This is a genomic window from Gracilibacillus orientalis (assembly GCF_900114645.1).
GTDB classification, from domain to species: Bacteria; Bacillota; Bacilli; order Bacillales; family Amphibacillaceae; genus Gracilibacillus; species Gracilibacillus orientalis.
In genome coordinates, this window is record NZ_FOTR01000004.1 from 173015 (window position 1) to 397375 (window position 224361).

Consider the following 224361-nt stretch of genomic DNA (forward strand, 5'->3'; position numbering starts at 1 on the left):
AATCCTATACAGAGTTATTTCGTAGTTTATGTTTACTGTGGTTGGTGGTATAAAAAGAGAATGTATAACAATGGGGAATTAATGAAAATCAGTAAATTTACGTTAACATTTGCTTGTCATGTAAATAAAAAAGTCGAGTGTAGACACTCGACTTTTGCTTAATAATCTAATTTTTTGGTTTTCTTAATTTTGCCTGTCCATTTTTTATATCCGCCTTGTAATTGATAGAGGTCTTTATATCCTTGTTTATTAAGGATTAATGCCGCTCTCGTAGAACGTGAACCATTCTGGCAATATAAGTAAACAGGTTTATCTTGCCTTAATTCTGTTAAACGCTGTTTTAATTGAGTTAGAGGAATGTTTCTGGCACCAAGAATGTGACCACCGTCATATTCCTTCGGTTCTCTTACATCAATAAGCTGTGCTTTACGATAACCTTCACGAAATTCATTTTCCGATAATGGTTTTAGTATTTTTTTTTGTTTGAAATAGCGGTATACGGTAAATAAAATAAAGGCAATTAATATACCGATTAGAATGTATAATTCTGTCATTTTTGAATCCCCCAATGTTTTTCTAAAAAATCCTCTAAAAAGGATTATACCATTTAATAGTGTGAAATAAAGAAAAAAATTTTAAAGATTGGATTTTAAGAGATGTCTTGTCTCACCTGTGATTCTATTGTATGCTTTTATTTACATAATATATATAGTAATGGAGGATGTATATGCCTACACCCACAATGGAAGATTACATAGAACAAATTTATATACTCATGGAAACAAAAGGGTATGCAAGAGTTTCAGCAATAGCTGAAGCTTTACAAGTACAACCGTCATCTGTGACGAAAATGGTACAGAAATTAGATCGGGATGCCTATTTGAATTATGAAAAGTATCAGGGGCTTATCTTAACTTCGAAAGGAAAAAAAGTAGGGGAAAGATTAGTATATAGACATGAATTATTGGAAAAATTCCTAAGGATCATTGGTGTTGATGAAAAAAATATTTATACTGATGTTGAAGGAATAGAGCATCATCTCAGCTGGAATTCAATAGATCGTATTGGTAATCTGGTGCAATTTTTAGAAGATCCTGAGCGCTCCAAGGAATTAAAGGATTTTCAGTCTAAAAAGGATTAGGTTAACAAGTTCTATCTACTGGTACAAATGTATATATATAATGTGATACCAGTTAGATAGGGTGATATCATGAAAATTGATGGGGTTTTCTCAGGTGGTGGTGTTAAAGCTTTTGCGTTTTTAGGTGCGATCCAGGCATTTGAAGAAAAGAACATACAATTTGAAAGAGTCGCTGGTACATCTGCAGGAGCCCTCTTTGCTACGTTGATTGCGGCTGGTTATACAGCAAAAGAAATGAAAGAGATTTTTTTAGAGTTACCCCTTGAAAATTTCCTTGATCAATCGAAATGGAGTAGTTTGCTTCCTTTTTTAAAATGGTTAACTTTATATAACACCATGGGATTATATCGAGGTAATTATTTTGAAGATTGGTTGAATGAAAAATTGATGGAGAAAGGTTTGTCTTCTTTTTCAGATCTGCCACCAGGGAAATTAAAGATCGTTGCTGCAGATTTAACGTTAAATCGTGTTGTGGTATTTCCGAATGATCTGATGAAAAATTATCATATAGAAGCAGATTATTTTTCTATCTCGAGAGCAGTTCGTAGCAGTATCTCCATACCTTATTTTTTTCGTCCTTCTAAAATTATCAATCCTCTCACAAGACAAAAAAGTATTATTGTCGATGGTATGATTTTAAGTAATTTCCCATTATGGTTATACGATCGAGGTAATAAAAAGCGAGATCGCCCGATCTTAGGTTTGCAATTAACAGACCCTGCACAATATTATTATAATCAGAAAATCAAGAATGCTATTGATATGTTAAAGGCAGTGATAGGTACGATGAGAAAAGCCTATGATACAAGATACATTGCAGAAAATGTAGCGAAAGACATTTTGTTTTTTCCTATCGATGATGTAAGTGCTACAGATTTTGATATTACATTGGATAAAAAGCAAGAATTAATGGAATTAGGGTATCAACGGACGATGCAATTTTTATCTAAGTGGTCCTTATAAAAAAAGAACAGAGCGCACGTATTATAACGACGCTCTGTTCTTTTTCTTTTGTTTATTACCCTCGATAACCCTCAAGTGTGTGTGATTTTTTCTAGTTTTTAATGGTCGAGGTGATTTCTTAGTTGCTACATTATGTTTGATAGGGCTAGGTTGCATACGATTATTATTTTGTTGGTATTTATATTTTTGTTTCGATTGTTTCACAGCTTTACGATATTTTCTGAGTTCATTAGGTGTTCGTCTTCTTAAAAAGAAGAAGTACACTAAACCAAACATTGCTGCACCGATTAACAAGGATATAAATAGGAATTTTAGTAAACCGAGTGTGTCAGTAATTAGGAATGAGATAAAACCGAACACAGCTAAACCGATTAATGCATAAACAACGATAGAACCTATGTTTCGATTCATTTTAGCTTCCTCCTTTACATAAAGTATACACGAATTAAAGTACTTTCTATAGTTATACCCGTTATTTGCTGGATTTTATACAAGAAATTTAAAATTACTTTAAACAATGGTATTAAAGCGCTTTATTTTTATTGTATTAGAAAGAAAGCAAAATAACTAGAGTTTAAGGACATTTAGCATGAAAAAATTGATTTTGGTTAGCCTATTTTTGAGGTGATAATATTGAGACGTGTGAATCATAGAAAAAATCAACATGATGAAATTTCTTTAATTCCAAAAACAATTAGTATTGGAATTTTTGGCGGGCTTATCTGGGCGACAGTAGCTGCGGTTGCCGGTTACTTTAGCTTTACGAAGGTAACTCCCAAAAGTTTTGTGTTACGGTCATGGTTGCAAACAAAATGGTCTGATCAATGGCTAGGGGAAGTTATTTCAATATGTATTATTAGTTTATTATCCATTGGATTAGCATTATTATATTATGTTGTATTAAAAAAGTTTCCAGGAATATTACCAGGTATAATGACGGGAATTGTCTTATGGTTTATTATTTTTTGGTTATTTGAACCGATTTTTACCAATATACCACCTTTTTATGAATTAGATAGTGATACAGTGGTTACTACGGTTTGTTTATTCATTTTATATAGTGTGTTTATCGGGTACTCTATTTCTTTTGCTTATCAGCAGCACAGGGGTGAAAATAATTAAATAACTATGTTAATATAGTGAAGAAAGCTTGTTGGAGATGGAGTGAAGGAAATGGGAAAGTTACTTTTATTAAATGGACCGAATTTAAATCGTTTAGGTAAAAGAGAACCAGATGTATATGGCAGTGAAACATTAGAGGATATTGAGAAAAAAGTACGAAGTGTGCTGGAACCATATCAATATCAATTAGATTCTAGCCAATCCAATCATGAGGGAGAATTAATTGATTGGATCCATGAGGCAGAAGGAAAATATCATGGGATCATTTTTAATCCCGGGGCATATACACATACTAGTATTGCGCTAAGAGATGCAATCAGCTCTATTACAGTTCCAGTTATCGAGGTACACATATCTAATGTACATAAGCGAGAGTCATTTCGTCATACTTCCATGTTAGCTCCTGTTTGTAGCGGTCAAATTGTAGGTTTAGGTACAAATGGATATCGTTTAGCAGCGATGTATTTTTTAGAAAGTAATTTATAGAAAGGGAGTTTGGGATGAAACGTCTTGAGAAATTATGGAATTTATTAAAACATGAAAGAATGGATGGCTTATTAATAACCAGTCCGGTTAATATTCGATACCTCACTGGTTTTACTGGCACCTCAGGTGTAGCACTTATTACCAATAACGATGCTTTCTTTGTTACTGATTTCCGCTACACTGAGCAAGCGAGTGATCAGGTTATAGGGTTTGACATTAAGGAACATAAAGGACCAATTCAAGACGAAGTCGCAGAATTAGTAAAGTCATTGTCAATCGAATCTGTTGGGTTTGAAAAAGAGGGCATGACTTACGGTCTGTATGAAAAATATAATAAAGCAGTAAAAGCAAACTTGATTCCCTCAGGCGGATTGATTGAGAAATTACGCTTGATTAAAGATCAAGATGAGATTAGTATAATAAAAGATGCTTGTAAAATTGCCGATGATGCGTTTGACCATATTTTAGATTACATAAAACCGGGAGTAAAAGAGATCGACATTTCCAATGAATTAGAATTCTTTATGAGAAAGCAAGGCGCTACTTCATCAAGCTTTGATATTATAGTAGCCTCCGGTTATCGTTCTGCATTACCGCACGGTGTAGCATCATCAAAAGAAATTCAGTCAGGCGAATTAGTAACATTGGATTTTGGTGCGTTATATGAAGGATATGCTTCAGATATTACGAGAACGATTGCCGTTGGGGATATATCAGAAGAATTAGCGACGATCTATAATACAGTTCTTGAAGCACAAGTAAAAGGTGTAGAAGGAATAAAAGCGGGAATAACTGCAAAACAAGCTGATGCCTTAACAAGAGACCATATTGATCATAAAGGCTACGGCAAATACTTTGGTCACTCTACAGGCCATGGACTGGGACTAGATGTGCATGAAATGCCCGGACTATCATTTCGCTCTGATGCTGTGTTGGAACCGGGGATGGTAGTAACTGTTGAACCAGGAATCTATGTTCCAAACGTTGGTGGATGCCGCATTGAAGATGACATTATAATAACCGAAGATGGCCATGAACGATTAACACATTCACCTAAGGACTTAATTCGCTTACCAGTATCGTAAACATTTTAGAGGAGGAATTAGATGATTTCAGTAAATGATTTTAAAACAGGTTTAACAATAGAGGTAGATGGAGGTATTTGGCAAGTAATGGATTTCCAACATGTGAAACCGGGTAAAGGTGCTGCATTCGTTCGTTCCAAATTGCGAAACCTCCGTAGCGGTAATATTCAGGAAAAAACGTTCCGTGGTGGGGAAAAAGTAAACAGAGCACATATTGAAAATCGTAAAATGCAATACTTATATGGTTCTGGTGATACCCATACATTTATGGACACTAAGTCATTCGAACAAACAGAGCTCCAAGCAGATCAGATTGAACGAGAACTACAATTTATTAAAGAAAACATGGAAGTAAATATTTTAACATATGAAGCAGAAACTATCGGAGTAGAATTACCTAATAACGTTGAACTCACTGTAACAGAAACAGAACCTGGAATAAAAGGTGATACAGCGAGTGGAGGAACCAAGCCAGCAACACTAGAAACAGGTTTAATAGTTCAAGTACCTTTCTTTGTTAATCAAGGAGATGTATTAGTAATCTCTACAGCAGAAGGTAAATATATTTCCCGCGCTTAATTTACTACATAGGAACCATAACTACTAAGTGATAATCACTTAGTAGTTTTTCTTTTATTGACAAACTTTATCCAAATAGATCCATTATTATCTAGTAAGCACATAATCGTGAACAGAAACCATAAACTGCGCAGTAACTCTATAAAGAACTTCCTTCCATTCTGCATTTTGATGATTGCTACAATACGCGCTACGGCAAGATACTTCGCTTTCCACGGGCACGGCCTTAGCCTCCTCAGAAAACAAAGAACGTTTTCTTGCGGGGTCTTCGGCTCGCGCTGTTCCCGTAGGAGTCTACGTATCTTGCCTCCGCTTTGCGTAGTGTTCTGATTATCGAAAAAAGAGAACTATGGAATGATATTCTATGGATTTCTTCTTGCATGATAAAAATGCACACTAAGCTGCGGAAAAATGCGACACTCCTGTGGGAACAGCGCGAGCTGAAGATCCCGCAGCGAACGTATGTGAGCGAGGAAGCTGAAGCCGTGCCCACGGAAAGGGAGTATTTTTCCGCAGCGATGTCTAGCACTCCATTTCCGAAAGAAAGGAGGCTTACCAAAGAAAATTTTCACTAGTGCGCAGTTTGTATCTACTACGTAATATGAGGTATGGAATCGGGCAGTTTATTGTCCGGTTTTTTTGTTTTATGAGTTCATAGATTATGGTATACGGGTTTTTGACGTATGGACTTGGGAAGACTTAGTTTTTCTAATGCTCTTATCTATCTTTGGTTATATCTACTAGTGGCTCGCATAGAATGTTTATAGAAATAGCTTATGAAAAGAGGAAATGTTTATGGATAGTGTTTTAAAAATACTTCCGAGCCACATCTCTGAACAAATTGACTTTTTTCTAGGTAAGGAAGAGATAGATATACAGGAGATTAGACTAAGAGTGAATCAACCAGTTGAGTTAAATGATGGCAAGGATGTGACGTGGTTAAAACAGACATTTTTTAGCCAATCAGATGCAAAAATGTTCCTCAACAAAATTAGTGACTTTTCTTTATATCGACTAGAAGAAGAGTTGAGACATGGATTTATTACTATTCAAGGTGGCCACCGAATTGGTATTTCAGGTTCTGTCATATTAGAAAATAAACAAGTAAAGGCGATACACCATGTGAGTTCCTTTAATATAAGGATTGCAAAACCTCAATTCGGTATCATTCAGCCTTATCTATCTTATCTTATGACAGATACCGTTCAAAACACATTAATTATAGGTCCACCGCAATCAGGGAAAACAACATTTTTAAGAGATCTTGCGAATTATTGTGCAAGTGCTAGTTCAAAGCTCGAACTTAAAACAGCGATTGTCGATGAACGATCTGAAATATGTGCTTCTATCAATGGTGTCCCACAGCATTTATTAGCACCAAGAATTGATGTACTAGATCGCTGTCCAAAGGCGGAGGGAATGATGATGTTTGTTCGCTCCATGTCACCTGATGTCATTATTGTTGATGAAATTGGAAGTGAGCGGGATGCGGAAGCTATTGATGAAGTCATCCATGCGGGTGTTCAACTAGTTTGTACCGTTCATGGTAGGTCATTGTCTGATATTAGCAAACGACCAACGATTCAAAATTTACTGCGGAAAAACATATTTCAGCGATTTGTTGTCCTTTCCAATCAGCGTAAAGCAGGAGAAGTTACAGAAATTTCAAATGATAAAGGACAACCTCTTTATCAGAGAAGTGTGATGTTATGATCAAGTTTCTGGCGTGTGTATTCATCATAGGATCTTTAACCTGGATTGGACATGAGTATGCCAAAAACCTTGCTAACCGACCCAGGTTCATTAGATTGTTCAAAAATGCATTACAAATCCTGGAGGCTGAAATTGTCTATAGTCAGGCAACCATTAAAGAGTCTTTAACTTCTGTATCTGAACAGATACCAAACCCGATTTCCACTCTTTTTAAAAATATTGCAGGAGATATTCAACAGGATAAAGAACAGCTCTATCCTATTTGGGAAAAACACGTGGATAAGTTTTATAACAAACATCCACTACAATTAGAAGACAAAGAAATTCTTCAACAATTTGGCAGAACGTTGGGACAGCATGATATTATCCAGCAACAAAAATATATTCGCTTAACGATTAACCACTTAGAAAGAAAGCTGACAGAGGCAGAAGAAAGGAATCATCGCTATGGGAAAATGTCAAGAAGTGTTGGATTTCTGGTTGGTACATTTATCGTTTTACTCTTGCTATAGAGAGGAGATATCACGTGATTGGAGATACAAGTGTTTTATTTCAAATTGCAGGCATCGGAATTATCGTTGCGATGATTCATACTATATTAAAGCAAATGGGGAAAGAGGAATATGCTCAATTTGTAAGTTTGGTTGGTTTTATTATCGTTTTGTTATTTGTGCTTAACAGTATTTCGGATTTATTCCAGCAGATAAGAGCTGTATTTTTTCTAAAAGGATAATGGTTTATGGAAATCTTTGAAGTAATCAGTGTAGGAATTATAGCATCAGTTCTGTTTTTATTATTGAAGGACAAGCAGCCCAGTATTGCATTTCTTATTATTGTTTTAACTGTTCTCTATTTTTTTGTTTTTGTTATTCAGTATGTACAGGAAATTCTTCATCTCATTACTTATTTAGGTGAAGAGGCAAACATTAATGAAATATATATCAAGACCATACTTCAAATCATTGGGATTTCCTATATTACAGAAATTGGAGCAAACATTGTAAAAGATGCTGGTTTAGAATCAGTAGCTGTCAAAATTGAAATGATAGGAAAAGTGTTTATCCTCATTTTGGCTATTCCTATATTCAAATCATTAATTGAAACGATAATAAATATTTTTCCGATCACATAGTTAGGAAGGATATATATGAACTTTACTAGAAAACTTACTTTCATTATGGTACTTTTCTTTTTTATTATTCCTGTACAACTTTCAGCAGAAATCACCAATCAAACAGATGCCTACCAACAGATGATTGAAGGGAGCGAACTAGAGGGGTATTGGGATTACTTAGGGGATGAATATCAAGATGCACTTCCAGAACTCAATAAAGAAAATATATGGTCTATCGTAAAAGGAGATGGAAGTCTCTCCATTAAAGATTGGTTAGAAGGATTTCTCCGTTTCTTCTTTTATGAGATTGTGGAGAATGGTAAATTACTAGCGACATTAATGCTACTAACATTATTTTGTTTGATGTTACAAACCATTCAAAATGCATTTGAAAATCAAGTCGTTAGTAAAGTAGCATACGCGATTGTTTATACAATGTTGATCATTATAGCACTGAAAAGCTTCCAGCTGGCCTCTAGTTATGTACTTGATACAGTGGAAATGGCCCAAAATTTTTTAATTGCTTTATTGCCGCTGTTGTTAGGAATATTAGCTTCTCTTGGAAACCTTGTTACCATATCATTTTTCCATCCTATCATTATTTTTCTAATTCATACCAGTGTACTTGTGATCTCCAAGATTGTTATTCCGTTAATATTAATCTCAGCGATTCTTCATATTGTAAGCACCATTAGTCCAGAGTATAAAGCAACAAAATTAGCTAATTTAATAAAAAATATAGCGATTAGCTTAATGGGGATCCTTCTAACGGTTTTTCTTGGGGTTATATCAGTACAAGGAGCTGCAAGTGCGATTCAAGATGGTATTGCGATGAAAACTGCTAAATTTGTAACCGGTAATTTTATCCCGGTGATCGGCAGGATTTTCACAGATGCCACCGATACTGTATTAAGTGCAACCATTTTAATTAAGAATGGCATTGGCATGATTGGTGTAGTGATTTTAATTGGGATCGTATTGTTCCCAGCAATCAAGATTTTTACGATCTCTTTAATGTATAGAGTAGCTACTGCTATTTTACAACCTATTGGTGACGGACCAGTCATAGAATGTTTGGACATTATTGGTAAGCACATCCTTTACTTATTTGCTGCGCTATTATTAGTTACATTTATGTTTTTCTTTACTATTGTAATTCTTATTATATCCAGTAATTTGACTATGATGGTGAGATAGGGGGGGAGAATCATTGAATACCTATCAGGTTGGATATTGCAAATTATAATTTATATGATTCTAGCAATGATAGTTGATCTCATTCTTCCCAGTTCCACCCTAAAACAATATGTGAAATTGGTAGTGGGGTTATTACTTATTTTAATTATTCTGCAACCATTGCTTTCTATTTTTAATGTAGATGTTCATAAAATGGTAGATCAATTAATTGCAACAAATAGCGACCCATCTGTTGAATCCAAAATAGAAAATGGAATGAATCAGCAGAAAAGTGAAATAGAACAGATACAATCTGCATATGTATTAGAAGAGATGGTTGTCCAAATGGAAAATATAGTAGAGGAGGAGTTGCAAGAAACGTACAATTATCAAATTGTGGATCTGGAAGCAAATTGGGCAAGTAATCCAACTTCTGAAGAAAATGAACTGGAGCGTATATATGTAAAACTTGCCAACAAAGATGATACTTCTGCCAGAGTTGAAGAGGTGAATATACAAATTGGCGACTCATTACCTCAGGCTTCTGAATCTCCACCACAGGATATAACAGAAATAAAAAATTTCTTAGCTGATCAGTGGGGAGTTGAGGAGGATATAATTCATATCGGATGGAAGGAGGAATTAGGTGCCTAAATGGATGGAAAAGTTTCTGTCAAATCTAAAAACGAAAGACAAACGACCAACAAAAATGCAGTATATTGCTTTGCTGGTGTTAATAGCAGTTTTCATATTGTTAATTAGCAATATATTCAGCTCCAACCAATCAGATAATCAATCAACTGATCCTCCAAGAATGATTCAATCATCATCAGACGATGAAGAAAGTGAAACATGGAAACAATCAGATGCTTCTGATGCAACTTCAAAGATAGGAGATTTAGAAGCCTCATTTGAAAATGACTTAATCCAACTACTTGAAAAAATCACAGGTGTATCAGGAGTTGAAGTAATGGTCAATCTAGATGCCACAAATGAACAAGTATACGAGAAAAATTTAGTGATAGGTTCGCAAATTACAAATGAAACAGATCAAAATGGCGGTACGAGAAAAATTGATGATGAAACTAGAGAACAAACCGTTGTTGTCATTCGTCAAGGTGAACAAGAAACTCCGTTATTAGTTCAGACCAAAAAACCTCAAGTTAGAGGTGTACTGGTAGTTGCGGATGGCGTGGACAACCTAGATGTGAAAAAGTGGGTATTAGAAGCCGTATCCAAAGTGTTGGATGTACCGGCTCATCGAGTTTCGGTAATGCCGAAAAACACATAGATTTATTAGGAGGGGAAACTATGTTAAAAAAGCAAACAGTTTGGTTGTTGACGATGTTAAGTTTAATGATTGTGTTAAGTGTGTATTATTTAAATGCACCATCTGAAGGAGATTTGGCATATTTTGATGCAGATCAGGAGCAAGACCAGGATCAAACGACATCATCATCCAACGTAGATCAAGTAACTGATGAATCGATTTTAGAGGGTACAGAAGAGACTGGAATAGAGGGTATGGAAACAGAAAATATGGAAGCAGAAGATACAGAAACGGATAGCTTAAATACATCATCGATTAATTCTGAAGAATATTTCGCAGCAGTACGTATGGAAATCACCACTCAAAGAAGTAGGGAAAAAGAAAGACTGGAATCAATTGTTGCTTCAAGTGAAAGTAGTTCAGACGAGAAAAATGAAGCGTATGAAGCAATGAAAGAAATTGAAGTGGTAGATAAAAAAGAAAGTATACTCGAGGAAACATTGAAATCTCTTAATGGTTATGAAGAAGTGCTTGTTCGCAATGTATCAGACAATAATATCGTCGTAACTGTTCAAGCAGACAGTCTTTCAACGACAGAAGCGAATGAAATAATTCAACACGCAAAAGATGAATTTGGTGAAATAAAAATCGATGTCAGCTATAATCCAAGTTAAGCCTAGTGTCTATCGTTTCAATATACGTTTACTTGTCCTTGAGATTTCTCGAGGACATTTTTTATTTTTTTCGTAGTTAGAATTTTTACGATCTTTCCTTACAATAAAAAGAAAGGTTGCAGTTTCTAGATCTATTGCGTAAAATGTTAAAAGGAGTTATTAGTACCTGTTATTAATTGTAACAAAGTTGAAGGGGTGCAAAAATGTTAACAATACAAGAAATCAATCAATTAATTGACAAATTAGATCAATCAACTATTGACGAATTCTCTTATGAAGCTAATGGAGGAAAAATTAAACTTAAAAAAAATACAGGTGATACAAGACAAGTAACGTCACAACCTGTAGTACAATCGCAAGAATCAGTACCACAAGTAAATGTGGAATCAACAACAAAATCTGAAGTTTCAACAGAAGAGACAGAAACAAAAGAAGAAGCACAACCAAAAGCAGATTATGATCATGAAATTGTCTCACCTATGGTAGGAACATTCTATAGTTCACCATCACCTGATAAACCAGTATTTGTCCACGTTGGTGATCAAGTAAATGATGATGCCATTGTATGTATCGTAGAAGCGATGAAATTATTTAATGAAATAGAAGCAGATGTAACAGGAACGATAACAGAAATACTAGCAGAAAATGGTGAATTAGTGGAATATGGACAACCATTATTCCGAATCAAGAAGGCATAAGGGGATGACATTGTGATTAAGAAACTGTTAATTGCTAACCGTGGAGAAATAGCAGTCAGAATTATTCGATCTGCCAAAGAAATGGGAATAGATACGGTGGCAGTATACTCAGAAGCTGATAGAGATGCATTGCATGTACAATTAGCGGATGAAGCTTATTGTATCGGGCCGAAATTAAGTACGGACAGTTATTTAAACTTTACTAATATTATGAGTGTGGCAACATTAACTGATACCGATGCAATTCATCCCGGTTACGGATTCTTATCAGAAAATGCTGATTTTGCTGAGATCTGTGATGCATGTAATATAACGTTTGTTGGTCCTAGTGCCTATGCTATTCAAAAAATGGGTACAAAAGATGTTGCAAGAGAAACAATGCGAGAAGCAGGTGTACCAGTGGTACCGGGGTCAAATGGTATAATAGCAGATGAAGAAGAGGGACTTAAAGTAGCCAACGAAATAGGATTTCCTGTTATTATTAAAGCAACTGCTGGCGGCGGAGGCAAAGGTATTCGCGTTGCCCGTACGGAGGAAGAGCTATTAAAAGGTATCCGTGTAACCCAGAATGAAGCAGAAAAAGCATTTGGTAATCCGGGTGTATATTTGGAAAAATATATTGAAGATTTCCGTCATGTAGAAATTCAGGTTCTAGCAGATAATCATGGCAATGTGATACACCTTGGCGAACGTGATTGTACCGTTCAAAGGAGATTGCAAAAATTAATTGAAGAAACACCATCACCAGCAATTGATGAAGATATGCGAAAAAAGATGGGTGAAGCTGCAGTTAAGGCTGCAAGAGCCGTTCAATATTCTGGTGCAGGAACCATTGAATTTATTTTCGACAAAAAAGAAAATAGCTTTTATTTTATGGAAATGAATACACGTATCCAGGTAGAGCATCCTGTTACTGAAATGGTTACAGGTGTAGATCTAATTAAAGAACAAATCAACATTGCTAATAATGAGAAACTTAACTATAAACAGGAAGATATTACTTTTAATGGATGGGCAATGGAATGCCGTATTAATGCAGAAAACCCTGAAAAAGATTTTATGCCATCTGCAGGTAAGATAGAAATGTATTTACCCCCAGGTGGTTTAGGTGTAAGGGTCGATTCAGCGGTATATCCGGGCTATCAAATTCCACCTTATTATGATTCGATGATTGCAAAATTAATTACTTATGGTAAGACACGAAAAGAAGCGGTTGATCGGATGAAACGTGCACTGGATGAATTTGTAGTAGAAGGTGTTCATACAACGATCCCATTCCATAGAAAAATGATGGTGCATCCTGTATTTGTTAATGGTGATTTTAATACAAGTTTTTTAGAGAACTATAGTATAATGGAAGAAGAGCAAGACTAATCTTAGTTAAAAGGGGTGTTTATCATGGTTGAAAACCAATTACTTAATGTTAGTGAATCTACTCCTTTAGGAAAAGTCGAAATTGCACCAGATGTATTAGAGGTGATTGCAGGTATTGCAACTACTGAAGTACTAGGTGTATCAAGCATGAGAGGTAATTTTGCATCAGGAGTGGCAGAACGGTTAGGGAAAAAAGCACATGGTAAAGGAATTAAAGTAGAACTGAAAGAAGATATTGTGTCCATTGACGTATATATAGTTGTGGATTATGGACATTCTGTTCCGACTGTCGCTGAAAAAATACAAGTGAACGTAAGGCAAGGAATAGAAAATATGACTGCAATTCAAATTAAAGAAATTAATGTGCATGTTGTAGGCGTTCAAATGGAACAAGATATTGATGAAAAAGATGAGTAATGTTTGATACTGAAGTGAATGAAGGTCCTACAGAAATATCTGATAGGACTTTTATTCATTATTACATCTTTACATATAAGTAATTACCTTATCTTGCTGGTATCAATATTTTTTGTCGAGGGATGATAAGATTTAATGGCAATCGAAAAGATAACATGGTATCATTTGAAAGTGAAGAATATGACCGTGATAAGGAGAAGAAGAAGTACATGAAACGAAGAATTGCACGTGAGAAAGCATTACAAATTTTATTTTCATTGGATACTGAGGAATATGATTTAGCAACTACCGTGGAACATACATTGGATGAGGATGAACATGACCCGTTTATATTAAATGTGGTTAATGGTGTTGCCACGAACAAACAAGAGATTGATGAAAAAATCAAAGGTCATTTAGAAAAATGGTCTTTGGAAAGAGTTGCCTTAGTGGAGAGAACATTACTTCGTATGGCTGTTTATGAATTATTTTATTTTAAAGATGCACCTGAAAGTGTGGTAATCAATGAAGCGATTGAGATTGCGCATGTTTTCGGTGATGATAAATCAGGTAAGTTTATCAATGGTGTATTATCAAAAATGATAAAATAAGGGGGAGCTATTGTGTCTGCAGAAGTTATTTATGGTAGTGAGCTAGCACAATCTTTAAGAGACGAGATGAAGGAAGAAGTAAACGGGCTTCGTAATAAAGGTATTATTCCGGGGTTGACAGTGGTATTAATAGGTGAAGATCCGGCCTCGAAATCTTACGTGAGAGGGAAGCAAAAAGCGTCTGATTACGTTGGAGTTGATTCAGAATTAATTGAGTTACCAGAATCCACTACACAAGAGGAGTTATTATCTCTAATTGACACACTAAATAATAAAGATTCGGTCCATGGAATCTTAGTACAGTTGCCTTTACCAGCTCAAATTGATGAAGAAGTAATCATTGAAGCGATTTCGCCAGAGAAAGATGTCGACGGTTTTCACCCGATAAGCATCGGTCGTATGATGACTGGAAAAGATACCTTCTATCCTTGTACACCTTATGGTATTATTCAAATGATGAAATCAAAAAACATTTCGTTAGAAGGAAAGCATGCTGTTGTACTTGGGAGAAGTAATATTGTCGGGAAACCTGTAGGGCAATTACTTTTAAGTGAAAATGCAACGGTTACCTATTGTCACTCTCGCACCAAAAATATGGAACAATACATAGCGTCTGCTGACATTTTGATAGTAGCAGTAGGGAAAGCACATTTTTTAAATGGTGATCATATAAAAGAAGGAGCCATTGTTATTGATGTAGGTGTTAACCGCATTGAAGATGGTTCTCTTACTGGGGATGTTGACTTTGATTCTGCTAAAGAAAAAGCAAGCTATATCACACCAGTTCCAAAAGGTGTTGGTCCGATGACGATTACTATGTTAATGCATAACACAATTAAATCCGCTAAAAAAACGAACGGATTATTATAAGAATTAACTTGTGAAACAGCTGCACTTATTTTAATATGGAAAGAAAAGGTCATTCTTATCATTAGAATGACCTTTTCTTGCAAAGAATGCATTCAAAGGGATGATGTTGTGGAAGATAAATATTTATCAGTAACTGCGCTAACAAAATATATAAAAAAGAAGTTTGATGTAGACAGACATCTCAATCATATTTGGTTAAGAGGTGAAATATCGAATTTTAAGCACCATTCAAGAGGTCATATGTATTTGACAATAAAAGATGATCATACCAGCATTCGGGCTGTCATGTTTCATAGACAGAATCAAGATCTCACTTTTCAACCAGAGGACGGCATGAAGGTGTTAATCAGAGGTTATGTTAGTGTTTTTGAATCACAAGGCCAATATCAGTTATATATACAGGAGTTACAGCCAGATGGAATCGGTGCACTCCACTTAGCTTTTGAACAATTAAAAAAACAGCTATCAAAGGAAGGGCTTTTTGATACGATACATAAAAAGACATTACCGAAATACCCTCAGCAAATTGCAGTATTGACTTCACCAACTGGTGCTGCTATCCGTGATATATTAACTACAATGGAAAGACGTTATCCCATTGCTAATATTTTAATTATTCCTGTTTTAGTACAAGGTAAACAGGCATCAACCTCTATCGTGAACGCTATTAAAAAAGCAAATGAAATCGATAGCCTTGATCTAATGATCATAGGGCGTGGCGGGGGATCATTAGAAGAATTATGGAGTTTTAATGAAGAGGAAGTAGCTAGGGCGATTTTTCAATCCCAACTTCCCGTTATATCTGCTGTTGGACATGAAACAGATGTAACTATTAGCGATATGGTGGCAGATTTACGTGCACCAACTCCTACAGCAGCTGCTGAAATAGCTGTACCATCTCAAATAGAATTAATAGACAAGCTTAAAAAAATGGATCAATTTATCGAGAACAATATTCGGAATAAAATGGAGCGTTCTCGTGAAAAAGTGGATTCTATTGAAAATTCATATGTCTTCAAATATCCTGAACGATTAGTAGAAGAAAAAGAACAAAGGCTTGATCGAGCGGTGGACCAGCTGGGGAAACAATTACAACGTACAATTCAAGTGAAAAGAGACTATTTTAAATATTTGGATCAACGTTATCAGCGTCTCAGTCTTGATAAACAGTTGGAGAAACAAAACCAGTATGTACAAGATTTATTAAAGCGATTATATCGTGCGAACAAACAACAGTTGGATCAGAAGAAAAATCTGTTTAGTAAGAACTTAGCCCAGCTAGATTTATTAAATCCAACTCGAATTATGAGTAGAGGATATTCGATTACATATTCGGAGGGAAATGAAATTATTCGAAGTGTTAACCAGGTTGAAAAGGATAATGAATTAATCATCCAACTTTCAGATGGTCTTGTAGAATGTAGAGCACAAGAAATTAGAAGGGGAGATAATACATGAGTGAAACAAACAAGGAATTATCATTTGAAGACGCGTTAGAACAATTAGAATCGATTGTAAACAAAATGGAAGAAGGAGAAGTTCCATTAGAAAAAGCAATGGAGTATTATGCAGAAGGATCCAAATTGTCAAAAATATGCCACGATAAATTAGTCAATGCTGAGAAACAAATGAAAGAAATATTACGTGAGGATAATAAACGCTCAAGCTTTGAAATTCAGGAGGAAAATTAAGTGGGGCATTCAATACAAAATATGTTAGAGAGAGAACAACAACAATTAAATACCGCTTTAACATCTTACATTAAAGAATTAACTATACCTGATCGATTAAAAGAATCCGTTCTATATTCCATTGAAGCAGGCGGAAAAAGGTTACGACCGCTTTTAATGAAATTAACATGTACAGGACTAGGTGGAGATCCCGAGAAAGTATATCCTGCAGCGGTTGCGTTAGAAATGATCCATACATATTCCTTGATACATGATGATCTCCCGGCAATGGATGATGACACGTATCGCAGAGGACAACTAACTAATCATAAAAAGTATGACGAAGCAACGGCTATCTTAGCAGGAGATGGTTTACTTACGAATAGTTTTCATGTTATTACTACTTCAAATTTATATACCGACCAAGAAAAAGTTAACATTGTGACCAAGTTATCGAAAGCAAGTGGATTAGAAGGAATGGTTGCCGGCCAATATTTGGATATGGAAGCAGAAAATCAGACTATCACCATTTCCAATTTAGAAAGAATTCATCACTTAAAAACAGGGAGACTCATTTCATTTGCTGTAGTAATTGGCGGGTTTTTAGCAGGTGCTTCACTTGGTACAATGGAAATATTAAAGAAATATGGTGATTATCTTGGCATTATATTTCAAATTCAAGATGATATTTTAGACATAGAAGGCGATCAAGCAATAATAGGTAAACGTGTTGGTAGTGATATTGATAATGAGAAAAACACTTATCCAAGTATTCTAGGGTTGGACGGAGCTAAGCGATATAAAGCCAAATACGTAAATGAAGCTGTCCAATGCTTGCAAGAGGTAGGTTTAGAAAATACAGATCTGGCCTTGATAAGTAGTTATTTAAGTGAACGAAACCAGTAATAATATTGTGAAAAAACAAGAAACATGTTATATTTAAAGTAAGTAAATGGGATGGTGCAGTATTCTAGTCAATTCTCTGTTTCTGAAGGCGGGCCTAAAAATCCGCCAAAGGGCACATCGATGAAGTTCCTTGTGTGGGCTTGAGGCGCCCAGCCTTGGGTCGATGCTGGGAGTTAAGGTTGAAGGGCGATCCACAAAGGCATGTGGGCGACGACCCTTCTTCCGCGGAGGCCTATCTCTGTATTTTATTCTTAGCCAAGCATAAAGTATGGAATGGGGTATGAACCTATGTAATAAGGATTGGGAAATTCTTATTCGTAGCGTAGCCTGCCTTGAGTGATACGAAGGGGATTACAGGTAACAAAGTGTTCTTAATTGGATGGCCACTAGTTTTGAACATGTTTTTCTGTATGAAATTCGCATTGCAAAAGAGGCTAGGAAACGGTTAAGGATTGTTGAGGAAATCTCCTAGACTGTTCCAAATGGACATTTAAAAGGGATTATAGTGCGGACTAAGTGGTAATCCAGTCTAGCATTGGGTGACTAAGCTAAGACAGGTTTAAAGGGGAACCGCCAGAGTGGCAACACTCGGTATCTGTCTGGGAAAACCTACTGGACCTAAGCCGCAGTTTTTACCTTTAAAATGACCATTCCATTCCTATATACATAAATGTCCCCAATTAACGAGGTTTTTATATGAATAAAAAACAATTGCAAAAGTCGATAAAATTCAGTTTGAGCATTGCCGTTATCACGTTTGTGTTAGCGGCTATTTTTTCAATAGTATCCTCAGCGATATTAAGTGGAGTAATGTCGATCATTGGGTTAGCGATAGTATTTATTATTGTATTTATTGGTGTCTTTTTTGATATGCTAGGAATTGCAGCAACTGCTGCAGATGAAGTGCCATTTCACGCAATGGCAGCAGAGAAGGTAAGCGGTTCCAAACAGGCGATACAGATTGTCAGAAATGCTGATCGGTTTGCCAGTTTTTGTAATGATGTAATTGGAGATATTTCTGGTATAATAAGTGGAACGGCATCCGCTATCGTAGTATTGCAACTTTCGAATGGATTTGGTTATGGCGAAGGTACAACTTTTCATTTGTCCATTAACGTAATTCTTACCAGCCTTGTTGCTGCTTTAACTGTCGGTGGAAAGGCAATGGGTAAGTTCTTAGCCATTCATTCTTCAACCAAAATAATTTTTATTGTCGGTAAAATAATTGCTTTTTCAGAAGAAAAATTTAAAATAAAAGTATTGTCGAATAAATAAGACGAATCTTGAATAAATAGTAGGGAGGATTCCTTCATGGATCTAACCAAGATAAAAAGTCCAACATTTCTAAAACAATTAAATGCGGAAGAACTAGAAATCTTAGCCGGTGAAATTCGCCAGTTTTTGATTGAAAAGTTATCCGTAACAGGAGGCCATTTAGGGGCCAATCTAGGAGTAGTAGAACTGACGCTCGCATTACACAAGCAATTTAGCAGTCCTAAAGATAAATTAATTTTTGATGTCGGTCACCAATCCTACATTCATAAAATGCTGACAGGACGTACGGAACAATTTGATACGCTTAGACAGTATAAAGGACTTTGCGGTTTTCCTAAAATGACGGAAAGCAAGCATGACGTTTGGGAAACAGGACATAGCTCAACATCACTTTCAGCGGCTATGGGTATGGCGATAGCTCGTGATATGAAAAAAGATACTAATTATGTTGTACCAATCATAGGTGATGGTGCTTTAACAGGTGGTATGGCTTTAGAAGCATTAAATCATATTGGGCATGAGAAGAAAAATATCACGGTTATTCTCAATGATAACGAAATGTCTATCGCAGGCAATGTCGGGGCATTACATAATGCTTTGGGAAGAATGAGAAGTGCCGGGAAGTATAATCGTGTCAAGGATGAGTTAGAAATCTTGTTAAAAAGAATTCCTGCGGTTGGTGGTATGATCGCTCAAACAGCAGAACGAGTGAAGGGTAGTATGAAATATTTTATGGTTCCGGGAATGTTGTTTGAGGAATTTGGTTTTACTTATTTTGGACCGGTTGACGGTCATGATTTTAAAGATTTAGAGGAAAATATTGAATATGCCAAGAAAACACAAGGTCCCGTACTTGTTCATGTTATTACGCAAAAAGGAAAAGGATACTACCCTGCTGAATCAGATAAAAAAGATAAATGGCACGGTGTAGGTCCTTATAAAATTGATTCAGGTGAAAAAATCAAGCCTGCAAATGCAGCACCAGCTTGGAGTCAGGTTGTTAGTGATACATTAGAAAATATTGCTGGAAAAGATGAGCGCCTTGCAGTGATCACACCTGCAATGATACTTGGTTCAAAATTGGATAAATTTCAGGAAAAATATCCTGATCGGTTATTTGATGTAGGAATCGCAGAACAGCATGCTACTACGTTGTCAGCTGGTCTGGCAACGCAAGGCATGAAACCTTTTCTTGCGATCTATTCTACCTTCTTGCAAAGAGCGTATGATCAATTAGTACATGATGTCTGTCGTCAAAACTTGAACGTTACATTTGGTATTGACCGTTCAGGGCTAGTAGGAGCTGATGGTGAAACACATCAAGGAGTTTTTGATATTGCATTCTTACGCCATTTACCTAATATGGTGATTATGATGCCTAAAGACGAAAATGAGTGTCAACATATGGTTAACACGGCTATTTCTTATGATGATGGCCCAATCGCCGTTCGTTTCCCAAGAGGAAATGGCTTAGGTGTTGACATGGATCAGCAATTAAAAACATTGCCTATCGGTAAATGGGAAGTGCTAAAACAAGGTGCGGATGCAGTTATTTTAACGTTTGGTACTACTATTGATATGTCACTTGCCGCCAGCGAATATTTGCAAAAGCAAGGTGTTCATGTTGAAGTAATTAACGCGAGATTTATTAAACCGTTAGATGAACAAATTTTACATGACAGAATGACTAAAAACATCCCGATCTTAACTGTAGAAGAAGCAGTACTTAAAGGTGGATTTGGTTCTGCAGTTCTTGAATTTGCAGGCGATAATAGTTATCATCCACACATTAAAAGAATGGGTATCCCTGATCGGTATATAGAACATGGTAATGTGAATGAACTACTTGAGGAAATTAATTTAACAAAAGAGCAAATTGTTGGGGAATTAAAAAAATTATTAGCCGTAAGTAATGATGAGCAAAAAAGGGCATGATGAATAATGAGTAAAAAAATTAGATTAGATCAATTAATAGTTGATCGCGGCTTGAGTGAATCAAGAGAGAAGGCAAAAAGAACCGTCATGGCTGGTCTTGTCTTCTCTGAAGGGCAACGCATAGACAAGCCTGGTACAAAAGTGAATAATGATATCCCAATTGATATCAAAGGGAAGGCGATACCGTATGTAGGACGTGGTGGATTAAAATTAGCAAAAGCTATTGAATATTTCCCTTTAGATTTAAACGGTAAAGTCATGGTTGATGTCGGTTCTTCTACTGGTGGATTTACCGATTGCGCATTACAAAATGGAGTTAGTTTAAGTTATGCGATCGATGTCGGCTATAATCAATTAGATTGGAAATTACGAAATGATTCTAGAGTAGTTGTCATGGAAAGAACCAACTTCCGATACGTTACACCGGACATGCTAAAAGAAGAGGCACCGAATTTTGCAACAGTAGATGTTTCTTTCATATCTCTGCGATTAATTTTACCACCACTTTTCCAGTTGTTATCTGCAGACAGTAAGGCAGTTATTTTAATTAAGCCTCAATTTGAAGCTGGAAGAGAACAAGTAGGCAAAAAAGGAATTGTGAGAGATTCATCCGTACACTTACAAGTTTTACGAGATATATTGTCTTTTGCGGAAGAAACAGGATTTAAAATTTTGGATGTGACTTTTTCTCCAATAACTGGAGGAGATGGAAATATTGAGTATCTAGGGTTATTGGAAAAATCAGATTCCGATATAAATGTGAAAATGGACTTACTACCCTTAACGGAAAAGGTAGTAAAGGAATCCCATCAAGCATTAGAACGCTAAATCCTAATGGACTACCCGTAAAGTAGTCCATTTTCATATGAACAAGAACCGGGAGGAAGAACCATGAACAAAGCTCAACGACATATTAAAATTCGTGAGATCATTACAGATAATGAAATTGAAACGCAAGATGATTTAGTTGAGGAACTTAGAAGTCAAGGGTATGGCATTACGCAAGCAACTATTTCACGAGATATTAAGGAATTACATTTGGTAAAGGTTCCTACTACAGATGACAGGTATAAATATAGTTTACCGGCTGACCAAAAATTTAATCCCTTAAACAAACTAAAGCGATTTATTATGGATGCATTTATCAGTATAGATACAGCTACACATTTTATTGTCATGAAAACTTTACCAGGGAATGCCCAGGCAATGGGAGCATTAATTGATAATTTAGGTTGGGATGAAATTGTAGGTTGTATTTGTGGTGACGATACCATCCTTATCATAAGTAAAACGACGGAAGAAGCAGAAGCACTTAAAGAAAAATTTTTAGAGATGTTATAAAGGCGGTGAGCATATGTTAACCGAATTATCCATTAAAAATTTTGCTATTATTGATGAACTTCATATTCCATTTCAAAAAGGTTTAACGGTATTAACTGGTGAAACAGGTGCTGGAAAATCGATCATAATCGATGCAGTAGGTTTATTGATTGGTGGAAGGGGATCGGTTGAATATGTTCGTCATGGTGAAAAAAAGGCTGAACTAGAAGGTTTGTTTATTATTGATGATACGGAACACCCTGTCTATCAGAAGGCAAGGGAGTTGGGAATTGACATAATGGAAGATCATATGCTTGTTCTTCACCGAACTATTTCTCATTCAGGAAAAAGTATCTGCCGTATTAATGGTAAATTGACAACTTTAGCCTTATTAAAGGAAATTGGTCAATCTGTCTTAGATATACATAGCCAACACGAAACACAAGCTTTATTGAATCAGGATAAACATATGGAATTATTGGATTATTTTTATCAGTCCAATCATTCTCGCTTTAAGAAGCACTATCAAAAATTATTTCAGCAGTGGAAAGAACTTAAATATAAATACGAAGCTAATAATAAAAATGAACAGGAATTGGCTCAACGAATTGATTTGTTGGAATTTCAGTTAAATGAAATTCAAAATGCTGATTTACAACCAAATGAAGATGAAGACCTAACTGATGAACGAAATGAATTAAATCATTTCGAATTGATCCATAAAAACTTAAATGATGCATATGCTGCGTTACATGGTGAGCAAAAAGGGTTGGACTGGTTATCGCATGCTGCTAATAACCTTGAAGAAGCAGGAGAACATAATAAAGACATTCAAAAGTTGAATCAACAATATGTTGATCATTATTACTTAATTGAAGAAATATCTTATCAAATCAGACAACACCTTGAAAATATGGATTATGAACCAGGCCGTTTAGAATTAATTGAATCAAGGTTACATGAAATTGATCAATTGAAAAGAAAGTACGGCCAAAGTGTTGAAGAAATCATGACGTATAGTGCCAAAATTGAGGAAGAATTAGATGAAATAAAAAATCGTGATCAGCATCTTGCAAATTTATCAGAAATGTTGCAAGAAGCATCAAATGATTTGTTGTTAGAAGCAAAAGAGTTGCATAACATTAGAAAAAAAGCTGCTAAACAATTGGAAAAAGCAGTTATAACCGAATTAAAAGATCTTTATTTAGAAAAAACGAATTTCCAAGTAGATGTATTCATTCCTAATAAAGAGAAAGGTGGCATACCTTTTGAAGGGAAAAAAGTAGCTCTGCATCAAGGTGGAATTGATCAAGTAAGATTTTTAATTTCAACAAATCCTGGAGAACCTGTAAAAGAACTGGACCGGATTGCTTCAGGTGGGGAAATGTCACGAATTATGTTAGCACTAAAAAATATTTTTTCAAAGCATCAAGGCATTACAAGTGTCATTTTTGACGAAGTAGATACAGGAGTTAGTGGACGTGTTGCACAATCGATGGCAGATAAAATTTATAATATTTCAATTGGATCACAAGTTCTTTGTATAACACATTTGCCACAGGTGGCTTCCATAGCTGATACGCATTTGAAAATCGAAAAGGTGATTAAGGAAAACCGAACACATACAGCAATCCAAGAATTATCCTTTGAACAAAGGATTGATGAAATTGGAAAAATGATTACAGGTGCTGAATTAACAGAAACTTCCAGAACACATGCAAAAGAATTAATTGAGATGAATCATAAATAATAATAGTATCCCGGCAAATGATTTCTACAAGTGGAAATGTTCACCCGATTTTGTTATGTTTAACGGGTTTAAAAAGCCCTCCTTAAGGTCAAATTAATGATACAGATCAAAAACAGTCTGTACTACAAGGAGGGCGATGTTGTGAAGAATGATTATGTAAGAAAAAGTATAGGATTAATACTCCTTGTCATATTATTTGTACTCCCATGGTATTCACCATTTCAAATATACCTTTCCATCCCAAATCAAATTAAAACCTTTTCTCAGTCAGAATCGGTTCCATTACCGACATTAGGTGATGATGTTTCGGTATCCGCAATGAATGAAGGTTCCGTTCATTATGCTACAGATTTAATGAATTATTCGATTGAGGAAAGTGGTAATGATGAAGTCACCTATACTTTAGGTCAAGTTCCAGTGAAAAAAGTCAATGTCGAAGTGTATGATGATTTCCAAATCATCCCTGGTGGTCAATCGATAGGAATTAACCTGCAAACCCAGGGAGTTTTAGTGGTAGGACATCATTTGGTTACAACTGATGATGGAACAACATCTCCAGGTGAAGAAGCAAATATTCAAGTCGGAGACAGCATTATATCGATTAATGATAAATCCATTTCAAGCATGGAAGAAGTAGCACCGGTAGTAAAGGAAGCCGGAGAGAACGATAAACCATTAGATGTTGAAATTAAACGGGGACAGGAGACAATTGAAACAGATCTAACTCCTCAATATGATATTAAAGAAGAAGATTATCGGATTGGCTTATATATTCGTGATTCAGCAGCTGGAATTGGAACCATGACCTTTTATGATCCGAAATCAGAAAAATATGGTGCATTAGGACATATAATTTCGGACATGGACACAAGAAAACCGGTAGAAATTAATGATGGATCAATTGTCCGTTCCGAAATAACTGATATTAAAAAAGGAGAAAATGGGGTTCCAGGAGAAAAGAAAGCAGATTTTAAGTTCAACGATGTGCAGTTAGGTGATATAACTAAAAATTCACCTTTTGGTATTTTTGGGACATTAAAAGACCCACCTGACGAAGGAAAGTGGTCAAAACCAATGCCGATAGCATTACCAAATGAAGTAAAAGAAGGACCAGCTCAAATACTAACCGTAATCGATGGAGAAAAAGTGGAAGCATTTGATGTAGAGATTGTTAACAGCATTGAGCAATCAGCTCCTGCAACGAAAGGGTTAATATTAGAAATAACTGATAAGCGATTATTAGACGCAACTGGAGGCATTGTTCAAGGAATGAGTGGTAGCCCAATAATCCAAAATGATAAGGTTATTGGTGCGGTTACACATGTTTTTGTTAATGATCCAACTAGTGGCTATGGAGTACACATCGAATGGATGTTGAATGAAGCAGGAATTAATATATACAAACAAGAAAATAAGAAAGCAAGCTAATTAAAGCAAGGTATGGGTCAGAAATTGATGCCCTCTCGAAGCCTCTTCGCTTTCTTAAAGATTAATTATTCCAAGCCCGTTTCACTTTATATGGAAACGGGTTTTTACTTTTTTACGGAAAGTAAATTTGAGCACGAGTAGAAATAAAAACATTGATGTAAGGGAGTAGTTTTGCTATGCTAAAATAAAGATTTTTCGACATTTCCAATATTTAAAAGAAAAATTAATTTTTTTGAGAAGATAAGGAGGATTTTTCTTCCTTTTGTCGAAATTATTACGTGAGATCAAAATTGTTAACATAAGAATTGAAGGAGGAACTTTTTGTGGAAAAGACAAAGGTTATGTTAGTTGATGACAATCATGAGCTTGTAGACCTAATGGATGAATACTTACTAGATCAGAACGATATCGAAGTAGTAGGTAAGGCATATAATGGGAAGGAATGTCTGGATAACCTAGAAGAATTCAAGCCAGATGTTGTCGTGTTAGATATTATTATGCCCCATATAGATGGCTTAGCGGTTCTTTCTAAATTAAAACAAAATGAAAATACAAAGCACATTAATGTTATTATGCTTACTGCATTTGGTCAGGAGGAAGTGACGAAGAAAGCGGTTGGTTTAGGAGCATCCTATTTCATCTTAAAACCGTTTGATTTAGAACATTTAGCCGAACAAATAAAACAAGTTCATGGCATTCAATCTGCGGTACATAATGAGCAGAGATATGTTAACAGCAGTCAAAACAGAAAATTCGATTTAGAAGCAAATATCACACATATTATTCATGAAATAGGAGTCCCGGCGCATATTAAAGGTTATATGTATTTACGCGAAGCAATTACGATGGTGTATAATGATATCGAGTTATTAGGATCGATAACGAAAGTTTTATATCCAGACATTGCAACCAAATTCAATACAACTGCATCTCGAGTAGAAAGAGCTATTCGTCATGCGATTGAAGTGGCATGGAGCAGAGGTAATATGGACTCAATATCTTCTTTATTTGGCTATACTGTCAGTGTCTCGAAAGCAAAACCAACTAATTCTGAATTTATTGCAATGGTTGCTGATCGTTTAAGGTTGGAGCATCGGGCAAGCTAAAATAGCGAAACAAAACCTTGTCACAAAATCCTTAGTGACAAATCCTTCATTGTTTAAACTTATGATTCAAACAATTCAATAAATATTAAAAAGAAGTATCACCCATTATATTCAACCGGGTGATACTTCTTTTTTTATCGTATTTTATTCATTTGAATAATAATTTTGCTCATGGCTATCTTGCTCTAAATACAGTGAACGAGAAGGGAAAGCGACAGAAACATTTGCTTCTTCTAGTATTCCCATAATTTTAAAATTGACATCTTCTCTTATTTTTAAGTATTCATCCCAATTGATCGTTTTTGTAAAGAAATAAAGCATGATATCTAAGCTGCTGTCATTGTAATCGGTAAAACGGACAAAGATCGTATCTGGATGGATATCTTCGTTATGTTCTAAATAGGTTCTCATTTGCTCTATTACTTTTTCAAGCTGAATTTTTGTTGTGCCGTATTCTACTCCTAAATGAAAGAATATCCGTCTTTTGCCCATTTGACTCCAATTTGTGATCGGTTCATTTGATAGTGTGGCGTTTGGAATAGTAATAACGGAATCAGCAAATGTACGAATGATGGTGCTACGAAAGTTAATATCTTCAACAACTCCCTCAATACTAGGTGTCTGAATCCATTCTCCGATAGAAAAAGGCTTTTCTGTAATAATTACCACGCCACCAAATAAGTTCTTGATCACTTCTTGCGCAGCTAGTGCAAAGGCAAGTCCACCAAGTCCTAATCCGGCAACAAAACCGCTCACTTTATATCCGAATTCTTCCACGATAACACTAAAACTGATGGCAACGATTATTGCTCGTACTGCTTTAGATAAAAAAGGGATTAAAATATGATCTATTTCAAAATTCAGGCTATCACTGATTTTCATAAAAAGTAGTGATGAACTAGATGATAAATTGTACAATCCCCACGTAATCACGACAATAAAACTTACCCTAATTATTTGATCAAATAATTGATTTTGTTGGTTTATATATGGAAAATAATCGATAGCAATATACACGCCAATTATAATAATTAACACACGTAATGGCTTTTCAAATGCTGTCAAAACATAATCTAAAAAATCAGTTTTACCTTTCCTTGCTAATTTGAGTAATAAATAGAATATATATTTAATAAAGAGTTTTCTTAATATAAATGTAACGAGTATAATCCCTATACTTATGGCGATATTTACATAATCATCATATGAAATACTCTCCCAGAATCTCCAATTCAAGTCCAACCCTCCAACCTTTAACCTATAGATACTTTATCATGATCGATTTTGTATTTCCAATTATTTGAGTGAATAATGCCACAACCATGTGAAAAAATATAACAAATAGTGAAGGAGTTGTTGATATGAAACAGCTGATGATGATATTGTTTGCTTTATTTTTGCTGCTTGTACCAATCCAATCTATATTTGCTGCGACTCACATTGTTCAGCCTGGGGATAGTCTTTGGAAAATCTCATTACAATATAAAGTTGGTTTATCAGAAATTATTGAGGTAAATGAACAAATAGAAAATCCGGATCTAATCTATCCCAATCCAAGAGGTAAGAATCCCTACTAAGGATGAAATAAAATCGATAGAGCACCAAGTTATCCAATATACTAATCAAGAACGAGAGAAGAATGGTTTAGCCACATTAAAACCAGATTGGCAATTGTCGCGTGTCGCTCGATTTAAATCGCAAGATATGAAACAAAATAATTATTTCAGTCATCAAAGTCCGACGTATGGATCTCCCTTTAATATGATGAGAGATTTTGGAATTAATTATCGTTCTGCAGCAGAAAATATAGCACAAGGACAAGAAACATCATATCAAGTTGTACAAGTTTGGATGAATTCCAGTGGCCATAGAGAAAATATTTTAAGCGAAAACTATACGCATATTGGTGTAGGATATGTAAGATCAGGTAATTATTGGACGCAAATGTTTATGACAAAATAAAATTTAAGAGGAAAATACCATTCTCTGCCTATATCGTTTGATTTAATCCAAAATTTTAAGATGTCATTCATCTCATTCTCATAAGCGGTTAAATTCTCCAATATTTTTGCTTTTAGACACCACTTTTGTTTAACAATTCTGACAAAAGTGTGATAATATTTTTATTGGCATAAAAATAATTATTGGAGAGGTTAAAACATGAAAGTAGCTAAATTTGGAGGAAGTTCGGTAGCTAATGCTGAACAATTGGAGAAAGTAGCAAGTATTATTCAAGACGATAAAGAACGTAAAGTAATTGTTGTATCCGCACCAGGAAAACGATTTTCTGATGATGTCAAAGTAACTGATCTGCTTATTGAATTAGGGGAAGCATACTTCAACAAGCAAGATTATGATGGAAAGTTACAAACTGTATTAGATCGTTTTCATGAGATTACGACGGAATTAAAAATATCAGATCAAATTATTCAAGAAATAAAAGATGGAGTAAAAGGAATTCTTGCATCTGACGACAGTGACGAATTAAAAATGGACGCTTTAAAAGCAACAGGAGAAGACTCACTGGCAAAAGTATTAAGTGCTTATCTTCAATCATTAGGATTAAAGGCAGCTTATTTAAATCCCGAGGAAGCTGGCATATTTGTAAGTGACAATCCTGGTAGTGCACAAATTTTGGACGAAAGTTATGATCAACTATATAAATTAAGAGAACGTGATGAGATAGTGGTTATCCCTGGTTTCTTTGGTTACACAAAAGATGGTAAATTAATCACATTCTCACGAGGTGGCTCTGATATAACAGGCTCTATCGTAGCTGCGGGTGTACAAGCAGACCTCTACGAAAACTTTACGGATGTTGATTCTGTGTATTGTGTAAACCCAACAATTGTTGATAATCCAAAAGAAATTACTTCATTAACGTACAAAGAAATGCGAGAACTATCTTATGCTGGATTCTCTGTTTTCCATGATGAGGCACTTATTCCAGCCTTTAAAGCTGATATTCCCGTTTGTATTAAAAATACGAACAACCCTCAAGGAATGGGTACGATTATCGTATCGAAAAAAGAGCCACAGCCGAATCCTGTTGTAGGGATTGCTAGTGATACTGGTTTTATTAGTATTTATGTAAGTAAATATTTAATGAATAGAGAGTTAGGTTTTGGCCGGAAATTATTAACGATCTTAGAAGATGAAGATATCTCATTTGAACACACTCCTTCAGGAATAGATGATATTTCGGTTATCATTCGTGAATCAAGCCTTACAAAAGATAAAGAAGAACGTGTGATTACTCGTATTAAAGAAGAGCTTGACCCTGATACTGTAAATGTAGATCGAGATTTAGCTTTAATTATGGTTGTTGGTGAAGGGATGGATAGTACGGTAGGTTTAGCTGATAAAGCAACACATGCCTTTACAAAAGCAAATGTCAATGTTGAAATGATGAACCAAGGTTCTTCAGAGGTATCAATGATGTTTGGGATAAAAGCAGATAAAGTTAACGGATCTGTCAAAGCATTATATGACACTTTCTTTGAATAAACATAACTAAAATAACAGGTATCCTTATTGGGGATACCTGTTATTTTTTCCACCTTTTATTAAATGTCTTTTACGATCTCTGTGCAGGATAAATCCACCGATAAAATATAATCCTCCCACGAAAAGACCTAGTCCTACAATAAATTGGATATAAATGTGCATGAATATATCAGTCAATTCACCAAAAAATGCATCTCTCATTAATTTAATTCCGTAAGTCGCTAATACGGCAGGCAAGACTAATAAGAATAGCGCAATAATTCTCAAACTACTTCCTCCTACTACGTTGGAAATACTTAAATTATAGCAAAAAACGACAATAAAAGAAAATAGCTATACCTTGCAAAAAATTGCAAGAGGTTTTATTATAAAAGTATGAAAAATTATGCAAGGTGTGATGAAAATAACTGCAAATTTGTTGGATGGATATGATCATTTGTTTCATAATTTACCAGTGGGCGTATTGTTGATAGATAAAAACGATAAAATTAATTATTTAAACAAGGTTGCTCAAGACATGCTTGATGTTGATGGTAATATATTGAATACTTCTATGGATGTTCTATTTGACCATGCATCTACAACAGAGGTAAAGCAATTGCATCATCATAAAGAAACACATGATACCATTAAAAAAAGCGGAAAACAAGTTATAACGCGTTATAGTCCTTGTTTAAGTGACCAAGGAGAATTGTTAGGGATTGTAGTTCTAGTGGAATCATTAACTACATTTCATGAGCGTGTAAGTTATTTAACTAATATTGATTTAGTTCAAGGAGTTTTACAGGAATTATTAAATAGTCATGCGAAGTTTCGTGTGGTACTTGTAGATTATAGTGAATGGTTAATTAGCGATTATTGGTGGGATGAATTACGAAACATCAGTCCATATGTTGACGAATGGGTACATAAATTAGCCAAAAATGCTATGGAATCCAGACGAGAAATCAAGGATTCTTTTCAGGATAATAATATCATGTCCCATCACATGGAGATAATTAGTAAGCCAATCCAGAGAAACGGGAAGTTAATTGGTTGTGTACAGTTCTTAAATGCTGATAAGCTAAATGAGGGTGAGCAAGAACTTCAATTTGCCAAAAAAATGATTAGAAAATTAGAGAAAACCTATCAAATAGACGATATTATTGGAGAATCGCCGGCAATAAATATTGCACGCGAGCAAGCCAAGTTATACGCGAAAATGGAAACCCCTATACTCATTCGTGGGGAAAAGGGTACCGGAAAATACATGTTGGCAAGAGTAATTCATGCTTTGAGTGATAGGTGTTCACATCCATTTCTTAGATGTAATTTTTCAGAATTAGCTGGTTTAAATAATCTCGACATGGAATTGGAATATTTACTGCGATCCGGAAGAAACGGGACCATTTACTTTTATATCAATGAAATGATTGCAAAAGATAAACAAAAACGATTACTTGAGTTTGTAAATAATAGTTCAGAAATACGGGTGGTTTTTGGAAGTTCAATGGCTTTAACATCTAAATATTGGTATGATCCTTTTCATGAGATGATTCAACGATATCAAATTACATTACCAGCCTTAAAAGAAAGACAAGATGATATGTATTTGTTAGTAGATACAATATTAGCGAAATATAACAGACAGTATCACACAAATATATCAAAAGTTGACAGTGAAGTTATCGAATATTGGAAATCATGCACATGGCATGGTAATATTGGTCAATTAGAAAAAACACTTGAAAATATAGTGCTGCAATCTGGTATGTTTATCAATGTTATTTCTCAAAAACAATTAATAAATGATGATGTAAAAGAAAATAATTATCAACACACAGCTAGTTCTAATATGACATTACAAACCGCAATCGACCAGTTTGAAAAAGATTATATCATGCTAGCTCTAGAACAGAATGATTATAATAAAACAAAAACGGCAAAATCTTTAGGTGTTTCTGTTCGTAGTTTATATTATAAGGTGGATAAATATAAGATTGATCGAGGTGCTCCATGATAAAAAATATTTATCGTATTTTGGTTATCAATCCTTTGGTGGAAAGTACCAGAGTTGCACTATATGAGAATAATGAGTGTTTATATGAACAGCTGGTAGTTTTAACCGATGTAAATTTGAATATGGATATAATGGCGCAACGAAATCAAAGAAAGCAAAATATTATCCAGAGGATTCAATCAATTGGTATCGACATTTCTACGATCGATGCAGTTTGTGGAAGAGGTGGTCTACTTCGTCCCATTGAAGGAGGTACCTATCTGGTAAACGAACAAATGGTAGAGGATTTAAGCAATAGTATTAATGGGACTCACGTCTCTAACCTAGGTGCATTGTTAGCTTATGATATTGCCACTGAATGGAATATACAAGCCTATATTGTCGACCCAGTTGTGGTAGATGAGATGTTGGATATTGCTAAAAAAACAGGATTACCTTCTATTGAACGGAAGAGTATTTTTCATGCGTTAAACCAGAAAGCTGTTGGTAGATCATTAGCTAATCATCTTCATGCTCAATATGAGGATCTCTGCCTAGTGATTGCACATATGGGTGGTGGCATAACGGTCGGTGTTCATCAATATGGACAGGTGATTGATGTTAATAATGGTTTTGATGGAGATGGTCCATTTTCATTTGAACGTGCAGGTTCCATCCCTAATAAAGATCTGATACAACTAAGCTTTGATTCAGGTATGGCAAAAGAAGAGTTACAATATCAATTAATTAACAGAAGTGGTATAAAAGCATACTTAGATATTGAAAGAGGAGCAGATTTAAACATATTATGGAAATCACAACCTGACAAAGTAAAAGAAGTTTTTGATATTCTAGCCTATCAGGTAGCGAAAGAAATAGGGAAGATGAGTACAGTTGTATCTGGGAACGTTAATGCAATTGCTCTAACAGGTGATCTGGCAAGATATGATTATCTTAATCAAAAAATATTAGAGCAAGTAAGCTGGATTGCTGATACCCATATATATCCCGGAGAAAATGTGATGCTTGCTCTTGCACAGGGTACATTAAGAGTTTTAAAGGAAATAGAAAAAGTGAAGCAATATAATTAGAGGAAGGAATGGCATACATGGCATTGAATTATGATCTCGTTATTCTTGGTGGAGGTACAGGTGGATATGTTACTGCAATTCGAGCAGCACAATTAGGTTTAAAAACAGCAATTGTTGAAAAACAAAAGCTTGGTGGAACCTGTTTACACAAAGGTTGTATTCCCACCAAAGCATTACTGAAAAGTGCCGATGTTTATCAGCAAGTAAAAAACGCTGCTAATTTTGGAGTGGATACGTCAGTTCCAACATTCAATATCGACCAAGCAATGGCGCGGATGGAAAATGTGGTTAGCTCTTTACATCAGGGTGTAGAACATTTAGTAAGTTCTAATAAAATTGATGTTTATGAGGGTTTTGGCCGTATATTAGGTCCATCTATCTTTTCACCAATTGCTGGATCGATCTCAGTAGAATATGAAGAGGAAAGAGAAAATGATATATTAGTGTCGAAAAACGTGATTATTGCGACTGGTTCATCACCAACTGTACTACCTGATATGGAAATAGATCATACTAAGACAATAACTTCAGATGACTTAGTAGAAATGACTGAATTACCAAAATCGGTCATCATTGTAGGTGGTGGGGTGATTGGACTGGAATGGGCCTCTTTCCTACACGATGTAGGTGTAGAAGTAACGATCCTGGAAGCACAAGACCAAATACTTTCGGCTTTTGATCATGATATTGTAAAGAGATTAAAACAGATATTAAAAAAGAAAGGTATTACAATCCTAGAGCAAGCCAAGGTAGATCCTTCTTCTATTGAAAAAGGATCTGAGATACAGGTAACATATCAACAACGTAATGAAATGCATAATATCTCGGCCGAAAAGTTATTGATTGCAGTAGGAAGACATGCAAATACTAAAAAAATAGGGATAGAAAATACAGATATACAGCTTGATCAAAAAGGTTTCATTCAGGTGAATGAGCATTTTCAAACAAAGGAAAATCATATTTATGCGATTGGTGATGTGAATGGCGGTCTTCAACTTGCGCATGTTGCTACGTATGAAGGGAAGAAAGCAGTCGAACACATTGCCGGTTTAAGAAGTAGTCAAATAAGTGAACAAGAAATTCCATCGTGTATTTATGGAAATCCGGAGATTGCAATGATTGGTTTTACAGAACAAGAAGTAAAACTAAAAGGTTATGACTATCGTGTAGAGAAAGTATCTCTTCAAGCAATAGGAAAAGCACATGTAAATGGTCATACAGACGGTTTTACTAAAATAATTATTAATAAGCAAACAAATGATATTTTAGGTATTCACATGATAGGTGATCATGTGACAGAATTGATTGGACAAGCAAGTGTCGCTAAATATTTTGATGGCTCAGCATTAGAATTATCTGAGGTAATCTATCCACATCCATCACTAAGCGAAATTATTGGAGAGGCTGCTCTGGCAGCCGATGGGAGGAAAATACATGGTTAATCAAACGTACGCATTAGAAACCGATAAAGAAACACTACTAGCAATGTATCGTGAAATGTTATTAGCAAGAAGAATTGATGAAAGAATGTGGTTATTAAATCGCTCGGGAAGTATTCCTTTCGTTGTGTCTTGCCAAGGTCAAGAAGCATTGCAGATTGCTGCATCTTTTGCCTTGAATAAAGAGCGGGATTACGTATTGCCATACTACCGTGATCTAGGTGTTGTCATCCATTTTGGTATGACAACAAGAGAAATTTTCTTGCAAGCTTATGCTAAAGGGGAAGACCCAAACTCTGGTGGCCGACAAATGCCAAGTCACTTTGGTCAGAAGAAAAATCGAATTGTAACAGGATCTTCTCCGGTAACAACTCAAGTACCTCATGCTGCTGGAATTGCTTTAGCTGCAAAAATGGAAAAAAATCCTGCCGTTTCCTTTGTAACAATGGGGGAAGGCTCATCGAATCAAGGTGATTTTCATGAGGGATTGAATTTCGCTGGTGTTCACAAATTGCCTGTTATTTTCATGGTGGAAAATAACAAGTATGCCATTAGTGTGCCTTTAAATAAACAAGTAGCATGCGAAAACATTTCAGATCGAGCAATTGGCTATGGTATGAAAGGTATTAAAGTCGATGGAAATGAAGCGATCGAGGTGTATGAAGCAGTAAAAGAGGCTCATGAGCGAGCATTAAATGGGGAAGGGCCAACATTAATTGAAACGGTATCCTATCGTCTCACTCCTCACTCCAGTGATGATGACGATTCGACCTACCGAACAAAAGATGAGGTAGCAAGTGAAAAATCCAAAGATGGTATAGAGCGTTTCAAGCAGTTTCTTATTGATAAAGGTTATTTAACTGACTCATTTAATGAGGAATTAGAAACAACAATCAAACAAGAAATTAATGATGCAACAGAGTATGCTGAGAATGCACCATTTGCAGATGTTTCCACACTCAGTAATCATGTTTATGGTCAAAAGGAGGATCACTAATGGCTATTTTGACGTATATCCAGGCAGTTAAACAAGCTTTAAAAGAAGAAATGGAACAAAACGAGAAAGTGTTTGTACTAGGTGAAGATGTGGGGAAAAAAGGCGGTGTATTCCTTGCAACAGAAGGTCTGTACGATCAATTTGGAGAAGAACGAGTGATTGATACTCCCCTTGCTGAATCTGCTATTGCTGGTGTCGGAATTGGTGCAGCAATGTATGGCATGCGCCCTGTTGCAGAAATGCAGTTTGCTGATTTTATCATGCCGGCTGTAAATCAAATCATTTCAGAAGCTGCTCGTATTAGATATCGTTCTAATAATGATTGGCATTGTCCTATAACTATTCGCGCTCCTTACGGTGCTGGAGTTCATGGTGGGTTGTATCACTCTCAATCAATTGAGGCTATTTTTGCTAATCAACCAGGATTAAAGATTGTAATGCCATCCAATCCCTACGATGTTAAAGGCTTATTGAAAGCAGCAATTAGGGATGATGATCCAGTGTTGTTCTTAGAGCACAAACGCGCTTATCGTTTGTTAAAAGAAGAAGTGCCTGAAACAGACTATACGCTACCCATTGGAAAAGCTGATGTCAAACGCGAGGGTGAAGATGTTACAGTAATTACTTATGGACTTTGTGTCCATTTTGCTAAACAAGCTGCCGAAAAATTAGAGTTAGAGGGAATTAGTACGGAAATATTGGATTTAAGAACGGTATATCCGCTTGATCAACAAGCTATTATCGAAGCTGCTTCAAAAACTGGAAAGGTTCTTTTAGTAACGGAGGACAATAAAGAAGGTAGCATTATCGGAGAAGTTTCTGCTATTATTAGTGAAAATTGTTTGTTCGATTTAGATGCACCGGTAAAACGTTTAGCTGGCCCTGATGTACCGGCTACATCGTTTGCAGCGCCATTAGAAAAAGAATTTTTAGTTAGTGCTGAAAAAATAGAACAAGCGATTCGTGAGTTAGCGGAATTTTAAGAAGGAGTGAGAATCTTGATGGTCCAACGAATTAACATGCCACAGCTTGGCGAAAGTGTAACAGAAGGAACGGTTAGCAACTGGCTTGTGCAAGTAGGAGATTATGTAGAAAAATATGATGCAATAGCAGAAGTAATGACAGATAAAGTTAATGCAGAAGTTCCTTCCTCGTTTTCTGGTGTAATTAAAGAATTAATAGCAGAAGAAGGAGAAACGATTGAAGTCGGTCAACTGATGTGCTATATAGAGACAGAAGGCGAAGAGACTGAACAACCAACTTCATCTCCAGCACCAGAATCAAAAGATAAACCGTCTGTTGATCGAAGTATGAAAACTCGCTATTCACCAGTAGTTATGCGGTTAGCTGGGGAGCATCAAATAGATTTAAGTACGGTAACCGGTTCAGGAAAGGGTGGCCGGATAACAAGAAAAGATATTGAAAAACTGGTTGCAAATGGACAAACAGGTACAGTAGAAAAAAACGAGCCAACACCTACTCAAGAGAGTGCAGTAGAAAGTGAAGAATTAGAGGAATTTACTCCACCCATTATTCGTCGTAAGTCTGTAGAAACAAAACCTGGTGATCGAGAAATACCTGTGACAGGTCTAAGAAGAACGATTGCTCAAAATATGGTTCGATCGAAAACAGAAATTCCACATGCCTGGATGATGATTGAGGTCGATGTCACAAATCTTGTAGCATATCGGGATGCAGAGAAAAATAAATTTAAGGAAAATGAAGGATATAATTTATCATACTTTGCCTTTTTCTTAAATGCTGTAGCGAAAGCATTGAAAAAATTCCCTGAATTAAACAGCTGCTGGGCTGGCGATAAAATTATTCAGCGTAAGGATATTAACTTATCGATAGCAGTAGCGCATGGACATGAATTATATGTTCCAGTAATTAAAAATGTTGATGAAAAAAGTATTAAAGGTATTGCTAAAGAAATTGCCCAGCTTTCCAATAAAGCAAGGACAGGAACGTTAACGAAAGAAGATATGGAAGATGGTACGTTCACAGTGAACAATACTGGATCATTTGGTTCTGTGGAATCTATGGGTGTAATCAATTATCCGCAGTCAGCGATTTTACAAGTCGAATCCATTGTAAAACGTCCAGTTATTATTGAGGATATGTTCGCAGCACGTGATATGGTAAACCTTTGTCTGTCATTAGATCATCGTGTGTTGGATGGTGTTATCTGTGGAGCGTTTATGTCACATGTTAAATCAATATTAGAAAATATATCAAGCGAGACTACACCAATTTATTGAAAATTGTAAAAAACAGTTTCATTTTAATCCTATAAACAGTATACTAAATAAAGCAAGGGAAACCTGTAAAATATTGAAGAGGTTTCCCTTTATTTGTCTCACAATAAACGAGTTTAAAGTAATGCTACGACGATAAGTAAGTTTTTCTAAATGAATAATGGTGATAATTATGCAGCAAAAAGCTAGATTGATATATGACATGACCATGATTCTGTTAGTAATGGTTACCATGCTGACTCTATGGGTTGATCATACGGTAAATTCTACGATTAACTTTATTGTTTGGCTCGTATTCTTAATTGACTATATCATTCGAATAATAATGGCAGAAAAGAAATGGCAATTCATCAAGAAAAACCCATTTTTATTACTTGCTGTGATACCGTTAGATCAGTTCTTTCAAGTAGCAAGAATTGTACGACTGTTCTATTTGTTTCGAATAAAAACAATTACGAAATATTACGTGACACCCTATATAAAACAATTAACCTATACCAAAAAGATGATTCTGTTACTATCTGTACCGGCCTTGTTACTAATAGAAACTATTTTTATCTGGCAAATGGGAAATAAATTAGAATTTTGGCACGATGCTTTTATTATTGTCTTCCAACATTTATTTATATTTGCGAATAGTCTAGAAAGCATTAACCATTTCCCTAGTATTTTGTTATTAACGATCACATCGATATTCGGTGTTATCATACAAGGATTAGTGTTACAATGGGTATTTGATAAATTAGAAGGTATTTGGCATAAAAGAAAAGATATATATTCATCTACGAAAAGTGGGGGATAGCCATGTTTTTAATAGAAGCATTTGTATATATTGGAACTATAGCATTCGCTATTTCTGGATCACTAATTGCTATAAAAAAGAATTTAGATATATTTGGTGTCATTTTATTAGGTTTGACGACAGCTTTAGCTGGTGGTGTTATTAGGGACCTGATGATAGGTAATATACCACCAACTAATCTAGCGGATCCGCAATACTTTTTAGTCAGTTTACTAGCAAGTTTAGCGACTATATTATTTTATGATAAATTTAATAAATTTGAACATGGGATTACTTTCTCGGATGCAATCGGCTTAGGAGTTTTTACGGCTGTCGGTGCTAATGCTGCGATAAGTCTCGACTATTCTCAGCCATTCCTTATTGTAGCAATGGGTTTAGTAACAGGAATTGGCGGTGGTGTCTTACGAGATGTATTTGTTCGTGAAATTCCGTTTGTATTTCGCAAAGAGATTTACGGGATTGCTTCCATTGCTGGTTCTATCGCCTTAATTAGCACGTATGAATTATTAACGCCAACGATCAGCTTATATATTTGTTTAACCGTAACCTTAACAATTCGTATGTTGGCGGTCAAATGTAAATGGAATGTTCCAATTGTTCATAAAAAAGCATCAGTTAAGAAGAGAACGGTAAATTATTAAGAGTTTTGCTCTGTTTGTTTATTGGTAATATAACCTGAAACTACTACACCGGTTGTGACAATTACACTTAATAAAACGGTAATCAATCCGGAATCCAGTTGAAAGAAACGATATACGCTCGGCTCATGTAACATCATATCGACACCGGTGTAAACTAAAATAGCGGATCCGATATACATGAGATATGGATATCGTTTTAAAAGATGAACAATAAATTTTGCTCCAAGTATCATTAATGGAATACTAACTATAACACCCAGGACTAGTAATGTGACACTACCTTTGGAAGCACCTGCAATTGCTACAACATTGTCTAAACTCATAATGACATCAGCAAGAACAATGGTCGTTACTGCTTTGTATAGAGAATGATGTGATGTGATTTCTTGTGCTTCCTCTTCTTTTATTAAAATCTTGTAACCGATCCATATCAATAGAATTCCACCTATAAAGTAAATAAGTGGTAGTTTGAGCAGATAAATCATGCCGGTTGCAAAGATAATTCTTAGGATGATAGCTCCAGCGACACCAATCAGAATGGCTTTGTTTTGATTTTTTTTGGGAAGATTCTTGGTTGCCATTGCTATAACTAAGGCATTGTCACCTGATAAAACTATATCAATTGAGATTATCTGTAATAAACTTATCCAATCCATTCCTTCAAACAGTGACATAATCAATGATTTATTCTCCTTCCTGATTACTTTTAAATACGGTATCGTTTAACTATATGCTCGTCTACATTGTCGATATGCCTATTTTTCATCAAAAAAATTGTCGAAAAAAAATGAAATTTGTAAAAGAGTGTTCAAAACTTGTCTTTTTATGTATAATAGTATTGTTACTATGGAACTAAGGGTGAAAATGTATGGAGGCAAAAAAGCAGGTGAAATACATATTAGGAATTACATTGATTGTGGTATCAATCTTTGTTATTTTTTTAGTGTTCAAATCTAGTCAGATTATGGATGATATGGATGCTTCTGAGGTAGCTCCTACTAAAGTATTAATCTTAACTACCGATCGATTAAACGACCAAAGCTGGGGAAGTTTGGCTTATAAAGGAAAAATACTTATTGAAGAAGAGTATAATGTAACTGCTGAGGTTCTTGGAGAAGTGGATGAAGAGAAGGATACGTCTTCAATTGTGAAAGAATATGTTGACCAAGGTTATGAATTAATTATCGGCCACGGTAGAGAATTTTCAGAACCATTTTATCGAATTAGCAACCAATATCAGGATGTTCAGTTTGTGACAGTGCATGGTGATAAAACTGCGAATAATCTTGCCATTTATACTTTTAATCAAAATGAAATAGAAGTTATTGCAGGAATGGCTGCTGGATTAAAAACAAAGTCGAAAAAAATTGGACTAATTGATGCTGTTAATAATAAGCAAAAGGATTGGGGATTTTCTCAAGGTATTGAATACATTGATGATAATATTGAATTAATTTATAAAGTAGTACCAGAAAGAACCAGCAAATCTGAAGCAAAATCAGTTGCTGCTGATTTAATTGATCAGGGTGTAGATGTCATCTATACGAAAGGAAATAGCTACAATCAAGAGGTTATTAATTATGCAAAAGAAAACGGCATTTATACTATAGGGTATCTGGAAGACCAATCTTATATGGCTGAAGACAAGGTGCTTACTAGTGTTTTAAATGACGTGCCAATGGCCTATAATGCTATTTTGAAAGATTTTTTCAGTGAAGAAGGAATTCAGTTTGAGAAGCAATACTTAGATGATAATGATGGAGTTTATGGCATAGCACCATTTGGTCCAATGTTTTCAGAAGATGAAATTCGAACAATCGAAGAAGCAACAGAGCTCGATATACCGCATTAATTTTAGTTGAGATGATAGGAGAAATGCCGGATGATTTCCTTTTTTCGAAAATTTTCATTACGTAATAAATTATTATGCATTCTCCTTACAGTTATGGTTGTTTTTAGTGGTTTTTCTCTTTTATTAATTCAATCTATTGAGGAAGTCAGTACCGTTACGAACTCTATCAAGGATGAAAATATACCTGAGATTGTATGGCTAAATCAGTGGGAAAAGGAATTGGAAATTAAAAAACAAATTGTTCTTAGTAACTCCCATACAGATTTTGAGCATGATTTTCAACAGAAATTTGAAGAGAATGACATTAGAACCAGTAGTATGGAGCTAAGGGATGAAATTCCTATACCGGAAAGTATCGAAAATATACATAAGCAATTAATGCTATTAGATTTCACTGTAACAAATAAAGTATTTGGCTTACTTGAATATAATGAAGTAGAGGCAGCAAGAAAAGTGATTGAATCAGAATATCTACCTATACTAGAATCATTAAAAGACACTGTCGTTACACAACGTAATGATGAGTACAATTCTTTACAACAAAATACGAGTACATACCCAAAAATTATTGAAAAATCATTATATTTCTTACTTATTATCACAATAGTCGCAATATTAATTTCCATTTATTTTTCATTTAAAATGAGTAAGAGTATTACAAAACCAATCGAATCGATGGTTACGAAGGTAAACAAAATCGCAAATGGTAATTATGGGGAAAAGGTATCTCATAATACTCAGCCGGAACTGCAAAGTTTAGCTAAATCAATTAATCAAATGTCGATCAGTTTACAGCAGTCTTTTCAGCAAATCATTTCTGATAAAATGAAACATGAACAGATTTTAAACTCCTTACCTGTTGGTATCATTACGTATGATAAAACGGAGAAAGAATTTTTGGCGAATTCATATGTTCGTAGTTTATTTGAATTAAGCAATGAAAGCATTACGGATAGTGATATTATGGAAAAGCAAAATAAATATCCTATACTGAAAATGCTTATCTCGAACGAATCTTTTCAAAATAAAAAAATTAAAATTACTATTCATAATAAAGAATATGTATTACTAGTTTCTCAGAGTAAATTAAAAGATTATCAGCAAGTGACCACTGGGAAAATCCTTTTCTTTATTGATGTTACCGAATCTACTAAGTTGGAAAATCGCATGATACAGTCAGAAAAGCTTGCTTTAGTTGGTGAAATGGCGGCTAGTTCAGCTCATGAAATAAGAAATCCATTAACCGTTATACATGGATTCTTAACGCTAATGAAAGAGTCTATGCCAACTGAGAAATTGGAAAAGTATAATTTCCATTTAATGATGAAAGAAATTGACCGTCTTTATTCGATTGTGGAACAGATGTTATTAATGTCGAATCATAAAAAGCCGGAGAAAGATATGGTATTATTGAGAAATATGCTGGAAGATTTGTTACCTCTTATGTATAGTTCATTGGAAGCGAAAAATATTAATGTTGTCACAGATATTACAGATGAATACATACTTGCGGATCAAAAGCAGTTAAAACAAGTATTCCTAAATCTTTTACGTAATAGTAAAGACGCAATTGGCGATGATGGATCAATAAAGATAGAAGGTAGAGTCGAAAATAACAAATATAATATTTATTTTAGTGATACGGGATTAGGTATTCCAGATTCCATTAAAAATGTGTTGTTTGAGCCTTTCTCAACATCTAAATCTAATGGAACTGGTTTAGGATTGAATGTTGTCTGTAGGATTATTAAAAATCATCAAGGTGAAATTACTGTTGTTTCTAGTGATTCGTCAGGAACAACATTCAAAATAACACTGCCTATTATTAAAAATAAAAGCTCTGATAATTGAAAAAATTGATTTCAATTGTTACTATTTAAGGAAATACTTTAATATTAGAGAGGGTAGAATAAAAATGGACTTTAACTTATTTATGGGAGATATAGCGGAGTCAGCTCGAAATGAAATTACACAAGCGGGATTTGAAGAACTTAGAACCACTGACGATGTGAAAGAAGCATTATCTGATGAGGGTACTACATTAGTGATGGTAAACTCTACATGTGGCTGTGCAGGTGGTGTTGCAAGACCAGCAGCAGCTAGTGCGATTCATTATGATAAAAGACCTAATCAGCTCGTTACAGTTTTTGCTGGACAGGATCGAGAAGCAACTGAATTAGCACGTCAATATTTTGAAGGATATGAGCCATCTTCTCCATCATTTGCTTTATTAAAAGATGGGCAAATCTTGAAAATGGTTGAAAGACATGAAATAGAAGGTCACAGCCCAGTAGAAGTAGTGAATAAACTTCAAGGCCTATTTGATCAATACTGTGAAGATATATAATAGTTGAGTTTAAGATGGTATAAACCCGTTTCAATCATCCTTGAAACGGGTTTAAATTTGTAATTAGATCAATTTAAAGACCAAATTTAGTTGCTTACAAACAAACTTAGTTTATAAAGGCCGCTAACCCTGCAGTAAATGTAGATAGTACCATAGCAACAATCATAATATATATAATAAGTTTCATTCGTTTCTCACGCTTAGATGCCATTTTAAATCCTCCTTTATTAGCAATACTAAAATATATTTTACAACTAATTAAAAGATAGGACAAGTAAATATCAAGAAAAGGGGTATAAACAATGATTAATCAACAACGAATTATAAACCAATTTATTGAGTTGGTGAAAATTGATTCGGAAACAACGAAAGAAAGAAAAATAGCGGATTATTTAATCGATAAGTTTCAACAATTGCAATTAGATGTGAAAGAAGATCAAACTAATCAAATAACTGGGCATGAAGCAGGAAATATCATTGCATGTCTAAAAGGAACAGATAATAGTATACCTGCTATCTATTTTACCGCACATATGGATACAGTTGTACCAGGTGCCGGTATTCAACCAGATATCCGTGATGGTGTAATATATTCTGATGGTACAACTATTCTAGGTGCCGATGATAAGGCTGGGATATCAGCTATATTAGAACTTATTCATATTTTAAACGAAAATCCGATTCCACATGGAGATATTTATTTTGTAATCATGAGTGGGGAAGAATCTGGACTTGTGGGTTCTCAACAGTTTGACGTATCACAATTACCGGTAGAGTATGGTTACGCACTTGATAGTGATGGGGAAGTGGGTACGATCATCACAGCAGCCCCTGCTCAAGCAAAACTATATGCCACCATAAAAGGAAAAGCGGCACATGCTGGAGTAAATCCTGAAAAAGGAATATCTGCGATAAGTATGACTGCCAAAGCAATTACTAACATGCCATTGGGTCGAATCGATGAAGAAACAACTGCAAACGTTGGTAGCTTTGAAGGAAAAGGACCGACAAATGTAGTTTGCGACCAAGTATTATTAATAGCAGAAGCAAGATCTTTATCAAAAGAAAAATTAGACCGACAAGTGAAATCGATGTGTGAGGCACTTGAAGAGACTGCTTCACAAATGGGTGGAGCAGTAGATATTGAGGTTAAACCAATGTATCCTAATTATAAATTCACTGAGAACGATCAAGTTGTACAAGTAGCAATGAGTGCTGTTAATAAAGCATTTGGGAAATCGCCGTTGTTAAAAGTAAGTGGTGGCGGTAGTGACGCAAATCATCTTTCTGGAAATGGTATTCCAACAGTTAATTTAGCTGTTGGTTACGAAAATATTCATACTAAAAATGAACGGATTGGTATTTCTGATTTAACCGAAGTACCCACTTTATTATTTGAAATAATTAAAGAATCAGCTAATTGAGTGTGATGATATGAAATCATGGTATCCCAAAAATGGGCGTGTTATATTGCATGTTGATATGAATAGTTTTTATGCATCGGTAGAAATTGCAGATAATTCGCAATTAAAAGGTAAGCCACTTGCTATTGCCGGTAATCCTGATGAACGTAAAGGAATTATTGTTACAAGTAGTTACGAAGCACGAAATAAAGGCGTAAAAACTACGATGTCACTTTGGGAAGCAAAAAAATATTGTCCTGAACTGATTGTAAAAAGACCGAATTTTGACCGTTATCGAGAGGTTTCCAATCAAATTTTTCGAATCTTGGAAGACTATACGCCATATGTGGAGCCTGTCTCGATTGATGAAGCGTTTCTGGATATTACAGATAGCTATGATCTAGGCAATCCACTCGAACTTGCCAATGCTATTCAACAACATCTAGCAAACGATTTAGACTTGCCGTGTAGTATAGGAGTAGCTCCTAATAAATTTTTAGCAAAAATGGCTTCTGATATGAAAAAACCAAACGGTATAACCATATTAAGAAAAAGGGATGTTTCCTCAAAGCTATGGCCATTAGCGATAGAAGAAATGTATGGAATCGGAAAAAAAACAGCAGAAAAATTAAAGAAATATCAGATAGTAACGATTGAAGATTTAGTAGAAACTGACACAGTATTGCTTAAAGGGTTATTAGGAGTAAATGGGGAAAGATTAAAAACCAGGGCGCTGGGCGAAGATCCGCGTCCGGTTGATCCAGAAAGTGCGAGCAGTTTTAAAAGTATCGGAAGTTCACAGACGTTTCCGGCTGACGTATCTGATTATGATCCGCTACTAGCACAATTAAGAATTCTCTCGGAAAGTGTTGAAAAACGACTTCATCGAAAAGCAGCAGTCGGTGAAACGATCCAATTAACCATTCGATACAGTGATAGAAAGACGATTACAAGAAGGATGAAATTGAATCAGTATATTGAAAAAGCCTCAGATATATATTTTTACAGTGAACAATTATTAGAAGAGCATTGGAATTCTGATCCGGTACGTCTATTAGGGATCACGGTTCAGAATGCGGTAAAAAAAGACGACATCACCTATCAATTGAATTTATTTCATTATTTAGACCGATTGAAATAGGAATGCAGACACGATGAACTCTTAGTGGTATAGTCACTTTAAAAATTTAAATAAGGTGTTTAAAGTAAAAGTGCCTATTTTACAAGTAAAGAAAGCATATAACCATTGGTATCACCACTTTTATCACGGTGATAACCATCTGTAAGAATCCTACTGATCATAGTCTCACTTTATAAGTAAGATAGGAAAGGGTTGATGCAAAACATGTCAAGAAAAAAAGCGAGGATAGATAGTCAGATGAAGGAAGATGTGTACTTCTCCTGTTTGTCATTCTGAAAGATAGCTTGTGCAGGCCGACCGCTGCGGCTGACCGTTTCGCTTTCCTAGGGGCATGTTCTTCAGCTAATCCCTCAGGAGTCGAAACGTCGGCCTCCGCTATAGCTTTTTCTACAACGAATATCAGAAAAAGCATGTTGGTTTTATAACCATTATTAGTGATTTTCAACGCCATAGCTTTGCACTTCCACAGGGATAATAACCCAAGATTCTAGGTCTGACACATGTTGTAGAGCATGATTCAGCGTAGGCCGCCCACTTCAACTCCTGTGGGACTCGTTTTTCCTGAAGATCCACTTTTTCGAGCGGTTTTTGCGCGAAAAAGTTAGCTGAGGGAAAAACCCCACGGAAAGGGGAGTGGGCAGCCGAAGCGGGGGAGATTACTGTTAAAGTGAGACTATGATCAGTGGAGGTTTTACAGACGGTTAGTACCGTGATAAACATGTCAAGATTACTACATGGAGTTAGCGCATACCATCTGAGTTAATGATAAGGACCGGGTGGGTTTTCCCCTAAACAAGCGCATTAAGCTTATTTTATGGTAGTTGAATAAAAATCATGTGCAATGACTGTATTATCAAAGTATTGCTTAGCTTCTGATAATAATTGAGCTACTTCGTCCGATTGAAAACGAGAAGAAATATGCGTCAAAACTAATCCCTTGATATGTGCGCGTTTAGCCAATTTTGCAACTTCTGTTGTTGTAGAATGATAATAATCATATGCTAATTCTTCAAGTTCTTCGCTAAATGTAGCCTCATGAACTAATAAGTCGACATGAGTGATAAAAGAGATATATGCTTCATGTACCCGAGTATCTCCTAAAATGGCCACGCTTTTTCCTTTCTTAGGCTCTCCGATATAGTCTTTAGATTGAACTGTATTACCATTGGGTAGTTCGACTGTTTCTTCCGTTTTGAACTGGCGATAGATTGGACCAGGTGTAATACCTTCTTCTTTTAGTTTATCTACTAATAAAGGGCCAGGACTGTCTTTTTCATCAATACGGAAGCCAAAGCTGTCAATGGCATGATCTAATTTTTTGACAGCGACTGAAAATTGATCATCCTCGTAAATGACGCCTTCCTTTAGTTCCTTTATAATAATTGGGTATGATAATCTTGACTGGCTTACTGTTAATGATGTTTCTATAAATTGTTTAGTTCCTATTGGGCCATAAATGGTGACCGGATCTTCTCCGCCTTGAAAAGACCGGCTGCTTAACATACCAGGTAATCCAAAAATATGATCTCCATGTAAATGGGTAATGAATATTTTTTCAATTTTTTTGGGCTTGATTGAAGTATGTAAAATTTGATGTTGCGTCGCTTCACCACAATCAAACATCCAAAGAGCATTACGTTCTTGTAATAGATCTAATACGATGGACGTGACGTTACGATCTTTACTAGGTAATCCAGCCCCTGTTCCTAAAAAATGTACTTGCATCGATTAATTCCTTTCTGCAAACCTTCTTTTTTTGATGTCAATCGCTAATTTAGGTACATCTGTAAAAAGTGCTTGACATCCTAAACGAATCGCTTTATTAATGGTAATTGGTGAATTTACTGTATATACTGCAACATATAATTTGTTTTCATTTGCCAGCGTGACTAATCTGTTCGATAGAAGGCGATAGCCGATATGGATACCTTTTGCTTTAATTTTTTTACTGTATGGGATCAATGTTCTATTTCGTCTGCCTGTTAATAGAGCATAGTCGATGTTCACATTTTTATCATTAACTTTTGTAATACTAGCGTGGTTAAAACTGGAGATAACGGTTTGTTTTGCCATCTTGTATTCATTTAATTTTTGACAGACTATATCTTCTAATCCTTGATAAGAAATAATATTATTTTTAAGCTCTACATTCAATTTTAATTGTTTACCCTGGTTCCATGCAAGTAAGTCATCTAACCTTGGTATTTTTGTGTCTGTAAAATGGGGAGATTTCCAACTTCCTGCATCTAGTTGTTTCAGTTCGTTATAAGTAAAATCCTTCACAAATCCTGTACCATTTGTTGTTCTGTTTAGCTGTTCATCATGGATTAAAACCGGGATGTTATCTTTGGTTAATTGTACATCTGTTTCAATACCATCCGCTCCGTGTTTATAAGCAAGCTCAAAAGCTGGCATTGTATTTTCGGGTGCATGTTTACTTGCACCACGATGTGCATAAATAATAGTAGACATCGTTTCACCTCTAATATATAAGTTTAACTTCTTCATGATTGTCTTTAATTTAACAGGAAAAGTCAATGGTATAAGTAATATATTCGCTATTTCTAACAAACATTTTACAAAACCTCCAAATTGAGATTTTGTTATATCCGTGTATTGAGTATGATATGATAGAAGTGGAGTTGATAGAATGAACAGGTTACAAGGAAAACATGTACTGATAACTGGAGCTTCTAGCGGAATTGGCGAAGCGCTAGCATTTACGGTAGCAGAACAAAAAGCTATTCCTGTTTTGGTTGCCAGAACAGAAAGTAAATTATTACAGATTGCAAGGAAAATAGAAAATATGTACTCAATCAAACCAATCATTTATCCAATTGATATTACTGATCGTGAGGAGTGGCAGAAGGGAATAGATAATATTCTCAAGGAATGTGGTAAAATCGATGTGCTTATTAACAATGCTGGTGTAGGATATTTTGAGGAATTTGATCTAATAAATTGGGACACCATTGAAAATATGATTAGGCTCAATATCGATGCATTGTTTTTTACGACTTACTATTTACTTCCTACACTTATGAATCAACCTGCTGCACATATTATTAATATCGGTTCTCAAGCAGGTAAAATTGCTACGCCTAAATCTGCTGTATATAGTGCTACTAAAGCAAGTGTTATCAGTTTCTCAAATGCATTGCGGATGGAACTGAAAGGCAAGGTATCTGTTACGTCGGTAAATATTGGTCCGGTTGAAACTGCTTTTTTTGATATCGCTGATCCAAAAGGTGATTATCAAAAAAGTGTATCAAAATATTTGTTAGATCCAAAGGATGTATCCAAGCATATAACCAAATCAATGTTTACAAATAAAAGGGAAATAAATTTACCGTTTTGGATGCATATAGGAAGTATGATGTATCAAAATTTTCCTCGCATAATGGAAAAAATTCTGAAGCCGGCCTTTAAGAAAAAATAATGGAGGGGAAACTATGCAATTGACGATAACTAAAACTGCACTAGATAAATTGGAGTCATTAACGACAAAAAAATCAACTATATTAGCTTTAACGTATGACACAGAAGGCTGTGGTTGTGGTGTTAATGGTATGGCAACCATTGCGCTTATTGCAAAACAAGAAGCGAATCACAAAGAGGTAGACTGTGATCAATTTGATGTAGTCGTCCATAAACAAGAGGCAACATTTTTCAGTAAAGAAATGACATTAGATTATAATGGTACTACATTCCGTTTATCAAGTCCTAATGAAATGTTAAATCCGTTTATTCATACAAATTCAGTCATGGTCTCATAATGAGAAAGCTCGGGAAATCCCGAGCTTTTTTGAGCAGATCAGAAAGTATAATAATTTCTTATTATCGGTGTTGTTGATAGGTATTTGCTTTGGTTATTTCTTTTACTTTTGCAAATTGTTCAGGATCAAAGTGTTGATCTAATGCGTTGACATTATCCTTTAATTGCTTGATCGAGCTCGCACCAGCTACAACAGAAGCGACAGCTTTTTCTTTTAATACGTATTGCATTGCTAAGCCATTCAATGTCTGATTATCATGTAACATATTTTGTAACTGCTCAACCGTACTTTTTAATGTGCTGGCATCATAATCTAAATAGCCTTTTTCACCTTTTTTAGTAGCGATTTCCGGACCATTGGAACTTAACATTCCTTTGGCAAGTGATCCTCTTGTTACCACACTGATATTTTGATTATTCAGCTGTGACAGAATTTCTTCCGGCCGACGATCGAGCATACTATATTGCATCATCACACTGCTAATATTAGCTTTTTTCGTATATTCCCGAATCACATTTGGTCTGATTGATGAAATGCCATAATAGCGAACGACACCTTCCTCGACTAATTCTTCAAACGCTTCAATAGTTTCATCAATAGGATCTTCAATCGTACCACCATGTAGCTGATATAGATCAATATAATCAGTATGTAATTTTCTTAAGCTTTCTTTCACTTGTTCTTTAATATATGCTTTTCTCGGATCCCAAAACCAGCTGCCATCGTCTTTTAAATGATTACCAACTTTTGTCGCTAAAATGATTTGATCGCGTTTATTTTTTATTGCTTGACCGACGATCTCTTCATTCTGTCCTTGATCATATAAATCCGCTGTATCTAAATAATTTATACCAAGATCCAATGCTTCATCAATAATTTCACTAGCTTTTGTCGGTTCTGTTCCAAGAGACATACAACCGAGTGCAATTTGAGAAACTTCTAGCTCACTTTTCCCGAGTTTTGATTTTTCCATATCGCTCATCCTTTCACCATCGTCATATAAATTCATTGTACAAATCGTAAGAAAGAAATACAATGAAAGAGATTGTTTGAATGAGAAAGGATGAAATAGCATGACTAATTTTGAAGAGAAAACAGTTCATACAGAGCCAATTTATAAAGGCAAGGTGATTAACGTTCAAATAGATGATGTCACCTTACCAAATGGTAAAACATCAAAACGGGAAATTGTCAAACATCCAGGAGCTGTTGCAATAATTCCGGTAACTAAGGATAATAAAATTATTTTTGTCAAACAATATCGTAAACCTTTAGAAAAAACTTTAGTAGAAATTCCAGCAGGAAAGCTGGAACATGGAGAGGCACCTGAAGTAACAGCAATAAGGGAATTAGAAGAAGAAACTGGGTATACAACAGATCAACTAACATATGTGACTTCATTTTACACCTCCCCAGGCTTTGCTGATGAAATCATGTATTTATATAAAACCAACTCACTAGAAAAAGTAGAGCAACCAAAAGCAATGGACGAAGATGAATTTGTCGAAATAATGGAACTTTCGTTAGAAGAGGCAGAAAGATTAGTTGTAGAGCAGGAAATACATGATGCCAAAACAGCTTATGCGATTCTTTATTTAAAACAAAAGGGTTTGAAATAAATGCTAAAGGAATTTTTTACGGATTTACATATTCATATTGGGCGTAATTCGATGGGGAAACCTGTGAAAATTACTGGGTCCAAAAATTTAACTCTGATGAATATTATGCAAGAAGCAAGTGAACGAAAAGGAATAGATATCGTCGGCATTATAGATTGTCATGCCCCTACAGTTTTAAACGAGGTAGAATTAGCTGTCAATCAAGGCATTGCAACAGAAGTAGCGGATGGTGGTATTCAATTGGGAAATACCACCTTAATTTTAGGCAGCGAAATTGAAGTATATGATCAACATTGTAAAGGTCCAATACATGTGTTATGTTTTTTCCCGTTTCTTAAAAATATGAAGGAATTCTCCCTTTGGCTTTCCTCACATATGAAAAACATTGAGCTCAGTTCACAGCGGTATTATGGAGATGCTGTTACATTACAAATGAAAACACATGAACTTGACGGCATATTCATTCCTGCCCATGTGTTTACACCATTTAAAAGTCTGTTTGGAAAAGGAGTATCCTGTTCATTAACAGAGGTATTAGATCCTGATCAAATAGATGCAATTGAACTTGGGTTAAGTTCTGATACAAAAATGGCTGATCAAATTAAAGAATTACATCAATATACGTTCTTGACGAATTCCGATGCCCATTCATTGCCGAAAATAGCCAGAGAATATCAACAATTACTTTTGGCAGAACCAAGCTTTAAAGAATTAAAAATGGCATTAAAAAGTGAAGAGCAACGTAGCGTAAAACAAAACTTTGGGATGAATCCTAAGTTAGGAAAATATTATGCAACAGTATGTGCCAATTGTCTAGCTCCATTTAAAGGAGATAAATGTTCTAAGTGTGGTTCTACCAAATATGTAAAAGGTGTTTCAGACCGCATACGAGAATTAGCTTCCGAGCAAGTTACTGTCAGTGAGCGACCAGATTATGTTTATCAAGTACCACTAGAGTATCTACCTAAACTGGGGCCAAAAACAATGGAAAAGTTATTAGATCATTTTGGTAATGAAATGAATATTATTCATCATGTACCGAAAGATGACTTAACAAAAATTGTTGGGGATAATCTTGCTTCTATGATTATAAAATTACGCAAAGGAAAGTTGATGGTTGATGAAGGTGGGGGAGGACGATATGGAAGAGTAAAAAGTTAATCATATTAATATTATATAGAATCAAAATACACTCTAGTTGTGTTCTATTTCTATCAATTCATTCATAGATTGGAAACGAGAACATAATTAGAGGATGTGAATGAATTGAAATTACCTAAAACCAGAAAACCAATCTCCAATCATTTTGCCAAATATCATACCATCTATATATTTACCATTATCCTTTTTATTACTGGGATCATATTTGGTGCAATAATTGTTAACAGTATGACATTTGTACAGAAACAGGATTTATTTTTCTATTTAGAGCGTTTTTTCCTTGGTTATTTACAAGATGAAAATATATCGAAGCAAGCTTTATTTTCAAATGCAACATTTTATCATGTCCAATTTTTAGCATTACTTTTTTTTCTTGGATTAGCCGTAATAGGATTGCCTATTATTTGGGTGTTATTATTTGTGAAAGGAATAGCCATCGGATTTACTGTAGGTTTTTTTGTCAATCAGTTAGGTTTCAAGGGTTTATTGTTCTCCTTTTCTGCTATAGCGCCACAAAACCTGATTATCATTCCGATATATATAATGGCAAGCAGCTTTGCGATGATATTCTCATTAACTTTATTGCAGAGTATGTTTTCTAAACGTTATAAACAACCAATTTTACAAATTTTCTACCGTTATACCGTTGTCTTTATTGGCTTAATGATCGTGGTTGGCTTGGCCGCATTATTGGAATCAATTGTTTCCTTTGAAACGATGAGATTAATATCAGACAGATTTATTAATTAATAATAATTATTAAAAGATAAAGAAATATTGGCTTTTTTATAATTATTTTAATTGACACCTTACATGGGACTATTTATAATGAACTTATGTAAGGAGGTCTTCATTATGGAACACCGTTTAGACCGTATTAAGAAGGAGCTGCACACGCAAAGTTACAAATTAACACCACAGCGTGAAGCAACTGTTCGTGTATTATTAGAAAGAGAAGAAGACCATCTTAGTGCGGAAGATGTTTATTTATTAGTAAAAGATAAAGCACCAGAAATTGGTTTAGCAACTGTCTATAGAACATTAGAATTATTAACTGAAATAGAAGTTGTCGATAAAATTAACTTTGGTGATGGAGTTTCCCGCTACGATCTTCGGAAAGAAGGGGCAAAGCATTTCCATCATCATTTAGTTTGTACAGAATGTGGATCTGTTGAAGAAATAATGGATGACTTGTTAGAAGAGGTTGAACAAACGGTTCAAACTGATTGGGGATTTATTGTCAAAGATCATCGATTAACATTTCATGGAATATGCCAAAAATGCCAAGACCGAATTTGTCGAAATTGTGAAGCAAAAAAATTATCCGCTAAATAGGTATATTTTTATATAATATCGGTATAAATTCTAATAGAGTCTATTCTATTAGGAGAATGCCCATATGTCATCCATTATAAAAGTTTTTTTTGAAATGATGAAGTTTTTTATTATTTTTGTGTTGTGTACCATTTTATTTTATTATGTGATTAAAGCATTACATCAAGAATATGAAAAATTAGATCGCTACGAATATCCTCAAGGAAATGCAGTGAAAGTATTACAACAGGAAGAATCTGATGTTTGGGAGCGTTTAAGTATCTTTTTTCGATTGGGAGAATAAATGATGGATGAAATGCAATATCCAGTAGAAGAGTTTTTTCATTTTTTGAAAATTGAAAGGGGATTATCTGATAATACATTGCAAGCATATAAACGTGACTTGCTAAAGTATTTTCATTTCCTGAAGGAAGAAAGAGAATTAACTGAATGGAAACAGGCTGGTCGTCATGATATTATGCAATTTATGTATCATTTGAACGACCAGGGTAAATCTTCCGCAACTGTGGCAAGAATGCTGTCCACTTTAAGATTATTTCATCAATTTTTAATAAGAGAATATCAGCTAAAAGAGGATCCAAGTTTACATATTGAAACACCAAAAGCTAACCGTAAATTACCCAAAGTATTATCTACAAAAGATATTGATAAATTATTAAATATCCCTGCTGAAGATAAATATTCAATCCGTAACAAAGCGATGTTAGAAACGCTTTATGCAACAGGATTGCGTGTGTCAGAATTGATTTCTTTAAAAATAAACGATTTACATTTAACGATGGGCTTTGTTCGCTGTTTTGGAAAGGGGTCAAAAGAACGAATCGTGCCATTAGGTGATATTGCTAAGGATGCTGTCGAATTATACATACAATCTGCTAGAAATGAGTTTGTTAAGAAAAAACAAACCGAGACAGTATTTGTTAATCACCATGGTAATCCATTGTCGCGTCAAGGCTTTTGGAAAATTATGAAAGAGATTGCCAATGATGCAGGAATTGAAAAGGAGCTATCTCCACATACATTACGCCATTCCTTTGCGACACACTTGCTTGAAAATGGTGCAGATTTAAGAGCAGTTCAGGAAATGCTTGGTCATGCTGATATATCTACTACTCAAATTTACACCCATGTCTCTAAGTCCAGGTTAAAAGATATTTATAAAACACATCATCCAAGAGCTTAAAGCGTCACGATTATCATCGTGGCGTTTTGTTATTTTTGGACGATTATAATAATCACATTTTTAATAAGTACACTATAGTTAATATTGCACTAATGAATATAGTTATTTGAGGCATACTACGTTGATAGAGAGGGTATGGATGAATAGGAGGGATTAGCATGATAACTTTTAATCGAATATTTTTAGTTGTACTCGATTCTGTAGGTATCGGAGAAGCCCAGGATGCTGCAGATTTTAATGACGTTGGTGCAGACACACTTGGTCATATCGCGGAACATCGGAATGGATTGAATATGCCTAATATAGCTCAACTTGGCTTAAGTAATATTAAAGAAATAAACGGAATAGAAAAGATGCTCAAGCCAAAAGCACATCATACGAAAATGCAAGAAGCTTCAAATGGCAAAGATACGATGACAGGGCATTGGGAAATGATGGGCCTTTATATTGACACTCCTTTTCGCACTTTTGAACAATTTCCTGAAGAATTAATAGAGGTAATCGAACAGAAAACAGGAAGAAAAGTAATTGGGAATAAACCAGCCTCAGGAACAGAAATTATTAAAGAATTAGGTCCACAACATATGGAATCAGGAGACCTAATTATTTATACTTCAGCTGACTCCGTACTGCAAATTGCCGCACATGAAGAGGTAATACCTGTTAAAGAACTATATGAAATTTGCGAGATTTGCCGTGAATTAACTTTAGATGAAAAATATATGATCGGTCGTGTAATTGCCAGACCATTTGTAGGTGAACCTGGTAATTTTGAACGGACTTCTAATCGTCATGATTATGCATTAAAACCTTTTGGATATACTGTTATGAATGCATTGGAAGATGGTGGAAGTGATGTAGTTGCCTTAGGAAAAATTTCTGATATTTTTGATGGTGAAGGTGTCACTGAGTCAATTCGAACAAAAGATAATGACGATGGAATGGAAAAATTTATTCAATCAATGGATAAACCATTTCACGGACTTAATTTTTTGAATTTAGTTGATTTTGATGCAAAATATGGCCACCGGAGAAATCCAGATGGTTATGCAGAAGCTTTAGAGAAATTTGATCAACGGTTACCTGAAGTGTTAGGTAAATTAAAAGACGATGACTTACTCATTATAACAGCAGATCACGGTAATGATCCTACTCACCATGGAACAGATCATACAAGAGAATATGTACCCTTACTTGTTTATCATAATGGGATTGAAGTTGGAACGGAATTGTCCATAAGAGAAACATTTGCAGACATTGGAGCAACTATTGCCGAGAATTTTAATGTGAAACAACCTGAGTATGGTAAAAGTTTCCTTGAAGACATAAGATAAGCGCAAAGCTGAAGGAATAGCATACGCAAATACGCTTGTCTTTCAAATAAAAAGGCTGTTTACTACTTTCCATTTGCTAGTTTGAGTTACACAAGTCCTATTAATAAAGAGGTGACTGTAATGAGGATGGTTGACATTATCGCTAAAAAACGAAATGGCGAAGCTTTAACAGAACAAGAAATTACTTTTTTCATCGGTGGATATATGAAGGAAAATATTCCAGATTATCAAGTGTCTGCATTGATGATGGCTATTTATTATCAAGGTATGACACAAGAGGAAACGGCTTATTTAACGAAAAATATAGTGGCATCTGGTGATATTATTGATTTAAGCCCTATCGAAGGTCATAAAGTAGATAAACATTCTACTGGCGGTGTTGGTGATAAGACGACTTTTATCGTAGGTCCTTTAGTTGCTGCTGCCGGTATCCCTGTTGCAAAGATGTCAGGAAGAGGGTTAGGTCACACAGGCGGAACGATAGATAAATTAGAATCAATACCCGGTTTTAAAGTCGAATTAACAAACCAGCAGTTTATTGATAATGTTAACAAATACAAATTATCAGTAGTTGGCCAAACCGGAAATTTAGCACCTGCCGATAAGAAATTGTATGCGTTACGAGATGTTACAGCAACGGTTGACTCTATTCCGTTAATTGCAAGTTCTATTATGAGTAAGAAGATTGCTTCAGGTGCTGACAGTATTGTGTTGGATGTCAAAACTGGTTCAGGAGCCTTTATGAAATCATTTGAAGATTCCAAACGATTGGCGAAAGAGATGGTGACAATTGGAAAACAATTAGATCGACAAACCATTGCCGTTATCAGTGATATGAATCAACCATTAGGCTATGAAATCGGAAATGCTAATGAAGTAAAAGAAGCGGTTGAAGTATTACAAGGAAAACGAGTTGAGGATCTTCGTGAATTAGCAATTGAACTTGCGGCACATATGACATTAGTAGCTGGTGTGTATCAGGATTATACAGAGGCAACACAATCATTGGAAAAGTTAATCGACAATGGTGAAGCCTTCCATTGCTTTAAGAATTTAATAAAAGCCCAGGGTGGTGATATAGCTGTCGTTGAAGATCTTTCTAAATTACCAGGATCGTCCTATAAAGTTGAAGTGAAATCTGTTCAAAAAGGTTATATACACGAAATGGAAGCAGATGAAATAGGGGTAGCAGCTATGCATCTTGGTGCTGGAAGAGCAACCAAGGATGATGAAATTAATCATGGGGTTGGTATTACCTTACAAAAGAAAATCGGTGATTATGTAGAGCAAGGAGATACTCTAGCTATATTAAATAGCGATGAAGAAAATGTTGAACACATCATTCATATTGTAAAGAATGCTTATGGCATTAAATCAGAAAAACCAAACAATCAAAAAATGATATATGAAGTCATTAAGTAAATAATATATCGAAAAGATAGCGGGAACTTCTCGCTATCTTTTTTATTGGAGAATATTAGAGCCAAAAGTTACTGGATTTTCACTTCCCACTAAAGAAAATGTGAAAAGAATAAAATAAATTACTTTACTAGTTATAGTTTTAGATTATTTTGGAAAAAATAGAAATGTTATAACTCGGAGGTGAACAATGTTGAAAAGAATAAGCCTAATTTTACTCGTTGTAGTAAGTATGGTGGTGATCGGTCAAGGAAGTGTATTTGCTCATCATGAAGAAAATCACGTATCAAGCGAAGTAAGTGAAAGTGAATCATTAGATTTAGCTACACATTCTAAATCAGCGATACTTATTGAGCGTGACACAGGAAATATATTATATGATAAAAATTCTAGCGAGAAATTACCACCAGCAAGTATGACTAAAATTATGACCATGTTACTTATTATGGAGGCCATTGAAAAAGGTGAATTATCCTTGGATGAACAAGTAAGAGTCAGTGAAAATGCTGCATCAATGGGGGGATCACAAATCTTTTTGGAAGCTGGCGAAGAAATGTCAGTTGATGACTTATTGAAGGGGATTGCCATCGCTTCAGGTAATGACGCGAGCGTTGCAATGGCAGAAAGAATTGCTGGTAGTGAGCAAGTTTTTGTGGAAATGATGAACAAAAAAGTAGAACAATTAGGACTTAAATCTACTAATTTCCAAAATTCAACAGGATTACCAGCAGATAATCACTATAGTACTGCTCATGATATGGCCGTTATGGCTAAGGCATTACTAAAATATGAGGATATTACAAATTATACAAGTATTTACGAAGATTATTTGCGTAAAGGTTCAGAAGATGAGTTTTGGCTAGTTAATACTAATAAACTGGTTAGGTTCTATGAAGGCGTAGATGGTCTGAAAACTGGCTATACAAACGAAGCACAGTACTGTTTAACTGCTACTGCAGAGAAAAACGGTATGAGAACAATAGCAGTTGTTTTGGGAGCAGAAAGTACAAAAGAACGTAATAGTGATGTAAGTCAATTATTAGATTATGCTTATGCAAAATTTGATACGAAACCATTATACGAAAAAAATCAAGCTGTGACGTCGTTCGAATGGTTAAAGGCAAATAAACAGAAGGTAGATGTAGTTACAAGCGACTCTGTTTCGATTCTTTTTCCAAAAGGAACAGACTTAAATAAAATCGATACGAAAATAACGATTAATCAAGATATAGAACTACCGCTAGAAAAAGGAACAATGGTCGGTAAGCTTCAAGTGGTAGAAGGTGAAGATACTATCAGTGAAACAGATTTAATCGTACTAGAAGATATTAACCATGCTAATGTATTCCAACTGTTTAAAAGAACCTTTCAATCGTTCTTTTAATGAATTGAAAGAAGAAGTCGAATATAAGCTTTTTTAGACGATTTCGTTCTACTTTTGTCAATTAGCAGGATAACAGAAAGAAGATATAGAAAAAGTAATTACAGAAAAAACTGGGAGGGAAAAATATGCAATTACAGTCACAATTTACTGTAGTCGAAGATGTATTAATCGTCCGATTGGATGGTGAATTAGATCATCATTCTGCAGGTCGATTAAAAATAGAATGGCAAGATCACCTGCATCAAGAGGGGATTAAACATGTCATTTTAAATCTCGATGCCTTACATTTTATGGACAGTTCAGGGTTAGGGGTAGTATTGGGCCGATACAAGGAAGTTAAACAATTAGGTGGAGAAATGATTGTCTGCTCTGTCACTCCAGCTGTAAAAAGGTTATTTAATATGTCAGGTTTATTCAAGATTGTTAGGCTAGAGTCAAATGAAGATTTTGCTCTTTCCAGTTTGGGGGTGGCTTCATGAATAATGCAATGGAATTAAAATTCAGAAGTGTTAGTGAAAATGAGGCGTTCGCCAGGGTTTCAGTTGCAGCATTTGTATCTCAGATTGATCCAAATATGGATGAATTAACAGAAATTAAAACAGTTGTTTCTGAAGCAGTAACCAATGCTGTTATTCATGGTTATGAAGAGGATTCAAATCAATACATCTATATCACTTGTAGCTTAACTGATCAAACATTATCAATTTTAATCGAGGATGATGGGATAGGCATCGATAATATTGATTTAGCAAAAGAACCGCTTTATACATCTAAACCTGAACTGGAACGGTCAGGAATGGGATTTACCATTATGGAAAATTTCATGGATAAAGTCGAAATTAGTTCACATCCAGGAGAAGGCACTAAGGTTAAAATGACAAAAGATTTTCAAACTAGCAAAACCATGTGTAATTAGGTGATGGCTATGAAAACACAAATGTCTAATACGTCGCCTTTAGATGATAAAGATGTAAAGAGGTATATTCAGTTAAGTCAACAAGGAGATGAAGATGCAAGAGCAATATTGGTAGAAAAAAATATTCGTCTAGTCTGGTCTGTTGTACAACGTTTTCTCAATAGGGGCTATGATCAAGATGATTTATTTCAAATAGGTTGCATTGGGTTATTAAAGTCTATTGACAAGTTCGATTTGGAATACGACGTGAAATTTTCCACTTATGCTGTACCGATGATTATCGGTGAAATACAACGATTTATACGAGATGATGGTACAGTAAAGGTTAGTCGTTCCTTAAAGGAAATTGGTAATAAAATTAGAAGGATGACAGATGAATTAACAAAAGAACTAGCCCGAGCGCCGACAGTACAAGAGATTGCAGATAAGCTAGATCTTACGCCTGAAGATATCATCCATGCCCAGGAAGCGACGAAAAAACCACAGTCCATACATGAAACAGTGTATGAAAATGACGGTGATCCCATTACATTACTGGATCAGATTGCAGACGTCAATGATAATTGGTTTGATAAGTTATCAATGGAACAAGTTATTAAGGACTTGGATGAAAGAGAACGATTAATTGTTTACTTAAGGTATTACAAAGATAAAACACAAACAGAGGTTGCTAACAGGCTAGGAATTTCACAAGTCCAGGTTTCTCGTATAGAAAAGAAAATATTAGAGAAAATAAAAGAAGAGATTGTTTATTAGGATTATCCAAAGGGATAGTCTTTTTTTTTATGAAAAAAAAGTTCACGAAAACCATGAACTGCGCAGTAACTCTATAAAGGATTTGCTTCCTTCCCTTCTTTCTTGTAAAGATTGTTATGCCACCGCTGCGGCAGAATACTTCGCTTTCCGTGGGCACGGCTTCAGCTAACTTGGTAAAGAAAATCACTTTACCAAGTGGTTCTTCAGCCCCGCGTGAGTTCCCACAGGAGTCTACGTATTCTGCCTACGCTGGTAAGGATTTACTGATGATTGAAAGGATAACATCCATGGAATATACACCTTTAGGATTTCTTCTGACTTCATTAAAAAACTACTCTAGGCTGCGGAAAAATGCGAGACTCCTGTGGGAAAGGAACAGTCTGAAGACCCCGCAAGAAAACGTACTAAGGCCGTGCCCAGTGGCATAGAAGACACTGTGAAAACTTGGTTGAACAGATGTCGCACTTGTGCCCTCGGGTGAAAGCGAAGTATTCTGCCGAAGCGATTCCCAGCACTCACCATCAAAAAGGTGGAAGAGCAAATCTACGCAATAAGTTACTGCACAGTTTGTATCTACTACTTAATAAGTGGAGTGGGTAGGGATAGGGTTCGTATGGTTTTCCATACCGATATGAATACATATATAAAATCAACTTATACTAAGCACACACTATTTCCTCACAAGCTAATATTAAAAGGATGATGTAATGTGCAGGAAGAAAAGGTTTATATTCAACTTAAAAAGAAGATCGCAGTGGACAAACAACATTTATTAATATTAAAAGACGTTGCTTTTGTCACTGGTAATATTGATTATTTGGAACAATTGGAAACATTAAAGATTTATCAAATTACTGAGAAAGATAATAATGTTTCTGTTATTGACGGCTTCCAATTATTAGATACGCTAGTAGAGGCATATCCATTCCTTTCTGTCGAATTATTAGGAGCGAATCAGGTAATTGTGGAGATTAAGAAAAATGATAAAAAAGCTAATTTCTTCTTAATTCTCTTCATTTGGATGCTTCTCTGCATCGGATCAGCAATGGCGATCATGAATTTCCATTATGATGTCAGTATGGAAGAGGTCCATCAAGGATTGTACTTCTTATTAACAGGTGAACAAAAGGATAAACCGCTTTGGATTCAAATCCCCTATTCAATCGGTTTAGGCTTAGGGATGATTCTGTTTTTTAACCATATTTTCAAAAAGCGTTTTAATGAAGAACCAAGTCCGTTAGAAGTTGAAATGTTTAACTATCAGCAGGACCTTGATCACTATTTAATTTATCATGAGAATGTACTAAATAAACGTGATGACTCGTGAAATAGTCTATATACTAGCGGAGATTGCAATAGGCTTTGGGTCAGGGTTAATGGTAGGAGCGGGCTTTGTAGCTTTTTTAACTGTATTAGGAATCATCCCGAGATTAGTTCAGTTAAGTAAATCCATTGGATGGATGAATAATTATCAGGCAAGCGTTATTATAGGTGCCATGCTCGGAACATATCTAACTTTCACAGAATGGACACTAAACATTCCGGTTTTAATTTTAGGATTTTGGGGGTTATTTCACGGTATCTTTATTGGAATGTTAGCTGCTGCATTAACAGAAGTATTAAATGTTTTTCCAATTTTAATGAAAAGATTAGGAATTGATAAAGAACTACTTTGGTTATTAATGGCAATAGTGATTGGTAAAATTGCCGGGTCATTATTTCATTGGATCATCTTTGTAGATATTTTATAAAGATTAAGTAATCAAAGAACAGTCAGAACAAAGAGCGCCTTTCACATTCAATAGTTTTCTCTCTTTGGTTCTACTTAAATGATACGATGAAAGGAGGAGCATTGGACTGTTTCTGATACTATAGAAATGAAATATTTCACTTTCATTTATTTTTATATGGTATCAGACACATTTTGCTCACGGGCGTCCAATGCGATAATCATGAAAAAAAAGAAAAATAAAATTCCCGTCAATCGTTTAATCATGAAAAATCAAGAATATATGAAAACTAGGCTAGGTATCGATGTATCTTTTGATGTTGGATTCCGTGAATTAATAATTTTAAAGAAAAAAATCCAATTATATTATGTGACTGGATTAGTCGATACAGATTTTGTGATTGAAGTTATGAAAAAAATAATTTCAATCAATGATGAAGAGAATAGGGATAGTGACATATATGAAGTACTGAATAACCGCATAGTTCACCAACAGGTTGAAAAGGCAAAAACAATGGATGAAGCTGTTGATCAAATGTTATCTGGACTACTCATTATTTTTGTAGATGGTCAAGAAGAATGCTTTATCATTGATGTTCGTAATTATCCAGGTAGAGCGCCTGAAGAACCTGATACAGAGAAAGTCATAAGGGGTTCAAGAGATGGTTATACGGAAAATATTATTGAGAATACGGCTCTGACAAGAAGACGTATAAGAGATGAACGGTTACGTCACGAAATGATTCAAGTTGGTGAACGTTCTAAAACAGATATTTGTATTTCCTATTTACAGGATGTAGCAGATAAAGGACTTTTAGATTTAATTAAAGATGAATTAAATCAAATTGAAGTAGATGGACTTTCTATGGCAGATAAAACGATTGAAGAATATTTAGTTCAACAGGGATTTAACCCTTACCCACTTGTAAGGTATACGGAGAGACCAGATGTTGCTTCGACACATTTACTGGAAGGTCACATATTAATTATGGTTGACACCTCCCCAAGTATGATTATTATGCCAACCACTTATTTTCACCATGTGCAACACGCAGAAGAATATCGTGAATCACCAGCGGTAGGTACGTTTGTCCGTTGGGTCAGGTTTGTCGGGATTTTTGCTTCCCTATTTTTATTGCCAATTTGGTTGTTACTGGTAATAGACCCATCCCTATTACCTGAAAATTTACAGTTTATTGGTCCTAATGAAACAGGGAATGTACCAATTGTTGTTCAAATCCTATTGGCAGATATCGGTATCGAATTTTTACGGATGGCTGCCATTCATACACCAACTCCTTTATCAACTGCGATGGGGTTGATTGCTGCAGTGTTAATCGGGGAAATAGCGATAGAGGTAGGGTTATTTAGTGCAGAAGTAATTTTATATGTCGCGATTAGTGCAGTTGGGACATTTGCAACACCAAGTTATGAATTAAGCGTAGCGAATAAAATGGCAAGAATTATTTTAATTATTTTGACCTTTGCTTTCCAGGTGAAAGGGCTCATCATCGGAATCACAATTATTCTCTTGATATTGATATCTACTAGGTCGATGCAAACTCCATATTTGTGGCCATTGATACCATTTAACGACAAAGCTCTATGGCAAATTTTATTCCGCGTGTCGATGCCGTTGTCAAAGACAAGACCTAGTATTGTAAGACCTAAAAATAATCGTAGTCAGGCATAAATTAGAGTAAACACTTGAACTGGGGATAAGCCTGTGATAAATTAACTTTATACTTTGTTAGAATTTGTAGAAATGGGAATTCTTTTATCCCTTGTCTACCTGTCTATGTTAAAAAGATGGGGATAAGGGATTTTTATTTGAAGAATACAGGTAGTAGCAAGAGAAGGCGAGGGTTCAATAAGATGTTACATCCGTTTGGAGTTAATGGGGAGGGTCATTTAACAATTGGTGGCTTGGATGCGCTTGATTTAACTAATAAATATGGCACTCCATTATTCGTTTATGATGTCCATAAGATTCGTGAAAATGCGCAAGCGTTTGTTGATACATTTAAAGAACACGGTGTACCAGCACAGGTGGCTTATGCGAGTAAAGCATTTTCTTCGATAGCAATGATACAAATTGCTAAACAAGAGAATTTAAGCTTAGATATTGTTTCACAAGGAGAGTTATATACAGCTTTACAAGCTGATTTTCCTGTTGAGAAAATTCATATGCATGGAAACAATAAAAGCCTTGATGAAATTTCTATGGCCGTAGAACATAACATTGGTTGTATTGTCGTGGATAATTTTCATGAAATTGATTTATTAGCACAGGTATTAAAAGAACAAGAAAAAGAGATGGATGTTTTAATAAGAGTAACTCCAGGAATTGAAGCACATACACATGATTACATTTTAACAGGTAATGAAGATTCTAAATTCGGTTTTGATTTAACTAATGGGCAAGCTGAGGAAGCTTTACAGAAATTAATGAAATTCGATGAGATTCATGTAAAAGGGCTACATTGCCATATTGGTTCGCAAATATTTGAAACAGATGGTTTTACAATGGCGATTGAAAGAGTTTTTCAAGTATTGAAAGATTGGGCAGACCGCTATGAATACGAATCAGAAGTATTAAATGTTGGCGGTGGATTTGGTATTCGGTACACAGATGAAGATGAACCTTTACCACTTTCAACTTATGTTCAAGCTTTAATTGATAAAATCGACCAGCAAGTGAAAGAAAATGGGATGGTATTACCTGAAATTTGGATAGAACCTGGTCGTTCAATTGTGGGAGATGCAGGATTAACGTTGTATTCAATAGGTTCTGTGAAGGAAATACCAAATGTTAGAAAGTATGTGTCAGTTGACGGTGGAATGACGGATAATTTGCGTCCAGCACTTTATAATGCAAAATATGACGCTGTTATTGCAAATAATGTCAATGGAAAGGAAAAAGAAGAAATATCGCTTGCAGGTAAATGTTGTGAGTCTGGTGATATGCTGATTTGGGATATAGAATTACCAAAAGTCAACCAGGATGATATTGTAGCTGTATTCTCAACAGGCGCTTACGGGTACTCGATGTCTAATCATTATAATCGTTTTCCTAAAGCAGCTGTAGTTTTTGTTGAAGATGGTCAAGATAAATTAGTTATTAAACGGGAGTCATTTAAAGATATGATCCAAAATGACTTGTCATATGAATAGGAGGATAAACATGAAACAAGCAGTAATAGAATTTGAAAATGGAGAACGAATCGTTATGGAGTTATTTGAAGAAGCGGCGCCAAATACGGTGGCGAATTTTGAGAAATTAGCAAATGATAAGTTTTATGATGGAGTTATATTTCATCGTGTGATTCCAGGATTTGTTGCCCAAGGCGGTGATCCGACAGGTACTGGAACTGGAGGACCTGGATATACAATAAAATGTGAAACAGAAGGTAACCCGCATAAGCACGTAGCAGGTTCATTATCGATGGCACATGCTGGTAAAGATACTGGTGGCAGTCAATTTTTCTTAGTGCATGAACCACAACCACACCTTGATGGTGTTCATACTGTATTTGGCCAAGTAACTGAAGGTATGGATACGGTGCTTCGTATCCGTCCAGGAGATGCCATGAAAAATGTACAAGTGTCAGAAGTGTAAAATAGAATCTGCAGTTGCCATAATTAGATAAAGATTGACATCCAAATAGGAATATAATATTGTAAGTGAAGGAAAGCTCATATTCTATGAACTCGAAGGAACGATAGATATGCGTAAAAAAAATGGTATACTTTTTCTAGTTTTATTAATTTTAAGTATTATATGGGGTTGTTATTATTGGTTTGGAATTGTATTTTCTTCCTAGTAATTGGAAATGATTAATAGTAACGACTTTTGTATGAAAACATAACATATCCATATACGAATTGTTATGAATAATGAGGGGTTCAATATGTTAATTCGCTTTAAAAAAAGATTTGAAAAAATAGCAATGGGATTACTTTCCTTTATGCCCGAAGAAAAAGAAGTATCAAAGCTTCAGGATACAATTAAAGAATACGAAACAAATGATGTTTGGCAATTGTTTCTTTGGAAAGAAGAAGAAGATGTCCTAGGGGCTATTGGAGTATATCTGGATAAGGAATCTGAAACTGCTGTTGTTCAGCATATAACTGTTAATCCGTCCCATCGTAACTTGGGAATAGGAAAGAAAATGGTCAATGCTTTAAAAAAACATTATGGTGCAACTTATGAAGTGCTTGCTAATAAACAGACTGAAAAATTTCTACAAAAATGCAATGCAAATACGGATGAATGAAATCGTAAAGAACCTTTGCTAATCATGAAGTAGCAAAGGTTCTTTTACATAATGAAAGTTATTCTTTTAACCTATGGAAAAGCTTATCGCCGAAAATGACGATAAGCTATGGTAAACTTTATATTAGCACCAAGCTGCACCAACAATGATTAAAAGAATGAACAACACAACGATTAAAGCAAAACCGCCGCCGTAAGAGTATCCCATTTTCAAACCTCCTAAAGATTTAATTAATCAATTATAAAATTGATCTCTCGAGATTAATGTATGCATTTTTATTTATATGGTATAGGCGTTTATAATAAATAGCCTATAAATTTGTTATTTTAGTGTTGGAGGTATTCATATGCCCGACCATTATCACGTTAAATTAGAGACGTTTGAAGGTCCTTTAGATTTATTATTACACCTAATCAATAAATACGAAATTGATATTTATGATATTCCGGTCAAAGAGATAACTGTACAATATATGGCTTATATTCATACGATGCAACAATTGGAACTTAATATTGCAAGTGAGTACTTAGTGATGGCAGCAACATTACTGGAAATCAAAAGTAAGCTATTATTACCAAACCCCACTGTTGAAATTGAAGAAGAATATGAAGAGGATCCGCGTGAAGAGTTAATGCGCCGTCTTGTTGAATATCGAAAGTATAAAGAAGCTGCGGAACATCTTAAAGAAAGAGAAGTGGAACAAAGCCAAGTGCATACAAGACCACCACTTCAACTGGGGAAAGAAGAATCATATCAATTACCAGAAGGTGCTGCTAATATATATGACATGATGGAAGCAATTGGGAAAGTGCTAGAAAGGCAAAAATGGAATCGACCAATGGAGACTTCGGTTCAACGTCAAGAAATCCCGATTGATCAACGGATGGATGAAATCATGGAAAAAGTAAATCAATTCGAACATCCCATTTCTTTTTATCAACTTTTCCCAAGCAAAACAAGAACGTATATTGTTTCAACTTTTATTGCGATATTGGAATTAATGAAACAAAAAAAGATAAATTGCAAACAGGAAAAACAGTTGGATGAATTGATCGTATATCGTTACCAGTCTTAATGATTGATGGAGGTTACCAAGTTGGATATAAATGATATTAAGGCGATTATGGAAGGTTTAATATTCGCTGCAGGAGACGAAGGCATACATAAGAAAGAAATGCGAAAAGTGTTAGACTTAGATAAAGACATGGCTGACCACTTAATCAATGAGTTAAAGTTTGAATATGAACATGCTAAACGAGGTATTATGTTGATGGAATCACAACAAGTACTTTTTCTGACTACAAAGCCAGAGCATAGTGAATATTTTACAAAATTGAAAGAAACTAAAGTTCAAGCTAAGTTATCACAAGCAGCATTAGAAACACTAGCGATTATTGCCTATTTGCAACCGATCACTAGAACGGAAATTGAGCAGATCCGGGGAGTTAAAAGTGAACGTCCATTACAAACCCTTATCTCCAGAGCGTTAATTGAGGAAGTCGGTCGTAAAGAAGGAATAGGGAGGCCGATATTGTTTGGATCGACTATCGGATTTTTAACTTATTTCGGATTAAGTTCTATTGACGATTTACCACCATTACCTGAAGATATTAATGAAATAGATATAGAACAAGAAGCAGACCTATTCTTCGATCGGCTGCAAAATATGAACGACTAACCCTGTGCTTACCAAAGTTACAGGGTTTTGTTTGTTTTCTAGTCATATGCACTGCTTGTCTGCATAGAATGGTACAAACGTATTTGCAAAGTGAGATGAGGTGTGTCATGCGACCGATTATTTATAGTATTGCTTTTATATTAATATTTGTATTATTACCGCAACCGAATGTAAAAGCAACGGTAGAGGTTTCAGCAGAAAGTGCTATTTTGATGGATCAAGAGACTGGAAGAGTGCTATATGAAAAAAATGCGGATAATCCAACGCTCATTGCAAGTATAACCAAAATAATGACAGCGATTATAGCGATTGAGTCGGATAAATTAGACGAAAATGTCACTATTTCTGATAATGCAGTATCAACAGAAGGTTCATCTATTTATTTAAAAAAGGATGATAAAATCAGATTAGAGGACCTTGTCTATGGTCTCATGTTAAGGTCAGGTAATGACGCAGCAGTAGCTATTAGTGAGCATGTTGGTGGCAGTCAAGAAGGCTTTGCATACTTAATGAATGAAAAAGCCAGGTGGATCGGTATGACCAATAGCCATTTTGATAACCCTCATGGACTTGACTCTGAAAACCATTACTCAACAGCATATGACATGGCACTTTTAACTAAATACGCTATGGATAATTCTATTTTTAGAGATATTTCAGGTACTTCATCTTATCAATCTTCTGCCCGAGATTATGCCTGGATAAATAAAAATAAATTGCTCACTCAATTATATGAGTACAGTAATGGTGGAAAAACCGGTTATACAAGAGCTGCTGGAAGAACACTTGTATCTACAGCTGAAAAAAATGGACAAACTTTAATAGTGGTGACGTTAAACGCTCCAAGTGATTGGCAAGATCATATGCATTTATTTGAATGGGGATTTGAAAAGTTTCCCTTACGAAAATTACAAGATAGATCCACCATGACATTACAAACAAATAAGAAAGATACAATTACAGCAGAAATACAAGAACCTATCTATTACCCTTTAGCAGAAAACGAAAAGAGCAATATTAGCTATAAAAATTATGTTAGTCGCACGCCTTCAGATTTTGACAAGATTGGAAAGAGAGTTTTCTATCTAAATGATGAGGCAATTACGGCTACATCACTTTACCTCTCCTCTCCCGAAGAAGAGGAAGATAATACGTTCTGGGCTTCATTTCGAGAACAATTGAAACGATGGTTTGGTGATAATAGTGATTAATGTGATATGGGCATTAATGGCGATCATTGGTATTATTTATGCGATGTTTAATGGAACGATGGAACAAGTAAATGAGGCTTTGTTTGAAGGAGCAAGTGATGCTGTTACGTTGGTGATCAGCTTAGCAAGTGTATTAGTTTTTTGGCTGGGTATGATGAGAGTTGCTGAGCAGGCAGGTATACTGAGAGGATTTGCGAAACTATGCAGACCGGTTGTGAGACGATTATTTCCCGGAATTCCAGATGGCCATCCTGCAATGGGATATATCCTCGCCAACTTTTCTGCTAATTTATTCGGATTAGGAAATGCAGCTACTCCAATGGGCATTAAAGCAATGGAAGAGATGAAAAAAATCAGTAAATCTGATCATGCAAGCAATTCCATGATTACATTTCTAGTCATTAATACTTCCAGTCTTACACTGGTACCAACAACAGTAATTGCCATTCGTATGGAGTATAGTTCAGCTGCGCCGACTGAAATAGTAGCGAGTACGATTTTGGCAACTTTTATTACAAGTGTTTCAGCGATAACGATAGATCGTATTATGCAAAAATCGCGACAAAATTGAACGTCACGGTTGCGGTTTTAAGGAAGGGAGTCTAAACATGGTCGAATGGATGACGGTCATAAGTATCTGGTTAGTTCCAGTGACTATAATGATGATTTTAATTGTGGCCATTATTAAAAAAGTTCCAGCATACGAGGTGTTTGTGGAAGGTGGGAAAGAAGGCTTGAAAATGTCGATTTCTCTTCTTCCTTTTTTATTAGGAATGTTAGTTGCAATTGCTATACTTAGAAGTTCAGGAGCATTAGATGCTTTTATCAGCTTATTACAACCTATCTTATCAAAGGTTGGGATACCGGCGGAAATTGCACCATTAGCAATATTACGTCCCATTTCTGGAACAGCCGCTTTAAGTGTAACAACTGAAATTATCAAAACCTATGGACCTGATTCATTTTTAGGTAGACTGGCATCTACTATGCAAGGAAGTACGGATACTACTCTCTATATATTAACGGTCTATTTTGGTGCAGTTGGTATTAAAAAAATGGGAAATGCTTTAAAAGTTGGACTGATTGCGGATTTTATTGGTATAATAGTTTCAGTAATAATTGTTTCGTGGTTGTTCTTGTAGTAGCGCTCGGTTTAAAGCGCTACTGTTTTTCATGTAATGTAAGAAAGTATAAACAGAGATGTCTAGCTCCAAGCGCCAAAAACTAGGCGACTTCACGAATCAGCCTACGATAAAGAAGACTTGCCGATTGGTGAAACTAGAGGCTTAGTCGCCCTTATGCCTTTAGGTGAAAGTCATCATCGGTTCGTAAACTCACCGTGATTCCTTTATCTCAGTTGATTCGCTCCAGTCGCTCTTGTTTTAATCAAGCGCTTTGCGCTTTTCTTGTATACGAAATAAGTGACACGGTTAACAATGGTAACATAAATCCTGAAAGAAAGTGTGAGCATAATATGGAACGATTGCAGAAAGTAATTGCCAAAAGTGGCATCACTTCTAGAAGAAAAGCAGAGAAAATGATTGTTGATGGCCTTATAGAAGTAAACGGCAAAGTAGTAACAGAATTAGGATCAAAAGTAACGGATCAAGATGAAGTGAAAGTAGAGGGAGTCCCAATTGAAAAGGAGAAATTATTATATTTTCTTTTCTATAAACCACGTGGTGTGATTACTAGTGTATCCGACGATAAACATCGGAAGACGGTGACTGATTATTTTGAAGAATATGAAGAAAGGCTTTATCCTGTGGGTAGACTGGATTATGATACGTCAGGCATATTAATTATGACCAATGATGGCGATTTTACAAATTTATTATTACACCCGAGTCATCAGATTAATAAAGAATATATCGTAAAAACAGATGGTATACCTTCTAAAGAAAAATTACAATTATTTAAGAAGGGAATTCGTTCTGAAGGAGATATACTAAAAGCAAAACAAGTAAAGGTAATGTCAACTGAGCACAAGAAAAATACGGCGATCATTAAAATCGTTTTACATCAAGGTAAAAACCGACAAATAAGAAGAATGTTTGAAGCGATCGGAACTCCGGTTCGGAAACTAAAACGAGAACAGTTTGGTTTCTTAACATTAGACAGTTTAAATGCTGGTGAACATCGAGAACTCACACCACAAGAAGTTGCCGAGTTAAAGAAATTGGCTAAGTAATTGTTAAATAACTGTCACAATTTTTGATCATCGTAAATGGTACAATGATCGAAGGGAGTGGGATCAATGAAAAAGATTGAACAAGCGAAACAAAAAAAACAAATAAAGAAGAGAAATCGCTTTATTTTTCGATCTTCCATATTAGTAGTACTTTTCGGAGCTTTATTGTTTGCAGTTGTTTCGAATCTAATCGCTGAAGAAGAAGCAACGCTTGATATAGGCGATAAAGCAAAAGATTTTCAACTAAAACGCGTTGCAAACAATGAAGATGCGAAAAAATCAACATTACAGCTTTCTGATCTTGAGGGTAAAGGTGTTATGTTAAATTTCTGGGCTACCTATTGTGAACCTTGTGAAAGAGAAATGCCTTATATGGAGAAATTATATCCGAAATATCAAGAGCAAGGAGTAGAAATTGTCGCTGTCAGTGTGGATGCTACAGAATTAGTAATCGATAAGTTTGTAGACCATTATGACTTGTCATTCCCAGTACTTCATGATAAAGATAGTCAAGTGTTGGATGCTTATGGTATACGACCATTACCTACTACTTACTTCATTGACGAGAATGGTGTAGTGGTAGAACGAGTATTAGGTGAACTTTCACTTGAACGATTAGAAGGTTATTTACAACAGATTGTACCAAAGGAAACGTGAGGGGTTTCAATGAGCATAATAAAATGTAGTACATGCGGTCATCAGAATAAAGAAGGAACTACCATTTGCGAAAAATGTGGAAAGCCGTTAGATTATGACCAACAAGGTACATTATTAAATATGCGATATGATGGAAGTGCGATTCGGTCGAAAACGAAAAATCGTTCGATAGTAGATAAAATATGGAATTTCTTTTCGTCAATTAAAGTAGGCGTATCATTAATTGCCATTGCTTTGATTGCCTCTGCTCTAGGAACGATATATCCTCAGAAAATGTATATTCCGCAAAATATTGATCCTGCTTTACATTATCGGGATCAATATGGATTATCAGGTCAAATTTTTTATCAATTAGGTTTTCATAACTTATACAACTCCTGGTGGTATATGGTATTGATAGCCTTGATCGGTATTTCTATTTTTATCGTAAGTATCGACAGAGGAGTGCCATTATATAAAGCATTAAAAAATCAAGCAATTAAACGACATCCTAATTTTCTAAAAAGGCAGAAATTGTTTGGAGAATATAAGGACTATAATGAAGAAGATAAAACTGATTTTATAAACAAATTAAAAAAGCATCGATATAAGATAACAGAAAACGACGGACACTTTCTTGCGGAAAAAGGTAGATTTTCTCGCTGGGGTCCATATGTGAATCATTTAGGACTTATTATCTTTTTATTAGGAACATTGTTTCGCTTCATACCTTTTATGTATGTTGATGACTTTGTGTGGGTAAGAGAAGGCGAGACAGCAGTTATACCAAGTACTAATCAACAGTATTACATAAAAAACGAAGAATTTATTTTTGAGACATATGGTAATGATGATGAAGATGCTATCTTTGAAGCAGCTTTACAAAATACAAGTGGACCTGTGCCGAAGCATTTTGAAACTAGCGCCATTATTTATGAGGATGTATCAAAAGATGTGATAGGATCTGAGCCAGAATTAAAAGAAATCAATAGTGGAGAAATCATTGTAAACGAAGCATTAAAAATAAATGATTTAGCACTTTACCAAGATAGTTATCAATTAAATGAGTTTCAGACGATGTCCTTTAAATTACATGAGGCAGATGATGAAGAGGAAGCAGCTATTGCGGAGTTTACAGTCGATTTAACTGATCCAGAGAGTGAATATGAATTTGATAATGGCTACCGTGTTGAACTAAATAGATTTTATCCGGAATATGAGTTAGATAATGGCCAACCAAGGTCGATATCTAATTATCCCCGAAATCCAGGGTTTGTCTTTTTTGTACATGGTCCTGATATCGAAGAACGTGAAGCAAGCTTTTTGGCAATTGGTCAAAATATACCTTCAGGTGATAATCAGTACAAGCTTAGCTTAACTGACTTTGGTGTTCGTGATGTCAGCGGGTTAACAGTTAGGAAAGATCTGACTCTTCCTATTATCGGATTAGGTGCATTTATTTTCATGATAGGAGTCATACAAGGGATGTATTGGCAGCATCGAAGGGTTTGGATTCATCAAGGGGAAGATAGAATATATATAGCTTGTCATACGAACAAAAATTGGTATGGTTTAACAAAAGAATTGGAGAAAGTTATAGATGGGACATCTTTTACCATGGTGCAAGATCAGGAAAAGAATAATGATACGTAACTCGTTACCGTTTGTGGTGATGCAAGGAGGAGAAAGTATATGGATTTATTATCTTTAAGTAGTGGCTTGTTGTATACTGCTTTTGTGATTTACTTAATCGCATTTGTCTTTTTTGCTGCTACAATTAAAGACAAACAGCAAGAGAAGCAGTTCACATTGATGAACAAAATAGCAATTTCCACCACTATATTAGGTTTTATTGCACAAGTCGGTTACTTTATTACTAGATGGATGGCAAGTGGACATGCACCAGTTAGTAACATGTTTGAGTTTGTTACATTTTTCGGCATGATGCTTGTATTGGCGTTTACTATTCTATATTTTATATATCGTATTGAATTATTGGGTTTATTCGCCTTACCTGTAGCATTATTAATTATTGGTTATGCAAGTATGTATCCAAAGGAAGTCTCACCACTGGTCCCTTCATTGAAAAGTCATTGGTTGTACATTCATGTTACAACGGTTGCGTTAGGTGAGGCGATTCTAGCAGTTAGTTTTGTTGCTGGTATTATCTATTTAATCCATCAAATTAACCAATCCAAGACTACTGTGAAAACTACTTGGCTGGAAATCATTATGTATGCTATTTGTGCAACATTAGGATTTGTGATTATTACGACGATTTTTTCATCAATGGATTATAATGCAACATTTTCTTATGCCGTTGATGAAGAAGAAATGACGTTGGAATATCAGTTGCCAGCATGGTTTGGGCCAGAGAACGGGGAACTGGTAACAGACGATAAGATGGATGCTGTTTTTACTACACCAGGATGGATGCATGGTGCAGAAGCGCCTCGTAAATTGAATACACTAGTATGGTCTTTAACTGCTGGTTTATTATTATATTTGATCTTGAGAATCAGTTTAAGAAAAAGAATAGCTGCGGCCATCCAACCTTTACTTAAAAAAGCAAACCCCGAATTATTGGATGAAGCTTGTTACCGAGCAGTTGCCATTGGATTTCCAGTATTCACCTTAGGCGGATTAATTTTTGCAGCGATTTGGGCACAAGAAGCATGGAACAGATACTGGGGTTGGGATCCAAAAGAAGTATGGGCACTTATTACTTTCTTTTTCTATGCTATTTTCTTACACCTTCGTTTATCACGAGGGTGGCATGGTGAGAAATCAGCATGGTTAGCTGCGATTGGATTTGCTATCATTATGTTTAATCTGATAGTTGTTAACCTAGTATTAGCCGGTTTACATTCGTATGCATAAAAGTATTTGCTGAAAGTACAAGTGATATTTGTCTCTTGTGCTTTTTGCCTATATACTATGAAGAGATAGGGGGGAGAATGATGGAACAGGAAACGAAGAAAATTCTTGTTGTGGATGATGAAGATAGAATTCGCCGTCTATTAAAAATGTATCTTGAACGTGAAGGTTTTGAGATCGATGAAGCGGAAGACGGAGAACAAGCCCTAAAGTTAGCTTTGACTGAAGATTACGAAGTGATTTTACTGGATCTTATGATGCCTGGGAAAGATGGCTTAGAGGTATGTAAAGAACTGAGAACCAAAAAGACGACACCCGTTATTATGCTCACAGCTAAAGGTGAAGAGTTAAGTCGAATTCATGGCTTTGAAGCCGGGACTGATGATTACATTGTGAAACCATTTAGTCCACGTGAAGTGGTGTTAAGGGTCAAAGCATTATTGAGAAGATCCACTAGTTCTAATGCTATAAATACATCAAACCGGTCGAAAGATTTGATTGAATTTCCACACCTCTTAATTGATAATGATGCACATCGTGTTCTAGCAGATAATAAGGAAGTTAATTTAACACCAAAAGAATACGAGCTGCTTTTATTTCTAACTAAAACACCTGATAAAGTTTTTGAAAGGGAAGAATTACTTAAAGAGGTATGGAAATATGAGTTTTTTGGTGATTTACGAACAGTGGATACGCATGTGAAACGGTTAAGAGAAAAACTAAGTAAGGTTTCAACAGATGCGGCGAAAATGATCGTAACGGTATGGGGTGTCGGATATAAATTTGAAGTAACACAAAACTAATAGAATATTGATTGTTTAGTGGTGTAATGCTTAATAGGGAATTTGGTGTAAATCCAGAACTGTCCTCGCAACTGTAAGTGTAACGAAATAGCTAATATGTCACTGTACGGTAAATTTATGTATGGGAAGACGCTAGAGTAGAACAATACACATAGTCAGGAGACCTGCCATTAAACATCTATTCATGCTTCGAGGAATTAAGCATGTGGAGTGTAGTATCATATACATACTTTAACATAGCTTTTATCCTCAACGATTATAAAATTGAGGAGAATGAAAATATGAAACATATGAAACAATTAATTATTATTACTATTTTAGCGATAGTAATGACTGCTTGTGGAAATTCAACTACATCGGATGAGGAAGTATCCATCTCATTAACTATTACGGATCAAACATCCGATACAACGATCAGCGATGAAGATTTTACTGTACAATCGGGAACAACTTTACAAACTATCTTAGAAGACAATTATGAAGTGGAAGTATCTGATGATGGCTTTCTTACTGCCATAGAAGATTATCAACAGGACACTGAAGAGAACATCTTCTGGACATATGAAGCAAATGGTGAAATAGTAAATGAGGGAATTGCAGATTATCAAGTAGAGGATGAAGATCATATTACATTTGATCTTCACGAAGTAGAGTGATACGTTGAACACCTATAAACTAACACTTATATCATTATTAGCAGCTGTTTGTGTTATAGGAAGAATCACTTTTCAATTTATACCAAATATACAACCTGTAACTGCAATTATCATTATTACCGGTGCTATGCTAGGTGTTTTACCAGCTATATGTATTGCCGTCATCACGACATACATTACAAATCTCTTTTTAGGTATGGGAATTTGGACTATTTGGCAAATGACGGGATGGGCAGTAATAGGACTTACTGCTGGAATTATAGGCAAATATACTAGACAAAAGCAAATGTTACTATTAACTATTTTTTCATTTTTTGCAGCATTTATTTATGGGTTGATTGTTAATCTGGGTACATTTACATTTTCTGGAAATTTCGTCGTGTATTATCTAGCCGGCATCACATTTGATATTGCGCATGCCATAGGGAATGTTGTTTTTATGATCCTTTTATATCCAGTATTAGTTAGAGTATTCCGGCATACTCAACGATTATTTTGATAAATTACTACCACAGTATTGATTACTGTGGTATTTTAGTTTTGTATACATAATTTCAAACTGATTTGTAACGTTTTGATAAAAATTTCGACAAATAGTATAAGGTGAGGGGGTCTTGAGATGAAGACCACTTTTGAGGAACTATATTACAAATATCATCAGGATTTATTTCAATTTATATTTTATATGATAAAGGATAAACAACAAACAGAAGATATCGTTCAAGAAGTCTATATAAAGGTATTAAGTTCGTATCAGAATTTTAAAGGTGAAAGTTCGGAAAAGACGTGGCTTTTTTCGATCGCAAGACATGTAACGTTTGATTATTTTCGGAAATTAAAAAGAAAAAGAACTAAATTCTTAGAATTTTTTAATTGGGGTGAAGAAGGAGAGCAACTTAAATCTGATTATCAAGAGCCAGAAGAATATGTTATGTTAGATGACCAAATGAAACAGATATATCAATGTATGGAGTATTGCACCAATGATCAAAAACAAGTCATTATTTTACGTTTTATGCAAGACTTTAATATAAATGATACGGCAGAAATCTTAGATTGGTCGACCAGCAAAGTAAAAACTACTCAGCATCGTGCGCTAAAAGCCCTGCAACAATGTATGATGACCTCGTATAGAGAGGAGGAAGGCTATCATGAAGAATCATAAACCAAATGAAGAACAGCTAAAAGAACAACTACGAAAATTACCTAAAATGGAAGATAAACGTTCTAAAGAAGAGATTTATAAACAAATTGAATTAAAAATATATCCAGATGAGGAAGCTACTCGGAAGAAACGGTCCTTTGTTTGGATTCCGATGATTGCTACTGTTTGTGCAGCATTGTTAATTTTCGTAATTATACAGGGGCAAGATTTTTCGAAGAATTATGATCAATCAACTTCCGAACTGGCAGATGAATCAAGTATGGATTCTTCAGAAAAATTTGATAATAGTAATGATGAAATAGCTACTTCAGAAGAAGCTGATGTAATGGAAGAAGCAGAAAGTTTTAATGAAAACGAAATGCATGACACTGCATATCGTTATCTACTTGATACGGATGATACGCAATCCGCCAGTTATATGGCATTTTTGACAGAACAAGCACAACACATTGTTCCTGTTACCATTTTGAACAATAATTTTTCTTATAGTCATATTAGCGAGTATATCAATTTAGAAGAAAATGGCTTGTACGATATCGGTATTAGTGATATGCATTTTGAAAGAGATGATAAACAGGTACGTGCAACATTCACAGATTCCTTTGAATTGCAGCAAAGCGGAAGTAATAGTAGCAATTTTGATAAGATAATAACGTTTATGTTTCAACCATTAGGGGTTGAGGAGATTCAGTTTGAGAATCGCGATCCAATTTTAAATGAAGTAGATATGAGCAATAATCTTTATCCACTAAGCCCAATAGAACAAGTACCTTATAAAATATATCAATATAATACTGGTTTAGATTGGTTTGCTGCAAAAAACGATGGTACATTTAAGACATTAACTGTTGCCTTAGAAGAAATGAAAATAGCTGAACCTGAATTCAATGTGAGGCCTTCTATACCTGAAGATACGGTGATTGATACAAAGGATCAGACTGCTGACCAAGTATTTGTTTCACTGTCATCTGACCAAATTGGAGAAAATCAAAGTACCGTTCAAATGATTGAAGCGATATTAGCTACTGCATCTACTTATGGATATCAGGAAGTGCTTTTTAGTATCGGTATGGATCAAATTGGTAAATATGATTTATCTCAACCAATTCAAACAACCGATCAAATTAATGTTATTCAATGAAGTAATAAAGGATACTTTCCAGAACCGAGCGCCTATTAAAGACTGTAAAAAGCTACCGAAAATAACCGATCTGACCCCTTATTCGCACTAGATATAAACTGTGAAGTAATGAAAGTTTTGTTTGTTCTAAGTAGTGCAGTAATTAGATGTGCGGTAATCTAAGACATAATTTTGAAATATATCGTGATGATAACTACCACTCCGGCTGCCCGCTTCCCTTTCCGTGGGGTTTTCCCTTCAGCTAACTTTTTCGAGTAAAAACCGCTCGTAAAAGTGGATCTTCAGGTCAAACAGGTCCCACAGGAGTGGAAGTGGGCGGCCTTCGTTAAGATATGCTCCACAACACTAATCCGAAATCAATCAGTCGATTTCTCCCACATTTGTAGCATAAGAGGGTACGGCTATGCTAAGAGGCATTCACAACCGATTAGCACTGTAATAAAACAGAAAAGTTTAGTTCCATGAGTTCATTTCTTTCTATAATCAGAGAACAAAAATAGCGCAGGCAGAATACGGAGACTCCTATGGGAACAGCACGAGCCGAAGACCCCGCAGGAAAGCGACTTTTGCTTTCCGAGGAGGCTAAGGCCGTGCCCATGGAAAGCGCAGTGTTCTGCCGGAGCGAATGGATATCACTCACCTCTAGCAAATCTATAAAAGTATTACTTCGCAGTTTATGTTTTTTGTGAACGTTTTGTCCTTTTAGAAAAAATAAAGAATAGGGTAGTAACACTCCCTATTCTTTCTGATATATTTTTACTGATTCTGTGGGACAGCTTTCGTGTGCATCTAAAAGATCTTCTTCTACATCAGATGGTACTATTGTCTCTCCTTTATTATTATCGAGATGGCTGTATGCTACTCCTTCGTCGTCATAATCGAATAAATCAGGAGCGATTGCACCACATACCCCGCATGCAATACATGTTTCTTTATCTATCCACGTATAATATGGCATTAATCGCCACTTCCTTTTCTTTCTTATATTCTAGCTATTAGATTATCAAATACTTTAGTAAGTTACAATGATGTTGTATTCAAATCTCACAATAATTGTTAAAATATATATAGCTTAAATTGAGGTGTTCACATGTTTGAATGTATTTTATTAGATAGTATCATGAAGATAAATGGTGAACGAACAGTATATAATATATTTCACTTGTTATCGGCGAAGAAATCTACTCAAACGATACAAGACAGTAATTTATTTGGTTTAACCAACTATTTTGGGGTATATAAACCATTATCGAGACAAGCATTTAATAAGGAAATCCGACGATTAAATCATAATCAATTTATTACGTTGAATATTGATCAACAAACCGTACATATTACTGATAAAGGGCATAATTATTTTAATCAGATCAAAGAAGAACATAAGCATTTTTTTCACCTGAACGGTGCAGAATTTCATCAAACGGCAGATCAATTTTCAAAACATTTGCTACTATTTATTCAAACCTTGACTCATTTACATCAGAAAAACCAACGATTTATACCGATTATCGAGGATATTGAAACCCAACAGTTTGTTAAAAAAGTATGGAACAAACAACAACAACTGGGTACCGAAAAAATATTGAAATCTATTTATCAAGATTTAACCATTATATTAGAGACTTTCCCAGACTCTCATGCAGGAGCTTTTGTTGATAGTTTAACCTCAGTAAAAAAAGTAGGACTTAGTAGATATCAGATTGCTAAGAAATATAATATTACAAGTCACAATGTATATTTTTCTTTCATGAACATTATTCACGCTATATGTAAAGCAATCGAGACGAACCAAAGTCTAACATTTCTTCCACAATTATATCCTGTTCATAAAAATCAGATGTTATTAAGTGATTCGGCAAATCAGACGTTCTATTATTTACAACAAGGACTATCGATTGACGAAATTGCCAATGTCCGCACCTTACGAGTAAACACCATAAAAGATCACATTGTCGAACTCGCATATATTTACAAGACACTGAATTGGACAGGATATATGACAGAACAACAGTATCTATTGGTTAAAGATACACTAGCAAAATTGCAATCAAAAAAATTAAAGGATATTAAGAGCGAGTTGCCAGAATCAATTAGTTATTTTCAAATTAAACTGGTGATAGCCTTAGGCGGGCGAGAGAATTTGGGGGAAAATCACTATGTCTGAATCACAATTAGAACAGAATTTACAAGCCAATTTTGGTTTTTCGACTTTCCGACCAGGACAGAAAGATATCATAGAGGCAGTTCTAAATAAACGGAATGTCTTTGCAGTCCTGCCAACCGGAACAGGGAAATCTCTTTGCTATCAGTTACCAGCTATGATGTTATCCGGAACTGTAATTGTTGTATCTCCTTTACTATCATTAATGACTGATCAGGTTAAACAGCTAAAGGCCACCGGATTTAAAAAGGTAGCTGCACTAAATAGCATGCTGTCATATCAAGAAAGAGAAATGCTATTACAACAAATTGACTCCTATAAATTACTATATTTGTCACCGGAAATGCTTCAGAGTAAGCGAATTATATCGAGAATTAAACCCCTTAAGATTAGCTTATTTGTAGTCGATGAAGCGCATTGTATATCTCAATGGGGCCATGAGTTTCGACCAGACTATCTAAGAATAAAGCAAACTCATCAATTATTACATAAACCACCGTTATTAGCACTGACGGCAACAGCAACACCTGATGTCCAACAAGATATTATACAAGCATTACAAGTACCTGATGTAGACAAATTCATCTACCCAATGGATAAGCCTAATATCTCCTTGGTAGTGGAACAGGTAAATCATGTGAAAGAAAAAGAAGATAAACTTGTAGAGATAATCCAGCATTATCCTGTTCCTACTTTAATTTATTTTTCTAGTAGAGATGAAGCGGCTAGAGTAGCATCATTATTACAAGCGAAAGTACTTGACCGAAATATCGCTTATTATCACGGTGGCTTAGATAATCAAGATCGATTGTTGATTCAACAACAATTTATGAACCACCAATTAGATGTAATTTGTTGTACAAATGCTTTTGGGATGGGCATTAATAAAAAAGATATCCAATTAGTGATTCATTATCATTTTCCATCTCAAATCGAATCATTTATACAGGAAATAGGTAGAGCAGGGAGAAATGGCCAGGAATCCGTTAGTGTAACACTTTATCATGAGTATGATCGTATCATTCCGCAACGTTTACTTGATACAGAATTACCTGACATTGTAGTTGTTAAGCAAATGTTACGACAGATTTACAACAGTGATGTATCTTATGAAGATGTAAAAGACGAATTTATCTTGAAAGTAAATGGTATGGAACCTCATTGGCGATTTTTCCGGTATCAATTAGAAAAACTTAAGATAATAGAACATGAACAATTTAATATAACAAAAATTTCGTATCAGGATGCGGTTATTGCATTACAAAAAACAATAGAAAAACGCTATCAATACAAATATAATAAATTAAATGAAATGTTACAATGGCTTCATACGAAAGGGTGCAGAAGAAAAGAGCTGTTTACACATTTCCAGGAGCATATTCAAGAACCAACGAATATGTGTTGTGATTATTGTGATTTTCAATGGGAGAACTGGCAACCAGTTTTTGAACAAAGTAATGATACTAGTCAAAGCTGGCAAATCAGTTTGAAAGAGATATTATATCAAGGAGAATAAAATGCAAAAAAGTCAAGCAGAACTTATCAAATTACTATCAAGCAAACAATTGAAAAAACAAGTGTGGATATCTCAGACGATTCTTGGGCTGATCGCAGTTATTTTAGCTTATTTTTTATTAGACGATTTGCAAATCATATCTTCATTCTTTTTTTGGGACTTTTATGATTGGGCCGTTTTTGGTGTTTTTTCTGCTTTTGTAATAGTTTTACTGGATGTAATATTAATGAAAGTCTTTCCGAAAAAATGGTGGGATGATGGCGGTATAAATCAGAAAATTTTTCAAGAAGGCTCTTATACTGAAATTATTTTATTATGTTTCGCCATTGCTTCTGTTGAAGAATTGTTATTTAGGGGTGTGATCCAAAGCAATTTTGGTATACTGATTGCGAGTATTCTTTTTGCAGTTATTCATATTAGATATTTATCAAAAATGGTCCTGTTTATTGCGATTACAGGATTGAGTTTTTGGATAGGTTTTGTGTTTCATTGGACAAGCAATCTGTTCGTGGTAATCACGCTACATTTTTTAGTGGATGTTATATTGGCTTTGTTAATTAGGACGGGGAGGTTTCGTCATGCATCTTAATCAAAGAGATGACCAGGCAGCATCTTTAAGAAATCAAGTTGAGCAGCAACAAACGACACAAGATGATACAGATTCTTTACCACCTAGGAATGAAGTACATCAAAATAGCAAAACGAAGGTTAAATGGAAGATTTCTTTTCCTTTTATTCGGTTTATTTTAATATTGTTAATTGTGATCATCCTCTTATTGTTAACAGTTAAACTTTGGGGTGAACATCAAGCAGAACGAACGGATAATTTATTTTCCATTTCTGATCTACATTACGGGAATACGAATTTTGCATATCATATTGTAGAGGATAATCCAATTGATGTTGAAACTATAATTGATTGATCAGCGAAAATAATATCAGTCCCGTCACATTTGCATATGACGGGACTGATATTTATTATGTTTATCCCAATGCTTAATCGTCCGTAAAACCTTCTTTGGTGGAAGTCTCACTTTATTAAAAAACTTTTTTGCGATCACGTTCTTCTTTTAATAATTCGACAGCTTCATGGAATCGTTGTGAGTGGACAATTTCTCGCTCTCGTAAAAATTTTAATGAATCATTAATAAATGGGTCATCAGATATATCAATAATCCATTGATATGTTGCCCGAGCTTTTTCTTCTGCTGCAATGTCTTCATATAAATCAGCAATCGGATCTCCTTTAGCTTGGATGTATGTGGCTGTCCATGGCGACCCAGCAGCGTTCTGGTAGAATAACGCATGGTCATGATTGACGAAATGAGCCCCTAATCCAGCATCCACTAATTGCTCTGGTGTAGCATCCTTTGTTAATTTATAAATCATCGTAGCAATCATTTCCAAATGAGCAAATTCTTCAGTACCAATATCATTTAATAAACCAACAACTTTGTCTGGTATGGTATAGCGTTGATTTAAGTAGCGTAAAGCAGCAGATAGTTCTCCGTCCGCGCCACCATATTGTTCGGTTAAATATTTAGCTAACATTGGATTGCATTGGCTCACTTTAACAGGATATTGCAATTTCTTCTCGTAATACCACATCTCTCGTATTCCTCCCTTCTTATACTTGCCAAGGCCATGGAGCTTCTTTCCAATTCCATGGGTAGCTAGAATAACTTTGGCCATATTGCATAAGAGGACCAAACTGTTCTTCAAATTGATTTTTTAATTGTCTGCTCTCATAAGCCGCTTGATTAAATTGTTTAATCGCCTCTAAGTCATGGGGATGCGTATCTAGGTATAATGTTAACTCAACTAAGACAAAATCTACCGCTTGTATTTGTTCCATTAACTGATAATAACTGTCTGGTAAGGGTTTTTGCTGTGTCATCCGCTTGATTCACCCCTTTTCGAATAATATGGGTCATACAAACAAGGCCATAATGTGCCTGCATAAAGCGCTTCTTTGGCAGTCGGAAATTGTTCTGTATTATTCGGCTGAAACTCTATATATAAATTAGGTGGAGTAGAATAACACTTCGTTAAGACTGGTTTACATGGATCAAACTTGCTTACGAACGGCGAGTAACATTTGGTTAGTGTAAAAGTCATGAGTTTCTCCTTTCTCAAAAATAAGTAAATTTCCCTTCCTTTTCATTGTATGGTGTTGTGGTCATGTCCTATTACATATCAACGGCGATCTATTTGTAACGTCACATTATAAAGTGAGAGGGGGGTTTTACGGACGATTAATCCGTGATAAATAGAGAAGTGACAGAATGATGAAGGGACATAGCTTTTGATAAAAAATGGAGAACATTCAGGCTATACTAAAAAAAGGAAGAATTCCGGTTAGAATGGATGATGATTCGGTGAGAATATTTACTGGTTCAATCAAACAAGTTTGCTATGTTTCTGAAAATAAAAATGTTAATATATATATGGTCGGTTATATGATTGGCTTAAAAATTCAAGCTGAAGGTTTCAATGGCTGGATTTGGAATATACATATATTTGTGAAGTGTTGAAGGAGTGTATCGTTTTATGCAGCAAGAAAGAGTAATTGTGATTGGAGCAGGACCATGTGGTATGTCTACCGCAATTGAATTGCAAAATATTGGTATAGATCCCTTGATTATTGAAAGAGGGAATATTGTTGATTCGATTTATCAATATCCTACTCATCAAACATTTTTTAGTTCTAGTGATAAATTAGAAATAGGTGATGTTGCGTTTGTAACGGAAAAAAATAAACCTGTTAGAAATCAAGCATTGGCTTATTACCGTACAGTGGCAATTCGGAAGAAGTTAAGAATTAATAGCTTTGAAGAAGTAATAAAAATGGTAAAAACAGATAATGGTTTCCAATTAGAAACTAAAAATCAAAACAATGAAACAAATTCGTATCAAACAAAATATTGTATTATTGCAACAGGTTACTACGGCCAACCGAATTATATGGGTGTCAAAGGCGAAGAATTGGATAAAGTTCACCATTATTTCAAAGAAGCACATCCATACTATCAACAAAATGTTACAGTAATTGGTGGTAAAAACTCTGCAGTAGACGCTACAATCGAATTACATAAAGCTGGGGCAAATGTAACAGTACTTTATCGGGGAAGTGAGTATTCTCCAAGTGTGAAACCATGGATTTTACCGGAATTCGCTTCACTTGTAAAACATGGTAAAGTAAAGATGGAATTTAATGCAACGGTTGAGGAAATAACGAAGGACGAGGTTATTTATCGAGTGAATGATAAGAGGAAATCTGTCGCCAATGATTACGTATTTGCCATGACAGGATATCAACCGAATCAGAGTTTTCTTAAACAGACTGGAATTACTATTGATCAAGAAACAGGTAAGCCAACGCTTGACTTAAAGACAATGGAGACAAATATAAAGGATATTTATATCGCTGGTGTTATTGCTGCTGGATTTGATAATAACGGAATATTTATTGAAAATGGTCGTTTCCACGGAGGATTAATTGCCTCTTCTATCAAAAGTAAAGAGGAATTATAAAAATGATACCCTCCACATGATTATGGTGGAGGGTGAAAGTGAATGTATTAATCTCTAAAAGCTTTCATTAAATCATGATGAGACACGTTATTTTCCAATAATAGCATGAGTTTTAAGCGCGCTTTCGGACCATTTAAGTGATTAGCAAAGATGACACCATCCTCAAGTAATGTCCGTCCACCACCTTCGTATTGATAAGTAGGCTGTACAATGCCTTTATAACAGCGAGATACCAATAATACCGTTACATCATGTTTAATAAAGTTTTTTATTGCCGGGACGATTACAGGAGGGACATTTCCTTGACCCAGTGCCTCAATAATAAGTCCATCGATGTGTGAAGGTTGAATAGAATCTAATAAGTCATTTGACATGCCAGCATATGCTTTCAAAAGTAATACGTTTTTCGTTATCTCTTGAATATGAATGGTTTCATGATGATACCTTTTTTGATAAAAATAAACATCTTGTTTCGTTACAATACCGACAGGGCCAAATTGTGGACTTTGAAAGGTTGCCACATTACTAGTAGAAGTTTTGGTGACATATTGTGCCGTGTGCACTTCATCATTCATGACAACTAACACACCACGATTACAAGACTTTGGATTTGATGCTACACGAAGTGCACATAAGAGATTATATAATCCATCTGATCCAATTTCATTACTTGATCTCATCGCACCTGTAAACACAATAGGGATACTTGTTTTAACACACAGATCAATAAAATACGAGGTTTCTTCTAACGTATCTGTACCATGTGTGACAACAATCCCATTATAAAGATCTGTAGCTATTTCTTTCTGAATAAATGTTGATAATTCAAGCATGTGTTCTGGTGTGATGTGTGGTGATGGCAGGTGAAATAAATTCACTTCTTCTATGGGAAAAGAATGTAATGGTTCCATTTTTGATAAGGGATGTGTTTCTGTTTCCACTACGCTCCCATCTTGATTCTCTTCCATAGATATTGTACCACCTGTATGAATGATTAACGTTTTCTTCACTATGTACCCAACTCTCATTATTTATATACGTGTTTTTTATTTAAACAAATTCTGTTGATATTATGACATAATTATTGGGATATAGAAAGTAGGTGAAATCAGTTGTTTGCTCTCATATCAGTTTCCATTGCTCCAGCATTTGCATTATTATCGTTTTTTTATTTAAAAGATGAATATGAATTAGAGCCACTTTATGCTATTTTTCGTACGTTTATATATGGAGCGTTACTAGTATTTCCAATAATGTTTATTCAATATGCATTTCAAGAAGAGGGTATCGCGCAAACCCCTTTTTTACAATCCTATTTAATCTATGGGTTATTTGAAGAATTTTTTAAATGGTTCATTTTTATTTTTACCGCATACAAGTATTCGAAATTTAATACGGTTTATGATGGGATTGTGTATGGAGTTTCAATAAGCTTGGGGTTTGCAACTGTTGAAAATATCCTTTATTTATTTGCTCATGGTATTGAATTTGCATTTAGCAGAGCCATTTTTCCTGTATCATCTCATGCATTATTCGGTGTAATAATGGGTTATTATTTGGGAAGAGCAAAATTTTCGGCTAATAAAGCAGTATTTTCGCTATTATTAGCATTATTATTACCTACTTTTTTACATGGTACTTATGATTTTATAATCGAAGCTATTCAGACTCAATGGGTATACGGACTGATCCCTTTTATGGTTATATTATGGTTGCTTAGTCTTAGAAAAGTAAAAGTGGCTAATGAAATCAGCCAGCAACAAATTTAAATAGCTAATTGGGTCTTATATGCCATACGTAATTTGTAAATATCCGTTTCATTATTTATGTAATGAAACGGATATTTTTTTATGAGCATTTTTGGTGTGTGACCAATCTTTCATTGAACATAATGTTATAAATTTTTAAGGGATGTATTGTTTTTGAATGAATAAATTTCAATTTTTATTAAAAGCTATCCATAACAATATGTCACTTAGATATTAATTTGGAGGTAGCTTTAATGAAAAAAAAGATAACGATTTGTCTTATCATTTTTACCATAAGTTCTTTTTTCTTTATTGATGGAAAAGACAATCAGGTTCATGGTTTTTCAAATCAAGTAGTGCAACATGGTGCTACAGGTGATGATGTTATTGAACTCCAAGCGAGACTTCAATATTTAGGTTTTTATAATGGCGATATTGATGGAGTTTTTGGTTGGGGGACGTACTGGGCGTTACGTAATTTTCAATACGAATTTGGTATGGAAATAGATGGTTTAGCAGGACAGGAAGTCAAGCAAAAACTGGAAAAGGCAAGTGAATTTGATAAAACTTATGTGCACGAGCAAATTCAAAAAGGTAAAAAATTCACCCATTATGGTGGTATGGACAAAGAAAAACAAACAGAACCATCTCCTAATACAACGAATCAACAAGATTCACAAGATGGTGATGCTGGCCAACAGAGTAAACAACAAGGTAACAATCAACAGGATCAAAATCAATCAGAAGCAACAGAGGAAGATCTAGAGCCAACCGCTGTCAATATGCCACAAGGATTTTCACAAAATGATATACAAATTATGGCAAATGCTGTTTATGGTGAAGCAAGAGGTGAACCGTTTGAAGGTCAAGTAGCAGTTGCATCTGTTATTTTAAATCGTGTCGAAAGTTCCACTTTCCCAAATACTGTGTCAGGGGTGATTTTCGAACCTCGAGCCTTTACAGCAGTTAGTGATGGTCAGATTTGGTTAACACCTAATGATAATGCCAAAAGAGCCGTGCTAGATGCTATTAATGGGTGGGATCCAACAGGAGAAGCACTATATTACTTTAATCCTGACACTGCTACTTCTGACTGGATTTGGTCACGACAGCAAATTAAACGAATAGGAAAACATATATTCTGTATTTAATTTTTCGGAGGTGAAAAAATGTTTCGTTGGACGCTTATTACACTTTTAAGTATTGCTGTGATTGGAGTTTCCGTATGGGGATATCAAGAACATCAAGAAAAAAATGCAATTCTTATTCAAGCTGAAAATAGTTATCAAAGATCTTTTCATGATTTAACCTATAATTTAGATCTTTTACATGACAAAATTGGCTCCACTTTAGCGATGAATACTAGAGAACAATTATCCCCGCAATTAGCGGAAATATGGAGGTTAACATCTATGGCCCATAATGATGTCGGTCAATTACCACTAACATTATTGCCATTTAATAAGACCGAAGAGTTTTTACAACTGATGGGTGATTTTAGTTATCGAACAGCAGTACGAGATTTAGATAAAGAGCCGCTTTCTGACGATGAATTGGATGCTTTAGAATCTCTTTACGAGGCGTCAGGAGATATAGAACAAGAATTACGTAAAGTACAAAGTATGGTGTTAAATGATAATCTGAGATGGATGGATGTACAACTTGCATTAGTGAATAACGATGAACAAGCTGATAATACGATTATAGATGGTTTTGAAACGGTAGAAAAAACGGTAGAAGGATATTCAGAAGGAAAGTTGAATGCAAGTATGATGGGAACATCAAGCAAAAAAGATGGTTTCTCAATACTTGGAGATAAAAAGATATCAGAAGAAGAAGCGAAGAAAAAAATGCGATCACTTTTGCGTATTGATGAGGAAACCGAATTAACGGTAGCTCCAACAGGTAAAGGAGCTAATGTTCCATTATTCAGTGGATCTTACAAACAGGACGAAACTAGTGGATATATCGATGTTACTCAAAATGGTGGATACCCAATAACTTTAATGATTAATCGAGAAGTAAAGGAATCAAACAAAAGTCTACATGAGGCGATGCAAAACGGTAAAGATTACTTATCTAAATTGGATTTCACTACAGATCTTGCTTTAGTTGAAAGCAATCAATATGACAATGTAGGTGTATTTCAATTTGTGCCTCAATATGAAGATGTCTGGATTTATCCAGATGCGATCCAAATCAAAGTTGCTTTAGATAATGGAGAAGTACTGGGTTTTGTTGCGAAAGATTACTTGGAGAATTATCATGAAAGAGAAATATCTGAAGCAGAATTATCAGAAGAAGAAGCACGAGATAAAGTAAATCCTAACTTAAAAATTCAGGAACACCATCTAGCTGTTATTGAAGATGATATGGGGGAAGAAGTATTAACCTATGTCTTTTTAGGAACATTAAATCAAGACACATACAAAATTTTCATCAATGCATCTGATGGAAGTGAAGTGAGAGTAGATAAATTGAAACAAGCAGAGATGAAATATTAAAAAGTGAGAAAGAAGGACTTTTCCTTCTTTCTTTTTTTTGCGATAATAAGTATTGAACTAGTCTCCATTTATCATGGCTAACAAATCGTCCATAAGACTTCCTCTTCCATACTTAGAAGCATAAAGAAGTATAAGTGGGTCGATAACTTACGCTAACCATAAGTGAGGGTTGATGCTAGCCCTCACTGATAAGAGGTCTCACTTTATATCATTTATAAAAAAATTAACAGAGAAAGAGGATGCACATTGATTAAAATAGGCACATTTTTGCAGCTTGAGCAAATAAAAGAAGAGAAGACCACCTATAAATGCAGGGTAATCGAAACAAAAAAAGATAAGTTATACATTGATTACCCAATTGATGAGCAAACAAATCGCACCGATATCTTCCCTGTCGGAACACATTTACATGTTCATTTTATTGAAAACAATTCAATGTATAGTTTTCCAAGTGAAATCGTCGGTAAGGCGAAAGTGAAAAATATTCCAACCCTTATTCTTTCTGTTGAAGTAAATAATTTAGAGAAAATTCAACGACGAGACTTTGTGCGAGTAGAAGCATTGATGGATGTTTCCGTGCAAAGTATTGACCAAAAGTTTGATTCTTTTACTACTGTAACTCATGATATCAGTGGTGGTGGAATGGCTATTTTAGTGGATAAAAACTTTGAGGTAAAACAAGGCGAAATACTGGATATTATGTTAGTATTACCTTTAGATAAAAAAATAGAATATGTACATATCATTGGAGAAGCAATACGAATACAAGAGAGAAAAGAAGATAAAAATATTTTATCTATAAAATTTAATGAAATGGATAAATATGATCAACAATCTATTGTACAGTATTGCTTTATTAGACAATTAGAAGATCGCAGAAAAGGTCTTTCATAGATAGAAGGGGTAGGATTATGATGAGTGAGAAAGAAATAGCCATTGCGATTGATGGCCCGGCAGCTGCAGGAAAAAGCACTGTAGCAAAAATAGTCGCAAAAAAATTAGGATATATATATATTGATACAGGTGCAATGTATAGATCGTTAACTTTTTCTGTGTTAAACAATCAGATTGACATTAACAATTCTGACAAGGTTATAAATCATCTCCATGACATCAGTATCGATATTAATGCCAATCAACAAGTGTTTATTAATGATGAAAATGTAGCAGATGCTATTAGAACAGAAGAAGTTTCAAAGAACGTTTCTGCTATAGCATCGATTCCGGAAGTAAGACAGGAGATGGTGAAAAGACAACAAAAGCTTGCTGAAAAACGAGCGGTAGTAATGGATGGAAGGGATATCGGTACACAAGTCATTCCTGATGCAGAAGTTAAAGTTTTTTTGGTTGCCGGTGTGGAAGAACGAGCAGAAAGAAGACATACAGAAAACCTGCAAAAAGGATTTCCTTCAGACTTAGATCAAATCAAACGTGATATTAAAAAACGAGATAAAATGGATTCAGAACGAGAAGTGTCTCCACTTAAAAAAGCGGCAGATGCGACAGAAATTGATACGACTTCATTATCGATTGATGAAGTTGCAGAAAACATATTATCTTTAGTTAATACAAAGATGAGGAGTTAGAAGCATGAGTTTTTATCATTTTGCAAGAACAGTGGTGAAGATCGTTTTAAAACCAAAGTATAAAGTAAAAGCACTAGGTACTGAAAATATTCCGACAGAAGGTCCTGTCATCATTTGTTCTAATCATATTTCAAACTATGATCCACCGATTGTAGGCATTACTTGCCCACGACCTATCCAGTTTATGGCAAAAGAAGAATTGTTTAAAAATAAAATTTTTGCATTTATTCTAAATAACGTAAACGCCTTTCCAATAAAACGCGGGATGAAAGATCGTAACGCGTTAAGAAAAGGTCTGGAAGTATTAAAAGAGGGTAATGTGCTAGGGCTCTTCCCAGAAGGGACAAGAAGTAAAAATGGAGAGATAAAAAAAGGGCTGGCAGGAGCTGGTTTCTTTGCGCTTAAATCTAAAGCAACAGTGATCCCTTGTGCTATCGTCGGGAGTTATAAGAGTAAAGAGCCTCTGATGGTTATCTATGGTAAGCCGGTTGATTTAGAGCCATTAAGAGATAATAAATCGTCTGCACAGGAAGTAACAGATACAATAATGAATGAGATTAAAAAAATTAAAGAAAATCATTAAGTTTTATATATATAACTTGACAAATCACGCTAAATGTTAGAAGTTAGAAAAAAGCACATTTATGTTTTTTGTGTTGGAAATCGAAGGAGGTCTTTGTCATGGATGAAATGAATCAAGAAATTTCTGAGATTAAGGAACTTTCAGTAGGAGATATTGTACAAGGTAAAGTGGTTAAAGTAGAAGATAAACACGTACTTGTTGATATCGGATATAAAGTGGAAGGGATTGTTCCGATTAGTGAGCTTTCTGCACTTCGCATAGAAACAGCTAGTGATGCAGTTAGTGAAGGTGACCAACTGGAATTACAAGTGAAAAAATTAGAAGACGAAGAAATTGTCTTATCTAAAAAAGCTGTAATTGCGGAAAAAGCTTGGGAAGACTTGCAAGAAAAGTTTGAAAATGATGAAATTATTGAAGCTACAGTCCGTGATGTTGTCAAAGGCGGCCTCGTAGTAGACGTAGGTGTCAGAGGTTTTATTCCAGCTTCATTAGTGGAAACACACTATGTAGAGGATTTTGCTGATTATCAAGATAAATCGCTAACATTAAAAATTGTAGAATTAGATAAGGAACAAAATAGAATTATTTTATCGCATCGTGCTGTTATTGAAGAAGAAGAACAAAAGAAAAAAGGTGAATTACTTAATACAGTTGAAGAAGGTCAAGAAATCGAAGGTACTGTTCAACGTATTACAGACTTTGGTGTATTTGTAGATATTGGTGGATTAGATGGTTTGGTACATATCTCACAACTAGCACATACTCATGTAGACAAAGCTTCAGATGTGGTTTCTGAAGGGGACATGCTTAAAGTGAAGGTTTTGTCTGTCGATAAAGAAAATGAAAGAGTGTCTTTATCGCATAAAGCAACACAACCAGGTCCTTGGGACAATATTGAAGAGAAAATTGCGATTAATGATGTAGTAGAAGGTACGGTAAAACGTTTAGTTAACTTTGGTGCCTTTGTGGAGGTTCTTCCTGGTGTGGAAGGTCTTGTTCATATCTCGCAAATTTCTACAGAGCATATTGGGACACCAGGTGAAGTGCTGGAGGTTGATCAGACTGTCGATGTCAAAGTACTTGATGTGAGTGAAAGGGATAAGCGTATTTCACTAAGTATCAGAGAAATTGAAGAAGAGAAAAATCAGCAAGAAATGAAACAGTATGAAAGTGACGACGATCAATCAGGATTCCAATTAGGAGATATGATCGGAGACAAATTAAATAAGTATAAAGACGAGTAAGTCAAAAAACATGCTACAAAATGTAGCATGTTTTTTGTTTCTTTACTACTATGTACTTTAAAAAAGATTAAAAAACAGGAAAACGGTACATACTGTTAAAGGTGATGTCTATGTATCAATATTTAACGATCTATTTATGCTGGGTATTGTGGTGTTTTGTTACTTTTTTTATGTCAAAACAAGGAAAGAGAAATACCTATTCGATTGTATTACTGTTATTTTTAATATTACTACCTTACGAAATCATTATAATTGATTTGCCTATGAATGTAGCTTTCCTGTTTCTATTAATGTTTAGTGTTGTTGTTACTATCCAAAGCAAAATGTCAGTTAAAAAGTATCTTTCCTTACTTTTTATGAGTTATTTGTATGCCATTTACTTTATTTGGCGGATCACAAGCCCTATTCTGAATGATTTTTCGTTTATTACCATTGCAGTTATAAGTGGATTTCTATTGCTACAAATTGCATCGAGAAACATACATCAACAAATAACCATGTTAGTTGCAGGCATTAGCTTTGGTCAGTTTTTATACAGTATTATATGCCGAAGCTATTACTTGCAATATACTATTAATGAAATATATTTTTTCAGTATCTTATTTTCTATCCTGTTGCTCGTAACTATCCAACACAGCTGGGAGTTTTTAATTGCAAAAGTAGAAAACGTTGTAAGAATAGTGGAATTTAAAAAGAGGTGGAATTCGTGAATGAATATACATATCCCATGTTATTTGGAATTACAATAGGTACTATTGCTCGGTTTCTTATGTTAAAAACGGACTACCGACAATACCCAACTTATTTGCATGGGAAAATTATTCACTTGGCACTAGGCTTTATCGCGGCAAGTCTTGGTGCAGTTGCCGTACCAGCAATAATGGAAAAGGAATTTACTGCTGTGACATTTTTAACGATTGCTGCTTCCCAATTTAGAGAAGTCCGAAATATGGAAAGAAATACGCTTGCAGAAATGGACAGTTACGAATTAGTCCCAAGAGGTAACACATATATAGAGGGTATAGCGGTTGCTTTTGAAAGTAGAAATTATTTAGTGATTTTTACTTCATTATTGGGAACAATGACTTATTTAGCGTGGAACATTTACGCAGCTTGTATTGTCGCCTTCTTCTGTTATATTATCATTCGGAAGTATATGAGTGGATCAACACTCGGAAATATTGTGGATATTGAACAGGCTTCTGTCTCATTTGATGGAGCTGGCTTGTACGTTGATAACATTTATATTATGAATATTGGTATACCAGAAAGACAAGAAGAAATTTTAAAGTATGGAATGGGATTTATATTAACACCCAAAAATTTTGATGTACGTTCTACGATTGCTAATTTAGGTCAACGTCAGGCAATTTTACATGATATCTCCATTTCATTAGGAGTTTTTAGAGATTCTGGAACTCCTGCTCTGGTTCCGCTAATCAAACGTGATTTAGATGACGGTCGCATCGGTGTATTTATATTACCCCAAGATAAGGATTTAAACAAAGCTGTGAAAGTACTCCAATCAGTGCCAGTGTTAGAAAATGCCATTAGAATGCCTTCAGAATCTAAAGCACAAAGTAAGGAGTGAGATTGATGGTATTAGAAAAAGCCATTTTAGCTACGATCACTACAAATGCTAATAAGGTAACAGCCGGTGCTTCAATTTTTATCTGTGACAGTAAAGAAGAAATGGACAAGGTTGCTGCAAACTTAGAAGCAATATTAGATGGGATTGGTCATGCACTTAGTGATGAATTATATATTATTGTGAAACATTAGAAGTGAATGATAATTTTATTATGTAAACAAATACAAATTAACTTGTTTTATTTATCTTAAATGTGGTAATTTAGTAAAGTGAAACGTAGAGGAACATAGTAGAAAATCAATTTTAGGAAGGAAGTGCCTTCATGAGAAGTTCAGTTGTAGCAATAGTTGGAAGGCCAAATGTAGGAAAATCAACTATTTTCAATCGTTTAGTTGGGGAAAGAATATCAATTGTGGAAGATATTCCTGGAGTCACACGAGATCGTATTTACGCAAAAGCAGAGTGGTTAAACACCACTTTTCGTTTAATAGATACTGGCGGGATCGAAATTGGTGATGAACCGTTATTAATTCAAATGCGTGAACAAGCAGAAGTTGCTATTAGAGAGGCAGACGTTATAATATTCCTCGCAAATGGAAGAGAAGGGATTACAGCGGCTGATGAAGAGGTTGCTAAGATTTTGTATAAATCGAATAAACCTATCGTTTTAGCAATAAACAAAGTCGATAACCCGGAAATGCGTGAACAGATTTACGAATTTTATGCATTAGGATTTGGTGAACCTCATCCTATTTCAGGAACGCATGGACTAGGATTAGGAGATTTATTGGACAGTGTTGTTAACCAATTTCCTGAAAGAGAAAATGTGCCAGTAGACGAAGATGTTATTCATTTTAGTGTAATTGGTCGACCGAATGTCGGAAAATCCTCTTTAGTTAATACAATTGTAAATGAAGATCGTGTCATTGTCAGCGATATTGCAGGGACAACGCGTGATGCGATTGATACCAGCTTCAGTAAAGACGACCGTGATTTTGTCATTATTGATACAGCTGGTATGAGAAAACGAGGGAAAATCTATGAAACTACCGAAAAATACAGTATATTAAGGGCGTTAAAAGCAATTGAACGATCGGATGTTGTCTTAACATTAATTGATGCCGAAACAGGTATTATTGAACAAGATAAAAAAATAGCAGGATATGCTCATGAAGCAGGAAGAGCAGTAGTTATTGTAGTTAATAAGTGGGATACCATTAAACAGCATGATAAAGCAATTAAAGAATTTGAGGACAATGTGAGAGCTCACTTTCAATTCTTAGATTACGCACCAATTGTATATTTATCAGCGGAGACGAAAAAAAGAGTACACACACTTTTACCGAAAGTCGTTCAAGCAAGTGAAAATCATACGAAGCGGGTCGAAACGAATGTACTGAATGACGTGATTATGGATGCGTTGGCAATCAATCCTGCACCATCAAAGCATGGTAAGAAACTGAAAGTATTATATGCTACACAAGTGGCAGTTAAACCACCTACATTTGTTGTTTTTGTCAATGATCCGGACCTAATGCACTTTTCTTATCAACGATTCCTTGAAAATCAAATACGTGAAGCATTTGGCTTTGAAGGTACTCCGATAAAAATTTATGCTCGTAAGCGAAGTTAGGGGTGAATGAAATGTCAAAAGTAGCTGTTCTAGGAGCAGGTAGTTGGGGTACAGCACTTGCAATGGTTTTATGTGATAACCATCATGATGTAAGGCTCTGGACACATAACCCAAATCAAAAAAAAGCGATGGAACTGGAGAAAAAAAATCAAAAATATTTACCAGATATTTCACTTCCAGAATCATTAGCAATTTATGATGATCTCAGTCAGGCTATAGAGCAAGTGGAAGCTATTGTATTAGTTGTGCCAACCAAAGCAATAAGAGAAATTTGTCAAAAATTGAATGATGTTTTAGATGATAAAGTAGTCATCATTCACGGTAGCAAGGGAATTGAACCCGAGAGTCATTATCGTATTTCGGAAATGATAAAAGCGGAGTTATCCTCAAGTATCTATGATGATGTTGTTGCATTGTCGGGACCTAGTCATGCTGAAGAGGTAAGTGTGAAACATCCAACTACTGTGACAGCAGCTTCAGAAAATGGTGAATTGGTTGCTTTTACTCAGGATCTATTTATCAATCAGTATTTTCGAGTTTATACAAGTAAAGATATCATTGGGGTTGAATTAGGTGGCGCACTAAAAAATATTATTGCTTTAGGTGCCGGGATATCTGATGGATTAGGTTATGGTGACAATGCAAAAGCAGCACTTATTACCAGAGGATTAGCTGAAATTTCCCGATTCGCGACGATCAAAGGAGCGAATCCATTGACGTTTATTGGTTTATCTGGTGTTGGTGATCTTATCGTTACCTGTACCAGTGCTCACAGTCGTAATTGGCGAGCGGGTAACATGTTAGGTAAAGGACTACAGTTACATGATATATTAAGTGAAATGGGCATGATAGTGGAAGGGATTCGTACAACAGAAGCAGTTTACCAATTAGCAAAAAAAGAGAATATAGAAATGCCGATAACAACTGGAATTTATGATGTGATTTATGAAATCAGATCACCAAAAGAGGTAGTCGATGATCTCATGACCAGAGACCGGACAAATGAAGTGGATGATATTGCATCGATACTTCTAAATAGGAATACGGATTAACTGTTTAACTCCTCCGTGCATATTATAAGAATGACTATAGTAGTTAGGAGGAGTTAATTTGAGTGATTTTAAACAAAATATGTTTGATCAGATTCAAAATAATTCAAATATCCAACCTGATCAAATTATGAAAGTAGCACAAGCAGTACAAAACGCTGACTTTTCAGATGAAAAGACAGTAAGAAAATTAGTAAAACAATTAGCCCAGCTTTCTGATAAACCTGTATCCAAACAAAAAGAAGATAAAATTGTTAAAGCAATTACGAACAATAATATGCCTAAAGATATGAATTCATTAAGTAAATTGTTTAAAAACTAACATTATAGGCACATGAGGATGCAAGGTCTTATTGCTTCGCATACAATAAATCGCACAAGCATTCACTTTTAGGGTGATGATGGGTATTATTTAGTCATAACCGGAGTAGATTTTGCCCCTACTACTTCGGTTTTTTTGTTACATATACTATTAAAATGAAACACCCACACGCTTTCCTTTTTTAAAAAAATGTATGTTATAATATGTATCGATGTATATAATATTGTAGAAATCGTAAGAGAGGATGAATGTCAGTTGTCAGATCCATTAATGAAAATGTGGATATCGTTTGGAGGCATGGGTGCACTTATTTTATCCATGGTTTTAATTGTACTTAGCAGGTATAAATTGAAAGGAATTCTATCAGGTATTGTGGCATTTATTGCTTATATCTGTTTAATTATAGGTGGTATTATAATCACTTTAGTGGTTATTGGTGGGCCATCCGATGCCTGATAAGGAGGAAAGCTGAAAAATAATGGTACATAAATTTATGGTATTTGTCTTTAGTACGATTTTGCTGACCGGTTGCATGTATCCATCAGAAAACCTCAGCCAAAATCAAATTTCAAATGATTCACAACTACAGTTAGTACAAAATGCTATTGATCTGTATGCAGAACAAAATGATGGTATTCTACCGATTATAACGAAAGAAAGCGATACACCCTTATATCAAAAATATATTATTGATTTTAGTTTGTTAAAGCAGCAAGGACTTATTCAATCTATCCCTGGAACAGCTTTTGAAAATGGTGGGAGTTATCAATATGTTTTAGTTGATGTGGAAGAGAAACCAACTGTTAAAGTAATTGATTTGCATTTAGCAGATGAAATAAGAACGATACAACAACGATTAACGATATATCGGGATGAACATACATACCCACCATTTGGTGACAAAGTAGAAGAAGATGTATACGAACTAGACTATGAAGAACTTAATTTAGATGCAGATCCAAGTGTAAACAGTCCTTATTCCGATAACAAATTACCTGTTTATATCAGTAGTGATGGAGAACTATTAATTGATTATCGAATCGAGCTTTACCAAGCTTTAGAGGGAAAAGATCACTCTTATTCAAATGGCGATGATATTAGACCTATTCTAATAGAAGACCATCCAGTCGTTCCAGCATACAGTATTCCCTATACTGTATCAGACAATGAGCCAGTTTTTGCTCCAAAAATAGAAGAGGGATGGTAACTAATATACACACAAAAAACTTATCGAATATCGGTAAGTTTTTTGTGTTTAGAGAAAAATATCGCATACGCATAAAACATAAACTGCACATTACCAGAGCGATTTTTGCTTGTTTTTATGTGACAAGAATGAGATGTATAGAAAACTTTGGAGCATATACCCGTGATAGAATCCACCACATGATGACTTTCCTCTTAAACCATAATACTCAAGCTGAAAAGAGGCCATTGAAAGGCAAGTATATTTCATTCTATTGATAATACTGAATTCTAAAAAATATATTTCCTTGAAGGCTTTTCTAATTTTTGTGAATAAACAAGTTGTTCGCATCATATGTTGGAGTTAGAACTGGATAATCCATATGGCGTGTTTACCAGAAAAGTTTATTTATTATGCGAATATTTAGCATAAATTAATAGGACAACATCATAGAATAGAATTGTCAAAGATTCGAAGTAATGATGAGGTCGAATAGATCGGGAGGGGATCATTTGGAAAGGGTAGATATCTTCAAGGATATTTCAAAACGGACGAATGGTGATATTTATTTAGGTGTGGTTGGAGCAGTTCGGACCGGTAAGTCAACATTTATTAAAAAATTTATGGAAAAGACTGTCTTACCAAACATGGCGAATGAAAGTGATCGAATGAGAGCACAGGATGAATTACCACAAAGTGCAGCAGGAAAAACAATTATGACAACTGAGCCCAAATTTGTTCCTAATCAGGCTGTATCGTTAACAGTTGAAGAAGGTTTAGATGTAAATGTCCGATTAGTTGATTGTGTCGGATATACCGTTAATGGTGCACAAGGCTTTGAAGATGAAAATGGACCACGTATGATTCATACACCTTGGTATGAAGAACCTATACCTTTTCATGATGCAGCCGAAATTGGAACAAGGAAGGTTATTCAAGAACATTCTACAATGGGTCTTGTAGTTACAACAGATGGAAGTATCGGAGAAATACCTAGAGGCGACTACGAAGACGCAGAATCACGTATTGTAGATGAATTAAAAGAAGTTGGTAAACCGTTTATTATGATTATTAATTCCGTACAACCTTACAATCAAGAAACGGAATTGTTAAGGCAAGATCTATCAGAAAAATATGATATTCCAGTTCTGTCGATGAGTGTGGAAAGTATGACTGAGCATGATATTAATAATGTGCTAAGAGAAGTACTATATGAGTTTCCGGTGCTCGAAGTTAATGTTAACCTACCAAGTTGGGTGTTAGTTTTAGATGAGTCGCATTGGTTAAGACAAAATTACCAAATTGCCATCGAAGAGACGGTTAAAGATATAAGAAGATTAAGAGATGTGGATCATGTTATAGGTCAATTTGATCAATTTGATCATATTCAACAAGCATCGCTGGCAGGAATTGAAATGGGAGAGGGTATTGCAGATATCGACCTTCACGCTCCAGATGAATTATATGATCAAGTATTAAAAGAAATCGTAGGCGAAGAAATTAGAGGTAAAGATCATTTACTTCAATTGATGCAAGAGTTTACAAGTGCTAAAAAAGAATATGACCAAATTGCCGAGGCGTTAAAAATGGTAAAACAAACTGGTTATGGTGTGGCATCTCCCGCTTTAACTGACATGGCCTTGGAAGAGCCAGAAATTATCAGACAAGGCTCAAGGTTTGGAGTCCGATTGAAAGCTGTTGCCCCATCTATCCACATGATAAAAGTAGATGTGGCATCTGAATTTGCACCGATTATTGGTACAGAAAAACAAAGTGAAGAATTAGTCAGATACTTAATGCAAGATTTTGAGGAGGATCCTCTATCCATTTGGCAATCTGACATTTTTGGAAGATCATTAAGTTCTATCGTTAGGGAAGGGATTCAAGCAAAGCTATCACTTATGCCTGAAAACGCTAGATTTAAATTAAAAGAAACTTTAGAGCGAATTATCAACGAAGGTTCAGGTGGCTTGATCGCAATAATTTTATAAAAAAGATTGAAAAAGCGTTAATGTATCAACATTACGCTTTTTTATTTTGCATAAATTCATATTTTTTGGCAATAATAGGTAATATCAATAAAACTTATGTCCTAATCACTTAAAATATTATGATATCAACGTTTGAAAACACTTGCATCCATAAAAAACATATGATAACATTCATGATAACTTAGCAGTAATTGGAGAAAATAATATTTTTTTCTCCATGAAATGCGAATAATTGTTGAATTATCTTTCATTCTCAGTTATTATAAGCTTTGTCATCATTTGATGGATGACAATTGGCTATCAGTATTTCTTTGAAAGAAACGTATAGCTATTATTGGGAGGAGGTGAATATCATGAACAAGACAGATCTAATTAATGCAGTTGCAGAAAAAAGTGAACTTTCTAAGAAAGATGCAACAAAAGCTGTAGATGCAGTTTTTGAATCTATCATGGATTCACTTAAAGATGGTGAAAAAGTACAATTAATTGGTTTTGGTAATTTTGAGGTACGCGAGCGTGCTGCACGTAAAGGGCGTAATCCGCAAACTGGGGATGAAATCGAAATTCCAGCAAGCAAAGTACCTGCTTTTAAACCAGGTAAAGCCCTTAAAGATATCGTAAAATAATATGGTATTACATATGGGCAAAAAAGGGTGCAGATTGCACCCTTTTTTCATATCACCTATTCTAATTTCTCCTCTGAAATTTTTCCTTCGCAAAACAAAGTTTTATCTATCCTGTAAGATGTAAACTTATGCTATACTATGTTAATATAGAATTGGATTTTGAAGAATTGCGGTGAATTTGATGAAATACATAGACACGATTAATTATTATACAAATTTAATAACGCAAACCATAAAACAAAGTTTCCTGAATAAATATTTAGATGAACCAGAGCTAGAAATACATAAAATGATTACTCTTCATGAATTAGTACAGGATAAACCAAACTATGAAGAATTAGTTCAGACAACTATGTTAGTTCAAATCGCTCTTAATACACATGATAAAGTCAGCATTAATTTTGAAGAAGAAAATATCAGGAAACAGCAACTTACTGTGTTGGCAGGAGATTACTATTCAGGTATCTATTATCATTTATTAGCAAACCATAACAACTTAACCTTCATTCGTTTGCTTGCAGATGGAATTAATGAAATGACACAAGCTAAAATGGCTTTTTATTATTCCGACTTTAAAGATTTGGATAGCTTCCTTATCGACTATAAAGAAATTGAAAGTAAACTTATAGAGAAAGTAGCTTTTTTTGTTAATAAATCAGATCAGATACCGTATATAACTACATGGCTCTTGGCCAAACGTCTTGAATATGAATTAATACAGTTAAGCAACGGTAAAGGTACTTTTTTCCACAAATTAGTAATGGAAAATGTGCAAAGCATACAAAATAACGAACAGCTGGAGAAAAAATTGCGACAGCATTTAATAAAAATCAATCAAGATTTAGCCGAAATAATAGCTGATAACAAGAAGAACTTAGTAATTCCCAAAAATTTAGATTTATTTAATTATTATGCGTTACAGAAAAAATGGAATATGGTGTTGGAAGAAGGATTATCACAATGACAAAGCAGTCAAAAGAAGAAAAAGTACATCAAGTATTTGAAAAAATCTATAATAATTATGATTTTATGAATTCGATCATTTCATTTCAAAAACATAAAAAATGGCGAAATGATGTAATGAAAAGAATGAAAGTACAACTAGGTTCTAAAGCCTTAGATGTATGTTGTGGGACGGGAGATTGGAGTTTTTCTTTATCTGAAGCTGTAGGAGCGAATGGAGAAGTAATTGGCTTGGACTTCAGTCAAAACATGCTATCTGTGGCAAGAGAAAGACAAGCTGAACAAGCATTGAACAATGTACAATTTATTCACGGTAATGCAATGGAGTTACCGTTCGAAGATAATTATTTTGATTATGTAACGATTGGATTTGGTTTGCGAAATGTGCCGGATTATTTGCAAACATTAAAGGAAATGCATCGTGTTGTTAAACCAGGCGGCATGGTTGTATGTCTTGAAACTTCGCAACCAAGCGGAAAGGTCTTTCGGAAATTATACTATTTTTATTTCAAAAATATCATGCCTTTATTCGGTAAAGTTTTCGCTAAGAGTTATCAAGAATATGTGTGGTTGCACGAGTCTGCGAAAGACTTTCCTGGTAAAGAGGCATTAAAGAGTTTATTTGTAGATGCTGGACTTGTAAATGTCCAATATAAAAGCTATACAGGTGGAGTAGCAGCCATGCATCTTGGTGAAAAACAAGTGGAGAAATAAAGGTGAAGTCAAATGAAGCTTGCAAAAACATATTCTTTTTTAAAAAAAGATTTATCATTAATTGAAGATGCATTGGAAGAAACGGTGTATGCTGACCAACCCGTCTTGCACGAAGCGTCTACCCAATTATTAAAAGCTGGAGGCAAGAGACTGCGACCGATTTTTGTATTGTTGGCATCTAAATTTGGTGATTATAACATAAATAGAATCAAAAATGTCGCTAGTTCATTAGAGTTAATTCATATGGCATCCCTTGTACATGATGATGTCATAGATGACTCTGATATAAGGCGGGGTAAACCAACCGTAAAAGCAAATTGGGATAACCAGGTAGCTATGCTCACAGGTGATTTTATGTTTGCTAAAGCATTACAACAATTCACCGATATTGACCAACCCCGAGCCCATCAAATACTTGCTAAGACGATGATGGAATTAACAATTGGCGAAATTGAGCAAATTAAAGATAAATATAATCTAGATCAAAACTTAAGAGTCTATTTACGAAGGATAAAAAGAAAGACAGCGTTATTAATATCTTCCAGTTGTCAGTTGGGGGCTATTGTAGCAAATACTGATAGGGAGACAGAAAAAGCTTTATATCGTTATGGTTACTTTATGGGAATGTCCTATCAAATCATCGACGATATATTAGATTTTACTGCTTCTGAAAAAGAATTGGGAAAACCAGCTGGAAGTGACTTGATTCAAGGAAATATTACATTACCCGTATTATATGCCATGGAAAATCGGACTATTCGACAAGAGTTGAAGAACGCCTTTGCAGATAGTAGTAATGTAAGTCCCAATCTATTAAGACCTATTATCTCAAAAATATCAAAATCGGATGCCATTACAAAAGCTAGGGAAGTCAGTGACCAATACCTTCAGAAAGCATACGATTCGCTTAGTTTATTGCCGGACATTCAAGCAAAGGAAGCACTAGCTAATATTGCTAATTACATAGGAAACAGAAAAATATAATGAGGTGAATATGGTGGAAAAGACATTCTTGATGATAAAACCAGATGCAGTACAACGTAATTTGATTGGTGAAATTGTTACTAGATTTGAAAGAAAAGGATTCAAATTAGTTGCAGCGAAACTTATGACAATTTCGGAGCCTCTAGCAAAACAACATTATGCTGAACATGAAGGGAAACCTTTCTTTAATAATTTAGTATCTTTTATTACTTCCGGACCTGTATTCGCCATGGTGTGGCAAGGCGAAAATATCATTGAATCTTCAAGAAAAATGATAGGAAAAACAAACCCACAAGAAGCTGAAGCAGGTACAATCAGAGGTGACCACGGGATTGTAACTCATCGTAATATTATTCATGGTTCTGATTCAACTGAAAGCGCGGATAGAGAAATCAATCTATACTTTAGCAAAGAAGAAATACAGAATTATGAAAAAAATGTTGATTACTGGTTATCATAATTGCAACTCAACAGCTAGGTTAAGGGAGAAGAGACATGACGGAATATCAAACTTTTATAGATCAGATATACAAGAAGACCGGTCTTGACTTATCTTTGTACAAAGAAGTACAAATGAAAAGGCGTTTAACCTCTTTACGAAATAAACGGGGCTATGAATCATTTGATAGCTACTTTAAAGCAATTAATAAGGATCAGCAGTTACTTCAAGAATTTTTAGATAAGGTAACGATCAATGTATCTGAATTTTATCGCAATCCAGTAAGATGGAGAGTACTGGAGGATAAAATAGTTCCGACGTTTAAAAAAAACAAGAGAAAAATAAAAATTTGGAGTGCAGCTTGTTCTACCGGTGAAGAACCATACACATTAGCGATTATTGCCAATCAATTCTGGAGTTTAAAAGATATCGAAATTTTGGCAACAGATATAGATCCTAATGTGTTAGCTAGAGCTAAGCAAGGAATTTATAATGACAGAGCACTGCAAGAAGTCCCAGTAAATATTAAAAAGAAATATTTTCACCAAGAAGGTGACACCTATAAAGTAGATGAACAACTAAAACAAGCCATCACCTTTAAAGAACATAATCTACTAGCAGATCCATATCCATCCAATGTAGATTTGATTATTTGTCGAAATGTGCTTATCTATTTTACGGAAGAAGCTAAAAGCACGATTTATCATAAATTTAGTGATGCATTAGCAAATGATGGTGTTTTTTTTGTTGGAAGCACAGAACAGATATTTTCACCAGACAAATACGATTTGGAAGTTTTGGATACTTTTTTTTATAGAAAAAAATAAATTGCATAAAAAATCAGAAAATTTCTACACACATTTTTTGAATGCTGTGTTATAGTAATACAAAAATGTATTATTGAGGGGGATAACAATGCGATATTTAACAGCAGGTGAATCGCATGGTAAACAACAAACGACAATTATCGAGGGGTTACCAGCGAGAATGCCAATTACTCCAAACGACATTAATGATTCGCTTTTACGCCGTCAGAAAGGTCACGGTAGAGGGAAACGAATGCAAATAGAGAAAGATTTAGTAGATGTAGTCGGTGGTGTACGTCATGGTTATACCTTAGGATCTCCAATTGCTTTGGTTGTACATAATGATGATTTTAAACACTGGATTGATGTAATGGGAGAAGATCCTGTATCTGAAGACCAAAATATTCGCCGAGTAGTGACTCGACCACGTCCAGGTCATGCTGATTTAAATGGGGCCCTGAAATACGGTCATCGAGATATGCGTAATATTTTGGAGCGTTCATCAGCGAGAGAAACAACTGCTCGTGTTGCAGCTGGAGCAGTAGCTAAAACTTTATTAAAACATTTGGATATTAACATTGTTGGTTATGTAAAGGAAATTGCTGGAATTAAAGCTGAAGAAAAGCCAGAATTATCAATCGATGATAAGATCCGGATTTCCGAAGAGTCTACAGTTCGCTGTTTAGATGAGGCGGTTGGACAACAAATGATGGATGCAATCGATCAAGCGAAAAAAGATGGAGATTCCATTGGTGGTGTTTGTGAAGTTGCTATTGAAGGACTGCCAGCAGGAATTGGATCGTATGTACAATATGACCGAAAATTAGATGGTCGTATTGCTGGGGCTGTACAAAGTATTAACGCTTTTAAAGGTGTTGAATTTGGTATTGGATTTGAAGCAGCTCGTAAAAATGGCAGTGAAGTACACGATGAAATCCTCTGGTCAGAAGAGCGTGGTTATTACCGTAGAACGAATCGTTTAGGCGGCTTTGAGGGTGGAATGACGACAGGTATGCCTGTTATCGTCAAAGGGGTTATGAAACCAATTCCTACATTATACAAACCACTTCAAAGTGTAGATATTGAAACGAAAGAGCCTTTTAATGCAAGTATTGAAAGATCTGATTCCTGTGCAGTTCCGGCTGCTGCAGTGGTAATGGAGCATGTCGTTGCATTTGAAATTGCCAAAGCAATCTTAGAACAATTCCCGAATGATCAATTTCCGAAATTAAAAGAAACAATTGATGGGTACCGTGAGGAAATAAGGTGTTTCTAATGCACAAGCAGACAATCACAACTAGTACAAATCAATATGATGTATTTGTTGGCAAAGGCATGATGGAAAACATAAAAGATTACTTACCAAAAGCGTACCGTAATATATTAGTTATTACGGATTCAATCGTCAACGATCTTTATACGGCAAAAGTTGTAGCTAATCTACCAGAAGAAGCAAAGGTATCTGTTAGTGTAGTCCCAACTGGAGAATCTTCCAAAAGTATGGAGCAATATTATCAATTATTGACAGATGTCATTCATCATCAATTAGATCGAAAATCCCTTATTATTGCACTTGGTGGAGGAATGATTGGAGATTTAGCGGGATTTGTTGCTGCTACCTATATGAGAGGAATTGACTTTGTACAAGTTCCTACCACCATTTTAGCTCACGATAGCAGTGTTGGTGGAAAAGTAGCAATAAATCATCCAGAGGGTAAGAATTTAATCGGTAATTTTTATCCACCGCAAGCCGTTCTTTATGACATCGACACGTTGCACTCATTGCCTGATAAAGAGAAAAGATCAGGATATGCAGAAGTAGTCAAACATGGTTTTATAAGTGACCATGCCTATTTGGAAGATGTATTGAAAGTGGACCTTACTAAAGCGATAGACTCAAATGTGATGACCGACCATTTGCAGAAAGGGATCGCTGTCAAAGCAAAGGTTGTAGAACAAGATGAGATGGAAACCAATATTCGGAAATATTTGAATTTTGGACACACTTTAGGTCATGCTATTGAATCGGAGCTTGGCTATGGGAAGATCACTCATGGTGAAGCTGTTGCAATTGGCATGTTATTTGCTATCAGAGTAAGCGAACAAAAGTTAGGTAGTAAATTACCATACAAAGCATTGTATAATTGGTTGTTAGATAATCATTATCCTTTAAATTTACCATCGATACCTACTACTCAACTTGTTGAACGCATGAAAAAAGATAAAAAATCAGAGAATGCAACTGTTCAAATGGTATTGTTACAAGAAATAGGTGAGCCTGTAACAGAGAATATATTAGATCAAGACCTCACCAATCTTCTAGAAAACTTTATGAGAGAGTTGGGTTCGTAATGATAAGAGGAATACGAGGAGCAACTACTGTAAAACACAATGATGCAGATGAAATAGTCCAAACAACAAAAGAGCTGATTGAAACGATGGCTAGAAAGAATGATGTGGATCCTGAAACAATTGCTTCTGTGATGATTTCAGTAACTCCTGATCTGACAGCTACTTTTCCGGCAAAAGCCTTACGCTTAATCGATGGATGGAAATACGTTCCGGTAATGTGTATGCCAGAAATTAATGTTCCTGACAGCTTACTAAAATGCATTCGAGTGATGATGACTGTAAATACATCAAAATCTCAAAAAGAAATCGAACATATTTATTTAAATGATGCAATTAAACTAAGACCTGACTTGCTAAAAGAAAAGAAGTAAGTAAATTGAAAGGAGCTATGTCATTGCAAGCAAAACAAGTATTTCAAAATATGTCGCCATATACACCAGGAAAACAAATTGAAGAAGTAAAAAAAGAATATGGTTTATCTAAGATAGTTAAGTTAGCCTCAAATGAGAATCCATTTGGCTATTCTGATAAAGTAAAAGATGCTATTCCACGGATGATCGATCATCTAGAAATTTATCCAGATGGATATGCGACGGCTTTGCGTGAAACATTAGCCAATACGTTACATGTAGGAGAGAAACAATTAACTTTTGGTTGTGGATCTGATGAAGTCGTGGATATCATATGTCGAACATATCTAGAAGAAGGAACGAATACTGTAATGGCAACTCCAACGTTCCCTCAATATAAACATAACGCAGTAATTCAAGGTGCAGAAATTGCAGAAGTACCTTTAATCAACGGTTATCATGACTTAGAAGCTATGCTTAAAACTATCAATGCTCAAACAAGAGTGGTATGGCTATGTTCGCCTAACAATCCTACTGGCACGTTGATTAGTCGAGATAAGTTAGTGAATTTTTTAAATGAATGTTCAACAGATGTTATGGTTGTATTAGACGAAGCGTACTATGAATATATTGAAGACAGTCACAACCCGGATAGTATTGGACTATTAAATGACTATCCTAATTTAGTCATTTTACGCACATTCTCCAAAGCATATGGTCTAGCCAATTTACGTGTAGGTTATGGTGTTGCGTCAGAAGAAATTACTACTCATTTAAATATCACACGTGGACCATTTAACACGTCGTCTATTTCCCAAATATCCGCTCTAACAGCGCTTGAAGATGAAGGCTTTTTACAACAGACGTATCAAGAGAACATTAAGAATAAGAAAGCATTTATGCAGGCCTGTGATGAAATGAATTTAAGCTACTATGATTCAGAAGCAAATTTCCTTTTTGTGAAATTGCCGACTTCGGGTGATGCAATGTTTGAGTATCTATTGAAAAAAGGTTTCATTGTTCGTTCTGGTGAAGCGTTGGGGCATCCAAACGGAGTACGAATTACCATCGGTTCTACAGAACATATGGGTGAGTTAGTAGCAAATATGAAAGAATTTCTAGCATCAATATAAAAGGAGAATAAATCGTGAAACAAACGGTTTTAATAGCGGGTCTCGGACTAATAGGAGGCTCGCTTGCTTTAAGTATACGAGAAACGAAACAAGTAAGATTAATAGGATATGATTCCAATTACAGCACACTTGAATATGCCAAAATGAATAAAATCGTGGACGAAGTTTATAGTGATTTTACTGAGGCAGCAGCTCAGGCAGATATATGTATCTTAGCTGCACCGGTTTCTGTGACGGTAGAATTGATCAATATTTTAAATGAAATGATATTCGAAAAATCGATCATTGTGACAGATGTAGGATCTGTTAAAGGACCAATAATGGAAGCAGCAAGTGAAATTGATTCACCTTACATTGCTTTTATAGGTGGTCACCCAATGGCAGGGTCACATAAGAAAGGCATTCAAGCTGCAAAAAAGCATTTATTTGAAAATGCAATCTATGTCCTGTCTCCAACAGATAGTAGTACGGAAGAGGATGTAGAACGATTACAAGCACTATTAACTCCAACTAATAGTAAATTCTTAATCTTAGAACCGGATGAACATGATGAGATGACAAGTGTCATTTCGCATTTTCCCCACTTAATCGCTTCATCTCTTGTTCACCAGGCAAGAAACTGGCAAAAAAAGCATCCATACATACCTAAGCTTGCAGCAGGTGGCTTTCGTGACATAACAAGAATCGCTTCTAGTAATCCATTAATGTGGAGAGATATATTCTTTCAGAACCGATCTAAAATGAGTCGATTATTGGCTGATTGGATAGAAGAAATGAAGCAATTAAAAAAATTGATTGACAGTGGTGAAAAATCGCAAATCCAGCAATATTTAGAGCAAGCACGTGAATATCGTGATGGTTTGGATAGTAGAAAACAAGGAGCTCTTCCATCCTATTACGACATATATGTGGATATTTTTGACCAACCTGGTGCCATGTTGAAAGTTATCGAATTATTAGCTAAACATGATATTAGTATTAACAATATTGAAATACTGGAGATTAGAGAAGGTATTACTGGTGTTTTACGGTTAAGTTTCCAAAACAAAAATGATCAGGAATTAAGTCAAGCTATTTTGAAGAAAAATCACTATGATACAGTGATTGAAGAATAGGAGAGGTATATCTTGTCGCAAAAAGTATTAGCATTTGAAAAAAAGACGCTAACTGGTAACATTACTGTCCCTGGAGATAAATCCATTTCTCATCGCGCAGTAATGTTTGGTTCTTTAGCAGAAGGAACAACCAAGATTACTAACTTTTTAGCTGGTGAGGATTGTTTATCTACCATCGAGGCTTTTCAATCAATGGGAGTTTTTATCCAACGTGAGGAAAATACTGTCTTAATCGAATCTGAAGGGGTTAACGGACTAGAAGAACCGGTTCAGCCGATTGATTTGGGTAACTCCGGAACAACCGCACGACTATTAATTGGTATCTTAGCAGGCTTGCCATATCACTTTACGTTATATGGTGATGATTCGTTATCGAAACGACCAATGGATCGTATTGCTAATCCTTTACGCGAAATGGGTGCAAAGATTGATGGCCGAGAAAATGGTCGGTTACTTCCGATTGCTGTAAGAGGCGGCCATTTATCACCAATTGATTTCAAACCACCTATTAAGAGTGCTCAGATTAAATCAGGTGTTTTATTGGCAGGTCTCTTAACAGATGGGGTCACAACTGTTGAAGAAAAGACTAAAACGCGAGATCACACGGAGAATATGCTACAAGCGTTTGGTGCTGATATTGATGTGGAAGGTACTACAGTAAAAATAACAGGTAATAAAAAATTAACCGGATGTGATATTGAAGTGCCAGGTGATATTTCGTCAGCAGCATTTTTCCTGGTAGCTGCTGCCATTACCAAAGGAAGTCATATCACCATTGAAAATGTAGGTCTTAATCCGACACGAACAGGTATCATTGATGTATTAAAAATGATGAATGTTTCCATTAAAGTCGTTGCAAAAAGAACGATTGGTGGGGAGTCCATAGGGGATATTACTGTGCAAGCTTCTCAGCCCAAAGCCACGGTAATAGAAGGAGATATTATTCCTCGAATCATTGATGAAATACCGGTTATTGCTTTATTAGCAACACAAGCAACCGGTCAAACCGTGATAAAGGATGCTGAGGAATTGCGATTTAAAGAAACCGACCGCATAGAATCAGTGGTCAATACATTATCAAAATTAGGTGCGACTATTACTGGTACCAAGGATGGTATGATTATTGAGGGAAATACCCAGCTTCATGGTGGGGTAACGGAATCATATGGTGATCACAGGATTGGAATGATGATCGCAGTGGCATCTCTTCTAACGGATGAAAAAGTAGAGTTACATGATGATGAATGCATCGCCATTTCTTATCCAACCTTTTTCGAAGATTTACATTACTTAATATCCAACTAACGAAAAGATCCATGTTGAGTATAATGAACATGGATCTTTTCGTTACAAGTAATGAATACACAAAAACATAAACTGCTAGGAAATTTCATTTTTTCTATAGGGAGTATTTATCCGCAGTGTCAGTTTTATCTATTTGGAATCAGTTAGCCAGAGCAGTTTAGAAAGAAGGTTGATGTGAACAGGTTATTTATATGAATTTTTGTTCTTATAAATTGTCTTGGTTGCTCGATTGGTTGTTATCCGATAAGATGAATAGTTAGAAGGATACGATATAAAGAAAGGTTGAAATTATTGAATACAATTGAACAAGCAATTGAAATGATCCATGCTGGAGAAGTTAAAGAAGCCTTAACATTGCTTAATGAAACGGCAATTTCAGCTGACATAGATACCAAACTAGAGATTTCGCATATATTTATAGAATTAGGGAATCATGATTTGGCGGAAGAACTATTAGAAGATATTCTAGTTATAGAACCACATAACAGTGAAACGAAATTATTATTATCGGATATCATGATTGATGATAATAAAGACGAGCGAGCAATTGAACTGTTAAATGAAATAGAACTTGGTGATGAGAATTACCTTCAAGCATTAGTACAGCTTGCAGATCTTTACCAGGCACAAGGATTATTCGAAGTAGCAGAGAGAAAACTAATAACAGCAAAAAATATAGCCCCGGAAGAAGCGATAATTGATTTTGCGTTAGGCGAATTATTATTTACTTCTGGAGAATACCATAAATCGATTATTTATTATGAAAAACTAAGACAAACAACTGAAGAATTTGCCGGTGTTAACATCACCAGTCGCTTAGCAGAAGCATATGCTCTCAATGGTGATTTTGAAGCATCCCTCGATCACTACCAAACATTAGATACAGAAGATCCTGAGACGCTCTTTCGTTATGGTTTTTTAGCTTATAAGTCCGAACGGTATGAAATAGCAATTCAAGCGTGGGAAAAATTATTAGAAGAAGAGTTAGAGTATCCTTCTGTTTATTTATATCTAGCGAAAGCATATGAAGAAGAAGGTATGATTGAAGAGGCTTATAAAACGGCCAATCAAGGGGTAGAAATGGACCCATTTAATAAAGAAATGTGGTTTACAGCAGGCAGAATCGCATTAAAAATAGGTAACACTGAACTAGCATTTGATTTTGTAATAAAAGCGATATCGTTAGATAATGAATATCAAGAAGCACTCTTATTCTTAGTGGAAGCATATAAAAAACAAGAAAATGATTCCGAAATTATACACCTATTAACGGAACAAGTTGATATCGAACCGCTAGATGGAATTTTTTACTGGGAGCTTGCCAAAGCTTATTATGAGGAAGAAGAGTTTAAACAGGCATTAAATGCTTACCAAAATGCATACAATAAGATAAAGCAAGATACCGACTTCTTAAAAGATTATGGTTATTTTCTAGTAGAAGAAGGGAGGATCAGCAAAGCTTTAGAAGTATTTGAAGAGTTCATGGCTTTAGAACCATCAGATTTCGATATTCAACAATATGCCGAAAGGTTGAAAGATCAAAATAATGATACTCTCTTTTAATTGGAGGGGGAAGTAAAATTGGAAACTTCAATTCGTGTGGAGGATAAAAAATCATTTATTCAGTGGTTTTTAGGAAATTATCAACTAAAAAAAAGGGAAAGTGTTTGGATTCTTAACTATTTATTAAACCATGAACAACTATTAGAACATGTTCACTTTGTGTTAGAAGCACGATTCTGTCCTAGAGCGATGATTATTTCTACGCATTGTTCAAAAGAAATAGCTTTTCGGTTTTATAAAAAGCATATTGTAACAACGGATGCAGATAAATCGTTTCATGATATCCGGTTACATGCTAAAGAACCTATATATATACAGCTTAATTTTAAAGATTCCAGACAATGTATCCCTTATATAAAAGTATTGGAGGATAATCCGTTTATTCCTGATGATTACTTTTTGACCAAAAGTGATAAAAAAATGGCAGAAGAATGGTTAGCATATTCGTTATATGAATATAAAAAAGACATGTTACTCCAAAACATAAATGAGGCATTAGATCAAAAAAATCAACAATTGTTTGAACATTACTCTGATCAATTGAAAAAACTGGAAGCATCCTATATTATTAAGAAGTGAATAGATTGTAGAACGGGAGACCCATTACGAAGGGGATATTCCGTTTCTTTTTGTGAATTATTGTCAACTTGACATCTCGTCAAGTTTTTCATGTTCTAGTAAATGTAATAGGGAGGATAATAGATGCGGTGGAAAAAGAAAGATCTGGAATTATTTTTTCAATCAAAAGAATATGTTGATACGCTGTGTATACCACTAGTACCCCTTGATTTACAAACAGAATCAGAGGCAACAAAATTAGCTGATCAAAATACTTCTTTGCAGATCATATTAGATGAATTAGAAAGAAATTATACGGGTAGAATAATGCTAAGTCCAGCTTATACATACATACGTAGCACAGATTATGAGAGCGAGAGTGCCATTCTAAAACAGTGGACAAGCATGTTTTCCAACAATCATTTTAAACATATATTTTTACTTACTTATGATGTGAACTGGAAAAAACACGAACGTCTCCTCGATAGTAATTTGATATGGCTGACTGCAACTACTATTGAAGATTATCAATCGGACCATGCTAAGAAATGGGTAAACGAACAAGTACTTCAAATTAGCGAGCTAATCAGAAGCTATTGGTAAGAGTTGTTCTTAATAGAAAATAGATATTATAAATTAGATTTTATTGACCATAGCCATAGTTTGCGCTATCATAGTAATGTCCTAGTAATATATAAGAGTTTATAATCCATGAAGTCGGAATATGTGTAGAGGGGGGTAAATAATGTCAGAGAAAAAACAACCAGTGTCCCGTCGTCAGTTTCTAAATTATTCATTAACAGGGGTTGGCGGTTTTATGGCTGCTAGTATGCTTGCACCAATGGTACGTTTTGCTATTGATCCAGTTTTAGAAGCTACTAGTGGAAGTGAAATGCATGCTGTTGTTGATGTATCAGAAATCACAACGGAGCCTCAACGATTTGACTGGACTGTAAATCAAGTCGATGCTTGGTACACATCAGACGTCACAAAAAGTGCTTGGGTTTATAAAGATGAAAATGATGAGATTGTAGCGTTATCACCGACATGTAAACACTTAGGCTGTGCGGTGAGTTGGGCTTCAAACCCTGATTATCCTGAAGAATTCTTCTGTCCATGTCACGAAGGTCGTTATTACAAAAGTGGTTTAAATGTCCCGGACACACCACCAAATGCGGCATTAGACTTATTTGAATACGAAGTGAAAGACGGAACATTACATCTAGGAAATATTGTTGAAAATACAGTTCAGGAAGGAGGCGCTTAATAGATGCTACAGAAGATCTATGACTGGATTGATGATCGTGTGGACATAACTCCACTCTGGCGAGACATTGCAGATCACGAAGTGCCAGAGCATGTTAACCCTGCACATCATTTTTCTGCGTTTGTATATTGTTTTGGTGGCTTAACATTCTTTGTAACAGTCATTCAAATTTTATCAGGGATGTTTTTAACGATGTATTACGTACCTGATATTGAAAATGCATGGCGGTCTGTTTATTATCTACAAACAGAAGTAGCACATGGGCAAATTGTAAGAGGTATGCACCACTGGGGTGCAAGTGTAGTTATTGTGATGTTATTTTTACATACTTTACGTGTTTTCTTTCAAGGTGCTTATAAGAAACCACGTGAGCTTAACTGGATGGTAGGTGTCCTTCTATTCTTTGTTATGCTTGCACTAGGATTAACGGGTTACTTATTACCATGGGACAATAAAGCATATTTTGCTACAGTAGTAACACTTGAAATTGCAGAAGGTGTACCTGTTATTGGGGAAATGACTAAAACATTACTTAATGGAGATCCATCTATTGTAGGCGCCCAAACATTAGCTAGATTCTTTGCGATTCACGTGTTCTTCTTACCAGCAGCACTATTCGTGTTGATGGGTATTCACTTTATCATGATCCGTAAGCAAGGGATTTCCGGTCCGCTATAAACTAGAGCTAACAAAGGAGGGATAGCAGTGAAACGAGGAAAAGGGATGAAGTTTGTCGGCGACTCACGAGTTACGGCTGACAAGAAAAAGTTTATTCCGAAAGATTATTCAGAATTTCCTGGTAGAACAGAAGCATTTTGGCCAAATTACTTGTTAAAAGAGTGGTTAGTAGGGGCAGTATTTATAATAGGTTTTTTATGTTTAACCATTGCACACCCTGCACCATTAGAGAAAATGGCCGATCCAACTGATACTAGTTATTTACCATTACCAGACTGGTATTTCTTATTTCTATATCAATTATTAAAGTATAAATTTGCAAGTGCGCAGTTCTTTGTATTAGGTGCAATTGTTATTCCTGGACTAGCATTTGGTGGACTTCTCTTAGCGCCGTTTCTAGACAGAGGAAAAGAGCGTCGTCCACATAAACGTCCAATTGCTACTGGTTTAATGATTCTTAGTTTTATTGCTGTATTCTGGTTAACTTATGAAGCATCAGCCCACGTTGACTGGGAAGAAAAAGCAGAAAACAACAAACCAGAGTTGCCGGATGATCAACCAACTGTTGAAATAGATGAGTCTGATCCCGGTTATGCTCTGTATGAAGAGAACAGCTGTATTAATTGCCACGGTGGAGATTTGACTGGTGGAGGAGCAGCTCCAGGTTTGATTGGAATGGAACATGGTGTTGATGAAATTAAAGATATTGCAGTTAATGGTGTCGGTCAGATGCCTGCAGATCAATTCCAAGGAACAGAAGAAGAATTACAACAGCTTGCTGACTTTATTGTTTCAGTAAATGAACAAGCTGCAGAAGAAGAATAAACCATTACCCTCGCTCGTACTACATGGGCGGGGGGTTTTTAATAGGGTGCTAATAGAGTTGTTGGAACGATGAATTTACTACTAGCAGATCCAACAGGTCATTTTGCACTTTAAATGGTGATAGCAAGGGGAAATGTATAATGTTACAAAAGTTATTGTTCCACCCGTATTTTATTGCGCTTTTATTTATTGTGAATTTAGTTGGTACTATTTACGGCTACTTTTGGTATGGCAACCAATTAGTAGATGCACCTGTTTATTTTCTCCCTTTTGTACCTGATAGTCCAACAGCTAGTCTGTTCTTCACATTATTTTTATTTTTTATCTTAAGGGGAAAACATGTCCCAATAATCGAGGCCTTAGCATTTACTACGCTTGTAAAATATGGGATATGGGCTGTCGTGATGAATCTTTTAACGCTTTACATTAGTGGAGATTTAAGTTGGCAAGGCTATATGCTAATCGCTTCTCATGGTGCAATGGCGGTTCAAGCATTTCTGTATGCCCCACTTTATAAATTTAAATTGAGTCATTTAGCAATCGCAGCCATTTGGTTGTTACATAATGAACTGATCGATTATGTCTATGATATGATGCCTGTTTATGGCAGTTTATCTGATTATCAGCAACATATTGGCTATTTTACTTTTTGGCTATCGATCATTACTATTTTTATTGTCTATCATATATCTGTCAAGAAGAACTTGAAATATACTATTACCTAAATTTCCAACAGGTTATAATCGAATGCATAACTGCGACCGATCTTTCATACATTTTTAAAAAGAAAGATGGAAGAAGGGGTAGTTGTGCGAATTATATATATGTTTTCATTTTTTTTCATCTTAATAATAATACAAGCTTTTTATCCATCCGACCTCTCTGCTCAAAGTAATGATCATTATATGTATACCTTTGAACGACTAGTACAAGAACAACGTTATGATGTAGCCGTCCAAATCATCGAAAATAATCAAATGGCCATTATACAGAGAGTTGCAGAAGAAAAGGGTACATACGAACCGATAATGAGAGAATACCTTGATAAATGTCTAAGTGTACTTCGAGATGAGCAAACAACAGATTCTGAAAAATCATTAGCAGCCCAACAAACCATGATTTTATGGGATGCTATGACCTCTGATAATGCTCCACTATGGACATCCTGGAAGTATGAATTAGATAATAAGATGAACAAATTATTAGATCAGAAAAAAGTAAGTCAACATGAAATGGATGAAATTGTTTACTATGTGAAAGCAATATCCCCAGTTGTTAAATTACATTTAAATGATGAACAATTCCAAGATTATCAGCAGTCAGTAAGTGTCCTGGCGAATAATCATCAGTCGTATAATGAAATCGAATTAGAAGAAACCTTTGCACAAATATCTAAGCTTAATATTGACACACTGAATAATGCAAATGCCCATTATACGAAGTGGCTTATATTTATTGTATTCGGTTTTATTTTCCTGAGTTTATCTTATGTTGCCTGGGCAAAATACAGGGGAGAAACTACGTAATCATTTTAATTGACACTTTGTCGTTTTTTGACTAAAATTGACGTTAGTGAGATGTATTTATGATGGAGGAATGAAGATGTTAGGATATATAGTTTATCTCGCTTTATTAATTCTAGTCCCAATGTTAGCACAATCAAAAGTAAAAAAAACCTATAAAAAATATGCACAAGTAATGAATTCTAACATGATAACAGGTGCACAAGTCGCAAGAAAGATCTTAGATAATAATGGCTTGTACCATGTATCAATAGAAGAGACGAAAGGTAAGCTGTCGGATCATTATGATCCACGTAAAAAGATCGTTCGTTTATCCAGTGATAACTATCATGGTTATTCTGCAGCTGCAACAGCAATTGCTGCGCATGAAGTAGGTCACGCTATTCAAGATGCAGAATCATATGCATTCTTGCGTTTTCGTCACACTCTTGTGCCAGTCGCGGGACTGGCGGATAAAATGTCGTTTATTTTCATCATTGCCGGTATTCTACTAAGCGCAATGAACCTAGTACTTATTGGGGTTGTTTTCATGTCATTTGCAGTTCTGTTCCAGCTTGTGACTTTACCAGTAGAATTCAACGCTTCCAACCGTGCAATGAGTCAACTCGTTTCTTCCGGTATTATCCGCAACAACGAAGAACGACAAACGAAAAAAGTGTTAAACGCAGCTGCATTAACTTATGTTGCAGCAGCACTAGTAGCAGTAGCAGAGTTAATTCGGTTTGCTTCGATGTTTTTACTTGCAAATAATGAATAATATTAAATATGATGAAAGGCAGATGTGTATACATCTGTCTTTTTACTTTATCTCTGGAGGGTTTTAAATGTATAATAAAGAAAGTATGCAAGATATGCAAAAGAGAGTAGATCAGTATATTTCTCAATTTGAAGAAGGTTATTTCTCACCATTAAGTATGCTCGCCCGTTTTACGGAGGAAATTGGTGAGTTAGCACGTGAAGTTAACCATCAATATGGTGAAAAGCCAAAAAAGAGTTCTGAAAATGATAATACGATGGAAGCAGAATTAGGTGATCTTCTTTTTGTAATGATTTGTTTTGCTAATTCACAAAATATTAGCTTAAGTGAAGCATTTGCAAAAACGATAAACAAGATCGAAACAAGAGACAAAGATCGTTGGACAAGGATAGCGAGTCAGGAGGATAACAATGAGTAAAATTAAAGTAATTGTAGCGGGACCCAGAGGAAAAATGGGTAGTGAAGCGCTAAGAATGATTGAAAAAAAAGAAGACTTGGAATTAGTCGCTTGTTTAGATCATAAATTTGAAGGTAAACAAATAAACGAGTTGGAGGAACTACCCAATTTTGATGCTATGATCTATACGGATATGGAAACATGTTTTCAATCAGTAGAAGCAGATGTATTAGTTGATTTGACGACACCTGAATTTGGTTATATACATACAAAGACAGCGATCAACTATGGAATAAGACCAGTAGTTGGCACAACAGGTTTTACAGAAGAGCAATTACAAGAGCTAACTGATTTGGCAGAAGAAAAGGAAGTTGGCGTTATTATTGCACCAAATTTTGCCTTAGGTGCGGTACTTATGATGCAATTTGCGAAATGGGCAGCTAAATACTTTCCGGATGTCGAGATTATTGAAAAACATCATGATAATAAACTGGACGCGCCATCTGGAACTGCAGTGAAAACCGCTTCATTGATCAAGGAAGAACGAGAAACGAAAAAGCAAGGGCATCCTGAAGAAAAAGAAACCCTTCCTGGTGCAAGAGGTGCTGATGTTGACGGCATGAAGATCCACAGCATGCGATTACCAGGTCTAGTTGCACATCAAGAAGTGGTATTCGGTTCGTCTGGAGAGAATCTAACAATCAAGCATGATTCGTTTCATCGTCAATCCTTTATGACAGGAGTTAAATTGGCAATTGATAATGTAATGAAACTGGATATTTTAGTTTATGGATTAGAAAATATACTTGAATAAGGAGAGAGCCAGATGAATATAGCTTTAATTGCACATGATAAAAAGAAAACAGATATGGTTAATTTTACGTTAGCTTACTCAACCATTTTGAAAAATCATACGCTTTATGCAACTGGAACGACTGGTGAAAAAATTAACGAAGCAACAGGTTTGCCTATTCAACGCTTTGAATCCGGGCCATTAGGTGGGGATCAACAAATAGGTGCAAAAATTGCAACCAATGAAATAGACCTCGTTATTTTTTTCCGTGATCCATTAACAGCTCAACCTCATGAACCAGACATAAGTGCATTGATGCGTTTATGCGACGTTTATCAAATTCCTTTAGTAACCAATTTAGGTGGAGCAGAAGTAATGATAAGAGCGCTTGACGCAGGTTTTTTTGAATGGCGTAATTTACAGTCATAAATCCAAAATAATAGGTGGGTTGCCACATGCTAAAAATAGGAATTATTTGTTATCCATCAGTAGGTGGTTCTGGAATAATTGCAACCGAATTAGGTAAAATGCTAGCAAAGCAAGGCCATGAGATTCATTTTATTACATCCAGTGTTCCATTTCGTTTGAATTCATTTAATCCTAATATATATTTTCACGAAGTAGAATTAAATCATTATCCTGTTTTTCAATATCCACCTTACGATTTAGCTTTGGCAACGAAAGTAGCGGAAGTAATAGATACGGAACAATTAGATATCATTCATGCACACTATGCGGTGCCACATGCTATTTGTGCTATTTTAGCCAAACAAATGGCAAAGCATCCAGTGAAAATTGTTACCACATTACATGGTACTGATATTACTGTTCTGGGAATTGACCATAGCTTAAAGAAGATGATCCAATTTGGAATCGAACAGTCGGATGCCGTTACAGCTGTATCAGAAAGTCTGGTAAAGCAAACGAAAGAAATGCTAAGAATAGAACGCCCCATTCATGTGGTGTATAATTTTGTGAATGAACAGGAATATCAACCAGACGATAAGGAAGAATTAAAGCAAAAATTCGGCATTGAAAAAGATGAAAAAGTTTTGATTCATATTTCTAACTTTCGTAAAGTAAAGAGGTTAGAAGATGTGATTCGTACTTTTGCAGCTGTATATAAAGAGACGCCTGCCCGACTTCTGTTAATTGGAGATGGTCCTGAATACGGCCCAATTTATGATTTGGTACGAGAGTTACAATTGGAGCAAGTAGTCCACTTTCTTGGAAAACAAAAAAATATTCCTTCTTTACTTTCGATTGCAGATATTAAATTACTATTATCTGAGAAGGAAAGTTTTGGGCTAGTTTTATTAGAAGCAATGGCTTGCGGTGTTCCGTGTATTGGTTCAAATGTCGGTGGCATTCCCGAAGTTATTGAAGATGGAGCAACAGGTTATATTGAAGAACTGGGAGATATTGATGCTTTCGCTGCGAGAACACTAGAGTTAATTAATGATACGAATAAATGGCAAATCTTTTCAGACAAGGCCAAAGAAAGAGTTTTACAACATTTTTCATCAGATAAGATTAAACAGCAATATGAAAATTTGTATACTGAAGTGTTAGGTGAAACCGATGATAGCAGATCTATTTAAGTTAGCTCAACAAGTTGTACAAGAGATTCAAAACCATGGATTTCAGGCGTATATTGTTGGTGGCGCTGTAAGAGATTCCATACTTGGAAGAGATATTGACGACATAGATATCGCAACATCTGCTTATCCTGAACAAGTACAGAAAATGTTCACAAAAGTGATACCGACCGGGATAGAGCATGGTACAGTATTAGTACGATATCATGGCACATCCTTTGAGGTAACAACATTTCGAACCGAAACAGGTTACAGTGATTTTAGAAGACCAGATACAGTGAACTTTGTTACGAATTTAAAGGAAGATCTTGCAAGAAGAGATTTTACCATGAACGCAATAGCAATGGATCAATCATTACAGCTGATTGATCCATACCATGGCCAATCTGATATCAAGAATAAAGTAATTCGGACAGTAGGAAGAGCACAGGAACGTTTTTTAGAAGATCCATTAAGAATGATGCGGGCTATCCGTTTTCAGAGTCAATTAGGATTCAAATTAGACAATGAACCTTTAGATGCCATTCATGATAACAAAAAATGGCTAGAAAAAATTGCGGTGGAAAGAATTGCAGTAGAGTGGGAAAAAACGTTAACAGGTACATATTTCAATGAAGCAAAACAATCGCTATTTCATACAGGTTTAGTTGACCATTTACCCATTCTGTCTGAACATATTAACATACAATTAGAGTTTCAAAGGTTAAATTGTTCACTGCCAAGTTTTGCTGCTTTTATCGCTTATATGAATCTAAACATAGCTGATATAGCGATATCTGATTGGACAAACAGGTGGAAACTATCTAATCAGATTAAAAAAGATAGCCATCTGTTAGTCCAACTTGTTCAAGATTATCCGAAAGAGCCGCTAAGCTGGGTGCTATATCGATTACCTGAAGATTTAATAGAGGATTTTTCAAGATTATGTTTATTATTACAAAATGAAGCAATAAACAAGGAAGATATTATTGCGATTAAAAATGGCCTGACTATCAAAAACAGAAGAGACTTAGTAATTAATGGACAAGATATTATTTCCTTTTTTCCGGATCGTGAGGCAGGATCATGGATTCAACATATGCTTCTTGAAACAGAGAAAGCAGTCATTTCAGAGGTAATTAAAAATGATAAAAATGATATAAGAGAGTGGTTACAATATGACAACAAATAAACGCCACGAGTTAATTTCCCTACTGGCGGGACAGGATGATCATTATATCTCAGGACAAGCTTTATCCGAGAAATTAGAAGTTTCCCGTACTGCTATATGGAAACATATGAATGAATTAAAAAAAGATGGTTATCAGTTTGAATCTGTTCCTAAGAAAGGATATCGTCTGATAGCTAAACCCGATAAACTCAATGAAAGCACAATAAAATGGGGATTAGATACAGACTGGTTGGGGAAACGTATCGAGTTCAGACATGAGGTGGCGTCTACCCAGGATTTAGCACATGCATTAGCAAGAAAAGGTGCAGAACATGGCACTGTTGTTACTACCAATAAACAATTATCTGGCCGTGGACGAATGGATCGGCGTTGGGTATCTGATCATGATGGAGGAATATGGATGAGTCTCATCCTAAGGCCTAACATTCCACCACATCAGGCATCACATATGACTTTATTTGTAGCAGTAACCTTAGTAGACACGCTGGAGCGTGTCACGGGGCAAAGGATCCAAATTAAATGGCCAAATGATTTATTTATTGATGGTAAAAAAATATCTGGAATTTTAACAGAAATGTCAGCAGAATTGGAAGCTATTCAATATCTAATTATCGGTTTCGGTATTAATGTAAATCAGTCATCTGAAGATTTTCCGGAAGATCTTGAAGCAAAATCTACTTCTCTTGGGATAGAATCTGGGCAGGAATGGGACAGGCAAGCAATCATTCAGAATATATTACAAGATTTTGAAATAGCTTATCAACTTTATTTGAAAACCGGTTTTGGACCAATCAAAGAAAAATGGTTAGAGCACGCATATAAATTGAATGAAAAAATTCATGTGAAAACAGCTCAGGAAGAGTATGCTGCCATAGTCAAAGGGATAACAGATGATGGAGCATTGATTGTTTTAAATGACAAGAATGAAGAAAAGGTTATTTATAGTGCAGAAATTATATGGTAAGGGGTTATCAAGGTGAAAAATACGATTCAATTTCAAAAGATGAAAAAGAACGGTGAAAAAATCTCAATGGTTACAGCATATGACCATCCATCTGCAAAACTAGCAGAATCAGCGGAAGTTGATATGATTTTAGTTGGTGATTCTCTCGGAATGGTAGTATTAGGTTATAATTCTACGATTGAAGTCACTGTAGAAGACATGATCCATCATGGAAAAGCTGTTACACGAGCTTCGACCGATACATTTACTGTCATTGATATGCCTTTTATGTCTTATCATTTATCATTAGAAAGTGCAATGGAGAATGCACAAAAAATCATGCAACAGACAAATGCCCAGGCGCTCAAAGTCGAAGGAGCTTCTGAAGATACATTAAAGCTTATCCGGAAATTGACAGAAGCAGGTGTTCCGGTAGTAGGCCATATCGGTTTGACACCACAATCGGTAAACGTGTTGGGCGGTTATCGAATCCAAGGAAAAGATGAAGAAACTGCCAAACAATTAATTTCAGATGCAGAGAAGCTAGAAAAAAGTGGGGCATTCAGTGTTGTATTAGAATGTGTGCCAGATCGTTTAGCAAAACATATAAGTAAACATTTATCGATTCCAACTATTGGTATTGGTGCTGGCAAAGATTGCGATGGTCAAGTCCTCGTCTACCATGATATTTTACAATACGGAGTAGATTTCAAGCCTTCATTCGTGAAAGCCTATCATGAAGTCGGGTCAGATATTAAGTCAGCAATTATGCAGTATCATAAGCAAGTAAAAAGTGGGCACTTTCCAGATGAGAAACATACGTTTATTATGGATGAACAACTGGCTAATGATCTGAAGTTGGAGGAATAGAAGTGAAAATAGTACGGACTGTAAATGAACTGGCATCCATTACTGACACTTTGAAAAAGGACAATAGGACAATAGGTTTTGTACCTACAATGGGCTATTTACATGAGGGCCATACAACACTAATGGATGAGAGTAAAAGCTATGCAGATATATTAATTGCAAGCATATTTGTAAACCCCCTGCAATTCGGACCTGGTGAAGATTTTGAGCGTTATCCTAGAGATGAAGAACGTGATCAAAAGATTGCAAAACAACATAGTGTTGATATTTTATTTATGCCTACTGTTGATGATATGTATCCTCAAGAGTCCACTGTTAACGTTGATGTAAAGAGACGTACTGATGTTTTATGTGGTAAAAGTAGGCCAGGGCATTTCAATGGCGTTGCTACCGTATTAACAAAGCTTTTTCATATAACAAAAGCAGATTTTGCTTTTTTTGGTCTTAAAGACGCACAACAAGTTGCTGTTGTTAAAGGTCTTATTGATGATTTTAATTTTTCTACCAAGCTTATTGCTGTGCAAACTATAAGAGAGTCAGATGGTTTAGCTAGGAGCAGTCGAAATGTATATTTATCTGATCAGGAAAGAGATGAGGCAGTTCACTTACATAAAGCATTACGTACAGGTCAGCAATTAATTATTGACGGTGCAAAAAATCCTGTTATGATTATAGAGAAAGTAAAAAAATATATAGAGACACATACAAATGGTCAAATTGATTATGTTGATCTGCTATCCTTTCCATCTTTAGATAAAATCGATACTGTTAATCAACAAGTCATCATAGCCGTAGCTGTTCAATTTACGAAAGCAAGACTAATCGATAATATTATTATAAGTGAGAATGGAATTGTACCTAAAGCAATTGTTTAGGGGGAACGATTATGTTACGTACCATGATGAAATCGAAAATTCATCGCGCACGTGTAACAGAGGCAAACTTAAATTATGTAGGTAGTATTACTATTGATAAAGATATTATGGATAAAGTAAATATTTTACCGCATGAAAAAGTACAAATTGTAAACAACAATAATGGAGCACGCCTGGAAACTTATGTGATTGCTGGAGAAAGAGGTAGTAAGGTATTTTGTTTAAATGGTGCAGCCGCTCGCCTTGTTCAGCCTGATGATATTATTATAGTCGTTTCATACGGCATAATATCAGACGAAGAACTAGTAGAATTCAAACCCAAAGTGGCTGTGATGGATGAGCACAACAATATTAAAGAAATATTAGCGCAAGAACCACCATTATCAAGCCTTGAATGAAAACAAACTCTTATCCACAAAGATAAGAGTTTGTTTTGTGAAGAATATAAATAAGGATGCACCAGAAATATAAACTACGAAGCAACTTTTGTGTTTTTCCTCCCATTTTGTTGGAGATGAGTGCTAGTTCTTTCGCTGCGGAAAAACACTCCCTTTCACCCAAGGGCAAAAGCGCATTATTCTGCCGAAGCGGTGACATACCACTCCCTTCAAAAAAGTGGAAGAAAGTCACTCTATAGAAATTTTCAGTACTTAGTAGTAATCTGAGCGGGTATCTGTTTGTTGCATATAAACTGTATGTGCCTTAAGTTGCAAACTATAAATTCGAATGTAATATCAAGAATCGGGGATGATCCTTTGCAAAAATTTGTTGTAATAGATGTGGAAACTACTGGGCAGTCAGCATCAAAAGGTGACCGAATTATTGAAATAGCCTTAGTAGTAATCGAAAACAACCAAATAACAAAACAGTATAATCAATTAATCAATCCAAAGCGACCCATCCCATCCTTTATTTCACAATTAACATCTATAACTGATAACGATGTGGAAGCAAAACCCGCTTTCGATGAAGTCGTAGTCGAGTTTAAAGATTTACTGGATAATGCTATTTTAGTTGCACACAATGTACCCTTTGATTTAACTTTTTTAAATGAAGAGCTTGAGCGCGTAGGAGAAACCAAAATTCAACCTTATGTTGTCGATACAGTTGAACTAGCAAGGATATTATTACCAAAAGCACCCAGTTACAAACTAAATGAATTAGCTGAATATTTAATGATTAGTCATAAAAATCCACATAGAGCAATATCTGACGCATTGGTAACAGCTGATTTGCTAATAATAATGATTAACAAATTACAGTACCTACCGAAGAATGTCATACATCAAGTATTATCAATATCTGAACCATTACGTACAGACTTTGCTAAATTGTGTGAATCATTAGACCATAAAGCTATTCGGAAAGATATAGAAAAATTTAGAGGTTTTTCTTTTAAGAAACAAGAAGAAACCAAGGATGTAGAAACAAGAATTCCATATGATTTCGCTGAATATCTAGATGAAATGTACGGTGAGATTGGCAAACTAGCACAAGTCTATCCCCGCTACGAAAAACGAAGCGCACAAGTCTTCATTAGCGAGAAAATCTATGATCATTTTAGGATGAATGAACATGCCCTAATCGAAGCGGAAACAGGACTGGGGAAAACGATTGGATATTTAGTTCCAGCTGTTTATGAAGCACTAAATCAGCATCATAAAATAGTGATAAGCACTACTAATACGAACTTACAATCACAATTAATTGATCAGGATTTAGCCAAACTCGATTTGCCAGTGCGAACAGCGATTATTAAAGGTAAAACACATTATTTAAGTCTGCAAAATTTCGAACAATTTTTTCACGATGTAAATTATCAATCTTATCAAGATACATTATTAAAGGCTATGATTATAGTCTGGTTAACGGAGACAACAACAGGCGATTTAGATGAAATACAGTTTCCAGTTGAGAAACACCCTGTTTTTTATCAAATTGTAGTGAATAATGGAAAAACAAATGAGATTTGGAAGAACCATTGTTTTTATCAAAGAATGATAAATAAAGTATCTGATGCTTCGATAATTGTTACTAATCATTCTTTGTTAGCGATAGACATGTTAGCAGAAAAGCCCGTTCTTCCTGAGTATCAAAGGTTGATTATTGATGAAGCCCACCAACTAGAACAAAGGGCAACGAATTATCTTGGAGATTCTTTAAGCTATTTTGAATTAACTCACTTTTATCAACAATTAGAAAAGAGTTATTCCAAAAGTATAACCTTTCAACAATATTTAGATTCGGTTAAGTATGAAACAGATATATTATTCCGTCAATTATATCAATATGTCAAAGGGCAGAATAAAAAACAGAAAGCCGTGACTGATGTTGGACGCTTAAAAACTGTCTGGAATCATGATAAACCAATAGAACTTGTCGACAGCATTTATCGAACCATGATGGTGATAAAAGAATTAGCGCAGTTGTTCCAAGATGATACAACAGATGAAAAGGATCAAATCTTACGTACACAAGAACTGCTTCGACAACTATTAATTGAAGATAAACAGGCGGCTATAACATGGTTGGAGATTGATCAACAAGGTGCAGAGAATGCTGTATTTATTCAGCATGAACCATTTTCAGTTAAGCATACATTAAATGATTATTTATTTCGAAAAAAGGAATCCATTATATTAATCAGTGCTACATTAACCATGAACCAATCATTCCATTATATAAAAGAAAGATTAGGGCTTGATACAGAGCGAACTAGAGAATATATCGTAGAACATTATTTTGATTATCGAAATAATGTACAGTTGATGATACCTAATGATCTCCCTGCCATTCAATATCCTAATAATGACGATTTTATATTTGCTATTAACGAAGCAATCATTTCGATTGCTGAAAAAACGAATGGAAGAATGTTAGTACTGTTTACTTCATATGATATGTTGCGAAAAAGCTACTATATTTTGAAAGAAACAGATTTGTTAATGGATTATATGATTATTGGGCAAGGTGTTTCAACAGGTAGCAGGAATCGGTTAATTAAACAATTTCAAGCATTTGAGAAATCAATCCTTTTAGGAACGAATGCTTATTGGCAGGGCATTGATATACCCGGCAACGATTTGTCATGTTTAATCATTGTGAAGTTGCCTTTTCAGTCACCACAAGATCCTGTGTATATTAAAAAGGCAGATTATTTTAAATCCAAAGGGATGAATCCGTTTATGGAATTAGCATTACCACAAGCGGTATTGCAATTCAAACAAGGATTTGGCAGATTAATACGGAAAGATACAGATCATGGCATGATATTTGTTTTTGATGAAAGAATCATGACAAAACGTTATGGTAAGACATTTACTCAATCCATACCAGAAATTCCTATTCACTATGAAAACATGCAAAACTTACTAAATCGTGTAAGTAAATGGCTATGATAAACTTCCGTATTTTGTGAAAACCTACATATATGAAAAATAACAAACAAAGAGGTAGGTTTCCTAATGAAAATACGTTTGATCTGTTGCTTATTATTGTCGATGCTTATTAGCTCTCCGTTACTAGCTATACCTGATATACCGAAATTAAATAATGATGAATTAGACATGATATTTTTTAATGTGCCTCATGGTGAAGCAAGTTTATTAACTAACCAACAAGGTCAACATATTTTAGTTAATACAGCTTCAAAAAGGAGTCAAAAAACGTTATACCAGCAATTAAGTAAATTGCAGGTGGACAAAATAGAAACCATTGTTATAACAAACCAATCAGAAGAATATACAGGTAACTTATTATATTTTTTAGAACATTATCAAGTCGAAAAGTTAATCATTCCTTCGAACATGAATGTTGAATTTTTAGAGGATGTTGACGTAGAAACATGGAAGCTTAATGAGGATTTTGTTCTTTGGGAAGATGTAAATATCCGAACGTTGGATGAAACAAAAGATGGAGATATTTCCTTTTTAATGCAATATGGCAAAGAATCCATATTATTTTTAAATGACAAAGAAACGGCAATTGAAGAAAAATTAATTCAGCAGACAGGGGATGTAGATATATTAAAGGTAGCAGCTTTCGGTAGTGGACACTCACCATCGCAAAGCTTTCTGGAACATATTGATCCTTATATGAGTATTATTTTTCCGAGTCAAACTCATAAGATCAATGAATCATTAATTGAGCGATTAAACGCAACTTGGATTGATGTCTACTTTTTGAAGCAGTCTGGTACCGTATTTGTACGTTTAAATAAGGATGATTACGAAATTCTCACGGAAAATAGTTCAATCAGCCTTTTATATTCTTAAATGACCATATATATTTTAAAATCGACCATGTTTTCAGTTGAAAAATTAATCAAAGTCTATCAAAATAAATAGAGAAATGTCTTTTTAACAGCATAGAAAGAAATTATTGCTTTCACTATGTTATATTTGATGGAGGTGTCTTAAATAAACCATTCAAAAATTACTACACTGTCTACTGTTCAACTAACGTATACGGAAGATTTGTACAAAATTGTCGACAGTTTAAATCGAACATTGAAAGAAGATGATCTTATGTTTGGATTAACATTAAGTGAGGATAATGATGAAAAAGCAATTTTTACTATATACCGGACTCAATAAAATATGGATTTTCGTGTCATTAAGCATTATCGTCTTATTGATTGTTTTGTACTATTTCTTTTCGCTTTACCAAGACGTTATGAGTAATAAAACAGATAACTTTGACGAAATGCAAACTTTAGCAATGGAAAACACTTCACTTGATGTGATACATAGCATTGAACGATATCATGCCGATAAATTATACTATGTGTTAGATGGTGAAACGAACAATAACCAACCATCTTTAGTATATATGTATCAATCGGAAGAGGAATGGGAATTCGACACTTATGATAAAGAACCACTTTACTCTGAAGATATTCTGTTATCAGAATGGCATGACCGATGTACATCTTGTGAATTTTTAGGTTCTACAGTTGGATTAGCTAATGGTGATCCAATTCTCGAGATTAAATACGTTGATACGTCAGATAGACTGGTGTATGAACATGTATTACTAGAGGATAAATCACATTATCAATTAACTTTAAACCCATCATTTCAATAATAGAAAGGTGATTAAAAAGTATGGAATTAGCAAACAGAGTACAAACATTAACCCCATCATCAACGCTTGCGATTACAGCAAAAGCTAAAGAGTTAAGACAAGCTGGCCATGATGTTATTGGTTTAGGTGCAGGAGAACCTGATTATAATACACCTAAACATATTTTAGAAGCAGCATCTAAAGCAATGTATGATGGTTTTACTAAATATACACCTGCTGGAGGAACTGTTGAATTAAAGCAGGCAATTCAGTCAAAAATGAAACAAGATCAAGGATTAGATTATGATCTTGACCAAATCATTGTAACAATTGGCGCAAAACATGCACTCTACACTTTGTTTCAAGTGCTGCTGAATAAAGAGGATGAAGTGATTGTTCCAGCTCCTTACTGGGTAAGCTATCCTGAACAGATTAAATTAGCTGAAGGTAAACCAGTATTTGTTGATGCACAAGAAAAAAATGAATTTAAATTAACACCAGAACAATTAGAAAATGCCATCACAGAAAAAACGAGAGCTGTTATTATCAATTCACCTAGCAATCCTACAGGTGTTATGTATGAAAAAGAAGAATTAGAAGCTTTGGGAAAAGTATGTCTCAAACATAATATTTTAATCGTTTCAGATGAAATTTATGAAAAGTTGACGTATACATCAACAGAACATATTTCTCTCGCAGAGCTTTCTTCAGCATTTAAAGAACAAACTGTTATTATCAATGGCGTTTCAAAGTCACATTCCATGACTGGATGGAGAATTGGATATGCGGTGGGTAATAAAGCAATTATTAAAGCGATGTCGAATTTAGCGTCACATTCAACTTCCAATCCTACTTCCATTGCGCAAGTAGCAGCACAAGCAGCTTATAATGGCTCACAACAACCGGTAAGTGACATGAGAGAAGCGTTTAGTGAACGATTAGAAAAATTATATGAATGGTTAGTCGCTATTCCAGGAATTGAATGTGTAAAACCAAAAGGTGCTTTTTATCTCTTCCCAAATGTGAAAAAAGCTGTTGAAATGAATGGATTTGATACAGTAGACGAATGGGTTACTGCTTTATTAGAAGAAGAAAAAGTAGCGTTAGTTCCAGGTTCCGGATTTGGTGCACCAAATAATGTTCGTCTTTCCTATGCTATTTCATTAGAGCAACTAGAAGAAGCAGCAAGACGAATTAAACGATTTATTGAAAATCATCAATAAGTACGAACGATAGTGGAGGAAATATTATGAAAACAACAATTAATCAGGTAGCAAAATATCTCAATCAAGAGGTAACAATAGGTGTATGGCTTGCCAACAAACGGTCCAGTGGTAAAATTGCCTTTTTGCAACTACGTGATGGAACAGGCTTCATCCAGGGTGTCGTAGTAAAAGCAGAAGTATCAGAAGAAACATTTCAAATGGCGAAGTCGCTCACACAGGAGTCATCTTTGTACGTAACTGGAACGATTGTCGAGGATACTCGATCACCGTTTGGCTATGAAATGCAATTGAAAGAAATCGAAGTAATCCATGAAGCAACGGATTATCCGATTACACCGAAAGAACATGGTACGGAATTTTTAATGGATCACCGGCACTTATGGTTACGATCCAAAAAGCAACATGCCATTATGCAAATAAGAAATCAAATAATTCAAGCTACGTATCAGTTTTTTCAAAAAGAAGGATTTGTTAAAGTAGATCCACCAATTTTAACTGGTTCTGCTGCCGAAGGTACTACTGAGCTATTCCATACCAAGTACTTTGATGAAGAAGCCTATTTATCACAAAGTGGTCAATTACATATGGAAGCAGCTGCTATGGCACTCGGACGTGTATTTTCATTCGGTCCAACATTTAGAGCCGAGAAATCTAAAACGAGAAGACACTTAATCGAATTTTGGATGATTGAACCGGAAATGGCTTTTGTTACACATGAAGAGAGCTTAGAAATACAGGAAAATTATGTGCAATTTATTATGGAATCCGTGTTAGAACATTGTACATTAGAACTTAAAATACTGGAAAGAAATGTGGAAACTTTAGAAAAAATCAAAGCACCGTTTCCACGGATCACATATGATAAAGCTATTGATATGTTAAAGGAAAAAGGATTTTCAGATGTTGAATGGGGAGAAGATTTTGGTGCTCCTCACGAAACAGCAATTGCTGAAAGCTTTGATCAGCCGGTGTTTATTACACATTATCCAAAAGATATTAAAGCCTTTTATATGAAACCTGATCCTGATCGTGACGATGTTGTGTTATGTGCTGACTTAATTGCACCAGAAGGTTATGGTGAAATCATTGGTGGCTCTGCTAGAATTGATGATTTATCGTTAATGGAACAGCGATATGAGGAGCATAACTTATCAGGTGACGCTTATCAGTGGTATCTAGATTTGCGCAAGTACGGTAGTGTACCACATGCAGGATTCGGTTTAGGATTAGAACGAACTGTTGCCTGGATTAGCGGTGTTGAACACGTTAGAGAAACCATACCGTTCCCAAGACTATTAAACCGCTTATACCCATAAGTAATGATAATCCTTTGCAAAGCATGCAAAGGATTATCTATTTTAAAATGAAAGAAAGATATATTAAAATCAACACAAAAACCAAATACTACGCAGTAACTCTATAAAGGACTTGCTTCTTACCATTCTTTCTTGTAGAGATTGTTATGTCACCGCTACGGCAGAATACTTCGCTTTCCGTGGGCACGGCTTCAGCTAACTTGGTAAAGAAAATCACTTTACCAAGTGGATCTTCAGCCCGTGCTGTTCCCACAGGAGTCTGCGTATTCTGCCTACGCTGGTAAGGATTTACTGATGATTGAAAGGATAACATCCATGGAATATACATTTTTAGGTATTTCTTCTCACTTCATAAAAAAACTACTCTAAGCTGCGGAAAAATGCGAGACTCCTGTGGGAAAGGAACAGTCTGAAGACCCCGTGATGCGCCTGTGTCTCCTAGTAACGCTTCGTAGTATGCTTCCTCGGCGCAAGGGAACAAAGAAGTTATTCAAGTAGTCCCCTGGCGCTGAAGCCTTCCCCGACGGCATAGAAAACACTACGAAAGTGATCTTTGCTTGAGTAGATGTTGCACTTGTGCCCTTGGTGAAAGCGAGTGTTTTTTCCGCAGTTTAGTATGTATTTCTTATCATGCAGGAAGAAATTCATAGAATATCATTCCATAAGTTCTCTTCTTTCGATAAACAGAACACTACGCAAAGCGGAGGCAGAATACGCAGACTCCTACGGGAACAGCGCGAGCCGAAGACCCCGCAAGAAAACGTACTTGGTTTTCTGAGGAGGCTAAGGCCGTGCCCGTGGAAAGCGAAGTATTCTGCCGAAGCGTTTCCCAGCACTCACCATCAACAAGGTGGAAGAGCAAATCTACGCAATAAGTTATTGCGCAGTATGTATCTACTGCGAATTAAATGGTATACAGGATAGGGTCTTTTTTCTAATTTAATGTTATCATATTGATTGAAGGTGGTTTTAAACGATGAAACAAAATATACAATTCATTTTACATGATCAAATAAATTTTCCTGCTTTATTAATAGAAAAATTTGCTGCTTTGGGTCTGAATGAGACGCAATTAGCCATTATTATGCAAATTTATACTGCGCAAAGAAAAGGGAACAACTTTCCTACACCTGAAGAAATCTCGCAACATTTAACAATCTCAAATGAAGTCTGTACCAATTTATTGCGACAGCTTATTCAAAAGGATTATTTGTCGATTGAAGAAGATAAGGAAGACAATCAAATGATAAAAGAAGCCTATTCATTAGATCCATTATGGAAAAAACTTTATACGGTTGATCAAAAGGTCGAAAAAGTTGATAATAAAGTCGGAGAAGTTTTTCAGAAATTCGAACGTGAATTTGGCAGACCATTATCACCTTTCGAAATCGAAATGATCAATAATTGGTTAGACGAAGATAACCATGATATTAGTCTTATATATACTGCTTTAAGAGAAGCAGTATTGATGGGGAAAATTAATTTTAAATATATTGACCGTATCTTAATAGAATGGCAAAAAAAGGGGATAAAATCTTCCCAACAAGCACAACAATCAAGTAAATCATTTCATACTAATCAGCAAAGCACATCAGCTAAGAAAGAACATCCTTATGATAAATCTTTATATTATAATTGGTTAGAAGAGTAGGGGAGAGCAATGTTAACAAAAAAAGAAATAAATGTTGTTTTGGATAAGATCGAAGAAATGTTTCCAGATGCAGAATGTGAATTAATTCATGATAATCCTTTTGAGTTATTAATAGCTGTTGTTTTATCTGCACAATGTACTGATGCATTAGTGAATAAAGTGACAAAAGATCTTTTTAAAAAATATAAGTCACCTGAAGATTATTTAAATGTACCTTTAGAGGAATTGCAGCAAGATATTCGTTCGATCGGTCTATATCGTAATAAATCAAAGAATATCCGAAAACTTTGTGCAACTTTAATTGAAGAATATGATGGGGTAGTTCCTGATACGAAGCAAGAATTAGAAAACCTTGCAGGTGTAGGTCGTAAAACTGCAAATGTGGTCGCTTCAGTTGCATTTGGTGAGCCTGCCATTGCAGTGGATACCCACGTTGAAAGAGTTTCAAAACGATTAGGTATATGCCGCTGGAAGGATAGTGTTTTAGAAGTTGAAAAAACACTAATGAGGAAAATTCCCAAAGAAGAATGGAGTAACACACATCATCGGTTAATTTTTTTTGGACGTTATCATTGTAAGGCGAAAAGCCCACAGTGTGAAATTTGTCCTCTTCTTGACCTTTGTCGAGAAGGGCAAAAGAGAATGCGAAAAAGCAGCAAGGTATAAGAAATACCTTGCTGCTTTTTTTAATTTTATTCTTCGTTTTGTTCTTCTTGTTGATCATTTTGCTCATTCTCTTCCTGCTGATCTTCTTCTTCAGATTGTTGCTCATCTTCATTTGGTTGTTCTTCTTGTTCTTCTTGTTCTTCTTGTTCTTCATCTTCTTGCTCATTTTGATCAGACTCTTGTTCTTCATTTTCGATTCCTTGTGTAGATACTTGGACACTTGCAGAAGGACCTCGTACATCATTATTTTTTAGGAATGGAGTAACATGAATCGTGTAGTTCTTATTAGATTCAAGCTGAGTTATATTAACAGAGTTTTTATTTGTATTAAACTCATCAATCGTCTGACCACCATCTTGAACGACAATTTCAAACTCAATCGGTCCATTTTGCTCGTATTCCCAGCTAATTAATGCTGCTCGGTTTGCCGGATCAAAAGTTTGACTTAATTGGCTGACCTGTGGAAGTTCTTCCGTTTCTTCTTCTGGAACTTCAACTGTTACTGTCGCTGGATCACTTTCCATATCATCAGTAACGGCAATAACTTCAATAGTATAAGTTGTTCCTTTATCTACATTAGAAATTTCTACTTCTTTGTTATCAGTTGTGGTTAAATCATTTAATGAACCATCTGTACCAGCTGAAACCTTGAATTGTACATCATCTTCTTCATGATCCCATTCTGCTGTAATCCTGTTATTTTCTCCATCATATGAAGCACTTAGATTACTCACTGTTTCAAGTTCATCAAATTTTTCAGAGACCGCACTAGGTTCTGTTCCTTTAACGAATAGCTCAGAGACAATTTCAGAATCTGGTGTATATTCACTAGGTCTCTTCGCAGGGTTAGAACCTTTTTCGACTTGTACTTCCACAACAGAATCTGGTTTCACAAAATTTTGTGTCTCCATATCTTGCGAAATAAAACTCATCGTTTCCCTGAATAAATCATGTGCTATCTTGGTATTGTTAAGTGCTTTACGCTCTTTATCATTGCCGGTCCAAACGGCCACTGTATAATTGGTAGTATATCCTGCAAACCATGAATCTGGACTTCCGTCACCTTCTTCTTCAGTAAGGTTGGTTGTACCTGTTTTACCAGCAAGTTGTAATCCTGAAACATTAGCTCTTGTACCTGTTCCTTCTGTCACTACAGATTTTAACATATCAGTAATCATGTAAGCAGTGCTGTCTGCCATAGCCACTTCGGACTCTGATTCTAACTCATCTGAACGGCGATCAGGATAATCAACACGAATAACGGAAAATGGTTCATGATAAATACCTTCATTACCAAAGGCAGTATAGGCACCAGCCATTTCTAAAGGAGTAACACCATTACCTGTTCCTCCGATAGTATCGCCTATTGTTAAATCTTCTTCAAAGTCGATGCCTAAACCTTCTGCAAATGATCTAGCATCACTCATACCAACTTCATCAAATGTTTTTACTGCAGGTACGTTTAATGATTGTTGTAGGGCATACCTTGCAGTCATCCAGCCTTGATAACTTCCATTCCAATTTGTGATCACGCTGTCTGTTCCTGCGATTGGATATGGTTTATCATCGTTTAGTTGATGATAAGTAGACCATTCTAAATATTCTATAGCTGGTCCATAAGCCAATAGGGGTTTCATAACAGAACCACCTTGACGACCGTTACCATCTATTGCATAGTTCCAACCATCATTTTCACGATTTCTACCTGGTCCAATTGCTCTGATAGCACCTGTTTTTGTATCAAGCACTGTTAGACCAACCTGCATATCTTCGTCATCACTATAATCAATCGGATTATCGTCTGCATCACTTAATAAAAACTCAACCTGTTCTTGTGCGTCTGGATCTAATGTGGTGTGGACATCTAAACTATCTTTATAAATATCCGCGCCGGTTTTTTCTTCGACTTCTTTACGGACTTGTTGTATAAAGCCTTCATATTTCACAAAGTCTGGTTTCTTATCTGTCAATAAATCTTCAATATTAACCTCTCTAGCTTCATTCGCTTCTTCTTCACTAATTTTGTTGTGCTGCACCATTAAGTTTAGCACAGTATTCATTCTTTCTTTTGTTAAATCAGGGTTTGCAAATGGATCATACGCAGTAGGTCGTTGTGGTAAACCAGCTAAAATTGCTGCCTCTGCGAGAGTTAATTCACTTAGGTCTGTTTTTCCAAAATACACTTCTGCTGCCATTGCCACACCGTAGGCTCCAGCCCCATAGTAAATCTTGTTGACATACATTTCCATAATCTGTTCTTTTGTATATTCTCGATCTAATTTTAATGCAAGCCATTGTTCCTGAACTTTTCTTTTCAATTTCTTGTCATTTGACAGAAATGACCCCTTCACAACCTGTTGGGTAATCGTACTCGCACCTTGAGCTCCAAATCCATCTCGGAAGTTGGCAATAATAGCTCCACCAATACGCCTGAAGTCAATTCCGATATGATCTTGGAAACGGACATCTTCTGTAGCTAATATAGCATTCAATAACTCAGGAGGCATATCATCATATTCTATTTTTGTTCGCTTCTCTGCTCCTAGTTTTGCAAAGACATCACCATTAATGTCATAAAGATTGGTTGATGCTGGATCAGACAATAAGTCGGCTTCCAAGTCTGGAGCTGTAGCAAGATAATACGTGAATAATACACCAATGCCTAAACCGATTAATAATACGGCAATTAGAGCATATTTCATTATTTTTTTCCATATTGGTGTTTTCTTTGAATTGTTTTGTTTTAACTGTTTTCTTCTTTCCATTCTTGATTGGCTTTTATCTGCCATTTTTTGTTCCTCCGTTCTCCATATAATACTGGTCAATAACAGCCAAGTAATCTACTTTTGCTTGGTATCGAATGGGTATTATATAACCACGCTTTTTCACAGTTTCATAACGAATAGATTTCCTACCACCATTATTCTGCTGTTCCCAGTAAGAAAATAACATTTCAGCAGGGAATAGGAATGTTTCTTGACTTAGACTAAACCGAATTAATAGAAAGCAGATTCCACCATGATGCACAATCTGTTTCATATGGTCTATCTGATGTTGATGAATGTTACTGAGCGGAAAAGATTGTTTGTTTTTTGTTTCCTTCGCTTCAAAATCAATATGCTCTCCTTTATATAGTCCATTATAATCCGTTGTCGATGCCTGTTTAAAGTATGCTTCTTTGATTACTGCTGCACTTCTTTTCGGATAATCTACATGTACAATTTGAACAGGCGTTGGTTTCTTATGAATAATCGCGATATCGTGAGTTAAATAATATTGATTTGTATCATTTATATCATCTTCCAGTGACATTCCTCGGTTACTGTACACAGTTTGTCCAGTATGATTAAGTTTTGTGAAAGCTGATGATTTTCTCCCGTTTGGATATTGCATAGACTCCCTCCTATATCATCAACACATCCATCATATCATGGATAAATATATCATACGCTAAGCTATTGAAATCTTCAATCAAAAAGTACAATAAAAGCTGATACAACAGCAAATTCCTAACTTAAAATTTCGAAAATTGTAACATTTATATGGGGGGCTGATAAATAATCTATATCATTTATTCATAAAAAGTCGACATTACGAGAAGCAATGTCGACTTTTGTGCTAAGTTGATGGACGATTAGGTCCATTTAATTTTTTGTCATTTTGTGTCGGTATCTCTTTGTTATGCTGCTTTTCCCGCCCGTTATTCATCTTTCTTTTTTTATTTACACGCATCACAATCCCTCCTTTGCTTATAGTTTGACTATTTTTGTATATATCATACGTATATTGAGAAATTAATGTCAGCTTATTTCTAGTTTTGTCAAGGGCAAGGAATTTCAAACCTCATCATCGAATACAGTTAATAATAAATAAATTCAGGAGGGATACGTATGAGTACCAATCATGAAATTTTTACGAAAGAGGACTGTGAAAAAAAATTAGGTGAATTAATGGAGCTTGTTGAAGATATCGAACAACAATGGGAATTAAAAACAACAAAAGGGATTCCGGATCAGTATTGGGTACTTAACGACATATACAAGAAAGAGGGGGCATAATAGAATTATTTTAAAAATCATGTTACAGTAATGATGGCTATTACAGTTACAGAAAGGCGGTTTTAATAGTTGTTACTGTTAACATATATAGAAGAATTAGAAAAAGAGTTACTAAGGTTAAAAGAATATTATCTCGCTCATGAACGTCCAGAAAATAAGAGGGATCCGGAATTTTTTGCGTTTGTTAAGGAAAATACGGAACCGATTTTTGAGAAGGTTGACCATTGGAATGAAGAAGCATTAAATTTTGTGAAGAACAGGAATGTTAAAGTACACCCTCAACAGGTTGAATCAACAGAGGAAAACATAAAATTATTGTTACTCCACAGTTATTATGTAGATGTGAAAAGAAAAAGATACATGGAATTATATCAATCAGTACTGTATGTTTTCGATTCATTAAAAAATGATTTCCATAATCTTTAAAAAAACATCAATATCGTAGGTTGATGTCTTAGACAATCCTCACTATCGTGACATACGCTAGTATAGAATAATAATTAGTGAGGTGACTATAAATGAGACATCGAAGACCTTTTGGCTGTGGAATGCCAACACCGACAGTAGTATATCCAACAAAGTCTAATGAGGTGCACACTTGTAGTGAAAGTGAAGTAAAGCACATCCATCCTTCTCATACTACTTGTGTTAACCACCATTTAGTGAAAAATACTCATTATTATCCGCATACAACCTCTAATCAGAACACAGTTGATCAAGTCAATGTATATGGTGGACCAATGCAAGGACCATTTAATACACCACCAGGCAATCAACCAGGTCCAGGTCCAAGACCAGGACAATGGAATCCACAAAACATGATGCCAAGATAAGCAAAAGATGAGAGACATTCAATTTAATGTACTAATAAACAATGTTAGATGACTAGACTAAATTAAAAGTTAATAGCCGTGAAAATTTACGCGAAACAAACTGTCATGAAGATAATTCATGGCAGTTTTTTCTTTGCAAGATTATAAAAAATATAACATTTGCGTATTTGTCTAGCTATGCGGTTTTCTTATATAGAGTAAACGAGAAGATCTTCGGGATTTTGATCACATGCTGATGAATATTCCTGAATTTATTGTTTCATACTATATAGAAGGCAAGGAGTAGGGAGGGAGCATATTAAGCCAAAAGAACATCTCAACTATTAGAAATTTTGCATAAACAAAACATGATTATGTTTGAAAGAGACTGTAAAAATAATCAATTGTGGAAGTTTAATGCCGATAGAATAGCTGTTTATAAGTTATATAATCTTATTTAAGTATTTGGTGACTGGTATGAACAAGAATCTGATTTAAAAGTGTTAGGTGTGTTAAATATTAAACTTTCTGACGAGAATATGGTGAAAGCACGGTCAGCTTCTTTAAACGCTGCAGAGGTTATTTCATTAAATTGGGATATTGGTTAATTTATAAAATGAATGGGGAGAAATACAATGGAAAATATTCGAGTAATTGTTCAAAGACAAGATGATCCACACTCCAATCCATATGAAGAAGAATTTCTCATTCCCTATCGTTCCAATATGAATATTATCTCCGTCTTAATGTCGATTAGAAGTTATCCAGTTAATAAACAAGGAAAACATATCGCTCCGGTGCAATGGGACATGAACTGTTTGGAAGAAGTTTGTGGAGCTTGCTCTATGATTATAAACGGTACACCACGACAAGCTTGTTCAACTTTAGTAGATCGATTAGAACAACCCATTAGATTAAAGCCGATGGAAACTTTTCCAGTTATTCGTGATTTAGTCATTGAGAGGGAGAGAATGTTTCAGGCATTACAAAGGGTACAGGCATGGATTCCGATAGATGGTACATATGATATCGGTTCTGGGCCACGTATGGATGAATCAACACGTCAATGGGGATATGAGCTGTCGAAATGTTTCACCTGTGGTATTTGCTTAGAAGCATGCCCTAATGTAAATGATAACTCCGAGTTTTTAGGGCCTTTTGTATTCGCTCAAATCGATTTAAAAAATATACATCCAACCGGGGCAATGCATAAACAGGAGCGGCTGGAAGCGTTCATGGGCGATGGTGGATTAGAATCATGTGGAAATTCACAAAACTGTGTACAAGTCTGTCCGAAAGGTGTGCCGTTAACTACCTCGATTGCAAAAATCAATCGCGAAGCAACTTTCAAGTCTTTTGTTGACTTTTTTGGTTAAAAGTTAGAATAGATAACGATAATTTTATTATGTAAACAAAAGCTGAGAATATTGGATCAACAGGAGGAAACCGTTGAATAATTTAGATTGGTTAACGTATTTCATTATTATTTTAGCAAGTTATCGTCTAACACATTTAATTGTATTTGATAAAATAACTGAATTTATTAGAAAACCTTTTTTAAAGAAGGAAAAAGTTATAGATGATAAAGGAAGCGAGCATATAAAAAATGTCCCCACATCAAAATTTGGATACCTACTTAACTGTTATTGGTGTGCAGGCATTTGGAGTGCTATTATAATCGCGGTCTCTTATATGTTTATTCCAGCCATCGCTTGGCCGATTATCTTTATTTTATCAATAGCTGGTGCACAGGCCATCATCGAAACATTTGTTGGTGTAGGAACAAAAGTGACGAAATGGTTCAGTGAACAATAATTTATGTGCTACTTGTCCTCAAGCGTTATTTGAAGGCAATTGTAGTAGCTCCAACATGTTGCAAGCTTTAATTAACATTTGTAGGTTTCACTTCTAATATAGTTTTAAGGGAGTTCATGCATGAAGAAAGGGATAATTATTGTCATTTTATATGGAATTATTTTGTTCATAGCATACTTTTTCCATGAACCGTTAATAAATTGGTTAAATCGAAGTGAACCGTCACAGCTTCCCTTGATGTTTTTGCTTGCTGTTTTATTTGGAATTATTCCTGTTGTTCCATTTTCAGTCTTCGGCGCATTAATGGGTGCTAAATACGGGATTTTAATTGGTGCAGTAATTAATTGGACAGGATCAATAGGAGCATCTGCTATCTTATTTCTTTTTGCTCGTTTTGTTTTTGTGAAGGAATTCCAAAAGCTTATTACAAGATTTAAAAAGATTAAAAAGTTTGATGATCTTATTAATCATAATGCGTTTATCGCTGTGTTATTTAGTCGAATGATTCCGATTATCCCCCCACCTGTAATTAATATTTATTCTGGCCTAAGCTCTATACTATTTAAAACCTATATTCTAGCAACCGCAATTGGCCAAATTCCCGGAATGATTGTTTATGCATTCATAGGTAATCAATTATTTGAATCTTTTTCTCATTTATTAATGGGAATCTGTATCTATTTAGGTTTTCTAATTATCGTTATTCCCCTTTATCGCCGGTGGAGGACTTGTTAAATTCGAATTTAAGAAGATTAAATGGAAGAGGGATTCATTCTATGAAGAAAAGGAGATTGAATAAAGTGTTAAAACTAACTATTTCTATTCTCGTCATTTTATTAATACTTTCGCTTATTTATTTATATTTAATTCAGCCAATCGTGAAAACAAATAAATTAACCCAGCCTTCAGATTATACATCTAAGCCTGTTGTTATGATTATTATTGATTCAATAATGGATGAACCATTACAAAATACAATAAAAGAAGGAAAAGCACCTGCATTAGAATTTTTAATGAATAATGGTAACTATTATCCAGATATGGTCAGTAGTTATCCTACCATGTCGGTTACCATTGATAGTACATTGTTAACTGGAACATATCCAAATGAACATAAAATTCCTGGACTTGTTTGGTACGATGCACAAAATAAACAGTTTATTAGTTATGGTAGTGCCAGACAGGAAATAATGAAAATAGGAATGAAACATGTTTTTCACAATAGCTTGTTTAGACTCAATCAGAATCACTTAAGTAAAGATGTAACAACTATTCATGAAGAATTAGATGGACAGTCAGCTTCCATCAACACACTTGTATTCCGAGGAAACCATGAACAATTATTAAACGTACCTAGAATTTTGAATATGAATGGCTTTTTAGAAAAGGGGGATTCGATAAATGGACCAAGATATTTTTCCTATGGACTATTATCAAGACTTAACCCAAATAATAACAAGACTCATTTTTGGCAAGCCTTTGGTTTTAATAATGAGTTTTCAACAAAGGAACTTAAATTTTTAATAGAAGAAGATTATTTACCTTCTTTTTCACTCGTTTATTTCTCTGATAATGATAAATTAGTACATAAAAACGGAGTGAAAGAAAGGAAGGGAATTGAAGAATCAGATAAACAATTGCAAGAAATACTTAATACTTATCCGTCATGGGAAGAAGCGATACAGGATAATATATGGATCGTCATGGGGGATAGCGGACAAAGTGATATTGGGGAGGATAAGGAACAGGCACTGATTGATTTAAGAAAATTGCTAAAAGAGTATAACGTACATCAAATTAGCGATCCTATTCAAGAACAAGATGAAATTGTTCTTGGATTAAATGAGCGAATGTCATTTATTTACTTATTAGACAATAAGTTAGAGCAGAAGCATATTGCCAGACAATTAAAAAACGATGATCGCATTAATTTCATAGCTTGGAAACATGGTGATATGATCCAAGTCATTTCAGGAGATGAGGAGGGTACGCTTTCGTTTAAACCTAACGGTACATACACTGATTCATATGGACAGAAATGGGAGTTGGAAGGAAACGAAAAAATATTAGATCTCTCGATAACTAAGGATAATAAGATATCTTATCGAGACTTTCCGGATGGACTTGCACGGTTGAATAGTTCTTTTTATTCGCAAACAGGAAGATATTTAATTGCAGACGCAAAACCTGGTTTTGAATTTGTTGGAGAAGGGTCACCGACTCATGTCAATGGCGCTAGCCACGGTTCGCTTTATAAGCATGATTCCTATTTTCCCATGATTGTTACTGGAACTGAAATGGAACCAGAACATAAGCGAATGGTTGATTTAAAAGAATGGATTTTAAGAATATTAAACGACGAAAACTAAAAGAACTTAGGCGTTATAAAATGAAAAAATATAACGGAGGACTACTTCATGCATATCAAAGTGATGACTTATAATATTCATCATGGTAAAGGGTTAGATAAGAAAGTGAATCTTCACCGAATTTGTGATGTTATAGCTAACAGTAATGCAGATATTATCGGTCTAAATGAAGTAGATAGATATTTTTCAAAACGAAGTCATTTTCTTGATCAAACAGAGTATCTAACAAATGAATTAAATTACTATGGTTTTTTCAGTCCTTCACTATCATTAAAACCAAGAAAGAATTGTGTAACTAGGCAATATGGGAATGCAATTCTATCTCGTTTTCCTATACATGCGTCAAATAGTTATGTCTTTAGCAATCGTCTTTGTTTTACTGAAGACAGATCTATACTTGAGGCAATAATTCCATTAAATGATAAATTAGTGCATTTTTATGTTACACATTTAAGCTTAAACCCATGTATTCATAACAAACAAAGTGAGTTTATTATAAATAAAGCAAAGAGACCAGCAGTTATTATAGGTGATTGGAATATGAAAATGCAATCCAAGAGATGGAGAAGGGTTGTAGAAGTTTATAGAGATGTATGGGACTCGGTTGAAAATCCAGCTGGGCTTACTTATCCATCCCAAAATCCTCGAAAAAGACTGGATTATATGTTTGTTAGTAACGATATTAAAATTCTGGATGTACAGGTTAATGATTTTATGCCAACAGCTTCAGATCATTTGCCTTTAGTATCTACTTTATCCATATAACGGTCTCTTCCTCTCTGAATATCCTGAAAAGGTAACATCTTACAGAATAATCATTTGTACTCTTGACAAAATAATATTGGTATTACTTTATGAGAGGAAAAAAGCTAATGAATATCAAATTATATGTCCTTACATTGTGGTTAGTCATTGATCCTATTTATTATATGTTTACTCGCCTTACCTACATTGATGATTCAAAGGGAAGTGATCAAAATGTTTTCAGGGTTCGTTTAACTCGCTATAAGGGGAGAGAATCGATACTAACTGATGGTACTGTTATCCAAAAAAATGATCTATTAATAAAAATTCATTTGCATAATGCACAGTTGATGAAAAGCATCAAAAATATCAAAGGCGATGTTAGAAAGGCTATGGTTATTCATCAAAATGTGGAAAGATCGTTACCTCAACTTGCTGAGTATGTGAATAATCATTCCAACGCCACTGATATAAAAGGAATAATAGGTATAACCATGCTGAATCGAGGCAGTTCCAAATTAGGTTTTGACACTGTAGAGATTAGTAGCCCCTTTTATAAATACTTTAAATGTATGGCTTTACTTCCGATCTACTGGCTATCGGTTACTTCACTTTCCTCAAACAGTTTCAAAAAACATCATCCATGTTATTTATTCATGTCCAAAGGGAAGTTGTTACAAAAATATTTCCAGCAAATGTAGGGTCACATAAGAAAAAAACAGACAAAACCCATCTAGGCCTGACCGTTTTATCTAATTCGAAATAGATACAAACTGCGCACTAATGGAAATTTTCTTTGGTAAGCTCCTTTCTTGAGTGAGGAGGCTCACCGGGTCACCCGCGGAAAGCGAAGTATGTTGCCGCAGCGTATCCCTAACACTCATTGCTAAGAAGAGGGAAGGAAGCAAATCTAAGCGAAAGTTTTACTGCGTAGTTTATGTTTTATGTACAAAATTTCAACCATTCCTTACTTTAAAAAAGAACTCCTATCGCGATAGGAGTTCTTTTGTTAGGTCAAAACCAAATATAGGAATGTATAGTCTATGTCATCCAATGAATAATAAACGTATGGAACCTAGAGCGAAATTAAATAGCTGGATATAAATCGGAATTTTCCTTTGCCATAGGTAATTGATGAAGCGTTATTTCAGGTAGACTTCCAACCCTGATGTTTACACCAGTTTGACCCATTCCTTCACTGATATAGAAAGGTCGACCGTCTTGTGAATGAAGCCCTTTGATAATGTCCATTTTAGCAAGTTTGCCCATTTTGGCAAGATGATATGCTTTAGGATAACAAATTTGACCTCCATGAAAATGACCCGCTAACAAATAATCAAAATGGTACCTTTTCATATCAAGTACAATATTAGGATCATGTGTCAATACTAGATTTGTCCCTTTTTTGATCGATTGATAAGAGCTGGCCAAGTCACTACGGTTCGTGCTGTAATCATCAACGCCAATAATGTTTAATGGCTGATTTTTAATATAAATGGTTTCACTGCTATTTTGCATTACATGACAATTATACTCATTAAGCGTGTCTATTAATGTTTGTAAATGAGCACCTTTTAACACATAATCATGATTACCTAAAACCGTGTATATGCCAAGCTTAGGCTGCAATTTATTAAAAACCTTTAAATAAGGAATAAGCTTTGGAATCGTCTGCTTTCGATCAACAAAATCACCAGTTAAAGCAATTAAATCAATTGCTTCATCTTTTACCTTGTCATAAAGCATTTCAGGGGATATAGAGATATTTTCTAGATGTAAATCAGAAAGATGCAAAATATTTAAGGCTGAAACTGATTCTGTTTGGCTGTTATCTATCTTTATTTTTCTAACGACAATATTTTGTGTGTTTTTATACGCTTTGAAGATAACAATAGTCACTAGGATAATAAAACTAATTAATAATAACATGAACATATTCATCACTCCTCTGATCCTAATTATACAGGTTTTTATCCTTAATTGTTACGGCAATTCATGGATGTATTTCCAATATAATTTGTTTAAAATCTGACATTTATGAGGTGCATCATGACAATCAAATCAACCAAGATCTTATTTCTTCCATTTTTAAACATACCTTCTGGTCATCATCAAGTTGCAGATTCGCTTATGTATGAGATCGAATTAAATGAACCACGAATAAAATGTGAAAAAGCAGAAATACTTTCTTATAGCTATGGAAAATTAGAAGCTTTAGTATCAGGAATTTATCTTAAATGGATTCATTTATTTCCTCATTTATATAATTGGATTTATCAACAAAGTGTATATAAAAACATAGAACAACATAAAAAATTCAGATTGTACGAATTACTTTTTTTAGCTCAAATGAAACAACTAATAAATGAGAAACAACCAGATTGTGTGATCTGTACGCATGCGTTACCTTCCTATATGTTAAATGTGATGAAAGAAAAAGGTATCATCAATATTCCGGTGATTAATGTTTACACTGACTTTTTCATACATCGCTTTTGGGGCACTAATCATATCGACTTTCATTTTGTTTCATCTCCTAATATGAAAGAACTCTTAGAGAAAAAAGGAATACCAGAGGAGCGAATATGGTTTACGGGCATTCCCGTTCATCATGAGATTAAGCCAGACAGGAAGCCAGTTATGAAACATCATTCCTCATGTTTATCCATTATGGTGACAGGTGGAAATTTAGGGGTTGGTGCGATGGAAGATTTATTAAACAATATAAAAACAAGTGGTAAAATAAAATTTTATGTGTTATGTGGAAAAAACAACCTGCTATATCGAAAATTGCAGAGATTAAATAACACTAACATTATCCCTTTAAAATATATTACATGTAGGAAGGAAATGAATGAACTATATGATTCGATAGACGGTATTCTAACCAAACCAGGTGGAGTAACGATAAGTGAATGTTTAAGAAAAAGAAAACCAACTTTTATATATCATGCACTGCCAGGACAAGAGGTTATAAACCTTGATCAATTACAACAATTGGGAGTGGTTTTTTACCTAAGCGATTGGAGGGATATCGAGAGTCAACTATTCACCTTTTTTGACAATAATGAACACCTTGTAGAAATGAATTCAAGTCTAGAGAGTTACCACCGTCAACTAGTGGATAAAAGAATATCTGAACTGATCCAGCAAATATTGTGAGATAGTTTTATTAATCCATGCTTACCTTATGGTCGATTTCATCATCGTTTTATTATAGTATAAGTATACAATGGTGATCGCCATATTTTTTGAATATAACAAAGGAAGCTGGTAATAAAAATGGATTACAGTCATTTATATGCTATGTATAAACCGCTGCTTTTCACGGTTGCTTATCGAATGTTAGGTTCTATCAAGGATGCAGAGGATATTGTCCATGATGTTTTCATGCATTTAGAAAAGCTAGATCTATCTACTATTGATGATCCAAAGGCATATTTGGCAAAAATGACGACAAATAAAAGCTTGAATTATCTTCAATCTTCTACAAAAAAACGCGAAGTTTACCCAGGTCCATGGCTGCCAGAGCCTATTGTTAATCCTGATGCAAATGCTCCTCTAGAAAATCTTTTAAAAGAAGAATCTATTTCTTATGCTTTTGTTGTTCTCTTACATCAACTTACAGAACTTGAACGGTGTATTTATATATTGAGGGTAGTGCTCACATTTGACTATGCCTTCATTTCATCGATTTTAAATCGATCAGAGCAAAGTTGTAGAAAAGTATATAGTAGAGCAAAGCAAAAATTACAGCAAAATAAATCATTCAATAAAGCAACTAAAGAGGAAGCAAACGAACTGGCCAAGATATTCCTACGCGCGGTGGAAAGTGGTCAGTTTGATCCTTTCATTGATTACTTATCAAAAGATGTGGTGCTTGTATCCGATGGTGGCGGAAAAGTATTGTCTGCTATGTATCCGATTATTAGCAAAAAGCGGGTTGTTGCATTTCTACAGGGAATTCATAAGAGAGGGACTTTTCAAGGGCAGCTTAGTATAGTAAAAGTCAATGAAGAGATCGGAATTCTCCAGCAACAACATGACAAGCCTGCAAAGTTGCTAACGTTTGATTACACGGAGGCTGGTGTTCAAAATATTTATATTGTGATGAACCCAAATAAATTAAAAGAAATAGGTCACAATTTCTCCTTTTAATTTGTCTTATATGTGAAAGCCAAAAAAAGGAGGAATAAAATATGGAACAAAGAATCAATTATATGGAGGTAGCACCTGATTTAGTTAAACTCATTGGACAATTGGAAATGTACAAAAAGCAGACGGAATTTGATGAGAAACTGATTGAATTGGTAAAGATTCGTGCATCCCAGCTCAATAATTGTGCGTATTGTATTAATATGCACACGAAGGATGCCAGAGCATTAGGAGAAACAGAACAAAGAATTTATTGCCTGAGTGCTTGGAGAGAAACAGACTTCTATACAGAAAGTGAAAAAGCTGCACTTGAATTGACGGAAGCAATAACTAAAATTTCTGAGCAAGGTGTGCCTGATAAAGTGTATCAAAAAGCTTGCAAGCAATTTGATGAAAAGCAATATATCGATTTAGTGGGGCTTATTATTACAATCAACTGCTGGAACCGATTATCAATCGCCAATCATAATGTTCCAGAATAAAATTCTTTTAAGGCATTCCTAAAGCCCATATTATTAATGTATACTTGCTAAAAGGAAATACCCTAGTATATTCACACAAATATGCTAGGGTATTTTATTAGTCCAAACAGAGTAAGGTAATGACTAAAAAACTTTAGTAACGCTGGTTGAATCTGATTTATTGATTCCGTTACTTCAAGAACTCAATGCTATTGTTGGTAGTTCAACAGTTACTTGTATAGAAGGTGGCTGACAAATACCATCCCAAAAGGAGTAGGTTACTCTATAAAAAATCAATTTTTATTCAAATAATTGCAAAATGCAAATATTTAAGTTAAACTTTCTTATGAGGTGAAATTCCATGGAAAATACACGTGAAATTTTTCAAATCATGACTCGTCGCTTTGGTCTTCTTAATAAAAGTTGCTGCTCTGCCGGTGGCATTGATATTTCATTAATTCAAAGTCATATCCTTTATGAAATTGACCATCAGCATAAACCTTCAGTCCAGAAAGTTGCGGAGGCTTTAGATACAGATATCACGACCTTTAGTCGACAAATCCAATCGTTAATCAAAATGAATTTAGTGAAAAAGACACCCGACCCGGATGACCGGAGAGTCTATGTTCTCTCCTTAACGACGGAAGGTGCCTTTGTTGCGGCATCGATTGATCAGCAAATCAATGCTTATTTAAACGAAATTTTCTCTCAGATGAATGAATTCGAAAAAGACACCGTTATTCGTTCCATCAAGCTATTAAATGATGCGATGGCGAAATCGAGCGTATGCTGCACATCCCCAATGGGGTGATTTCTTTTATACTTGCAAAATACAAATGAAATCAAAAGGTGGGCTTAGGAAGAATAGAGTTTTTGATTCCATACGATATGAGGTGATTCGTTACTTGGAGGATTACATGAAACAATTTTTTGCTTGTCGTTACAAATCAACGGAGGTAAAGGATTACACGGGAAAGAATTGGTGTTAGCCATAGCGATTGGAGGGCTCAGAACATTCGTATCGAGCCGGGGTTTGAATCAATACACAATCAGCGAACTAACTAAGCCTATACAGGCGACGGCGAATTTAACAGGAATGTATTTCCTATCTCATTTTTACAACACGGTACTGTCACTGTCAAAGAGGCAGACATCTGAAGCTTATGTGAAGTATATTACCATGAAGGGTTAAACCACTAATCCGTATTAGTAACAAGGCCTAAGTTCCTAGTTTATCAACTCTTTAATCTAAGCGTGTCAAATTTTCTTATAAAATAAATAACTCTAGGAGGATTTTAAATGTTAAATGCACATGTTGGGTTGAACGTAACAAATTTGGAGAATAGCATTGAATTTTATACAAAGGTATTTGGACTTGATCCTGTGAAAGTGAAAGAAGGTTATGCAAAGTTTTTACTCAAACAACCCGGGTTAAACTTTACCTTAAACCAAAGCAATAAAGTCGAAGGAAATCAAGTTGGACATTTTGGTTTTCAAATAGAGTCAGCTGAAGAAGTATTATCGCAAAAAGAAAGACTTGAAAAAGAAGGTTTCTTTGCGAGAGATGAAATGGATACAACGTGTTGTTATGCGGTTCAAGATAAATTTTGGGTAACAGATCCTGACGGCAATGAGTGGGAGTTTTTCTATACTAAGGCAGACGCCGAAGTTCACTCCAGCACAGCATCTACAGAAAGTACTACTTCAGGTACTTGCTGCAACAACTAGTGAAAAGACTAATTCTCCATAAGTAAGGAGAATTAGTCTTTTTGATTCCGGAAATTTCCTTATCGTAGACTAAACAAAGCTGGTTATAATATAGAATATTGACATCACTAGAATATAATGGTCATTTCCTTTATACTAGTACATACAGTGTCGTAATTAGAAAAATCGACTTATCTCCAAGTCCTTTAGTTTTGCTGCTTATACTATTAATCAAAAGAATAGTGCAAAAAAGGTAGTGTTAAAGATGAAAGTTATCACAGTTACTGGAAACAAACCGACGGAATTAAATATACAAAATGAAAATGATTCACGGATTTCTTTTATAAAGATCGCTCTGAAACAAAGATTGATTTCATTAATCGATGAAGGATTAGAATGGGTTATTATGTCTGGTCAAATGGGAATTGAACTATGGGCAGCACAAGTGGTAGTAGAACTAAAAGAGGACTATTCAATAAAACTAGGTATATTCCCACCATTTGTAGAATATGAATCTAGATGGCCGGAAGTTTATCAAGAAGCATTTCTTCAAATCATGGAACAAGCTGATTTTTACCAACCGCTGTACAATGAACCTTATAAAGCGCCATATCAGTTTATTAATAAAGATTTTTGGTTAATCGATAAAACAGATGGGTGTTTAGCGCTGGTCGATGAGGAGTATCCAGGCAGTGCCGGTTATATATTGGAAAAGATGAAAAAAGCTGTAGAATTTTCAAACTATTCAATTTGGTATATTACACCGAATGATCTAGAAGACATTGTCAGGGATCAGCATGAATATAATGAAAGTCATTCAGATTAAAAATTGACAACTTATATCTTTTTTGAAAAAATGATAAGTAATGATTAAATGAGGTGGAAATAATGGCAAATCAACTGAGTGGAAAAGATATTTTAGAGAAAAATTTCAAAACTGGAATGAGAGGTTATAATCAAGAAGAAGTGGACGAGTATTTAGATGTTATTATTCAGGACTATGAATATTTTCAAGAAGAAATGAATCGACTGCAACAAGAAAATGAACGATTAAGAAAACAGTCTGATCATACACGTATTCGTCCAAGTACGTCTAATCATCAAGTTAATTATGACATTTTGAAACGACTTTCTAATCTGGAAAAAGCAGTCTTTGGAAAGAAATATGAAGAATAATCTACCATTCTATCTTTAGATTTCCATTGACTATTGCTTCATTCGTGTTACAATAATGAAGGCTTAAATAAGAGGAATGAATGTTGAAGTAATCGCTGCACATACTATATGTGTAGAGGAAAGTCCATGCTCACACAGGCTGTGATGCCTGTAGTGTTCGTGCTTGACGAAATCATAAGTCAGGGTAACCTTTTTAGGTTAACGGCAGGGAAAACACCTACGTCTTTGGATATGGTGTGAATACCTTGAAAGTGCCACAGTGACGTAGCTAAATAGGAAACTATTTAGGTGGAACGCGGTAAACCCCTCGAGTGAGCAACCCAAATATTGGTAGGGGCATCTTCCATTAGGGAATTCAACCGAACGAAGGACAAGCTTTTGGCTTGTAGACAGATGATTACTCCTTTGGTACGAGGCTGACCACCGCTGGCAGTACGAAAAGGACAGAACATGGCTTACTGACATTCATTCTGGTCGTAAATAGGATTCTAAACCCCTTTCTTCATAAAAGGGGTTTTGTTGTACATAATGATATATGAACGAGAATTCATTCAGCAGCTTATATCTTAAAACTATGTGAGAAACCACTTATATCTCTTCAAGTAAGGGAGCAAAAAGAAAGGATTTTATAAATGAAAAATACAGTTACCTTAATTGCGACAGCAGCGATGGGACTAGAGGCAGTTGTGGCAAATGAAGTACGCCAATTAGGGTATAAAGACGCTACTGTTGAAAATGGCAAAGTAATCTTTGAAGCAGATCATGATGCCATTGCACGTTGTAATCTTTGGTTACGAACAGCGGATCGTGTGAAATTACTGATAGGGGAATTTGAAGCAAGAACTTATGATGAATTGTTTGAAGGAACTAAAGCTTTACCGTGGGAACAGTATATTCCGGAAGATGGAAAGTTCCCGGTGACTGGAAAATCACATAAATCTACATTATACAGTGTTCCAGATTGCCAATCGATCGTTAAAAAAGCTATCGTTGAAAAATTAAAACAAAAATATGGAATTGCTAACTGGTTAGAGGAATCAGGTTCAGAACATAAAATAGAAGCTGCACTACTAAAGGATAAAGTAACGATAACATTAGACACATCTGGTGCCGGCTTACATAAAAGAGGATACCGTGTAGGACAGGGTGATGCACCATTGAAAGAAACACTTGCTGCAGCATTAGTCCAATTAACCAACTGGCGTGTAGATGAGCCGTTTTTTGATTTATTTTGTGGTTCAGGAACGATTCCTATTGAAGCAGCATTAATTGGGCAAAATATTGCACCTGGTTTTAACCGATCCTTTTCCGCGGAAGAGTGGACATTTATTAACTCGTCTATTTGGGACAAGGCTTTGGAAGAAGCAGAGGATTTAGCTAATTATGATCAACCGCTTGCGATTTACGGATCTGATCTGGATCCTAAGATGATCAACATTGCTCGAGATAATGCGATGGAAGCAGGACTTGCTGATTTAGTGCAATGGAAACAAATGAATGCTGCAGACTTTCATTCGAAAGAAGACGTGGGTTACATTGTTAGCAATCCTCCGTATGGGGAGAGGATTGGTGACAAGAAGGAAGTAGAGGCGATATATCAAAAGCTTGGTGCAGTGCTAAAAGATTATCCAGCATGGAGTAAATATATTCTCACTGCAAATGAAAATTTTGAAGCATTATTCGGTCAAAAAGCCTCCAAGAAGCGAAAGCTGTTTAATGCGTTTATAAAAACGGATTATTATCAGTATTTCGGAAAAAAGTCTAAGTAAAACCCAATATTATCAAGGGTTTGAAGCTTTTTTCTATGTAGTTGTAAGAAAAACAAAATATATTATTTGTTACCGCACTAATCCAAAATTGGAAAGGTGCGGTTTTTTTGTTGCTGAAATTCGATATTAAAGATTTTAGATGATCGAATTTAATGGAATGCAAGGATAATGGAAATAAGACAAGTATGTTAAACAGTAAATGAAGAACATTCGATTATTTTCAATTACATGCCCAATGAAGAAATTTATGATAGCCGTGAATCTCCTCGTTTATCTTGACTTGACTAATGTGGTAGATCAAATACTAGGGTTAAATGGTACAGTTACTTATGCGACTGTACTTTTTGTGTATTGCCGAGAACTTAGCTGAGGTTGGCGTGTTGGTGCCGTCCAATCTAGCAATCAAACTAAAGCATATAAATAAAGAAAGTAGTAAAAGGGGCACGGAAGGAATATAAGGGAGTTTAACGATAAAGAGGAGGAAAGATGATGGTTAAAATTTATATTGATCCAGGTCATGGTGGCAATGATCCAGGAGCAACCGGCAATGGATTAAAAGAAAAAGATTTAACCTTGGCCATTTCGCTTAAAATGAGAGAAAAACTTGCAAAATATCAAGGTGTTTCTGTTCGTCTAAGTCGTACCAATGATAAAACTTTATCTTTAAGCCAGCGTACTAATGACGCTAATAGATGGGGAGCAGATTACCTTATTAGTGTACATGTTAATGCTGGTGGAGGTACCGGATATGAAGATTATATCTATAATGGCTTATCTTCAAGTTCAAGCGCTGCTAAAAAACGAGACACTATGCACACTGAAATAATTACTAAAATTAACATGCCAAACAGAGGAAAGAAGAAAGAAAATTTCCACATGGTAAGAGAATCCAAGATGCCAGCAATTTTAACGGAAAATGGATTTATTGATACAGTCGATGATGCAGCTCGATTATCAAAAGGTTCTTTCTTAGATGACATCGCTCAAGGCCATGTGAGTGGATTGATAAAGATTTTTAACTTAAAGAAAAAAGTAAAGGCAACAAATCCAGATGCGGTTATTGGAAGGGAAAAGACGGCTAATTTAAAAGTAGATGGCTATTGGGGTAGCAAGACGACAAAAGAATTACAACAAGCACTTGGAACGATCGTTGATGGTGTGATTAGTAATCAATCTAGAAATAAGGTAACTAATAGAATAGTTTCTGGTATCACATTTGGAACGGGTGGCAGCTTAGTTATTAAAGCTTTGCAGCGTAAGATTGGCGCCAAAACTGACGGTTATTTAGGACCACAGACAATTAGGAAATTACAAGCTTATCTTGGTACTCCACAAGATGGTGTATTAAGTAAACCATCTCTTGTAGTGAAGGAGTTACAACGTCGTCTTAATAAAGGCACATTATAAGCTAATACCATATATCTATGAATCATCTTGATAGTAATTATTTGTTTTATTAGTATTTTTAAAATGGCTGCATATTGAATAGTTATTAATCAAAATTCATTGAAATACTTTACAATAGACCTGATGATTATTATAATTATGGTTGATTAGAATAGTTCGGTTAACAACTTAGTTGCTAATTTAACAAAAAACCCGTTTCATATAATATAAAATGAAACGGGTTTTTTCCTGTTAACAATGAGGGTTTAGATAATAAGTTATGATATATCCAAAAATGAGGTTGGGATTACTTCCTTTATTTACTTTCTGAATGAATTAATAGAATACTAGACTTATAATCTAAAAAAATCTATACTAGCGATAGAAATAATTTCGTATTCAAGATAAAAATAAAAAGTTTGTACAAGAGTGAGGGATTTCTAGTGAAAGACAGTGAAATATTGGCTTATTTCTTAGAAAATTTATGGACAAAAGGGTTTAAATTAGCAGACGAAGAAGTAAACTTTATATATTTTGGGCAAAAATTTACGGATACTTCAATAGAACATGTCAAGTTAGCGTTATCATTTACTTTACAACTGCAAATGTCATTTGACAGAAGTTTTTATATCAGTTTATTGGAGTTATTTAGTCGGCATAATATTCAAAATAAAAAAGAAGCCATCTTGCTTTTAAAACAAAATGGCTTAATGAATTAGTTAATTCAATTTTAGAGCTTTTCGCGCTAATTCATCCGCATGTTTATTTTGTTTCTCAGGAATCCATTTTATAAAAAAATAGGGAAAAGAACTTGATAATTGATTAATCTGATTTAAATATGACTGAAATATATCATTTTTTACATACTCGTTTTCAATTGCATCTACCACAACTTTTGCATCGGATCTAAAGGAAATAATCTCATCTGGAAAGCGCTCCTTGCATAACTCCAATGCTTTAATAACTGCTATAAATTCCGCTTCGTGATTGGAATATTCACCGATAAATAAATATTCTTCCATTTGCTGTTGTCCAGTTTTTATATATATGCCAATGCCACTTGGACCTGGATTTCCTTGACTGGCTGCATCTGTATAGACTTCAATCATTATAATACCCCTAACATTTACTTATTTATATTCGATCTTAGGTTTCATTTTCTTTGCGATATATAAGAATGGTGTGTCTAAAGCAGATACAACAAATTTTATAATATAAGTTGTAAATAAAATGCTGAGCCATGCATCCCATTCATGCACATCATAAAATGCAATAGAACAGAAGATAAGTGTATCAATAAACTGACTGATCATCGTGCTACCGTTATTCCGGATCCATAAATACTTATTGGAAGGTAACAACTGTTTTAACTTACCATAAATCCAGACATCAATATATTGACTGACAACATATGCCAACATACTTCCGATGGCGATATTTGGAATCAATTCAAAAATGGTTTCAAGTGCCCCTTGCGCAAAGTCATCTGAATGCGGAGTGAATCGTAACACAAATTGCATCACAATGGTCATAATGAGCAGGGAAGAGAACCCCATCCATACAGCTTTTTTCGCTTCTTTTTTACCGTGATTTTCATTTAATATATCCGTAGCTAAAAATACTGTTCCATACGTAATATTACCCAGTGTAGCTACTAATCCGAGCATTTCAACTGTTTTTAACACCTGGATATTTGCGATTACAGTAGACATTCCTATCCACACAAATAAGCCGGCTTTTCCAAACAGACGATACATAATTAATAATAACGCAAAATTAATAATAGCAAATATAATCCACAATAGTTCGTTTGGCAATATTTGTTCCTACCTTTCTTCGTAATATATTTTGTAGTCAATAAATAAAATTACCATAGTTTCAGGATTTATGTAAATATAAAAATATATTAGAGCAATATAAAAGGCGATGATTGGATCATCGCCTTGTTCATTTTCATTTATTTTTTTTCAACATTAGCAGCTTGTGGGCCTCTTTCGCCTTCAACGATTTCAAAAGATACGTCTTGACCTTCTTCTAGTGTTTTGAAACCTTCTTGTTGGATAGCGGAGTAATGTACAAATACATCATTTCCTTCTTCCAATTGAATAAATCCATACCCTTTTTCTGCGTTAAACCATTTTACTACACCGTTTTCCATGTTATCTTTCCTCCTAAAACCTTTCACGCAAAAACGTGTTAATACAAAAAAGATGGTGGATAATGAAAAAGGTAGCAACTACAGAAGTATAGGATCACCATTCCATTTACTTCTATAGAAGCTACCTGATAATAATGAACCCAAAACATCTTCTTTGCTTGTACCAACTATAGCTTATTTTACCAATTCCGTCAAGATATTCATGGCATAGAAATCCTTTGTTTATAAGGACTAAAACCTTTTCATCATCACGTGAACATGATATTGTAATAACAGAATTTTCATTTTGAGGTGTTACGATTGACAATACTAATTGGGTTAACAGGTTGGGGTGATCATCACTCACTTTACGATAATGCAAAGGATAGACAATACAAATTAACTGCCTACAGTTCACATTTTCCAGTTGTTGAAGTAGACAGCTCTTTTTATGCTATCCAATCTACAGAAAATTATCAAAAATGGGTGAGCGAAACACCAGATGCGTTCTCTTTTGTTATTAAAGCATATCAAAGCTTAACAGGTCATGACCGTAAATATTTAACCAACCGAGAGGCAAAAGAATTAGTGGATGCTTTTATCAGCTCCATTCAACCAGTGATTCAGGCCAACAAATTAAATACTGTATTATTTCAGTTTCCGCCGTGGTTTGATATCAAGCAACGGAATATAAATAAAATCAAAAAAATTAAACAGTGGATGGGCGATATACCAATAGCTATTGAATTCAGAAATCGAACTTGGTTTGAAGGTCATCAACAAGAAACATTGGCATTTCTAAAAGACCTAGGAATAACACACGTCATTTGTGATGAACCACAGGCTGGGAAAGGATCTGTTCCAACCGTTTTAGAAACAACAAGTGACCGTGTATTAATCCGATTCCATGGAAGAAACATTCATGGCTGGAATAATCACGGTCAAGAAAATTGGAGAGAGGTTCGTTTTTTATACCGTTATAATCAAACCGAATTACAGGAATGGGTGAAGCGTATACATACACTTCAAAAACAAGCAAAAGAAATAACTATATTATTTAATAATAACTCTGGAGGGGATGCAGCTGATAATGCTAAACAATTATTAGAATTACTGGATATTACATATCAAGGATTACATCCCAAACAAATTGATTTTTTTGACTTAATGTAGTGATACTCGTTTGGCACCTAAGTATCTTTCTGACCAATAGCTTACGTTTAATTCACTTATTTCTACACCATTGGATTCACCAGCATGAATAAACTTGCCATCCCCTAAGTAAATACCGGCATGGGATGGACCTGGTTTGTATGTTTCAAAAAATACTAAATCTCCCACAGATGGCTGGTCAATATGCTTGGTTGCATTCCATATTTCACTCACTGTTCGTGGTAGGTTTACATCTAGTTGATTATATACATACTGTAAATAACCACTACAATCAAATCCTGAAGTGGATGTTCCACCCCATCGGTATGGTGTGCCAATATGTTCTTTAGCGCTAGAGATGATTTGACTGGCACTTACCGATGATTTAGAAGTTGAGGTATTTTCTTTCTTTACAGGTGTTTCTTTATTCGCTTCGGCTTCTTCTTGATTCGTTTCATCTGATTTTTCGTTGGATTCCTGCTCGGTTACTTCTACTGATGCTACTTGAGGTGCTTCAACTGTCTTTTCATGTATTTCTGCTTCAATATGGTGAATTTCCTCACCTGTATCCTGTTTATATGCTTCTATTGCTTCATTTGATTTTTCACCATATATACCGTCGATATTCGCACGGTAGTAACCAAAATAGAATAAAGCTTCCTGTACCTCTTTGACATCTTCCCCGCGATCACCCATTGAAAATGTTAGTTCATGTTGTTGTAATAAGTTTTCATAATATTCTTCTTCTTCATTTATAATGGCTTTTACTGTTTTTTCATTTGCTTTTCCATTTTGCTCTAACAAATGCTCTTGTTGAAATTTCGTTAACGCATATTCTGTCAAAACGCCAAACTCTCCGTCAATAGATGAATCATAGTATGATAATTTTTGTAATTTGTGTTGCAGCATTCGAACCGATTCATGCTGCATACCGAATTGCAGCATGTTTGATTGTTCTAATACCTCGTTTTGCATCAATGGATAGGCATCGACATAAAAAGCAAATGGCTGGCTAAATGCAAAGCTGTAAGCGACGGAGTGTTTTACTACTCGTGATATTTGATCTTGCAACATCATAAAACCACCCCTTACGAAATTATTACTTACAGAAAAATTTATGTTAAAATAGGGGAAATATGATTTTTAGTTACATTTGTTATGTATTTGTAATAAACGCTGGTCAGGGAGGAAGATTAAAGATGTCAATGAGTGAACAAAACTATTTGAATTTATGTAAAAAAGTACTTGCAGAAGGAACAAAAAAAGATGATCGCACAAATACAGGTACTTTATCGATATTCGGCCATCAAATGCGCTTTGATTTACAGGAAGGATTCCCGTTACTAACAACTAAAAAAGTACCCTTTCGTTTAATTGTTAGTGAATTATTGTGGTTTATCAAAGGTGATACGAATATTCGTTACCTTTTAAAACATAATAACAATATTTGGAATGAATGGGCATTTAAAAATTGGGTGGAGAGCGATGAGTACAAAGGACCGGATATGACGGATTTTGGCCATCGTTCAATACAGGATCCTGACTTTAAGAAAGAATATGATCAGCAAATGGATATTTTCAAAACTAACATTCTAGAAGATGACGCTTTTGCAGCCAAGTTTGGTGATTTAGGTTCGGTTTATGGTAAACAATGGCGTGCCTGGAAAACGTCACATGGAGAAACGATTGATCAATTCAAAGATGTGATCGAAGCGATTAAACATAATCCATATTCAAGAAGGCATATTGTTTCTGCGTGGAATCCGGAAGATGTTCCAAGTATGGCGCTACCCCCATGTCATACGATCTTTCAATTTTATGTAGCGGATGGAAAATTAAGTTGTCAGTTGTATCAGCGGAGTGGTGATATCTTTTTAGGTGTACCTTTTAATATTGCCAGTTATGGATTGCTAACACTGTTGATTGCTAACGAATGTGGATTAGAACCAGGTGAATTTATCCACACGTTTGGTGATGCACATATCTATGCCAATCATCTTGAACAGGTGGAAACACAACTGAAACGTGAACCAAGAACGTTACCAACTGTTTCTATCAAGGAAGGTTTATCTATTTTTGATATTGAAATAGAAGACATTAAACTGGAAAATTATCAACCACATCCAGCTATTAAAGCACCAGTAGCAGTATAAAAGGAGGAACAAAATGATTTCACTATTATTTGCAATGGGAAAAAACAGAGTGATCGGAAAAGATAATACGTTACCGTGGCATTTACCTAAAGATCTTACATTTTTCAAAGAATTAACCACGTCTGAATCCATTATTATGGGACGAAAAACATTTGAGTCGATGAATGGCCCTTTGCCAAAGCGTGAAAATATTGTATTAACCACCAGGCAAGAGTTTGCTCATGATAATTGTAAAGTGATTCATTCAATAGATGAGATTAAAGAAATGGACCAGGTGAATCCCGAGAAAGAATGGTTTGTCATCGGTGGTGAAGAAATCTTTAAACAAGTGCTCGATTTTGCAGATCGAATCTATATGACTTATATTGATGAAGTGTTTGAAGGTGACACATTTTTCCCTGTTTTTGATGGAACAGAGTGGAATGTAACTAAGAAAGAAAAAGGGAAAAAGGACGAGAAAAATATATATGATTATTACTTTATTCAATATGATCGGAAAAAGTCATAATATTTTTATCGTTAATAAAGACAAGCATGTGAAATCATGATAAGATAAAAGGTAATGATAATCTGATTATACATAAAGGGGCGCATAAAATATGTTATCTTCTATTGGTATTCCCGGGCTAATCTTAATATTAGTTATTGCATTAGTGGTTTTTGGGCCGAAAAAATTGCCTGAAATTGGTAAGGCAACAGGGGAAACGTTACGTGAATTTAAAAACTCTGCACGTGATTTGACAGATGAAGAAAATGAACAAAAGGAAAATAAATCGTAATTTTTTATTGATCAATAAACGAGGTGAACGTCATGTTATCTAATATTGGCTTTCCAGGATTATTTTTAATTTTAGTTATTGCGTTGGTTATTTTTGGTCCTTCTAAATTACCAGAAATAGGTAAAGCTGTTGGCAACTCTTTACGCGAGTTTAAAAAAGCAACCAATGATATTATGGATGAAGATAAAGATAAATCAGGCAAATAAGGAAAGAAAATTTTAAAATTTGACCATGTGGATAAAGTTAAGCGCAAGAAGCTACGTCCAGCAACTAGCAAACTTCCCTCACCGATAAGTCAACATCGATCCATTCTTGTTGCACGAGCGCAGTTTTGTACATTGCTAATCGGGAGCTTGCGCTTTTGTTCTCATGTAACATTGGCTTATGATGAAGGGACGTTTAAAATGAAGCAAGACAAATCATTACCAAATGAGAAGGAAATGGGGTATTTAGACCATTTCGCTGAATTACGTAATCGCTTGTTATGGACCGCACTAGTATTTGTAGTATTTTTTATCGGCGGTCTTTATTTTGTGGAAAATATTAGAGATTTCTTTTTAAATGATATAGATATCACATTAAATCTGATTTCTCCAGAAGAAATTATTTGGATCATCTTCATGATTGCCTTTGTAGTTGCACTTGCTGCAACATTACCATTTCTTTGTATACAATTATGGTTATTTGTTAAACCAGGCCTAACGAAACGTGAGCAACGAATTTCATTGGCTTATATTCCAGTTATTTTCATTTTGTTCGTATCTGGACTTGCCTTTGGATACTTCATTTTTATACAGCTCATTCTGCCATTTGTATTATCATTGAATGATGGATTGTTTGATACGATGTTCACAGTTGAAAACTATTTCCGCTTTATATTTAGAGTGACATTACCGTTTGCTGTATTTTTTGAAGTCCCGGTTATTACCATGTTTTTAACTAGTTTAGGTATGGTTACACCACAATTTTTAAGTAAAACGAGGAAGTACGGTTATTTTATCCTTGTTATTATCGGAACTATGATTTCACCGCCAGATTTTATATTGCAAATAGTAGTTGCTATTCCATTAATCGTACTATATGAAATCAGTATCTTGCTATCGCGAATTGTTTATCGCAAAAAACAAGAGAAACATCGTAAATTTATGGGAAATTAATACAAAGGATTGAGGGGAAGTATGAAGTCATTTTATCAATTTATGATGCGTTACCGTGGAAATAAACAACTAGATGATGCTCGAAGGTTAGCTGATTGGATGTTTTATGACCATGGCTTTCCAAAGCATTCTCATGATTATTATGAAATTAGTAGTTATCTTGAATGGCAAACTCCTTTTCCAGAAGCAGTTGCAACTTATGATGACTTATGGGAGGAGTATATAGATGAAGTAAAGCCATGAGTGCCTGGGACACTCATGGCTTTTACCTACTCATTCAATAGCTCTATAGCTACAATATTGTCGAATGGCACCTTGCTAATCATAGATGCTTCTTGAACGGTTATCTTTCTTTCGTTGGGATGCATCTTAATAATATGGCCAATAATCGGATTAAATGAACCATATTGATAATAATCTAATCTCACCTTTTGCTTAGTGTGTATCACCTGTTGTACGGTTGATTCCATTTCATTGACATAATCTTCACTTAAAACCGGCTTTTCCTTAGGGGGTTCTTCGGAAAAGAAATCTTGGAGCATTTCAACATGCTCTGGCAACATTAAAGAAGCCCATTTTATTTTACCTCGATCATGTACCAAACAAATCACCTCAATAATATTGTACACGAACATTCGTTCTTTAACAATAGACTTCGATCACTTGTTCGTGTATAATAATAGTGAAAATATGGAAGGGATGGTGAATACTATATGAAAATTTTACATACAGCAGATTGGCACTTAGGAAAAATCGTTCACGGATTGCATATGACAGAAGATCAAGGTATGGTCCTGCAGCGTCTTATTGATATTATTCAAGCAGAACAACCAGATGTTATCATCATTGCAGGCGACCTTTATGATCGAGCGGTTCCACCAAGGGAAGCCGTTGAATTATTAAACTCATTTTTTACTACTGTATCCGTTGAAATGGAGATTCCAATTGTTGCTATTTCTGGTAATCATGATAGCCCTGATCGACTCGGATTCGGAGCAAGTTTGTTTCAATCCAAGCATTTATATTTAGCAACAGCTATGGAGGATGTGTTTAAACCAATACATTTTAATGATGGGGATAAAGATGTTTATTTTCATTTAGTTCCTTATTTGGAACCAGAACAAGTAAGACACTATTTTCAAGAGGAAGCAATCCAAACACACCAAGATGCAATGGAGCGGATCGTGAGACAAATTGAAGAAGAAATGATAAATCATGCTCAGCATATTTTAGTAGGGCACGCCTTTATTGCTGGCGGTATGGAATCGGAGTCTGAAGAAAGACTTACGATGATTGGCGGTACTCCTTATATCGATGCTTCTATATTTAAATCTTTTGATTACATTGCCTTAGGACATCTACATCAACCTCAAAAAATTAATAGTGATTTTATCCGTTATTGCGGCTCTATCATGAAATATTCCTTTTCCGAAGCAAACCATAAAAAATCTGTAACTATCTTAGAACTAGATGAGAATGAGAAAACTGTAACTACTATCCCCTTAAAAGCTCCAAAGGACTTACGTATTGCAGAGGGTTACTTTGAAGAATTATTAGAGGGGAAAGTAATGGAAGCAACAATTGACTACTTGCAAATTCGATTGCTAGATGATGGACAAATCATTGATCCTGTCACAAAGTTGCGCAAGCTTTTTCCAAATATTTTACGCTTAGAACGTAAACATCATTTAGTACATCATTCACTTAAAGAGATCCAATCGATAAAGAAAAAACAGAAAATGACCCATGAACAACTATTTGCATCTTTTTATAAAGAGATAAAAGGATCGGAACTTTCTGAAGAACGGGCGAAATATGTACAAGATGTCATACAAAAAGTTATGGTAGAAGAGAGGGAGAAGTAATATGCGTGCATTAAGCCTCGAACTAACTGCATTTGGACCCTATCGAGAGAAGCAACGGATAAATTTTACCGATTTAGGAGATGAACCGATATTTTTGATTACCGGTCCAACTGGTGCTGGAAAAACAACTATTTTTGATGCAATTTGTTTCAGTTTATATGGGAAAGCCAATGGTACTGACCGTGATCAAGATGGTTTTCGTAGTCATTTTGCCAATGTATCTGAACTAACTTCAGTCAGTTTTACCTTTGTATTGCATCAAAAAACATATTGTGTCATGCGTAGCCCAAAACAACAAAAGCCTAAAGCGCGAGGAGAAGGGTATACAGAGGAAGCGGCTAGCGCTAGTCTTTATGTTTACAATCACGAACAACAATGGGAATTAATAGTTTCCAAGATTAAAGATGTGAATGAAACTATCGAAGAAATGATTGGACTTGATTATGAACAATTCAAGAAAATGATTATGATTCCCCAAGGTGAGTTTAGAAAATTAATCTCTGAAAATAGTAAAGAACGTGAAGAAGTCTTACAAAAAATATTCCGGACTTATTTCTATAAAAATATGACTGAAAAATTAAAAGAAGAAGCAAAATCTTTAAAGGAACAATGGGAAAAGCGAGATTGGCAATATCAACAAGAATTAGAAAAGCTTCCTGATGAGACTATCGATCCTGACTCTCATAAAAAGGTGAAAGAACAGCTAGAAGACCGTTACCTCAATCTAGAAGAAAAAAAGGCTTCACTAAATAAAGAATTAGATCAAGTAAGCAAACAATTATCTGTGTTTCAAGAGCAATATTATCAGCAAAAAAAGCTAGTAGATCATTTTCATGAGTATGAACAGTTGCTAGATAAACAAAATCAATTGCAGCTGAACCAAAAAGAAATAGATACATTACATGAAAAACTCGAACTCGCAAAAACAGCTGAGAAAATAAAACCGATAGAAGAATTAATGCAAACAAGAAAACAGGAATGGCAGTTTCAACATCAGAAATTTGAAGATATAGCCAAACAACAAAAAGACATACAGATTCTATTTGAACAATCTAAAGTTAAATATGAAGAAGAACAAAAGAAAGAAAAAGAACGTGAATCCTTACAATTCCAATTGAAGGAACACCAACAATTACTAGCGAAAATGGATGAATTTGAAACTACAGGAAATGAATTAAATAAATTGGACGAAACATTTAAGAGCACACAGGAAAAACAAACCTTATTGGAGAACAAAATCAAAGAACTAGACAAAAAGAAAGAAACGAGTTACGAGATCAGAGATAAGATCCATGAATCAGACAGCACTTTGCAAAAACTAAAACATGAAATAGAGCAGCTGCGGCGAAAAGCGACAAATATGCAGGATTTAAAGAAAGAATATCAAGAACTATTAGTGTTAAGAAAAGATTATCAGCAATATAAAAATGTCGCTGATAAGCTACAAACAGCAGCTGATGCACAAGCAAAGAGATGTGAACAGCTAGAACAGGAAAGAAAAAAACATTTTGCAAGTCATTTGGCAGCATCATTAGACGATGGAAATGCATGCCCTGTATGTGGCTCCATTCATCATCCTGATCTCGCCAAGATAAAAGATTCAAGTATTTCCGATGAATTGATGGATAAAGAGACCAAATCTCTAACTTCATTACAAGAAGAAACTCAAAACATGCAAATGACACTCCTGCAAATTAAAGAACAAGGAGAAGGGAAAAAACAACTCGTTACGCGATTAATCCAATCATTAGAAATGGATAAGGAACAAATCACACATGAACAACTGCAACAAATCGATACATCCTTACTCGAAAGCATCCAGCATAATAAAAAAGAATCACAAAAGCATCAACATACGGTTCAAGAATTACAAAGTCAATTTAAACAAATTCAAACGGCCATGCAGGATTATGATCGGTTAAAGCAAGAATTAGCACGAATACAAGAAAAGCAGCAGGAAATAAGTAAAGATTATCATAAAGTACATGCTCAATATTCACAACTTAAAGCGCAACTTCCTGATGGTGTGGAATCACCTACAGCCTTTAAACAACAAGTTATTATGTTAGAACAAGAACTGAATAAAAAAATGCAGCAGTGGAAAGACGTACAAGCACATTATGAAAAAGCGATTGAAGATAAGAACAAGGCAGAAACTAAATATCAGGAAGCAAATCAGTTTACTAATCAATTAAAGCAAAAATCCAACGAGCAAGAAAAGAAATTTAATCAAGCACTTGTTGATTATCAATTTGTCTCGATTACAGAATATAAACAAGCACTTCTACCTCTTAAAAAACAGCAGGAAATAGCAAATGACATATCAAAACATGACGAACAAAAAAATGTAGTGAAAAATCGTTTAATTAATCTAGCAGAATGGATAAAAGATGTTGAAAAACCAGATTTAACAAAACTGGAAGAAAAAATAGCCGATGTTGAAAAAGACAAAGATGAAAAAAATAAACAGATGCAATCTATTGCATTTCATATCGATTTATTCATTGCTACGATTCGGAAAACGAATGAATTAGAAAAACAAATGAAGGAAATAAACGATGATTATTTCCATATTGGGGAATTGGCTGATCTAGCCAGAGGTGACAACACTGCAAGACTCTCCTTTGAGCGGTTTGTATTATCGACCTTTTTAGATGAGATATTGTTACAGGCAAATATACGCCTTGACCAAATGACAGACCATCGTTATCAATTAATTCGAAGTGAAGAGTTAGCAAAGCGTGGTGCGCAAAGTGGTCTCGATCTTGAAGTACTTGACCATTACACTGGTAGGAAAAGATCAGTAAATACACTTTCTGGTGGTGAAGGCTTCAAAGCAGCTCTTAGCTTGGCGTTAGGAATGGCTGATATTGTCCAAGCTCATGCAGGTGGTGTACAATTAGACACCCTATTTATTGATGAAGGATTTGGTACCCTTGACGAAGTATCACTGGAACAAGCAATTAAATGTTTAAAAGAATTACAGCAAGATCATCGTATGATTGGTGTTATTTCCCATGTAGCACAATTAAAAGAAGAAATTAAAGCAAAATTAGTAATAGAAGCATCGCATACCGGTTCTACGGCAAAGTTCAAAATAGGATAAAAATAATCAAAAAGGTACAAAAATCAACACCAACTAAATATATCCTGTCAAAACATGCGCTTGCCCAGGAAATATTATTTGTCATCAACTGTTCATTTCCTTAGATGTCATCTGTGATATTTGTATTACTAGGCAAAAGAAAAAAGGAAATATTTTTGGCCTGCTCCTTTTCAAAGCCTATACCATTCTAGACAAACGAACATATACTATCTCAACATGCTATACGGAAGGAGAATGTATATGTTTCGACCGCCAAACCAACCACCGATGTTCTCGCAACAGAATATACCAACACAGGGGTTATTTCCCCGTGGTCCTGTTCCAAATCAAATGACGAATCCGACCGGACTACAAGGATTATTGCAACGTTTCTTACCATCACAAGCTTCTAATATGACCACCCAGGCAACAAATGTGGCAACAGGTGGAGGCTCAAATTTAATGGGAACGATTAATAATGTACAACAAGTTTTAAAAGTCGCACAACAGGCCACGCCATTAATTAAAGAATACGGTCCAATGATTAAAAACGCTCCGAAATTAATCAATATGATGAAGGCTTTAAACGAGATAAATGATGATGACGAGGAAGTACAAGGGGAAGAGGAAGCGGAAGAATTGGATATAACGGAAAGTACACCGACGTCAAAAAAACAAGTGAGTACAAATTCTGCTCCAATTCGTACGAGTGAATCTCAGCCAAAGTTGTTTATTTAAATTTCTTTAAAAACAGTCCACTTGCATTTTTTAGACACTAAGAGCACAATAAAAGTAATCACGTTTAGTAGGAGGCTTTTTCATGACAAAGCAATCTCTCGAGAAAGCAATTTTTGCAGGTGGCTGTTTTTGGTGCATGGTAGAACCATTTGATGAACAACCTGGCATTGAAAAGGTTGTTTCTGGTTACACAGGTGGAAACATGCCTAATCCAACATATGAAGAAGTGTGTACCAATACAACAGGACATCGCGAAGCAGTTGAAATTACGTTCAACCCAGAAATATTTTCATATCAAAGATTATTAGAGATATTTTGGCAACAAATCGATCCCACTGATCCCGGTGGCCAATTCCACGATCGTGGTGAGTCCTATAAAACCGGTATTTTTTATACTAATGATCAACAAAAAAAATTAGCTGAGCAATCTAAACAGACATTAGAAGATAGTGGTAAGTTTAATGAACCTATCGCAACAGACATATTACCAGCAAAACCTTTTTATCCAGCAGAAGAACAACATCAAGATTACTACAAAAAACAAAGCTTCCATTATCAAATGTATAAAAAAGGTTCAGGTAGAGCGGATTTTATTAAAAGAACTTGGGGTAAAAATTATTCAAAAGAAGAGTTGAAAGAGCGCTTAACTCCAATTCAATATCATGTAACACAAGAAAATGGCACAGAAAGACCATTTGATAATGAATATTGGAATAACCAGGGAGAAGGTTTATATGTAGACATTATCAGTGGTGAACCACTGTTTTCAACTGCAGACCAATATGATGCAGGATGCGGATGGCCAAGTTTTACTAAACCTGTAAACCGTAGCCGGGTTGAAGACAAACTGGATACTTCACATGGTATGAGAAGAATTGAAGTAAGAAGTAACGAAGCTGATTCTCATCTCGGTCATGTATTTGATGATGGGCCGGTTGAAAATGGTGGCATGAGATATTGTATTAATTCCGCTGCCTTAAGATTTATTCCAAAGCATAAGTTAAAAGACGAAGGTCTTGAGGAGTACCTGGCACTATTCGATTAACTTCCCGTTATTGTGCCGGGAGTTTTTACATATAAGAGGGCGTGTATTATGGTCAGAAATATAAGTTATCTTTTGTTAATGTATACCGTTTCATTAATAATAACCGGATTATTCCTTCTTTTACATTTCCCACTTCCATGGATATTAGGACCACTGGTAGCTGTATTTATTCTGAATTGGTTAATAAGCCAACCACTTGCACAAAACAATACGATATTGCAAATCAGCTTTTTGCTTACGGGAGCGCAAATAGGCTCAACATTTACAGCTAGCACGCTAAGTAAAGTAATTCCATATTTTATTCCGTTTTTAGTTATTACTTTATTATTGATATATGTATGTATGAAAAGCGGCGAATTATTAGCTAAATATGCAAAAATAGAATCATCAACTGGTGTGTTGGGAAGTATCCCTGGTGGGTTATCCGTTATGGTAGCAATGAGCGATTCAATGAATGCTAACACTGGATTAGTAGCAATTTTTCACACTATCAGACTAATGGCCGTCTTGTTTCTTGTACCACTTATGGCATCCTTTATGTTTGCTCAGACGGATACACAGCAAATGCTCAGTAATACAGCTATCGAATTAAACGTTTGGACAGTACTGTTGTATTTACTGTTATTCGGATTTGCTTATCTGTTACGCTATAAAATACCGGCCCCTTATGTATTGATCCCCATGCTAGTAATTGCAAGTCTCAAACTACTATCTATACCAGTAAGTGATGTGCCAGTTAGCTTATATCACATAGCTCAGCTGTCAATTGGTATTCATCTAGGCTTATCGATAACGATAACAGATTTGAAGAAAGTAGGTAATTTCTCCTGGATCTTCCTTTTATTCACCTGCGTTATTATAATGATATCAACCGTCTTGGGATACATATTTGCCAAACTGTCCGATCTCAGTTTCGCTACGGCAATGCTTAGCCTTGCACCAGGTGGATTGGTGGAAATGGCGATTACTGCTGGTGAGGTAGGGGCAGATCCATCAATTGTGGGATCACTGCAATTGATACGACTGTTATTTATTATCATCGTATTGCCGTTTATTCTTAAAAAGATGACAATTTCTTTTAATAAACCATAATAGTATTATGTCAACTTCGCAAAATCCCTTGTGTAAAAGTCAATAAATGTTATGATAGAAGGAAGGAGGGACATAAATGATTCACCAAAATTGGGAAAACAATCGTACAATTAAAAATATTAAATGTGTCCATACTAATGCAAAAAAATATAAAGTAAATTCTGTTTTAACAGAAGGAAAAATATATGACGTAAAAAACGAAACAGATGAATTTTATTTTGTTATTGACAATACCAATCGAATAGCTGGTTTTAAAAAGGATTACTTCGAACTTGTTTAACCATGTTTATTAATAGCATTTATTGGGAAAACATAAACAATAAGGGTTTTTATGTTTAATATTAGACTTTTCAAAGATTCTCCATAGGAGCTGATAAAATGAAAAGAATACTTTTAATCCGTCATTGCCAGGCTTTAGGACAACACAGTGATTCTCCTTTGTCAAAGAAAGGCATACAAAAAGCGTATGAATTAGCAAGACAACTCGAAAGACTAACCTTTCAAATAGATCGTATCATTACAAGCCCTTATATGCGTGCAGAGGAAAGCATCAAACCATTTGCATCTCGTCAAGGTATACCAGTTGAAACAGACGAGAGATTAAAGGAACGCTTACTAAGCGAACAGCCTGTAGATGATTGGATCGATATTTTAGAAGAATCTTTTCAAAATTTCCATTTTAAGCTACCAGGTGGGGAATCGTCGAACGAAGCCTATAAACGTGCAGAAGAAGTCTTGGATGAGTGTATGAAAGAGGAGTTAAATGAGAACATTATAATTGTAACACATGGAAACTTACTTGCTCTTATGTTGAAAAAATTTCATGTAGATTTTGGCTTTCATGAATGGAAAACACTAACAAATCCTGACGCCTTTTTAATTCAACGTATTGGCGGCGAATATATAACTGAGAGAATTTGGGAAGAAAATGAATCTCATTTTTATTAACATGATTTGAAAACTCTATGAAATACGCTATAATGGTATTCGAACTTTGAAAAATATGATAGAATATGTATGTATAGAGATACATAACGATTAATCGTTAAAGGAGGGGACCGTCTTGGCTTTTGTAATTACTTCGCCTTGTGAAGAAGAAAAAGCAGGCGAATGCGTAGAAGTTTGCCCTGTAGATTGTATAGAGGAAGGAAAAGATATGTTCTATATCGATCCTGATATTTGTATCGATTGCGGTGCTTGTGAGGCTGTATGCCCTGTAGAAGCAATTTATATGGAAGATGAAGTACCAGATAAAGAAAATGAATATATCTCATTAAATCGCAAGTTCTTTGAAGAAAGTTAAGAACATTCAAATTTAAAACCGCTATTTGTAATAGCGGTTTTTTAATACTTAATTTCAAAATTTTTAAATGTATTTTCTATTTCCTTTTCTGTAATTTCGATATTTTTTACTTTAGCAAAGAAAGAAGGACCTTTTTTAACTTGATTAAAAAATTTTTCAACCTTATCATCTTTACCCTGTGCTTCTATTTCAACAGACCCATCATCAAGATTCTTCACCCATCCTACAACATCATTCTCCATAGCAACTTGTTGCGTAAAGGAACGAAAACCAACACCTTGTACACGACCTGAAACGATTACATGAACTTGTCTCAATATTATCACCTCTTTCATATGATAGTATCACTGAATATTTCACAATTCAAAAGTTAAGAAAGTAGACATAAATGAAAACGCTTAATAATAACCTTAATTTGGTTATGAAAGCAGATATCGGTTATGCCCAGTTATGAAATGGTACTTTTTCAAACTGCAGGAATCTTCGACAGAAAAAAATATCAATAAATATCTAACTCAGACATAGTATTATCACAAGCAGGACAATCATCACAAATGAAAAAAATAGTTTCCATTGCACAAGATGGACTTGTCAAAAACGATAAATCCTTCGCATGAACTTATGGATGGGGATACAAGATTTGTATTGTCAGGATGCTTGTTGCAAAGTTGTAAAAGTGGCAATAGCAAAGTCTGTGATATATCGTAAAAAACCAACTGGAGTGTTGCTTATGCATTGGAAAAAATACATTGTGTTATTAATACCCTTTGTCGTCTTAGGATTAGCACTTATCTATTTTCTGCCTCGAAGTCAAAATCATAATACAATTATAGCAGCTCTTATTTTTTGGATTATTTATTATGGGTGGGTATATATGGCAGATAAACGAAAGGGAAATAGGTGAAAAGAAATATATATTAATTTGAGACAGAGAAATGATAAAACTGTGATATTCCCTTGCTTTTTGGAAAAGCTAGAAACAGTTTATAAAAGGAAGGGATTTTTGCCATGGCACAATCAATTTGGTTAACAAACAATATAAAATCCTTTGATTCATTAAATGAAAGCCTTGAAACAGATGTAACCATTGTCGGTGGTGGTATTACCGGAATTCTATCTGCATACCTTTTGTCTGAAAATGGTGTTCAAGTTGTATTATTAGAAAGAGGAAGATTACTTCATGGTACAACTGGTCACACAACAGCTAAAGTAACGGCACAACATGGTTTAATATATAATGAATTAATGGAACATTTTGGTCTAGAAAATACTCAAAAATATTATCAAAGTCAAGTTGAAGCAATTCAATTTATTAAAAGAATGACCGAACAATATCAAATAGCTTGTCAATTTGATCAACAAGATGCCATTTTATATACAAATTCTGATCAAAACTATAAAAAATTAGAAGACGAGGCAAATGCATATCAAAAATTAAATATTTCTGCGGATTTAATGAAGGAGATACCATTTGAAATCCCTCATAAGGCAGCATTAACAATGCGTCAGCAAGCACAATTTCATCCGACTGATTTTTTAAAAGTTATCATCGATAAGATTATAGAAAACGGTGGTAAGATATATGAAAACACAACTGCTGTGGACATTGACTATCAAAATAAAGTTACGTTAAGAACAGCTCGTAATCATAATGTCTTATCCGATAATGTTATCGTTGCAACTCAGTTTCCGTTCTATGAAGGGCAAGCTTTTTACAGCACCAGAATGTATCCTTCTAGATCGTATGTCATTGGTTTAACTTCCAACCGTGATTATCCTGGTGGCATGTATTTGGATGTTGATCAACCAAAACGTTCAATTCGTTATGTGAAGCAAAAGGATGAAACAATTTGGTTATTAGGTGGAGAATCACATAAAACAGGTCAGTATAAGAAAGAGAATACAAACCCATATCGTGATCTGCAAAGCTTTGGTTCACAATACCTGGATGTAAAGGATTGGCACTATAAATGGTCGACACAAGACTATACTACGTTAGATAAACTTCCATATATCGGGTCCTTAAACAAGCGCCATCCCAATGTATATGTTGCGACAGGTTTCCGTAAATGGGGAATGACCAATAGTGTTGTGGCAGCACATTTGCTAACGGATCTCATAATGAATCGTGATAATCCATACAAAGAGCTGTATAAGCCACAGCGTTTTCATGCTGATCCAGATGTTAAGAAGTTTATCAGCTACAATTCAAATGTAACGAAGGAATTAGTAAAAGGAAAACTAAGTGTCAATAATAAACATGAACATTTAGAGCCCAAAACAGCGACAAAAACAAATCATAATGGACAAACTATTGGAATTTACAAAGATGAACGTCATCAATTACATGCAGTCGATACAACATGTACACATTTAGGATGCGAATGTAACTGGAATCATGCTGATAAGAGTTGGGATTGTCCATGTCACGGATCAAGGTTTTCCTATGATGGTACAATTATTGAAGGTCCAGCAACAAAACACTTAAAGAAATTTGATCTCGAAAATTAAATTTTGTCTCAGTGTCTCAAGTATACTTTGTGTTTGAGATGTTGAGACTCCCTTCATGAATAACTTCCTATAATATATATTATGTTAACTAGAATTTAAAAAGAAACTAAACCATCCTATCTTAAGTCCAGCTGTCTGTCTGTCCGACGACACAAACTTCCCCTGCTTATAGAGCTTTACGTCATTGGACTTTATTTTAATCAATTTCTGTAAATTTATCATAATTTCCATTGAAGTGTATATTTCTGCGCCAACTTCTAATATATGATTTTCTTTTGGTATTACTTCTTTATCTACTTTTTATTAACTTCTCCAATTTTATCTGCAGTTGTGAATTCATTATCTTCAATATCACCTTGTCATGTGCATGTGTACTGTTTTCGTCATTTATCAAATAGCCACTATATGAATCTTCTGACCTTCCAATATCAACCAGACAACACACCTAACAGTAAAATAGATATTAGTAAACATAGAATCACTTTTCTAAGCATATCAATACCTCCTTCACCGAATTAGACGATGAAATTCTATAATGGTTTCAAAATATTGCTATTTATTGCATTTTTATGAAAATACATGTTTTAAAAGTCACTATTAACCCTTTAAAAAACTAGAATTCATATATTTCGGATTGGGATATTTGTAGAACCCTTCCCCAGTTAATTTTCCGAGTTTTCCTTTATCAATTAACTCTGTTTTTAACAGATTTGCCATTTTCTTTAATTGTTGATCCCCTGTTTCAGACGCTTTTGCTAGTTCAATATTGTATGAGGTTGTGATACCTATGATGTCCAAAATGGCAAATGGACCTAACGGAGAACTAGTTGCTTTCATCCATGCTTTATCAATAGTTTGTGGATCCGCCACTTTATTTAACCAAAGCAACATAGCAGCTTCTAAAAAAGGGCCCAGCAAAGAATTCAATATATAACCCGGTTGTTCTTTATATAGAGGTAAAGCAATCATTCCAATGTCTTTTGCAAATGTAATAACATCATCAAATACTTTCATATTTGTTCCAGGATGTTTCATAATTTCTGCGGTATTATTGATCCAAATTTCATTTGCGAAATGCAAAGCTAAAAACTTTTCTGGTCTACCTGTCACTTCAGCAAATTGACTAGGTAATAACACAGAAGAGTTTGTTAAGAAAATGGTCTTCTCTGGAGCTACTTTACTTAATTCTGTGTAAAATTTAGTCTTAATATTTACCACTTCAGGTATAGCTTCAATCACCAAGTCAGCTTCTGATACAGCTTTTAATAAACTGCAAGAGAAAGATATACGCTGAAAAGCAGCATTTACCTCTTTTCTTGTAGCCCCTAAGTCTTCTTGATAACGCTCCATCAAAACCACGATTTTATTTTTTCCACTGTCTAACGCTTCATCATTTATGTCATAAACCGAAACTTGAAATCCTTTGAAAGCAATTTGAAAAGCAATTTGACTCCCCAAAACGCCAATACCAGCAACCATTATATTCTTATATAACATAGTAAATTTCTCCTTTCAAATTTAAAGAAATATTTCCTATGGAAAAATAATTTTATAACTTAGAAGGTAATGAATATAAAAATTTCACTCGATTTTCGTTCTTGGCTAGGGATACATATCCACAGTGTATCCATTGAATGTTTTTCATTCCCACTGCTTTCAATGTAGACTTAATAAATGTTTTTTTGATCCCGTTTCCCGCTAAAAATTGAATATACCATTTAGGAGCTTGACCAGTTGTAATAACTTTTACGGATTGGATATTCGTGAGCAGCCCTTTCATCGTACCATTCTTATTTTCTATATATGCAAAATCTTTCAGTAGGACTTTATCTAGAAATCCCTTTAAAATAGCTGGAACATTATACCACCAGACCGGGAATATAAAAATCAACTCATTACTAGAATTTAACATTGATTGATACTTACCTACTAATTTATTCTCATACTTCCCCCTTGAATATAATTTTAATTCACTTGCGTGATAAGTTGGATCAAATTCATCTTGGTACAAATCAATAATTTGATATTTCTGATTTCTTTCTTTAAATGTTTCTACTACTTTAGTTAAAATGGCATGATTATAACTACCATTCCACGGGTGATTATATACAATCGTTTTCATACTTTTCCCTCCCTTAGTTTTTACGGGGTTCAAATAAGTGCATTAGTGCGTACATTTGCATTTATAGAGTAAAAAAATCAAGGTTAGCAACTGTTTAAAAGTTTTTCTAATTGATCAGTAGTTAATTTAAACTTATCAAATATCATTTGGCTATTTACTTCGTAGAAAATATTTCTGCCTATTTTTGTTTTTGATACGATTTCGAACTTATGCATTAAATCTAAATGCCTTGAAATAACCGATCTATCCTGTGGGAGATTTTCAGCAATTTCAGTTATATTTTTGGCTCCAAAAACAGCTAAATATCTAATTATTTCAATTCTGCTAGGATCAAATAATGCTTTATAAAAGTCAAAATCTATAGCGTTATTAATTTCTATTGAACATTTAATCTCTTCATCTCGACTCATATTTGTCTCACCTCCTGTACACAGGATACATGCATAAACATGCACGCGTCAAGTTAAAAAATATGATTTTCAATTTCTTATCATTCTAATGATAAAGAAGCATGCTGCCTTATTATTTTCGTGAATTTCCTCCTCTATTCCTGTATAGGAATCGCCTTGATAAAGGAATTAAAAAACTCAGAGGATTGTCAATATCCATTGGAACCGGGTAACAAGTCCCTTTCATGAACACACTTTTTCTTAGAAGTCTTGAAAGAAGAGAAAACATGGAATGAAATCTCTTCTGAACATGGAATCCATGTCATGCTCCCCTCCTCAATTCTTCAAATGTTAAAGAAATATCTCCAATCTTCATAGTGTATTAAGAAATGCTTCTGATTTATATCAAGCCTAAATCGTTCCGTATTCTATTCCAAGTCTCATATGGAAACAAATTCAGTTTATGATTATTTATGTTAATATTAGAATAAATTGATACTCTTATACCAAGTAGTGAATTATATTTTCCCATATTAGCTCCCTCATACTTCCGATCATTCGTTGGCAACAATGTAATTCTTTATTTCATGATAACCTACATACGTATCCATTTTTTAACACTAATATAGATAAAATATACTATTATAGAGTTAAAATAAGGAAGTCAAAGATTACTTATGGTATTCTAAAAGAAAATGTCAATTGTAAGGATGTTGTTATTGTATATAAGAAAATTAGAAGCTGAAATCCGTTTATTACAAAGCCAATTATACGAATTAGGGAAAGATACAAACCAGTATTCCATCGGGGAGATTCTAAGATTAAGTGAATTATTAGATGAAAAAATTATACTTTATCAAAAGTTGAAATTAAATAATAAAAACAAATCTGATTGTAGCGATATTGAATAATTGTTAAAATTCAATTATATTTTCTTCACTAGTATATAGGAGGCATTTAATGAAAGACTTCGATACATACATACGAGATTCTAAAATAAATTGTGAAATGGTCTATAACTTGAAGCCTGATGAAGTCCCTTTTTTGAAATTTGGACTTACTAAGAAGGAGTTACAATATAGAAAACACAGGTTTGCTAAGGAACTGAGTGTCGTGCACCACTTTATGAAAAAACTGATTCAGAATATGGAAGGAATCCCAACTTTAATTATTACAACAGACAATCAGGGCTATATATTAGATATATATGGAGATCAAAGTATTAAAGAAATGGTAGATTCCCTAGGCATAAAACTAGGCACTAGATTTAAAGAAAAGGATGTTGGCACAAATTCAGTTTCACTAGCACTAAAACATCAAAAGCCCATTGCATTAATTGGTAAGGACCATTTTCATGATTGCTTATCTGAAACAGCATGTTATTCTGCTCCTTTTTGTTTTTCATCTAATGGTAGTTTAGTTGGTACTGTCTCCATGATGACAACGGTTAACTACGCTAGTAATTTTCATCTCGGACTTTTATCGTCTGCCGTTGATACAATTGAAAGAGAAATTCAACTTCAAGAGCAAAATCACACTCTTCATTTATTAAATCAAGTGTTAACAGATTCGACTCCTCTGGGAATAGTGATGACCGACAAAAAAGGCAAACCACTAGAATTCAATTCTAGTGCTGAAGAAATAATTTGTATGCAAAGAGAAAAAATTATAGATAACGGTATAGCACATATAGGTAAAATAGGAGAATATATTAATTATGTTCTTGAGACTGGAAAAAAGGTAGAAAATGCTGAATTTTCGTTTTCGCTTATAGAAAACGATCAGTCTAAAAACCTCCTTTTGGATGTGTTACCTCTTTTTGATGAGGATCATTTGATTGGGGCCTTTGCTCAGTTTAGAGACATGACCAATTACCATGAATTACAACAGAAGCTCATAGAATCAGAAAAATTATCTGCAATAGGAAAGTTAGGAGCCGGGTTAGCACATGAAATAAGAAATCCGCTCACATCCATTATCGGCCTCACCCACTTAATGAAAGAAAATAACCATAAAAAGGAATATCTTGATATCATCATAGCTGAATTAGAAAGAATGGAAAATTTAGTGAATCAGTTTGTTTCATACGGAAAACCATCCTCCATAGAACGAGTACATTGTAATTTGAACGATCTAATTGCTGATACAGTTGAATTAATGAACAGTAATGCCAGCCTTCATAATGTTGATATTTACATTGAACCTACTAATATAAATGCCAAAATCTATATTGATGAATCTAAAATCAAACAAATTCTAATTAATTTTATAAAAAATGCCTTTGAGGCTATGCCCAAAGGAGGTGATGTTTGTATTCAATTAGAATCAGACTATAAAAAGGAAGAAGTCCACATCTCTATCAAGGACGAAGGACTAGGTATGACGAAGGAGCAAGTGAACAATCTAGGTACACCTTTTTTTACCACAAAAGAGAACGGGCTTGGTATGGGATTACCTATTTGTTTTGATATCATACAAGCTCATGAAGGGAAGATAAACTTTCATTCTGAAAAAGGAAAAGGAACTGAAGTACATATCATTCTACCTCTTAATTAAAATAATCAAAAAGGGAGAAATGTATAATGAAAAAAGTTTCTACAGTATTGGTCGAAAATCTTAAACGATTAGGAATTTCTCATGTATTTGGAATACCAGGTAAAGCTATCGTTCCATTATTAGTTGAGTGTGAGATTCAGGATTTACAATTTGTTCTCTCAAGACATGAATCAGGATCAGGTTTTGCAGCTGCAGGCTATGCTCAAACAAAAGGTTTAGGGGTAGCTTTAGGTACATCAGGTCCCGGTGGAACTAATCTATTAACATCTGCTGGCCAAGCGAAAGCTTATCACTCCCCTACTTTGTTTATAACTGGACAACCATCTGCGAAAGATACTGGTAAAGCACAAGGACAAGACTCATCTATCTTTGGTACGGATCTTGTCAGAATGTTTGAGTCTGTAACATTGTTTAGTGCACGTGTAGATAGAGGTGATCAACTGGAGGTGTTCCTTAAGCATGCTATTGAAAAGGCAACAAATGGTGTAAAAGGACCGGTGCATCTTTCTATACCTATGGACGTTTTACAAGAAGAAATTTCAGATTTTATAGTTGAAATTCCTACTTTAAAGTCTTCTGTAATTTCCAATCAAATTGAGACTGTTATATCAAAGCTTAATGAGGCAGGAAAACCTGTTTTATTATTGGGAAAAGGAGTTCATCTATCAAAAGCTTATAAAGAAGTAAGGTGGTTGGTAGAACAATGGCAAGTTCCAGTAATGACTACTCCAGGTGGTAAAGGGACTTTTCCTACTAATCACCCTCTATCTTTAGGTGCGTATGGCTTGGGAGGTAACGAAAAAGCAACAAAATATCTGAAAAAAAGAGTAGATCAAATGATTGTAATTGGTAGTAAGCTGAGTGATATGTCCTTAGCAGGATTTTCGGAAGCAGTTTATCCGAAACACCTCATTCATTTTGATTTAGATCCTACGTTTATACAAAAATCTATTCCGATTCCTACTTTGTATATTCAAGGGGATATTAAAGCTAATCTAGTTGAAATACAGCGTAAAACTAAATTAGATAGAATAGATATAAAAAGAGTTTCTCTTTTTAGCGAAGAAAATGAAAATTTAGATGATATTCAAGAAAGCGAAACATATCTATCAGCCAAAGTAGCTATAAAAGAACTGCGAAAGTATTTACCAAATGATGCAGTACTGTTCGGGGATGATGGAAGTCATACCTTTTATGCAATTAAATACTATGACATTTATGAACCTGGAACGTTTTATTTTGATGATGTATTTGGAACAATGGGGCATGCAATTGGATATTCCATTGGTGCAAAAGTGGCGTCACCAGATAAAACTGTTGTGTGCTTAACTGGTGATGGTTGTACATTTATGCACGGTACTGAGATTGCAACAGCTGTAGATCAAAATCTTCCTGTCATATTTATAGTATTTAATAACGTCGCTCTTGATATGGTTGATAAAGGGATGAAAAAGATGTTGGGACACTCAATCGGTGCTACCTACCAACACGCGTTAGATGTTAAACTGTTCGCATCATCATTGGGTGCTGCTTCTTATAGATGTCGTAAAACCGAAGATATTGAAAACGCAATTGGACAAGCATTAAAAAACTACACTGGTCCCACTGTAATTGAGATAATGGTTGATCCAGAAGAAATTCCGCCTATCTTAAATAGAGTTTAAACGTTTAGCTGGATGCAAGCTGTAGTTCTGCACCTGTTATACTTTTACTATAGGTGCAGAACTAATTTAATTACAAAACTACAGTCATTTGTTTTCATTCTCAAATTCACTATATGCTTTTTTGAAATGAGACAAAGAAGATATTGCTTTTGGAAACCCTACATAACCACTACAATGATTTATCACTTCTAGAATTTCTTCCTTTGATAATCCTACTTTAAGTGCTATTTTAAAATGGAAAGTTAATGCAGTTCCTTGATCACCTTGTGAGATAAGAGAAGATAAAGTGATCATAGCCCGTTGTTTCAAATCCAGCGTATCATCAGAATAAATGTCTCCATACCCAAATTCCACTGCCATTTTTGCTAGTCTTGGAGAAAAATCTTGTACTTCTTCCATCGTTTTTACACCTTGCTCACCAGCAATTTCCTCGATTCTATTCCATCCAACTTGTATTTTATCCATTTTTTTCCTTCCTCTCTATTCTATTTGGAATTTAAATTGAATTGTTAGCATTCTTCTCTTGGGAACTATAAGCTCAATAGCAGTTGGAATGATGGTTTCGTCTAAGGTTACATGCTCCTACATTATGATAAACCGATCATGAAATCTATTTTGTCAGCGTATTGCGGAAAATCGATTAGGGGATTTCTATTCTTTTGAATGATATAGATTTCTTTGTTTCGATGTTTTTCATAAAGAGAGACTTGAAAAGTTCGATGCCAATCTAGTAATATTTCAATATCATGATCATTGTACTGGCTAACTTCTTCTGGATATCTTATCAAAAAATACAATGTTGCTCTAGCAACCTCACCTTTTCCGCTTTCAGGTTCAAATTTTTCTTCTTCGTATTTTCCACAATACGTTCTAATTGTTTTTATCTCCATCTCAGGAGTGTAATTATCGAAGTCAAAATAGGGATAATTGGACCTTGTGGAATTACAATCTTTTTCACATGTGAAAAGATGATGTAAATCACCCCTCATTGGATTATCCTCATCAAACCATGATTGAGGTACGACGTGTTCACAGTTATACATATTTTCACTTTCAATGATTGCTGTAGCTTTTCTCAACTCATCGTTATTTTTTGAGTTACTTTTAAACAACTTGTCATACTCTTCTTTCCTTTTTATTTCTGCGTCATGATCTTCTCTTATGACTTGTTCAGGATCCTTTTGTTTTCCAGAATAAATGCTTTTCAGGTTCCCATCCATACGGAGGTCAACTGCTGAATAAAGGTAATCACGGGTTTCTGAGTTATAAGGAAGCTGATTTTCATGTGTATTCGTAATTAATTGATTTAATTGCTTAAATATATTTGTTTTGTCCCCTTCATTAAAATCTATGTTCTGATAATAATCTTGGATGAACTTGGCATCCTCTTCTTCGTCATAATATTCTTTTTCATTTTGAATCATCTTTTGGTAATTCTTTAGTGTCAACAAAGCGTTATTATGTTCCGTTCCATTTTTTTCTTGCATAGGTTCCTCTCCCCTTTCATGTTTGTTACAAGAAAACGGACAGGGATAAGAGATTAAACAGCTTACCTGCCCATTTTTAGTTGACGAAATTATGTTAGTTAAAAATTCTTATATAATATATCTAGTTATTATGGTTGTCTATCATTCTTACTTAAACTTGGAGTATTGATTCTATCTAATTGTTCAACAAGATTAAGTAGTAGAAAACCATTCCCTTCAGCGGTTTTTTGGTAATCTAGTGGTAGTGTTCGTCTGATAAGTTGGGCATAAATCTCTGATTCAATGAGAGATCTATCAAACTCTTTTTCACTTAATTTGATGATTAAGGCTAAAGCACCTGCTACATGTGGAGCGGCCATAGAGGTTCCTGATAGTCTAGCAAATTTATTATCTATATAGGTTGATAGGACATCTACACCCGGAGCTACAAGATCCACTTCATTATGGGTGTTCGAAAATGGAGCAAGCTGTAAGTCCATATCTACAGCACCAACAGAAATGACTTCGTTATAAGCTCCAGGATAGGCATGCTCAATGGTATCCTCTTGCCCATCTCCTTCATTTCCAGCAGCAACTACTACGGATACACCTTGATTAACCGCATGTTGAATCGCTTCATGCATTTCCGGTACATCATTAGGACCACCAAGTGACATGCAAATCACTCGAGCTCGTTCATTGTTAGGACCACTCCATTCAACTGCATAGTTTATCGCATCTATGATCCAGTCATACTCACCAGAACCTCCACCTGTTAACGCTTTAAGGCTTAATATTTTAGCTTTTGGGGCAATTCCTACAACACCATCATCATTAAAGCTTGCTGCAATGGTCCCCGATACGTGTGTTCCGTGACCGTTATTGTCTTCAAAGTTGCCTTGATCTCCATTGTAATCTGATGTAAAATTTCTTCCACCAATTATTTGTTCCTCAAGATCTGGATGATTTGACTCAATACCAGTGTCTATAACCGCAATGACGATTTCTTCTCCTTCGTAGCCTTTTTCCCATACGGCAGGAGCCTGTACCAGTTGAACACCTTCTGGGGTCTCATTTTTTGAATCTTCAATCGACTGAATAGTATAAGGTATCAAATTAACTTGTGCCATAGTTTATCCTCCTCAAAAATATTTCCTCTATCTCTATAGTATATGTAATTGACGTGCAAAAGTTTACTAGTTTTACTATATTTAATATTTTTGTAATATTTGACATTTTATGTTTGCATTGGAAGTTTATCTATATCGACATACAAAGTCCGGTATATAAATTATGCTTTGTTATATATATAACCTAATTGGGTTATGTGTAAACAATAAAAAAATGGAGACTTATCACCTAGTAATGACTATAAGCCTCCGTTTTACTATACTTTGTAGATTCTACATTTTCACTACTTTGTAAATTAAACTCCTGCTTTAATCTGGTTCCAGACTCGGACTAGAGTTTTAACAGAGTGATGCTGTAGGCGATGATCCAAATGATCCATCCAATCCATCCGATCAGGCCAACCAGCGCGATCCGATTAATACCATTCACGTTGTAGGGCTAGCCGACGAGGAAAGAAATAGCAATGCGGCGCTTAAGTATCCTATCCAGCCATGCCAACTGGGGATGAGATCAATAGTCACGCCAGCGCAGTAAAATATGAGACGCTCTTAACTATGATTTTATCAGTCTCCTACACTTATATCGATAGAGTACACTCTTTTGATATATAATTAAACTAATTAACTGAATAATTACAGAAATGAGATGATACTGTATGAAAATTGCGAGAGGTAGGGAATTGCTTACACCAGAACAGCGGCAGGCCCTTATGCAAATTCCTGTGCCCTATGGGCTTAAGCAATGTGCTGTTCGGATTCAATAAGGAATGGATATTATTTTTGAAGAAAAAGTTTCCGGAGCAACAAAAGATCGTGAGCAACTTCAAAAAATGTTAGAGGATATACATGAACGTGATATCATTTATGTTACGAACTTAACTCAGATTACTCGTAGTACACAAGATTTATTTGAATTAATCGATAACATACGGAGTAAAAAGGCAAATTTAAAATCCTTAAAATATACATGGCTAGATTTGTCAGAAGATAATCCCTACAGCCAATGCTTAATTACGGTTATGGCGGGTGTAAACCAATTAGAACGTGATCTTATCCGTATGCGGCAGCGTGAAGAGATTGAATTGGCTAAGAAAGAAGGAACTATATAGAAAGCTATCGGAAAGGAACAGTTGATGAGTTATACCAAAAATCGGAAATGTATAATAGAAAATAAATTTCATATAGAGGTGGAAGTGTATGCCTAAAATTGACAATATGTTAGCAATTCTATGGATGCTTCGTTCAGGAGAAAAAATTACTGCAAAACAAATTTCAGAAAAGCTAGAGATGAATATAAGGACTGTGTATCGTTATATTGATACACTTTCAATAAGTGGTGTACCAATAATTTCAGACGCAGGACATAACGGTGGATACACTTTATTGAACAATTTTATTGAAGCTCCTCTTTTTTTTGATTTTGAGGAGCAAACCTCGCTATTTCACGCTGCTGTTTTTGCAGAAGAAGCCGGGTATTATGGAGGTGAAGCACTAAATAGGGCTATTTCAAAGCTAAGAAAATATTCGAATCAAGAGCAGGAAACAAAGATAGATCAACATTTAACCAGTCTTGAAGTAATAAGTCGATTAAGTTCCCTCGCTATGGAACCTTTTTTGAAGGAGTTGGAGCAGGGCGTAGCTGACGGATACTCTGTAAAAATTCTATACCATAAAAGTGGCGAAGAGCAATCAAAGTATAGAGTGGTGGATCCGTACAGAATTATTTATTGGAATAATAAGTGGTATGTGATTGGATTTTGTCATCTTAGGAATGATATCCGTAGTTTTAGAGTAGATCGAATGGAAAGTCTAACGCTAACCGAAAATAAGTTTAACCGACCAGAAAATTTTTCAGCACGTGACTTTTTTATGAAAAACCTCCTTCCAACTATAGAAGATAAGGAAGGGATTATTTCTTTGGTTATTAATGGGGATAAAAGTGTATTGGCTGATATTTGCCAACATTGGTTTTTAGGACATTATTTACAAGAGCGGACTTCAAATCAAGCAGTATTTCTTCTTGAGAAAGATATGATACATACATATGTACCTTATTTACTTTTAATGTACGGTAAATCTATTCGAGTTATTGAGCCAATCAGCCTTAAGAAAAGAATGATTGAAGTTTTGTCGGAATTAATAAAATTTCATCAAATTTGATTAATTCCCTGACGCTAGGTGTCAGGGAATTAATGTTATAGTTGGATATATCAATTGTGATTGGAGTGTTATTGGATGCAAACAAAAAAAGTTCTTCTATATGTATTTAATACAATGTCGGACTGGGAATATGGATATTTAATTGCTGAACTAAACTCAGGAAGATATTTCAAAAAAGATTTAGCACCTTTAAAAGTAATTACAGTAGGAGCTAATAAAGAAATTATTACTACTATGGGAGGACTGAGCATAAAACCAGATATTTCCCTTGATGAATGTACTCTTGAAAGTAAAGATCTTTTAATTTTACCAGGAGGGACTACTTGGAGTGAAGAAATTCATCAACCTATCTTGGAAAGAATTGGCCAAGCTTTAAAGCTTGGCACTATTGTTGCTGCAATTTGTGGTGCAACTGAGGGCCTCGCGAATATGGGATACTTAGATACTAGAAAGCATACAAGTAATAACTTAGAATATACTAAAATGGTATGTCCTAACTATAAAGGAGAAAAGTTCTATGAGTTGGGATCTGCCGTATCTGATGCGAATTTAGTTACTGCATCAGGAATAGCTCCTCTGGAATTTGCAATGGAGGTACTGAAAAAAATAGATGTATTTACACCAGATGCATTACATTCATGGTATAACCTAAATAAGACTCATAAACCTGAATACTTCTTCCATCTAATGGATTCAATAAATAGATGAGCTAAAAAAAGCAATTTAGCAGATTCATATTATTAAATAATTACCATGCTTTAGAGAATGTCAAAGCATGGTTTTTGAATATAACTTAAAAATGCTTATGGAGTAATGAAAAAGCCCGATTTCTCTATTAATTAACGGTGAAGTTGGGCTTTTTAGTATTGAAAATTCCTTAACGTTGTAAATCCACATTTTCCTGACGGTACCCCTATTTGAATAAATATTAATCTAAAGCTCCTGATTATACTAGTCGTTGATGATTTCTATCTCTTCCCCTTCTGCTAAATCCGATCGAATTTGTAGATTTGTTACGTCTGTTGGTAATGCATCAAATCGAATTTCAAATTCATAGTCACCTCTCCACTTACTGCTATAGCTACTACCAAGTTGTTGAATCTTTTTTCCATCTGCTACAAGTACAATCTGATTGAACGAAAGTTGGTCCACCGTTTCTTTATTTGATGTACCCTTTATTACTGTTGCGGTTGGTGACGCTGTAATCGTCTTAAAATGCAGATATCCAGTATCCATTGGCATCCTTTTATCGACTTTTTGTCTTAAACTAGATCCCATGGCTTTGTTTGGATCATATTCGAATGTAAGTGTCTTGACTGATTGTTGAAAATGTAATGTTAATTCCTTAGCAAATCCATTTGGTGGTTCAAAAGAATACGTACCCTTTATTGTGCTTTCATCTTCACTTACATTCCCTGCCCCACTGTTCATATGTGATTTGGTAAGAAAACCGGTAATTCTCATCGGCGTGAAATCTAACTCAGGGTTATCTATGTTATTCGTTTCACTAGTTGCGGTATAGTAAATAATCAACTGATTATCGTCAACCATCACTCCATTAACAGTAAACGTTACGCCATTTTCAAATGTTATACTTTCGTTAAGGCTTTGACCATTTCCCATTTCATTTAAGTTTTGTAATGTATCTGAAATAACATCCACGTCTTCAAATCCAATGATCTTTTTACCATAATAAGCTAATCCTTGATAGTTATAACCAATTAATATCGAGCACAATAAAAAAGCTGCAACTAATTTCCATACAAAGTATTTTCTGGAAGAATTTCTTGTTTGTTGACTTTTTAAAGCATTATGCAAACGATATTCTAGTTGATCTGGGGCTTGGAGAGATTCCAACTGCTGCTTTTCCTTTAGCATCTGTTTCTTTAAGTTACTCATTTCGATCACCTCGATACAAAGTATGTAACCTTTTCAGACCATAAAATACTCGTGATTTGATCGTTCCTACAGAAGTATCAGTAATCTTAGCAATGGTCTGAAATTCAAGATCGTTAAAATACCTCAGTCTAATCGCTTCAGCTTGCTTTTCATTAAGATGTGAAAGCAAAATATTAATATCTATCTCACTTTCTATTTGGTCAAATACATTATGCTCACCTTTCAACTTGTCTTCTATAACCTGTTGATCTAATAAAACAGTTCTATTTTTATTACGATAAGCTGTATGGCAACAGTTAACCAAAATTTTATTACTCCAACTGTAAAAGGATGTATTGTTTTGTAATAAATGAATATTCTCATAAAGTTTTACAATCATATCTTCCATGACATCTAAAGCATCCTCTTCCTTTTTCATATAGGAAAATGCTAATCTATAATAATCATCTTTCCTACGCAATATTAGACTTAGTAGTGCTTCTTTGTCACCCTTTTTTGCTTTCTTTACTAGTCTTACATTCATTACTGCTTTCCCCCTCCCCTACATATAAGAGTAATTACGAATACAATAAGTTCATTAATAAATAAAAAAAATTAAATAAAATAAGATAATTGCAGAGGGACTGCTTAAAAACGTAGCGATTGTGCCCCTGGTTATCCTTAAGGCGATTCGGATGTAGCCGCTTGGGATTAGACAATACACCTAATTTTATACTTTCCTATCTCATAAAAAAAGATAAAACTTATTCCGATTTAAGAATAAGTTTTATCTTCAATTTACTGATGATCAGTTCAGATATTAAAATTTTAATCTTCAGTAGCATTCTTTGTTTTTTTATGATTAACTGCCAGTCCGATGCCACCGCCAATCAGTAACAAGCAGATAATTGATACTTGGAAATATTGGTGATAGAACTGCCAAATGTTGATATTAAAATAGGTTTCAAATTGGCCTGCAAAGACTGGCATTAAGACCGAATCGAATAAATAGAATAAACCGAGTAAAATTAATCCGAAGCCTATCCATTTTTGATAATTGGCCAGATACTTTATAATTGGAACATCTTCCAGCACCTCATATTCAAAGCGATTTGCTAACTGAAGTGCATCAAAGAAACTAAAGAACCAAATCAATGGAATTAAAAATAAGAAAAGAGATAAGTTTAAAACATCTAAAATATAGATCGAAAATAGAAAGGATGCCATTAACTGAATACCTCTTTTTTGCAAGCCTAAATATAAATGGCCTGCTCCAGGAAAAATGGATAATATAGTAGCGGTCATCTTACTTTTTCTTTCATTATCGCGTGCCCGGTTGAAATCGTCCATTATCGTTTTATCCTCTAACTCTTTTCCTGATTGCTTTTGATTTAATAGCTGGATAATATCAAACATGCAATATATCCAAATGATCGGAAGTGCTAATAAGAATATTAAAAACACAGCACTTGTCAAAAAACTAACAAAGAATACCATAATAATAATCCCAAAAAAGGCAGCAAGCAACGTTAGGCCACGATAGGATAGTCCTAAATAAAAATGTCCCATACCAGGTATAATGGACAACAGCATTGTGGTTACTCGCTCGTTAGATACTTCCATAGATGCATCTTCATCCTTGCTTACTTTTTTCGTATTTGGATCAGTTTTTGATAGTAGTAAAGTTATCGTAATATCCAGCATATTAATGCCCCAGATAAGTGCTGCAAATGCTACTAACAAAATAGAGTGATTGAAACCAACAATCACTGTAAAAAAACCTAGTGCAAGAGCTCCTATAAAGGCTAGTGTATAAAGAACTCCACGAACTTTATGCCCCCAATAAATATGACCAATTCCAGGAATTAGTCCCAGAAAAAATGCTGCTAATGCTGATTTATTCATTATGATGAACCCCCTTCATTCCTTCTAATACATCATTCGTTTTAGTCATTAAATGCTCGGTTATCAATCCTGTGTTTTGCTTTTGCTGGATTTCTGTCACATTTAATGCACCTTGAAACACACCTGTTAAAGTCAAAAAAATCGTTAATCCAGCTGCAACTAGATAATGGGTGACTACTTTATTTTGATTTGCTTTTGGAGGAGAAGGTAAGATCTTCTCCATTTGTTGAAGTGTAATGTCTGTGAAATCATCTGAAAGTTCACCATTAACCTCGATATCCTCTATTAGAGTGACATACATATTTGTACATGTTTCACATTCCAATAAATGATCCTCAATCATGTTCTCTTGATCAGAGTCAGAATTCATATAGGAGAGCAGAGCGTCTTTACCAATGTGAGTCAATTAAAATCCTCCTCCTTCCAATTTTCTTTCATCCATTTTCTTGCTCGATATAACCTCATTTTGACCGTGGTTTCTTCGATATTCAACTCTTGTGCAATCTGCTTATACGATAATTCCTGAAAATAATAAGCTTTCACTACTATTCGAAACTTCTCTGGCATCAAATTAATTTGTTGTTGAATCTTATTTGATTTATCTTTACTAATAATTTGTTCGTCCGGATGTATTTCCGTACTCGCTGGCTCAAATTCTTCAAATGTTTCTAAGTCTTCTTTATGTCTTGTTATTTTTCGTTTATAATCGATCGCTTTATGAAGGGCAATACGACTAATCCATGTTTTGAAGCCTTTATACTGATAAGAAGTAAGAGCATCAATCATTTTAATAAATGTTTCTTGTGCTAAATCTTCTGCGATTTTTTCATCATGGACGACGCTATATATTACTTTAAATACATGATGTTTGTATCGTTCTATCAATAAGCGGATCGCATGTTGATTACCGACTTTTATTTTTCTGATCAGTTGTTCGTCTTGAATGATGCTCCCCCCTCCCTTTTTATACCCCATTCTAATTGACGCATAAAAAAAGTAAATGACTACAAAAACATCAAATTTTTTTATTACTTATAAATACCAGCAATCATGATATAATGAAAGAGTAGAATACCGAAGAAGTCAGGAGTGAGGATTTGCCCAAGATAAGAACGATTGTTTTTTTCTTATTAATAGGAGTATTAATATGGTTTTTTTATGAAGATGATTATAAAGAAGGTGGATTGTCTGATGTCTGGTACGAGATGAAAGATGATTTTAATAATTTGAAAAACAATAGCCAGATACGCAACACGATCACTAATCTTCGTTTGGGGTTAGAAAATTTATTTGACTCCGTAACAGACAAAGAATCTGAAGTTTCCCCTTCTCCTAATATAGAATCACCAGATCTAACAAAACCTTCTGAGCAAACTTTTTCGATTCATAATATTGAAATTAACGATTCGAAGTCAGAGGTTGAAAATATCCTTAATGACTCGAAACGAAGCTCATTAAATGAATATGGAGTTAATTGGCACACGTACCATGATCATTATCAGAATTTCGTAATGGTTGCTTATAACGAAGATAATGAGGTAACTGCATTATACACCAATCAAGACCTTATTAGTTCTAGTGTCGATTTAGCTCTAGAAAATGATAAGAATGATGTTAGAGATGCATTGGGAGAACCGCTTGATTCGATCACGAAAGGATATGTTAAATATCGTATTGATGATAATGATGACCAGGATACCTACTTAATCGATGATAACTATGTCACCTTTTTTTATGATATTCATCAAGAGGATACGATAGCCGCTATACAAATCATTACAGAAAGTCTTGAAAATGAGAAAGATGACTATTTTGCTTCTCCTGATAATGCATTAGCTGAAGGTTTAGAATATCAACTCTTTGACCTTACTAATGCAGCTAGAGTTAAATTCAATGAACCGATCTTGGAATGGCATGAGCCCTCCAAGGCTACCGCACAAAATCATAGTGAAGATATGGCAGAAAATAACTATTTTGGGCATACTAATTTAGATGGCCAATCTCCTTTTGATCGATTAGAAGATGATGATATCACGTTCCGTATGGCAGGAGAAAATCTAGCAGCAGGACAACCTAACAGTATTTATGCTCACCAAGGACTTATGAATTCAAAAGGTCATCGGGATAATATTTTAAAATCTGATTTCAGGTTAATGTCTGTAGGCGTTGCTTTCCAAGAGGACGGGCAACCATTCTATACGGAAGCCTATTTAACGAAATAATGCTTACCTTTATGAGGTAAGCATTATCTTTAATTATTCTGCTTCTTTATCCCGTTTCCTATGATGTTTATGATCCCATTTTGGAATAAAATTATTTTCTTCTAGCTTTTCATATTTTTTCTCCATGTGTTCGAGTATTTTCTGACCTTTTTCTTCCGTAAACACACCGTATTCTATATACTTCTCGATAATTTGCTTTTCTTTTTCCATTACTTCCTGTTTCAAAGTTCTGATTTCATCTATTTGCTCGTCAGATAGTTCCACTTCCTCTGTTTCTGCATGCACAGATGACAGGAACAGTCCTCCTATTGAGATTGTTAATAAACAGGACATAAATAGTTTTCGTAAGCTCATATGTTATCCCACTCCTTTTTCCCTTAGTATGGCAGACTTTCCCTCACTTATACGAAAAATCAGAGTGGATAACACTACTTAAATAATGTTACCGTACATATTCAACCGGAAATACTATAAAGTGTTCGCTACAAATAAATGCAAGAAATAACCAAACTACTAAGAAGATAGAAAATAGGACATCTTTATTCGTGTATCTTAAATGATAATAATAGGTTCTTTGACTATCCTTTGAAAATTTTTTCGCTTCCATAGCTACAGCGATCCGGTGTGCTCGTCGAATACTTTGAGCTAATAATGGAATGGCATATAACTTTATTTTTTCGTACATCCCTTTTACCCCTTTGGAATATTGGACACCTCTCACTTTTAATGCTTGTCGCAGTGTTTGAAATTCTTCTACAATGATCGGAAGCATCCTTATTGCTGCCATAAAGCTGTATGCATACTTAGGTTTCAATTTTAATTGTTGCATTGTTGAGTAAAATAAATAAACAGGTCTAGTCGTTAAAGCAAATATTAAACTCAATATACCAAAGACAGAACTCCTGAGCCCTAAGTGAATGCCACGATAAAAGCTCTCCTCTGTTATATGTATTAAACCAAATTTAAACCAGGTAGTTTCACCTTCACCAAAAAAAATCATAGTTGTCGAAGAGGAGAGAAAAATGATCAATAATGGAACAGCTAACAATCCGACTACTTTCCATGAATGACCGGTACAAAAAAGATATAGTAGAAGAGCACCAATAATCATGTATAACAAAAAGTTGGGATTGTGCACAAACAGCATTCCAATAAACAAAGCAGTTAATACCAATAATTTAAAACTGGGATTTATTCGATGCAACCATGTAGGTTGGTAATTAATACTGATAGACATAGATATCATCCTTCAACATATTTTCTGTCTGTTTGGAAAGATCAAAGATATCTGTGATTTCTCCACCTTTTATTTTCCATTCCTTGGTAGCGTATAGTTCTACTATTTCAGGCTGATGAGTGACCATAACAATGGTGACACCGTTTTTTCTGCATTCTTCAAAAAGTTCGAGCATTTGAAAGGTGTTTTTGGCATCCTGGCCAAAAGTCGGTTCATCTAATAACAGAATATCAACATCTGCAATAGTTGCAGTTGCTACACTTAGACGTTTCTTCTGACCAACAGATAATTGATAGGGATGATGAGCTTTTACATGATACAAATTATATTTTGTCAGATGTTCTTCTATTCTGTTCACAAACTGGTATTGCGGAACATTGCTATGCTTTAAAGAATGCTCAAGTTCTACATAGACACTATTTGTTACAAATTGCAGTTCTGGGTTTTGAAATACATAACCCATCTTTCGGTAATCACATCTTCTACTACTCTCCGATAAAAAATAGCTAATCTCTCCTGATGTTTTAATTAACTGCATCATTGCAAGCATAAGCGTGCTTTTACCAGAACCATTTTCACCAGTTATCGCAATCCAGTCTCCTCGATTTATCTCCGCATCCTCAACGTGCATTTTTATTTGTTTCAGATAATAACCGTAAAAAGAATGCATGGTTATAATCGGTTGGTGACTTTTATCACCATGTGAATGATTTGGTAATTGACTTGCATAGTCATCCCAAATATTCGGATACCATATGCCGTATTGATAAAGTTTGCTACGGAATTGGCTGAAGATATGGTTGGGCTCCCCGTTGGCAACTATAGAACCAGTTTCATTCAGAATAATAACTCGATCAACTAATGGTAATACGTGATCAATTTTGTGTTCTACAATCACCACTGTCTTATCCTCTGAAACTTCCTTCAAAGTGTCCCAAACTTGTTTGGTGCCAACCTGATCTAGCATAGCGGTCGGTTCATCTAAGAAAAGCACTTCAGGTTCTAAAGCTAAGACAGATGCTATTGCTAGACGTTGTTTCATTCCACCTGATAATTGTTGGATCGAAACGTGATTATCATCCAATTGTAATCCGACCTGATCTAGGTATTGGTCAATAAAATCATCCATGTCTTGCTGAGGAGTTTTTCGATTTTCTAATACAAAAGCAATCTCTTCATCAACATAAGACATACAAAATTGAGCATCTGGGTCTTGAAAAACCATCCCGTACGATTCTGATATTTGTTGTTTATCTACTTTTATAGGCATTTCTATTACGTCTGGTATTAAGCCGGCCATTATTTGGAGTAACGTAGACTTCCCCGAACCTGATGGACCGACAAGTAATACTTTCTCACCTTTATTAATGGATAATGAAAAATCTTTAAATAATAATGATGTTGCACTTGGATATTTCGCTCGCAGATTTTTAATTTCTAACATATCATTTTACCCCATCTCATCGTCCAACATTTTATAATCATCTTCAGTAATTGGCCGAATTGCCTTCGTTACCCCTGTTTTGTCCAATGCTTCTACTAAATAATAAGCAAACACACCTGTAATCAATATCGATCCTATTAATCTGGCAGTTATCAATAATGTGAGATTCCAAACGGCTAATGAATCGATATATCCATAAAAAACATCTAATATAAGAGATCCTACTGCTGCTCCTACTGCTGCCAAACAGGTAACATACAGACGATAACTTTTGTACCGATACATGGCAAAAATCAGTTCACAACCTAACCCTTGTACAAGGCCATATAACAGTAGAGATATGCCCCATTGACCACCAAATAAAAATTCCCCCTGAGCAGCGGCAAGTTCTGCCAATATAGCTACACCTGGCTTTCGAATAATAAGAAAAGCAACCGTCGCAGCCATGAACCACATTCCATAAATTAATTGATCCACATGTAAGCCAAACACTCCTACAATGCTGGATAATGGACCCCAAAGTTTATAAATCACACTAAAAATAAAGGCAATAACAATAGTAATTAAAATATCAGTTAATGTTAATGATTTCTTCATGTACATACATCTCCTTTTAAATTATGAATAAGTACTGATCTAGGATTACATATTCTACGCAGCCATCTGCGTTATGACGAACCTCCCTTTGAACACAAAAAGCCACTATCCATACATACGTAGAGATAGTGGCTATACTTATCCATATAAAAGTATTGCTATATTAGATACTAGCCACTTCCCTACGCTGGTATTATCCAGATCAGGTTCTAAGGGTCTTAAAGTCTTACTTTAATCTCAGTCTTTAAAAGACACCCCTAGTGGAATGTGTTTATAATATTTAATTTGACTTCATCATATCAAAGTTATCGATATTGTCAAGAAATTATTTTAACAAATCTGATTGCGCTAATTGATATTTTTTGTTATAGTTAATTACAATGAAAAACAATTAAATATTTTACTTCAATTTTTATTGAAGTGAGAATAGAGGTGCAAAGACCATTAGTACATAGTCGAAGGCTGATGTAGCCAGTGAAGACAATGGAAAGGGGAATTTGCCGAAGTAATCTAAGGATAACATCAACTTATATTACTGGTCCTTCATTGAATAAATGCAGGGCTGTCATATAGTGACGAACTATATGGAGGGCTATCTCACGCATCGAATCCAATGTAAATCCAAGATGCAACAGTGAACCCTCATTGTTGCATCTTTTTTTATTGGTGATGGAGATACCCTCTATTCAATGGAAAATAGCTAAATTGTTTTAAATCTTTGAATAGAGGTGGATGTATCATGAACTTTGGACGTGTATTAACAGCAATGGTAACTCCTTTCAATCAAAATGGAGATATTGATTATGGAAAAACAGAACGATTAATAAGCTACTTACTGCAAAATGGAACAGATGCATTAGTTATAACAGGGACAACTGGTGAATCTCCGACATTATCAAAAGAAGAAAAAATATCCCTGATAAAATTCACCGTTAAAGTAGTTAATGGTCGAGTACCAGTTATTGCTGGAACCGGGTCAAACAACACTCGTGAATCTATCGAGTTGACGAAAAAAGCGGAAACAATTGGTGTAGATGCCATTATGCTTGTGGCGCCTTATTATAACAAACCTTCACAGGAAGGCTTATATCAACACTTTGAAGTCATTGCGGCTTCTACTACTCTACCTGTGATGTTATATAATATTCCAGGAAGAACGAGTATTAATGTTAATCCTGACACGATTATTCAACTTTCTAAAATTGATAATATTGTGTCTGTGAAAGAAGCTAGTGGTAATCTCGATGCGATGACTAAAATTATCCGAGAAACTGATCAGGACTTTTCTTTATATAGCGGCGATGATAATTTAACACTGCCGGCTGTTGCGATTGGAGCAAATGGAATTGTCTCTGTTTCTTCTCATATTATCGGAAACGAAATGAACGAAATGATTGCTGCTTGTCAACACGGTGATATGTTGCGAGCACAAGAATTACATCATTTCTTGCTACCCATTATGCATGCTATGTTTATGGCACCAAGTCCAACTCCAGTGAAAACTGCTTTAGGCATAAACGGTATTGATGTCGGAGGAGTTCGTTTACCGTTAATACCATTAAATGATGAAGAAATGCAATGGTTAAGACACCAGTTATATTTCCTACAAGAAAATTATTATGCTGGATAATATAAAACCGCAGTTCACTGCTAAAGCGAGCTGCGGTTTTTGTTTCTGTACAAATTCAGTGAATGATTCATCATCACTCATGAGTAATATTTCTATAAGAAAGTCATACTATAACTTTATCGATTTTGCTATACTATTCCTACCTACTATTATTTGAGAATGGAGCGTATATCATGAAAATATATGTAGATGCTGATGCTTGTCCTGTAACAGATATTATTATCGAAGAAGCCAAAACCTATCAAATCGATGTGATAGTAGTAAAAAGCTACAGTCATTTTTCGATAAAAGAAACACCTGAACATGTAACAGTAAAATATGTAGATGACGGTGCTGATGCAGTTGACTATCGGATCGTGGAAATGGTAATGCCTAATGATCTCGTGATCACCCAGGATTACGGGCTTGCAGCAATTTGTTTAGAGAAAGATTGCCATGTTATGCATCATGTTGGTTTTATTTATTCAAAAGAAAAAATTAACCAAATGTTACAGGAACGGCATGTGAATGCTAAGGCCAGAAAAGCAGGCGTACGAACAAAAGGACCGAAAAAATTTACAGAAGACCAAAAAAATAGCTTCCGTTTGAAACTACGAAAGCTATTGGAATAATATTAATTTGCTTTTTCCTCATCTTCAATGATTTCAGCAATTTTGCTAATTTGCCAGCGTTTTGCTGTTTCATCATTGATTTCATAAATTTTACCAGCTCGCAATAATTCTTTGTTATAGGTGGATTGTACGAGCATTTTTATTTTTGCCATTAGTCTTCCTCACTTTCTGTTATAAATGCCGTTAACCAGCGTATGCAAGCATTTTTCCAATCCATTGTATTAGGATGCTCCTCAGCTAGACCTAGACCATGTCTGCCATCTTGATAAATATGTAATTCATAAGGAATATGACACCTTTGCAATGCTTCTGTATATTTTAAACTATTAAGCGATAATACTGATTGATCATTTGCGGTAGACCAGATAAACGTTGGTGGTGTATCTTCATGTACAATTTTCTCACATGAATATTGGTCAATCAATTGCTGGTTTGGATTTTTACCAAGTAAATTTGCTTTGCTTCCTTCATGTGTAAATTCTCCCATTGTAATCACTGGATAACAAAGAATTTGAAAATCTGGTCTTGAGGAGTAACCACCTGATTCGGTGTAATGATTACTCACCACAGCAGCAAGGTGCCCACCTGCCGAAAATCCTAACACGCCTACTTTATTTTGATCGTTCATACTCCAATCCTTTTTCTTCTTTTTAATTAATTGGATTGCCTGTTGTGCTTGTGCAATGGTTTCTTGTTTTGATATCGGTGCAACCTGGTACCTTAAAACACAGGCATGAATGCCATTCTGATTGAGCCATTTTGCTACAGGTTCCCCCTCATGATAAGCACGGTGACCATACCCACCTCCTGGTATAACTAATATGATTGGTGCTACCTGCTTATCTGGTATTAAATACGGTGTAATACTTGGCACGTCTTGATGTAAAGACTGATCTTCCCAATTCACGTAATTTTCTTCGATTATTTTCAATGAACTAACCACCTTTTATAAATTATTTTACCAAAAATAGGTGAATATCCTATCCCCATTTGTAATTGGTGCATAGGCTACTATCAAGTGATGAAAGTTTACAGAAGGAAGGGGAATGCTTTATGCATCATCACCGCTATCAGATGGCACCTCAACAGTTGCGCCATACACAACTACCACATCCACAAGAAAGGTTTTTCGGACCTATAGGGCCATTAGGGGCAGGTTTATTAGGTTTTGGGCTTGGTTATTTAGGAAGCGAAATCGCAGGTGGTCCTCCAGGGCCATACCCATATCCACCCTACCCACCATATTACGATCATCCACCGTACGGTCCACCGTTTCCACCAGGACCATATGGACCAGGGCCGTATTATGGACCATTCTAAGTGTTTACAGTAAACTAGACCAGCTAGGTACTTTTCATTGATATGGTTTATGCTTAAAACTTGGCAATAGTATAAAATGCCAGCTTATAACAAAGAGATCAGTTTCTACTGATCTCTTTTAGTATTTAGTGATTAAACGTTTTTTAAGCTTTTTGAATGAATTGAACACCCTTCATACTTTGGAGAATTAAATAAATCCTCGTGCATTAGAATAAGTGCATACTTAAATATCTTTCTCCTGTATCAGGAGCAATACAGACTATCTTTTTACCTGCACCTAATTTTTTTGCTACTTGGATGGTAGCAAAAACGGCCGCTCCTGCAGATGGACCAACAAAAAGTCCTTCTTCTACTGCTAGACGTTTAAATGTGTTAATCGCGTCATCATCAGCGATTTGGATAATTTCATCGTAAATAGAAGTATTTAAAATATCTGGAACAAAACCAGGGCTTGTGCCAACTAGCTTGTGTTTACCCGGTTTACCACCAGATAATACAGGTGAACCTTTTGGCTCCACTACAGCTATATGTAGATCCGGAAGTTGTTGTCTTAGTACTTCACCAGTACCTGTAATAGTCCCCCCAGTTCCGGCAGTTGCGACAAAGCCATCCAAATCATGATTCATTTGCTCTAATATTTCAAGAGCTGTTGTTTTCCGATGAATATCTGCATTGGCGTTATTTTCAAATTGTTGCGGCATAAAGCTATTTGGTAATTCTTTGACTAATTCTTCTGCTTTTCTAATTGCTCCAGGCATTTTTTCTGCACTTGGCGTCAGAACCACTTTTGCACCATATGCTTTCAAAATATTAATACGTTCCTGTGTCATGTTATCCGGCATCACCAAAATTGCTTGATAACCTTTGGCGGCACAAATCTGCGCAAGTCCGATACCGGTATTTCCACTTGTTGGCTCAATAATAGTGGAATCTTCTTTCAACAAACCTGCCTTCTCCGCTTCTACAATCATATTAAATGCGGCACGGTCTTTCACACTCTTTGAAGGATTAAACATTTCTAACTTCACATAAATATCTGCAGCACCCTCAGGTACAATACGATTTAATTTAACTAAAGGAGTATTTCCAATTAACTCCGTCATATTCTGATAAACTCTCATCTGCCTACCCCTTCCTGCAACATCTCTCTCTATCATATCATAGCAACCCCCTATAAACACAACTATCAACCTAAATCAGTTGGGGGTAAAGGGATAAGATATCGTTATCTCTTGCGAAGAAACGCAACTCGTAAGAAAAGCGCAAAGCGCCCGTTTAGAAACGTAGTGACTGGAGCGAATCAACTGAGATAAAGGAATCACGGTGAGTTTACGAACCGATGATGACTTATCGTAGGGTGATTCGTGAAGTCGCCTAGTTTTTGGCGCTTGGAGCTAGACATCTCCGTTTATACTTTCTTGCATTATCAAAAAAAGCTAAAGAAAATTTCTTAAGCTTTTATAGGTCGTCTACAACAATATAGGCAGCATGGATTGGACCGTGTACACCGACTACAAGGTTCATTTCGATATCGGCACTATTACTTGGCCCCGTAATAAAGTTGATACAAGATGCAATATCTTCACCTTTTTCCACTTGCGCATGTATATAATCGGTTGCCTGGGTCATTCTTTTTACGATCGTTGACTTCGGAATAATTGCTATATAATTGGCAGGTAAAAGACTGACAGAACGTCCTTGCCCTTTATCATTTAATAAAACAACGGTTCCTGATTCTGCTAACGTGATATCACTAAATGTAATCCCCACATCTGCTTTTTCTGCTATTTTGATTGATCCTTCTCGGTCAGTGCGGTCCCACTTAAAGGCATTTAAACTTGTTATATAATCTTCTATTTTCGCGTTTTCAAATCTGGGATCATCTGAATAAACAACTGTCTCTGATTCATATTCCTTCATCACACTTGTTATCGTTTCAGATAAATCTTGCAATGTTGTTTGGTAAAAATCAGTATGAATTTCTTTACACTGTTCTCGCAAAACAGTGATTAATTGATCCCGGTCATATCCTTCTAACACCTTTTTCTGTGGTTCAGTCGTCCATGCTGGTTTTTCAACTGGTTTGTCAGAAGAAATACCTCCAATTTTTGCTCTAATATTGGCTAAAAAGGCTTCACGATTTATAATATTACCTTTTGGCATTTTTTTCACCTCGTTTCTCGCGACTGTTAAACCAATCACGAAAACGTTCATTTGCAGGCTGAGGAAAATCCCTAGCATGTGTCCAATGTTTTAATGGGCCAGGACCTTTGGAAATCAGCTTATTTTTTGCAAATGGCGTCGTTAAAAAGGGGGCCATTTTCGTTGCGGTTCGATAGAGATTAGCCGAATTTACTAGCTGTTCAAATCCTCGCATCACCACACGCTCTGACAATGGTGATTTTTTCTCATCTTCGACAATTTTCCTTCTGTGCATAATCAATTGTTCATGAAGTGGTATTTTTACTGGACAAACCTCCGTACAGGCTCCACATAATGAAGAGGCATAAGGTAATTCTTGGTATTCTTCATAGTCCGATAACAAGGGGGATAGTACCGCACCGATCGGACCTGGATAAATGGAGCCATATGCATGCCCACCAACATGACGATAGACTGGACATACATTAATACATGCCGCACAACGAATACAATGCAAAGCTTCTTGGAATTCTGTCCCTAAAATTTTTGATCTTCCATTATCAACAATGACTAGATGAAATTCTTCTGGTCCATCAGCTTCTTCTAGCTGTTTTGGGCCAGTTAAGGCTGTAATATAACTTGTTAATTTTTGACCAACTGCAGCTCTTGTTAACAAACTAACAACGACGTCCAGTTCTTCCCATCCTGGTACAATTCTTTCCATTCCCATTACGGTGATCTGCGTTTTCGGTAGTGCTGAAACCATACGTGCATTACCTTCATTGGTGACCAAGGCAAATGACCCAGATTCTGCGACAGCAAAGTTACATCCTGTAATACCTAGGTCTGCTTCAGTAAATTCTTCACGTAATTTTTCACGAGCAAATAACGCTAATTCTTCCGGTTTTTCTGATTTTAAATAATCCAATTTCTCATGGAATACTTCACGGATTTGCTCTTTATTTTTATGAAGGGCTGGTGCCACAATATGGGATGGTGGATCATGTTCATCGAGTTGCAAAATATATTCGCCTAAATCCGTTTCAATTACTTCACAGCCAATATCTTCTAAAGCTTCATTCATTGAGATCTCTTCTGTTACCATGGATTTCGATTTGGCGATTTTTTTTGCATCTTTTTCTTTGGCTACTTTCTGAATATATTCATTTGCTTCTTCACCAGTTTCTGCAAAAAAGACATGCCCGCCTAATTCGGCCACTTTTTCGCTTAACTGGTGTAAATAATAGTCTAAATGTTCAATCGTATGACCACGTATTTCTGATCCTAGTGTACGCCAATCTTCCCAATCACCTAATTCGTCAGCTGCCGTTGCACGTTTGTCCTGCAATCTTTCTTGCGCAGAGCGAACGGCTCCTCGCATAAAGTCATCATCTAATCCTTTTGTTACTCTTTTTTTAAAGTCTTTCTCTCCAATATGCATCGGCATTATACGTCACCTCTGCTATTCAAAATTTCGGCGATATGCTTAACCTCTACCGGACTTTCATTTCGTGACAAACGTCCTCCAATATTCATCAGACAACTACCATCCGCTCCTAATAAAAGATTCGCCGAGGTTTCTTCAATATGTTCTACTTTTTCATCAACCATTTGTTCTGAAATGTCACTCATCTTAACTGAAAATGTACCACCAAATCCACAGCAATCATGACGATTTGGCAAATCAATCATTTGCAATCCGTTCACATTCTCAAGCAATCGAAATGGTGCTTCTTTTACACCTAATAGTCGAGTCATATGACATGATGTATGATACGTAGCTACTCCGTCATAACTTGCTCCTACATCTTCTACACCAAGAATATCGACGATAAATTGTGTTAATTCATATGTTTTCTCTTTCAATTCTATAGCTCTTTTTTGCCACTCAGAACCTTCTTCGAATAAGTGAACATATTCATGAATCATAAAGACACAAGAGCCTGAAATGCCTACGACATACTCTGCATGTTCAAAAGTTTCTACTAAATGTTTAGCTACCTCTAATGTTTCCTTATGATACCCACTATTATAAGCAGGTTGACCACAACATGTTTGCGCTTTCGGAAAATCGATCTCACAGCCGAGATGTTCCAATAACTCCACTGCAGCTTTACTGGCATTGACATAAAACATATCTCCTAAACATGTAACAAAAAATGATACTTTCATGTTTTTACTCCCCTTTAGGAACATCGACATTGTTCTTTCTCTCATTCTATCATGTTTTCTACTCATAGTAGAATGGATAAACTCTCGTAACGAAAGTTTATCCATTTTCTATAATTATCGAGTAAATGCTGCTGCAACGCCACCATCTACTGTTACCATACACCCAGTTGTTTTTGCTGCTTTGGAAGAAGCAAGGAAAGCAACAGATTCAGCAATATCCTCTGGCAAGATATTAACATTTAAGATCGTACGTTTACGATAATGTTCTTCTAAATCATCGGTACCGATACCATAGGAGGAAGCACGTTCTTTTTTCCAAGAAGAGTCCCAAATCTTTGATCCACGGATAACAGCATCTGGTAATACAGAGTTAACACGGATTCCTAAAGAACCTCCGTCTGCTGCAATAGTTCGTGCTAAGTGAACTTCTGCTGCTTTCGCTGTACTGTAAGCTGCTGCATTTTTACCTGCGTAGATCGAGTTTTTCGAACCGATAAATACCATGTTGCCACCAATTTCTTGTTCTTTCATTAATTTAAAGATCTCACGAGCAACTAAGAAATAACCTGTGACAAGTACATTAATATTTAAGTTCCATTGATCCATCGTTGTTTCTTCAAATGGACTTGAGCTAGCTAGACCGGCGTTATTCACTAAAATATCAATACCACCGTATTTTCTTGCGGAAGCATGAATAGCCGCTTGTACTTCCTCTTCTTTTGTTACGTCCATTTTTATGGCAAATGCACGATTTTCTCCGTACTTTTCGTTTACTTCATTCGCTAGATTTTCTGCACCTTCCAAGTTAATATCAGCAATAACCACATGTGCTCCTTGATCTAATAGACGATAGGTTGTTGCAGTACCAATACCACCAGCACCGCCTGTCACAAATGCTACTTGACGAGAAAATTCTACCTCTGGCGGAGCTAAACTTAACTTGTAAAGTTCTAACGGCCAATATTCAACACCATATGATTCTGCTTCATCTAATGATACAAAGTTACCTAATACGGTAGCTCCTGACATGACCGCAATCGCACGATGATAAAGCTGTTCACTAATATTTGCTGCTGTCCAGCTTTTTCCGGTATTTACCATGCCTAGTCCCGGAATCAAAATAATCCGAGGAGCAGTTTCTACGATTTCGTCACCTTCATTTTTATTTCTGTCAAAGTAAGCAACATATTCATCTTTGTAAGCTGCGAGACCTTCTTTAATTTTCGATGTCAAATCTTCTACATCTCCCGACTGCGGATCCCAGTCAATAAATAGCGGTACACGTTTCGTATGGACAAGGTGATCTGGACAAGCAGCACCTACTTTTGATAATTCTTTCGCTTCATTACTGTTTACAAATTCCAAGACTGTATCATCATCATTATATGTTGTCAGCATCTTTTTGTCTTGGCTAACCTGACCACGAATGATTGGCATTACTTCCGCAAAAACTTTTTGTCTTTCATCGTCAGATAAGGATTGGTATTTCGCACCACCGAATAACGAATTACCTTCCGATTTGTTATTAATATAGTCTTCCGCTTCATTAATAATATCAATTGTTTTATTGTAGCTTTCTTTTGATGTTTCACCCCATGTTACAAGGCCATGTTTTTCCATAATTACTAATTCTGCATTAGGATTATTTTTTACTCCTTCTGCAATCATTTTGGAAAGCTTGAAACCTGGACGAATATATGGAACCCACACAAAGCGATCTCCATAAATCTCCTTTGCTATTTCTTTACCATTATCTGCACAAGCAATACTAATGATAGCATCTGGGTGAGTGTGATCAACTTGTTTATATGGTAGAAAAGCATGTAATAATGTTTCAATAGATGAACGTGGATGCTTTGCGTTAATCATACAGTGTGATAAATATGCTACCATGTCCTCATCAGACATATCGTCACGTTCAAGTAGCGGGCGGATATCATCCAATTTGAGTCCGGTAAAGTTATGTGCTTTCATAGTAGCTAGGTCAGAACCACTACCTTTTACCCACATTACTTCAATATCATCGCCTTTAAAATCCTTTTCTATCGTTTTAGATGATGTGTTCCCCCCACCTATGTTTACGACCGAACGATCTAAACCTAATAGATTTGAACGATAAACTAGTGATTCTAAACCCTCACCTTGAGCAATTTGACTGTCATCCCAATTGTTTTGTACCAATGCATTTCCTCCTCAGTATTTTTGTTTTGTTTTATTTGTTTGGTTACTCTTTGATTATACTACAAAACAAAAATAAATCAACACAAACACAGATTAATATTTTTATCACTGTTGAAATTCCTCTTTATATTAACTATTACGTTTTGATAATACCTTTTTCTCGTAATCTTTTACTTCCTCTAACCATTTTTCTTGAGCTGGAACACCCATTTGTTCACAATAATAATCCCAAATGGCACCGAATGGATAGGTTTTGAATTCTTCAAATAACGCTAATCGATCTGTGAAATTACCCGTTTCCTGTAATTGTTTTAAATGATCATTTGGTAATAGTAATGCATATAATAATGATTTAATCATATTTCTTGTACCAATTGTCCAGGCCGCCACTCGATTAATACTGGCATCAAAGAAATCCAATCCAATCATCACTTTATCTAGTGCATCATTACGGACGATTTCCAACCCGATTTCGCGAAGTTCATCATCTAATATAATTACATGGTCACTATCCCAACGAACTGGCCTTGAGACGTGAAGGGCTAACCTGTCACTAAATAAAAGCATGGCAGAAATTTTATTGGAAACCACTTCTGTTGGGTGGTAGTGACCGCTATCTAATAGGCATAGTTTGTTGTTTTTAAGGGCATAGCCCATATAAAACTCGTGAGAACCTACCACATATGCTTCTGACCCGATACCGAACAGTTTACTTTCTACAGCATCAATGTTTAACGACTCATCAACATCTGCCGCAAAAATTTCATCTAAGGATTCTTTTAGACGTTTACGTGGTGTAAGTCTATCGCTAGGAATATCTTTATAACCATCTGGAATCCAAATGTTCGTTAATGCTGGTTGACCTAATTCTTTACCAAAATATTCACCTATTTTACGTGACTTGATACAATGCTCGATCCAGAAATCACGAATTTCTTTGTCGGGATGTGCCAATGTCAGTCCATCGGCTGCTTTTGGATGAGAAAACAAAGTAGGGTTAAAATCAAGACCTAAGTCATGCTCTTTTGCCCATTGCACCCAATTTTCAAAATGTGTTGGTTCCAATTCGTTACGATCAACTAGTTTCCCATCTGTTTCAGCATATATCGCATGTAAGTTGATTTTATGTTTTCCCGGAATTAGCGATAACGCTTTCTCTAAGTCACTTCTTAATTCTTCTGGTGTTGTGGCTTTACCAGGATAATCACCCGTTACATCAATTCCGCCTGACAATTCTTGTTGGTCTACTTCAAATCCGCCAATGTCATCCCCTTGCCAGCAATGAATTGAGATTGGCACATTTTTCAATTTTTCAAAAGCTTCCTCTACCGAAATCCCCCATTTTTCATATTGCTTTTTTGCTACTTCAAAATTTTCTTTTACACTCATGCCTTTTCACCTCTTGTTTAAAATTTTTGAATATCAAAGGATTGATTAATCATTTGTTTTGATTGTTCAATCGAATTTAATTGACCTGTCGCCATCATTTGCGCTACTAGATTTCCAATCGCTGTAGCCTCACCTGGACCTGTGTAAATTGTTTTTTTACTGACGGTTGCTAATTTTTCATTCATATAATAATTCTTACTTCCACCACCAATAATATGAATCGTACTATACGTTTTCCCTGTTAATTCTTCAATCTCTTTTGCTGTTTGATGATAGCTTTCTACTAAACTATCAAAAATACATTTTGCGAATTCGCTGGCTGTTATCGGTTCTTGTTGGTTTGTCTCCTGACAATATGTTTGAATCGCTTGTTTCATACTTTCTGGACTTAAAAATCGCTGATCATTGACATTAACGATTGATGCGAATGCTGATTCCTGATAAGCAAGATCTACAAATTCAGCAAAGCTATACTGATCATGCCATTCACGTTTCACTTCCTGTATCATCCAAAGACCCATGATATTTTTCAAGAAACGGATATGATCATTAGCACCACCCTCATTGGTGAAGTTATAATCAAATGCTTGTGATGTACTGATCGGTTCATGATGCTCTACACCCATCAATGACCATGTACCTGAACTAATGTAAATTGTATCCTGAGCTGGTACAGCCATCACGGCTGAGGCTGTATCATGGGTGCCGGGTAAGACTACTTCCAGATCAAACTCAAGCTCATGTTGTAATTCCTTCGTTAGAGAGCCAATTGATTGCATTGGTTGAATAGGTTCTGAAAATATATGTTCAGGTATATTCAATTTTTCTAGAAAATCTTGATGCCATTTTTGATTTGTGGCTTTTAACAATTGAGTGGTTGTAGCATTGGTATATTCATTCGTTATTTTTCCAGTTAGTAAATAATGGAGGTAATCGGGAATCATCAAAAAGTATCTTGCATTTTTTAACGTTTCCGGTTTTTCTTTTTGTAAGGCAAATAATTGATAAATCGTGTTAAATGGTTGAAATTGTATCCCTGTTTCCTGGTAAATCGCTTTTTGATCGATAAGTTGAAAAACTTCATCCATTACCCCGTCTGTACGGTGGTCCCGATAGGCAACTGCATCTGTGATTCTGTTTTTGTCTTTATCTAACAATACAAAATCAACTGCCCATGTATCTACTCCAATAGTTAAAGGTTGAAACTGCTTTTCTACACTTTTTTTCATCCCGACTTTAATTTCTAGAAAAAGATCATCAATATCCCAACACAAATGGCCATTCATTTCCCTCATCTTATTGTCAAATCGATGGATTTCATCTAAAATTAGCTGATTGTTTTGAACATAGCCTGCAATGACCCGTCCACTCGAAGCACCAATATCGACGGCTAAATTACATTTTTGCAAGTGAATCACTCCTTTATTGTAAGCGATTTATATTCTTATCATAAAGGAGTGATTCAAATTATTATATATCGAAAATTATATATTTATTGTCCATTTTTGCATTTAGATGTAATGGAGCTAACACATGCTTACTTCACTTTAATAACCCTATGAATTAAAACTAATCATATTTCTCATTCATAGGGTGTGCTCCATAATCATGAAAATAATTTTAATGGATGTTTTTGTCTACGAACTTTCCATAATCCGGGATTGCCATTTGATCAAATTCTTTTGCTAATTTTCTTAAGCCATTTGTTAAAAACTCACCAGTGATCGGTAATCCATGTCCGGTTATGGCAATATGGGGATTCATTTTTTCCAATTTTTCTACTGAATGTTTGGCAGCTTTCCAATCGGTGGTAAAATACCGTGGAGGCCCACTTATGTCTTGTTGTTGTGTGAGTACTTTATAAAGATCTTCTTGTTTTACAGTTACAAATGCATCTCCTGCCAGTAACGATCGATCTTCTTCTCTAAAAAGGGAAACATGTCCTGGGGTATGCCCTGGAGTATGGATCCACTCGAAACCAGGCATATGTGGAATTGATCCATCAGCTGGCAGTATTTCAATATGTTTACTTAAATCAATGGGCTCATTAGGAAACATTGGTGACATTTTTGCTATCATCCCACCTTCAACAGTAGAGTCTGGTTCTGGATAAGCCATATTCCCTGTTAAAAAGGGTAGTTCTTGTTCATGTGCATATACAGGGACATCCCAATGCTTTACTAAATCCACAACAGTTCCCACATGATCAAAGTGGCCATGTGTAAGAATGATTGCTTTTGGGCTGCTGTTTGAACCAAATCTTTCTTCGGTAACCGAAATGATTTCATTTGCTGAATCTGGCATACCCGCATCTACTAAAACAAAATCATTTGAGTTTGGATTTCCAACCAACATAATATTGACAATTTGAATCGTGTGACAAAGTAAATCAGGTAATACTTGAGTACTCACACCACTTCCTATTGACGTTGCAGGAATGTAATGATAATCACTGCCATAATTCATATCCTTATCCATTCTTTATCCTCCTTGAATAATTATTGACTTCATTCTATTGTTCCATAGAATCCCGATCATATTTACATCAACTTAGTAATACTATAATGGATGAAAAAAATGCAGTTAATCTTGTTTGATTAACTGCATTTTATAGGCTTTAGGCGTCATCCCATATTTCTTTTTAAAAAGCCGGTAAAAATAACTAATATTCTCATAACCCACTTCTTCGGCAATGGCTTGCATCGGTAAGTCACTATATACTAACAAGTTCTTTGCCACTTGCAGTCTTTTTTCTTGCACTAAATCCTTGAAATTTTGATTGGTTAATGACTTAATTTGTTTGCTTATCCAGTAAACCGTTTGATTAAAACATTTAGCTAATGCTTGCAAATTAGCCTCCTGATAGTGTTCTTCTATGTAACGAAATACCTCCGTTAAAAAGGCATTCTGTTCGGATTTTTGGGTGCTTCTATTTGTTTGATTTTGTTGTTCGATAAGTTCAAGGATCAGTAATCCCATTAAAAATTTTATTTTCGATTTCGATAAGAGCGATTCTTCCATCATTTCTTTCAATAACTGCTGCATAATGTCTTGAATACGATCGGAATTGGAAACCGGATAATATAAATATTCTCCTTTTTGGGAATAGTCGAAGATACTGTTCATTAGAAAGTAGAGCATTTGACTTTGAATAAATCCAGTGGATAGATTAGACAGAATGTAATCAAAAAAGGCTGGGTGAATGATGAAGTTGATGACAATATCATTTTCTTCACATGCAGCTAACTCATGTTCGATATATTGGTTTAGTAACAAGATATCACCTTGTTTTAAGGTAATCGACTTATCGGCAACTTTTTGATGAAAATTGCCATGAAAGACATAATTCATTTCGATGTAGTCATGGGAATGCCTTGGAAAATCAATATATCTTGGGTGTTTACGGATCATGATAAGATCGTCTTTTAGAAACTTCTCACTTTGAATAACGAAATCAGATGTGAGGTCTGTATATATTTTTTTGTTGACTGCTTGATTGCCCTCTAATATCGCAAGCTCTTCCTCCGTTGCCTTCATTAATTCCTGATATAAAAAAGTATCCAAATGATGCTGCCCCCTTTTTACAAAAGTGGGACATTTCCCAGTCCCCATATCTCAAATGAGTAAATTCAAGAAAAAACCGGACATTTCTCACCCCACTCTAATTCGCATTAGATAGAACTGCGCAGTATCGGAGTGAGACTTTCTTCCAATCTTTCCGTGGAGAGTGCTGGAACATCGCTCCGGCAGAATACTGCGCTTTCCATGGGCACGGCTTCAGCTTCCTCGGAAAGCAAAGGTCGCTTGCCTGCGGGATCTTCAGCTCGCGCTGTTCCCATAGGAGTCTCCGTATTCTGCCTCCACTAATTATCGTCTTCTGATTATTGAAAGAACAGAACCCCATGGATCTATACTCTTTGTATTTCCTGTCACTTTATCAGAAAACTATTCTAAGCTGCGGAAAATTGATTTTCTTTACCAAGTTAGCTGAAGCCTGAGTCCAGCGGCATAGAAAACACTATAAAAGTAATCTTTGCTTGAATAAATGTCGCACTTGTGCCCTCGGGTGAAAGCGAAGTATTCTGCTGAAGCGTTTACCAGCACTCACCATCAAAAAGGTGGAAGGAAGTAAATCCACGCAATAAGTTGCTGGGCAGTTTATGTTTTTTGTGCATAATTTTAAATTTTCCTGCCTTTTAAGAAAAAGGAAGCGGCTAGGCGCTTCCTTCGTCAAATTAGTAAATGGAATAGTTGTTCGTCTTTGTTAATTTCGATGTAAGTGAAGCCTTTTCTCTCCATGCGAGAGATAATTTGGTGATAGTCTTCAGCTTGCTGCAGTTCGATTCCAACTAGGACTGGTCCTTTGTCTCGGTCATTCTTCTTTGTGTATTCAAAGCGGGTGATGTCATCGTTCTTGCCCAAGACTTCATCCATAAATTCACGTAATGCTCCTGCACGTTGTGGAAAGTTTACAATGAAATAATGCTTGAAACCTTCGTACACTAAGGAACGTTCTTTGAATTCTTGCATACGATCGATATCATTATTTCCGCCACTTACGATACAAACAACATTTTTTCCTTTTATCTCATCACGATAGTAGTCAAGCGCAGATATAGGTAGCGCTCCTGCTGGTTCTGCTACAATCGCATTTTCATTATATAAATCTAATAAAGTCGTACATAGCTTACCTTCTGGTACAGCTACAATATCATCGATAAATTCTTTGGCAATATCAAACGAAATATCTCCAACACGTTTAACACTGGCACCATCAACAAATTTATCAATTTTATCTAATTTGACCACTTCATCTTTTTGAAGCGCTGCTTTCATAGAAGCTGCACCTTCTGGTTCAGCACCGATGATTTTCGTATCTGGACTAATACTGTTTATGTAGGACCCGACGCCAGAGATTAATCCGCCACCACCAACTGCCATAAAGACGTGGGATATCGGCTCTTCCATGCTATCCAGAATTTCTAATCCAATCGTACCTTGCCCAGTGATGGTTCTCGTATCATTGAAAGGATGGATAAATGATGCATGATGTTCATTACAATACTCCATTGCTTTTTCAAAAGAATCATCAAAAGTATCCCCGATCAATCGGATTTCCACAAACGGACCACCGAAAAATTCAACACGATTAACTTTTTGACGCGGAGTTGTGCTAGGCATAAAAATCACACCTTTCACTCCCAACGCTTTACAAGAATAAGCAACACCTTGCGCATGATTTCCAGCACTAGCACAAACCACGCCATTTGCTAATTCTTCTTGTGTCAAACCTTGCATCAAATTGTATGCTCCACGAATCTTAAATGAGCGGACAACTTGTAAATCTTCTCTTTTAAGATAGACATTACATTCATATTTATCAGATAATATGGTATCTCGCTGCAATGGTGTTTTCACCACTACATCTTTTAATACTTGATTTGCAATAATGATATCTCTCACTTGAATTGGATTGACTTTTGTACTCATTTATACGAACCCTTCCTACTTCATTGTTAGATTTATACTAACATAAAGAAGCGCAATAGAAAATATTTTCACTCGTTAAATTCACCATTTTTAGTAGATCAAAATGGCTACATCGGTATTTTGGACTGTAATTGCTTGAGATACTTGCTTACCTTGTAAACAATCGTGATAGATAACGCCATCCTCTAAAGATACTGTTACTGCGTCTGTATTATGGTTAAGAATAAATAAGTATGTCTTATCGTTTGCTACCCGTTCCACGATTTCCACGTTTTTTGGAGCATCTAATGGGGCGCTGATATCTAATTGTTGTAAGAGTCCATTCATTAATTGATCCAGATAATCATCGGTCGGATTTGTACCAATGTAGATCGATTTACCCTGACCATATCGATGAATTGTTAAGGCAGGAGATCCCTGATACCAATTTTCTTTGTATGTTGCGATTGCTTTGGCACCTTCCAGTTTAATAATATCCGCCCATGTGTTGACGGTAGATTTCTCTCCGTTCGAAACAATCGTATTTGCTTCGTTATCTGCCATAGGCGCAAACTCTTCCACTGTTAATCCTAAAAGTGATCGTAACGGTGCAGGATAACCTCCTAAATGGATATGGTCTTGTGCGTCTGCAATACCACTGAAAAAACTCACCACTAATGTTCCACCTTTTGCTACAAATTGTTCAAGTATCTTTTCCTCCCCATCGCGAATCATATATAACATTGGGGCTACTACTAATTCATAATTTGATAGATTACCATTAGGTTCTACAAAATCAACAGCAATGTTATTTTCATAGAATACACGGTAATATTGATAGACTTGGTCTAAGTATGATAATTTATTATGTGGTTTTCCTTCATGCTCCACTGCCCACCAATTTTCCCAATCAAAAACGATCGCAACTTGTGCGGTACCATGCGCTCCTGCTAGTCCATCCAATTGTTTTAATTCATTTCCTAGTTGTTTTACCTCTTGAAAGACACGGCTATTCGGATCATTTGAGTGTGGAACCATAGCACCATGGAACTTCTCTGCCCCAGCTCTTCCCTGACGCCATTGGAAATACATTATACCGTCTCCACCACGTGCAACAGTAGAATAACTCCATAACCTCATTTCACCTGGTTTTTTCGTTACATTAATATCACGCCAATTGACATGTGACGTTACCTGTTCCATTAAATAAAAGGGTTGCCCATTTTTTAAACTGCGCATTAAATCATGGTGCATCGCATGTCGATAAGGTTTACCCTCTCTTGGGTCTGGATAAGAATCCCATGTCACTAAATCCATATCTTTGGCCCATTCAAAATAATTAAGTGGCTTAAATTCATACATAAAATTAGTGAATACTGGGACATCTGGGCTGATATCACGTAATACCTCTTTCTCTACCTTATACAAATCAAAAATCGCATCATTCATAAATCGTTTATAATCTAATTTTTGACTAGGGTTATAAAATGTAGGTAAATTAACTGGAAATTGAATCTCATCCCAGTTACCATAACGCTGACTCCAGAAGTTTGTACCCCATTTTTGATTTAAATTATCTATCGTTTCATAACGCTTCTTGAGCCAATCGCGAAACGCTTGTAAGCTTTCATTACTATAACACTCTGCCAGATGACAACCGTATTCATTATTAATATGCCACATTTTTAATGCAGGATGATCTTTATATCTTTTTGCTATTTCCGTCACCAGTTGTTTCACAGCATATCGAAAACGTTTACTGTTAGGTGAATAATGCTGACGTGAACCGACCTGAAAAGCTACTCCATTTTCTTGTACAGCCAATACCTCGGGATATTCTTTAGACAACCAAGCTGGTGGAGATGCTGTCGCTGTCGCTAAAGACACACCTACTCCGTGTTCATGTAAAATCTCTAGTACTCTATCTAACCAACTGAAATCAAACTTACCTTCTTCTGGTTCCAGCACAGACCAACTAAAAATTGCTACAGAAACAAGGTTCACTCCTGCTTCCTCCATTAACTTAGCATCTTCCAACCAAACACTTTCATCCCACTGCTCAGGATTGTAATCGCCACCAAATGCGATAACAGGCATTACTTCATCTATTCGTTTAACCATTTTATACACTCCCTTACTTCTTCTAACTATGTATTAATCAATATGTACATATTATAAGAAAACGTTGTCATTATCAACTATTAATAATTGCCAATATAGCCAATAGCCAAAACAATTAGAGGAGTTTTTCATAAACTAATTACATCATAAGAAGGAATTGGTGAATAAAGTGGAAAAAGAAGAAAAAAAGTTAATTGGTGGTTGGGTACAAGCGATAGGGACCGTATTGTCTGCTTTAGGGAATACCCCTCATGTTGCCCTTGGATCTGATATCAAAGCTGATCTTAAGCTGATCGGCAATGGCATGCAAGCAACAGGTAATGCGTTACAAGTTGAAGGTATTTCTTTACAGGAGTTAAACAGCTTAGGTAACGAGATACAAGCGATCGGAAATATAACAGAGGTTGCTTCATTACAATTGCCTGTAACTGATCAAGTCAAAAGCTTGTTAAATATGCAAGGGGATTTATTGCAGGCACTAGGAGGCAGTATAAATTTTACTGAAGAATGGCAAAAAGAGCTTACATTCGAAGTAGTATATAATGGATTTGGCAATCTACTCCAAGTAATTGGCAACAGTTTGCAAGCTCTTTCTACTCAAAGTACAACTCATGAAACAGAATTAAATACTATAGGAAATTGGATTCAAGCCGCAGGGGCAATAATGACTGCTATTTCTGAAAATATTCCATAATTTATTTGGTATCTATCCTGAGAATTGTCTCAAGTAGCTTTGTATTTAGTTCTAACCAGATACCTTGTTGTGCATAATTCATACTGCCTAACTATTGAATTGAATTCTATTTTCATGATTGAAACGACTCAAAAAGATCAAGTTTGTTTCCGTACAGATCTTCAAAACAAACGCCCTTTCCTCCTGGCACTTCCGTAGGCTCACCAAGAAAGTTTACCCCTTTTGACTTTAAGTCTTGATATGTCTTATTAATATCGTCCACCGTAAACATAAGATAAACTTGTTCTGCGGCTTGTCTGCCAACAAGTTGTCTTTCTTCAGTAGTAACAGCTTCTACCAACTCAATAACGACCTCATTATTCAAGTGCGGTGCAACTGTTAAATAACTCCAATCTTCATCAAATTCTTCTTCATCTCGTATAATAAAACCTAATTTTTCTGTGTAAAATACTTTCGCTTCTTCTCTGTCTGTAACAAAAAGAATCATTTGACAAGTGCTATTAATCATAGAAAACACCCTTTCTCATAATAGGATACTTCCATATATTTATATCACAGAATGGTCCGTTGGATTTCTTCTTGATTGCTAAGTTAGTGCAATTCAATAACTCCGTAATGAAATAAAGAGGATTTTCTTTTAATTTGTGTAAAGCCATATCGACTAAAACGGTCACTTTTCCAATGATCCTTGAGAACCACGCGTTTTCTAGCTATTCTTTTTGCTTCTTCTAATGCTTCAATCGTAGGTTCGTCTGCAAGAGCATGTACTCTCATAGAATTCAACCCTTCCGATGTATCAATTGCTTCATGAAACATTGGGTCAAAATATACGACATCATAAGCATTTGTTTCTTGCTGTTTTAAATATTCTAGATGTGGAACATGTTCGATCTTAATTCTTCTCATTGCTTTATTAAATATTTCATTAGTACTGTTACAAGTCTTCAAGCCTTCATTAGTGATTATATAAATGACTTTACTCCCTTCTAATCCCGTTACGAATCCATTAGAGCCAACTGCCAAACTAGCTATGATACTATCTGAAGCAAGTCCAACTGTACAATCTAATACAGACATTCCTTTTTCTAGTTTTGCTGTTGCAACAAATGGGTCTTCTTCTTTACGGAGTAATCGTTTTGCTCGAACCATTGCTAGATTAGGATGAAAAAAAAGGTTATTTTTGTCGTTTAAAGAAGAAACAAATAATCGATCTTTTCCTGCAACAAATATATCTGTTTGATGGTAGTCCTTTAATTGTTGAATTGAATATCCATTACGTTTTATATACTGGATTTGGTAATTTGCAGATAATCTTTGTGCGTATTGAATAAGTTGAGGTGTTACACGACCCGCTGTAGTTATGATCATAAGATTCTTCCTGTTCTATTTGGGTTATTTTTATTATACTATAACTATTTTGTAAACATAATTAAAGAGGTGTCAGTCATTTTAAAATGTCTGACACCTCTATATATTCTCTTAAAATGCATTTTGTATGTTTGGAACTACCTGTTTCTTACGTGATACAACACCTTTTAATGTGGCTGTTTTGTTTTCAAGTTTCACATCAAACGCTTCAGCTACTTTTTCTTCAGCCTCACCTACTGAAAGTACTACAGAATCATTATTAAGGATGTCTGTGATGACAAAAACAAATAGTTTTAAATCTTTGTCTGCTATTGTTTTTTCAATAGCTGGTTCTATTTTGTCACGTAGCGCTAGTACATCATTCACTTCCACTGTGTTTACTTGTGCAATTTCCACTTTGTTTCCGTTCATGTCAAATTCTTTTGCATCCATAGAAATTAGTTCTTCTGCAGTTTTGTCACTTAGGTCAGCACCAGCTTTCAGCATGTCAAGACCATATTTATCAGCGTCTATACCAGCGATTTCAGCTAATTCTTTTGCTGCAGCAATATCTTGATCTGTACATGTTGGCGATTTAAATAAAAGGGAGTCTGATATAATTGCCGAAAGCATTAATCCTGCAGTTTCCTTTTTAATGTCAACTCCGTGCTCTTTATATAATTTATTAAGTATAGTAGCAGTACAACCAACTGGTTCTGCACGGTAGTATAATGGATCTTTTGTTTCAAAGTTTGCAATACGGTGGTGATCAATTACTTCCAATACTTGTACGCGATCGATATCATCCGCACTTTGTTGACGTTCATTGTGATCCACTAAAATAACCTGATCGACTTCATCTGAGACATTTTCAACCATGCGTGGTGCCGATTGATTAAAATGATCTAGTGCATATTGTGTTTCATTGTTCACTTCACCTAAACGAATCGCTTCTACATCTTCTCCAAGCGCTTGTTTAAGCTCCGCATATGCAATAGCTGAACAGATTGTGTCTGTATCCGGATTTTTGTGTCCAAATATTAATGTGTTTACCATGATTCATACTCCTTTTTTTACCAAATGATTATTCCCAACTCTATTATACAGGAATTAGGACGAAAGAAAAATAGTTTACTTAATTTGACCATTACCATGTAATAAATACTTCGTCGATGTTAATGCTTCTAAGCCCATAGGTCCACGCGCATGTAACTTCTGTGTACTAATACCAATTTCTGCACCAAACCCAAACTCAAATCCATCGGTAAATCTGGTTGATGCGTTATGATAAACAGCTGCTGCATCTACCTCATTCATAAAGCTTACAACATGCTTATCATTTTCAGATATAATCGATTCTGAATGACTAGTTCCGTATTTATTGATATGAACAATCGCTTCCTGAACAGAATCTACTACCTTGATTGCGACTATATGATCTAAATATTCTGTTTGATAGTCTTCTTCTGTTGCCTTAATGATATTGTCGCCTTTTGACACTGTGATACTGTCCCCATGTACTTCTACATCTGCAACTTGCAATGCCTGAATTAATTCAATTAAATGGTTATTAGCCCAATTTTGTTCCACTAAAATAGTTTCAATTGCATTACATACAGAAGGGCGTTGTGTTTTTGCATTGATTGCTACCTCAATAGCCATGTCTTTGTTTGCTGTTTCATCGATAAACAAATGACAATTACCTGCCCCTGTTTCCAATACAGGAACTGAAGCATTTGCGACTACTGTATCAATTAATTTTTTGCCTCCACGAGGAATTAATACATCTAAATATTCATTCAATTTAAACATTTGTGATGCTGTTTCACGACTTGTATCCTCAATAAGTTGTACTGCATCATCAGGTAAATCGGATTGTTTCAATGCATCTTGAATGACTTTTACTAATGCTGTGTTGGAATGGATAGCTGAAGAACTTCCTCTAAGCAATACAGCATTTCCTGTTTTGAGACAAAGACTTGCAGCATCAATCGTTACATTTGGTCTTGCTTCATAAATCATTCCTACGACACCGATTGGCACACGTGCCTTTTGGATTTTTAGATCATTTGGTCGTGTCCATTCTTCCATAATCTCACCAATTGGATCTTTTAAATCTGTTAGTTGGATTAATGCATCTGCCATTTCATCAATCCGTTGTTCATTTAAGATTAGACGATCAATCAATGACTCATGTAGGCCGTTTTTACGGCCATTTACTATATCACGGTTATTTTCTACCATGATATAATCCTTTTGTTTTCGCAATTCATCAGATAACAATTTTAAAGCCTGATTTTTTTGCTCGGTAGAATTAGTTGCTAGGACAGTTGTTGTAGCGTTGACTAGCTTCCCTTTTTGGATTAAATCACTCATAATTATAAGCCTCCTCTATCGATAATACGAGTCGATCACGATGAATAGCTTCTGGTCGATTACTGGTGGATTGTTCCATCGCAATTTTACTCGGTTCCCCTTTGGATTTAATTAAGTCTTCAGAAGAATAATTCACTTGTCCTTTTGCTATCACATTATCTTCAAAGACAATATCGACAACAGCCCCCACCAGGAAATCTCCGTCTACCCATTTAATTCCGGCAGGCAATAAACTTTTTCCATGATAAAGAATTGCTTCACTTGCCCCTTTGTCAACGTATAGTGTCCCTGATACGTCGGAATGAAAAGCAATCCATTGTTTTTGTTTTCGGTAACTATTGGTTAAGTCTTCGCCTATATAAGTACCGTCACCTTGATTTTGCATAATGCGAATTAATTTATCCTCACCTTCACCAGTCCCGACAAATACTTTGACACCAAGTGAAAGTGCTGTTTTTGCTGCTAAAAGCTTTGATTTCATTCCTCCAGTACCGAATTTGGATCCGGATTCATGCTTCGTTTGTTGCAAAATTTCTGCCGACAATTTTTGGAGGCGTTGATATTTTTGAGCTGATGGATCTGTTTTTGGATTTTTGTTATATAGTCCATTAATATCTGTTAACATTACTAAAAAGTCTGCATGAACAAGACCGCTTACCAATGCTGATAACATGTCATTATCACCAAATGTTAACTCGTCTATTGCTACCGTATCATTTTCATTAATAATGGGAATTACGTCACGCTTTAATAATTCCGTCAATGTGGCATACACATTACTGTACTGCTTCTCATTACTGAATACATCTTTTGTTAGTAAAAGTTGAGCGGTAACCAAATTATACTTTCTAAACTCATCAGTATAGGCTTGAACCAGTAAGCCTTGACCAACGGCTGCTGCTGCTTGATTTCCTGCGATAGTGACAGGTCTTGTTGGATAACCTAAATCAAAGAACCCAGCAGATACGGCACCAGATGAAATCAAAATCACTTCATAATTCGCATTTTTTAATGCTGCAATTGCTGTTGTATGCTCTTTTAGTTTAATCAGGTCAAGTCCGCCATTTTTGTTCGTTAGAGAACTGCTCCCGATCTTAACTACAATACGCTGCTTCGCCATAGTTTTCACGCCTTCATTTATTAAATTGTTAGTCCCATATCAGTAAATGCAATCGTGCTGGATAGCGACTTTATTCCTAACACTTTATAATATTAGTCTAAGTATGGCACTAAAAAAGGCTCTTTCATCCTTAAAGTAAAGGACGAAAAGAGCCATTCCGCGGTACCACCTTTGGTTGACCATACTTTTTGTATGATCCCCTTAACTCTTTAACGCAGAGTGACGATTAAGTTTATTCTTAATAGTTCATAGAGTAGGTTCATTAGTATAGCGGGTGATGGAATTTTTCAGCCTGTGAATTCCACTCTCTTGTCACCATACTCTAACTACTGACTCTAATCATTACTTTTATTTATTCTACTACCATTATAAGAAATAGTCACACAATTCTCAAGTATTAATATTTCACTTTTGCAGTCCAATTAAATGGATCTTTTTCCGAACCATATTGAATACCTGTCAATGTATCATATAATCGCTTAGCAATTTCACCTGTTTTTCCATCATTAATTTCCATTTTCGTACCTTCCCAAGCAAGCTCACCTACTGGAGAGATAACAGCGGCTGTACCAGAACCAAACGCTTCTTGCAATTCACCTTTTTGATGATGTTCATAAAGTTCTTCCATTGTGATACGTCGCTCAATAACTGGAATGTCCCAATGTTTCAATAATTGGATAACAGAATTCCTCGTAACACCTTCTAAAATACTACCATTAAGAGCTGGTGTTACGATTTCACCATTTATCTTGAAAAAGACATTCATACTGCCAACTTCCTCGATATACTTTTTCTCAACACCATCCATCCATAACACTTGCGCATATCCTTCATCAGCTACTTGTTCCTGGGCCTTCAAGCTAGATGCATAGTTGCCGGCAGTTTTAGCTTCGCCTGTACCACCTTTTACCGCACGGACATATTGATTTTCCACTGCGATTTTTACAGGATTGATTCCTTCTTCGTAATATGTACCAACTGGAGATAATATCACCATAAATTGGTACGTTGCAGACGGCGAAACACCTAAATACGGTTCCGTTGAAATAATGAACGGTCTTATGTAAAGAGAAGTTCCTAATGCATCTGGTACCCATTCTTGATCAATATGAACCAAATGTTTTATTGCATCAATAGCAAATTCCTCATCAATTTTTGGAATACACATTCTATCATTTGAGCGATTGAGGCGTTCCATATTCTTGTCTGGACGAAACAACTGAATTTTATCCCTTTCTGTACGGTATGCTTTCAAACCTTCAAATACCATTTGACCATAATGAAGCACAATAGCAGCCGGATCCAACTCAATTGGTTTATATGGGACGATTCGCGGGTTATGCCATCCTCGTTCTTGGTTATAGTCTTGAATGAACATGTGATCGGTAAAATACTTTCCGAAAGATAGTTCATCTGATTTTGGTTTTTCTTTTGGATTTTCGTTCTTAATATAAGTGATTGTATACTCTGACATAAAAAAGACTCCCTTATTTGAATGAATTCTATAATGTTTCGGCAAAATAACCTATAAACTTTATTTTATTACTAAACAACTAGTTATGACAACCATTTACTTTGAAAATTTTCAAACAATTAAAGGAGCATTATCATGAGTTATGAACTTTCCGAACGATTTGAAGCAGCTTTTAACCAAATACATGATACATTATGTGATTTTGCGAATGAACATAATAATCATGCATCTTTTACCGAAGTGTTGACAAAAGCGAGGGTTCAGCATCATGTAATAGATCACTATTTTGATTTGTTAAAACAGAGCAGTAAACTGCGAAATGCAATGGTACATCGTAAAATTAAGGAAGACTTCTATATCGCAGAACCTCATCAAGATGTAGTCACTGAATTGGAGCAATTGGCAGTTCTTTTATCTGAACCTCCAACTGCCTTATCTATAGCATCAAAACCTGTTGAATTTTTTTACTTAGACTCACCAATAAAGAAATTAATTACCTGTATGCAAGAAAAGGAATATTCCCAATACCCTATTTATCAAGAAGATAAATTTATCGGATTATTGACAGATGGTGATATCGCAAATTGGTTTGCAGCTAATATCGGTCAGCTAACAATTGAAATGAAACAACCTATTGGCGAAATATTTCGAATCGAGAAAAAAGAACATACAAAGATTGTTGGCAAAGATGTCAGCGTAATGGATATTGAAGCTATATTTAAAGAGTACTTAGAAAAAAATCAAAAAATAGAAGCAATTATTATCACCGAAAATGGTACAGCAGCAGAACTACCAAAAGGAATCATTTCCTCTTGGGACCTAATTCGACTAAAAACATATAACTTTCCACTACTCAAGCATACGTAATACAACTAAACTATTCATACATTGTCTAACAAGTTACAAAGGATTTTACAGCTGTGTAAAATAAGCCCAAATAGTTACTTAAACAGCAGATTTAACTGTCGTAGTACACATATACTGCGCAGTAACTCTATAAAGGATTTGCTTCCTTCCCTTCTTTCTTGTAGAGATTGCTATGTTACCGCTGCGGCAGAATACATCGCTTTTACCCAAGGGCACAAGTGCGACATCTGCTCAAGCAAGCTTTCACAGTGTCTTCTATGCAGTGGGCACGGCTTCAGCTAACTTGGTAAAGAAAATCACTTTACCAAGTGGATCTTCAGCCCCGCGTGAGTTCCCACAGGAGTCTACGTATTCTGCCTACGCTAGTAAGGATTCACTGATGGTTGAAAGGATAACATCCATAGAATATACACCTTTAGGACTTCTTCTCACTTCATTAAAAACTACTCTAGGCTGCGGAAAAATGCGAGACTCCTGTGGGAAAGGAACAGTCTGAAGACCCCAAAGGAAGCGATTTTTGGCTTCCGAGGAGGCTGAAGCCTTCCCCGACGGCATAGAAAACACTACGAAAGCGATCTTTGCTTGAGTAGATGTTGCACTTGTGCCCTTGGGTGAAAGCGAGTGTTTTTTCCGCAGCTTAGTATGTATTTCTTATCATGCAGGAAGAA

241 protein-coding genes, 1 other RNA gene, 3 pseudogenes, 3 riboswitches and 1 other annotated feature are annotated in these 224361 nt (G+C 35.2%); of the genes and pseudogenes, 186 read left to right on the forward strand and 59 right to left on the reverse strand.

Translation table 11 applies throughout. The features are described 5' to 3' along the window. Nucleotides 1–158: 158 nt before the first annotated feature. Complete coding sequence (locus BM121_RS09170) at nt 159–554, reverse strand: rhodanese-like domain-containing protein (RefSeq protein WP_091483338.1); 396 nt, start codon at nt 552–554, stop codon at nt 159–161. Between the two features lie 173 nt (nt 555–727). Between BM121_RS09170 and mntR the strand changes: the two genes are divergently transcribed. Together mntR and BM121_RS09180 are read left to right on the forward strand one after the other, a co-directional pair. After that, nucleotides 728–1141 carry a transcriptional regulator MntR gene (mntR, locus tag BM121_RS09175; RefSeq protein WP_091483339.1) on the forward strand — a complete coding sequence of 138 codons (414 nt, stop codon included), beginning with the start codon at nt 728–730 and terminating at the stop codon, nt 1139–1141. A 69-nt stretch (nt 1142–1210) separates the two neighbouring features. Beyond that, entirely contained in the window at nt 1211–2104 is an 894-nt protein-coding gene (locus tag BM121_RS09180) for a patatin-like phospholipase family protein (protein ID WP_091483340.1), read from the forward strand. A gap of 21 nt (nt 2105–2125) precedes the next feature. Here the strand turns inward: BM121_RS09180 and BM121_RS09185 are convergent, their stop codons facing one another. Continuing rightward, nucleotides 2126–2515: an SA1362 family protein gene (locus BM121_RS09185; RefSeq protein WP_091483341.1), complete on the reverse strand. Its 390-nt coding sequence runs from the start codon at nt 2513–2515 to the stop codon at nt 2126–2128. 231 nt (nt 2516–2746) lie between these two features. Between BM121_RS09185 and BM121_RS09190 the strand changes: the two genes are divergently transcribed. From BM121_RS09190 to spo0A, 27 genes are all read left to right on the forward strand, one after another. Next, the gene (locus BM121_RS09190) at nt 2747–3226 is read left to right on the forward strand and encodes a YqhR family membrane protein (RefSeq protein ID WP_245780780.1); all 480 of its coding nucleotides are present in this window, start codon (nt 2747–2749) and stop codon (nt 3224–3226) included. A gap of 51 nt (nt 3227–3277) precedes the next feature. After that, nucleotides 3278–3712 carry a type II 3-dehydroquinate dehydratase gene (gene aroQ / locus BM121_RS09195; RefSeq protein WP_091483343.1) on the forward strand — a complete coding sequence of 145 codons (435 nt, stop codon included), beginning with the start codon at nt 3278–3280 and terminating at the stop codon, nt 3710–3712. Nucleotides 3713–3726: 14 nt separating this feature from the next. Beyond that, a complete protein-coding gene (locus tag BM121_RS09200) occupies nt 3727–4797 on the forward strand; it encodes a M24 family metallopeptidase (RefSeq protein WP_091483344.1) in 1071 nt (356 codons plus the stop codon). A 21-nt stretch (nt 4798–4818) separates the two neighbouring features. Beyond that, on the forward strand, nt 4819–5376 hold the full coding sequence (gene efp / locus BM121_RS09205; protein WP_091483345.1) for an elongation factor P: 558 nt from the start codon (nt 4819–4821) through the stop codon (nt 5374–5376). A gap of 795 nt (nt 5377–6171) precedes the next feature. Beyond that, the gene (gene spoIIIAA / locus BM121_RS09215) at nt 6172–7089 is read left to right on the forward strand and encodes a stage III sporulation protein AA (RefSeq protein ID WP_091483347.1); all 918 of its coding nucleotides are present in this window, start codon (nt 6172–6174) and stop codon (nt 7087–7089) included. Then, nucleotides 7086–7601: a stage III sporulation protein SpoIIIAB gene (gene spoIIIAB, locus BM121_RS09220; RefSeq protein ID WP_091483348.1), complete on the forward strand. Its 516-nt coding sequence runs from the start codon at nt 7086–7088 to the stop codon at nt 7599–7601. Before spoIIIAA ends, spoIIIAB begins: the two co-directional genes overlap by 4 nt. Nucleotides 7602–7615: 14 nt before the next feature. Then, on the forward strand, nt 7616–7822 hold the full coding sequence (spoIIIAC, locus tag BM121_RS09225; protein ID WP_018934528.1) for a stage III sporulation protein AC: 207 nt from the start codon (nt 7616–7618) through the stop codon (nt 7820–7822). Between the two features lie 6 nt (nt 7823–7828). Beyond that, nucleotides 7829–8221 (forward strand): stage III sporulation protein AD, encoded by a 393-nt coding sequence (gene spoIIIAD, locus BM121_RS09230; protein WP_091483349.1) that lies wholly within the window; start codon nt 7829–7831, stop codon nt 8219–8221. A 15-nt stretch (nt 8222–8236) separates the two neighbouring features. Continuing rightward, nucleotides 8237–9400 carry a stage III sporulation protein AE gene (spoIIIAE, locus tag BM121_RS09235; RefSeq protein ID WP_091483350.1) on the forward strand — a complete coding sequence of 388 codons (1164 nt, stop codon included), beginning with the start codon at nt 8237–8239 and terminating at the stop codon, nt 9398–9400. A 12-nt stretch (nt 9401–9412) separates the two neighbouring features. Then, complete coding sequence (gene spoIIIAF, locus BM121_RS09240) at nt 9413–10033, forward strand: stage III sporulation protein AF (protein ID WP_281244816.1); 621 nt, start codon at nt 9413–9415, stop codon at nt 10031–10033. Beyond that, nucleotides 10026–10670, forward strand: a complete 645-nt coding sequence (spoIIIAG, locus tag BM121_RS09245; protein ID WP_091483352.1) for a stage III sporulation protein AG — start codon at nt 10026–10028, stop codon at nt 10668–10670. The genes spoIIIAF and spoIIIAG overlap by 8 nt, the downstream gene beginning before the upstream one ends. A 20-nt stretch (nt 10671–10690) precedes the next feature. Further along, on the forward strand, nt 10691–11323 hold the full coding sequence (locus BM121_RS09250; RefSeq protein WP_091483353.1) for a SpoIIIAH-like family protein: 633 nt from the start codon (nt 10691–10693) through the stop codon (nt 11321–11323). 203 nt (nt 11324–11526) lie between these two features. Continuing rightward, nucleotides 11527–12021 carry an acetyl-CoA carboxylase biotin carboxyl carrier protein gene (gene accB / locus BM121_RS09255; protein WP_091483354.1) on the forward strand — a complete coding sequence of 165 codons (495 nt, stop codon included), beginning with the start codon at nt 11527–11529 and terminating at the stop codon, nt 12019–12021. A 12-nt stretch (nt 12022–12033) separates the two neighbouring features. Then, nucleotides 12034–13395 carry an acetyl-CoA carboxylase biotin carboxylase subunit gene (gene accC / locus BM121_RS09260; RefSeq protein WP_091483355.1) on the forward strand — a complete coding sequence of 454 codons (1362 nt, stop codon included), beginning with the start codon at nt 12034–12036 and terminating at the stop codon, nt 13393–13395. Nucleotides 13396–13419: 24 nt separating this feature from the next. After that, complete coding sequence (locus BM121_RS09265) at nt 13420–13812, forward strand: Asp23/Gls24 family envelope stress response protein (RefSeq protein ID WP_091483356.1); 393 nt, start codon at nt 13420–13422, stop codon at nt 13810–13812. Nucleotides 13813–14021: 209 nt separating this feature from the next. Continuing rightward, nucleotides 14022–14402, forward strand: a complete 381-nt coding sequence (gene nusB, locus BM121_RS09270; RefSeq protein WP_091483357.1) for a transcription antitermination factor NusB — start codon at nt 14022–14024, stop codon at nt 14400–14402. Nucleotides 14403–14414: 12 nt separating this feature from the next. Then, nucleotides 14415–15272 (forward strand): bifunctional methylenetetrahydrofolate dehydrogenase/methenyltetrahydrofolate cyclohydrolase FolD, encoded by an 858-nt coding sequence (folD, locus tag BM121_RS09275; protein ID WP_091483358.1) that lies wholly within the window; start codon nt 14415–14417, stop codon nt 15270–15272. Between the two features lie 108 nt (nt 15273–15380). Beyond that, a complete protein-coding gene (gene xseA, locus BM121_RS09280) occupies nt 15381–16730 on the forward strand; it encodes an exodeoxyribonuclease VII large subunit (RefSeq protein WP_139220259.1) in 1350 nt (449 codons plus the stop codon). Continuing rightward, nucleotides 16727–16963 (forward strand): exodeoxyribonuclease VII small subunit, encoded by a 237-nt coding sequence (gene xseB / locus BM121_RS09285; RefSeq protein ID WP_091483360.1) that lies wholly within the window; start codon nt 16727–16729, stop codon nt 16961–16963. The genes xseA and xseB overlap by 4 nt, the downstream gene beginning before the upstream one ends. Next, nucleotides 16964–17848, forward strand: a complete 885-nt coding sequence (locus tag BM121_RS09290) for a polyprenyl synthetase family protein (RefSeq protein ID WP_091483361.1) — start codon at nt 16964–16966, stop codon at nt 17846–17848. It begins immediately after the preceding gene. 696 nt (nt 17849–18544) lie between these two features. Beyond that, nucleotides 18545–19123 (forward strand): hypothetical protein, encoded by a 579-nt coding sequence (locus tag BM121_RS09295; protein WP_091483362.1) that lies wholly within the window; start codon nt 18545–18547, stop codon nt 19121–19123. Between the two features lie 36 nt (nt 19124–19159). Beyond that, complete coding sequence (gene dxs, locus BM121_RS09300; RefSeq protein WP_091483363.1) at nt 19160–21058, forward strand: 1-deoxy-D-xylulose-5-phosphate synthase; 1899 nt, start codon at nt 19160–19162, stop codon at nt 21056–21058. A gap of 6 nt (nt 21059–21064) precedes the next feature. Then, nucleotides 21065–21886 (forward strand): TlyA family RNA methyltransferase, encoded by an 822-nt coding sequence (locus BM121_RS09305; protein ID WP_175495376.1) that lies wholly within the window; start codon nt 21065–21067, stop codon nt 21884–21886. A gap of 63 nt (nt 21887–21949) precedes the next feature. Further along, complete coding sequence (gene ahrC / locus BM121_RS09310; RefSeq protein ID WP_091483365.1) at nt 21950–22399, forward strand: transcriptional regulator AhrC/ArgR; 450 nt, start codon at nt 21950–21952, stop codon at nt 22397–22399. 13 nt (nt 22400–22412) lie between these two features. Further along, on the forward strand, nt 22413–24128 hold the full coding sequence (gene recN, locus BM121_RS09315; protein WP_091483366.1) for a DNA repair protein RecN: 1716 nt from the start codon (nt 22413–22415) through the stop codon (nt 24126–24128). 141 nt (nt 24129–24269) lie between these two features. Further along, nucleotides 24270–25556 carry a SpoIVB peptidase gene (gene spoIVB / locus BM121_RS09320; RefSeq protein ID WP_091483367.1) on the forward strand — a complete coding sequence of 429 codons (1287 nt, stop codon included), beginning with the start codon at nt 24270–24272 and terminating at the stop codon, nt 25554–25556. 323 nt (nt 25557–25879) lie between these two features. After that, nucleotides 25880–26662, forward strand: a complete 783-nt coding sequence (gene spo0A / locus BM121_RS09325) for a sporulation transcription factor Spo0A (protein WP_091483368.1) — start codon at nt 25880–25882, stop codon at nt 26660–26662. 144 nt (nt 26663–26806) lie between these two features. Here spo0A and BM121_RS09330 read toward each other — a convergent pair whose 3' ends face one another. Further along, nucleotides 26807–27898, reverse strand: coding sequence for a mechanosensitive ion channel family protein (locus BM121_RS09330; RefSeq protein ID WP_091483369.1), 1092 nt, complete (start codon nt 27896–27898; stop codon nt 26807–26809). Between the two features lie 125 nt (nt 27899–28023). Between BM121_RS09330 and BM121_RS09335 the strand changes: the two are divergent. Together BM121_RS09335 and BM121_RS09340 are read left to right on the forward strand one after the other, a co-directional pair. Beyond that, a pseudogene (locus tag BM121_RS09335) lies at nt 28024–28624 on the forward strand (CAP domain-containing protein). Nucleotides 28625–28822: 198 nt separating this feature from the next. Beyond that, entirely contained in the window at nt 28823–30169 is a 1347-nt protein-coding gene (locus BM121_RS09340) for an aspartate kinase (RefSeq protein ID WP_091483370.1), read from the forward strand. A gap of 24 nt (nt 30170–30193) precedes the next feature. On the opposite strand, the gene BM121_RS09345 is transcribed toward BM121_RS09340, so the two are convergent. Beyond that, the gene (locus BM121_RS09345) at nt 30194–30436 is read right to left on the reverse strand and encodes a DUF2627 domain-containing protein (protein ID WP_091483371.1); all 243 of its coding nucleotides are present in this window, start codon (nt 30434–30436) and stop codon (nt 30194–30196) included. Nucleotides 30437–30554: 118 nt separating this feature from the next. On the opposite strand from BM121_RS09345, the gene BM121_RS09350 reads away from it, so the two are divergent. The 8 genes from BM121_RS09350 to BM121_RS09385 all read left to right on the forward strand — a co-directional run bounded on the left by BM121_RS09350 (nt 30555) and on the right by BM121_RS09385 (nt 39375). Further along, the gene (locus BM121_RS09350; protein WP_091483372.1) at nt 30555–32168 is read left to right on the forward strand and encodes an AAA-type ATPase lid domain-containing protein; all 1614 of its coding nucleotides are present in this window, start codon (nt 30555–30557) and stop codon (nt 32166–32168) included. Then, nucleotides 32165–33238, forward strand: a complete 1074-nt coding sequence (buk, locus tag BM121_RS09355) for a butyrate kinase (protein WP_091483373.1) — start codon at nt 32165–32167, stop codon at nt 33236–33238. Before BM121_RS09350 ends, buk begins: the two co-directional genes overlap by 4 nt. Nucleotides 33239–33255: 17 nt before the next feature. Beyond that, nucleotides 33256–34680: a dihydrolipoyl dehydrogenase gene (lpdA, locus tag BM121_RS09360; protein ID WP_091483374.1), complete on the forward strand. Its 1425-nt coding sequence runs from the start codon at nt 33256–33258 to the stop codon at nt 34678–34680. Further along, the gene (locus BM121_RS09365) at nt 34673–35674 is read left to right on the forward strand and encodes a thiamine pyrophosphate-dependent dehydrogenase E1 component subunit alpha (RefSeq protein ID WP_091483375.1); all 1002 of its coding nucleotides are present in this window, start codon (nt 34673–34675) and stop codon (nt 35672–35674) included. Before lpdA ends, BM121_RS09365 begins: the two co-directional genes overlap by 8 nt. After that, nucleotides 35674–36657 carry an alpha-ketoacid dehydrogenase subunit beta gene (locus tag BM121_RS09370; protein ID WP_091483376.1) on the forward strand — a complete coding sequence of 328 codons (984 nt, stop codon included), beginning with the start codon at nt 35674–35676 and terminating at the stop codon, nt 36655–36657. Before BM121_RS09365 ends, BM121_RS09370 begins: the two co-directional genes overlap by 1 nt. Before the next feature lie 18 nt (nt 36658–36675). Further along, on the forward strand, nt 36676–37935 hold the full coding sequence (locus tag BM121_RS09375; protein ID WP_091483377.1) for a dihydrolipoamide acetyltransferase family protein: 1260 nt from the start codon (nt 36676–36678) through the stop codon (nt 37933–37935). 169 nt (nt 37936–38104) lie between these two features. Continuing rightward, a complete protein-coding gene (locus tag BM121_RS09380) occupies nt 38105–38734 on the forward strand; it encodes a transporter (protein WP_091483378.1) in 630 nt (209 codons plus the stop codon). A gap of 2 nt (nt 38735–38736) precedes the next feature. Then, nucleotides 38737–39375 carry a trimeric intracellular cation channel family protein gene (locus BM121_RS09385; RefSeq protein ID WP_091483379.1) on the forward strand — a complete coding sequence of 213 codons (639 nt, stop codon included), beginning with the start codon at nt 38737–38739 and terminating at the stop codon, nt 39373–39375. Here the strand turns inward: BM121_RS09385 and BM121_RS09390 are convergent. Further along, nucleotides 39372–40049, reverse strand: coding sequence for a TerC family protein (locus BM121_RS09390; protein WP_245780781.1), 678 nt, complete (start codon nt 40047–40049; stop codon nt 39372–39374). The two genes, BM121_RS09385 and BM121_RS09390, sit on opposite strands and share 4 nt — an antisense overlap. A 194-nt stretch (nt 40050–40243) precedes the next feature. On the opposite strand from BM121_RS09390, the gene BM121_RS09395 reads away from it, so the two are divergent. Genes BM121_RS09395 through BM121_RS09405 form a run of 3 tightly spaced genes read left to right on the forward strand, consistent with a single transcriptional unit; the run spans nt 40244 to nt 43574 of the window. Further along, a complete protein-coding gene (locus tag BM121_RS09395; protein ID WP_091483381.1) occupies nt 40244–41227 on the forward strand; it encodes a BMP family ABC transporter substrate-binding protein in 984 nt (327 codons plus the stop codon). A 30-nt stretch (nt 41228–41257) separates the two neighbouring features. Then, nucleotides 41258–43078, forward strand: a complete 1821-nt coding sequence (locus BM121_RS09400) for an ATP-binding protein (RefSeq protein WP_091483382.1) — start codon at nt 41258–41260, stop codon at nt 43076–43078. 58 nt (nt 43079–43136) lie between these two features. Next, entirely contained in the window at nt 43137–43574 is a 438-nt protein-coding gene (locus tag BM121_RS09405) for a BrxA/BrxB family bacilliredoxin (RefSeq protein WP_175495396.1), read from the forward strand. A 106-nt stretch (nt 43575–43680) separates the two neighbouring features. On the opposite strand, the gene prli42 is transcribed toward BM121_RS09405, so the two are convergent. Continuing rightward, on the reverse strand, nt 43681–43785 hold the full coding sequence (gene prli42 / locus BM121_RS22040; protein WP_175495378.1) for a stressosome-associated protein Prli42: 105 nt from the start codon (nt 43783–43785) through the stop codon (nt 43681–43683). 91 nt (nt 43786–43876) lie between these two features. Between prli42 and BM121_RS09410 the strand changes: the two genes are divergently transcribed. Next, the gene (locus BM121_RS09410) at nt 43877–44998 is read left to right on the forward strand and encodes a M20/M25/M40 family metallo-hydrolase (protein ID WP_091483384.1); all 1122 of its coding nucleotides are present in this window, start codon (nt 43877–43879) and stop codon (nt 44996–44998) included. A 10-nt stretch (nt 44999–45008) separates the two neighbouring features. Beyond that, nucleotides 45009–46100 (forward strand): annotated as a pseudogene (locus BM121_RS09415) (DNA polymerase IV); the annotation flags it as partial. 825 nt (nt 46101–46925) lie between these two features. Here the strand turns inward: BM121_RS09415 and rnz are convergent. Continuing rightward, entirely contained in the window at nt 46926–47843 is a 918-nt protein-coding gene (rnz, locus tag BM121_RS09425) for a ribonuclease Z (RefSeq protein ID WP_091483387.1), read from the reverse strand. Between the two features lie 3 nt (nt 47844–47846). After that, nucleotides 47847–48590 (reverse strand): glycerophosphodiester phosphodiesterase, encoded by a 744-nt coding sequence (locus BM121_RS09430; protein WP_091483572.1) that lies wholly within the window; start codon nt 48588–48590, stop codon nt 47847–47849. A 178-nt stretch (nt 48591–48768) separates the two neighbouring features. Here BM121_RS09430 and BM121_RS09435 point away from each other — a divergent pair, with 178 nt between their 5' ends. Beyond that, a complete protein-coding gene (locus BM121_RS09435; RefSeq protein WP_091483388.1) occupies nt 48769–49557 on the forward strand; it encodes an SDR family NAD(P)-dependent oxidoreductase in 789 nt (262 codons plus the stop codon). 13 nt (nt 49558–49570) lie between these two features. Continuing rightward, the gene (locus tag BM121_RS09440; protein ID WP_091483389.1) at nt 49571–49894 is read left to right on the forward strand and encodes an iron-sulfur cluster biosynthesis family protein; all 324 of its coding nucleotides are present in this window, start codon (nt 49571–49573) and stop codon (nt 49892–49894) included. 61 nt (nt 49895–49955) lie between these two features. Here the strand turns inward: BM121_RS09440 and BM121_RS09445 are convergent, their stop codons facing one another. Further along, entirely contained in the window at nt 49956–50867 is a 912-nt protein-coding gene (locus BM121_RS09445) for an aldo/keto reductase (protein ID WP_091483390.1), read from the reverse strand. A 100-nt stretch (nt 50868–50967) separates the two neighbouring features. Between BM121_RS09445 and BM121_RS09450 the strand changes: the two genes are divergently transcribed. The 18 genes from BM121_RS09450 (at nt 50968) to BM121_RS09535 (ending at nt 67007) form a co-directional block, all read left to right on the forward strand. Continuing rightward, nucleotides 50968–51513, forward strand: a complete 546-nt coding sequence (locus BM121_RS09450) for an NUDIX domain-containing protein (protein WP_091483391.1) — start codon at nt 50968–50970, stop codon at nt 51511–51513. Continuing rightward, nucleotides 51514–52674 (forward strand): endonuclease Q family protein, encoded by a 1161-nt coding sequence (locus BM121_RS09455; protein ID WP_091483392.1) that lies wholly within the window; start codon nt 51514–51516, stop codon nt 52672–52674. 105 nt (nt 52675–52779) lie between these two features. Further along, nucleotides 52780–53424 carry a stage II sporulation protein M gene (spoIIM, locus tag BM121_RS09460; RefSeq protein ID WP_091483393.1) on the forward strand — a complete coding sequence of 215 codons (645 nt, stop codon included), beginning with the start codon at nt 52780–52782 and terminating at the stop codon, nt 53422–53424. 105 nt (nt 53425–53529) lie between these two features. Further along, the gene (fur, locus tag BM121_RS09465; RefSeq protein ID WP_091483394.1) at nt 53530–54009 is read left to right on the forward strand and encodes a ferric iron uptake transcriptional regulator; all 480 of its coding nucleotides are present in this window, start codon (nt 53530–53532) and stop codon (nt 54007–54009) included. A 64-nt stretch (nt 54010–54073) separates the two neighbouring features. Continuing rightward, nucleotides 54074–54292, forward strand: coding sequence for a DUF4227 family protein (locus tag BM121_RS09470; RefSeq protein ID WP_091483395.1), 219 nt, complete (start codon nt 54074–54076; stop codon nt 54290–54292). Nucleotides 54293–54304: 12 nt separating this feature from the next. Further along, nucleotides 54305–55192 carry a site-specific tyrosine recombinase XerD gene (gene xerD, locus BM121_RS09475; RefSeq protein WP_175495397.1) on the forward strand — a complete coding sequence of 296 codons (888 nt, stop codon included), beginning with the start codon at nt 54305–54307 and terminating at the stop codon, nt 55190–55192. A 158-nt stretch (nt 55193–55350) separates the two neighbouring features. Then, nucleotides 55351–56526 (forward strand): phosphopentomutase, encoded by a 1176-nt coding sequence (deoB, locus tag BM121_RS09480; protein ID WP_091483397.1) that lies wholly within the window; start codon nt 55351–55353, stop codon nt 56524–56526. 120 nt (nt 56527–56646) lie between these two features. After that, entirely contained in the window at nt 56647–57948 is a 1302-nt protein-coding gene (locus BM121_RS09485; protein ID WP_091483398.1) for a pyrimidine-nucleoside phosphorylase, read from the forward strand. 187 nt (nt 57949–58135) lie between these two features. Continuing rightward, nucleotides 58136–59329 (forward strand): D-alanyl-D-alanine carboxypeptidase family protein, encoded by a 1194-nt coding sequence (locus BM121_RS09490; protein ID WP_175495379.1) that lies wholly within the window; start codon nt 58136–58138, stop codon nt 59327–59329. Nucleotides 59330–59454: 125 nt separating this feature from the next. After that, nucleotides 59455–59808: an anti-sigma F factor antagonist gene (spoIIAA, locus tag BM121_RS09495; RefSeq protein WP_091483399.1), complete on the forward strand. Its 354-nt coding sequence runs from the start codon at nt 59455–59457 to the stop codon at nt 59806–59808. Next, nucleotides 59805–60245, forward strand: a complete 441-nt coding sequence (gene spoIIAB, locus BM121_RS09500; protein WP_091483400.1) for an anti-sigma F factor — start codon at nt 59805–59807, stop codon at nt 60243–60245. Before spoIIAA ends, spoIIAB begins: the two co-directional genes overlap by 4 nt. A gap of 9 nt (nt 60246–60254) precedes the next feature. Beyond that, on the forward strand, nt 60255–61001 hold the full coding sequence (gene sigF, locus BM121_RS09505; protein ID WP_425432228.1) for an RNA polymerase sporulation sigma factor SigF: 747 nt from the start codon (nt 60255–60257) through the stop codon (nt 60999–61001). A gap of 709 nt (nt 61002–61710) precedes the next feature. Next, the gene (locus BM121_RS09510) at nt 61711–62328 is read left to right on the forward strand and encodes a stage V sporulation protein AA (protein WP_091483401.1); all 618 of its coding nucleotides are present in this window, start codon (nt 61711–61713) and stop codon (nt 62326–62328) included. Next, nucleotides 62318–62752 carry a stage V sporulation protein AB gene (locus tag BM121_RS09515; RefSeq protein ID WP_091483402.1) on the forward strand — a complete coding sequence of 145 codons (435 nt, stop codon included), beginning with the start codon at nt 62318–62320 and terminating at the stop codon, nt 62750–62752. The genes BM121_RS09510 and BM121_RS09515 overlap by 11 nt, the downstream gene beginning before the upstream one ends. Before the next feature lie 201 nt (nt 62753–62953). Beyond that, nucleotides 62954–64423: a spore germination protein gene (locus BM121_RS09520; protein ID WP_091483575.1), complete on the forward strand. Its 1470-nt coding sequence runs from the start codon at nt 62954–62956 to the stop codon at nt 64421–64423. A 182-nt stretch (nt 64424–64605) separates the two neighbouring features. Continuing rightward, entirely contained in the window at nt 64606–65904 is a 1299-nt protein-coding gene (gene lysA, locus BM121_RS09525; protein ID WP_091483403.1) for a diaminopimelate decarboxylase, read from the forward strand. A 10-nt stretch (nt 65905–65914) separates the two neighbouring features. Then, nucleotides 65915–66349 carry a peptidylprolyl isomerase gene (locus tag BM121_RS09530; protein WP_091483404.1) on the forward strand — a complete coding sequence of 145 codons (435 nt, stop codon included), beginning with the start codon at nt 65915–65917 and terminating at the stop codon, nt 66347–66349. A gap of 292 nt (nt 66350–66641) precedes the next feature. Further along, nucleotides 66642–67007 carry a GNAT family N-acetyltransferase gene (locus tag BM121_RS09535; protein WP_091483405.1) on the forward strand — a complete coding sequence of 122 codons (366 nt, stop codon included), beginning with the start codon at nt 66642–66644 and terminating at the stop codon, nt 67005–67007. A 123-nt stretch (nt 67008–67130) separates the two neighbouring features. On the opposite strand, the gene BM121_RS09540 is transcribed toward BM121_RS09535, so the two are convergent. Next, nucleotides 67131–67214, reverse strand: a complete 84-nt coding sequence (locus BM121_RS09540) for a YjcZ family sporulation protein (protein WP_100360315.1) — start codon at nt 67212–67214, stop codon at nt 67131–67133. A gap of 139 nt (nt 67215–67353) precedes the next feature. On the opposite strand from BM121_RS09540, the gene BM121_RS09545 reads away from it, so the two are divergent. The 14 genes from BM121_RS09545 (at nt 67354) to BM121_RS09610 (ending at nt 79365) form a co-directional block, all read left to right on the forward strand. Further along, nucleotides 67354–68082 carry a segregation/condensation protein A gene (locus BM121_RS09545; RefSeq protein ID WP_091483407.1) on the forward strand — a complete coding sequence of 243 codons (729 nt, stop codon included), beginning with the start codon at nt 67354–67356 and terminating at the stop codon, nt 68080–68082. Nucleotides 68083–68103: 21 nt separating this feature from the next. Further along, nucleotides 68104–68685, forward strand: coding sequence for an SMC-Scp complex subunit ScpB (scpB, locus tag BM121_RS09550; RefSeq protein ID WP_091483408.1), 582 nt, complete (start codon nt 68104–68106; stop codon nt 68683–68685). A gap of 107 nt (nt 68686–68792) precedes the next feature. After that, complete coding sequence (locus BM121_RS09555) at nt 68793–69896, forward strand: D-alanyl-D-alanine carboxypeptidase family protein (RefSeq protein ID WP_091483409.1); 1104 nt, start codon at nt 68793–68795, stop codon at nt 69894–69896. Further along, nucleotides 69889–70467 (forward strand): nucleoside recognition domain-containing protein, encoded by a 579-nt coding sequence (locus BM121_RS09560; RefSeq protein WP_091483410.1) that lies wholly within the window; start codon nt 69889–69891, stop codon nt 70465–70467. Before BM121_RS09555 ends, BM121_RS09560 begins: the two co-directional genes overlap by 8 nt. Before the next feature lie 37 nt (nt 70468–70504). Next, nucleotides 70505–71038, forward strand: coding sequence for a spore maturation protein (locus tag BM121_RS09565; protein WP_091483411.1), 534 nt, complete (start codon nt 70505–70507; stop codon nt 71036–71038). Between the two features lie 332 nt (nt 71039–71370). Next, nucleotides 71371–72087: a pseudouridine synthase gene (locus tag BM121_RS09570; RefSeq protein WP_091483412.1), complete on the forward strand. Its 717-nt coding sequence runs from the start codon at nt 71371–71373 to the stop codon at nt 72085–72087. A 66-nt stretch (nt 72088–72153) separates the two neighbouring features. Continuing rightward, entirely contained in the window at nt 72154–72744 is a 591-nt protein-coding gene (gene resA, locus BM121_RS09575) for a thiol-disulfide oxidoreductase ResA (RefSeq protein ID WP_091483413.1), read from the forward strand. Between the two features lie 9 nt (nt 72745–72753). After that, entirely contained in the window at nt 72754–74376 is a 1623-nt protein-coding gene (locus BM121_RS09580) for a cytochrome c biogenesis protein (protein WP_091483414.1), read from the forward strand. A 39-nt stretch (nt 74377–74415) separates the two neighbouring features. Beyond that, a complete protein-coding gene (ccsB, locus tag BM121_RS09585) occupies nt 74416–75603 on the forward strand; it encodes a c-type cytochrome biogenesis protein CcsB (protein ID WP_091483415.1) in 1188 nt (395 codons plus the stop codon). Nucleotides 75604–75683: 80 nt separating this feature from the next. Further along, nucleotides 75684–76403: a response regulator transcription factor gene (locus BM121_RS09590; protein WP_091483416.1), complete on the forward strand. Its 720-nt coding sequence runs from the start codon at nt 75684–75686 to the stop codon at nt 76401–76403. A 2-nt stretch (nt 76404–76405) separates the two neighbouring features. Continuing rightward, a riboswitch (cobalamin riboswitch) is annotated at nt 76406–76589 on the forward strand. Between the two features lie 95 nt (nt 76590–76684). Continuing rightward, nucleotides 76685–77059 (forward strand): DUF4430 domain-containing protein, encoded by a 375-nt coding sequence (locus BM121_RS09595; protein ID WP_175495380.1) that lies wholly within the window; start codon nt 76685–76687, stop codon nt 77057–77059. 4 nt (nt 77060–77063) lie between these two features. Then, entirely contained in the window at nt 77064–77558 is a 495-nt protein-coding gene (locus tag BM121_RS09600; protein WP_091483418.1) for an ECF transporter S component, read from the forward strand. 120 nt (nt 77559–77678) lie between these two features. Beyond that, on the forward strand, nt 77679–78224 hold the full coding sequence (locus BM121_RS09605; protein WP_091483419.1) for a sigma-70 family RNA polymerase sigma factor: 546 nt from the start codon (nt 77679–77681) through the stop codon (nt 78222–78224). Further along, complete coding sequence (locus BM121_RS09610) at nt 78211–79365, forward strand: GerMN domain-containing protein (protein ID WP_091483420.1); 1155 nt, start codon at nt 78211–78213, stop codon at nt 79363–79365. The genes BM121_RS09605 and BM121_RS09610 overlap by 14 nt, the downstream gene beginning before the upstream one ends. A gap of 736 nt (nt 79366–80101) precedes the next feature. Here the strand turns inward: BM121_RS09610 and BM121_RS09615 are convergent. After that, complete coding sequence (locus BM121_RS09615) at nt 80102–80323, reverse strand: ferredoxin (RefSeq protein ID WP_091483421.1); 222 nt, start codon at nt 80321–80323, stop codon at nt 80102–80104. A gap of 132 nt (nt 80324–80455) precedes the next feature. On the opposite strand from BM121_RS09615, the gene BM121_RS09620 reads away from it, so the two are divergent. Genes BM121_RS09620 through BM121_RS09635 form a run of 4 tightly spaced genes read left to right on the forward strand, consistent with a single transcriptional unit; the run spans nt 80456 to nt 83965 of the window. After that, on the forward strand, nt 80456–81529 hold the full coding sequence (locus BM121_RS09620; protein WP_091483422.1) for a YpbB family protein: 1074 nt from the start codon (nt 80456–80458) through the stop codon (nt 81527–81529). Next, the gene (locus BM121_RS09625) at nt 81522–83042 is read left to right on the forward strand and encodes a RecQ family ATP-dependent DNA helicase (RefSeq protein WP_091483423.1); all 1521 of its coding nucleotides are present in this window, start codon (nt 81522–81524) and stop codon (nt 83040–83042) included. The genes BM121_RS09620 and BM121_RS09625 overlap by 8 nt, the downstream gene beginning before the upstream one ends. A gap of 1 nt (nt 83043) precedes the next feature. Then, complete coding sequence (locus tag BM121_RS09630; RefSeq protein ID WP_091483424.1) at nt 83044–83631, forward strand: CPBP family intramembrane glutamic endopeptidase; 588 nt, start codon at nt 83044–83046, stop codon at nt 83629–83631. Continuing rightward, complete coding sequence (locus BM121_RS09635; protein ID WP_091483425.1) at nt 83621–83965, forward strand: hypothetical protein; 345 nt, start codon at nt 83621–83623, stop codon at nt 83963–83965. Before BM121_RS09630 ends, BM121_RS09635 begins: the two co-directional genes overlap by 11 nt. Nucleotides 83966–84080: 115 nt before the next feature. Here the strand turns inward: BM121_RS09635 and BM121_RS09640 are convergent, their stop codons facing one another. The 3 genes from BM121_RS09640 to BM121_RS09650 are packed head-to-tail and all read right to left on the reverse strand — an operon-like array spanning nt 84081 to nt 85160. Continuing rightward, on the reverse strand, nt 84081–84650 hold the full coding sequence (locus BM121_RS09640) for a manganese catalase family protein (RefSeq protein ID WP_091483426.1): 570 nt from the start codon (nt 84648–84650) through the stop codon (nt 84081–84083). 19 nt (nt 84651–84669) lie between these two features. After that, entirely contained in the window at nt 84670–84939 is a 270-nt protein-coding gene (locus BM121_RS09645) for a spore coat protein CotJB (protein ID WP_091483427.1), read from the reverse strand. Further along, on the reverse strand, nt 84936–85160 hold the full coding sequence (locus BM121_RS09650) for a spore coat associated protein CotJA (protein WP_091483428.1): 225 nt from the start codon (nt 85158–85160) through the stop codon (nt 84936–84938). Before BM121_RS09650 ends, BM121_RS09645 begins: the two co-directional genes overlap by 4 nt. Nucleotides 85161–85592: 432 nt before the next feature. Here BM121_RS09650 and BM121_RS09655 point away from each other — a divergent pair, with 432 nt between their 5' ends. Then, complete coding sequence (locus BM121_RS09655; RefSeq protein ID WP_091483429.1) at nt 85593–86576, forward strand: YpdA family putative bacillithiol disulfide reductase; 984 nt, start codon at nt 85593–85595, stop codon at nt 86574–86576. A 47-nt stretch (nt 86577–86623) separates the two neighbouring features. Here the strand turns inward: BM121_RS09655 and BM121_RS09660 are convergent, their stop codons facing one another. Further along, a complete protein-coding gene (locus tag BM121_RS09660; RefSeq protein ID WP_091483430.1) occupies nt 86624–87586 on the reverse strand; it encodes an asparaginase in 963 nt (320 codons plus the stop codon). 102 nt (nt 87587–87688) lie between these two features. Between BM121_RS09660 and prsW the strand changes: the two genes are divergently transcribed. From prsW to nth, 54 genes are all read left to right on the forward strand, one after another. Beyond that, a complete protein-coding gene (prsW, locus tag BM121_RS09665) occupies nt 87689–88345 on the forward strand; it encodes a glutamic-type intramembrane protease PrsW (RefSeq protein WP_091483431.1) in 657 nt (218 codons plus the stop codon). A gap of 233 nt (nt 88346–88578) precedes the next feature. Next, nucleotides 88579–89475, forward strand: a complete 897-nt coding sequence (gene sleB, locus BM121_RS09670) for a spore cortex-lytic enzyme (protein ID WP_091483432.1) — start codon at nt 88579–88581, stop codon at nt 89473–89475. 18 nt (nt 89476–89493) lie between these two features. Next, on the forward strand, nt 89494–90828 hold the full coding sequence (gene ypeB / locus BM121_RS09675; RefSeq protein WP_091483433.1) for a germination protein YpeB: 1335 nt from the start codon (nt 89494–89496) through the stop codon (nt 90826–90828). A gap of 246 nt (nt 90829–91074) precedes the next feature. Next, nucleotides 91075–91722, forward strand: a complete 648-nt coding sequence (locus BM121_RS09680; protein ID WP_091483434.1) for a flagellar brake protein — start codon at nt 91075–91077, stop codon at nt 91720–91722. Nucleotides 91723–91742: 20 nt separating this feature from the next. Further along, the gene (gene cmk / locus BM121_RS09685) at nt 91743–92414 is read left to right on the forward strand and encodes a (d)CMP kinase (RefSeq protein WP_091483576.1); all 672 of its coding nucleotides are present in this window, start codon (nt 91743–91745) and stop codon (nt 92412–92414) included. Nucleotides 92415–92418: 4 nt separating this feature from the next. Next, on the forward strand, nt 92419–92997 hold the full coding sequence (locus BM121_RS09690; RefSeq protein ID WP_091483435.1) for a lysophospholipid acyltransferase family protein: 579 nt from the start codon (nt 92419–92421) through the stop codon (nt 92995–92997). Between the two features lie 98 nt (nt 92998–93095). Next, the gene (gene rpsA / locus BM121_RS09695; protein WP_091483436.1) at nt 93096–94241 is read left to right on the forward strand and encodes a 30S ribosomal protein S1; all 1146 of its coding nucleotides are present in this window, start codon (nt 93096–93098) and stop codon (nt 94239–94241) included. A gap of 110 nt (nt 94242–94351) precedes the next feature. Continuing rightward, nucleotides 94352–94951, forward strand: a complete 600-nt coding sequence (locus tag BM121_RS09700; protein ID WP_091483437.1) for a YphA family membrane protein — start codon at nt 94352–94354, stop codon at nt 94949–94951. Continuing rightward, the gene (locus BM121_RS09705) at nt 94948–95832 is read left to right on the forward strand and encodes a YIEGIA family protein (RefSeq protein ID WP_091483438.1); all 885 of its coding nucleotides are present in this window, start codon (nt 94948–94950) and stop codon (nt 95830–95832) included. Before BM121_RS09700 ends, BM121_RS09705 begins: the two co-directional genes overlap by 4 nt. A gap of 5 nt (nt 95833–95837) precedes the next feature. Further along, the gene (locus tag BM121_RS09710) at nt 95838–96023 is read left to right on the forward strand and encodes a capping complex subunit for YIEGIA (RefSeq protein ID WP_091483439.1); all 186 of its coding nucleotides are present in this window, start codon (nt 95838–95840) and stop codon (nt 96021–96023) included. A gap of 131 nt (nt 96024–96154) precedes the next feature. Beyond that, nucleotides 96155–97465, forward strand: a complete 1311-nt coding sequence (gene der / locus BM121_RS09715) for a ribosome biogenesis GTPase Der (RefSeq protein ID WP_091483440.1) — start codon at nt 96155–96157, stop codon at nt 97463–97465. 11 nt (nt 97466–97476) lie between these two features. After that, complete coding sequence (locus BM121_RS09720; protein WP_091483441.1) at nt 97477–98517, forward strand: NAD(P)H-dependent glycerol-3-phosphate dehydrogenase; 1041 nt, start codon at nt 97477–97479, stop codon at nt 98515–98517. A gap of 58 nt (nt 98518–98575) precedes the next feature. Beyond that, on the forward strand, nt 98576–98836 hold the full coding sequence (locus tag BM121_RS09725; RefSeq protein WP_091483442.1) for a stage VI sporulation protein F: 261 nt from the start codon (nt 98576–98578) through the stop codon (nt 98834–98836). Between the two features lie 255 nt (nt 98837–99091). Next, on the forward strand, nt 99092–99292 hold the full coding sequence (locus BM121_RS09730) for a DUF2768 domain-containing protein (protein WP_091483443.1): 201 nt from the start codon (nt 99092–99094) through the stop codon (nt 99290–99292). 22 nt (nt 99293–99314) lie between these two features. Then, a complete protein-coding gene (locus BM121_RS09735) occupies nt 99315–100043 on the forward strand; it encodes a hypothetical protein (protein ID WP_091483444.1) in 729 nt (242 codons plus the stop codon). 491 nt (nt 100044–100534) lie between these two features. After that, complete coding sequence (gene spoIVA / locus BM121_RS09740) at nt 100535–102013, forward strand: stage IV sporulation protein A (protein WP_091483445.1); 1479 nt, start codon at nt 100535–100537, stop codon at nt 102011–102013. A 353-nt stretch (nt 102014–102366) separates the two neighbouring features. Then, nucleotides 102367–102639 carry an HU family DNA-binding protein gene (locus BM121_RS09745; protein ID WP_035721086.1) on the forward strand — a complete coding sequence of 91 codons (273 nt, stop codon included), beginning with the start codon at nt 102367–102369 and terminating at the stop codon, nt 102637–102639. Between the two features lie 181 nt (nt 102640–102820). Next, nucleotides 102821–103603: a heptaprenyl diphosphate synthase component 1 gene (locus BM121_RS09750; RefSeq protein WP_091483446.1), complete on the forward strand. Its 783-nt coding sequence runs from the start codon at nt 102821–102823 to the stop codon at nt 103601–103603. Continuing rightward, nucleotides 103600–104316 carry a demethylmenaquinone methyltransferase gene (locus tag BM121_RS09755; protein ID WP_091483447.1) on the forward strand — a complete coding sequence of 239 codons (717 nt, stop codon included), beginning with the start codon at nt 103600–103602 and terminating at the stop codon, nt 104314–104316. Before BM121_RS09750 ends, BM121_RS09755 begins: the two co-directional genes overlap by 4 nt. Nucleotides 104317–104328: 12 nt before the next feature. Further along, nucleotides 104329–105300, forward strand: coding sequence for a heptaprenyl diphosphate synthase component II (gene hepT / locus BM121_RS09760; protein ID WP_091483448.1), 972 nt, complete (start codon nt 104329–104331; stop codon nt 105298–105300). Between the two features lie 10 nt (nt 105301–105310). Beyond that, nucleotides 105311–105760: a nucleoside-diphosphate kinase gene (gene ndk / locus BM121_RS09765; protein ID WP_091483449.1), complete on the forward strand. Its 450-nt coding sequence runs from the start codon at nt 105311–105313 to the stop codon at nt 105758–105760. A 35-nt stretch (nt 105761–105795) separates the two neighbouring features. After that, a complete protein-coding gene (locus tag BM121_RS09770; protein ID WP_091483450.1) occupies nt 105796–106566 on the forward strand; it encodes a CheR family methyltransferase in 771 nt (256 codons plus the stop codon). 88 nt (nt 106567–106654) lie between these two features. Next, a complete protein-coding gene (gene aroC / locus BM121_RS09775; RefSeq protein WP_091483451.1) occupies nt 106655–107821 on the forward strand; it encodes a chorismate synthase in 1167 nt (388 codons plus the stop codon). Then, nucleotides 107821–108897, forward strand: a complete 1077-nt coding sequence (gene aroB, locus BM121_RS09780) for a 3-dehydroquinate synthase (protein WP_091483452.1) — start codon at nt 107821–107823, stop codon at nt 108895–108897. Before aroC ends, aroB begins: the two co-directional genes overlap by 1 nt. Beyond that, nucleotides 108897–109268 carry a chorismate mutase gene (gene aroH, locus BM121_RS09785; protein WP_091483453.1) on the forward strand — a complete coding sequence of 124 codons (372 nt, stop codon included), beginning with the start codon at nt 108897–108899 and terminating at the stop codon, nt 109266–109268. The genes aroB and aroH overlap by 1 nt, the downstream gene beginning before the upstream one ends. A 23-nt stretch (nt 109269–109291) precedes the next feature. Further along, entirely contained in the window at nt 109292–110380 is a 1089-nt protein-coding gene (gene hisC / locus BM121_RS09790; RefSeq protein WP_091483454.1) for a histidinol-phosphate transaminase, read from the forward strand. A gap of 14 nt (nt 110381–110394) precedes the next feature. Further along, the gene (locus BM121_RS09795) at nt 110395–111495 is read left to right on the forward strand and encodes a prephenate dehydrogenase (RefSeq protein ID WP_175495381.1); all 1101 of its coding nucleotides are present in this window, start codon (nt 110395–110397) and stop codon (nt 111493–111495) included. A 12-nt stretch (nt 111496–111507) separates the two neighbouring features. After that, on the forward strand, nt 111508–112800 hold the full coding sequence (gene aroA / locus BM121_RS09800) for a 3-phosphoshikimate 1-carboxyvinyltransferase (RefSeq protein ID WP_091483456.1): 1293 nt from the start codon (nt 111508–111510) through the stop codon (nt 112798–112800). Between the two features lie 291 nt (nt 112801–113091). Next, nucleotides 113092–114363: a tetratricopeptide repeat protein gene (locus tag BM121_RS09805; protein ID WP_091483457.1), complete on the forward strand. Its 1272-nt coding sequence runs from the start codon at nt 113092–113094 to the stop codon at nt 114361–114363. A gap of 18 nt (nt 114364–114381) precedes the next feature. Then, nucleotides 114382–114942, forward strand: coding sequence for a ReoY family proteolytic degradation factor (locus BM121_RS09810; RefSeq protein ID WP_091483458.1), 561 nt, complete (start codon nt 114382–114384; stop codon nt 114940–114942). A 123-nt stretch (nt 114943–115065) separates the two neighbouring features. Further along, nucleotides 115066–115524: a DUF2487 family protein gene (locus BM121_RS09815; RefSeq protein ID WP_091483459.1), complete on the forward strand. Its 459-nt coding sequence runs from the start codon at nt 115066–115068 to the stop codon at nt 115522–115524. A gap of 142 nt (nt 115525–115666) precedes the next feature. Next, nucleotides 115667–116188: a QcrA and Rieske domain-containing protein gene (locus tag BM121_RS09820; RefSeq protein ID WP_091483460.1), complete on the forward strand. Its 522-nt coding sequence runs from the start codon at nt 115667–115669 to the stop codon at nt 116186–116188. A gap of 3 nt (nt 116189–116191) precedes the next feature. Continuing rightward, the gene (gene qcrB, locus BM121_RS09825; RefSeq protein WP_091483461.1) at nt 116192–116866 is read left to right on the forward strand and encodes a menaquinol-cytochrome c reductase cytochrome b subunit; all 675 of its coding nucleotides are present in this window, start codon (nt 116192–116194) and stop codon (nt 116864–116866) included. A gap of 27 nt (nt 116867–116893) precedes the next feature. Then, nucleotides 116894–117691: a menaquinol-cytochrome c reductase cytochrome b/c subunit gene (locus BM121_RS09830; RefSeq protein ID WP_091483462.1), complete on the forward strand. Its 798-nt coding sequence runs from the start codon at nt 116894–116896 to the stop codon at nt 117689–117691. Nucleotides 117692–117831: 140 nt separating this feature from the next. Continuing rightward, the gene (gene lhaT, locus BM121_RS09835) at nt 117832–118416 is read left to right on the forward strand and encodes a lipoprotein heptaprenylglyceryl N-acetyltransferase LhaT (RefSeq protein ID WP_175495382.1); all 585 of its coding nucleotides are present in this window, start codon (nt 117832–117834) and stop codon (nt 118414–118416) included. Between the two features lie 84 nt (nt 118417–118500). Next, on the forward strand, nt 118501–119217 hold the full coding sequence (locus BM121_RS09840) for a sporulation protein YpjB (protein ID WP_175495383.1): 717 nt from the start codon (nt 118501–118503) through the stop codon (nt 119215–119217). A gap of 76 nt (nt 119218–119293) precedes the next feature. Beyond that, on the forward strand, nt 119294–119971 hold the full coding sequence (locus tag BM121_RS09845; RefSeq protein ID WP_091483465.1) for a zinc metallopeptidase: 678 nt from the start codon (nt 119294–119296) through the stop codon (nt 119969–119971). A 67-nt stretch (nt 119972–120038) separates the two neighbouring features. Then, nucleotides 120039–120389, forward strand: a complete 351-nt coding sequence (locus tag BM121_RS09850) for a nucleotide pyrophosphohydrolase (protein ID WP_091483466.1) — start codon at nt 120039–120041, stop codon at nt 120387–120389. After that, nucleotides 120382–121182, forward strand: coding sequence for a 4-hydroxy-tetrahydrodipicolinate reductase (gene dapB / locus BM121_RS09855; RefSeq protein ID WP_091483467.1), 801 nt, complete (start codon nt 120382–120384; stop codon nt 121180–121182). The genes BM121_RS09850 and dapB overlap by 8 nt, the downstream gene beginning before the upstream one ends. Before the next feature lie 12 nt (nt 121183–121194). After that, a complete protein-coding gene (gene mgsA / locus BM121_RS09860) occupies nt 121195–121590 on the forward strand; it encodes a methylglyoxal synthase (protein WP_091483468.1) in 396 nt (131 codons plus the stop codon). Nucleotides 121591–121616: 26 nt separating this feature from the next. Next, nucleotides 121617–122762 carry an N-acetyl-alpha-D-glucosaminyl L-malate synthase BshA gene (gene bshA, locus BM121_RS09865; RefSeq protein WP_091483469.1) on the forward strand — a complete coding sequence of 382 codons (1146 nt, stop codon included), beginning with the start codon at nt 121617–121619 and terminating at the stop codon, nt 122760–122762. Then, nucleotides 122743–123930, forward strand: coding sequence for a CCA tRNA nucleotidyltransferase (locus BM121_RS09870; protein WP_091483470.1), 1188 nt, complete (start codon nt 122743–122745; stop codon nt 123928–123930). The genes bshA and BM121_RS09870 overlap by 20 nt, the downstream gene beginning before the upstream one ends. Continuing rightward, the gene (locus tag BM121_RS09875; RefSeq protein ID WP_091483471.1) at nt 123917–124894 is read left to right on the forward strand and encodes a biotin--[acetyl-CoA-carboxylase] ligase; all 978 of its coding nucleotides are present in this window, start codon (nt 123917–123919) and stop codon (nt 124892–124894) included. The genes BM121_RS09870 and BM121_RS09875 overlap by 14 nt, the downstream gene beginning before the upstream one ends. Before the next feature lie 12 nt (nt 124895–124906). After that, nucleotides 124907–125743, forward strand: coding sequence for a 3-methyl-2-oxobutanoate hydroxymethyltransferase (gene panB, locus BM121_RS09880; RefSeq protein ID WP_091483472.1), 837 nt, complete (start codon nt 124907–124909; stop codon nt 125741–125743). 2 nt (nt 125744–125745) lie between these two features. Further along, on the forward strand, nt 125746–126618 hold the full coding sequence (panC, locus tag BM121_RS09885; protein ID WP_091483473.1) for a pantoate--beta-alanine ligase: 873 nt from the start codon (nt 125746–125748) through the stop codon (nt 126616–126618). Nucleotides 126619–126629: 11 nt separating this feature from the next. Beyond that, nucleotides 126630–127016, forward strand: coding sequence for an aspartate 1-decarboxylase (panD, locus tag BM121_RS09890; RefSeq protein ID WP_091483474.1), 387 nt, complete (start codon nt 126630–126632; stop codon nt 127014–127016). A gap of 357 nt (nt 127017–127373) precedes the next feature. Further along, nucleotides 127374–130016: an ATP-dependent DNA helicase DinG gene (dinG, locus tag BM121_RS09895; protein ID WP_091483475.1), complete on the forward strand. Its 2643-nt coding sequence runs from the start codon at nt 127374–127376 to the stop codon at nt 130014–130016. A 66-nt stretch (nt 130017–130082) separates the two neighbouring features. Next, on the forward strand, nt 130083–130892 hold the full coding sequence (locus BM121_RS09900) for a ComEC/Rec2 family competence protein (protein ID WP_091483476.1): 810 nt from the start codon (nt 130083–130085) through the stop codon (nt 130890–130892). Nucleotides 130893–131036: 144 nt separating this feature from the next. Then, the gene (locus tag BM121_RS09905) at nt 131037–131213 is read left to right on the forward strand and encodes a YpmA family protein (protein ID WP_091483477.1); all 177 of its coding nucleotides are present in this window, start codon (nt 131037–131039) and stop codon (nt 131211–131213) included. After that, the gene (locus tag BM121_RS09910; RefSeq protein ID WP_091483478.1) at nt 131176–131703 is read left to right on the forward strand and encodes a hypothetical protein; all 528 of its coding nucleotides are present in this window, start codon (nt 131176–131178) and stop codon (nt 131701–131703) included. The genes BM121_RS09905 and BM121_RS09910 overlap by 38 nt, the downstream gene beginning before the upstream one ends. 20 nt (nt 131704–131723) lie before the next feature. Then, complete coding sequence (locus BM121_RS09915; RefSeq protein ID WP_091483479.1) at nt 131724–132905, forward strand: pyridoxal phosphate-dependent aminotransferase; 1182 nt, start codon at nt 131724–131726, stop codon at nt 132903–132905. A gap of 26 nt (nt 132906–132931) precedes the next feature. Next, entirely contained in the window at nt 132932–134224 is a 1293-nt protein-coding gene (gene asnS / locus BM121_RS09920) for an asparagine--tRNA ligase (protein ID WP_091483480.1), read from the forward strand. Nucleotides 134225–135200: 976 nt separating this feature from the next. Beyond that, nucleotides 135201–135875, forward strand: a complete 675-nt coding sequence (locus BM121_RS09930) for a DnaD domain-containing protein (RefSeq protein ID WP_091483482.1) — start codon at nt 135201–135203, stop codon at nt 135873–135875. 9 nt (nt 135876–135884) lie between these two features. After that, the gene (nth, locus tag BM121_RS09935; protein WP_091483483.1) at nt 135885–136541 is read left to right on the forward strand and encodes an endonuclease III; all 657 of its coding nucleotides are present in this window, start codon (nt 135885–135887) and stop codon (nt 136539–136541) included. Between the two features lie 26 nt (nt 136542–136567). Here nth and BM121_RS09940 read toward each other — a convergent pair whose 3' ends face one another. The 3 genes from BM121_RS09940 to BM121_RS22280 form a co-directional block, all read right to left on the reverse strand. Then, complete coding sequence (locus tag BM121_RS09940) at nt 136568–139330, reverse strand: penicillin-binding protein 1A (protein ID WP_091483484.1); 2763 nt, start codon at nt 139328–139330, stop codon at nt 136568–136570. Further along, a complete protein-coding gene (recU, locus tag BM121_RS09945; protein ID WP_091483485.1) occupies nt 139320–139934 on the reverse strand; it encodes a Holliday junction resolvase RecU in 615 nt (204 codons plus the stop codon). Before recU ends, BM121_RS09940 begins: the two co-directional genes overlap by 11 nt. A 225-nt stretch (nt 139935–140159) precedes the next feature. Beyond that, a complete protein-coding gene (locus BM121_RS22280) occupies nt 140160–140273 on the reverse strand; it encodes a spore protein (RefSeq protein ID WP_194841986.1) in 114 nt (37 codons plus the stop codon). Between the two features lie 158 nt (nt 140274–140431). Here BM121_RS22280 and BM121_RS22045 point away from each other — a divergent pair, with 158 nt between their 5' ends. The 9 genes from BM121_RS22045 to BM121_RS09985 all read left to right on the forward strand — a co-directional run bounded on the left by BM121_RS22045 (nt 140432) and on the right by BM121_RS09985 (nt 147040). Further along, on the forward strand, nt 140432–140599 hold the full coding sequence (locus BM121_RS22045; RefSeq protein WP_175495385.1) for a hypothetical protein: 168 nt from the start codon (nt 140432–140434) through the stop codon (nt 140597–140599). A 69-nt stretch (nt 140600–140668) separates the two neighbouring features. Beyond that, nucleotides 140669–141025 (forward strand): DUF1798 family protein, encoded by a 357-nt coding sequence (locus tag BM121_RS09950; protein WP_091483486.1) that lies wholly within the window; start codon nt 140669–140671, stop codon nt 141023–141025. Between the two features lie 92 nt (nt 141026–141117). Continuing rightward, the gene (locus BM121_RS09955) at nt 141118–141432 is read left to right on the forward strand and encodes a CotD family spore coat protein (RefSeq protein ID WP_091483487.1); all 315 of its coding nucleotides are present in this window, start codon (nt 141118–141120) and stop codon (nt 141430–141432) included. 614 nt (nt 141433–142046) lie between these two features. Beyond that, a complete protein-coding gene (gene sdhB, locus BM121_RS09960; RefSeq protein WP_425432234.1) occupies nt 142047–142787 on the forward strand; it encodes a succinate dehydrogenase iron-sulfur subunit in 741 nt (246 codons plus the stop codon). Nucleotides 142788–142860: 73 nt separating this feature from the next. Beyond that, nucleotides 142861–143226 carry a DUF1360 domain-containing protein gene (locus BM121_RS09965; RefSeq protein ID WP_091483489.1) on the forward strand — a complete coding sequence of 122 codons (366 nt, stop codon included), beginning with the start codon at nt 142861–142863 and terminating at the stop codon, nt 143224–143226. Between the two features lie 120 nt (nt 143227–143346). Next, a complete protein-coding gene (locus BM121_RS09970) occupies nt 143347–143961 on the forward strand; it encodes a TVP38/TMEM64 family protein (RefSeq protein ID WP_091483490.1) in 615 nt (204 codons plus the stop codon). 41 nt (nt 143962–144002) lie between these two features. Further along, nucleotides 144003–145595, forward strand: a complete 1593-nt coding sequence (locus tag BM121_RS09975; protein ID WP_091483577.1) for an alkaline phosphatase family protein — start codon at nt 144003–144005, stop codon at nt 145593–145595. A gap of 48 nt (nt 145596–145643) precedes the next feature. Continuing rightward, nucleotides 145644–146360, forward strand: a complete 717-nt coding sequence (locus tag BM121_RS09980; protein ID WP_091483491.1) for an endonuclease/exonuclease/phosphatase family protein — start codon at nt 145644–145646, stop codon at nt 146358–146360. 107 nt (nt 146361–146467) lie between these two features. Then, nucleotides 146468–147040, forward strand: coding sequence for a YkoP family protein (locus BM121_RS09985; RefSeq protein WP_091483492.1), 573 nt, complete (start codon nt 146468–146470; stop codon nt 147038–147040). Between the two features lie 385 nt (nt 147041–147425). Here BM121_RS09985 and BM121_RS09990 read toward each other — a convergent pair whose 3' ends face one another. Beyond that, on the reverse strand, nt 147426–148274 hold the full coding sequence (locus BM121_RS09990; protein ID WP_091483493.1) for a metallophosphoesterase: 849 nt from the start codon (nt 148272–148274) through the stop codon (nt 147426–147428). A gap of 114 nt (nt 148275–148388) precedes the next feature. Here BM121_RS09990 and BM121_RS09995 point away from each other — a divergent pair, with 114 nt between their 5' ends. The 12 genes from BM121_RS09995 (at nt 148389) to BM121_RS10050 (ending at nt 157712) form a co-directional block, all read left to right on the forward strand. Further along, entirely contained in the window at nt 148389–149501 is a 1113-nt protein-coding gene (locus BM121_RS09995) for an MGDG synthase family glycosyltransferase (RefSeq protein WP_091483494.1), read from the forward strand. A 120-nt stretch (nt 149502–149621) separates the two neighbouring features. Continuing rightward, the gene (locus BM121_RS10000) at nt 149622–150497 is read left to right on the forward strand and encodes a sigma-70 family RNA polymerase sigma factor (RefSeq protein ID WP_091483495.1); all 876 of its coding nucleotides are present in this window, start codon (nt 149622–149624) and stop codon (nt 150495–150497) included. Nucleotides 150498–150538: 41 nt separating this feature from the next. Beyond that, nucleotides 150539–150976, forward strand: coding sequence for a carboxymuconolactone decarboxylase family protein (locus BM121_RS10005; RefSeq protein ID WP_091483496.1), 438 nt, complete (start codon nt 150539–150541; stop codon nt 150974–150976). 340 nt (nt 150977–151316) lie between these two features. After that, complete coding sequence (locus BM121_RS10010; RefSeq protein WP_091483497.1) at nt 151317–151766, forward strand: MarR family winged helix-turn-helix transcriptional regulator; 450 nt, start codon at nt 151317–151319, stop codon at nt 151764–151766. Between the two features lie 123 nt (nt 151767–151889). After that, complete coding sequence (locus BM121_RS10015) at nt 151890–152147, forward strand: NAD(P)H-dependent oxidoreductase (protein WP_281244815.1); 258 nt, start codon at nt 151890–151892, stop codon at nt 152145–152147. A 107-nt stretch (nt 152148–152254) separates the two neighbouring features. Next, nucleotides 152255–152683 carry an ArsI/CadI family heavy metal resistance metalloenzyme gene (locus tag BM121_RS10020; RefSeq protein WP_091483499.1) on the forward strand — a complete coding sequence of 143 codons (429 nt, stop codon included), beginning with the start codon at nt 152255–152257 and terminating at the stop codon, nt 152681–152683. 244 nt (nt 152684–152927) lie between these two features. Continuing rightward, the gene (locus tag BM121_RS10025) at nt 152928–153488 is read left to right on the forward strand and encodes an SLOG family protein (RefSeq protein WP_091483500.1); all 561 of its coding nucleotides are present in this window, start codon (nt 152928–152930) and stop codon (nt 153486–153488) included. Nucleotides 153489–153550: 62 nt separating this feature from the next. Beyond that, nucleotides 153551–153838, forward strand: coding sequence for a cell division regulator GpsB (gene gpsB, locus BM121_RS10030; protein WP_091483501.1), 288 nt, complete (start codon nt 153551–153553; stop codon nt 153836–153838). A gap of 79 nt (nt 153839–153917) precedes the next feature. Continuing rightward, nucleotides 153918–154301, forward strand: an RNA gene (gene rnpB / locus BM121_RS10035) — RNase P RNA component class B. 169 nt (nt 154302–154470) lie between these two features. After that, nucleotides 154471–155607 carry a THUMP domain-containing class I SAM-dependent RNA methyltransferase gene (locus BM121_RS10040; RefSeq protein WP_091483502.1) on the forward strand — a complete coding sequence of 379 codons (1137 nt, stop codon included), beginning with the start codon at nt 154471–154473 and terminating at the stop codon, nt 155605–155607. Nucleotides 155608–156096: 489 nt separating this feature from the next. Then, nucleotides 156097–157014, forward strand: coding sequence for an N-acetylmuramoyl-L-alanine amidase family protein (locus BM121_RS10045; RefSeq protein ID WP_091483503.1), 918 nt, complete (start codon nt 156097–156099; stop codon nt 157012–157014). A gap of 422 nt (nt 157015–157436) precedes the next feature. Then, nucleotides 157437–157712: a DUF6123 family protein gene (locus BM121_RS10050; protein WP_091483504.1), complete on the forward strand. Its 276-nt coding sequence runs from the start codon at nt 157437–157439 to the stop codon at nt 157710–157712. On the opposite strand, the gene BM121_RS10055 is transcribed toward BM121_RS10050, so the two are convergent. The 3 genes from BM121_RS10055 to BM121_RS10065 form a co-directional block, all read right to left on the reverse strand. Beyond that, nucleotides 157713–158102 (reverse strand): ribonuclease HI family protein, encoded by a 390-nt coding sequence (locus BM121_RS10055; protein WP_091483505.1) that lies wholly within the window; start codon nt 158100–158102, stop codon nt 157713–157715. A 21-nt stretch (nt 158103–158123) separates the two neighbouring features. Beyond that, nucleotides 158124–158810 carry a queuosine precursor transporter gene (locus BM121_RS10060; protein ID WP_175495386.1) on the reverse strand — a complete coding sequence of 229 codons (687 nt, stop codon included), beginning with the start codon at nt 158808–158810 and terminating at the stop codon, nt 158124–158126. Nucleotides 158811–158950: 140 nt separating this feature from the next. Continuing rightward, the gene (locus BM121_RS10065) at nt 158951–159151 is read right to left on the reverse strand and encodes a cold-shock protein (RefSeq protein ID WP_091483506.1); all 201 of its coding nucleotides are present in this window, start codon (nt 159149–159151) and stop codon (nt 158951–158953) included. Nucleotides 159152–159451: 300 nt separating this feature from the next. On the opposite strand from BM121_RS10065, the gene BM121_RS10070 reads away from it, so the two are divergent. After that, the gene (locus BM121_RS10070; protein WP_091483507.1) at nt 159452–160303 is read left to right on the forward strand and encodes a DUF72 domain-containing protein; all 852 of its coding nucleotides are present in this window, start codon (nt 159452–159454) and stop codon (nt 160301–160303) included. On the opposite strand, the gene BM121_RS10075 is transcribed toward BM121_RS10070, so the two are convergent. Next, nucleotides 160295–161356 carry a C40 family peptidase gene (locus BM121_RS10075; RefSeq protein WP_245780776.1) on the reverse strand — a complete coding sequence of 354 codons (1062 nt, stop codon included), beginning with the start codon at nt 161354–161356 and terminating at the stop codon, nt 160295–160297. The genes BM121_RS10070 and BM121_RS10075 overlap by 9 nt on opposite strands. A 125-nt stretch (nt 161357–161481) precedes the next feature. Here BM121_RS10075 and BM121_RS10080 point away from each other — a divergent pair, with 125 nt between their 5' ends. From BM121_RS10080 to BM121_RS10105, 6 genes are all read left to right on the forward strand, one after another. Beyond that, nucleotides 161482–162435 carry a thymidylate synthase gene (locus BM121_RS10080; RefSeq protein WP_091483509.1) on the forward strand — a complete coding sequence of 318 codons (954 nt, stop codon included), beginning with the start codon at nt 161482–161484 and terminating at the stop codon, nt 162433–162435. 13 nt (nt 162436–162448) lie between these two features. Next, a complete protein-coding gene (locus BM121_RS10085; protein WP_091483510.1) occupies nt 162449–162943 on the forward strand; it encodes a dihydrofolate reductase in 495 nt (164 codons plus the stop codon). Between the two features lie 91 nt (nt 162944–163034). Continuing rightward, nucleotides 163035–163214 (forward strand): twin-arginine translocase TatA/TatE family subunit, encoded by a 180-nt coding sequence (locus tag BM121_RS10090; RefSeq protein ID WP_091483511.1) that lies wholly within the window; start codon nt 163035–163037, stop codon nt 163212–163214. A 32-nt stretch (nt 163215–163246) separates the two neighbouring features. Next, nucleotides 163247–163420: a twin-arginine translocase TatA/TatE family subunit gene (locus BM121_RS10095; RefSeq protein ID WP_091483512.1), complete on the forward strand. Its 174-nt coding sequence runs from the start codon at nt 163247–163249 to the stop codon at nt 163418–163420. Nucleotides 163421–163618: 198 nt separating this feature from the next. Continuing rightward, complete coding sequence (gene tatC / locus BM121_RS10100; protein WP_091483513.1) at nt 163619–164371, forward strand: twin-arginine translocase subunit TatC; 753 nt, start codon at nt 163619–163621, stop codon at nt 164369–164371. A 21-nt stretch (nt 164372–164392) separates the two neighbouring features. Beyond that, on the forward strand, nt 164393–164614 hold the full coding sequence (locus BM121_RS10105; RefSeq protein ID WP_091483514.1) for a YozE family protein: 222 nt from the start codon (nt 164393–164395) through the stop codon (nt 164612–164614). A 26-nt stretch (nt 164615–164640) separates the two neighbouring features. On the opposite strand, the gene BM121_RS10110 is transcribed toward BM121_RS10105, so the two are convergent. Continuing rightward, a complete protein-coding gene (locus tag BM121_RS10110; protein ID WP_091483515.1) occupies nt 164641–164973 on the reverse strand; it encodes a YolD-like family protein in 333 nt (110 codons plus the stop codon). Nucleotides 164974–165084: 111 nt separating this feature from the next. Here BM121_RS10110 and BM121_RS10115 point away from each other — a divergent pair, with 111 nt between their 5' ends. The 8 genes from BM121_RS10115 to BM121_RS10150 all read left to right on the forward strand — a co-directional run bounded on the left by BM121_RS10115 (nt 165085) and on the right by BM121_RS10150 (nt 173499). Next, nucleotides 165085–166236: an exonuclease SbcCD subunit D gene (locus BM121_RS10115; protein ID WP_091483516.1), complete on the forward strand. Its 1152-nt coding sequence runs from the start codon at nt 165085–165087 to the stop codon at nt 166234–166236. A 1-nt stretch (nt 166237) separates the two neighbouring features. Next, nucleotides 166238–169342, forward strand: coding sequence for an AAA family ATPase (locus BM121_RS10120; protein WP_091483517.1), 3105 nt, complete (start codon nt 166238–166240; stop codon nt 169340–169342). Nucleotides 169343–169582: 240 nt separating this feature from the next. Beyond that, nucleotides 169583–170059: a VrrA/YqfQ family protein gene (vrrA, locus tag BM121_RS10125; RefSeq protein WP_175495387.1), complete on the forward strand. Its 477-nt coding sequence runs from the start codon at nt 169583–169585 to the stop codon at nt 170057–170059. A gap of 82 nt (nt 170060–170141) precedes the next feature. After that, a complete protein-coding gene (gene msrA, locus BM121_RS10130) occupies nt 170142–171104 on the forward strand; it encodes a peptide-methionine (S)-S-oxide reductase MsrA (RefSeq protein WP_091483519.1) in 963 nt (320 codons plus the stop codon). 48 nt (nt 171105–171152) lie between these two features. Further along, on the forward strand, nt 171153–172196 hold the full coding sequence (locus BM121_RS10135; protein WP_091483520.1) for an AbrB family transcriptional regulator: 1044 nt from the start codon (nt 171153–171155) through the stop codon (nt 172194–172196). A 76-nt stretch (nt 172197–172272) separates the two neighbouring features. Continuing rightward, nucleotides 172273–172476, forward strand: coding sequence for a DUF6501 family protein (locus BM121_RS10140; RefSeq protein WP_091483521.1), 204 nt, complete (start codon nt 172273–172275; stop codon nt 172474–172476). A gap of 98 nt (nt 172477–172574) precedes the next feature. Next, nucleotides 172575–173144, forward strand: a complete 570-nt coding sequence (locus tag BM121_RS10145; RefSeq protein ID WP_091483522.1) for a histidine phosphatase family protein — start codon at nt 172575–172577, stop codon at nt 173142–173144. Nucleotides 173145–173259: 115 nt separating this feature from the next. Continuing rightward, nucleotides 173260–173499 (forward strand): ferredoxin family protein, encoded by a 240-nt coding sequence (locus BM121_RS10150; protein ID WP_091483523.1) that lies wholly within the window; start codon nt 173260–173262, stop codon nt 173497–173499. A gap of 41 nt (nt 173500–173540) precedes the next feature. On the opposite strand, the gene BM121_RS10155 is transcribed toward BM121_RS10150, so the two are convergent. Then, complete coding sequence (locus BM121_RS10155) at nt 173541–173816, reverse strand: acylphosphatase (RefSeq protein WP_175495388.1); 276 nt, start codon at nt 173814–173816, stop codon at nt 173541–173543. A gap of 691 nt (nt 173817–174507) precedes the next feature. Between BM121_RS10155 and BM121_RS10165 the strand changes: the two genes are divergently transcribed. Further along, nucleotides 174508–176010, forward strand: coding sequence for an FAD-dependent oxidoreductase (locus tag BM121_RS10165; protein WP_091483525.1), 1503 nt, complete (start codon nt 174508–174510; stop codon nt 176008–176010). A gap of 597 nt (nt 176011–176607) precedes the next feature. On the opposite strand, the gene BM121_RS10170 is transcribed toward BM121_RS10165, so the two are convergent. The 3 genes from BM121_RS10170 to BM121_RS10180 all read right to left on the reverse strand — a co-directional run bounded on the left by BM121_RS10170 (nt 176608) and on the right by BM121_RS10180 (nt 178542). Next, nucleotides 176608–177507: a 3-hydroxyacyl-CoA dehydrogenase gene (locus tag BM121_RS10170; protein WP_091483526.1), complete on the reverse strand. Its 900-nt coding sequence runs from the start codon at nt 177505–177507 to the stop codon at nt 176608–176610. A 52-nt stretch (nt 177508–177559) separates the two neighbouring features. Next, the gene (locus BM121_RS10175; RefSeq protein ID WP_091483527.1) at nt 177560–178132 is read right to left on the reverse strand and encodes an NAD(P)H-dependent oxidoreductase; all 573 of its coding nucleotides are present in this window, start codon (nt 178130–178132) and stop codon (nt 177560–177562) included. A gap of 83 nt (nt 178133–178215) precedes the next feature. Beyond that, nucleotides 178216–178542 (reverse strand): ArsR/SmtB family transcription factor, encoded by a 327-nt coding sequence (locus BM121_RS10180; protein ID WP_091483528.1) that lies wholly within the window; start codon nt 178540–178542, stop codon nt 178216–178218. 674 nt (nt 178543–179216) lie between these two features. Here BM121_RS10180 and BM121_RS10185 point away from each other — a divergent pair. The 3 genes from BM121_RS10185 to BM121_RS10195 are packed head-to-tail and all read left to right on the forward strand — an operon-like array spanning nt 179217 to nt 182741. Continuing rightward, the gene (locus tag BM121_RS10185) at nt 179217–179432 is read left to right on the forward strand and encodes a Spo0E family sporulation regulatory protein-aspartic acid phosphatase (RefSeq protein WP_245780777.1); all 216 of its coding nucleotides are present in this window, start codon (nt 179217–179219) and stop codon (nt 179430–179432) included. Nucleotides 179433–179481: 49 nt separating this feature from the next. Next, nucleotides 179482–181077, forward strand: a complete 1596-nt coding sequence (locus tag BM121_RS10190; protein ID WP_091483530.1) for an ATP-binding protein — start codon at nt 179482–179484, stop codon at nt 181075–181077. 26 nt (nt 181078–181103) lie between these two features. Beyond that, nucleotides 181104–182741 carry a thiamine pyrophosphate-binding protein gene (locus BM121_RS10195; RefSeq protein WP_091483531.1) on the forward strand — a complete coding sequence of 546 codons (1638 nt, stop codon included), beginning with the start codon at nt 181104–181106 and terminating at the stop codon, nt 182739–182741. A gap of 84 nt (nt 182742–182825) precedes the next feature. On the opposite strand, the gene BM121_RS10200 is transcribed toward BM121_RS10195, so the two are convergent. The 3 genes from BM121_RS10200 to BM121_RS10210 all read right to left on the reverse strand — a co-directional run bounded on the left by BM121_RS10200 (nt 182826) and on the right by BM121_RS10210 (nt 185337). Next, entirely contained in the window at nt 182826–183206 is a 381-nt protein-coding gene (locus tag BM121_RS10200; RefSeq protein WP_091483532.1) for a carboxymuconolactone decarboxylase family protein, read from the reverse strand. 122 nt (nt 183207–183328) lie between these two features. Then, a complete protein-coding gene (locus tag BM121_RS10205; RefSeq protein ID WP_091483533.1) occupies nt 183329–184228 on the reverse strand; it encodes an endonuclease I family protein in 900 nt (299 codons plus the stop codon). 128 nt (nt 184229–184356) lie between these two features. Beyond that, entirely contained in the window at nt 184357–185337 is a 981-nt protein-coding gene (locus tag BM121_RS10210) for a S8 family peptidase (RefSeq protein ID WP_091483534.1), read from the reverse strand. A gap of 764 nt (nt 185338–186101) precedes the next feature. Between BM121_RS10210 and BM121_RS10215 the strand changes: the two are divergent. The 3 genes and pseudogenes from BM121_RS10215 to BM121_RS10225 form a co-directional block, all read left to right on the forward strand. Beyond that, nucleotides 186102–186437, forward strand: a pseudogene (locus BM121_RS10215) (recombinase family protein); the annotation flags it as partial. 97 nt (nt 186438–186534) lie between these two features. Then, nucleotides 186535–187497: a helix-turn-helix transcriptional regulator gene (locus BM121_RS10220; protein WP_091483535.1), complete on the forward strand. Its 963-nt coding sequence runs from the start codon at nt 186535–186537 to the stop codon at nt 187495–187497. A gap of 75 nt (nt 187498–187572) precedes the next feature. Continuing rightward, nucleotides 187573–188205, forward strand: a complete 633-nt coding sequence (locus BM121_RS10225) for a type 1 glutamine amidotransferase family protein (protein ID WP_091483536.1) — start codon at nt 187573–187575, stop codon at nt 188203–188205. A 243-nt stretch (nt 188206–188448) separates the two neighbouring features. Here BM121_RS10225 and BM121_RS10230 read toward each other — a convergent pair whose 3' ends face one another. The 5 genes from BM121_RS10230 to BM121_RS10250 all read right to left on the reverse strand — a co-directional run bounded on the left by BM121_RS10230 (nt 188449) and on the right by BM121_RS10250 (nt 192255). After that, a complete protein-coding gene (locus tag BM121_RS10230) occupies nt 188449–189396 on the reverse strand; it encodes a DUF4179 domain-containing protein (RefSeq protein WP_091483537.1) in 948 nt (315 codons plus the stop codon). Beyond that, a complete protein-coding gene (locus tag BM121_RS10235; protein WP_091483538.1) occupies nt 189389–189919 on the reverse strand; it encodes a sigma-70 family RNA polymerase sigma factor in 531 nt (176 codons plus the stop codon). Before BM121_RS10235 ends, BM121_RS10230 begins: the two co-directional genes overlap by 8 nt. Before the next feature lie 284 nt (nt 189920–190203). Next, nucleotides 190204–191280: a hypothetical protein gene (locus BM121_RS10240; protein ID WP_091483539.1), complete on the reverse strand. Its 1077-nt coding sequence runs from the start codon at nt 191278–191280 to the stop codon at nt 190204–190206. Beyond that, nucleotides 191273–191686, reverse strand: a complete 414-nt coding sequence (locus BM121_RS10245; RefSeq protein ID WP_091483540.1) for a hypothetical protein — start codon at nt 191684–191686, stop codon at nt 191273–191275. The genes BM121_RS10240 and BM121_RS10245 overlap by 8 nt, the downstream gene beginning before the upstream one ends. Then, complete coding sequence (locus tag BM121_RS10250) at nt 191683–192255, reverse strand: RNA polymerase sigma factor (protein ID WP_091483541.1); 573 nt, start codon at nt 192253–192255, stop codon at nt 191683–191685. The genes BM121_RS10245 and BM121_RS10250 overlap by 4 nt, the downstream gene beginning before the upstream one ends. A 122-nt stretch (nt 192256–192377) precedes the next feature. On the opposite strand from BM121_RS10250, the gene BM121_RS10255 reads away from it, so the two are divergent. Beyond that, nucleotides 192378–193502 (forward strand): CAP domain-containing protein, encoded by a 1125-nt coding sequence (locus BM121_RS10255; protein WP_091483542.1) that lies wholly within the window; start codon nt 192378–192380, stop codon nt 193500–193502. Nucleotides 193503–193535: 33 nt separating this feature from the next. On the opposite strand, the gene BM121_RS10260 is transcribed toward BM121_RS10255, so the two are convergent. From BM121_RS10260 to BM121_RS10275, 4 genes are all read right to left on the reverse strand, one after another. Next, nucleotides 193536–193856 carry a YckD family protein gene (locus BM121_RS10260; protein ID WP_091483543.1) on the reverse strand — a complete coding sequence of 107 codons (321 nt, stop codon included), beginning with the start codon at nt 193854–193856 and terminating at the stop codon, nt 193536–193538. A gap of 88 nt (nt 193857–193944) precedes the next feature. Further along, on the reverse strand, nt 193945–194739 hold the full coding sequence (locus BM121_RS10265) for an energy-coupling factor transporter transmembrane component T family protein (protein ID WP_091483544.1): 795 nt from the start codon (nt 194737–194739) through the stop codon (nt 193945–193947). Then, complete coding sequence (locus tag BM121_RS10270) at nt 194723–196183, reverse strand: ABC transporter ATP-binding protein (RefSeq protein WP_091483545.1); 1461 nt, start codon at nt 196181–196183, stop codon at nt 194723–194725. The genes BM121_RS10265 and BM121_RS10270 overlap by 17 nt, the downstream gene beginning before the upstream one ends. A 6-nt stretch (nt 196184–196189) precedes the next feature. Beyond that, complete coding sequence (locus tag BM121_RS10275; RefSeq protein ID WP_175495390.1) at nt 196190–196780, reverse strand: ECF transporter S component; 591 nt, start codon at nt 196778–196780, stop codon at nt 196190–196192. Nucleotides 196781–196942: 162 nt separating this feature from the next. Then, a riboswitch (TPP riboswitch) is annotated at nt 196943–197049 on the reverse strand. A 150-nt stretch (nt 197050–197199) separates the two neighbouring features. Further along, nucleotides 197200–197383, forward strand: a riboswitch (Lysine riboswitch). A 136-nt stretch (nt 197384–197519) separates the two neighbouring features. On the opposite strand from BM121_RS10275, the gene dapA reads away from it, so the two are divergent. Both dapA and BM121_RS10285 read left to right on the forward strand, forming a co-directional pair. Then, nucleotides 197520–198410, forward strand: coding sequence for a 4-hydroxy-tetrahydrodipicolinate synthase (gene dapA, locus BM121_RS10280; RefSeq protein WP_175495391.1), 891 nt, complete (start codon nt 197520–197522; stop codon nt 198408–198410). A gap of 173 nt (nt 198411–198583) precedes the next feature. After that, nucleotides 198584–199021 (forward strand): YaiI/YqxD family protein, encoded by a 438-nt coding sequence (locus tag BM121_RS10285; protein ID WP_091483547.1) that lies wholly within the window; start codon nt 198584–198586, stop codon nt 199019–199021. Nucleotides 199022–199023: 2 nt separating this feature from the next. Here the strand turns inward: BM121_RS10285 and BM121_RS22055 are convergent, their stop codons facing one another. Both BM121_RS22055 and BM121_RS10290 read right to left on the reverse strand, forming a co-directional pair. Further along, nucleotides 199024–199173 carry a hypothetical protein gene (locus tag BM121_RS22055; RefSeq protein WP_175495392.1) on the reverse strand — a complete coding sequence of 50 codons (150 nt, stop codon included), beginning with the start codon at nt 199171–199173 and terminating at the stop codon, nt 199024–199026. Next, nucleotides 199173–199952, reverse strand: a complete 780-nt coding sequence (locus BM121_RS10290) for an alpha/beta hydrolase (RefSeq protein ID WP_091483548.1) — start codon at nt 199950–199952, stop codon at nt 199173–199175. The genes BM121_RS22055 and BM121_RS10290 overlap by 1 nt, the downstream gene beginning before the upstream one ends. 122 nt (nt 199953–200074) lie before the next feature. On the opposite strand from BM121_RS10290, the gene BM121_RS10295 reads away from it, so the two are divergent. After that, the gene (locus BM121_RS10295) at nt 200075–200341 is read left to right on the forward strand and encodes a hypothetical protein (protein ID WP_091483549.1); all 267 of its coding nucleotides are present in this window, start codon (nt 200075–200077) and stop codon (nt 200339–200341) included. A gap of 206 nt (nt 200342–200547) precedes the next feature. On the opposite strand, the gene cysK is transcribed toward BM121_RS10295, so the two are convergent. From cysK to BM121_RS10350, 11 genes are all read right to left on the reverse strand, one after another. Further along, nucleotides 200548–201462 (reverse strand): cysteine synthase A, encoded by a 915-nt coding sequence (gene cysK, locus BM121_RS10300; RefSeq protein WP_091483581.1) that lies wholly within the window; start codon nt 201460–201462, stop codon nt 200548–200550. Nucleotides 201463–201799: 337 nt separating this feature from the next. Next, complete coding sequence (locus BM121_RS10305; RefSeq protein WP_091483550.1) at nt 201800–202504, reverse strand: LutC/YkgG family protein; 705 nt, start codon at nt 202502–202504, stop codon at nt 201800–201802. Next, nucleotides 202491–203930, reverse strand: a complete 1440-nt coding sequence (locus BM121_RS10310; protein ID WP_091483551.1) for a LutB/LldF family L-lactate oxidation iron-sulfur protein — start codon at nt 203928–203930, stop codon at nt 202491–202493. Before BM121_RS10310 ends, BM121_RS10305 begins: the two co-directional genes overlap by 14 nt. Further along, nucleotides 203930–204655 (reverse strand): (Fe-S)-binding protein, encoded by a 726-nt coding sequence (locus BM121_RS10315; protein ID WP_091483552.1) that lies wholly within the window; start codon nt 204653–204655, stop codon nt 203930–203932. Before BM121_RS10315 ends, BM121_RS10310 begins: the two co-directional genes overlap by 1 nt. A 114-nt stretch (nt 204656–204769) precedes the next feature. After that, a complete protein-coding gene (locus tag BM121_RS10320; protein ID WP_091483553.1) occupies nt 204770–206836 on the reverse strand; it encodes a bifunctional aldolase/short-chain dehydrogenase in 2067 nt (688 codons plus the stop codon). Between the two features lie 129 nt (nt 206837–206965). Next, nucleotides 206966–208225, reverse strand: a complete 1260-nt coding sequence (gene rhaA / locus BM121_RS10325; RefSeq protein ID WP_091483554.1) for an L-rhamnose isomerase — start codon at nt 208223–208225, stop codon at nt 206966–206968. Nucleotides 208226–208242: 17 nt separating this feature from the next. Next, a complete protein-coding gene (rhaB, locus tag BM121_RS10330) occupies nt 208243–209634 on the reverse strand; it encodes a rhamnulokinase (RefSeq protein WP_091483555.1) in 1392 nt (463 codons plus the stop codon). A 211-nt stretch (nt 209635–209845) separates the two neighbouring features. Next, nucleotides 209846–210703 (reverse strand): MBL fold metallo-hydrolase, encoded by an 858-nt coding sequence (locus BM121_RS10335; protein WP_091483556.1) that lies wholly within the window; start codon nt 210701–210703, stop codon nt 209846–209848. A gap of 105 nt (nt 210704–210808) precedes the next feature. After that, nucleotides 210809–211789: an AraC family transcriptional regulator gene (locus BM121_RS10340; protein WP_091483557.1), complete on the reverse strand. Its 981-nt coding sequence runs from the start codon at nt 211787–211789 to the stop codon at nt 210809–210811. A 666-nt stretch (nt 211790–212455) separates the two neighbouring features. Then, nucleotides 212456–213715, reverse strand: a complete 1260-nt coding sequence (gene ilvA / locus BM121_RS10345) for a threonine ammonia-lyase IlvA (protein ID WP_091483558.1) — start codon at nt 213713–213715, stop codon at nt 212456–212458. Between the two features lie 90 nt (nt 213716–213805). Continuing rightward, nucleotides 213806–215815 carry a beta-galactosidase gene (locus BM121_RS10350; RefSeq protein ID WP_091483559.1) on the reverse strand — a complete coding sequence of 670 codons (2010 nt, stop codon included), beginning with the start codon at nt 215813–215815 and terminating at the stop codon, nt 213806–213808. Between the two features lie 160 nt (nt 215816–215975). On the opposite strand from BM121_RS10350, the gene BM121_RS10355 reads away from it, so the two are divergent. After that, the gene (locus BM121_RS10355; protein WP_091483560.1) at nt 215976–216509 is read left to right on the forward strand and encodes a DUF6944 family repetitive protein; all 534 of its coding nucleotides are present in this window, start codon (nt 215976–215978) and stop codon (nt 216507–216509) included. A gap of 112 nt (nt 216510–216621) precedes the next feature. Here BM121_RS10355 and BM121_RS10360 read toward each other — a convergent pair whose 3' ends face one another. The 6 genes from BM121_RS10360 to BM121_RS10385 all read right to left on the reverse strand — a co-directional run bounded on the left by BM121_RS10360 (nt 216622) and on the right by BM121_RS10385 (nt 222826). Beyond that, entirely contained in the window at nt 216622–217017 is a 396-nt protein-coding gene (locus tag BM121_RS10360) for a VOC family protein (protein WP_091483561.1), read from the reverse strand. 83 nt (nt 217018–217100) lie between these two features. Continuing rightward, complete coding sequence (locus BM121_RS10365) at nt 217101–217877, reverse strand: class I SAM-dependent methyltransferase (RefSeq protein WP_091483562.1); 777 nt, start codon at nt 217875–217877, stop codon at nt 217101–217103. Nucleotides 217878–217988: 111 nt separating this feature from the next. After that, nucleotides 217989–218912, reverse strand: coding sequence for a manganese-dependent inorganic pyrophosphatase (locus BM121_RS10370; protein WP_091483563.1), 924 nt, complete (start codon nt 218910–218912; stop codon nt 217989–217991). A 75-nt stretch (nt 218913–218987) separates the two neighbouring features. Next, a complete protein-coding gene (locus tag BM121_RS10375) occupies nt 218988–220232 on the reverse strand; it encodes a glutamate-5-semialdehyde dehydrogenase (protein ID WP_091483564.1) in 1245 nt (414 codons plus the stop codon). Further along, nucleotides 220225–221352: a glutamate 5-kinase gene (gene proB, locus BM121_RS10380; RefSeq protein ID WP_091483565.1), complete on the reverse strand. Its 1128-nt coding sequence runs from the start codon at nt 221350–221352 to the stop codon at nt 220225–220227. Before proB ends, BM121_RS10375 begins: the two co-directional genes overlap by 8 nt. A gap of 135 nt (nt 221353–221487) precedes the next feature. Beyond that, nucleotides 221488–221704, reverse strand: a binding site (T-box leader). 45 nt (nt 221705–221749) lie between these two features. Continuing rightward, nucleotides 221750–222826, reverse strand: a complete 1077-nt coding sequence (locus tag BM121_RS10385) for a branched-chain amino acid aminotransferase (RefSeq protein ID WP_091483566.1) — start codon at nt 222824–222826, stop codon at nt 221750–221752. A gap of 135 nt (nt 222827–222961) precedes the next feature. Here BM121_RS10385 and BM121_RS10390 point away from each other — a divergent pair, with 135 nt between their 5' ends. Then, complete coding sequence (locus BM121_RS10390; RefSeq protein WP_091483567.1) at nt 222962–223693, forward strand: CBS domain-containing protein; 732 nt, start codon at nt 222962–222964, stop codon at nt 223691–223693. The last annotated feature ends 668 nt before the right edge of the window (nt 223694–224361 follow it).

Coding starts and splice junctions, on each gene's coding strand:
- dapA (WP_175495391.1), top strand. CDS start 197,520: ATGAACTTTGGACGTGTATTAACAGCAATGGTAACTCCTTTCAATCAA.
- BM121_RS10375 (WP_091483564.1), bottom strand. CDS start 220,232: ATGAGTGATTTAATCCAAAAAGGGAAGCTAGTCAACGCTACAACAACT.
- BM121_RS09815 (WP_091483459.1), top strand. CDS start 115,066: ATGCGGTGGAAAAAGAAAGATCTGGAATTATTTTTTCAATCAAAAGAA.
- BM121_RS09180 (WP_091483340.1), top strand. CDS start 1,211: ATGAAAATTGATGGGGTTTTCTCAGGTGGTGGTGTTAAAGCTTTTGCG.
- ilvA (WP_091483558.1), bottom strand. CDS start 213,715: ATGAGTACAAAAGTCAATCCAATTCAAGTGAGAGATATCATTATTGCA.
- BM121_RS10305 (WP_091483550.1), bottom strand. CDS start 202,504: ATGCCAAAAGGTAATATTATAAATCGTGAAGCCTTTTTAGCCAATATT.
- BM121_RS09635 (WP_091483425.1), top strand. CDS start 83,621: ATGCATCTTAATCAAAGAGATGACCAGGCAGCATCTTTAAGAAATCAA.
- BM121_RS09595 (WP_175495380.1), top strand. CDS start 76,685: ATGAAACATATGAAACAATTAATTATTATTACTATTTTAGCGATAGTA.
- BM121_RS09710 (WP_091483439.1), top strand. CDS start 95,838: ATGGTATTAGAAAAAGCCATTTTAGCTACGATCACTACAAATGCTAAT.
- BM121_RS10040 (WP_091483502.1), top strand. CDS start 154,471: ATGAAAAATACAGTTACCTTAATTGCGACAGCAGCGATGGGACTAGAG.
- BM121_RS10170 (WP_091483526.1), bottom strand. CDS start 177,507: ATGTTATATAAGAATATAATGGTTGCTGGTATTGGCGTTTTGGGGAGT.
- BM121_RS09545 (WP_091483407.1), top strand. CDS start 67,354: ATGCCCGACCATTATCACGTTAAATTAGAGACGTTTGAAGGTCCTTTA.
- BM121_RS22280 (WP_194841986.1), bottom strand. CDS start 140,273: ATGCGTGTAAATAAAAAAAGAAAGATGAATAACGGGCGGGAAAAGCAG.
- BM121_RS09720 (WP_091483441.1), top strand. CDS start 97,477: ATGTCAAAAGTAGCTGTTCTAGGAGCAGGTAGTTGGGGTACAGCACTT.
- ndk (WP_091483449.1), top strand. CDS start 105,311: ATGGTGGAAAAGACATTCTTGATGATAAAACCAGATGCAGTACAACGT.
- BM121_RS10225 (WP_091483536.1), top strand. CDS start 187,573: ATGCAAACAAAAAAAGTTCTTCTATATGTATTTAATACAATGTCGGAC.
- BM121_RS09200 (WP_091483344.1), top strand. CDS start 3,727: ATGAAACGTCTTGAGAAATTATGGAATTTATTAAAACATGAAAGAATG.
- spoIIIAD (WP_091483349.1), top strand. CDS start 7,829: ATGGAAATCTTTGAAGTAATCAGTGTAGGAATTATAGCATCAGTTCTG.
- hepT (WP_091483448.1), top strand. CDS start 104,329: ATGAAGCTTGCAAAAACATATTCTTTTTTAAAAAAAGATTTATCATTA.
- BM121_RS09650 (WP_091483428.1), bottom strand. CDS start 85,160: ATGACTTTTACACTAACCAAATGTTACTCGCCGTTCGTAAGCAAGTTT.
- BM121_RS09900 (WP_091483476.1), top strand. CDS start 130,083: ATGAAAATACGTTTGATCTGTTGCTTATTATTGTCGATGCTTATTAGC.
- BM121_RS09655 (WP_091483429.1), top strand. CDS start 85,593: ATGCAGCAAGAAAGAGTAATTGTGATTGGAGCAGGACCATGTGGTATG.
- BM121_RS09975 (WP_091483577.1), top strand. CDS start 144,003: ATGAAGAAAAGGAGATTGAATAAAGTGTTAAAACTAACTATTTCTATT.
- BM121_RS09620 (WP_091483422.1), top strand. CDS start 80,456: ATGTTTGAATGTATTTTATTAGATAGTATCATGAAGATAAATGGTGAA.
- BM121_RS09820 (WP_091483460.1), top strand. CDS start 115,667: ATGTCAGAGAAAAAACAACCAGTGTCCCGTCGTCAGTTTCTAAATTAT.
- BM121_RS09845 (WP_091483465.1), top strand. CDS start 119,294: ATGTTAGGATATATAGTTTATCTCGCTTTATTAATTCTAGTCCCAATG.
- ahrC (WP_091483365.1), top strand. CDS start 21,950: ATGAACAAAGCTCAACGACATATTAAAATTCGTGAGATCATTACAGAT.
- BM121_RS09340 (WP_091483370.1), top strand. CDS start 28,823: ATGAAAGTAGCTAAATTTGGAGGAAGTTCGGTAGCTAATGCTGAACAA.
- BM121_RS10005 (WP_091483496.1), top strand. CDS start 150,539: ATGGAACAAAGAATCAATTATATGGAGGTAGCACCTGATTTAGTTAAA.
- BM121_RS10135 (WP_091483520.1), top strand. CDS start 171,153: ATGGTCAGAAATATAAGTTATCTTTTGTTAATGTATACCGTTTCATTA.
- nth (WP_091483483.1), top strand. CDS start 135,885: ATGTTAACAAAAAAAGAAATAAATGTTGTTTTGGATAAGATCGAAGAA.
- BM121_RS10105 (WP_091483514.1), top strand. CDS start 164,393: ATGAAGTCATTTTATCAATTTATGATGCGTTACCGTGGAAATAAACAA.
- BM121_RS09430 (WP_091483572.1), bottom strand. CDS start 48,590: ATGTCTACTATTATTTATGCACATCGTGGTGCAAGTAAACATGCACCC.
- BM121_RS09940 (WP_091483484.1), bottom strand. CDS start 139,330: ATGGCAGATAAAAGCCAATCAAGAATGGAAAGAAGAAAACAGTTAAAA.
- resA (WP_091483413.1), top strand. CDS start 72,154: ATGAAAAAGATTGAACAAGCGAAACAAAAAAAACAAATAAAGAAGAGA.
- proB (WP_091483565.1), bottom strand. CDS start 221,352: ATGGCGAAGCAGCGTATTGTAGTTAAGATCGGGAGCAGTTCTCTAACG.
- BM121_RS09570 (WP_091483412.1), top strand. CDS start 71,371: ATGGAACGATTGCAGAAAGTAATTGCCAAAAGTGGCATCACTTCTAGA.
- BM121_RS09580 (WP_091483414.1), top strand. CDS start 72,754: ATGAGCATAATAAAATGTAGTACATGCGGTCATCAGAATAAAGAAGGA.
- gpsB (WP_091483501.1), top strand. CDS start 153,551: ATGGCAAATCAACTGAGTGGAAAAGATATTTTAGAGAAAAATTTCAAA.
- BM121_RS10045 (WP_091483503.1), top strand. CDS start 156,097: ATGGTTAAAATTTATATTGATCCAGGTCATGGTGGCAATGATCCAGGA.
- BM121_RS10075 (WP_245780776.1), bottom strand. CDS start 161,356: ATGTTGCAAGATCAAATATCACGAGTAGTAAAACACTCCGTCGCTTAC.
- spoIIAA (WP_091483399.1), top strand. CDS start 59,455: ATGCAATTACAGTCACAATTTACTGTAGTCGAAGATGTATTAATCGTC.
- BM121_RS09755 (WP_091483447.1), top strand. CDS start 103,600: ATGACAAAGCAGTCAAAAGAAGAAAAAGTACATCAAGTATTTGAAAAA.
- BM121_RS10390 (WP_091483567.1), top strand. CDS start 222,962: ATGAGTTATGAACTTTCCGAACGATTTGAAGCAGCTTTTAACCAAATA.
- BM121_RS09380 (WP_091483378.1), top strand. CDS start 38,105: ATGCAGCAAAAAGCTAGATTGATATATGACATGACCATGATTCTGTTA.
- BM121_RS10090 (WP_091483511.1), top strand. CDS start 163,035: ATGTTATCTTCTATTGGTATTCCCGGGCTAATCTTAATATTAGTTATT.
- BM121_RS09995 (WP_091483494.1), top strand. CDS start 148,389: ATGACAATCAAATCAACCAAGATCTTATTTCTTCCATTTTTAAACATA.
- BM121_RS09955 (WP_091483487.1), top strand. CDS start 141,118: ATGAGACATCGAAGACCTTTTGGCTGTGGAATGCCAACACCGACAGTA.
- ypeB (WP_091483433.1), top strand. CDS start 89,494: ATGTTTCGTTGGACGCTTATTACACTTTTAAGTATTGCTGTGATTGGA.
- BM121_RS09305 (WP_175495376.1), top strand. CDS start 21,065: ATGAGTAAAAAAATTAGATTAGATCAATTAATAGTTGATCGCGGCTTG.
- BM121_RS09565 (WP_091483411.1), top strand. CDS start 70,505: ATGGTCGAATGGATGACGGTCATAAGTATCTGGTTAGTTCCAGTGACT.
- BM121_RS09985 (WP_091483492.1), top strand. CDS start 146,468: ATGAATATCAAATTATATGTCCTTACATTGTGGTTAGTCATTGATCCT.
- BM121_RS09630 (WP_091483424.1), top strand. CDS start 83,044: ATGCAAAAAAGTCAAGCAGAACTTATCAAATTACTATCAAGCAAACAA.
- BM121_RS09875 (WP_091483471.1), top strand. CDS start 123,917: ATGACAACAAATAAACGCCACGAGTTAATTTCCCTACTGGCGGGACAG.
- BM121_RS09185 (WP_091483341.1), bottom strand. CDS start 2,515: ATGAATCGAAACATAGGTTCTATCGTTGTTTATGCATTAATCGGTTTA.
- BM121_RS10000 (WP_091483495.1), top strand. CDS start 149,622: ATGGATTACAGTCATTTATATGCTATGTATAAACCGCTGCTTTTCACG.
- BM121_RS10115 (WP_091483516.1), top strand. CDS start 165,085: ATGAAAATTTTACATACAGCAGATTGGCACTTAGGAAAAATCGTTCAC.
- BM121_RS10240 (WP_091483539.1), bottom strand. CDS start 191,280: ATGAATAAATCAGCATTAGCAGCATTTTTTCTGGGACTAATTCCTGGA.
- cmk (WP_091483576.1), top strand. CDS start 91,743: ATGAGTGAGAAAGAAATAGCCATTGCGATTGATGGCCCGGCAGCTGCA.
- BM121_RS09535 (WP_091483405.1), top strand. CDS start 66,642: ATGTTAATTCGCTTTAAAAAAAGATTTGAAAAAATAGCAATGGGATTA.
- BM121_RS10065 (WP_091483506.1), bottom strand. CDS start 159,151: ATGGAAAACGGTGTAGTAAAATGGTTTAACGCAGAAAAAGGGTATGGA.
- BM121_RS10295 (WP_091483549.1), top strand. CDS start 200,075: ATGCATCATCACCGCTATCAGATGGCACCTCAACAGTTGCGCCATACA.
- BM121_RS10265 (WP_091483544.1), bottom strand. CDS start 194,739: ATGTCTATCAGTATTAATTACCAACCTACATGGTTGCATCGAATAAAT.
- BM121_RS22055 (WP_175495392.1), bottom strand. CDS start 199,173: ATGGCAAAAATAAAAATGCTCGTACAATCCACCTATAACAAAGAATTA.
- BM121_RS10190 (WP_091483530.1), top strand. CDS start 179,482: ATGAAAGACTTCGATACATACATACGAGATTCTAAAATAAATTGTGAA.
- dxs (WP_091483363.1), top strand. CDS start 19,160: ATGGATCTAACCAAGATAAAAAGTCCAACATTTCTAAAACAATTAAAT.
- BM121_RS09390 (WP_245780781.1), bottom strand. CDS start 40,049: ATGTCACTGTTTGAAGGAATGGATTGGATAAGTTTATTACAGATAATC.
- BM121_RS09770 (WP_091483450.1), top strand. CDS start 105,796: ATGACGGAATATCAAACTTTTATAGATCAGATATACAAGAAGACCGGT.
- BM121_RS10195 (WP_091483531.1), top strand. CDS start 181,104: ATGAAAAAAGTTTCTACAGTATTGGTCGAAAATCTTAAACGATTAGGA.
- BM121_RS09455 (WP_091483392.1), top strand. CDS start 51,514: ATGCTAAAGGAATTTTTTACGGATTTACATATTCATATTGGGCGTAAT.
- BM121_RS09265 (WP_091483356.1), top strand. CDS start 13,420: ATGGTTGAAAACCAATTACTTAATGTTAGTGAATCTACTCCTTTAGGA.
- dapB (WP_091483467.1), top strand. CDS start 120,382: ATGAGTAAAATTAAAGTAATTGTAGCGGGACCCAGAGGAAAAATGGGT.
- recN (WP_091483366.1), top strand. CDS start 22,413: ATGTTAACCGAATTATCCATTAAAAATTTTGCTATTATTGATGAACTT.
- aroC (WP_091483451.1), top strand. CDS start 106,655: ATGCGATATTTAACAGCAGGTGAATCGCATGGTAAACAACAAACGACA.
- BM121_RS09365 (WP_091483375.1), top strand. CDS start 34,673: ATGGTTAATCAAACGTACGCATTAGAAACCGATAAAGAAACACTACTA.
- spoIIIAE (WP_091483350.1), top strand. CDS start 8,237: ATGAACTTTACTAGAAAACTTACTTTCATTATGGTACTTTTCTTTTTT.
- BM121_RS09250 (WP_091483353.1), top strand. CDS start 10,691: ATGTTAAAAAAGCAAACAGTTTGGTTGTTGACGATGTTAAGTTTAATG.
- aroQ (WP_091483343.1), top strand. CDS start 3,278: ATGGGAAAGTTACTTTTATTAAATGGACCGAATTTAAATCGTTTAGGT.
- BM121_RS22045 (WP_175495385.1), top strand. CDS start 140,432: ATGAGTACCAATCATGAAATTTTTACGAAAGAGGACTGTGAAAAAAAA.
- lysA (WP_091483403.1), top strand. CDS start 64,606: ATGTTACATCCGTTTGGAGTTAATGGGGAGGGTCATTTAACAATTGGT.
- nusB (WP_091483357.1), top strand. CDS start 14,022: ATGAAACGAAGAATTGCACGTGAGAAAGCATTACAAATTTTATTTTCA.
- BM121_RS10250 (WP_091483541.1), bottom strand. CDS start 192,255: ATGGGGTATAAAAAGGGAGGGGGGAGCATCATTCAAGACGAACAACTG.
- cysK (WP_091483581.1), bottom strand. CDS start 201,462: ATGAGAGTTTATCAGAATATGACGGAGTTAATTGGAAATACTCCTTTA.
- efp (WP_091483345.1), top strand. CDS start 4,819: ATGATTTCAGTAAATGATTTTAAAACAGGTTTAACAATAGAGGTAGAT.
- BM121_RS10230 (WP_091483537.1), bottom strand. CDS start 189,396: ATGAGTAACTTAAAGAAACAGATGCTAAAGGAAAAGCAGCAGTTGGAA.
- spoIIIAB (WP_091483348.1), top strand. CDS start 7,086: ATGATCAAGTTTCTGGCGTGTGTATTCATCATAGGATCTTTAACCTGG.
- BM121_RS10210 (WP_091483534.1), bottom strand. CDS start 185,337: ATGGCACAAGTTAATTTGATACCTTATACTATTCAGTCGATTGAAGAT.
- BM121_RS09590 (WP_091483416.1), top strand. CDS start 75,684: ATGGAACAGGAAACGAAGAAAATTCTTGTTGTGGATGATGAAGATAGA.
- BM121_RS09870 (WP_091483470.1), top strand. CDS start 122,743: ATGATAGCAGATCTATTTAAGTTAGCTCAACAAGTTGTACAAGAGATT.
- spoIIAB (WP_091483400.1), top strand. CDS start 59,805: ATGAATAATGCAATGGAATTAAAATTCAGAAGTGTTAGTGAAAATGAG.
- BM121_RS10370 (WP_091483563.1), bottom strand. CDS start 218,912: ATGGTAAACACATTAATATTTGGACACAAAAATCCGGATACAGACACA.
- prli42 (WP_175495378.1), bottom strand. CDS start 43,785: ATGGCATCTAAGCGTGAGAAACGAATGAAACTTATTATATATATTATG.
- BM121_RS10085 (WP_091483510.1), top strand. CDS start 162,449: ATGATTTCACTATTATTTGCAATGGGAAAAAACAGAGTGATCGGAAAA.
- lpdA (WP_091483374.1), top strand. CDS start 33,256: ATGGCATTGAATTATGATCTCGTTATTCTTGGTGGAGGTACAGGTGGA.
- mgsA (WP_091483468.1), top strand. CDS start 121,195: ATGAATATAGCTTTAATTGCACATGATAAAAAGAAAACAGATATGGTT.
- BM121_RS10020 (WP_091483499.1), top strand. CDS start 152,255: ATGTTAAATGCACATGTTGGGTTGAACGTAACAAATTTGGAGAATAGC.
- BM121_RS09400 (WP_091483382.1), top strand. CDS start 41,258: ATGATTTCCTTTTTTCGAAAATTTTCATTACGTAATAAATTATTATGC.
- rnz (WP_091483387.1), bottom strand. CDS start 47,843: ATGCAAGTACATTTTTTAGGAACAGGGGCTGGATTACCTAGTAAAGAT.
- BM121_RS09750 (WP_091483446.1), top strand. CDS start 102,821: ATGAAATACATAGACACGATTAATTATTATACAAATTTAATAACGCAA.
- BM121_RS09970 (WP_091483490.1), top strand. CDS start 143,347: ATGAAGAAAGGGATAATTATTGTCATTTTATATGGAATTATTTTGTTC.
- BM121_RS10260 (WP_091483543.1), bottom strand. CDS start 193,856: ATGAGCTTACGAAAACTATTTATGTCCTGTTTATTAACAATCTCAATA.
- BM121_RS09530 (WP_091483404.1), top strand. CDS start 65,915: ATGAAACAAGCAGTAATAGAATTTGAAAATGGAGAACGAATCGTTATG.
- panD (WP_091483474.1), top strand. CDS start 126,630: ATGTTACGTACCATGATGAAATCGAAAATTCATCGCGCACGTGTAACA.
- mntR (WP_091483339.1), top strand. CDS start 728: ATGCCTACACCCACAATGGAAGATTACATAGAACAAATTTATATACTC.
- BM121_RS09990 (WP_091483493.1), bottom strand. CDS start 148,274: ATGTTCATGTTATTATTAATTAGTTTTATTATCCTAGTGACTATTGTT.
- BM121_RS09445 (WP_091483390.1), bottom strand. CDS start 50,867: ATGGAAAAATCAAAACTCGGGAAAAGTGAGCTAGAAGTTTCTCAAATT.
- rpsA (WP_091483436.1), top strand. CDS start 93,096: ATGGATGAAATGAATCAAGAAATTTCTGAGATTAAGGAACTTTCAGTA.
- BM121_RS10010 (WP_091483497.1), top strand. CDS start 151,317: ATGGAAAATACACGTGAAATTTTTCAAATCATGACTCGTCGCTTTGGT.
- BM121_RS09350 (WP_091483372.1), top strand. CDS start 30,555: ATGCAAGGTGTGATGAAAATAACTGCAAATTTGTTGGATGGATATGAT.
- BM121_RS09850 (WP_091483466.1), top strand. CDS start 120,039: ATGTATAATAAAGAAAGTATGCAAGATATGCAAAAGAGAGTAGATCAG.
- BM121_RS09490 (WP_175495379.1), top strand. CDS start 58,136: ATGTTGAAAAGAATAAGCCTAATTTTACTCGTTGTAGTAAGTATGGTG.
- ccsB (WP_091483415.1), top strand. CDS start 74,416: ATGGATTTATTATCTTTAAGTAGTGGCTTGTTGTATACTGCTTTTGTG.
- xerD (WP_175495397.1), top strand. CDS start 54,305: ATGCAATATCCAGTAGAAGAGTTTTTTCATTTTTTGAAAATTGAAAGG.
- BM121_RS10140 (WP_091483521.1), top strand. CDS start 172,273: ATGATTCACCAAAATTGGGAAAACAATCGTACAATTAAAAATATTAAA.
- BM121_RS10120 (WP_091483517.1), top strand. CDS start 166,238: ATGCGTGCATTAAGCCTCGAACTAACTGCATTTGGACCCTATCGAGAG.
- deoB (WP_091483397.1), top strand. CDS start 55,351: ATGATAACTTTTAATCGAATATTTTTAGTTGTACTCGATTCTGTAGGT.
- BM121_RS10185 (WP_245780777.1), top strand. CDS start 179,217: ATGTCAATTGTAAGGATGTTGTTATTGTATATAAGAAAATTAGAAGCT.
- BM121_RS09615 (WP_091483421.1), bottom strand. CDS start 80,323: ATGCCATATTATACGTGGATAGATAAAGAAACATGTATTGCATGCGGG.
- BM121_RS09690 (WP_091483435.1), top strand. CDS start 92,419: ATGAGTTTTTATCATTTTGCAAGAACAGTGGTGAAGATCGTTTTAAAA.
- BM121_RS10270 (WP_091483545.1), bottom strand. CDS start 196,183: ATGTTAGAAATTAAAAATCTGCGAGCGAAATATCCAAGTGCAACATCA.
- BM121_RS09980 (WP_091483491.1), top strand. CDS start 145,644: ATGCATATCAAAGTGATGACTTATAATATTCATCATGGTAAAGGGTTA.
- BM121_RS10175 (WP_091483527.1), bottom strand. CDS start 178,132: ATGAAAACGATTGTATATAATCACCCGTGGAATGGTAGTTATAATCAT.
- BM121_RS09605 (WP_091483419.1), top strand. CDS start 77,679: ATGAAGACCACTTTTGAGGAACTATATTACAAATATCATCAGGATTTA.
- fur (WP_091483394.1), top strand. CDS start 53,530: ATGGAACACCGTTTAGACCGTATTAAGAAGGAGCTGCACACGCAAAGT.
- BM121_RS10360 (WP_091483561.1), bottom strand. CDS start 217,017: ATGATTAATAGCACTTGTCAAATGATTCTTTTTGTTACAGACAGAGAA.
- BM121_RS09170 (WP_091483338.1), bottom strand. CDS start 554: ATGACAGAATTATACATTCTAATCGGTATATTAATTGCCTTTATTTTA.
- BM121_RS09435 (WP_091483388.1), top strand. CDS start 48,769: ATGAACAGGTTACAAGGAAAACATGTACTGATAACTGGAGCTTCTAGC.
- BM121_RS09915 (WP_091483479.1), top strand. CDS start 131,724: ATGGAATTAGCAAACAGAGTACAAACATTAACCCCATCATCAACGCTT.
- BM121_RS10095 (WP_091483512.1), top strand. CDS start 163,247: ATGTTATCTAATATTGGCTTTCCAGGATTATTTTTAATTTTAGTTATT.
- vrrA (WP_175495387.1), top strand. CDS start 169,583: ATGTTTCGACCGCCAAACCAACCACCGATGTTCTCGCAACAGAATATA.
- BM121_RS09450 (WP_091483391.1), top strand. CDS start 50,968: ATGACTAATTTTGAAGAGAAAACAGTTCATACAGAGCCAATTTATAAA.
- BM121_RS10235 (WP_091483538.1), bottom strand. CDS start 189,919: ATGAATGTAAGACTAGTAAAGAAAGCAAAAAAGGGTGACAAAGAAGCA.
- msrA (WP_091483519.1), top strand. CDS start 170,142: ATGACAAAGCAATCTCTCGAGAAAGCAATTTTTGCAGGTGGCTGTTTT.
- lhaT (WP_175495382.1), top strand. CDS start 117,832: ATGTTACAAAAGTTATTGTTCCACCCGTATTTTATTGCGCTTTTATTT.
- BM121_RS10385 (WP_091483566.1), bottom strand. CDS start 222,826: ATGTCAGAGTATACAATCACTTATATTAAGAACGAAAATCCAAAAGAA.
- BM121_RS10315 (WP_091483552.1), bottom strand. CDS start 204,655: ATGAAAGTATCATTTTTTGTTACATGTTTAGGAGATATGTTTTATGTC.
- BM121_RS09745 (WP_035721086.1), top strand. CDS start 102,367: ATGAACAAGACAGATCTAATTAATGCAGTTGCAGAAAAAAGTGAACTT.
- BM121_RS10365 (WP_091483562.1), bottom strand. CDS start 217,877: ATGATCATAACTACAGCGGGTCGTGTAACACCTCAACTTATTCAATAC.
- accB (WP_091483354.1), top strand. CDS start 11,527: ATGTTAACAATACAAGAAATCAATCAATTAATTGACAAATTAGATCAA.
- BM121_RS09625 (WP_091483423.1), top strand. CDS start 81,522: ATGTCTGAATCACAATTAGAACAGAATTTACAAGCCAATTTTGGTTTT.
- BM121_RS09700 (WP_091483437.1), top strand. CDS start 94,352: ATGTATCAATATTTAACGATCTATTTATGCTGGGTATTGTGGTGTTTT.
- qcrB (WP_091483461.1), top strand. CDS start 116,192: ATGCTACAGAAGATCTATGACTGGATTGATGATCGTGTGGACATAACT.
- BM121_RS09520 (WP_091483575.1), top strand. CDS start 62,954: ATGAAAAAAAAGAAAAATAAAATTCCCGTCAATCGTTTAATCATGAAA.
- BM121_RS10025 (WP_091483500.1), top strand. CDS start 152,928: ATGAAAGTTATCACAGTTACTGGAAACAAACCGACGGAATTAAATATA.
- BM121_RS09375 (WP_091483377.1), top strand. CDS start 36,676: ATGGTCCAACGAATTAACATGCCACAGCTTGGCGAAAGTGTAACAGAA.
- BM121_RS09735 (WP_091483444.1), top strand. CDS start 99,315: ATGGTACATAAATTTATGGTATTTGTCTTTAGTACGATTTTGCTGACC.
- BM121_RS09645 (WP_091483427.1), bottom strand. CDS start 84,939: ATGACACAGCAAAAACCCTTACCAGACAGTTATTATCAGTTAATGGAA.
- der (WP_091483440.1), top strand. CDS start 96,155: ATGAGAAGTTCAGTTGTAGCAATAGTTGGAAGGCCAAATGTAGGAAAA.
- BM121_RS10335 (WP_091483556.1), bottom strand. CDS start 210,703: ATGGATAAGGATATGAATTATGGCAGTGATTATCATTACATTCCTGCA.
- sleB (WP_091483432.1), top strand. CDS start 88,579: ATGAAAAAAAAGATAACGATTTGTCTTATCATTTTTACCATAAGTTCT.
- sdhB (WP_425432234.1), top strand. CDS start 142,047: ATGGAAAATATTCGAGTAATTGTTCAAAGACAAGATGATCCACACTCC.
- BM121_RS09370 (WP_091483376.1), top strand. CDS start 35,674: ATGGCTATTTTGACGTATATCCAGGCAGTTAAACAAGCTTTAAAAGAA.
- rhaA (WP_091483554.1), bottom strand. CDS start 208,225: ATGAGTGTAAAAGAAAATTTTGAAGTAGCAAAAAAGCAATATGAAAAA.
- BM121_RS10285 (WP_091483547.1), top strand. CDS start 198,584: ATGAAAATATATGTAGATGCTGATGCTTGTCCTGTAACAGATATTATT.
- BM121_RS10220 (WP_091483535.1), top strand. CDS start 186,535: ATGCCTAAAATTGACAATATGTTAGCAATTCTATGGATGCTTCGTTCA.
- BM121_RS10350 (WP_091483559.1), bottom strand. CDS start 215,815: ATGGTTAAACGAATAGATGAAGTAATGCCTGTTATCGCATTTGGTGGC.
- BM121_RS09610 (WP_091483420.1), top strand. CDS start 78,211: ATGAAGAATCATAAACCAAATGAAGAACAGCTAAAAGAACAACTACGA.
- buk (WP_091483373.1), top strand. CDS start 32,165: ATGATAAAAAATATTTATCGTATTTTGGTTATCAATCCTTTGGTGGAA.
- asnS (WP_091483480.1), top strand. CDS start 132,932: ATGAAAACAACAATTAATCAGGTAGCAAAATATCTCAATCAAGAGGTA.
- BM121_RS09470 (WP_091483395.1), top strand. CDS start 54,074: ATGTCATCCATTATAAAAGTTTTTTTTGAAATGATGAAGTTTTTTATT.
- BM121_RS10310 (WP_091483551.1), bottom strand. CDS start 203,930: ATGCCGATGCATATTGGAGAGAAAGACTTTAAAAAAAGAGTAACAAAA.
- BM121_RS09515 (WP_091483402.1), top strand. CDS start 62,318: ATGACTCGTGAAATAGTCTATATACTAGCGGAGATTGCAATAGGCTTT.
- aroB (WP_091483452.1), top strand. CDS start 107,821: ATGCACAAGCAGACAATCACAACTAGTACAAATCAATATGATGTATTT.
- BM121_RS09385 (WP_091483379.1), top strand. CDS start 38,737: ATGTTTTTAATAGAAGCATTTGTATATATTGGAACTATAGCATTCGCT.
- BM121_RS10080 (WP_091483509.1), top strand. CDS start 161,482: ATGTCAATGAGTGAACAAAACTATTTGAATTTATGTAAAAAAGTACTT.
- BM121_RS10180 (WP_091483528.1), bottom strand. CDS start 178,542: ATGAGTCGAGATGAAGAGATTAAATGTTCAATAGAAATTAATAACGCT.
- BM121_RS10205 (WP_091483533.1), bottom strand. CDS start 184,228: ATGCAAGAAAAAAATGGAACGGAACATAATAACGCTTTGTTGACACTA.
- BM121_RS09540 (WP_100360315.1), bottom strand. CDS start 67,214: ATGGGATACTCTTACGGCGGCGGTTTTGCTTTAATCGTTGTGTTGTTC.
- BM121_RS10145 (WP_091483522.1), top strand. CDS start 172,575: ATGAAAAGAATACTTTTAATCCGTCATTGCCAGGCTTTAGGACAACAC.
- xseB (WP_091483360.1), top strand. CDS start 16,727: ATGAGTGAAACAAACAAGGAATTATCATTTGAAGACGCGTTAGAACAA.
- BM121_RS09395 (WP_091483381.1), top strand. CDS start 40,244: ATGGAGGCAAAAAAGCAGGTGAAATACATATTAGGAATTACATTGATT.
- BM121_RS10165 (WP_091483525.1), top strand. CDS start 174,508: ATGGCACAATCAATTTGGTTAACAAACAATATAAAATCCTTTGATTCA.
- sigF (WP_425432228.1), top strand. CDS start 60,255: ATGAAAACACAAATGTCTAATACGTCGCCTTTAGATGATAAAGATGTA.
- BM121_RS09410 (WP_091483384.1), top strand. CDS start 43,877: ATGATTAATCAACAACGAATTATAAACCAATTTATTGAGTTGGTGAAA.
- aroH (WP_091483453.1), top strand. CDS start 108,897: ATGATAAGAGGAATACGAGGAGCAACTACTGTAAAACACAATGATGCA.
- BM121_RS10275 (WP_175495390.1), bottom strand. CDS start 196,780: ATGAAGAAATCATTAACATTAACTGATATTTTAATTACTATTGTTATT.
- BM121_RS09910 (WP_091483478.1), top strand. CDS start 131,176: ATGAAAAAGCAATTTTTACTATATACCGGACTCAATAAAATATGGATT.
- BM121_RS09555 (WP_091483409.1), top strand. CDS start 68,793: ATGCGACCGATTATTTATAGTATTGCTTTTATATTAATATTTGTATTA.
- recU (WP_091483485.1), bottom strand. CDS start 139,934: ATGCAATATCCAAACGGGAGAAAATCATCAGCTTTCACAAAACTTAAT.
- BM121_RS09930 (WP_091483482.1), top strand. CDS start 135,201: ATGAAACAAAATATACAATTCATTTTACATGATCAAATAAATTTTCCT.
- BM121_RS10055 (WP_091483505.1), bottom strand. CDS start 158,102: ATGATTGAAGTCTATACAGATGCAGCCAGTCAAGGAAATCCAGGTCCA.
- tatC (WP_091483513.1), top strand. CDS start 163,619: ATGAAGCAAGACAAATCATTACCAAATGAGAAGGAAATGGGGTATTTA.
- bshA (WP_091483469.1), top strand. CDS start 121,617: ATGCTAAAAATAGGAATTATTTGTTATCCATCAGTAGGTGGTTCTGGA.
- BM121_RS10200 (WP_091483532.1), bottom strand. CDS start 183,206: ATGGATAAAATACAAGTTGGATGGAATAGAATCGAGGAAATTGCTGGT.
- BM121_RS09295 (WP_091483362.1), top strand. CDS start 18,545: ATGAATAAAAAACAATTGCAAAAGTCGATAAAATTCAGTTTGAGCATT.
- BM121_RS09485 (WP_091483398.1), top strand. CDS start 56,647: ATGAGGATGGTTGACATTATCGCTAAAAAACGAAATGGCGAAGCTTTA.
- BM121_RS09440 (WP_091483389.1), top strand. CDS start 49,571: ATGCAATTGACGATAACTAAAACTGCACTAGATAAATTGGAGTCATTA.
- spoIIIAA (WP_091483347.1), top strand. CDS start 6,172: ATGGATAGTGTTTTAAAAATACTTCCGAGCCACATCTCTGAACAAATT.
- BM121_RS09640 (WP_091483426.1), bottom strand. CDS start 84,650: ATGTGGTATTACGAGAAGAAATTGCAATATCCTGTTAAAGTGAGCCAA.